Source organism: Tepidicaulis marinus, assembly GCF_000739695.1.
GTDB lineage: Bacteria > Pseudomonadota > Alphaproteobacteria > Parvibaculales > Parvibaculaceae > Tepidicaulis > Tepidicaulis marinus.
The window spans coordinates 107,509-333,258 of the sequence record NZ_BBIO01000001.1 but is presented as its reverse complement, the minus strand read 5'-3'; the positions used below and the strand labels follow the sequence as shown (position 1 = coordinate 333,258).

215 protein-coding genes, 1 tRNA gene and 1 pseudogene (1 of these 217 only partly in view) are annotated in these 225,750 nt (G+C 61.8%); 85 read left to right on the top strand and 132 right to left on the bottom strand.

Annotation, left to right across the window (positions count from 1 at the left end):
- From M2A_RS01745 to mutM, 4 genes are all read right to left on the bottom strand, one after another.
- Positions 1-216, bottom strand: the beginning of a protein-coding gene (locus M2A_RS01745) for a rhodanese-like domain-containing protein (RefSeq protein ID WP_045442076.1). The gene continues 246 nt to the left of window position 1, outside the view; only the first 216 of its 462 coding nucleotides appear in the window; it begins with the start codon at positions 214-216; its stop codon lies off the left edge, out of view.
- Positions 217-858: 642 nt separating this feature from the next.
- Positions 859-1,125: a 30S ribosomal protein S20 gene (rpsT, locus tag M2A_RS01740; RefSeq protein ID WP_045442075.1), complete on the bottom strand. Its 267-nt coding sequence runs from the start codon at positions 1,123-1,125 to the stop codon at positions 859-861.
- Between the two features lie 270 nt (positions 1,126-1,395).
- Complete coding sequence (locus M2A_RS01735; RefSeq protein ID WP_045442074.1) at positions 1,396-2,169, bottom strand: enoyl-CoA hydratase; 774 nt, start codon at positions 2,167-2,169, stop codon at positions 1,396-1,398.
- Between the two features lie 86 nt (positions 2,170-2,255).
- Positions 2,256-3,161 carry a bifunctional DNA-formamidopyrimidine glycosylase/DNA-(apurinic or apyrimidinic site) lyase gene (gene mutM, locus M2A_RS01730; protein ID WP_045442072.1) on the bottom strand — a complete coding sequence of 302 codons (906 nt, stop codon included), beginning with the start codon at positions 3,159-3,161 and terminating at the stop codon, positions 2,256-2,258.
- 194 nt (positions 3,162-3,355) lie between these two features.
- On the opposite strand from mutM, the gene ubiE reads away from it, so the two are divergent.
- Both ubiE and ubiB read left to right on the top strand, forming a co-directional pair.
- Positions 3,356-4,159: a bifunctional demethylmenaquinone methyltransferase/2-methoxy-6-polyprenyl-1,4-benzoquinol methylase UbiE gene (gene ubiE / locus M2A_RS01725; protein ID WP_045442370.1), complete on the top strand. Its 804-nt coding sequence runs from the start codon at positions 3,356-3,358 to the stop codon at positions 4,157-4,159.
- Between the two features lie 3 nt (positions 4,160-4,162).
- Positions 4,163-5,755 carry a 2-polyprenylphenol 6-hydroxylase gene (gene ubiB, locus M2A_RS01720; RefSeq protein WP_045442070.1) on the top strand — a complete coding sequence of 531 codons (1,593 nt, stop codon included), beginning with the start codon at positions 4,163-4,165 and terminating at the stop codon, positions 5,753-5,755.
- A gap of 2 nt (positions 5,756-5,757) precedes the next feature.
- Here ubiB and M2A_RS01715 read toward each other — a convergent pair whose 3' ends face one another.
- Positions 5,758-6,972, bottom strand: a complete 1,215-nt coding sequence (locus tag M2A_RS01715) for a hypothetical protein (protein WP_045442067.1) — start codon at positions 6,970-6,972, stop codon at positions 5,758-5,760.
- A gap of 3 nt (positions 6,973-6,975) precedes the next feature.
- Positions 6,976-8,454, bottom strand: coding sequence for an MBOAT family O-acyltransferase (locus M2A_RS01710; RefSeq protein ID WP_045442065.1), 1,479 nt, complete (start codon positions 8,452-8,454; stop codon positions 6,976-6,978).
- 234 nt (positions 8,455-8,688) lie between these two features.
- Here M2A_RS01710 and coaBC point away from each other — a divergent pair, with 234 nt between their 5' ends.
- The 8 genes from coaBC to M2A_RS01670 all read left to right on the top strand — a co-directional run bounded on the left by coaBC (position 8,689) and on the right by M2A_RS01670 (position 16,481).
- Positions 8,689-9,951, top strand: coding sequence for a bifunctional phosphopantothenoylcysteine decarboxylase/phosphopantothenate--cysteine ligase CoaBC (coaBC, locus tag M2A_RS01705; protein ID WP_045442062.1), 1,263 nt, complete (start codon positions 8,689-8,691; stop codon positions 9,949-9,951).
- Positions 9,948-10,415 carry a dUTP diphosphatase gene (gene dut, locus M2A_RS01700; protein WP_045442059.1) on the top strand — a complete coding sequence of 156 codons (468 nt, stop codon included), beginning with the start codon at positions 9,948-9,950 and terminating at the stop codon, positions 10,413-10,415. The genes coaBC and dut overlap by 4 nt, the downstream gene beginning before the upstream one ends.
- A gap of 23 nt (positions 10,416-10,438) precedes the next feature.
- On the top strand, positions 10,439-10,888 hold the full coding sequence (locus M2A_RS01695) for an RrF2 family transcriptional regulator (RefSeq protein ID WP_045442056.1): 450 nt from the start codon (positions 10,439-10,441) through the stop codon (positions 10,886-10,888).
- A 64-nt stretch (positions 10,889-10,952) separates the two neighbouring features.
- Entirely contained in the window at positions 10,953-11,936 is a 984-nt protein-coding gene (gene cysK / locus M2A_RS01690; protein ID WP_045442054.1) for a cysteine synthase A, read from the top strand.
- A gap of 279 nt (positions 11,937-12,215) precedes the next feature.
- A complete protein-coding gene (locus M2A_RS01685; RefSeq protein ID WP_045442051.1) occupies positions 12,216-12,950 on the top strand; it encodes an SDR family oxidoreductase in 735 nt (244 codons plus the stop codon).
- Positions 12,951-12,983: 33 nt separating this feature from the next.
- Positions 12,984-13,574: a 2-hydroxychromene-2-carboxylate isomerase gene (locus M2A_RS01680; protein ID WP_045442049.1), complete on the top strand. Its 591-nt coding sequence runs from the start codon at positions 12,984-12,986 to the stop codon at positions 13,572-13,574.
- Between the two features lie 145 nt (positions 13,575-13,719).
- On the top strand, positions 13,720-15,576 hold the full coding sequence (locus M2A_RS01675) for an alkaline phosphatase D family protein (RefSeq protein ID WP_158597228.1): 1,857 nt from the start codon (positions 13,720-13,722) through the stop codon (positions 15,574-15,576).
- Positions 15,577-15,677: 101 nt separating this feature from the next.
- Positions 15,678-16,481 (top strand): HesA/MoeB/ThiF family protein, encoded by an 804-nt coding sequence (locus M2A_RS01670; protein ID WP_045442047.1) that lies wholly within the window; start codon positions 15,678-15,680, stop codon positions 16,479-16,481.
- Between the two features lie 186 nt (positions 16,482-16,667).
- Here M2A_RS01670 and M2A_RS01665 read toward each other — a convergent pair whose 3' ends face one another.
- A complete protein-coding gene (locus M2A_RS01665) occupies positions 16,668-17,657 on the bottom strand; it encodes a 2-hydroxyacid dehydrogenase (RefSeq protein ID WP_045442044.1) in 990 nt (329 codons plus the stop codon).
- Positions 17,658-17,827: 170 nt separating this feature from the next.
- Here M2A_RS01665 and M2A_RS01660 point away from each other — a divergent pair, with 170 nt between their 5' ends.
- Entirely contained in the window at positions 17,828-18,412 is a 585-nt protein-coding gene (locus M2A_RS01660; RefSeq protein ID WP_244444354.1) for an SH3 domain-containing protein, read from the top strand.
- A gap of 38 nt (positions 18,413-18,450) precedes the next feature.
- The gene (locus tag M2A_RS01655) at positions 18,451-18,972 is read left to right on the top strand and encodes a dihydrofolate reductase family protein (protein ID WP_045442041.1); all 522 of its coding nucleotides are present in this window, start codon (positions 18,451-18,453) and stop codon (positions 18,970-18,972) included.
- Between the two features lie 42 nt (positions 18,973-19,014).
- Here M2A_RS01655 and M2A_RS01650 read toward each other — a convergent pair whose 3' ends face one another.
- The 4 genes from M2A_RS01650 to irrA all read right to left on the bottom strand — a co-directional run bounded on the left by M2A_RS01650 (position 19,015) and on the right by irrA (position 22,162).
- Positions 19,015-19,611, bottom strand: coding sequence for a DUF3501 family protein (locus M2A_RS01650; protein ID WP_045442040.1), 597 nt, complete (start codon positions 19,609-19,611; stop codon positions 19,015-19,017).
- A gap of 8 nt (positions 19,612-19,619) precedes the next feature.
- A complete protein-coding gene (locus M2A_RS01645) occupies positions 19,620-20,987 on the bottom strand; it encodes a heterodisulfide reductase-related iron-sulfur binding cluster (RefSeq protein WP_045442039.1) in 1,368 nt (455 codons plus the stop codon).
- 110 nt (positions 20,988-21,097) lie between these two features.
- The gene (locus tag M2A_RS01640) at positions 21,098-21,517 is read right to left on the bottom strand and encodes a rubrerythrin family protein (protein WP_045442038.1); all 420 of its coding nucleotides are present in this window, start codon (positions 21,515-21,517) and stop codon (positions 21,098-21,100) included.
- Between the two features lie 219 nt (positions 21,518-21,736).
- A complete protein-coding gene (gene irrA, locus M2A_RS01635) occupies positions 21,737-22,162 on the bottom strand; it encodes an iron response transcriptional regulator IrrA (RefSeq protein WP_045442037.1) in 426 nt (141 codons plus the stop codon).
- Positions 22,163-22,490: 328 nt separating this feature from the next.
- Here irrA and fabA point away from each other — a divergent pair, with 328 nt between their 5' ends.
- The 3 genes from fabA (at position 22,491) to fabI (ending at position 25,370) form a co-directional block, all read left to right on the top strand.
- On the top strand, positions 22,491-23,012 hold the full coding sequence (fabA, locus tag M2A_RS01630; protein WP_045442035.1) for a 3-hydroxyacyl-[acyl-carrier-protein] dehydratase FabA: 522 nt from the start codon (positions 22,491-22,493) through the stop codon (positions 23,010-23,012).
- Between the two features lie 158 nt (positions 23,013-23,170).
- Complete coding sequence (gene fabB / locus M2A_RS01625) at positions 23,171-24,388, top strand: beta-ketoacyl-ACP synthase I (RefSeq protein WP_045442033.1); 1,218 nt, start codon at positions 23,171-23,173, stop codon at positions 24,386-24,388.
- A gap of 106 nt (positions 24,389-24,494) precedes the next feature.
- Entirely contained in the window at positions 24,495-25,370 is an 876-nt protein-coding gene (gene fabI, locus M2A_RS01620) for an enoyl-ACP reductase FabI (protein WP_045442031.1), read from the top strand.
- 84 nt (positions 25,371-25,454) lie between these two features.
- On the opposite strand, the gene M2A_RS01615 is transcribed toward fabI, so the two are convergent.
- From M2A_RS01615 to M2A_RS01565, 11 genes are all read right to left on the bottom strand, one after another.
- Positions 25,455-26,069 (bottom strand): DUF4893 domain-containing protein, encoded by a 615-nt coding sequence (locus tag M2A_RS01615; protein WP_158597229.1) that lies wholly within the window; start codon positions 26,067-26,069, stop codon positions 25,455-25,457.
- A gap of 186 nt (positions 26,070-26,255) precedes the next feature.
- Positions 26,256-28,433, bottom strand: a complete 2,178-nt coding sequence (pnp, locus tag M2A_RS01610; RefSeq protein ID WP_045442025.1) for a polyribonucleotide nucleotidyltransferase — start codon at positions 28,431-28,433, stop codon at positions 26,256-26,258.
- 355 nt (positions 28,434-28,788) lie between these two features.
- Positions 28,789-29,058, bottom strand: a complete 270-nt coding sequence (rpsO, locus tag M2A_RS01605) for a 30S ribosomal protein S15 (RefSeq protein WP_045442359.1) — start codon at positions 29,056-29,058, stop codon at positions 28,789-28,791.
- A gap of 8 nt (positions 29,059-29,066) precedes the next feature.
- Complete coding sequence (gene truB, locus M2A_RS01600) at positions 29,067-29,993, bottom strand: tRNA pseudouridine(55) synthase TruB (RefSeq protein ID WP_045442022.1); 927 nt, start codon at positions 29,991-29,993, stop codon at positions 29,067-29,069.
- Positions 29,994-30,458 (bottom strand): 30S ribosome-binding factor RbfA, encoded by a 465-nt coding sequence (gene rbfA, locus M2A_RS01595; protein WP_045442357.1) that lies wholly within the window; start codon positions 30,456-30,458, stop codon positions 29,994-29,996.
- 97 nt (positions 30,459-30,555) lie between these two features.
- On the bottom strand, positions 30,556-33,150 hold the full coding sequence (gene infB / locus M2A_RS01590; RefSeq protein WP_045442019.1) for a translation initiation factor IF-2: 2,595 nt from the start codon (positions 33,148-33,150) through the stop codon (positions 30,556-30,558).
- Entirely contained in the window at positions 33,147-33,761 is a 615-nt protein-coding gene (locus M2A_RS01585; protein ID WP_045442016.1) for an RNA-binding protein, read from the bottom strand. The genes infB and M2A_RS01585 overlap by 4 nt, the downstream gene beginning before the upstream one ends.
- Positions 33,762-33,804: 43 nt before the next feature.
- Positions 33,805-35,448 (bottom strand): transcription termination factor NusA, encoded by a 1,644-nt coding sequence (gene nusA / locus M2A_RS01580; RefSeq protein WP_045442013.1) that lies wholly within the window; start codon positions 35,446-35,448, stop codon positions 33,805-33,807.
- 22 nt (positions 35,449-35,470) lie between these two features.
- Positions 35,471-36,112, bottom strand: a complete 642-nt coding sequence (gene rimP, locus M2A_RS01575) for a ribosome maturation factor RimP (RefSeq protein WP_244444353.1) — start codon at positions 36,110-36,112, stop codon at positions 35,471-35,473.
- A gap of 235 nt (positions 36,113-36,347) precedes the next feature.
- On the bottom strand, positions 36,348-37,052 hold the full coding sequence (locus M2A_RS01570) for an SDR family NAD(P)-dependent oxidoreductase (RefSeq protein WP_045442010.1): 705 nt from the start codon (positions 37,050-37,052) through the stop codon (positions 36,348-36,350).
- 13 nt (positions 37,053-37,065) lie between these two features.
- Positions 37,066-37,668 carry a 2-hydroxychromene-2-carboxylate isomerase gene (locus tag M2A_RS01565; protein WP_045442007.1) on the bottom strand — a complete coding sequence of 201 codons (603 nt, stop codon included), beginning with the start codon at positions 37,666-37,668 and terminating at the stop codon, positions 37,066-37,068.
- An 83-nt stretch (positions 37,669-37,751) separates the two neighbouring features.
- Between M2A_RS01565 and M2A_RS01560 the strand changes: the two genes are divergently transcribed.
- Positions 37,752-38,201: a winged helix-turn-helix transcriptional regulator gene (locus M2A_RS01560; protein WP_045442005.1), complete on the top strand. Its 450-nt coding sequence runs from the start codon at positions 37,752-37,754 to the stop codon at positions 38,199-38,201.
- Here the strand turns inward: M2A_RS01560 and trmB are convergent.
- The 17 genes from trmB to murJ form a co-directional block, all read right to left on the bottom strand.
- Positions 38,198-38,914: a tRNA (guanosine(46)-N7)-methyltransferase TrmB gene (trmB, locus tag M2A_RS01555; RefSeq protein WP_045442002.1), complete on the bottom strand. Its 717-nt coding sequence runs from the start codon at positions 38,912-38,914 to the stop codon at positions 38,198-38,200. The two genes, M2A_RS01560 and trmB, sit on opposite strands and share 4 nt — an antisense overlap.
- 210 nt (positions 38,915-39,124) lie before the next feature.
- Positions 39,125-40,294 carry a methionine adenosyltransferase gene (gene metK / locus M2A_RS01550; RefSeq protein ID WP_045442000.1) on the bottom strand — a complete coding sequence of 390 codons (1,170 nt, stop codon included), beginning with the start codon at positions 40,292-40,294 and terminating at the stop codon, positions 39,125-39,127.
- Between the two features lie 160 nt (positions 40,295-40,454).
- Positions 40,455-40,880 (bottom strand): helix-turn-helix domain-containing protein, encoded by a 426-nt coding sequence (locus M2A_RS01545; RefSeq protein WP_081875297.1) that lies wholly within the window; start codon positions 40,878-40,880, stop codon positions 40,455-40,457.
- A 256-nt stretch (positions 40,881-41,136) separates the two neighbouring features.
- Entirely contained in the window at positions 41,137-42,837 is a 1,701-nt protein-coding gene (gene lnt / locus M2A_RS01540; protein ID WP_045441996.1) for an apolipoprotein N-acyltransferase, read from the bottom strand.
- Positions 42,838-43,878, bottom strand: coding sequence for a hemolysin family protein (locus tag M2A_RS01535; protein ID WP_081875296.1), 1,041 nt, complete (start codon positions 43,876-43,878; stop codon positions 42,838-42,840).
- The gene (gene ybeY, locus M2A_RS01530) at positions 43,875-44,465 is read right to left on the bottom strand and encodes an rRNA maturation RNase YbeY (RefSeq protein WP_045441994.1); all 591 of its coding nucleotides are present in this window, start codon (positions 44,463-44,465) and stop codon (positions 43,875-43,877) included. Before ybeY ends, M2A_RS01535 begins: the two co-directional genes overlap by 4 nt.
- Positions 44,465-45,493, bottom strand: coding sequence for a PhoH family protein (locus M2A_RS01525; RefSeq protein WP_045441992.1), 1,029 nt, complete (start codon positions 45,491-45,493; stop codon positions 44,465-44,467). The genes ybeY and M2A_RS01525 overlap by 1 nt, the downstream gene beginning before the upstream one ends.
- Before the next feature lie 57 nt (positions 45,494-45,550).
- On the bottom strand, positions 45,551-46,936 hold the full coding sequence (gene miaB / locus M2A_RS01520; RefSeq protein ID WP_045441990.1) for a tRNA (N6-isopentenyl adenosine(37)-C2)-methylthiotransferase MiaB: 1,386 nt from the start codon (positions 46,934-46,936) through the stop codon (positions 45,551-45,553).
- 192 nt (positions 46,937-47,128) lie between these two features.
- Positions 47,129-47,989: a lyso-ornithine lipid O-acyltransferase gene (gene olsA / locus M2A_RS01515; RefSeq protein WP_045441988.1), complete on the bottom strand. Its 861-nt coding sequence runs from the start codon at positions 47,987-47,989 to the stop codon at positions 47,129-47,131.
- Positions 47,990-48,073: 84 nt separating this feature from the next.
- On the bottom strand, positions 48,074-48,529 hold the full coding sequence (locus M2A_RS01510) for a Fur family transcriptional regulator (RefSeq protein ID WP_045441985.1): 456 nt from the start codon (positions 48,527-48,529) through the stop codon (positions 48,074-48,076).
- Between the two features lie 214 nt (positions 48,530-48,743).
- A complete protein-coding gene (gene rimI / locus M2A_RS01505) occupies positions 48,744-49,205 on the bottom strand; it encodes a ribosomal protein S18-alanine N-acetyltransferase (RefSeq protein WP_197052806.1) in 462 nt (153 codons plus the stop codon).
- Positions 49,202-49,894 carry a tRNA (adenosine(37)-N6)-threonylcarbamoyltransferase complex dimerization subunit type 1 TsaB gene (gene tsaB, locus M2A_RS01500; protein WP_045441982.1) on the bottom strand — a complete coding sequence of 231 codons (693 nt, stop codon included), beginning with the start codon at positions 49,892-49,894 and terminating at the stop codon, positions 49,202-49,204. The genes rimI and tsaB overlap by 4 nt, the downstream gene beginning before the upstream one ends.
- Positions 49,895-49,925: 31 nt before the next feature.
- A complete protein-coding gene (locus M2A_RS01495) occupies positions 49,926-50,486 on the bottom strand; it encodes a NifU family protein (protein WP_045441979.1) in 561 nt (186 codons plus the stop codon).
- A gap of 90 nt (positions 50,487-50,576) precedes the next feature.
- Positions 50,577-51,101 carry a universal stress protein gene (locus M2A_RS01490; protein ID WP_439645636.1) on the bottom strand — a complete coding sequence of 175 codons (525 nt, stop codon included), beginning with the start codon at positions 51,099-51,101 and terminating at the stop codon, positions 50,577-50,579.
- 51 nt (positions 51,102-51,152) lie between these two features.
- Complete coding sequence (locus tag M2A_RS01485) at positions 51,153-52,184, bottom strand: DUF2333 family protein (RefSeq protein ID WP_081875295.1); 1,032 nt, start codon at positions 52,182-52,184, stop codon at positions 51,153-51,155.
- 130 nt (positions 52,185-52,314) lie between these two features.
- Positions 52,315-53,328 (bottom strand): tryptophan--tRNA ligase, encoded by a 1,014-nt coding sequence (gene trpS / locus M2A_RS01480; RefSeq protein WP_045441976.1) that lies wholly within the window; start codon positions 53,326-53,328, stop codon positions 52,315-52,317.
- Positions 53,329-53,437: 109 nt separating this feature from the next.
- On the bottom strand, positions 53,438-54,985 hold the full coding sequence (gene murJ / locus M2A_RS01475) for a murein biosynthesis integral membrane protein MurJ (RefSeq protein ID WP_045441972.1): 1,548 nt from the start codon (positions 54,983-54,985) through the stop codon (positions 53,438-53,440).
- Between the two features lie 459 nt (positions 54,986-55,444).
- Here murJ and M2A_RS01470 point away from each other — a divergent pair, with 459 nt between their 5' ends.
- Positions 55,445-55,828, top strand: a complete 384-nt coding sequence (locus M2A_RS01470) for a hypothetical protein (protein ID WP_045441970.1) — start codon at positions 55,445-55,447, stop codon at positions 55,826-55,828.
- A 37-nt stretch (positions 55,829-55,865) separates the two neighbouring features.
- On the opposite strand, the gene M2A_RS01465 is transcribed toward M2A_RS01470, so the two are convergent.
- From M2A_RS01465 to M2A_RS17690, 3 genes are all read right to left on the bottom strand, one after another.
- Positions 55,866-58,715 carry a [protein-PII] uridylyltransferase gene (locus M2A_RS01465; protein ID WP_081875293.1) on the bottom strand — a complete coding sequence of 950 codons (2,850 nt, stop codon included), beginning with the start codon at positions 58,713-58,715 and terminating at the stop codon, positions 55,866-55,868.
- A gap of 526 nt (positions 58,716-59,241) precedes the next feature.
- Positions 59,242-61,968, bottom strand: a complete 2,727-nt coding sequence (gene mutS, locus M2A_RS01460; protein ID WP_439645635.1) for a DNA mismatch repair protein MutS — start codon at positions 61,966-61,968, stop codon at positions 59,242-59,244.
- Between the two features lie 91 nt (positions 61,969-62,059).
- Positions 62,060-62,686, bottom strand: coding sequence for an NYN domain-containing protein (locus M2A_RS17690; RefSeq protein WP_081875292.1), 627 nt, complete (start codon positions 62,684-62,686; stop codon positions 62,060-62,062).
- Between the two features lie 462 nt (positions 62,687-63,148).
- Here M2A_RS17690 and M2A_RS01455 point away from each other — a divergent pair, with 462 nt between their 5' ends.
- Together M2A_RS01455 and M2A_RS01450 are read left to right on the top strand one after the other, a co-directional pair.
- Entirely contained in the window at positions 63,149-65,431 is a 2,283-nt protein-coding gene (locus M2A_RS01455) for an NADP-dependent malic enzyme (RefSeq protein WP_045441969.1), read from the top strand.
- Between the two features lie 100 nt (positions 65,432-65,531).
- Positions 65,532-65,966, top strand: coding sequence for a DUF4399 domain-containing protein (locus M2A_RS01450; RefSeq protein WP_045441967.1), 435 nt, complete (start codon positions 65,532-65,534; stop codon positions 65,964-65,966).
- A gap of 79 nt (positions 65,967-66,045) precedes the next feature.
- Here M2A_RS01450 and olsB read toward each other — a convergent pair whose 3' ends face one another.
- Together olsB and M2A_RS01440 are read right to left on the bottom strand one after the other, a co-directional pair.
- Positions 66,046-66,921: a l-ornithine N(alpha)-acyltransferase gene (gene olsB / locus M2A_RS01445; RefSeq protein WP_244444352.1), complete on the bottom strand. Its 876-nt coding sequence runs from the start codon at positions 66,919-66,921 to the stop codon at positions 66,046-66,048.
- Positions 66,922-67,072: 151 nt separating this feature from the next.
- Positions 67,073-68,461, bottom strand: coding sequence for an AmpG family muropeptide MFS transporter (locus M2A_RS01440; protein ID WP_045441964.1), 1,389 nt, complete (start codon positions 68,459-68,461; stop codon positions 67,073-67,075).
- 58 nt (positions 68,462-68,519) lie between these two features.
- Here M2A_RS01440 and M2A_RS01435 point away from each other — a divergent pair, with 58 nt between their 5' ends.
- Entirely contained in the window at positions 68,520-68,996 is a 477-nt protein-coding gene (locus tag M2A_RS01435; RefSeq protein WP_045441962.1) for a GNAT family N-acetyltransferase, read from the top strand.
- Here M2A_RS01435 and M2A_RS01430 read toward each other — a convergent pair.
- The 8 genes from M2A_RS01430 to M2A_RS01395 form a co-directional block, all read right to left on the bottom strand.
- On the bottom strand, positions 68,993-71,077 hold the full coding sequence (locus tag M2A_RS01430) for a PAS domain-containing hybrid sensor histidine kinase/response regulator (RefSeq protein ID WP_052379114.1): 2,085 nt from the start codon (positions 71,075-71,077) through the stop codon (positions 68,993-68,995). The two genes, M2A_RS01435 and M2A_RS01430, sit on opposite strands and share 4 nt — an antisense overlap.
- 170 nt (positions 71,078-71,247) lie before the next feature.
- Complete coding sequence (locus tag M2A_RS01425; RefSeq protein ID WP_045441959.1) at positions 71,248-72,837, bottom strand: YifB family Mg chelatase-like AAA ATPase; 1,590 nt, start codon at positions 72,835-72,837, stop codon at positions 71,248-71,250.
- Between the two features lie 156 nt (positions 72,838-72,993).
- Positions 72,994-73,398 (bottom strand): VOC family protein, encoded by a 405-nt coding sequence (locus tag M2A_RS01420; RefSeq protein ID WP_045441957.1) that lies wholly within the window; start codon positions 73,396-73,398, stop codon positions 72,994-72,996.
- Between the two features lie 85 nt (positions 73,399-73,483).
- Complete coding sequence (gene gshB / locus M2A_RS01415; protein WP_045441955.1) at positions 73,484-74,422, bottom strand: glutathione synthase; 939 nt, start codon at positions 74,420-74,422, stop codon at positions 73,484-73,486.
- 148 nt (positions 74,423-74,570) lie between these two features.
- Positions 74,571-75,407, bottom strand: coding sequence for a SirB1 family protein (locus M2A_RS01410; RefSeq protein ID WP_045441953.1), 837 nt, complete (start codon positions 75,405-75,407; stop codon positions 74,571-74,573).
- 107 nt (positions 75,408-75,514) lie between these two features.
- A complete protein-coding gene (locus M2A_RS01405) occupies positions 75,515-76,093 on the bottom strand; it encodes a BON domain-containing protein (protein ID WP_210210294.1) in 579 nt (192 codons plus the stop codon).
- 172 nt (positions 76,094-76,265) lie between these two features.
- Positions 76,266-76,496: a DUF1858 domain-containing protein gene (locus tag M2A_RS01400; RefSeq protein WP_045441949.1), complete on the bottom strand. Its 231-nt coding sequence runs from the start codon at positions 76,494-76,496 to the stop codon at positions 76,266-76,268.
- An 85-nt stretch (positions 76,497-76,581) separates the two neighbouring features.
- Positions 76,582-77,298: a Crp/Fnr family transcriptional regulator gene (locus tag M2A_RS01395; protein WP_045441948.1), complete on the bottom strand. Its 717-nt coding sequence runs from the start codon at positions 77,296-77,298 to the stop codon at positions 76,582-76,584.
- A gap of 173 nt (positions 77,299-77,471) precedes the next feature.
- On the opposite strand from M2A_RS01395, the gene M2A_RS01390 reads away from it, so the two are divergent.
- The 4 genes from M2A_RS01390 to M2A_RS01375 all read left to right on the top strand — a co-directional run bounded on the left by M2A_RS01390 (position 77,472) and on the right by M2A_RS01375 (position 80,985).
- Positions 77,472-77,909, top strand: coding sequence for a pseudoazurin (locus M2A_RS01390; protein ID WP_052379112.1), 438 nt, complete (start codon positions 77,472-77,474; stop codon positions 77,907-77,909).
- Between the two features lie 236 nt (positions 77,910-78,145).
- Complete coding sequence (gene nirK, locus M2A_RS01385; RefSeq protein WP_081875290.1) at positions 78,146-79,192, top strand: copper-containing nitrite reductase; 1,047 nt, start codon at positions 78,146-78,148, stop codon at positions 79,190-79,192.
- Between the two features lie 111 nt (positions 79,193-79,303).
- On the top strand, positions 79,304-80,509 hold the full coding sequence (locus M2A_RS01380) for an acyl-CoA dehydrogenase family protein (protein ID WP_045441947.1): 1,206 nt from the start codon (positions 79,304-79,306) through the stop codon (positions 80,507-80,509).
- A 35-nt stretch (positions 80,510-80,544) separates the two neighbouring features.
- A complete protein-coding gene (locus M2A_RS01375; protein ID WP_197052804.1) occupies positions 80,545-80,985 on the top strand; it encodes a bacteriohemerythrin in 441 nt (146 codons plus the stop codon).
- A gap of 5 nt (positions 80,986-80,990) precedes the next feature.
- Here M2A_RS01375 and M2A_RS01370 read toward each other — a convergent pair whose 3' ends face one another.
- Positions 80,991-81,464 (bottom strand): hypothetical protein, encoded by a 474-nt coding sequence (locus tag M2A_RS01370; protein WP_045441945.1) that lies wholly within the window; start codon positions 81,462-81,464, stop codon positions 80,991-80,993.
- Between the two features lie 157 nt (positions 81,465-81,621).
- On the opposite strand from M2A_RS01370, the gene M2A_RS01365 reads away from it, so the two are divergent.
- The 4 genes from M2A_RS01365 to M2A_RS01350 all read left to right on the top strand — a co-directional run bounded on the left by M2A_RS01365 (position 81,622) and on the right by M2A_RS01350 (position 86,413).
- Positions 81,622-82,815, top strand: a complete 1,194-nt coding sequence (locus M2A_RS01365) for an NnrS family protein (RefSeq protein WP_045441943.1) — start codon at positions 81,622-81,624, stop codon at positions 82,813-82,815.
- Positions 82,816-83,195: 380 nt separating this feature from the next.
- Positions 83,196-85,490, top strand: a complete 2,295-nt coding sequence (locus tag M2A_RS01360; protein ID WP_045441940.1) for a nitric-oxide reductase large subunit — start codon at positions 83,196-83,198, stop codon at positions 85,488-85,490.
- Positions 85,491-85,537: 47 nt separating this feature from the next.
- A complete protein-coding gene (locus M2A_RS01355; RefSeq protein WP_045441937.1) occupies positions 85,538-85,939 on the top strand; it encodes a SirB2 family protein in 402 nt (133 codons plus the stop codon).
- A 12-nt stretch (positions 85,940-85,951) separates the two neighbouring features.
- Positions 85,952-86,413 carry a GNAT family N-acetyltransferase gene (locus M2A_RS01350; RefSeq protein ID WP_045441933.1) on the top strand — a complete coding sequence of 154 codons (462 nt, stop codon included), beginning with the start codon at positions 85,952-85,954 and terminating at the stop codon, positions 86,411-86,413.
- A 12-nt stretch (positions 86,414-86,425) separates the two neighbouring features.
- On the opposite strand, the gene M2A_RS01345 is transcribed toward M2A_RS01350, so the two are convergent.
- On the bottom strand, positions 86,426-87,112 hold the full coding sequence (locus tag M2A_RS01345; RefSeq protein ID WP_045441931.1) for a DUF4336 domain-containing protein: 687 nt from the start codon (positions 87,110-87,112) through the stop codon (positions 86,426-86,428).
- Between the two features lie 134 nt (positions 87,113-87,246).
- Between M2A_RS01345 and M2A_RS01340 the strand changes: the two genes are divergently transcribed.
- Positions 87,247-87,894, top strand: coding sequence for a class I SAM-dependent methyltransferase (locus M2A_RS01340; protein ID WP_045441928.1), 648 nt, complete (start codon positions 87,247-87,249; stop codon positions 87,892-87,894).
- 10 nt (positions 87,895-87,904) lie between these two features.
- Here M2A_RS01340 and M2A_RS01335 read toward each other — a convergent pair whose 3' ends face one another.
- Both M2A_RS01335 and rsmI read right to left on the bottom strand, forming a co-directional pair.
- Positions 87,905-88,276, bottom strand: coding sequence for a YraN family protein (locus tag M2A_RS01335; RefSeq protein ID WP_045441925.1), 372 nt, complete (start codon positions 88,274-88,276; stop codon positions 87,905-87,907).
- Positions 88,273-89,148, bottom strand: a complete 876-nt coding sequence (rsmI, locus tag M2A_RS01330) for a 16S rRNA (cytidine(1402)-2'-O)-methyltransferase (protein ID WP_045441922.1) — start codon at positions 89,146-89,148, stop codon at positions 88,273-88,275. Before rsmI ends, M2A_RS01335 begins: the two co-directional genes overlap by 4 nt.
- Before the next feature lie 218 nt (positions 89,149-89,366).
- Between rsmI and M2A_RS01325 the strand changes: the two genes are divergently transcribed.
- Positions 89,367-90,740, top strand: a complete 1,374-nt coding sequence (locus tag M2A_RS01325) for a penicillin-binding protein activator (protein WP_081875289.1) — start codon at positions 89,367-89,369, stop codon at positions 90,738-90,740.
- 17 nt (positions 90,741-90,757) lie between these two features.
- Here M2A_RS01325 and hemW read toward each other — a convergent pair whose 3' ends face one another.
- From hemW to rph, 3 genes are read right to left on the bottom strand one after another with little or no spacing between them, the layout of a single operon-like run.
- Positions 90,758-91,951, bottom strand: coding sequence for a radical SAM family heme chaperone HemW (gene hemW, locus M2A_RS01320; RefSeq protein WP_045441919.1), 1,194 nt, complete (start codon positions 91,949-91,951; stop codon positions 90,758-90,760).
- Entirely contained in the window at positions 91,926-92,540 is a 615-nt protein-coding gene (rdgB, locus tag M2A_RS01315) for an RdgB/HAM1 family non-canonical purine NTP pyrophosphatase (RefSeq protein ID WP_045441917.1), read from the bottom strand. The genes hemW and rdgB overlap by 26 nt, the downstream gene beginning before the upstream one ends.
- Before the next feature lie 41 nt (positions 92,541-92,581).
- Positions 92,582-93,301 carry a ribonuclease PH gene (gene rph, locus M2A_RS01310; RefSeq protein ID WP_045441914.1) on the bottom strand — a complete coding sequence of 240 codons (720 nt, stop codon included), beginning with the start codon at positions 93,299-93,301 and terminating at the stop codon, positions 92,582-92,584.
- A gap of 192 nt (positions 93,302-93,493) precedes the next feature.
- On the opposite strand from rph, the gene hrcA reads away from it, so the two are divergent.
- The 4 genes from hrcA (at position 93,494) to M2A_RS01290 (ending at position 97,007) form a co-directional block, all read left to right on the top strand.
- Positions 93,494-94,591: a heat-inducible transcriptional repressor HrcA gene (gene hrcA, locus M2A_RS01305; RefSeq protein WP_045442327.1), complete on the top strand. Its 1,098-nt coding sequence runs from the start codon at positions 93,494-93,496 to the stop codon at positions 94,589-94,591.
- Positions 94,592-94,709: 118 nt separating this feature from the next.
- Positions 94,710-95,369 carry a nucleotide exchange factor GrpE gene (gene grpE, locus M2A_RS01300; RefSeq protein WP_081875288.1) on the top strand — a complete coding sequence of 220 codons (660 nt, stop codon included), beginning with the start codon at positions 94,710-94,712 and terminating at the stop codon, positions 95,367-95,369.
- 106 nt (positions 95,370-95,475) lie between these two features.
- Positions 95,476-96,132: a TetR/AcrR family transcriptional regulator gene (locus M2A_RS17045; RefSeq protein ID WP_052379110.1), complete on the top strand. Its 657-nt coding sequence runs from the start codon at positions 95,476-95,478 to the stop codon at positions 96,130-96,132.
- Positions 96,133-96,302: 170 nt separating this feature from the next.
- Positions 96,303-97,007 carry an NnrU family protein gene (locus M2A_RS01290; protein ID WP_244444351.1) on the top strand — a complete coding sequence of 235 codons (705 nt, stop codon included), beginning with the start codon at positions 96,303-96,305 and terminating at the stop codon, positions 97,005-97,007.
- A 24-nt stretch (positions 97,008-97,031) separates the two neighbouring features.
- Here M2A_RS01290 and M2A_RS17040 read toward each other — a convergent pair whose 3' ends face one another.
- Both M2A_RS17040 and gcvA read right to left on the bottom strand, forming a co-directional pair.
- On the bottom strand, positions 97,032-98,495 hold the full coding sequence (locus tag M2A_RS17040) for a sensor histidine kinase (RefSeq protein ID WP_197052803.1): 1,464 nt from the start codon (positions 98,493-98,495) through the stop codon (positions 97,032-97,034).
- A 329-nt stretch (positions 98,496-98,824) separates the two neighbouring features.
- A complete protein-coding gene (gene gcvA, locus M2A_RS01280) occupies positions 98,825-99,724 on the bottom strand; it encodes a transcriptional regulator GcvA (protein WP_045441911.1) in 900 nt (299 codons plus the stop codon).
- A 167-nt stretch (positions 99,725-99,891) separates the two neighbouring features.
- Between gcvA and M2A_RS01275 the strand changes: the two genes are divergently transcribed.
- Entirely contained in the window at positions 99,892-100,137 is a 246-nt protein-coding gene (locus M2A_RS01275; RefSeq protein ID WP_147446341.1) for a hypothetical protein, read from the top strand.
- Positions 100,138-100,251: 114 nt separating this feature from the next.
- On the opposite strand, the gene M2A_RS01270 is transcribed toward M2A_RS01275, so the two are convergent.
- Positions 100,252-100,911: an alpha-ketoglutarate-dependent dioxygenase AlkB gene (locus M2A_RS01270; protein ID WP_045441906.1), complete on the bottom strand. Its 660-nt coding sequence runs from the start codon at positions 100,909-100,911 to the stop codon at positions 100,252-100,254.
- An 88-nt stretch (positions 100,912-100,999) separates the two neighbouring features.
- On the opposite strand from M2A_RS01270, the gene M2A_RS01265 reads away from it, so the two are divergent.
- Positions 101,000-102,097: a sensor histidine kinase gene (locus M2A_RS01265; RefSeq protein WP_052379107.1), complete on the top strand. Its 1,098-nt coding sequence runs from the start codon at positions 101,000-101,002 to the stop codon at positions 102,095-102,097.
- 41 nt (positions 102,098-102,138) lie between these two features.
- On the opposite strand, the gene M2A_RS01260 is transcribed toward M2A_RS01265, so the two are convergent.
- Positions 102,139-102,855 (bottom strand): hypothetical protein, encoded by a 717-nt coding sequence (locus tag M2A_RS01260; protein ID WP_045441904.1) that lies wholly within the window; start codon positions 102,853-102,855, stop codon positions 102,139-102,141.
- A gap of 358 nt (positions 102,856-103,213) precedes the next feature.
- Between M2A_RS01260 and dnaK the strand changes: the two genes are divergently transcribed.
- From dnaK to M2A_RS01230, 6 genes are all read left to right on the top strand, one after another.
- The gene (gene dnaK, locus M2A_RS01255; protein WP_045441901.1) at positions 103,214-105,127 is read left to right on the top strand and encodes a molecular chaperone DnaK; all 1,914 of its coding nucleotides are present in this window, start codon (positions 103,214-103,216) and stop codon (positions 105,125-105,127) included.
- Between the two features lie 62 nt (positions 105,128-105,189).
- Positions 105,190-106,341: a molecular chaperone DnaJ gene (gene dnaJ / locus M2A_RS01250; RefSeq protein ID WP_045441898.1), complete on the top strand. Its 1,152-nt coding sequence runs from the start codon at positions 105,190-105,192 to the stop codon at positions 106,339-106,341.
- A 198-nt stretch (positions 106,342-106,539) separates the two neighbouring features.
- Positions 106,540-107,868, top strand: a complete 1,329-nt coding sequence (locus tag M2A_RS01245; RefSeq protein WP_045441896.1) for an OprO/OprP family phosphate-selective porin — start codon at positions 106,540-106,542, stop codon at positions 107,866-107,868.
- Positions 107,869-108,127: 259 nt separating this feature from the next.
- Positions 108,128-109,408, top strand: coding sequence for an OprO/OprP family phosphate-selective porin (locus M2A_RS01240; RefSeq protein ID WP_045441894.1), 1,281 nt, complete (start codon positions 108,128-108,130; stop codon positions 109,406-109,408).
- Positions 109,409-109,599: 191 nt separating this feature from the next.
- A complete protein-coding gene (dapB, locus tag M2A_RS01235) occupies positions 109,600-110,418 on the top strand; it encodes a 4-hydroxy-tetrahydrodipicolinate reductase (RefSeq protein ID WP_244444350.1) in 819 nt (272 codons plus the stop codon).
- A 57-nt stretch (positions 110,419-110,475) separates the two neighbouring features.
- Complete coding sequence (locus M2A_RS01230) at positions 110,476-111,108, top strand: 2,3-bisphosphoglycerate-dependent phosphoglycerate mutase (protein ID WP_045441893.1); 633 nt, start codon at positions 110,476-110,478, stop codon at positions 111,106-111,108.
- Positions 111,109-111,117: 9 nt separating this feature from the next.
- Here M2A_RS01230 and M2A_RS01225 read toward each other — a convergent pair whose 3' ends face one another.
- Positions 111,118-111,621: a DUF2244 domain-containing protein gene (locus tag M2A_RS01225; protein WP_244444349.1), complete on the bottom strand. Its 504-nt coding sequence runs from the start codon at positions 111,619-111,621 to the stop codon at positions 111,118-111,120.
- Between the two features lie 109 nt (positions 111,622-111,730).
- Between M2A_RS01225 and M2A_RS01220 the strand changes: the two genes are divergently transcribed.
- From M2A_RS01220 to nth, 3 genes and pseudogenes are all read left to right on the top strand, one after another.
- Positions 111,731-111,997, top strand: coding sequence for a metal-sensing transcriptional repressor (locus tag M2A_RS01220; protein WP_045441889.1), 267 nt, complete (start codon positions 111,731-111,733; stop codon positions 111,995-111,997).
- A 9-nt stretch (positions 111,998-112,006) separates the two neighbouring features.
- Positions 112,007-112,987: a CDF family Co(II)/Ni(II) efflux transporter DmeF gene (dmeF, locus tag M2A_RS01215; RefSeq protein ID WP_045441887.1), complete on the top strand. Its 981-nt coding sequence runs from the start codon at positions 112,007-112,009 to the stop codon at positions 112,985-112,987.
- Positions 112,988-113,046: 59 nt separating this feature from the next.
- A pseudogene (gene nth, locus M2A_RS01210) lies at positions 113,047-113,676 on the top strand (endonuclease III); the annotation flags it as partial.
- A 6-nt stretch (positions 113,677-113,682) separates the two neighbouring features.
- On the opposite strand, the gene M2A_RS01205 reads toward nth, so the two are convergent.
- The 3 genes from M2A_RS01205 to M2A_RS01195 are packed head-to-tail and all read right to left on the bottom strand — an operon-like array spanning position 113,683 to position 115,147.
- Positions 113,683-114,039 carry a cupin domain-containing protein gene (locus tag M2A_RS01205; RefSeq protein ID WP_045441885.1) on the bottom strand — a complete coding sequence of 119 codons (357 nt, stop codon included), beginning with the start codon at positions 114,037-114,039 and terminating at the stop codon, positions 113,683-113,685.
- Between the two features lie 33 nt (positions 114,040-114,072).
- Complete coding sequence (locus tag M2A_RS01200; protein WP_045441884.1) at positions 114,073-114,492, bottom strand: hypothetical protein; 420 nt, start codon at positions 114,490-114,492, stop codon at positions 114,073-114,075.
- On the bottom strand, positions 114,485-115,147 hold the full coding sequence (locus M2A_RS01195) for a sulfate transporter family protein (RefSeq protein ID WP_045441883.1): 663 nt from the start codon (positions 115,145-115,147) through the stop codon (positions 114,485-114,487). The genes M2A_RS01200 and M2A_RS01195 overlap by 8 nt, the downstream gene beginning before the upstream one ends.
- A 183-nt stretch (positions 115,148-115,330) precedes the next feature.
- Here M2A_RS01195 and M2A_RS01190 point away from each other — a divergent pair, with 183 nt between their 5' ends.
- Complete coding sequence (locus tag M2A_RS01190) at positions 115,331-116,326, top strand: adenosine kinase (protein WP_045441882.1); 996 nt, start codon at positions 115,331-115,333, stop codon at positions 116,324-116,326.
- Here M2A_RS01190 and coaA read toward each other — a convergent pair.
- The 10 genes from coaA to M2A_RS01140 form a co-directional block, all read right to left on the bottom strand.
- Positions 116,323-117,360 carry a type I pantothenate kinase gene (gene coaA, locus M2A_RS01185; protein WP_081875286.1) on the bottom strand — a complete coding sequence of 346 codons (1,038 nt, stop codon included), beginning with the start codon at positions 117,358-117,360 and terminating at the stop codon, positions 116,323-116,325. The genes M2A_RS01190 and coaA overlap by 4 nt on opposite strands.
- A gap of 13 nt (positions 117,361-117,373) precedes the next feature.
- On the bottom strand, positions 117,374-117,739 hold the full coding sequence (locus tag M2A_RS01180) for a phosphoribosyl-ATP diphosphatase (protein WP_045441880.1): 366 nt from the start codon (positions 117,737-117,739) through the stop codon (positions 117,374-117,376).
- A 218-nt stretch (positions 117,740-117,957) separates the two neighbouring features.
- Entirely contained in the window at positions 117,958-118,998 is a 1,041-nt protein-coding gene (locus tag M2A_RS01175) for a pentapeptide repeat-containing protein (protein WP_045441877.1), read from the bottom strand.
- 149 nt (positions 118,999-119,147) lie between these two features.
- Entirely contained in the window at positions 119,148-120,668 is a 1,521-nt protein-coding gene (locus M2A_RS01170; protein WP_052379106.1) for a CYTH and CHAD domain-containing protein, read from the bottom strand.
- 113 nt (positions 120,669-120,781) lie between these two features.
- Positions 120,782-121,540 carry an imidazole glycerol phosphate synthase subunit HisF gene (gene hisF, locus M2A_RS01165; protein ID WP_045441874.1) on the bottom strand — a complete coding sequence of 253 codons (759 nt, stop codon included), beginning with the start codon at positions 121,538-121,540 and terminating at the stop codon, positions 120,782-120,784.
- Positions 121,540-122,271: a 1-(5-phosphoribosyl)-5-[(5-phosphoribosylamino)methylideneamino]imidazole-4-carboxamide isomerase gene (hisA, locus tag M2A_RS01160; RefSeq protein WP_045441871.1), complete on the bottom strand. Its 732-nt coding sequence runs from the start codon at positions 122,269-122,271 to the stop codon at positions 121,540-121,542. Before hisA ends, hisF begins: the two co-directional genes overlap by 1 nt.
- Positions 122,272-122,288: 17 nt before the next feature.
- Positions 122,289-122,927, bottom strand: coding sequence for an imidazole glycerol phosphate synthase subunit HisH (gene hisH, locus M2A_RS01155; RefSeq protein WP_045441868.1), 639 nt, complete (start codon positions 122,925-122,927; stop codon positions 122,289-122,291).
- Positions 122,924-123,484 (bottom strand): DUF2628 domain-containing protein, encoded by a 561-nt coding sequence (locus tag M2A_RS17035; protein WP_052379105.1) that lies wholly within the window; start codon positions 123,482-123,484, stop codon positions 122,924-122,926. Before M2A_RS17035 ends, hisH begins: the two co-directional genes overlap by 4 nt.
- Before the next feature lie 132 nt (positions 123,485-123,616).
- Positions 123,617-124,249, bottom strand: a complete 633-nt coding sequence (hisB, locus tag M2A_RS01145; protein WP_244444348.1) for an imidazoleglycerol-phosphate dehydratase HisB — start codon at positions 124,247-124,249, stop codon at positions 123,617-123,619.
- 326 nt (positions 124,250-124,575) lie between these two features.
- Positions 124,576-125,157 (bottom strand): TetR/AcrR family transcriptional regulator, encoded by a 582-nt coding sequence (locus M2A_RS01140; protein ID WP_045441862.1) that lies wholly within the window; start codon positions 125,155-125,157, stop codon positions 124,576-124,578.
- A gap of 115 nt (positions 125,158-125,272) precedes the next feature.
- Here M2A_RS01140 and M2A_RS01135 point away from each other — a divergent pair, with 115 nt between their 5' ends.
- From M2A_RS01135 to hslU, 4 genes are all read left to right on the top strand, one after another.
- A complete protein-coding gene (locus tag M2A_RS01135) occupies positions 125,273-125,797 on the top strand; it encodes an HPP family protein (RefSeq protein ID WP_081875322.1) in 525 nt (174 codons plus the stop codon).
- Between the two features lie 18 nt (positions 125,798-125,815).
- On the top strand, positions 125,816-126,460 hold the full coding sequence (locus M2A_RS01130; RefSeq protein WP_045441859.1) for a pyridoxamine 5'-phosphate oxidase family protein: 645 nt from the start codon (positions 125,816-125,818) through the stop codon (positions 126,458-126,460).
- A 128-nt stretch (positions 126,461-126,588) separates the two neighbouring features.
- Positions 126,589-127,155 (top strand): ATP-dependent protease subunit HslV, encoded by a 567-nt coding sequence (gene hslV, locus M2A_RS01125; protein ID WP_045441856.1) that lies wholly within the window; start codon positions 126,589-126,591, stop codon positions 127,153-127,155.
- Positions 127,156-127,216: 61 nt separating this feature from the next.
- A complete protein-coding gene (hslU, locus tag M2A_RS01120; RefSeq protein ID WP_045441854.1) occupies positions 127,217-128,524 on the top strand; it encodes an ATP-dependent protease ATPase subunit HslU in 1,308 nt (435 codons plus the stop codon).
- Positions 128,525-128,698: 174 nt separating this feature from the next.
- Here the strand turns inward: hslU and M2A_RS01115 are convergent, their stop codons facing one another.
- The 4 genes from M2A_RS01115 to M2A_RS01100 form a co-directional block, all read right to left on the bottom strand.
- The gene (locus tag M2A_RS01115; protein ID WP_045441851.1) at positions 128,699-129,076 is read right to left on the bottom strand and encodes a helix-turn-helix domain-containing protein; all 378 of its coding nucleotides are present in this window, start codon (positions 129,074-129,076) and stop codon (positions 128,699-128,701) included.
- Positions 129,073-129,735 carry a Smr/MutS family protein gene (locus tag M2A_RS01110; protein WP_045441849.1) on the bottom strand — a complete coding sequence of 221 codons (663 nt, stop codon included), beginning with the start codon at positions 129,733-129,735 and terminating at the stop codon, positions 129,073-129,075. The genes M2A_RS01115 and M2A_RS01110 overlap by 4 nt, the downstream gene beginning before the upstream one ends.
- A gap of 1 nt (position 129,736) precedes the next feature.
- Complete coding sequence (mltA, locus tag M2A_RS01105; protein ID WP_045442309.1) at positions 129,737-130,945, bottom strand: murein transglycosylase A; 1,209 nt, start codon at positions 130,943-130,945, stop codon at positions 129,737-129,739.
- A 67-nt stretch (positions 130,946-131,012) separates the two neighbouring features.
- Entirely contained in the window at positions 131,013-131,735 is a 723-nt protein-coding gene (locus M2A_RS01100; RefSeq protein ID WP_045441846.1) for a Tim44/TimA family putative adaptor protein, read from the bottom strand.
- Between the two features lie 356 nt (positions 131,736-132,091).
- On the opposite strand from M2A_RS01100, the gene M2A_RS01095 reads away from it, so the two are divergent.
- Together M2A_RS01095 and secB are read left to right on the top strand one after the other, a co-directional pair.
- Entirely contained in the window at positions 132,092-132,664 is a 573-nt protein-coding gene (locus M2A_RS01095; protein ID WP_045441844.1) for an FxsA family protein, read from the top strand.
- A gap of 96 nt (positions 132,665-132,760) precedes the next feature.
- Complete coding sequence (gene secB, locus M2A_RS01090) at positions 132,761-133,249, top strand: protein-export chaperone SecB (protein ID WP_045441841.1); 489 nt, start codon at positions 132,761-132,763, stop codon at positions 133,247-133,249.
- Positions 133,250-133,272: 23 nt separating this feature from the next.
- Here secB and dnaQ read toward each other — a convergent pair whose 3' ends face one another.
- Genes dnaQ through M2A_RS01065 form a run of 5 tightly spaced genes read right to left on the bottom strand, consistent with a single transcriptional unit; the run spans position 133,273 to position 136,979 of the window.
- Positions 133,273-133,977, bottom strand: a complete 705-nt coding sequence (dnaQ, locus tag M2A_RS01085; RefSeq protein WP_045441839.1) for a DNA polymerase III subunit epsilon — start codon at positions 133,975-133,977, stop codon at positions 133,273-133,275.
- Positions 133,978-134,029: 52 nt separating this feature from the next.
- A complete protein-coding gene (coaE, locus tag M2A_RS01080; RefSeq protein ID WP_045442308.1) occupies positions 134,030-134,659 on the bottom strand; it encodes a dephospho-CoA kinase in 630 nt (209 codons plus the stop codon).
- A gap of 27 nt (positions 134,660-134,686) precedes the next feature.
- Complete coding sequence (locus M2A_RS01075; RefSeq protein ID WP_045441836.1) at positions 134,687-135,565, bottom strand: shikimate dehydrogenase; 879 nt, start codon at positions 135,563-135,565, stop codon at positions 134,687-134,689.
- Positions 135,562-136,161, bottom strand: a complete 600-nt coding sequence (locus M2A_RS01070) for a Maf family protein (RefSeq protein ID WP_045441835.1) — start codon at positions 136,159-136,161, stop codon at positions 135,562-135,564. The genes M2A_RS01075 and M2A_RS01070 overlap by 4 nt, the downstream gene beginning before the upstream one ends.
- Positions 136,158-136,979, bottom strand: a complete 822-nt coding sequence (locus M2A_RS01065; RefSeq protein WP_045441834.1) for a pyruvate, water dikinase regulatory protein — start codon at positions 136,977-136,979, stop codon at positions 136,158-136,160. Before M2A_RS01065 ends, M2A_RS01070 begins: the two co-directional genes overlap by 4 nt.
- 739 nt (positions 136,980-137,718) lie before the next feature.
- Between M2A_RS01065 and hemE the strand changes: the two genes are divergently transcribed.
- The 4 genes from hemE to rho all read left to right on the top strand — a co-directional run bounded on the left by hemE (position 137,719) and on the right by rho (position 141,903).
- Entirely contained in the window at positions 137,719-138,756 is a 1,038-nt protein-coding gene (gene hemE, locus M2A_RS01060; protein WP_045441833.1) for a uroporphyrinogen decarboxylase, read from the top strand.
- Between the two features lie 8 nt (positions 138,757-138,764).
- On the top strand, positions 138,765-139,820 hold the full coding sequence (gene hemH / locus M2A_RS01055; RefSeq protein WP_045441832.1) for a ferrochelatase: 1,056 nt from the start codon (positions 138,765-138,767) through the stop codon (positions 139,818-139,820).
- A gap of 62 nt (positions 139,821-139,882) precedes the next feature.
- Positions 139,883-140,326: a protoporphyrinogen oxidase HemJ gene (gene hemJ / locus M2A_RS01050; RefSeq protein WP_045441831.1), complete on the top strand. Its 444-nt coding sequence runs from the start codon at positions 139,883-139,885 to the stop codon at positions 140,324-140,326.
- A gap of 311 nt (positions 140,327-140,637) precedes the next feature.
- Complete coding sequence (gene rho, locus M2A_RS01045) at positions 140,638-141,903, top strand: transcription termination factor Rho (RefSeq protein ID WP_045442307.1); 1,266 nt, start codon at positions 140,638-140,640, stop codon at positions 141,901-141,903.
- Between the two features lie 129 nt (positions 141,904-142,032).
- Here rho and M2A_RS01040 read toward each other — a convergent pair whose 3' ends face one another.
- From M2A_RS01040 to M2A_RS01030, 3 genes are all read right to left on the bottom strand, one after another.
- On the bottom strand, positions 142,033-143,007 hold the full coding sequence (locus tag M2A_RS01040; RefSeq protein ID WP_045441830.1) for a quinone oxidoreductase family protein: 975 nt from the start codon (positions 143,005-143,007) through the stop codon (positions 142,033-142,035).
- Between the two features lie 72 nt (positions 143,008-143,079).
- Positions 143,080-143,793: a dienelactone hydrolase family protein gene (locus M2A_RS01035; RefSeq protein ID WP_045441828.1), complete on the bottom strand. Its 714-nt coding sequence runs from the start codon at positions 143,791-143,793 to the stop codon at positions 143,080-143,082.
- Between the two features lie 96 nt (positions 143,794-143,889).
- A complete protein-coding gene (locus tag M2A_RS01030; RefSeq protein ID WP_045441826.1) occupies positions 143,890-145,920 on the bottom strand; it encodes a thioredoxin domain-containing protein in 2,031 nt (676 codons plus the stop codon).
- A 204-nt stretch (positions 145,921-146,124) separates the two neighbouring features.
- On the opposite strand from M2A_RS01030, the gene mnmE reads away from it, so the two are divergent.
- The 6 genes from mnmE (at position 146,125) to leuA (ending at position 154,381) form a co-directional block, all read left to right on the top strand.
- Complete coding sequence (gene mnmE, locus M2A_RS01025; protein WP_045441823.1) at positions 146,125-147,480, top strand: tRNA uridine-5-carboxymethylaminomethyl(34) synthesis GTPase MnmE; 1,356 nt, start codon at positions 146,125-146,127, stop codon at positions 147,478-147,480.
- A gap of 172 nt (positions 147,481-147,652) precedes the next feature.
- Positions 147,653-149,533, top strand: coding sequence for a tRNA uridine-5-carboxymethylaminomethyl(34) synthesis enzyme MnmG (mnmG, locus tag M2A_RS01020; RefSeq protein WP_045441820.1), 1,881 nt, complete (start codon positions 147,653-147,655; stop codon positions 149,531-149,533).
- Positions 149,530-150,192, top strand: coding sequence for a 16S rRNA (guanine(527)-N(7))-methyltransferase RsmG (rsmG, locus tag M2A_RS01015; RefSeq protein WP_045441818.1), 663 nt, complete (start codon positions 149,530-149,532; stop codon positions 150,190-150,192). Before mnmG ends, rsmG begins: the two co-directional genes overlap by 4 nt.
- Positions 150,193-150,229: 37 nt before the next feature.
- Positions 150,230-151,084, top strand: coding sequence for a ParA family protein (locus M2A_RS01010; protein WP_045442305.1), 855 nt, complete (start codon positions 150,230-150,232; stop codon positions 151,082-151,084).
- Between the two features lie 259 nt (positions 151,085-151,343).
- Positions 151,344-152,276 (top strand): ParB/RepB/Spo0J family partition protein, encoded by a 933-nt coding sequence (locus M2A_RS01005; protein WP_045441816.1) that lies wholly within the window; start codon positions 151,344-151,346, stop codon positions 152,274-152,276.
- A gap of 380 nt (positions 152,277-152,656) precedes the next feature.
- Positions 152,657-154,381 carry a 2-isopropylmalate synthase gene (gene leuA, locus M2A_RS01000; protein ID WP_081875282.1) on the top strand — a complete coding sequence of 575 codons (1,725 nt, stop codon included), beginning with the start codon at positions 152,657-152,659 and terminating at the stop codon, positions 154,379-154,381.
- Between the two features lie 84 nt (positions 154,382-154,465).
- Here the strand turns inward: leuA and holA are convergent, their stop codons facing one another.
- From holA to M2A_RS00980, 4 genes are all read right to left on the bottom strand, one after another.
- Positions 154,466-155,500, bottom strand: coding sequence for a DNA polymerase III subunit delta (holA, locus tag M2A_RS00995; RefSeq protein ID WP_045441814.1), 1,035 nt, complete (start codon positions 155,498-155,500; stop codon positions 154,466-154,468).
- A 30-nt stretch (positions 155,501-155,530) separates the two neighbouring features.
- Positions 155,531-156,052: an LPS assembly lipoprotein LptE gene (locus tag M2A_RS00990; protein ID WP_045441812.1), complete on the bottom strand. Its 522-nt coding sequence runs from the start codon at positions 156,050-156,052 to the stop codon at positions 155,531-155,533.
- Positions 156,039-158,663, bottom strand: coding sequence for a leucine--tRNA ligase (gene leuS, locus M2A_RS00985; protein ID WP_045441809.1), 2,625 nt, complete (start codon positions 158,661-158,663; stop codon positions 156,039-156,041). The genes M2A_RS00990 and leuS overlap by 14 nt, the downstream gene beginning before the upstream one ends.
- Positions 158,664-158,812: 149 nt before the next feature.
- Positions 158,813-159,388, bottom strand: a complete 576-nt coding sequence (locus M2A_RS00980) for a DUF3576 domain-containing protein (RefSeq protein WP_045441806.1) — start codon at positions 159,386-159,388, stop codon at positions 158,813-158,815.
- 666 nt (positions 159,389-160,054) lie between these two features.
- Between M2A_RS00980 and M2A_RS00975 the strand changes: the two genes are divergently transcribed.
- Entirely contained in the window at positions 160,055-161,176 is a 1,122-nt protein-coding gene (locus M2A_RS00975) for a porin (protein WP_045441804.1), read from the top strand.
- Between the two features lie 173 nt (positions 161,177-161,349).
- Positions 161,350-162,192: a sulfotransferase domain-containing protein gene (locus M2A_RS00970; RefSeq protein ID WP_045441801.1), complete on the top strand. Its 843-nt coding sequence runs from the start codon at positions 161,350-161,352 to the stop codon at positions 162,190-162,192.
- Between the two features lie 7 nt (positions 162,193-162,199).
- On the opposite strand, the gene M2A_RS00965 is transcribed toward M2A_RS00970, so the two are convergent.
- The gene (locus M2A_RS00965) at positions 162,200-162,811 is read right to left on the bottom strand and encodes a thiamine phosphate synthase (protein ID WP_052379103.1); all 612 of its coding nucleotides are present in this window, start codon (positions 162,809-162,811) and stop codon (positions 162,200-162,202) included.
- 102 nt (positions 162,812-162,913) lie between these two features.
- Between M2A_RS00965 and M2A_RS00960 the strand changes: the two genes are divergently transcribed.
- Complete coding sequence (locus tag M2A_RS00960; protein WP_045441798.1) at positions 162,914-163,582, top strand: YggS family pyridoxal phosphate-dependent enzyme; 669 nt, start codon at positions 162,914-162,916, stop codon at positions 163,580-163,582.
- Positions 163,583-163,593: 11 nt separating this feature from the next.
- On the opposite strand, the gene M2A_RS00955 is transcribed toward M2A_RS00960, so the two are convergent.
- Together M2A_RS00955 and M2A_RS17030 are read right to left on the bottom strand one after the other, a co-directional pair.
- Positions 163,594-164,118: a L,D-transpeptidase family protein gene (locus tag M2A_RS00955; RefSeq protein ID WP_045441795.1), complete on the bottom strand. Its 525-nt coding sequence runs from the start codon at positions 164,116-164,118 to the stop codon at positions 163,594-163,596.
- A gap of 47 nt (positions 164,119-164,165) precedes the next feature.
- Complete coding sequence (locus M2A_RS17030) at positions 164,166-165,143, bottom strand: hypothetical protein (RefSeq protein ID WP_052379102.1); 978 nt, start codon at positions 165,141-165,143, stop codon at positions 164,166-164,168.
- 271 nt (positions 165,144-165,414) lie between these two features.
- Between M2A_RS17030 and M2A_RS00945 the strand changes: the two genes are divergently transcribed.
- Entirely contained in the window at positions 165,415-167,181 is a 1,767-nt protein-coding gene (locus tag M2A_RS00945) for a tetratricopeptide repeat-containing sulfotransferase family protein (protein WP_045441791.1), read from the top strand.
- 167 nt (positions 167,182-167,348) lie between these two features.
- Positions 167,349-168,035 carry a response regulator transcription factor gene (locus M2A_RS00940; RefSeq protein WP_045441789.1) on the top strand — a complete coding sequence of 229 codons (687 nt, stop codon included), beginning with the start codon at positions 167,349-167,351 and terminating at the stop codon, positions 168,033-168,035.
- A 53-nt stretch (positions 168,036-168,088) separates the two neighbouring features.
- Here the strand turns inward: M2A_RS00940 and M2A_RS00935 are convergent, their stop codons facing one another.
- On the bottom strand, positions 168,089-168,268 hold the full coding sequence (locus M2A_RS00935) for a hypothetical protein (RefSeq protein ID WP_045441786.1): 180 nt from the start codon (positions 168,266-168,268) through the stop codon (positions 168,089-168,091).
- A 117-nt stretch (positions 168,269-168,385) separates the two neighbouring features.
- Positions 168,386-168,853 (bottom strand): acyl-CoA thioesterase, encoded by a 468-nt coding sequence (locus M2A_RS00930; RefSeq protein WP_045442294.1) that lies wholly within the window; start codon positions 168,851-168,853, stop codon positions 168,386-168,388.
- 109 nt (positions 168,854-168,962) lie between these two features.
- Between M2A_RS00930 and M2A_RS00925 the strand changes: the two genes are divergently transcribed.
- The gene (locus M2A_RS00925) at positions 168,963-169,436 is read left to right on the top strand and encodes a cyclic nucleotide-binding domain-containing protein (protein WP_045441783.1); all 474 of its coding nucleotides are present in this window, start codon (positions 168,963-168,965) and stop codon (positions 169,434-169,436) included.
- An 85-nt stretch (positions 169,437-169,521) separates the two neighbouring features.
- Positions 169,522-169,950, top strand: coding sequence for a PaaI family thioesterase (locus M2A_RS00920; protein WP_045441782.1), 429 nt, complete (start codon positions 169,522-169,524; stop codon positions 169,948-169,950).
- A gap of 3 nt (positions 169,951-169,953) precedes the next feature.
- Here the strand turns inward: M2A_RS00920 and M2A_RS17025 are convergent, their stop codons facing one another.
- From M2A_RS17025 to M2A_RS00860, 12 genes are all read right to left on the bottom strand, one after another.
- Positions 169,954-170,580 (bottom strand): TetR/AcrR family transcriptional regulator, encoded by a 627-nt coding sequence (locus M2A_RS17025; protein WP_052379100.1) that lies wholly within the window; start codon positions 170,578-170,580, stop codon positions 169,954-169,956.
- Positions 170,581-170,896: 316 nt separating this feature from the next.
- Positions 170,897-171,709, bottom strand: a complete 813-nt coding sequence (xth, locus tag M2A_RS00910; protein WP_045441779.1) for an exodeoxyribonuclease III — start codon at positions 171,707-171,709, stop codon at positions 170,897-170,899.
- 44 nt (positions 171,710-171,753) lie between these two features.
- Positions 171,754-172,362 carry a hypothetical protein gene (locus M2A_RS00905; protein ID WP_045441777.1) on the bottom strand — a complete coding sequence of 203 codons (609 nt, stop codon included), beginning with the start codon at positions 172,360-172,362 and terminating at the stop codon, positions 171,754-171,756.
- 592 nt (positions 172,363-172,954) lie between these two features.
- Positions 172,955-174,331 (bottom strand): aspartate aminotransferase family protein, encoded by a 1,377-nt coding sequence (locus M2A_RS00900; protein ID WP_045441776.1) that lies wholly within the window; start codon positions 174,329-174,331, stop codon positions 172,955-172,957.
- Positions 174,332-174,572: 241 nt separating this feature from the next.
- Entirely contained in the window at positions 174,573-175,931 is a 1,359-nt protein-coding gene (locus M2A_RS00895; RefSeq protein WP_045441775.1) for a glutamine synthetase family protein, read from the bottom strand.
- Positions 175,924-176,766, bottom strand: a complete 843-nt coding sequence (locus M2A_RS00890; RefSeq protein ID WP_081875278.1) for a gamma-glutamyl-gamma-aminobutyrate hydrolase family protein — start codon at positions 176,764-176,766, stop codon at positions 175,924-175,926. The genes M2A_RS00895 and M2A_RS00890 overlap by 8 nt, the downstream gene beginning before the upstream one ends.
- Positions 176,767-176,885: 119 nt before the next feature.
- Positions 176,886-177,614 (bottom strand): LolA family protein, encoded by a 729-nt coding sequence (locus M2A_RS00885; protein ID WP_052379099.1) that lies wholly within the window; start codon positions 177,612-177,614, stop codon positions 176,886-176,888.
- A gap of 94 nt (positions 177,615-177,708) precedes the next feature.
- Positions 177,709-180,294 (bottom strand): DNA translocase FtsK, encoded by a 2,586-nt coding sequence (locus M2A_RS00880; RefSeq protein WP_052379098.1) that lies wholly within the window; start codon positions 180,292-180,294, stop codon positions 177,709-177,711.
- A 43-nt stretch (positions 180,295-180,337) separates the two neighbouring features.
- A complete protein-coding gene (locus M2A_RS00875) occupies positions 180,338-181,543 on the bottom strand; it encodes an aminotransferase class I/II-fold pyridoxal phosphate-dependent enzyme (RefSeq protein ID WP_045441774.1) in 1,206 nt (401 codons plus the stop codon).
- Positions 181,544-181,864: 321 nt separating this feature from the next.
- Positions 181,865-183,094, bottom strand: a complete 1,230-nt coding sequence (locus tag M2A_RS00870; RefSeq protein WP_045441773.1) for an ammonium transporter — start codon at positions 183,092-183,094, stop codon at positions 181,865-181,867.
- A gap of 471 nt (positions 183,095-183,565) precedes the next feature.
- Positions 183,566-184,921, bottom strand: coding sequence for an ammonium transporter family protein (locus M2A_RS00865; RefSeq protein WP_045442280.1), 1,356 nt, complete (start codon positions 184,919-184,921; stop codon positions 183,566-183,568).
- Between the two features lie 10 nt (positions 184,922-184,931).
- Positions 184,932-185,270 (bottom strand): P-II family nitrogen regulator, encoded by a 339-nt coding sequence (locus M2A_RS00860; RefSeq protein ID WP_045442278.1) that lies wholly within the window; start codon positions 185,268-185,270, stop codon positions 184,932-184,934.
- A 403-nt stretch (positions 185,271-185,673) separates the two neighbouring features.
- Between M2A_RS00860 and M2A_RS00855 the strand changes: the two genes are divergently transcribed.
- Positions 185,674-187,917 (top strand): PQQ-dependent dehydrogenase, methanol/ethanol family, encoded by a 2,244-nt coding sequence (locus M2A_RS00855; RefSeq protein ID WP_052379097.1) that lies wholly within the window; start codon positions 185,674-185,676, stop codon positions 187,915-187,917.
- Between the two features lie 69 nt (positions 187,918-187,986).
- Here the strand turns inward: M2A_RS00855 and M2A_RS00850 are convergent, their stop codons facing one another.
- On the bottom strand, positions 187,987-189,348 hold the full coding sequence (locus tag M2A_RS00850; RefSeq protein ID WP_045441771.1) for an amidase: 1,362 nt from the start codon (positions 189,346-189,348) through the stop codon (positions 187,987-187,989).
- 132 nt (positions 189,349-189,480) lie between these two features.
- Between M2A_RS00850 and M2A_RS00845 the strand changes: the two genes are divergently transcribed.
- A complete protein-coding gene (locus M2A_RS00845) occupies positions 189,481-190,734 on the top strand; it encodes an FAD-dependent monooxygenase (RefSeq protein ID WP_045442275.1) in 1,254 nt (417 codons plus the stop codon).
- 10 nt (positions 190,735-190,744) lie between these two features.
- Here the strand turns inward: M2A_RS00845 and M2A_RS00840 are convergent, their stop codons facing one another.
- From M2A_RS00840 to trxA, 4 genes are read right to left on the bottom strand one after another with little or no spacing between them, the layout of a single operon-like run.
- Positions 190,745-191,104, bottom strand: coding sequence for a gamma-butyrobetaine hydroxylase family protein (locus M2A_RS00840; RefSeq protein WP_045441769.1), 360 nt, complete (start codon positions 191,102-191,104; stop codon positions 190,745-190,747).
- On the bottom strand, positions 191,101-191,316 hold the full coding sequence (locus M2A_RS00835) for a Trm112 family protein (protein WP_045441767.1): 216 nt from the start codon (positions 191,314-191,316) through the stop codon (positions 191,101-191,103). The genes M2A_RS00840 and M2A_RS00835 overlap by 4 nt, the downstream gene beginning before the upstream one ends.
- Before the next feature lie 16 nt (positions 191,317-191,332).
- Entirely contained in the window at positions 191,333-192,016 is a 684-nt protein-coding gene (locus M2A_RS00830; protein ID WP_045441765.1) for an LON peptidase substrate-binding domain-containing protein, read from the bottom strand.
- Positions 192,017-192,068: 52 nt separating this feature from the next.
- Positions 192,069-192,992 (bottom strand): thioredoxin, encoded by a 924-nt coding sequence (trxA, locus tag M2A_RS00825; protein ID WP_156101651.1) that lies wholly within the window; start codon positions 192,990-192,992, stop codon positions 192,069-192,071.
- A 356-nt stretch (positions 192,993-193,348) separates the two neighbouring features.
- Here trxA and M2A_RS00820 point away from each other — a divergent pair, with 356 nt between their 5' ends.
- On the top strand, positions 193,349-195,085 hold the full coding sequence (locus M2A_RS00820) for a methyl-accepting chemotaxis protein (RefSeq protein ID WP_052379096.1): 1,737 nt from the start codon (positions 193,349-193,351) through the stop codon (positions 195,083-195,085).
- An 87-nt stretch (positions 195,086-195,172) separates the two neighbouring features.
- On the opposite strand, the gene M2A_RS00815 is transcribed toward M2A_RS00820, so the two are convergent.
- Positions 195,173-195,703 (bottom strand): prolyl-tRNA synthetase associated domain-containing protein, encoded by a 531-nt coding sequence (locus tag M2A_RS00815; protein ID WP_045441763.1) that lies wholly within the window; start codon positions 195,701-195,703, stop codon positions 195,173-195,175.
- A 272-nt stretch (positions 195,704-195,975) separates the two neighbouring features.
- On the opposite strand from M2A_RS00815, the gene M2A_RS00810 reads away from it, so the two are divergent.
- A tRNA-Gly gene (locus M2A_RS00810) sits at positions 195,976-196,050 on the top strand.
- Between the two features lie 66 nt (positions 196,051-196,116).
- Here the strand turns inward: M2A_RS00810 and M2A_RS00805 are convergent.
- Positions 196,117-197,106: a D-2-hydroxyacid dehydrogenase gene (locus M2A_RS00805; RefSeq protein ID WP_052379095.1), complete on the bottom strand. Its 990-nt coding sequence runs from the start codon at positions 197,104-197,106 to the stop codon at positions 196,117-196,119.
- Between the two features lie 162 nt (positions 197,107-197,268).
- Here M2A_RS00805 and M2A_RS00800 point away from each other — a divergent pair, with 162 nt between their 5' ends.
- Together M2A_RS00800 and M2A_RS00795 are read left to right on the top strand one after the other, a co-directional pair.
- Positions 197,269-198,705, top strand: a complete 1,437-nt coding sequence (locus tag M2A_RS00800; protein WP_081875276.1) for an MFS transporter — start codon at positions 197,269-197,271, stop codon at positions 198,703-198,705.
- 80 nt (positions 198,706-198,785) lie between these two features.
- Positions 198,786-200,264: an MFS transporter gene (locus M2A_RS00795; protein WP_052379094.1), complete on the top strand. Its 1,479-nt coding sequence runs from the start codon at positions 198,786-198,788 to the stop codon at positions 200,262-200,264.
- Here the strand turns inward: M2A_RS00795 and M2A_RS00790 are convergent.
- From M2A_RS00790 to M2A_RS00765, 6 genes are all read right to left on the bottom strand, one after another.
- Positions 200,261-200,677: an NUDIX domain-containing protein gene (locus tag M2A_RS00790; RefSeq protein WP_052379093.1), complete on the bottom strand. Its 417-nt coding sequence runs from the start codon at positions 200,675-200,677 to the stop codon at positions 200,261-200,263. The two genes, M2A_RS00795 and M2A_RS00790, sit on opposite strands and share 4 nt — an antisense overlap.
- Before the next feature lie 18 nt (positions 200,678-200,695).
- Positions 200,696-202,297: a bifunctional phosphoribosylaminoimidazolecarboxamide formyltransferase/IMP cyclohydrolase gene (purH, locus tag M2A_RS00785; protein WP_045441761.1), complete on the bottom strand. Its 1,602-nt coding sequence runs from the start codon at positions 202,295-202,297 to the stop codon at positions 200,696-200,698.
- A gap of 119 nt (positions 202,298-202,416) precedes the next feature.
- The gene (locus M2A_RS00780) at positions 202,417-204,300 is read right to left on the bottom strand and encodes a heparinase II/III family protein (protein ID WP_052379092.1); all 1,884 of its coding nucleotides are present in this window, start codon (positions 204,298-204,300) and stop codon (positions 202,417-202,419) included.
- 51 nt (positions 204,301-204,351) lie between these two features.
- The gene (rpe, locus tag M2A_RS00775; protein WP_045441758.1) at positions 204,352-205,011 is read right to left on the bottom strand and encodes a ribulose-phosphate 3-epimerase; all 660 of its coding nucleotides are present in this window, start codon (positions 205,009-205,011) and stop codon (positions 204,352-204,354) included.
- Positions 205,012-205,224: 213 nt separating this feature from the next.
- Positions 205,225-205,734, bottom strand: coding sequence for a Dps family protein (locus tag M2A_RS00770; RefSeq protein ID WP_045442259.1), 510 nt, complete (start codon positions 205,732-205,734; stop codon positions 205,225-205,227).
- A 130-nt stretch (positions 205,735-205,864) separates the two neighbouring features.
- Complete coding sequence (locus M2A_RS00765) at positions 205,865-207,232, bottom strand: RsmB/NOP family class I SAM-dependent RNA methyltransferase (RefSeq protein WP_081875274.1); 1,368 nt, start codon at positions 207,230-207,232, stop codon at positions 205,865-205,867.
- Between the two features lie 207 nt (positions 207,233-207,439).
- Here M2A_RS00765 and M2A_RS00760 point away from each other — a divergent pair, with 207 nt between their 5' ends.
- Positions 207,440-207,985: a GNAT family N-acetyltransferase gene (locus M2A_RS00760; RefSeq protein WP_045441755.1), complete on the top strand. Its 546-nt coding sequence runs from the start codon at positions 207,440-207,442 to the stop codon at positions 207,983-207,985.
- A 17-nt stretch (positions 207,986-208,002) separates the two neighbouring features.
- On the opposite strand, the gene htpX is transcribed toward M2A_RS00760, so the two are convergent.
- A complete protein-coding gene (gene htpX / locus M2A_RS00755; RefSeq protein WP_045441752.1) occupies positions 208,003-208,869 on the bottom strand; it encodes a zinc metalloprotease HtpX in 867 nt (288 codons plus the stop codon).
- Between the two features lie 128 nt (positions 208,870-208,997).
- On the opposite strand from htpX, the gene M2A_RS00750 reads away from it, so the two are divergent.
- The 5 genes from M2A_RS00750 to M2A_RS00715 all read left to right on the top strand — a co-directional run bounded on the left by M2A_RS00750 (position 208,998) and on the right by M2A_RS00715 (position 213,940).
- Positions 208,998-209,234, top strand: a complete 237-nt coding sequence (locus M2A_RS00750; protein WP_045441749.1) for a DUF1674 domain-containing protein — start codon at positions 208,998-209,000, stop codon at positions 209,232-209,234.
- Positions 209,235-209,265: 31 nt separating this feature from the next.
- Positions 209,266-209,952 carry an extensin-like domain-containing protein gene (locus M2A_RS00745; protein WP_045441746.1) on the top strand — a complete coding sequence of 229 codons (687 nt, stop codon included), beginning with the start codon at positions 209,266-209,268 and terminating at the stop codon, positions 209,950-209,952.
- A 70-nt stretch (positions 209,953-210,022) separates the two neighbouring features.
- Positions 210,023-210,478 carry a thermonuclease family protein gene (locus M2A_RS00740; RefSeq protein WP_052379091.1) on the top strand — a complete coding sequence of 152 codons (456 nt, stop codon included), beginning with the start codon at positions 210,023-210,025 and terminating at the stop codon, positions 210,476-210,478.
- A 138-nt stretch (positions 210,479-210,616) separates the two neighbouring features.
- Positions 210,617-212,689 carry a methyl-accepting chemotaxis protein gene (locus M2A_RS17020; protein ID WP_156101650.1) on the top strand — a complete coding sequence of 691 codons (2,073 nt, stop codon included), beginning with the start codon at positions 210,617-210,619 and terminating at the stop codon, positions 212,687-212,689.
- Between the two features lie 45 nt (positions 212,690-212,734).
- Entirely contained in the window at positions 212,735-213,940 is a 1,206-nt protein-coding gene (locus M2A_RS00715) for a hypothetical protein (RefSeq protein ID WP_197052802.1), read from the top strand.
- Positions 213,941-213,997: 57 nt separating this feature from the next.
- Here the strand turns inward: M2A_RS00715 and M2A_RS00710 are convergent, their stop codons facing one another.
- Positions 213,998-214,858, bottom strand: coding sequence for an MBL fold metallo-hydrolase (locus M2A_RS00710; RefSeq protein WP_052379089.1), 861 nt, complete (start codon positions 214,856-214,858; stop codon positions 213,998-214,000).
- 123 nt (positions 214,859-214,981) lie between these two features.
- A complete protein-coding gene (acs, locus tag M2A_RS00705) occupies positions 214,982-216,925 on the bottom strand; it encodes an acetate--CoA ligase (protein WP_045441734.1) in 1,944 nt (647 codons plus the stop codon).
- Between the two features lie 243 nt (positions 216,926-217,168).
- On the opposite strand from acs, the gene M2A_RS00700 reads away from it, so the two are divergent.
- The gene (locus M2A_RS00700) at positions 217,169-219,373 is read left to right on the top strand and encodes a putative bifunctional diguanylate cyclase/phosphodiesterase (protein WP_045441731.1); all 2,205 of its coding nucleotides are present in this window, start codon (positions 217,169-217,171) and stop codon (positions 219,371-219,373) included.
- 5 nt (positions 219,374-219,378) lie between these two features.
- Here the strand turns inward: M2A_RS00700 and M2A_RS00695 are convergent, their stop codons facing one another.
- Positions 219,379-220,641 carry a CaiB/BaiF CoA transferase family protein gene (locus M2A_RS00695; RefSeq protein WP_045441729.1) on the bottom strand — a complete coding sequence of 421 codons (1,263 nt, stop codon included), beginning with the start codon at positions 220,639-220,641 and terminating at the stop codon, positions 219,379-219,381.
- Between the two features lie 257 nt (positions 220,642-220,898).
- Here M2A_RS00695 and M2A_RS00690 point away from each other — a divergent pair, with 257 nt between their 5' ends.
- Both M2A_RS00690 and M2A_RS00685 read left to right on the top strand, forming a co-directional pair.
- Positions 220,899-221,645, top strand: a complete 747-nt coding sequence (locus M2A_RS00690; RefSeq protein ID WP_045442255.1) for a creatininase family protein — start codon at positions 220,899-220,901, stop codon at positions 221,643-221,645.
- 7 nt (positions 221,646-221,652) lie between these two features.
- Positions 221,653-222,192 carry a hypothetical protein gene (locus tag M2A_RS00685; RefSeq protein ID WP_045441727.1) on the top strand — a complete coding sequence of 180 codons (540 nt, stop codon included), beginning with the start codon at positions 221,653-221,655 and terminating at the stop codon, positions 222,190-222,192.
- Here the strand turns inward: M2A_RS00685 and M2A_RS00680 are convergent.
- The 4 genes from M2A_RS00680 to M2A_RS00665 form a co-directional block, all read right to left on the bottom strand.
- Positions 222,189-222,524, bottom strand: a complete 336-nt coding sequence (locus M2A_RS00680) for a Rieske (2Fe-2S) protein (RefSeq protein ID WP_045441724.1) — start codon at positions 222,522-222,524, stop codon at positions 222,189-222,191. The genes M2A_RS00685 and M2A_RS00680 overlap by 4 nt on opposite strands.
- A gap of 140 nt (positions 222,525-222,664) precedes the next feature.
- On the bottom strand, positions 222,665-223,105 hold the full coding sequence (locus M2A_RS00675) for an EVE domain-containing protein (protein WP_045441722.1): 441 nt from the start codon (positions 223,103-223,105) through the stop codon (positions 222,665-222,667).
- Positions 223,106-223,135: 30 nt separating this feature from the next.
- On the bottom strand, positions 223,136-223,417 hold the full coding sequence (locus M2A_RS00670; RefSeq protein ID WP_045441719.1) for a YciI family protein: 282 nt from the start codon (positions 223,415-223,417) through the stop codon (positions 223,136-223,138).
- A gap of 14 nt (positions 223,418-223,431) precedes the next feature.
- Positions 223,432-224,436 carry an NAD(P)H-dependent glycerol-3-phosphate dehydrogenase gene (locus M2A_RS00665; protein WP_045441717.1) on the bottom strand — a complete coding sequence of 335 codons (1,005 nt, stop codon included), beginning with the start codon at positions 224,434-224,436 and terminating at the stop codon, positions 223,432-223,434.
- 125 nt (positions 224,437-224,561) lie between these two features.
- Here M2A_RS00665 and M2A_RS00660 point away from each other — a divergent pair, with 125 nt between their 5' ends.
- Positions 224,562-225,182, top strand: a complete 621-nt coding sequence (locus M2A_RS00660; RefSeq protein WP_244444347.1) for a TetR/AcrR family transcriptional regulator — start codon at positions 224,562-224,564, stop codon at positions 225,180-225,182.
- Positions 225,183-225,275: 93 nt separating this feature from the next.
- On the opposite strand, the gene M2A_RS00655 is transcribed toward M2A_RS00660, so the two are convergent.
- Complete coding sequence (locus M2A_RS00655) at positions 225,276-225,482, bottom strand: cold-shock protein (protein ID WP_045441715.1); 207 nt, start codon at positions 225,480-225,482, stop codon at positions 225,276-225,278.
- Positions 225,483-225,750 lie beyond the last annotated feature (268 nt).

Below are 225,750 nucleotides of genomic sequence, written 5' to 3'. Positions count from 1 at the left end.
CATGGTGGGCGCCATCTGCCATTCAAGGCACATCAAATCCCGTCCAATCCCCTCAAGATCGGGCAGGCCGACAAAGGTCCATTCCGCCTTTGTGCGCACATCGATGAGCTTTGCTGCAGGATCTTCTTTCAGAACGCGCCAAGCCTCAGTGACGCTTACATCGCCTGCATAGCCTTCTGCCCGTCCGGATAATAATTCAGGCGCCACGCCAGCCATCTGTCCCTCTTTCACACTACCCTCCAACATGCCGCCCGATGGCCGCCGTTCGAAGGGCCTTCAAATCCGCACCAACCGCGCCGCAAGTTGCCGCGCCTTTTCATCATCGTCCGCCAACAAGCAGCAAAAGCCGAGTCCGAAAACGCCGGGACGTTTCCAGGAGCATTATCTCTGCAAGCTAGAAGCTTTTATGATGATGATTACTTAAAGACGCGCGAGCGAAAACTTACAACGACTTGCTTGATGATCACGATTACTTGCTTATTCAGTATTCGTAACCCCCAAGCAGGGCATCAACCATACTGCGCGAGGCCGGGAGAGGCAATAGGAAGGAATCGGGAACGTCAAAAAAACTTCGTGCTGACAGCGTCTGCGTTGCCGATATATGACACTTGCATAACGCGCATAGGTTTTTTTGCACTGCGCTAAAACCGCGCCGTGACGCGGAATTATGATATGTGCCAAATCGGCATTGAGCTTTAAAACCAACTATCTAGGACATCCTATCCAGATGCCGCAGCAGCAAAATGACATACAAAAACCCGCGCTTCGAGCGCGGGTTTTGTGACGTTCGTATTTCCGTAAAAATACGGAATAAATACTTATTGATGACGCCGTGAGCGCGGGCGCCGTGCCCGAGATTTAGGCAGGCAGCGCGCTGATCCGCTTGGCGAGCCGCGAGACTTTCCGCGAGGCGGTGTTCTTGTGCAGCACGCCTTTCTGAGCGGCGCGCATCAACTCGGGCTGCGCGGCGCGGAACGCGGCTTCGGCAGCCGCCTTTTCACCGCGCTCGATCGCCTCTTCGACCTTGCGCGTGAAAGTGCGCATACGGGAGCGGCGGTTGCGGTTTACGGCCGTGCGGCGCTCGATCTTGCGGATCGCTTTTTTGGCTGAAGGTGTATTCGCCATCTTGTCCTTCCGCGTAAGAACCGCCGCCCATGGGGCCGGCCCCTACGATCTCTCTTCGGTTAACGATTATCTCGCTCAAATCCTGTCGTCATGCGGGCAAAAGCCCCATGCGCCTGGACGCGGCGTTATACTGCCGCGCCCTGATGGCGTCAACACCCGACAGGGGCAAATTCCCCATTCGGGCCGTTATTCCCCCGCCAAAAGCATTTAAAGGCGCCCTGCCAAAGAAATAGCCGGCGAAAAGGGAGAGAAAAGCCGGGAAAAACAGGCCTATTCGTCCTTGAATTTCGGCTCCCGTTTTTCCGTGAAAGCCGTCATGCCCTCTTTCTGATCATGAGTGGCGAACATGGAATGGAAGACCCGGCGCTCGAAACGCACCCCTTCGGACAAGGTGGTCTCATAAGCCCGGTTCACCGTCTCTTTCGTCATCATGGCGATGGGCAGGGATTTATCGGCAATGGCGCTTGCCGCCTTCATCGCTTCTTCAAGCAGCTCGCCCTTCGGCACGATGCGGCTGACGAGCCCGGCGCGCTCGGCTTCCTCGGCATTCATCATCCGCCCGGTCAGGCACATTTCCATCGCCTTCGACTTGCCCACGAGACGGGTGAGGCGCTGGGTGCCGCCGATCCCCGGCATAACGCCGAGATTGATTTCCGGCTGGCCGAATTTCGCATTGTCGCCGGCCAGAATGAAATCGCACATCATGGCAAGCTCGCAGCCTCCGCCCAGCGCATAGCCGGAAACGGCGGCGATGAGCGGCGTGCGGGTTTCCGCGATGCGGTCGGCTTTCGTGAAAAGATCTTCTTTGAAAACATCCATATAGGATTTGGGTTGCATTTCCTTGATGTCGGCACCCGCCGCAAAGGCCTTTTCCGAGCCCGTGAGCACGATGCAGCCAATGGCCGGATCGGCATCGAACGTGCCCACCGCCTCGATCAGCTCGTCGAGCAGCTGATTGTTCAGCGCGTTCAGCGCCTCGGGGCGGTTGAGGGTGATAAGGCCGACATTGCCCCGCGTTTCCACCAATATCGTTTCATAAGCCATGACACTCTCCCTCGCGGTCTTTCTGACCGGCTTTTTTCCCGGCTCTGCCGCCTTTACGGCGCTTATCTCTCAAAGATCGGGACGGGTCAGCGCTGGCAGGTGCCGCAGAAAAAGCTCGACCGTCCCGATTGCACGATGCGCGTCACCCTACCCTTGCAGCCGGGCTTTGAACAGCTTTCCCCTTCCCGGTCATAGACCGCGAAACGGTGCTGAAAATACCCCAGCGTGCCATCGGTCTGCGCGTAATCGCGCAAGGTCGAGCCGCCCGCCTCGATCGCCTCGGCAATGACCTCGCGGACCGCGCGGGTGAGCCGCTCCAGCCGCTCGGTCGGCAGGCCGCCCCTGGCGCTCAAGGTCCCCGCCTGGCGGCGCGGGGAAAGCCCTGCCCGGTGCAGCGCCTCGCAGACATATATATTGCCGAGCCCGGCCACCACATGCTGATCGAGGAGCGCGGCCTTCAGCGGCGCTTTTTTGCCCGCAAAACGCTGCGCCAAAAATGCGGCGTTGAATTCATTGCCGAGCGGCTCCGGCCCGAGACTGGCGAGATGTTTCGATTGCGGCAGCTCCGCCTCGCCGATGAGGTCCATATAGCCGAAGCGGCGATGGTCGGAATAAACGATGCGCGTGCCGTCTTCCATATCGAGGACGATATGATCATGGGGGCCTGCGCCGTCCGGCCCTGCCATCGTCCCTTCCAGCGCGAAATCGCCGGGCGAGCTTGCCGCCCCTTTCCCTTTCGGCGGCCAGATCGTAAAGCGGCCCGACATGCCCAGATGCGAAAGCAAAACCTCGCCGCCATCAAGATGCACGAGAAGATATTTCGCCCGCCTTCCCAGATGCATGACGCGCCGCCCGGTCAGCCGCTCGGCAAAGCGCTCCGGCAGGGGAAAACGCAGATCGGGGCGCTTTGCGAGCGCGCGGGTGATGCGCTTGCCCGCCATGGCAGGCTCCAGGCCCCGGCGGACGGTTTCGACTTCGGGCAATTCGGGCATAGTCTGTTCTTCGGGGCTGTTCTTCGGCTGACTTCTTTTAAACGGGAACCGGGCGAGGGGTATTAAAAAGCCGGGCTGCGGCGCTTCGACACGATTTTAAAAACACCTTACCGTAGCGCGGCTTAGCCCGGTAGGCTATGGTCGCGCCCGGCCCGCCGGGTCACGAATGCGCAAGCGGCGAAACGAGGTATCTCATGGCCCGCCCGGCCGAAAATTCCCCTGAGCATGGCGCCCGCGAAGAGGCAGAAGAGCGCACCACGCATTTCGGCTTCCGCACGGTGGAAGAAGACGCCAAGCAGGGCATGGTCCATAGCGTCTTTGAAAAAGTCGCCGCGCGCTACGACCTGATGAACGATCTGATGTCGGGGGGCCTGCACCGGCCCTGGAAAGACGCGATGATCGCCTGGCTCGCGCCGCCGAAAAGCGCGCGGCCTTACGCTCATATCGATGTGGCGGGCGGCACGGGCGATGTCGCCTTCCGGCTTCTGGACCGCGCCGGGCCCCACGCCCATGTCACGCTTTGCGACATCAATCCGCATATGCTCGGCGTCGGCAAGGCGCGGGCGGAAGCGGGCGGCTATAAAGAGCGCACGGAAATTACCTGCGGCAATGCCGAGAGCCTGCCCTTTCCGGACAAGAGTTTCGATTCCTACACCATCGCATTCGGCATCCGGAACGTCACGCATATCGAGCGGGCGCTCGCGGAAGCCTACCGGGTGCTGAAACCGGGCGGGCGCTTTCTCTGTCTTGAATTCAGCCAGATGGTGCTGCCCGGCATCGACAAGATTTACGATGCCTATTCCTTCGCCGTCATTCCGCGCATGGGCGGCTGGGTGACGGGCGATCCCGATCCTTATCAATATCTGGTGGAAAGCATCCGCCAGTTCCCGGACCAGGAACGCTTCGCCGCGATGATCCGCGAGGCGGGCTTTGCCCGCGTGCAATACCGCAATCTCTCGGGCGGGGTTGCGGCCATTCATTCCGGCTGGCGGCTTTAAGCGATGATCCGGGGTCTTCGACATTTCCTGAGGCTGGTCAGCGCCGCCCGCGTGATGGCACGCCATGACGCGCTCTTCGAGCTCGATCTGGCAAAAGACAATCTGCCGCCTGCAGCGCTTGCGCTCCGGCCCCTCGCCAAGCTGCGCCTGCCTTTCGAGCGCAAGGTGGAGACAAGCGGGGATATGGCCGAGCGGCTTTCCGCCGCGCTGGCCGAGCTTGGGCCTTCTTACATCAAGCTCGGGCAGTTTCTTGCCACGCGCCCCGACATGATCGGGCCGGAACTTGCCGGCGATCTCGGCTGCCTGCGCGATCAATTGCCGCCTTTCGAGCAGGAAGAAGCGGTCCGCATTATCGAAGATCAGCTCGGCGCGCCCATCGGCACGCTTTATGAAAGTTTCAGCGAGCCCATCGCCGCCGCCTCCATCGCCCAGGTGCATAAAGCCACGCTGAAGAATGAGGATGGCAGCACGCGGGAAGTTGCCGTCAAAGTGCTTAGGCCCGATGTCGAGGCCCGCTTCCAGCGCGATCTCGACGCGTTTTTCTGGGCGGCGGAAAAGCTCGAAACCCTGGTGCCGGAAACACGGCGCCTGCGCCCGCGCGCCGGGGTTGAGACGCTCGCCAATTCCGTCGAACTGGAAATGGACCTGCGCCTTGAAGCCGCCGCCATGTCCGAGATGGCGGAGAACACGGCAGACGATCCAGGCTTCCGCGTGCCGGAAGTGGAATGGAACCGCACCGCGCGCCATGTGCTGACGCTGGAATGGATCGATGCGGTGCCTGCCAGCGATGTCGAGGCGCTGAAAGCGGCAGGCCACGACATGAAGCGGCTCGGCAACCGGGTCATCCAGAACTTCCTTCTGCATGCGACGCGCGACGGCTTTTTCCACGCGGACATGCATCAGGGCAATCTCTTCGTCGACGGCGACGGCACGCTCATCCCGGTCGATTTCGGCATCATGGGCCGGCTCGATGACCGCTCGCGCCGGTTCCTTGCCGAAATTCTCTACGGTTTCGTCAAACGCGATTACCAGCGCGTCGCGGAGGTTCATTTCGAGGCAGGCTATGTGCCGCCGCATAAGGACGTTGCCACTTTCGCTCAGGCGCTGCGGTCCATCGGCGAGCCGATCTTCGGCAAGGAAGCCAAGGATGTTTCCATGGGCAAGCTCTTGGCGCAGCTCTTTCTCGTCACCGAACAGTTCGACATGACCATGCGCCCGGAGCTCATTCTTCTGCAAAAGACCATGGTCGTGGTGGAAGGCGTCGCACGCTCCTTCGATCCGGAACACAATATCTGGGAGGCCTCCGAGCCCATTCTGGCCGACTGGATGATGCGCCGCATCGGCCCGGAAGCCCGCCTTCAGGAAGCCGCCGACGGGGCGATGGCGCTGGGGCGCAGCCTCTCGCAATTGCCCGAACTGCTCGCCCGCGCCGAACGCACGCTCGATGCGACCGGCAATCCGGAGGGCATGCGCCTTCACCCGGAAAGCCTGAAAGCCATCCGCGAAGCAGAAAACGAAGGCGGGCGCGGCACCCGCACCGCCCTCTGGCTCGGCGCCCTCTCCCTCCTCGGCCTTCTGCTGCTTCAGATTTTCTGAAACTACCGGCTCTCTTCCGGCAAAGCGTCATTCAGGAAAATGCGCGCCTCCTCATGTGCCTGCCACCAGGCAAGAAAAGCGGCGCGCTGATGGGCGAGCTCATCATCAAGGTTGGAAGCGGTGAGGCGCACACCGCCTGCTTCCGGTCTTTCTGCGCCCGCCGCCAGCATCTCCGCGATCATGCGCTTGCCGACTTCCGGGCGCACATGATGGGAATCGTAAAACGCGCCTTGCCAGGGCTCTTCGTTTTCCGGCGGCAGCGTGACGGCGGTGAGCGGGCTGAGACGCGCATAATCCCACAGCGCGATGTCGGCGCCCTCTTTCCGCGCCCTTTCGGCGAGACGGAAAATCTCTTTCTTCCAGGTTTCGAAAAGAGGCCAGAGACCGGCTTTGTCGATTGCGCCGAGATGCAGCGCCTGTACCGGTGAAAAATAAAGAACGACACGCTGGCCGCGCGCCGCAGCCTCTTCCAGAATATGCGCGGCATCGGCCAGCCCGTTTGGAGCCATGCGGTAATCTTTATAAAGAGTTTTACTGGTTAGATAGAATTTCAGGGTGGATGAGGTGCTATCCCTGAACCCTCTATTCGTTGCCGCCTCACATTCCAAAAGACCGGGCAGGCGCGTACCGTCGCGATACCAGATATCCTGACAGGGATCGCCCCGCCCGCGATATTTCTGCGCCTTGCGTACCGCCTCCAGCGTGTCGATGGAAAGCAGCGCCAGCGGCAAATCGCTGAGCCAGCCCAGCCGGTTGCCCGTGCCCTCCGGTGTCACGGCAAGGCGGGCGTCGCTGAACGCATCCTGCGGGGCAAGCTGCGCATTGAACATGTAAAAATCGAGACCCAGCACAAGGGTGCGCACATTCCCCACCCCGTTTGCATGATCGATCATGCGCCGGACTTCATAAATGTTGGGACCGGAGAGCGCGGCGTTGAACGCAGGTCCCTCACCTAAAAGCCGCTCCGCCTCGGACGGCACCAGCGCATATTCCGCGCGCGAGGACCCGGCCAGGAGAATGCGCGGGGCTATGTTGCGCGCCATATAAGGTTTGGTGATACGGGTGAAAGGCCCGATCCCCTCGACCGGCTCACCCTCTACTGCAGTATGAAAAATCCGGTAGGGGTCCACGGCCCAGCTCACGCCCACCGCCGCCGCGCATAAAAGCGTCAGCGCTGCGAGCAGGGAAAAGAGATATCGGCGCAGATGCTGTCTCATGGCCTAAAACTGGAAATAGAGGAAGGGGGAGACACGGGAGAGATGCAGCAGCGCGGCAAAACCGATCAGCGCGGTAAAGAGCGCCCAGCCGAGCGAGGCGCGCCAATGCACTTTCAAGACGCCCTTGTCCCAGCGCGTCACCGCGCTCGGGTCGATCACCGGATGATAGCGGCGCATCCATTGCACCGTGTTGGGCAGGAACCAGCAAATCGCAAAACCTGCCGCGATGAGGGAGAGCGGGCGGGAGCTGTCCAGCATATCGATGGGCGCAAGAACGCCGCGTTCAGCCTGCCCGAAAGCGGCGGCAAGCACCGTCACTGCGCTATCGAGCGAGGCGGCGCGGAAGAACACCCAAGCGACAACGACAAAGAAAAGCGTTATCAGCCGGCCTGCCCAAAGCCTGGCCCAGGACGGAAGATAAGCAGAAGTGCCCGCCGCTGGCCCGCGCCACTGGCGCCAGAGATGATTGCAGACGAGATAAGCGCCATGCAGGCCGCCCCAGATCACGAAGGTCCAGCCGGCCCCGTGCCAGAGCCCGCCCAAAAGCATGGTGATGAGCAGATTGGTATGGCGGCGCATGTCACCCTTCCGGTTGCCGCCCAGCGGAATATAGAGATAGTCCCGCAGGAAGCGCGACAACGTAATGTGCCAGCGCCGCCAGAAATCGATGATGCTGGCTGCCCGGTAAGGCGAGAAGAAGTTTACCGGCAGGCGGATGCCGAACAGCCGGGCAAGCCCCACCGCCATGTCTGAATAACCGGAAAAATCGAAATAGATTTGCAGCGTATAGGCAAGCGCGCCGATCCAGGCCTCGCGCATGGTCGGCACATAGCCGCCCTCCACCGCGCCGAACAGCGCGTCGGAATAGGGCGCGATTTCATCGGCCAGCACCACTTTCTTGAATAGTCCGATTGCGAAGATCGTCAGACCGATCGACAGGTTGCGCGCCAGGCGGCGCTGATGCTGCGTGAATTGCGGCAGCATTTCCTTGTGATGGACGATGGGCCCGGCAATGAGCTGGGGAAAGAAGGTGACGAAGAGAAGATAATCGATGAGGCGGTAATTTTCCGCCTCCCCGCGCGCCGCATCCACAAGAAAAGCGATCTGCTGAAAGGTGAAAAAGGAAATGGCGAGCGGCAGCACGATATGGGGCACGGGAAAGCCGGTGCCCGCCGCCGCGTTTACCGCTTCGGTGAGAAAGCCCGCATATTTGTAATAACCGAGCAGACCAAGATTGAAGGCGATGCCGCCCGTCAGCAGCACGCGCGAGCGCGCACGGCGGATGAAGAGCGCGGCGAGATAATTGACGGCGATGGAGCCTGCCAGGAGAAAAACGTAGCTCAGCTCCCACCAGCCATAGAAAAAGAGCGAGGCGGCAACGAGCCAGAGCTTGGCGAGACGGAAGTCGAGCCGGCTCGCGGCCAGATAGCCCGCCAGCGTGACCGCCAGAAACACCAGAAAAATATGGGAATTGAACAACATCTATGAACGCTAAGACCGCCCAGGCGGCTTCCCCCTCACCCCGCCGCGCGCGGGGTTTCAACGTTTAGCAGGAGCCCCGGCCCGGAGCCAGCCTGTGATGGAGACCGCCTGCCGGAAACCAGCATGATTAACGGAAAAGCGGGCGGATAAAAAATGATCTACAAATCCTTGTCGTAAAACCCTATATTCCCCTCATTGCCCGGAGAGACCCGGTTTCACTCTCCGGGCCGTTTCATGAGGAGTATCGGCGTGGCGCAGTCTCAAAGCCTGAACGGCAAGCGCGTGCTTTTGATCATTGGCGGCGGCATCGCGGCCTATAAAACGCTCGATCTCATCCGCCGTCTGCGCGAGCGGGGGGCCTCGGTGCGCGCCATCATGACGCGCGCGGCCCAGGAATTCGTAACCCCGCTTTCCGTTTCCAGCCTGACGGGCGAGAAGGTTTATACCGATCTCTTCGACCTGACGGATGAAGCGGAAATGGGCCATATCCAGCTGTCCCGCTCCGCCGACCTCATCATCGCCGCGCCCGCCACCGCCGATCTTATGGCGAAGATGGCAACAGGCCGGGCGGACGATCTTGCCTCCACCGCGCTTTTGGCGACCGACACCCCGGTGCTCATTGCGCCGGCCATGAATGTGCGCATGTGGCTGCATCCGGCCACCCAGCGCAACATCGCCCAGCTGAAAGCCGACGGCATTGCCTTTATCGGCCCTGGCGAGGGCGACATGGCCTGCGGTGAATACGGGCCGGGGCGCATGGCCGAACCCTTGGAAATCCTCTCCGCCGCCGAAGCGATGCTCGGCGCGGGCACCGGCCCCCTTGCCGGGCTGAAAGCGCTCGTCACTTCCGGGCCCACCCATGAGCCCATCGACCCCGTGCGCTATATCGCCAACCGCTCGTCGGGCAAGCAAGGCCACGCCATTGCCGCCGCCCTGGCCCGGCTCGGGGCGGAGACGCTGCTGATCTCCGGCCCGGTGAACCTGCCCGATCCGTTGGGCGTGTCCACGAAACACGTTGAAACGGCGCGCGAGATGCTGGCGGCCTGCGAGGCGGCTCTGCCCGCCGACATTGCCGTGTGCGCCGCAGCCGTTGCCGATTGGCGCGTCGACAATGAAGCCGGGCAGAAAATCAAAAAGGAAAAGGGCGGGCTGCCGCAGCTCAGCTTCACCGAGAACCCGGACATTCTCGCCACCCTTTCCAAACTCAACCATTCCCGCCCGCGCCTTGTCATCGGCTTTGCGGCGGAAACAGAAAACGTTATCGAACACGCTAGCGCCAAGCGGGAACGCAAGGGCTGCGACTGGATCGTCGCCAATGACGTTTCGGTGGACGAGACGGGCGGCGGCGTCATGGGCGGGGAGGAGAACACCATTCACCTCATCCGCGCGGAAGGGCGCGAGGACTGGCCGCGCATGGCCAAAAGCGCCGCCGCCGAAAAGCTCGCCCGCGCCATTGCGCAGCATTTTTCTTTATCAGATGAAGGACCCCGCTCATGAGCGCCCCCATTCCTGTCGATGTGCAGCGCCTCGACCACGGCAAGGATTTGCCGCTGCCGAAATACGAGACGGAAGGGGCAGCCGGCATGGACCTTCTGGCAGCGGTGCCGGAGACAGAACCGCTCGTGCTTCAGCCCGGCAAGCGCGCCATGGTGCCGACGGGCCTTGCCATCGCCCTGCCACCCGGCTTTGAAGCGCAGGTGCGCCCGCGCTCCGGCCTTGCCGCGAAAAAAGGCATTACGGTGCTCAATTCGCCCGGCACGGTGGACTGCGATTACCGGGGCGAGGTGAAAGTCATTCTGATCAATCTCGGCGAGGAGGCCTTTACCATTCAGCGCGGCGAACGCATCGCGCAAATGGTCATCGCCCCCGTCACACAGGCCATTTGGAAAGAGCGCGACAGTCTTTCCGAAACCAGCCGGGGGACGGGCGGTTTCGGGTCGACCGGGGTTGCCGCGCGTTAAGCAAGAAGAGGGAGAGGCGAGACATGCTGCGCTTGTCGAAAAAAACCATGCTCGCGCTGGAAGCCGTGATCGATGTCGCCGTCAATGCGCGGCCCGATCCCGTCCAGTCGAAGGAAATCACGAAACGCCAGGGTATCCCCCAGCGTTATCTGGAACAGGTCATGCAGCAGCTCGTTCATGCCGGCATTCTGAAAGGCGTGCGGGGACCGAAGGGCGGCTATAGGCTTGCCCGCGAGCGCCGGCGCATTACGGTGGGCGAAATCGTGCAGGTGGTGGGCGCGATGGAAGCGGCGGAGGAAGTGCGCTCCCAGCCCTCCGATCTCGGGCAGAAAGTCGTCGGGCCGCTTTGGGAAGATATTCAAACCGATCTGATGCAGCGCCTTAACGGCATCACCATCGAGGATTTGTGCCGCAAGGCAGAACAGACCGGCGCCACGACCGCGGGCATGCCGGCGGCGGATTTCACGATCTAACATTCCGCTGCGCCGCTCTTACATGAAGAGACAAGACGCAGCCAACAAACAGGTGGAGGACATTATGAGCCAGGCAGCGAACACAGGCGCCGCCCCCGAGCGCCGCCCGGGCCGCGGGCGCATTTACGACAGCATTACCGAGACGATCGGCGACACGCCGCTCGTGCGCCTCAAACGCCTGCCGCAGGAAGCGGGCGCAAAAGCGGACGTGCTGCTCAAGCTGGAATTCTTCAACCCGCTTGCCAGCGTGAAAGACCGCATCGGCGTTGCCATGATCGAGGATCTGGAGCAGCGCGGGCTCCTCAAGGAAGACACGGTGATCATCGAGCCAACTTCCGGCAATACCGGCATCGCGCTTGCCTTTGTCTGCGCGGCGAAAGGCTACCGGCTGATCCTGACCATGCCGGAGAGCATGTCCATCGAACGGCGCAAGATGCTGGCGCTCTTGGGCGCGGAGATCGTGCTCACCCCGCCTGAAAAAGGCATGAAGGGCGCGGTGGCCGAAGCCGAAGCCTTGATGAGCAAATATCCCAATTCCGTCATGCCGCAGCAGTTCGACAATCCGGCCAATCCGGAAATCCACCGCAAGACCACGGCGGAGGAAATCTGGAACGACACGGAAGGCAAGGTCGATGTCGTGATTTCCGGTGTCGGCACGGGCGGCACCTTTACCGGCGTCGGCTCGGTGCTCAAAGCACGTAAGGCCTCGCTGAAAATGATCGCGGTGGAACCGGAAGACAGCCCCGTCCTTTCCGGCGGTCAGGCCGGCCCGCATAAGATTCAAGGCATCGGCGCAGGCTTCGTGCCCAGCAACCTCGACAAGGCTCTGATCGACGAGGTGGTGACGATCGGCAACGAAACCGCTTTCGAGACCGCGCGCAAGGCGGCGAAGCTGGAAGGCCTGCCCATCGGCATTTCCTCCGGCGCGGCGATTGCCGCGGCGCTGGAAGTCGCTCAGCGCCCGGAAATGGAAGGCAAGACCATCGTCGCGATCATCCCGTCTTTCGCCGAACGCTATCTTTCGACGGCGCTTTTCGACGGGCTTTGATATTTATCCGCATCAAGACAAAGGCCGCTCTCCGGAGCGGCTTTTTTTGTTGGCGGCGTTTTTCGGGACGCGGGCGCTGCATGGCCCCCGGGACAAGCCCGGGGTGACACGTGTTATTTGCGGCAAAGCGGTGCATCACATAGAAGCTGTCACCCCGGCCCCCGAGCCGGGGTCCACGGGGCTTCATCAAAATGCGCGAATCAAGCAGCTTGATGCCTTCCCGAAAGGACCCCATCTTGAAGCTCAGTTCCGAAGAAAAGACATACCAAAGGAGCCGCCATGCCCGTCAAACATGAAAAGGCCGCGCTGATCGTCGGCGCAGGGGATGCAACGGGCGGGGCGATCGCCAAGCGCTTTGCCCGCGAAGGCTATGCCACCGTCATGATCCGCCGCCATGCAGACGCGCTGGAAGAGCTGGCAAGCGCCATCCGCGCGGCGGGCGGCACCGCCTATCCGATGGGCGTCGATGCGCGCGATGAAGACCAGATGGTGGCGCTCTTTGCCCATATCGAAGAAGAGATCGGCCCGCTCGAGGCCGTCATCTTCAATATCGGCGCCAATGTGCATTTCTCCATTACCGAGACGACCGCGCGGGTCTTCCGCAAGGTCTGGGAGATGGCGTGCTTTGCCGGCTTTTTGACGGGGCGCGAGGCCGCGCGCCACATGCTGCCGCGCGGGCGCGGCACGGTAATCTTCACCGGCGCGACGGCGAGCGTGCGCGGGGCGCCAGGCTTTTCCGCTTTTGCCAGCGCCAAATATGGGCTCAGAGCCCTCGCCCAGAGCATGGCGCGCGAGCTTGGGCCCAAAGGCATTCATGTCGCCCATAGCATCATCGACGGGGCAATCGACACGGCCTGGATCGCGGAAAACTTTCCCGAGCGCTACAAGCTGAAAGAAGAAGACGGCATTCTGGATCCCGCCGCCATTGCCGATGCCTATTGGGCGCTGCACAGCCAGCCGCGCAGCGCCTGGACACATGAGCTCGATCTGCGCCCCTGGATGGAAAAGTTCTAAAGCCCCGCCCCACCTCCAAACGAAAGAGTCCTCATGAGCAAACAGGTTGAATTCTTTTTCGATGTCGGCAGCCCGACCACCTATCTCGCCTATACGCAGCTGCCAAAGATCGCCGCGCGCACGGGCGCCGAGATCGTCTGGAAACCGATGCTGCTCGGCGGCGTCTTTAAGGCGACGGGCAATCAGACGCCCGCCGCCATTCCCGCCAAGGCCGTGCATATGAATGCGGACCTCATGCGCTTTGCCAAGCGCTACGGCGTACCGCTTGCCTTCAACCCGCATTTTCCGATCAACACATTGCAGCTCATGCGCGGGGCGGTTGCCGAGCAGCAGGAAGGCCGCTTGCTGCCCTATCTTAAGCTCGTCTTCGAGGCGATGTGGGTGCATCCGCGCAATTTGAACGATCCGGCGGAGCTTGCCCGGCTCCTCGAAGAAGGCGGACATGACCCCGAAGCTTTCGCGGCGCGCCTGCAGGATGAGGCGGTGAAAGAGGGCCTGAAGAAAAACACCGAAGAGGCGATCCGGCGCGGCGCTTTCGGCGCGCCCACCTTCTTTGTGGGCGGGGAAATGTTTTTCGGCCAGGACCGGCTCGATTTCGTGGAAGAGGCGCTGAAGGCGGGGTAGGCCCCGCTCCTGCCTTGAATAGAGGCAGGAATTGGCCCCATATCCCCCAAGACCTGCCCCGCAGCGACAAAGTAAATAGACCTGTCACAGTTCCCTCAGATAGTCTGGCAAGGAAAACGATCCGCTTCAGCCTGAGGAGACGATGATGCGCGGCCAAACTACGATGATGGCCCCGAAAACGGCCCCCACAAGGCGCGACACGCTGAAAACGCTCACCGCCGCCGGCGCTCTGCTGGCGCTTGGGCCCTTGGGCTGCGCGGGCGCGGAGCCGGTCTATTTTCTCCACGGCGTTGCGAGCGGCGATCCCTTGCAGGACCGGGTGATCCTCTGGACGCGGGCGCAGCCGGAAAACGGCGCGCCCGTTTCTTTAAGCTGGGAAGTGGCGGCGGAAGAAGATTTCGCCACTATCGTGCAGGCGGGCACGGCAACGGCGCTGCCGGAAAAAGACTTCATCGTCAAAGTGGATGCAGGCGGGCTCGCCCCCGGCCGCTCCTACTTTTACCGCTTCAAGGCGGGGAGCCATGTCTCGCCCATTGGCCGCACGCGCACGCTTCCCGAGGGCGACGTCTCCGCCTTCAAGCTCGCCGCCATGTCCTGCTCCCACTACGCCACGGGCTATTACAACGTCTATAAGGTCATCGCCGAGCGCGAGGATATCGACATCGCCCTGCATCTTGGCGATTACATCTATGAATATAGCATGGACGGCTATGGCGGGGCGACGGGCAAGGAGATCGGCCGCTTCGTCGAGCCGGACAAGGAAATTCTCACACTGGATGAGTACCGCGCCCGCTACGGCCATTACCGGCTCGATGAGGATTTGCAGGCGCTGCATGCGGCCAAGCCCATGATCGCCGTCTGGGACGATCATGAAACCGCCAACAACACCTGGAAGGACGGCGCGGAAAATCACAGCGAGAACGAAGGCCCTTACCGCGCCCGCGCCGCCGCCGCGCTGCAGGCCTATCTTGAATGGCTGCCCATCCGCGAGAACCCGCAGGACAGCGAACAGATTTACCGCGCCTTCGATATCGGCAATCTGGCGCGGCTGATCATGCTCGACACGCGGCGCATCGGGCGCAGCAAGCAGCTGGAATATTCCACCGACATTCCCAACCGCTCCTGGCCCTTCGATGTGTCGGACCCGGAAAACCCCATCGCCCTTGCGCCGGGCGAGATGCCGAGCGGCAAACCGATTGCAAGTTTCGAGGTGCCTTTCGACATCCGCACAAGCCCGCCCACACCCGTGACGGACCTTGCCTATGTGAGCACGCTCGACCCCACGTCGCTGCCCGACGGCATCCGCTATTTGCCCGATGCGGGCCGCTTCAAGGACGAAAAGCTCACCGATCCGGACCGCTCGATCCTCGGCGCCGATCAGGAATTGTGGCTTGCCCATACGCTGGAAGCCTCTGCCGAAAAGGGGCAGACGTGGCAGGTGATCGGCCAGCAAGTGGTGATGGGCCGCACGCCCGCCGCGGATTTATCCCAGATCATCGATTGGAGCAAAATTCCCGAAGAGCGCAAATCCCGCTTCCAGCAAATGAGCGTGCTGGCGCGCGAGGGACTGCCGGCCAATCTCGATGCCTGGGACGGCTATCCGGCGGCCCGCGCCCGCGCCTATGCCGATTTTTCAGGCAAAGCGCGCAATGTCGTGGTGCTGGCCGGCGACACCCATGCCTCCTGGGCGCTCAATCTGCAGGATGAGGAGGGCGCGCCCGTTGCCGTCGAGTTCGCCGCGCCGAGCGTTACCTCGCCCGGCATCGAGGCCTTCGTGCCGGGCGACCCGAAACAGATCGCGGACACCTTTACCGCGGCAAGCCCCGATCTTATCTGGGCCGATACCGCCCATCGCGGCTATGTGCTTGTGACGCTCAGCCCTAAGGAAGCGCGCGGGGAATGGTTCTTCGTCGATACGGTGAAAAGCCGGGACTTCAAAGTGAACCGGGCGAAAGGCTTTAAAGTGACGCCCGGCGCACACAAGCTCGAGCCTCTTGCCTGAGCGAAGATGTGCATTGATGGCAAAGCACGGCGGTTTTTCCCGGCGCGCCTTTTCCTATATAAGCAGCTCCTGAGAGACAGCCGGAAACGGATGGGACGCACATGGCGCTGAGCGACACGCAGCTTGAACGGTATGCCCGCCATATCGTCTTGAAAGAAATCGGCGGGCCAGGGCAGCAGAAGCTGCTGGGCGCGCGTGTGCTCGTTATCGGCGCGGGCGGGCTCGGTTCGCCTGCCCTGCTTTATCTGGCCGCTGCCGGTGCCGGCACGCTCGGTATTATCGATGACGATAAAGTCTCGCTATCCAATCTGCAGCGCCAGATCATTCATGATACGGATCATCTGGACGCCGCGAAGACGCAAAGCGCGGCGGCGGCCATTGCGCGGCTCAACCCGGATGTGAAAGTGGAACTGCATGAAGAGCGGCTGACGGCGCAAAACGCGCTCGAAATCATTTCCCGCTACGACATCGTGGCCGATGGCTGTGATAATTTCGCCACCCGCTTTCTTGTCTCCGATGCCTGCTTTCTCGCCCGCCGCCCGCTTGTCTCCGCCGCCGTCGGGCCCTTTGAGGGCCAGCTTGCAACCTTTAAACCGTATGAGAAAGACGAAGAGGGCACGCCGCTCCCCACCTACCGCTGCCTCGTGCCGGAAGCCCCGGCGCCCGGCTCCATTCCGACCTGCGAGAGCGCAGGCGTGCTCGGCGCGCTCACCGGCGTCATGGGCTCATTGCAGGCGCTCGAAGTCATCAAGGAAATTACCGGCGCGGGCGAAAGCCTGACGGGCAAGCTCCTTATCTACGATGCCCTCGACACGCGCTTCCGCACCATCAAGCTGAAACGCGACCCGGCCAATCCGCTGAACGGCGAGAATGCCTCGATTACGGATCTTTCGCACCACGCGTGAGGGGCTCACCTTTCTCTCTAAACGTCGCCCCGCGACTTGATCGCGGGGTCCACTCGCATTGCCTCTGGCACAGCGAAAAGAGATATGCGGCAGCGCCGCAAAAACCACTCATTCCTGGATGCTTTGAAAGGCCAATGGATCCCGCGATCAAGTCGCGGGATGACAATGAGGCGGAACGGAACCAGCTTATAAAATCGCCGGGATCACCCGGTCCGGCGGCTTTTCCCCGTCCATCCAGACGCGGATATTGATGAGCACGCGCTCGCCCATTTCGCTGCGCCCTTCCACCGTCGCCGAACTCATATGCGGCAAGAGCACGACGTTTTCCAGTTTCAAAAGGCGCGGGTCGATGGCCGGTTCCCGCTCGAAAACATCGAGCCCGGCGCCGCCCAGACGGTCTTCTTCCAGCGCGGTGATCAGCGCTTCCTGGTCCACCACCTCGCCGCGCGCCGTGTTCACCACGTAAGAATCGGGTTTCATGATGGCAATACGCCGCTCGTTGAGGAGATGGAACGTTGCGGGCGTATGGGGGCAATTGATCGAGAGAATGTCGATCTCGCGCAGCATACGGTCGAAACTGTCCCAATAGGTCGCCTGCAATTCCTTTTCGATAACGGCATTGACGGGCTTGCGGTTGTGGTAATGCACTTCAAGGCCGAAAGCGCGGGCGCGGCGCGCCACCGCCTGGCCGATGCGGCCCATGCCCAAAATGCCGAGCTTCTTGCCGCCGATCCGGTGGCCCAGCATCCAGGTGGGCGACCAGCCGGGCCATTGGCCCCTGTTATTGCGCAGCAGCCGGGCCCCTTCATTCAGGCGGCGCGGCACCGCCAGAATAAGCGCCATGGTCATGTCGGCAGTATCTTCGGTCAGAACGCTCGGCGTGTTCGTCACGGTGATCTTGCGTTTTACCGCCGCGTCCACATCGATATTGTCGACGCCCGTGCCGAACTGGGCGATCAGTTTCAGTTTCGGCCCGGCTTTGGCGAGCAGCGCCGCATCGAGCTTGTCCGTTACCGTCGGGACCAGCACATCAGCTTCGGCGAGCGCTGCGGCAAGCTCTTCCTCGGTCATGGGAATGTCGGTCCGGTTGAACCGCGCCTCGAACAGCTCGCCCATGCGCGCTTCAATCACCTCCGGCAATTTGCGCGTCACAATGACAAGCGGTTTCTGCGGCATAAGCGTCCCCGGTCTGGCCGCGCCGGCCGAATAAGGGGCCGGGCGGCGGTTTCCTCATCTCATGTCTAGCAGAGCCCATGCGCCAAAAGAAGAGGGAGCATGGCGACCGGCGTTCCCTCGCGCCGCCCGTTCTTGACCGCCAGCGCCCAGCCTTGTCATATGATCCGGTGATGCGAATCGACGTCCCGCCCTTTTCAACGGCCCGCCCGCTTTTTGCCGCCCGCCGCCTGATGCAGGCCGCCGGGCTCTGGGCGCTTGTCTTTCTGGCCCTCGGCACCAGCGGGCTTTCCGGCGAGGTTTTCTCCCCGGCCCTCGCGCAGGAGCAACTGGCCGGTCCCGTCACCGGGCTGCCGCTGCCCCGCTTCGTCAGCCTGAAAGCGGATACCGCCAATGTACGGCGCGGCCCGAGCACGGAGCATGAAGTGCAATGGGTCTATAAGCGCCGGGGCCTGCCGGTGGAAATCGTTGCGGAATTCGAGCGCTGGCGGCGCATCCGCGATGCGGACGGAGAAACGGGCTGGATTTATTACAGCCTGCTCGATGGCGAGCGCACGGCGCTTTTGACCGGCAGCGAAGAAATTCCGCTTTATGCCGAGCCCGGCGGCGGCCAGATCGTGGCGCTGGCCGAGCCCGGCGTCATTGGCGCTTTGCAACTTTGCCGGCCGCGCTTTTGCCAGATCACGGCGAAGGGCTATACGGGCTGGGCCGCGCGGCGGCACATCTGGGGCGTCTATCCGGGCGAGACGCTGCAATAGCGCCTGGCCTTCCACCTTCAACCGCGAAAGCCGATTTCATGCCTCGACCGCAATTCCATGTCTATATCGCTCTCAGCGCCGATGGCTATATCGCGCGCGCGGACGGCGCGATCGACTGGCTGGCGCCGTTCGACTCCGAGGAATATGGCTATGACGATTTCACCGCCGAGCTCGGCGCCATCGTCATGGGCCGCGCCACCTTCGATCAATTGCTCGGCTTCGGCGAATGGCCGTATCAGACGCTGAAGACCTATGTCATGACCTCAAGCCCGCCCGGCGATTTGCCGGAGGGGGTGGAAGCGGTGAGCGGCAGCCCCGCGGCACTTGCCGAGAAACTCTCCGGCACGGCGCCTCAGAATATCTGGGTGGTGGGCGGCGGCGCGCTCATTCAAAGCTTCTTGAAGGAAGGTCTCATCGACCGGATGGACCTTTTCATCATGCCGCTCATGCTGGGATCGGGCATCCGCCTTTTCGGCGCGGACGGGCCGGCGCAGGAGCTCAGCCTGAAAGATTCCAAGACATATGAAAATGGCGCGGTCATGCTGCGCTATGAAACATGACCGCGCCTTATCTCACCTGTCCGGTTTTCAGGCGCTTGGTTTTCAGGCGCTGAAATCGGCGGCAAGCGCCTCGCGGGTCGGCCCCGCCAGCAGCGCCATGTGACCGTAATTCTCGTGGCCGATGCCGAGGATCACGTTCTGGGACAGGTCCTTGAATTTCGCGATCTGCTCCGGCGTGAAACGGAAATGCAGAAAATGCACGGAGGAGGTTTTGCCGTCCTCGGTGGTGCGCTCCACATCGTCTTCCGCATCGGCCATGATCTTTTCATCGCCCACCTGCACATAGACATGCTCTTCCACATGGGCGAGGCGGCGCAGCACATTGTTGCGGCGGATGGGGTCGTCGATTTCGAACATCAGGGTACAGACGAGGTCCTTGCCCTGCGGAATAAGGGGATTGTAGGCGCTCAGCTCGTCGGCGATCTGTTCTTCCCCGCCCTTTTCGATGTAAAGCATCTCGTGGATCTGCTGAAACATCGTGTCGTAATTTTCGAAATAGAATGTCGCGTAAGGACCCACTTCCACACGCCGGTTCTTTTTCATCTGCGTGATGCGGGCGCGGCGCTCTTTGCGCTCGGCGGCATATTTTTCAAGCGGAAGAATATCCTCGCGGGTGATCTGTTTCTTTGCGGCAGACATGACAGCCTCTATTCAATCAGCCCATAGGCGCGGGCGATGATTTCGACGGGGTGCTGAGCCGTGGGCAGCGCCGGCGCTTCGGCCTCGCCGTTCATGCTTTCGATCTCATGCACCAGGTGTTTGGCGGCAAGCGGACAGTCGGAGGTGACGTATTTGTTCTCCCCCTTCTTGACGTTGCGCGCGGCGGTCTTGCCGACTTTCATGGCAAGATCGTAAGTCTCTTTCATGACGCCGAACGTGCCGCCATGGCCGGAGCAGCGCTCGACGACGTCGATCTTCGTATCGGGAATGAGCCGCATCATCTCGACCGATTTCGGCCCCATATTCTGGGCGCGGGCGTGACAGGCCAAATGCGCGGAAACGCCGCCTTCCACCGATTGCAGGCCGGGGGTCAGCCCCTCTTTCTTGGCGATGTCGACAATATATTCGTCGATATCGAAGACGGCTTCGGAGAGACGTTTGACATCTTCATTGCCGGGCAGAATGAGCGGCCATTCGAATTTCAACATCAGCCCGCAGGACGCGGTGAGCGTGACGATGTCGTAGCCCGCCTCGATATGTTCCTTCATCGCGGCGGCGACCTTTTTGGCGTTATCGGCCACCTTTTCGATATTGCCGCTTTCAAGATGCGGCATGCCGCAGCAGCCGGGATAGGCAACGATGCTTTCCACCCCGTTATGGGCGAGCACCTTGCGCGCGGCGGCGCCGACGCCCGGATTGTTGTAATTGACGAAGCAGGTCGCATAGATCGCGGCCTTGCGCCCGAATGCCGGGGCTTCGCGATTGACGTTTATGAGCCCTGCCGCATCGTCCTTGCGGGCGCGGCGAGTGAAGGTTTCGCCCGCGAATTTGGGAAGATCGGCGCGGGCATCGATGCCGGCGGCTTTTTCCAGCACCGGCCGCGTCAGGCCGTTGCCGCGCTTCGAGCCCCAATTGGCGAGCGGAGCGATTTTTTCGGCCATCTTGCCGTTGCGGTCCATCTGCGCAAGCTGGCTTTGCACGAAAGGAAAGCCGCCCTTCGCTTTGGCCTCGGCGGCGCGGGCGCGCAGCATCAGATGGGGGAAATCGAGATTGAATTCGTGCGGCGGCACGTAAGGACACTTGGTCATGAAGCACATGTCGCAGAGCGTGCAGGCTTCCACTACCGGCGCGAAATCGTCGCTCGACACGGTATCGAGTTCCCCGCTTTCCGATTCGTCGATCAGATCGAAGAGGCGCGGAAAGCTTTCGCACAAATTGAAACAGCGCCGGCATCCATGACAGATATCGAAAACACGGCGCAGTTCCGCGTCGAGATTTTCCAGATCGTAGAATTCAGGATTCTGCCAATCGATCGGGTGACGGGTCGGCGCGTCCAGACTGCCTTCTCTGCTCATCAGGGGTCCTCTTCCTGATTAAGGGGGCATTATGCGGGGCCCTTATGCGGACCGCAGGCGGGCGAAAGGAAAGCCTGCCGGGGTGCGGGCCGGCAGGCTTAATCCATCTCTTAGCTGTCGAGGCTGTCGAGCGCTTTCTGGAAGCGGCCGGCATGGCTCTTTTCCGCCTTGGCCAGCGTTTCGAACCAGTCGGCAATCTCGTCGAAGCCTTCTTCGCGGGCGGTGCGCGCCATGCCCGGATACATATCCGTGTATTCATGGGTCTCACCGGCAATTGCCGCTTTCAGGTTTTTCGAGGTATCGCCGATGGGCTCGCCCGTTGCCGGATCGCCCACTTCTTCCAGGAATTCCAGATGGCCATGCGCGTGGCCCGTCTCGCCTTCCGCTGTGGAGCGGAAAACGGCGGCAACGTCGTTATAGCCTTCCACATCCGCTTTCTGAGCGAAATAGAGATAGCGGCGGTTCGCCTGGCTTTCACCGGCAAAGGCTTCTTTCAAATTTTCGAGAGTCTTGCTGCTTGCAAGCGACATGTCGTCCTCCTCACCTGTTAGACCCCCCGGGGGCATGCGCGCACGCATGGGCCGGATGGTGCGGGGCCTGGTTGCTTCAACCATGTGAGGGCGGGGAGCGCTTGTTATTTTGCCCCCAACCCTTAGAATCAAAGATTAAGCGCATGGAAGGAGTTCGTCAACTCTTTAGAGTAATTCTAAAAATTTGAGAACGATTTGCACACGTAACAAGCAGGAGGCTTAGGAAGCTGATTTCAGCCGCACAATGACATCGACACGGGCAACTTCACTGCCATCCGGGGCCTTAGGCAGGCCCGCCACCTCGATATGATCGCCGGGAATATCCATCAGCGAGCCATCGTCTTCCTTGAAGAAGTGATGGTGATCGTCGGTGTTCGTGTCGAAATAGGTACGCGAGGCATCCACGACAACCTGCCGCAGAAGGCCGGCATCGGTGAATTGATGCAGCGTGTTGTAGACGGTTGCCAGAGAGACGGAAATCCCCTGACCCGTCGCTTCTTCGTGAAGGACCTCGGCCGTGACATGGCGTTCGCCGCCGTCAAAGAGCAGCCGGCCGAGCGCCAGGCGCTGGCGCGTCGGCCGCAGCCCGGCGTCGCGGAGCCGGTTAAGGGTCTGGCTGAAGGGGCGCTCTTTTTCCATGTCCATACTTCTGGTCCGTAACTCAGGCCCCAAATCCAGGGCCATTGCACCTTGCAAATATTCCCGCACCCTTTGGAGGCGCATCAGGCCCCTGCGGCGGGCGCAGTTTGTAATCATTACAATCTGACACACAATGTGGGTAAATCCGCGCCCATGTCAAGGTCCCGCCCAATAGGCCCCCCGCGCTCCCTGCTCTCTACGGGCGCCGGGCGGCTTGTCGTGAGGGTTTGCGCGGCCCCCCGGGTGTGTTAGGAAGCGCGACAGAATAATTAAACATGAGCCTGGCCCCCGCGAGGGCCCTTGCAAGGCTCGCTGGCCAGGGATTGGGCACAGGATGGCGGAACAGAAATCGAGCTACTCATACGAAGATTTGTTGGACTGCGCGCATGGCAAGCTTTTCGGACCGGGAAACGCGCAATTGCCCCTGCCGCCCATGCTGATGATCGACCGGATCGTCAATATTTCCGCCGAAGGCGGGGAATATGGCAAAGGCCAGATCGTCGCTCAGTATGACATTCGCGAAGACCGCTGGTTCTTCCCCTGCCATTTCGAGGGCGATCCGATCATGCCGGGCTGTCTTGGCCTTGACGGCATGTGGCAGCTGGTGGGCTTCTTTCTCGGCTGGATGGGCGCCAAGGGCAAGGGCCGGGCGATCGGCGTCGGCTCGGTGAAATTCTCCGGCATGGTCACGCCGAAGACCAAAGTGCTCGAATATGTGATCGACCTGAAGCGGGTGATCAACCGCAAATTGGTGCTGCTGCAGGCGGACGGTGTTTTGAAAGCCGATGGCGAGCCTATCTATAAGGCAGAGGATTTGCGTGTCGTCGTTGCAGGCGGCGAAGAAGCGCCAGCCTGATCTGCCATGGCTCTTATGCCCGCATGTCCGTTCCGGCTTCGCTTTGGCTCGCAAGGCACGGCAAATCAAGGTACATTTCGCCCCCGTCCGGCCGCCTTTGAGGGCGGCACACGGGACTTCCGGCCAGGCAAAAGCCGGTTGAGCAAGGGAGAGTAATCATGAGGCGTGTCGTCATTACCGGGATGGGTGTCGTTTCCTCCCTCGGCAATAACACGCAAGAAGTGCTGGCCAGCTTGCGCGATGCGCGCTCCGGCATTGTTCATGCGGAAGATTATACGAAATACGGGTTCCGCAGCCAGGTGCACGGCTCCTTGAAGCTGGACCTGGAAGAAGTGCTGGACCGCAAGACCCGCCGCTTCATGGGCGACGGCGCGGCCTATACCTATATCGCCATGGAACAGGCGATCCGCGATGCCGGCCTTGAGGCCCATGAAATTTCCAACGAGCGCACCGGCATGGTGCTGGGCTCGGGCGGGGCCTCGACGAAAGCCATCGTTGCCGCCGCCGACATCACCCGCGAAAAAGGCCCGCGCAAGATCGGCCCGACCTCGGTACCGAAAGCGATGTCGAGCACGGTCTCGGCCAACCTTTCCACGCTCTTTAAAATCAAGGGCCCGAGCTATTCGATCTCCTCCGCCTGCACCACCTCCACCCACTGCATCGGCAATGCGGCCGAGCAAATCCAGTGGGGCAAGCAGGACATGATGTTTGCCGGCGGCGGCGAAGAGCTCGACTGGACGCTTTCCTGCCTCTTCGATGCAATGGGCGCCATGTCCTCGAAATATAACGACACGCCCGCCAAGGCCTCGCGCGCCTATGACGTGAGCCGCGACGGCTTCGTGATTTCCGGCGGCGGCGGCGTTTTGGTCCTCGAAGAACTGGAACATGCCAAGGCACGCGGCGCGAAAATCTATGCCGAGATCGTCGGCTATGGCGCGACCTCGGACGGTGCGGACATGGTGGCGCCATCCGGCGAAGGCGCTGTGCGCGCCATGAAGCTGGCGCTCGAAACGGTGAAAGATCCGATCGACTATATCAACCCGCATGCGACCTCGACGCCGGTCGGCGACATTCCCGAGATCGAAGCGATCAAGACCGTGTTCGGCGACAAGATGCCGCCGATCAGCGCGACGAAATCGCTCTCCGGCCATGCGCAGGGCGCCGCCGGGGTGCATGAGGCGATCTATTCGCTGCTGATGATGGAAAACGGCTTCATCTGCGAATCCGCCAATATCGAAGAACTCGACCCGGCCGTGGCCTCCGCCAATATCGTGCGCGAGCGCCAGGATAACGCCAAGATCAATTGCGTGATGTCCAACAGCTTCGGCTTTGGCGGCACGAATGGCTGCCTGGTGATGAAAAAGCTGGATGCCTGAGTAAGACCGGTATGCGCCCCCGGTGGTTGGGGCAATGCTTGCATACCGGAATAGGGGAAACTGGGAGATGTCCCGTTCTGGGACGGAATAGCGAGAGCGAAACGACATGGACGGGGCAGTTACGCGTGGAAGCGCTTTCGAGCAAGGCGCGCTATTGGCAGGTAAGCGCGGCCTGATTATGGGGGTCGCCAACGACCATTCCATCGCCTGGGGGATCGCCAAAGCCGCCGCCGCGCATGGCGCGGAGCTGGCCTTTACCTATCAGGGCGATCAATTCGGGCGGCGCGTCAAACCGCTGGCCGATTCGCTCGGCGCAAAACTGCTGCTGCCTTGCGATGTGATGGATGAGGCGAGCCTCGATGCCGCGTTCAAGACGCTGAAAGAGGAATGGGGCAAGCTCGACTTCATCGTTCATGCCATCGCTTATTCCGACAAGAGCGAGCTTAAGGGCCGCTATGTCGACACCTCCCGCGACAATTTCCGCCAGACGATGGAAATCTCCTGCTATTCCTTCACCGATGTGGCGCGCCGCGCGCACGACTTGATGAGCGAAGGCGGCTCGTTGATCACGCTGACTTACGCGGGCGCCGAACGCGTCATGCCGAATTACAATGTCATGGGCGTTGCAAAGGCGGCGCTGGAGGCAAGCGTGCGTTATCTCGCCGCCGATCTCGGCCGGGACGGCATCCGCGTCAATGCGATTTCCGCAGGCCCCATGCGCACACTGGCAGGCTCCGCCGTCGGTTCCGCCCGGCTGGTGTTCAAATGGAACAAGACCCATGCGCCGATCAAGGAAACGATCGAGCTTGAGCATGTAGGCGGCGCCGCGCTTTACCTGCTCTCCGACCTTTCCACCCGCGTGACGGGCGAAGTGCATCACGTCGATGCCGGTTACAACATTATCGGCATGCCGAAGGCGAGCGATCTGGAAGAGCTGGTCGCGCCCGGCCCAGCAAACGGCGACAAGAACGCCGCCGAATAGGTTCGCGGAAACCGCTCATGCAAAAAGCCGCGCCGTGACGGGGCTTTTTTGTTGCCCAGAAAGAAGTGCTCTTAAAGAAGCGCTTTAAAGATTGTCGAGGGAGCGCAGTTCCAGCACCGTGTAGCTTGCCTCAAGCGCGGGCCAGGGAAAGAGAATGCGCAGCCGCCCGTCTTCAAGCTGATTGAGCACACCGACGGCATTTTGAATTTGCGGGTTTGTGCTTTCATCCGCCTCGCTCATATAAGGGCGCTGCGGGGCGTCATTGTAGGTAGGCGCCGCCAGCAGAATGCGCGAGAGCGCATCGTTCTGATATAGCCGCCCGCTCATGCGCTGCGAACCCGAACGTTTTTCGAAGAACAGAAAACCGTCCACGACGGTGATGCGGCAATCGAAAAAGGGATAAACGGCAAGACCTGCAAAGCGCCCACCGACCTTGATCATGCGGCAGCCGCGCCAGCCCAGAAGATGGCTGTCATCGACGGGCACCGCCTCGGCCTCCATCACGGATTTCAGCGCCAGGCGGTCGTCATAAGATACGCTTGGCGCGCCCGCCGCCTCTTCATTGCCGAGCGCCAGGGCTTCTTCCAGGCGCTCCAGACGGTCCTTGTCGAAATCGGTGATGACGTTTTCCCAGCGGTATTCATCCGGGATGGAGCGCTGAGCCGCCTCTTCCTGCGCGTGCGCCGGCCCCGAGGCCATTGCCCATATCAGCGCCGCCAACATGCCTGCGCCGGCTCCCAAGGTTTTTGCCTTCAACCGCATCGACCTCTCGCCCTTTCGAAAATAAACGGGGCGGTCCGAAGACCGCCCCTTTTTTTGCCGTGTTTGGCGGGCTCATTGCAAGAGAATTGCGCCCGCTTTCACGCTTGTGCTTAAGCAAAGCTTTTAATCGGCATCGGCCTTATTGCGCCGGCCGCGGCCGCGCCGCTCGCCGCCGTCATCGCTGGCATCTTCCATGCCTTCGATCAGCTTGCCCGTTTCCTGGTCCACGACCTTCATGGAAAGGCGCACTTTACCGCGGTCATCGAAGCCCATCAGCTTCACGAAGACCTCGTCGCCTTCCTTCAGAACATCGGAGACAGCGCCGACTTTTTCCTGCTTGAGCTGGGAAATATGCACCAGACCGTCGCGGGGACCGAAGAAGTTCACGAAAGCGCCGAAATCGACGACCTTCACGACCTTGCCCTTGTAGATCATGCCGACTTCCGGCTCCGCCGTGATGCCCTTGATCCAAGCCAGCGCCGCTTCGATGGCTTCCTGGCTCGAGGAGGCAACCTTGATCGTGCCGTCATCACCGATATCGACCTTCGCGCCGGTCTTTTCGACGATCTCCCGCACGACCTTGCCGCCCGTGCCGATCACTTCGCGGATCTTATCCTGCGGGATCTTGATCACTTCGATGCGCGGCGCATGGGCGCCGAGCTCGGGCCGCGCTTCGGTGAGCGCTTTCGACATTTCATTGAGAATATGAAGACGCCCGCCCTTCGCCTGGCTCAGCGCGGTATCCATGATCTCCTTGGTGATGCCGGTGATCTTGATGTCCATCTGCAGCGAGGTCACCCCTTCGGAAGTACCTGCCACTTTGAAGTCCATGTCGCCCAAATGGTCCTCATCGCCCAGAATGTCGGAGAGAACGGCGACGCCGTTTTCTTCCTTGATGAGGCCCATAGCGATGCCCGCAACCGGGCGCTTCAGCGGCACGCCCGCATCCATCATGGAAAGCGAGGCCCCGCAGACCGTTGCCATGGAAGAGGAACCGTTCGACTCGGTGATCTCCGAAACGATGCGGATCGTGTAGGGGAAGGCATCACGCTCGGGAAGCACCGCGCGCAGCGCCCGCCAGGCAAGCTTGCCGTGGCCCACTTCGCGCCGGCCCGTAAAGCCAACGCGGCCCGTCTCGCCCACGGAATAAGGCGGGAAGTTGTAATGCAGCAGGAAGTTTTCCTTATAGGTGCCTTCCAGCGCGTCGATGAACTGCTCGTCCTCGCCCGTGCCCAGCGTCGTCACAACGAGGGCCTGGGTTTCACCGCGGGTGAAAAGCGCCGAGCCGTGGCTGCGCGGCAGGATATGCGTTTCGGAGACGATGGGACGCACCGTTTCCAGATCACGGCCATCGATACGCTTGCCGGTCTCGATGATCGAGCCGCGCACGATGTTCTTTTCCAGCTTCTTGAAGGCGCCGGAGACTTTCGTGGCGACTTCCGGGCCGTCATCTTCGCCCACCAGTTCGGCAACCACCTTGTCCTTGGCCTCGGCGACTTTGTTCTGGCGTTCGCCCTTGTCGGCGATGGCGTATGCCGCGCGCAGATCCGCCTCGGCAATGGCTTTCACCTTGGCTTCGAGATCGGAATTGTCGATCTCTTCGATCGGGCGCGGTTCTTTGGCCGCTTTTTCCGCCAGACGGATGATCATATCGATCACCGGCTGGAACTGCTCGTGGCCGAACATCACGGCGCCGAGCATGACGTCCTCGGAAAGCTCCTTGGCTTCCGATTCAACCATCATCACCGCATCGCCCGTCCCGGCGACGACGAGATCGAGCTGGCTTTCCACCATCTCGTCGATCATCGGGTTGAGCGCATATTCGCCGTTGATATAACCGACACGCGCCGCGCCGATGGGCCCCATGAAAGGGATGCCCGACAAGGTCAGCGCCGCCGAGGTTGCGATCATGGCAACGATATCGGGATCGTTTTCCATGTCGTGCGAGACGACGGTGGCGATGACCTGGGTTTCGTTTTTGAAAGCCGGGTGAAAGAGCGGGCGGATCGGCCGGTCGATCAGCCGCGAGACGAGCGTTTCTTTTTCGCTCGGCCGACCTTCGCGCTTGAAGAAGCCGCCGGGGATTTTACCGGCTGCGTAGGTTTTTTCCTGGTAGTTCACGGTCAGGGGGAAGAAGTCCAGCCCCGGCTTGGGGGCGCGCTCGGCAACCGCCGTCGCCAGGACCGTGGTTTCGCCGTATGACACCAGCACCGCACCGTCCGCCTGACGGGCCACTTTACCGGTTTCGATGATCAGAGGCCGTCCGCCCCATTCAATTTCTTCACGTGCAATATCGAACATTATCGTTTCCTAATCTGTGCCGCTGCTTCCATGCGTTTATCCAACTCCATGCAGCCAGCACATCATTGTGCCGCGTTTCCTCGCGGCCGGACGGGTAAGGGGGATCGGGGGCTTACTCCGGGAACCGGCTTTTTCGAGACGTGAAAAAAACCGGTCCGCTCCCTGTCCGCTTACCTTTATCGGACACATCGTCTCTCTTCGTAGCGGGCTTTCGCCCGTTTGCCTCAAGACAGTTTCTCGACGCTGTTCTTGGCGTCCAATCTTGACGCGGGACTTTGCTCCCGGTCCAAAGCACAACGCACGCGCCTTACGGATGAAGGCACGTGCGCTTGCCATGTTCCATGAACAAAAGCCCTTATCTCCGGATACCGAGCCGCTGGATGAGCGCCTGGTACCGCGCCTGATCCTTGGCCTTCACATAATCGAGAAGGCGGCGGCGCTGGCTCACAAGCTTGAGCAAACCGCGGCGCGAATGGTTGTCCTTCGCGTGGGTTTTGAAATGCCCGGTGAGATTGGCGATCCGCTCGGTCAGGATGGCTACCTGCACTTCCGGCGAACCCGTGTCGCTCGCGCTTGCGGCAAATTCTTTGATGAGCTCTTGTTTGCGCTCGGCCGTAATCGACATCGTCACTCCTAATGAGAAAGGTTGAAAACACGCACGGGCCTCAAACTTCCCCGGTCATATTCGGTCAGCGCCACCGGCTCTCCCTTGTGCAAGGTCAAAACCGGGCCGTCGAATACCGGGGCGTCACGCCCGCGCAGCAACACTGCCTGCCCTCTTTTCAATTTCGCCGTATCGCTGCCGTCCAAGGCCAGGGCCGGGATGTCGTCCAGCGCGGTCTCGATCGGCAGTAAAAACGCCTCCAAAGGGCCGGAAGCGGGCGCACTATGGCTCAAGTCTCTCAGTTTTTCCAGAGGAATCGACGCGCCCTCCGCGAAGGGTCCCGTGGCGGTCCGGCGCAGGGCAACCACATGGCCGCAGGTGCCAAGAGCCTGCGCCATATCCCGGGCAAGAGAGCGCACATAAGTGCCTTTGGAGCACAAGATCTCGAACTCGGCATGGGCCTCGTCCGGCATCCCCGTCAGCCCGATCTTATAAATCGTCACCTTGCGGGCCTTCAGCTCCACCTCGACCCCGGCCCGGGCGAGGTCATAGGCCCGCTCGCCCTCCACCTTAATGGCGGAGAATTGCGGCGGCACTTGCTCGATTTCCCCGGTAAAGCGGGAAAGAACGGCCTCTATATCCGCGCGGGCGGGGCGCAGATCGGCGCGGGCGGTGACCTCGCCCTCCGCATCGTCCGTCGCCGTTGCCTCGCCCCATTTCACGGTGAAGCGGTAGGTTTTGCGCGCATCCATGACGAAGGGAATGGTTTTCGTCGCCTCGCCCAGCGCCACCGGCAAAATGCCCGTCGCCAAAGGGTCGAGCGTGCCGGCATGGCCCGCTTTCTGGGCATCGAAGGCCCGGCGCACGATATTGACCACATGGGTGGAGGTGGGCCCGGCAGGCTTGTCGATGATCACCCAGCCGCTGACGGGCCGGCCCTTGCGGCGGCGCGCCATCTATTCTTCCTCATCGCGGGGCGTGTCGGTTTCTTCCCCGCCCTCCCAATCGTCTTCCTGCAGGTCGCGGGCGACTTTCGGCGAGCGCAACAGGCCTTCGACATTTTCCGCATAATCGAAAGATGTATCGGAGGCGAAACGAAGTTCCGGCATGTAACGCAGATTGATCTCCCGGGCCAGCTCGCCGCGCAGGAACTTGCGCGCCCGCTTCAGGGCATCCAGAACGGGGGCCGGGTCCTGGCGCCCGAGCGGCACCACATAGGCCGTCGCATTGCGCAAATCCGGGCTCATCTTCACCTCGGAGACCGAGATGATGGCGGTTTCCAGCACCGGGTCTTGCACATTGCCCCGCGCCAGCACATCGGAAAGCGCATGGCGGATCAGCTCGCCCACCCGCAGCTGACGCTGGGAGGGGGGGCGGCCGGCCTCGGGGCCTCTTGTCTTGGCAGATGTTCGCCGTTTCATTTTCGTATCCACTTCTTCCGGCGGCCTTCAAAGAAGAGCCGCCGCCCCGGTATCGGCCGGGGCGGATCGCATCTCATCAAGACCGCAAACGCCGGTCCTAGTCCAAACTGCGGGCAATCTCTTCCACGTCGAAGCACTCGATCACATCACCCGGACGCATGTCCTGATAGTTCTCGAAGGCCATGCCGCATTCCTGGCCGCCATGCACTTCCTTGACCTCGTCCTTGAAGCGCTTGAGCGTGGAAAGCGTACCTTCGTGAACCACCACATCGTCGCGGATGAGGCGGACTTTCGAGCCGCGGCGCACCGCGCCTTCGGTGACACGGCAACCGGCCACCTTGCCGACCTTGGAAATATTGAAAACTTCCAGAATCTGCGCATTGCCGATAAAGGTCTCGCGCATTTCCGGCGAGAGCATGCCGGACATGGCCGCCTTCACATCGTCCACCAGATCGTAGATCACCGAGTAATAGCGGATCTCGATCCCGGCAGCACGGGCCGCATCGCGCGCCTGAACGTTGGCGCGGACATTGAAGCCGATGATCGGCGCGCCGGAGGCCTGCGCCAGCGTCACGTCGCTTTCGGTAATGCCGCCAACGCCGGCGTGAAGGACGCGGGCCTTGACCTCGTCGGTGCCCAGCTTGTCGAGCGCCTGTACGATCGCCTCGACCGAGCCTTGCACGTCGCCCTTGATGACGATCGGCACTTCGTGGCGCTCGCCCTCTTTGAGCTGAGACATCATCTGATCGAGCGTCGTGCGCACCAGGCCGACACGGGCTTTACGCTGAAGGCCCTGGCGGTATTCGGTAACTTCACGGGCGCGCGCTTCGTTCTCGACCACGACGAACGTGTCGCCGGCATCGGGCGTTCCGTTGAGACCCAGCACTTCGACGGGCACGGAGGGGCCGGCATCTTCGACATTCTTGCCGCGGTCGTTGAGCAGCGCACGTACACGGCCCCATTCGGCGCCCGCCACGATAATGTCGCCGACTTTCAGCGTGCCGCGCTGCACGAGCGCGGTTGCGACCGGGCCGCGGCCCTTGTCGAGCTTGGCTTCGATCACCACACCCTCCGCCTCGCGGTCCGGGTTGGCTTTCAACTCCAAAAGCTCCGCCTGCAGAAGAATGTTCTCTTCCAGCTTGTCGAGACCCATGCCGGTCTTGGCGGAAACTTCCACCGCCAGCACGTCGCCGCCGAAATCTTCCAGAATGACTTCGTGCTGCAGCAATTCGTTCTTCACGCGGCCCGCATCGACGTCGGGCTTATCCATCTTGTTGATCGCCACGATCATCGGCACTTCGGCGGCCTTGGCGTGGTGAATGGCTTCGATGGTTTGCGGCATGACGCCGTCATCACCGGCCACCACGAGAATGACAAGGTCCGTTGCCTTGGCGCCGCGCGCGCGCATCGCCGTAAAGGCGGCGTGGCCGGGCGTATCGAGGAAAGTGATCTTATCGCCTGCCGGCATCGTTACCTGATAGGCGCCGATATGCTGCGTGATGCCGCCGGCTTCGCCGGCCACCACATCGGTCTTGCGCAGCGCGTCGAGCAGCGAGGTCTTGCCGTGGTCGACATGGCCCATGACCGTGACGACGGGCGCGCGCGCCACTTTCAGATCGTCCGGATCGTCCTCGGTGACGAGGCCTTCTTCCACATCCGCCTCCGATACGCGCTTCACATTATGGCCAAGCTCTTCGGCCACAAGCTGCGCGGTATCGGTGTCGAGCGTGTCGTTGATTTGCACCATCACGCCCTGTTTCATCAAAAGCTTGATGACATCGACGGCGCGTTCGGCCATGCGGTTCGCCAGTTCCTGCACCGTAATGGCTTCGGGAATGACGACGTCGCGGGCAACCTTCTGGCGCGGCTCCTGGGAAGTGCCCCGGGCGCGTTTCTTCTCGCGCTCCATGCGCCGGCGCATGGAGGCAAGCGAACGCTGGCGGCCGCCCTCATCGTCGGTCAGCGCGCGGGTAATGGTCAGTTTGCCCTCGCGGCGGCGGGCCTCGCCCTTGCGCGCAGGCGTGGGCTTGACCGCATCGGCAGCCGGCTCCTCGCGCTTGCGCACGGGTCCCTTCGCCTCACGCCCAGGTTCCGGCATGTCGTCGGCGGATTCGGGCGCTTTGGCGCGCTCCATCTTTTCTTTTTCAGCCGCGCGGCGCTTGGCTTCTTCTTCCGCTTTCAGCCGCTTGGCTTCCTCGGCAGCGCGCAGCTCGGCCTCTTCGGCCTCACGCCGGGCCGCTTCCTCGCGTTCACGGGCAAGCGCCGCATCTTCGTCCGCCCAGCGCTTGGCATCGTCCTGGGCTCTGCGGCGTTCTTCTTCCTCGCGCTCCTTGGCTTCTTCAAGAGCTGCGGCGCGGGCCTGTTTTTCTTCGTCCGTCAGCGTGCGCAGCACCATGCCGCCGCGGTCGGCGGTTTTGGATTCCGCTTTCTTCGCTACGGGTTTGGCCGCCGCAGGCGCGGGTTTTTTCGCCTCGGGCGCCGGGGCGGCCTGTTTCGGCGCCTCCTCGACGGCCGGACCCTCACCATCGCCGGAGCGGATCGTGCGTTTGCGTTTCTTTTCAACCACCACGGACTTGGTGCGCCCACGGGAGAAGCTCTGGCGCACTTGGCCAGTCTCCACTGTGCGCTTCAGGCTCAAAGTCTTGCCGCCTGATGCCTTCTTGCGGTCGCCGGTTTCCGTCGAGTCGCTCATTCGCTTCCTTTACCTCCGGAGCCCGAAATCGGCTCCCACGTCGTCCATCTGGCGAGGTCCGCCAGAACCTTACTTTTCATGCGCTGATCTGTCAGCGCAGCATGTACCACATTTGTGCGCCCCAATGCCAAACCGAATTGTTCGGCATCCGGGCCTCTAACAACAGGTAAGTCCTGCTGATCCAACGCCTTGAGCCGGGCTCTGAGACGCTTTTTACCGTCCGCGCCTGCATCGCGCGCCTCGATCACCGCCAGGGCCTTGCCCTTGACGATCAGCTCGAAAACCCGCTCCTGCCCCGCCACCAGCGCGCCCGCGCGCCGGGCAAGGCTGAGACTGTCGAGCGCCCGGCGGGCCAAAAGCGCGCCCACTTGCGCGCCAAGATCCTCCGGCGCCTCCACCTTTTGGCGGGCGGCGCGGGAGAAAAGTCCCTTTTTCAGCGCTTTTTCAAGCGCCTCGCGCCGGGCTTCCAGCCAGATGCCGCGGCCGGGCAGCTTTTCGGCCAAGTCCGGCACAAGCTGGCCTTCCGGCCCGACGACGAAACGGACAAGCCGCTCCGCCGGCATCACCTCGCCGGAAAGGATGCATTTGCGCTCTTTTCCGGCTGCGGCCATGAACAATCCCAAAAGGGCTAAAGAAAGGGCTCAAGGCGAGGCCTCAGGCGCCCGCCTCCGCCTCCTCTTCACTGCCTTCTTCACCTTCTTCCGCCTCGTCTTCGGCGGGGCCGGCGCGCATCGCGTCCAGCTCTTCCTGCGTGATCCAGCCCGCGCGCACGCGCGCTTCCATGATCATGTTTTCCGCTTCCTCGCTGGTCACATCATGACCATCGAGAATGCCTTCCATGCGCTTGCGCTCGCCGCCGACATTCTCGAACCAGCCGGTCAGATCGTCCGTGGCGCAGCCTGCCAGGTCCTCAATCGACTTGATGTCGTTCTCGCCGAACGTCACCATCATGGCGGGCGTCACGCCGGGCACTTCGGCCAGATTGTCCTCGACACCCAGCTCTTTGCGCCGGTTGTCATATTCCTCGTTCTGCTTGTCGATGGCATCGAGCGCGCGGTTTTGAATTTCCTGCGCGGTTTCTTCATCGAAGCCTTCGATATCGGCAATTTCCTCAAGCGGCACATAGGCCACTTCTTCCACGCTCGCAAAGCCTTCGGAGGCGAGAAGCTGGGCGATCACCTCGTCCACATCCAGCGCGTCCATGAAGGTCGCCGAGCGCTGCGCGAATTCGGCCTGGCGGCGCTCCGATTCCTCGGCTTCGGTGAGAATATCGATATCCCAGCCCGTCAGCTGCGAGGCAAGACGCACGTTCTGCCCACGCCGGCCGATCGCCAAAGACAATTGGTCATCGGGCACCACGACTTCAATACGCTGGGCGTCTTCATCGAGCACGACCTTGACGACTTCGGCAGGGGCGAGCGCGTTGACGATGAAGGTCGCATGATCGGGCGACCATTGAATGATGTCGATCTTCTCGCCCTGCAATTCGTTCACCACCGCCTGAACGCGGCTGCCGCGCATGCCGACGCAGGCGCCCACGGGGTCGATGGAATTGTCGTTCGAGAGAACGGCGATCTTGGCGCGTGAACCCGGATCGCGGGCCACCGCGCGCACTTCGATGATGCCGTCGTAAATTTCCGGCACTTCCTGTCCGAAGAGCTTCGCCATGAACTGGGGGTGGGAGCGGGACAGGAAAATCTGCGGGCCGCGCTGCTCGCGGCGCACATCGTAGATATAGGCGCGGATACGGTCGCCGGTACGGAAGGTTTCGCGCGGCAGCATTTCATCGCGCCGCACGATCGCCTCGCCCCGGCCGAGATCGACGATCACATTGCCGTATTCCACACGCTTGACCTGGCCATGGACCACTTCGCCCACGCGGTCTTTATATTCTTCATATTGGCGCTCGCGTTCGGCATCGCGCACTTTCTGAACGATCACCTGCTTGGCGGTCTGCGCGGCGATACGGCCGAAATCGACGGGGGGCAATTCATCCTCGATGAGATCGCCGACTTGAGCGGCGGGGTTGCGCCGCTGCGCGTCTTTCAGATCGACTTCCGTTGCATCGCTTTCCACCTGCTCGACGACTTCAAGCAGCCGGACGAGCTTGATCTCGCCGGTCTTCGGATCGATCCGCGCGCGGATTTCGTTTTCCGAACCGTAGCGCGAGCGGGCCGCCTTCTGAATGGCCTCAGCCATTGCCTCGAGCACGATTTCCCGCTCGATCGACTTTTCGCGCGCCACTGCATCGGCAATTTGCAAAAGCTCCAGCCTGTTTGCGCTTACCGCCTGTGCCATCTGCTCTCTCCGCCTTCGCCGCTCATCCGTGCGGCCGTCGTTTCAGACTCTCTTCGATCAATGCATCGGTCATGACGAGCTTGGCTTCACGCATTTGCGCAAACGGCAGGCCGATCACCTGCGGCTCGTCATAGCCTTCCACATCCATTTCCAGCAGCACTTCACCTTCTTCGAAGCCCTGCAGGAGACCCCGGAACCGCTTGCGCTCGGCAAGCGGCTCGGACAATTCGATTTTCGCCTCAAAGCCCGCCCAGGTTTCAAAATCCTTGGGCCGGGTCAAAGGCCGCCCGATACCGGGCGAGGAAACTTCCAGATGGAAGGTCCCGTCAAGCGGGTCCTCCACATCGATCAGCGCCGAGACGGCGTGGGAAAGCTCTTCGCAATCTTCCACTTTCATCGTGCCGTCGGGCCGCTCGGCCATGATCTGCAGCGTGCGCCCATTGGCGCCCGACAAATGCACGCGCACGAGCTCATATCCCATATCGGCCGCCAGCGGGGCAATGAGACCGGCGATCCGGCGCTCCAAGGCACCTGTCGCGATCATATGCGATTGAACCGGCGTTTCGGCCCCGTTCATCTCACTCAAACCATTCGTCCCGACAATTCCGATCCGCTTCTCTTTCGCTTGTCCGCCGGTACCCATCGGCACAGCGTCACGCGCCAAACAGGGCTCCAGATAACAAAAAAAGCGGGGCCCAACTTTTCCGAAACGGAACCGTCAGGGCATCCCACTCTCTTTCATCCGGTCTAACCAAGCGCCAGACCAGCTATATGAGAAGCAAGCGCTCTCTCCAATATAGCCATAAATGGCTGATCGGCAAGCGCTTTATGGCCATTCCGCCCCAACGAGGCTTTGGCCGAGACCCTGAAAGGTTCGGCCAAAGCCCGGGGAAGCCCGCCTACCAGCTTTCCCCGAAAGGCCGAATTTCCACATTGAAAGACCAGGCCGACCGGGGCTGGTGGGCGGTGTGAAAACATTCCGCGGCAATGTCATCGGGCTCGATGAAGAACTCCCGGGGCTTGTCCTTGAACATCTCCAGCGCCCAGGGCACCGCGATCACCGCATCGATGGTGATATAGGCGACATGCACGCCTTTCGGGGAAAGGGTCCGGGCAATGGATTCGGCCAGAATGCGCTGCGCCGCCTTGGTGGGGGCGAAGCCGGCAAAATTCGGCACACCGCGATGGGCCGAGGTATTGCCGGTACACAGGATGACGCCGCTGCCCCGCTCCATCATGGCCGGCGCCGCCAGCCGGGCAAGATGATAGAGCCCCATCGTATTGGTGCGGAAGTTGCGCTCCAGGATCTCCGGCTCGACATCGAGAAAAGAGCCGAAGGCGCCGCCCGGCGCATTGTGAATGACGATCTCGGGCGTACCCATTTCCTCGCAAACCCGGCCATAGGAAACGGCAAGGTCTTCGGCATTGGCGACATCGCAGGTATAGGCCCTGGCCCCCGGCACATCTTTTTCATAGCCCGCCAGCCGCTCCGCGCTGCGGGCGAGCATCGCCACGCCATAGCCGCCCTCTGCAAAGCGGCGGGCAAGCGCAAGGCCGGTGCCGGGCCCGACCCCTGCAATGAGACAGGTTTTCTTATCGCTCATCACTTTTGCTCCCTCAAGCTGCCTGGCGCTTCAAAGCCTCTTCCAGAAAACCCAGCCGGTCATTGCCGAAATAAAGCGTCCCGCCCAGAAGAAAGCTCGGCGTGCCGAAAAGGCCCTTTTCGGCGGCAAGATCGGCGGCTTTTTCCAGCTCATCCGCCCGGGCCGCATCGCTTGCCTCTTCCATCAACTGGGCGCCCAGCAGGCCCGCCTCATCGAGAACGGCAGCGATCAGGCCGGGTTCCGAGAGGTCTTTGCCCTCGCCCCAAAGCGCCTCGAAAATGAGATGGGTATAGGGCGCGATGAGGTCTTTATCGCGCGCGGCAAGCGCCCCGCGCAAAAGGAGCCCGGCATCGGTCTGACGCAGTTTTGCGCCGGGGGCGAAAGGGATGGCGTAATGCGCCGCCCAGCGCCCCATATCCTGCATCGCATAGGCAAGCTTGTTCTGACATTCCATCGTGGTCGGCCTATTGCCCACCCGCTCCATCAGTCTGCGCACAGGGACCGGCTCATAGCGCAGCACCGCGCCCGTGCGCTCGGCCAGCGGGCGGATTTGCGACTGGGCGAGATAGGAATAGGGGCTCATGAAATCGAAATAGAATGCCAGGTCTGCGGCCATGACTCGTCCTCCTTTAGTTGCGTTATGAAACCAATAAAGATTCGAGTTTTGTTTTGCAACCAAAATCCACCTATACTCACCCCATGGCCCGCAAACGTTTCGATGACATGCCCTGCTCCATCGCCCAGACCCTCAATCTGGTGGGCGACTGGTGGACGCTGCTCATCATCCGGGACGCGTTTTTCGGGGCCAGGCGCTTTGCCGAATTCGAAACCCGGCTCGGCATCGCCAAGAACATTCTGGCAAACCGCCTCTCCCAGCTGGTGGAGAACGGCATCATGCAGAAAGTCGATATCGGCCAGACCGGCACCCATTACGCCTATGAGCTGACGGAAAAGGGCCGCGATCTTTTTCCCGTGCTCACCGCCTTGCGCCAATGGGGCGATAAATGGGTCTATGGGGAAGGCTGCGCGCCGATGGACGTCATCGAGCGCAAGTCGGGCCGCCCGCTGGCACGCATGGTGCCCCTCGGCGCGGACGGCACGCCCGTCGCGCTTGAAGATCTTGAAATCCGCTTGAAAGAGAAAAGCTAGCGCGGGCGCCGGCGGAAGGTGAGGTAAGAGGGCACGCGGCCCGCTTTCAGCGCCTTTTCCTCATAGCGCGTGCCGGGCCATCCCTCGAAGGGCCGGCGCCAGTCTGCCGGGCGTTCCGCCAGCCATTCGAATTCCGCATGGCGCACCTTATGGGTGAGCGTCCAGCGCACATAATCGGGAATGTCGCTGGCGAAATGAAAGAGCCCGCCGTCTTTGAGCACACGGGCGAAGCGCGCGAGATTGTCGTCGCTGACGAAACGGCGTTTCTTGTGCTTCTTCTTCGGCCAGGGGTCGGGATAGAGGAGATAGATCCGCTCGACGCTTGCCTCGGGCAGCGCGTCCAGCACATCGCGCGCATCGTCATCATGAAGGCGCACATTCTCAAGGCCGCGCGCTTCCACCTCCGCCAGAAGTTTGGCGACACCGTTGACGAAAGGCTCGCATCCGATGAAGCCGGTCTCCGGATTTTCCGCCGCCCGGTGCGCCAGATGCTCACCGCCGCCGAAACCGATTTCCAGCCAAAGCGCCTGCGGCGTGAAAGGGAAAAGCGCGGCAGGCTCGATGGGTTTTGAGACATCCACTTTGAGGCGCGGCAAAAGCTCATCGACGAGGCGCTGATGATGCGCGCGCAATGTCTTGCCGCGGCGGCGGCCATGTAACGTCTTTTGGGGCAGCGTGTTTTGGGGCTGCGGTTTTTGGGTTTGAGCGGTCATTGCTCTGTTCAGCTTATGGCTCTCCTGCAAGAAAGAAGAGCGCGCCTTCTCGTCAAATTCATGCGGGGTCCCCCGGGCTTGTCCCGGGGTCCATGCAGCTGCCCGACATACGCCAAGCGCGATGGATCCCGGCACGGGGGCCGGGATGACAACTGTGGAAAACCGGCAGACCGGTGCGCCTGCCGCTTCCTTCGGAAAGAAGTGCCGCGCTTACGGCAGTTCCTTCTTGATCGCCTCGGCAAGATCCGTCTTTTCCCAGGAGAAACCGCCATCGGCATCGGGCTCGCGGCCGAAATGGCCATAAGCGGCGGTGCGCTCATAAATCGGGCGCGAGAGCTGCAGATGCTCGCGGATACCGCGCGGCGACAGGTCCATGGATTTGCCGAGCGCGGTTTCGAGCGCGCTTTCTTCCACCTTGCCCGTGCCATGCGTGTCGACATAAAGCGAGAGCGGCTTCGACACACCGATCGCATAGGAAAGCTGGATCGTGCATTTTTCGGCAAGGCCGGCGGCCACGACGTTCTTGGCAAGATAGCGCGCCGCATAAGCTGCCGAGCGGTCGACCTTCGTCGGGTCCTTGCCCGAAAACGCGCCGCCGCCATGGGGCGCGGCGCCGCCATAAGTATCGACGATGATCTTGCGGCCCGTCAGGCCCGCATCACCGTCCGGCCCGCCAATGACGAAGAGGCCCGTCGGGTTGACGTACAGCTCTTCTTCCGGGCAGGCCCAGCCCTCGGGCAGCACCTCGGTGATGTAAGGACGCACAAGCTCGCGCACTTCTTCCTGCGTCAGCCCTTCGGCATGCTGCGTGGAGACAACCGCAGAAGTGACGCCCACCGGCTTGCCGTTTTCATAGCGCAGCGTCACCTGGCTCTTGGCATCGGGGCCGAATTCCGGGCGCTTACCCGAATGGCGGTCCTCGGCCATGCGCTTCAGGATGCGGTGGGAATAATAGATCGGGGCCGGCATCAGCGTCGGCGTTTCGGTGCAGGCATAGCCGAACATGATGCCCTGGTCGCCCGCGCCTTCATCCTTATTGCCATCGGCATCGACGCCCATGGCGATATGAGCGGACTGGGCATGAAGATAGATCGAGACATCGGCGGTCTTCCAGTGGAAGCCCTCTTGCTCATAGCCGATTTCCTTGACGGCGCGGCGCGCCACTTCTTCGATCTGCGCATGCGTCACGCTATCCGGGCCGCGCACTTCACCGGCCAATATAATGCGGTTCGTCGTCGTCAGCGTTTCGCAGGCCACGCGCGAATAAGGATCGGCTTTCAGATAAAGATCGACCACGGCATCGGAAATCCGGTCGCATACCTTGTCGGGATGCCCTTCGGAAACGGATTCACTGGTAAAAAGATAACTCGCGCGCGCCAAGTGCCTCTCCCTCGTTGGCTGCCGGGCCCTAGGGCGGGCTCAACAGAAAACCGGCGCAACCTGCGCCGGTGCCTGCGTGTTGTGGCAAGCAATGAGGAGGCGGTCAAGACCGAAAGGCCGCCAATCGCGCCCATACCCGCGCCGAAGAGGCTGCCACCGCTTAGAGGCTTTCGCCCAGCTCTTCGCTTTTGCCGAGGGTTTTGACGAGATCGAGAACCCGTTTGCGCACGGCAGGCTCGCGGATGGAAAAGAAAGCCGAATTGAGCTGGATGCCTTCGGAGGTGGTCAGCACATCGAGATCGAAACCGGCTTCTTTCGTATCCGAAAAGCCGTTCGAGCCGCCGTTCTGCGCCGCCGCGTCCAAGCCTTCGAAAAAGAAATCCACCGGCACCCCAAGAATTCGGGAAATTTCGAACAGCCGGCTGGCGCCGATCCGGTTTGCGCCTTTTTCGTATTTCTGAACCTGCTGGAAGGTAAGGCCCAGTTGCTCCCCCAGTTTTTCCTGGCTCATGCCGATCAGCATACGGCGCATCCGCACTCTGCCGCCCACATGAATGTCGATCGGATTTGGAGATTTTCTTACCACCGCCTGCCCCTTTACGTTACCGGATCCGCCCGCCGCCTTCGCACTATCTTGGCAGCACAACCTAAGGTTTAGCAACTCCGCGCCCCACGCGATTGGCAACTATTACCCCGGTTGCATGGCAGAATCACGAGTTTCTTTAGTTGTCAGTAAAACACAACCATCCCGGCGCAGACGGGTGCAATCGGCGCGGGGCGGTAAACTTCGTGTTATTGGCTTTCAGGGGAGCGCGTCCGGCAGAGCACCCGCAAACCCCGGATTATCCGCGCGACCGCGCCTCCCGGCCCAGCACCAGACTGAGCGCGGCAAAGAGCATGAGGACCAGCATCCAATCGCCGAACCGCGCATAAGGCGGCGGGGCCAGTGCCTTGGGGAGCGGGCGGTCGAGCACCCCTTCTTTTTCGATATCGATGGTGCCGAGCAGCCGGCCGTATGGGTCGATCACGGCGGAAATACCCGTATTGGCCGCGCGCACGACCGCCAGTCCTTCTTCCACCGCCCGCAGGCGCGCCTGCGCCAAATGCTGATAAGGCCCGCCCGACGTGCCGAACCAAGCATCGTTCGTGACATTGACGATCCAGCCGGGACGGGCGCCGCGCGCCGTGACCGCACCGGGGAAAATAATCTCATAACAGACAAGCGGGCTGACGGCGGGTGCATCCGGCACGGCAAGCGTCATGGGCCCCGGGCCGCTTTCATATCCGCCGCGCAGGCGCGTCAACTGCTGAAGGCCGATCGCCTCCAAGAGCCCTTGCATCGGCAGATATTCCCCGAAGGGGACGAGATGCGCCTTGTCATAGGTCGCCAGAATATCCCCGTCCTCGCCGATCACATGAACCGCATTGAAATAGCGATCGCGCTGGCCGGGCTCGCCGGCCGGTTCCGAACGCACCGCCCCTAGAATGAGACTTTGGCCGGGCTCCAGAAGGCGGGCAAACGCCCGGCGCAGGATCGGCTCGCGCTCGAGCAAAAAGGGCAGTGCCGATTCCGGCCAGATGAGATGCGTGAAATCGGCAGGCGCCGCCGCGCTCAAACGCATATATTGGCCGACAATGGAGGTGCGGTTTTCCTTCAACCATTTCTGGTCCTGGGCAATATTGGGCTGCACCACGCGCAGGCGTACACCGGCCACCGTCTCATCGCCCGCCGTTGCAAGGCGCAAGGCCCCGCCGATCCATAAAAGCGCCAGCACCAAAAGCGCGGCCATGGGCGCCTGCCAGAGCGCGCGAGAGAGCGCGCTGCGCTCATAAGCAAGACGCGGGTCATAGGCAAGGCGCGGGTCATAGGCGGCAAGTCCGCTTGCGGCCAGAAACAGCACGAAGCCCAGGCCGTAGGGGCCAAGCAGCGCGGCGGACTGCATCATCGCCTCGCTCGCCACCGCCCCTTGCGCCATCGTGTTCCAGGGAAAGCCGGTCAGCACATGCCCGCGCAGCCACTCGCCCGCCGTCCAGCAGACGGCCAGCACCGCAAGGCGGCCATAACCACCGACCCAGAAGAGGCGGGCGGCGGCACAGGAAAGCCCCGTGAAAAGCCCCAGCCCGACGGCCAGAAAGAACACCGCGAAGGGCGCCATCCAGCCGAAGATATCCGCCTCGACATAAAATGCCTCGGCCACCCAATAAAGCCCGAGCACAAACGTGCCCGTGCCAAAGGCCCAGCCAATGGCAAATGCGCTCAGAAAAGGCCGCCAGAAGCGGGCCTTTTCCCCGTCCCCGCCCGATACTCCCTCCACCCGCGCCGCCCAGCGGCCCGCCGGCGCCACCCCGTCCAGCATCCAGACGAGGCTCGGCAGTGTGAGAAAGAAAACCGGCGGAAACGAAAAAGGTTCGAAGGCAAGCGCGCTCAGCGCCCCGGCCAGAAGCGCCAGCCCCATACGCACCGCGAGCCGGCGGCCCGCAAGCCAGGCCGCATAGGTCTCGAGCCCGCGCGCTCCGCTTTCCGCCCAGTGCCCCCGGTTCATTTATGTTTTTCCGTTATCCGGGCCGCTGGCGGGCGCGCCGCCCGCGCCCTGCTCCGGCCCGGCATCCGCCGGAGCGGGGGCAGAGGCGGAGGCAGAGGCAGAGGCAGAGGCAGGGTCGTCCTCATTCGGATTTCGCGCAGGCAAGTGAATACGCAGCCGCTTGATGCGGCGCGGATCGGCATCGCGCACCTCGAATTCGAGCCCGAGCGGATGGGAGATGAGCTCGCCGCGCTGGGGCACGCGGCCCACCAGCGTGAAGAGGAGCCCGGCCAGCGTGTCGGCATCGTCCTCGAACTCCTCATCCACCAGCTTCATGCCGATCATGTCTTCCAGATCCTCGATCGAGGCGCGGGCATCGGCCATCAGCGTGCCATCGTCGCGCCAGACGAAATCGGGTTCTTCTGGCTCGTCATGCTCGTCCTCGATATCGCCGACGATTTCCTCGACCAGATCCTCGATGGTGACGAGCCCGTCCGTGCCGCCATATTCATCGATCACGAGCGCAAGATGCACGCGGGTGGATTGCATTTTTAGCAGCAGATCGAGCGCGCGCATGGAGGGCGGCACGAAAAGCGCGTCCCGGCGCAGGGAAAGAAGCGAGAAGGCGCCGCGCTCACTTTCGTCCTTCGCCATCCAGGCCAGCACATCCTTGATGTGCAACATGCCGATGGGATCGTCCAGCGTCTCGCGGAAGACGGGCATGCGCGAATGAGCACTCTCGCCGCAAATGCGCAAAATCTCATCGAGGCCGGCATTTTCCTCGATCGCCACGATATCGGCGCGCGGCACCATGACATCAAGCACGCGCTTCTCGCCGAAGGAAAGCGTGTTCATGAGCATGTGCCGCTCGATGGGCGTCAGCCGCTCGCCTCTGTCATCGCGCATGCGCACCAGATAACGCAGCCGCTCACGCAGGCTCTTTTCCTCGCCGCCGCGCAAGAGGGTGAGAAGTTTCGAGAACACCCCGCGCGGGCGCGGGGCGGGCGGAGCCTGCGCGGAAAGTTTTACACCGGCCAGATGCTCGCGGGTCAGATCGCTCATGCCCGCTCTCCTGCACGTACTGGACCGGGCATATCACCGGCATAAGGATCGCCGACGCCCAGCTTGGCCAGAATTTGCCTCTCGTAATTTTCCATCGTCCCGGCTTCTTCATCCGACTGATGGTCATAGTCTAGCAAATGAAGCAGCCCGTGAACGGCTAAATGCTGCATATGCGCATCGAAGGTTTTGTTCTGCTCGGCAGCCTCGCGCATCACCGTCTCGAAACCGAAAACGATATCGCCGAGCACGAGGCCGGCTTCCTGGCCGGCAAAGGCGGGAGACGGGGAAGGCGGAGCGGGAAAGGACAGCACATTGGTCGGCTTGTCCTTGCCGCGGAATTTGCGGTTGAGGCTTTGCACGAAATTATCATCGGCAAGGAGCACCGAAAGCTCGGCGGTCATGGCCTCTTGCGGCCAATCGGTTTCGGGAAAAGTCAGCGCGTCGGCAAATGCCGTTTGAAAAGCGCGCAGGAGAAGCTCTTCCGTTTCGGCCTGCCAGCCGCCGCCCTGGCGGCCGATTTCCGTTTCAAGCAGGGGCGCCCGGCTTTGCCTGCCGGGCGGGCGACTGCTTCCAGATCCTTCTTCCATCACTCTTTTGCCTTCGCTTTGCCGCCGGAGCGCGTGAGCAGCGTCTGCTCCTGGGCGCCGTAAGCCTGCACGATGCGCGTCACCAGAGGATGGCGCACCACATCCTCATTGGTGAACTCGACGGTCGCAACGCCTTCCACCCCTTTGAGAATATGCAGCGCCTCATTCAACCCCGATTTGGCGCCGAGCGGCAAATCCACCTGGCTCGGATCGCCCGTGATCGCCATGCGCCCGTTCTCGCCGAGCCGGGTTAGAAACATTTTCATCTGCACGGGCGTGCAGTTTTGCGCTTCATCGAGAATGACGAAGGAATTGGCCAGCGTGCGCCCGCGCATGAAGGCAAGCGGGGCCACTTCGATTTCGCCGGATTCGATACCCTTCATCACCTGCTCGCCGGGCAGCGTGTCGTAAAGCGCATCGTAAAGCGGGCGCAGATAAGGATCGATCTTCTCGCGCAAGTCGCCGGGCAGGAAGCCGAGCCGCTCCCCCGCTTCCACCGCCGGGCGGGAGAGAATGATCCTGTCCACTTTTTTCTGCATCAGCATGGAAACGGCCATGGCGACGGCGAGATAGGTTTTCCCCGTACCGGCCGGCCCCACACCGAAGACCAGCTCATGGCGTTTGAGCGCATCGATATAGGTGCCTTGCGTGGGCGAGCGGGGCGCAATGAGCCGGCGGCGCGTGACGATCTGCAGCGCCTTGTCGGAGCCCGATCCGCGCGCCTGATCTTCCTTTGGCGCCTTGGCCATGCGGATGGCGCCGTCGACCTCGCCCGCCGTCACCTCAAGCCCTTCTTTCAGGCGGGCATAAAGATCGCGCACGATCATCTCCGCCTGATCGCGGGCGCCCGGACTGCCGGAAATCACGAGCTGGTTGCCGCGCGCCGTCGCTTCCACGCCGAGGGCGCTTTCGATCCGCGCCAGGTTCGAATCATGCTCGCCGAACAATTCGGTCAGATAGCGGTTGTCGTCGAAATCGAGAATGAGACTGCCGGAGCCGCTCTGTGTCGTCGCCTGAGATGCCGTCAATAGACCCTCACGATATTAGGCACGAAATCGGCCATGGATGGGCGGGATGTCCCGCGTTTATTCCGCTGCCGCTGCCGTTTCAACAAGTTCACCGTCCAAACTATTGGCTCCGCCGCGCAGCACCTTGACCGGCACGATGGCGCCGAAAACGCTTTCCGGCGCGCTCACCACCACCGATTGCAGATAGGGGCTGCGGCCCACAAGCTGGCCTTGCCTGCGCCCGCGCCGGTCGAGCAGCACCTTCATGATGCGGCCCTCGCATGACGCGTTGAAGACAAGCTGCTGTTCGTTAAGAAGGGCCTGCAAGCGCTGCAGGCGCTCGGATTTGACTTCCTCGGGCAATTGCTCTTCTTCGCCTGCCGCGGGCGTGCCCGGGCGGGGCGAGTATTTGAAGGAATAGGCCTGGGCATAGTTCACTTCGCGCACGAGATCGAGCGTCGCCTCGAAATCGGCTTCCGTCTCGCCGGGGAACCCGACGATGAAATCCGACGAGAGCGCGATGCCGGGCCGGGCGGCGCGGATGCGCTCGATCAGACGCAAATAGCTTTCCGCCGTATGCTGACGGTTCATCGCTTCGAGAATCCGGTCCGAGCCCGATTGCACCGGCAAATGCAGATAGGGCATGAGCTCGGGCACCTCGCCATGCGCCTCGATCAGCGCTGCGTCCATGTCGCGCGGATGGCTTGTCGTATAGCGGATGCGCTCGATACCGTCGATCTTCGCCAGATGCCGGATCAGTTTGCCGAGCGGCCAATCGGCGCCGTCCGGCCCTTGCCCATGAAACGCATTGACGTTTTGCCCGAGAAGCGTGATCTCGCGCACCCCCGCCTCGGCAAGACGGCGCGCTTCCGCTTCGATGCGCTGAACGGGGCGGGAGAACTCGGCCCCGCGCGTATATGGCACCACACAAAAGGTGCAGAACTTATCGCAGCCTTCCTGCACGGTCAGGAACGCGGCGCGTCCGCGCGCCAGCGTCTTTTTCCGTTCGGCGGCGGGCAGCGCGTCGAACTTGTCTTCGACGGGGAAATCCGTTTCCACCTGGCCGCGCGTGCCGCGCTGGGCCTCGGCCATGAATTCGGGCAGGCGGTGATAGGCCTGCGGCCCGAAGACCATATCGACCACAGGGGCGCGGCGGATGATCTCTTCGCCTTCGGCCTGCGCGACGCAGCCGGCCACCCCGATCATGGTTTTAAGGCCCTTGGCGGCGCGTTCTTCTTTCAGGACGCGCAGCCGGCCAAGCTCGGAATAGACTTTCTCGGCTGCCTTCTCGCGGATATGGCAGGTGTTCAGGATGACGAGATCGGCGTCTTCTGCCGTTTGCGTCTCGCTGAATCCCATAGGGGTGAGAACGTCCGACATGCGCTCGCTGTCATAGACGTTCATCTGGCAGCCATAGGTCTTGATGAACACTTTGCGCCCCGAAGGGGCCAGGTCTTGCGGCAAATGATTTGCCTGGTGCGCCGCGTCAGAACGATCCGCCACTGTTGGCTGTTACTCCTGTTGCCATGATGCGCCGCGGGCAGGGGCCGGGGCGCTGGAATGCCATTTCGGGCACATATAACCGCCTTGCGCCCACATTACCATGGCGCCGGATGAGAAACGATAGGGGAAAGGTTAAGGGCGGGTCCGCCGGCCTTATTCCGCCGCCAGGCGCCCCGGCTCGGAATCACCGAAAAATGCAGCTTTTTGGCCCGTCACGGCAATTTCCTCGCGGCCCATAATGGCGTTCACCACCCCTGCCCCCGAACAGGCCTGGCAATAGGCGGCAAGCTGCTTGCGGTTGCCGCCCTGGCCCAGATGCACCGGCTCATGGAAGGCCACCACCACATCGATCGGCCCGAGGCTGAATGCCTCCCAAAGATGGGGGAAAAGGTCCATATCGCCATACCAGGCGAAAAACGGGCGGAATTTGCGGGTCATGGGCTGGCCCGCCAGCTTGGTATAGGCAATGGAAAGGGGCTGAACCAGAACCGGCGCCGCCTCCTCGCCCTTGCCCACCGCCAGCTGCGCGACACTCATCAACGCGCTTTTGAAAGGCAGAACCTGATTGCCGTCCCCGGACGTGCCTTCCGGGAAAAGCACCAGCGTATCGCCATCGGCAATGCGCTTGAAAATCTCATTGCGCTGCTCGCCCACCTTGGCGCGCGCATCCCGGTCGACAAAGACAGTGCGCTGCAGCCGCGCGAGCGTGCCGAAAAACGGCCAGGCACCGACTTCCTTTTTGGCCACGAAGGAGAGCGGCAGCACGGAACCCAGCACCGGAATATCGAGCCAGGAGACGTGGTTGGAGGCAAGAAGGCAGGCCCCGTCCCGGAAAGGCTCACCTTCCACATGCACCCTGATGCCGATCAGACGGCAGAGCCAGCGGTGAAAAGCGTTCGGGATCTTCTTGGCGACGGGCAGATCGAGTTTCAGCGCCAGCCATTGAAACGGCATGGCCAGAAGCGAAGAGCCGATAAATCCGGTCAGCAGGATCGCTGCGCGAAATGTGCCCATCGAAACGGACCCTCCCCAGGCCCTTTTATCATGCGGCCCGGCAAGTATTCACCTTGCGCGCCGCTGAACGCCGTTTCAGCCGGCTCAGTTCTCCGGCTTTTTCAGCGGAACCCCGTAAAGCTCCAGCCTATGATCTACCAGTTTGAAGCCGAGCTCGCGTGCGACAATTTCTTGAAGCTTCTCGATTTCCTCATTGTGGAACTCGATCACCTCGCCGGTCTGCAAATTGATCAGATGGTCGTGGTGCTCTTCGGTCACCTGCTCGTAGCGCGAGCGCCCGTCCCGGAAATCATGCCGCTCCAGAATGCCCGCTTCCTCGAAAAGCCGCACGGTGCGGTAAACCGTGGCGATGGAAATACGGTCATCCACCTTGGAGGCGCGCCGGTATACCTCTTCCACGTCCGGATGGTCGTCGGCGGTGGAGAGCACGCGCGCGATCACCCGGCGCTGGTCCGTCATGCGCATGCCTTTTTCCATGCACAGATTTTCCAGACGGTGGCTGTCATCCGTCGTGTGTTCAATGCGCTCCGTCGATGTCATGCAGGTTCCGTTCGCTGTTGCATCGTTAATCCAAACCCGGCCCCGGCGGCGCTTGCCGCCAAAACCACGGGCGGGTGAACCCCGGCGGAATTAGACCATTAGTTTACCGCCTGTAAAGGCAGATGTCACCCAAACCGGCCCGGCCTGCCCTTTGGGGAAAAACCCTTGAAGAGCGTGCATTTTCCCTGCCGCTTTCCCTGCCGCTCCGGCCGCCTTAGAGCCCGCCTCCAAGCAGCGGGCGGCGCATGATCAGCGCATCGCCTGCCCCGTCTGCGGCGCTGTAATAGCCTTCCCGCTTCCCGCTCACTTCAAAGCCTGTTTTGACATATAGAGCGCGGGCGGGCGCGTTCTCCTCGGCAACTTCCAAAAAGCAAACTTCCGCCCCTTGCCCGCGCGCGCGGACAAGCGCTGTCTCAACCAGAAGCTGCCCGAGCCCTGAGCCCCTTCGGTCCGGCAGAACGGCGATGGTGAGGATTTCCGCTTCACCGGCCGCAGTGCGCATCAGAATGAAACCGCAGGGCGCCTCGCCGTCAAAGCCCATCAGCGCAAAGGCCCCTGGCATGGCCAGTAATTCGGCGAGTTCCCGGCGGTCCCAGGGGTTTGCGAAACACATCTTGTGCAGGGCCGCCATGACGGGAATGAGCGCCGGGCCCGCTGCTTCCACCCGCATGCTCATCTGAGCGCCCCGCCCGCCTTGGGCAGCTTGGCATCCGCCTCGCGCAAATAAAGCGGTTCGGGCGGGGCCCCGAGGGCGGGAAGCCCGGCGCGCGCCACATGGGCCTTGGCAAGGCGCGCGGCGGCGGCGGCCTGCGGCAAGGAAGGCGCGCCGGAGGCGCGCAGCGCATGGATATCTTCCAGTGCCTCGGCGAGCAAAGCCGAGCCCGTGCCGACAAGGCAAAGCGGACGGGCGGACAAGTCGCCGGGCAATGTCAGCCCCTCCAGCTTGGCAAGGGCCGGGGCGCTGGCCGGGGTTAGATCCGGCTCGAAAAGCTGCAGATAGATTTCCCCGCGCCTGGCATCGAAAGAGGCGGCAATAAGCTCGCCCTCGCGCGCTAGGGCCGGCTCCGCCAAAACCTCAAGCGAGGTGAGTCCCAGGACGGGCAGACGCAGCGCCGCGCCGAGGCCGCGCGCGAAGGAAAGCGCGACGCGCGTGCCGGTAAAAGTGCCGGGGCCGATAGTGACGGCGATGAGGTCCAGATCGGCAGGGGCGATCCCCGCCTCTTCCAGAACCGCGCCCGCCATCGGGGCAAGGGCCTCGGCATGGCCTTTCGTCATCTCCTCAAAGCGCGCGAAAAGAGCGCCGCCCTCCATCAGAAGAGCGGCGGAACAGGCCGGCTGGGCCGTATCGAGGCCGAGAATGTTCATGCGCGTGCCATGGGGCGGAGCAGCCTGAAACTCAGACCGCGCGCACTTCCGTTACTTCGGGCACATAATGGCGCAGCATGTTTTCAACGCCGTTTTTCAGCGTCTGGGTCGAGGCTGGGCAGCCGGCGCAGGCCCCTTGCATGTTGAGCAGCACGATGCCGTCCTCATAGCCGCGGAAGGTAATATCGCCGCCATCTTGAGCGACGACCGGGCGCACCCGCGTTTCCAGAAGCTCGATGATCTGATCGACGATCTCCGCTTCTTCCTCGGTGTAGTTGGCCTGCGGCGCGGCGGGCTCTTCCGCCCCGCTTTCCAGAAGCGGCGCCCCGGAGGTGAAATGCTCCATGATGGCGCCCAGAATGGCCGGCTTGATGTGCTGCCATTCCGCATCCTGTTTGGTGACGGTGATGAAATCGGCGCCGTAAAAGACGCCCGTCACCCCCTCGATCTCGAAAAGGCGCGCTGCGAGCGGCGAGCGGCCCGCCGCTTCGGCATTCGGGAAATCGGCGGCCTGCCCCTCGCCCAGCACGTCCCGGCCCGGCAGAAACTTCAGCGTGGCGGGATTGGGGGTCGATTCGGTCTGGATAAACATCGCTAAAAACCTTTTTGAGCTTAAGGACTTAAGTCCGTTTCCGGGACCGCAGGGGGCCTTGCCCTTAGATGGCGTAAAAGAGAGCGGGTTTCAAGCAAGCGCTTCGAGCTGTTCTTGCGTCAGATTGCCCGGCACCACGGTGACGGGGATCGGAAAGGCGTTTTCCGAGGCTGCCGCGACCAGCGAAACGAGGGGGCCCGGGCCTTCCTTGCCCGTGCCCGCGGCGAGCACGAGAATGGCGATGGAGCGGTCCTCGCTGATGAGTTGCTTGAGCTGCTCGGCCTTCTTGCCCTCGCGGATGATCAATTCGGGAAAACGGCCCGTCTGCTCGTTCACCTGGGCGGCAAGGCGGTGCAGCACGGCCTCGGCCTCTTGCCTTGCTTCCTCGCGCATGATGCTTTCCACGCCGAGCCAGTGCTGAAAATCGCCGGGCTCGAGAATGGCGAGCAGCGTCACCACCCCGCCCGTATGCAAGGCTCTGCGGGCGGCAAATTGCAACGCCACCTCGCTTTCAGGCGTGCCGTCCACGACGACGAGAAATTTACGCATGGCGCTGGCGCTCTCTTGCGCGCCTTCTCCTTCCGGAGCGGCGCCGGGCATGTCTTTTGTATTCATGAAATCATGCTGCCTTGGGCCGTGCCATCCGGCAAGAATTTTGATCGCCGCTTACTTCAAGAGAATGTTGGTGATCTCGCGAAGCTGCGTGCGGGCGCGCAGAAGGTAAAAACCCTGCGCGGCCAGATGGTTAGGCACGATAACGCCGTCGGGCGCGCCGTTCGTCACAACCCACGGGTCAAGGAGAGCGGCTTTACGGAAAGAGGTCAGCATTTCCGCCCAAGGCTGGTCGAGGCCGCGCTCTTCGATGACCGGCGCGAAATCCTCGCGCAGCGCGGAGAGGATCAGGTAATAGGCGTAAAGCTGGCCTTTCACATTATAGAACGTGTCATCGGCGCCGAAATCGATGAAGAGCGCGGGATCGTCCACCGCCGTATCGAGCGCGGAGGACGACGAGCCGATATCCGAGGCGATCCGGTCCAGCGTCGAGAGAAGATTGTCTGAGCGCCGGTCGAACACCGCCTCGCCCGCCGCCAGACGGCGGTTATAGCTGAGGAGCGCGCGGCGCGCGTCGCGGTATTGGCTTTCCGCGCTTGCCCGCGGCCAGAGCGAGACCGCTGGGTCCCAGATCCAGGTTTCGGCGGGATATTGCAAAAGGCCGCTCACCTTCGAAAGGTCCGCATCAGCCTGGCTGGAGCCACGCAAGCGGCCGAGCTGGTCCGTCAGCTCGAAGGAGAAACGGGCGAGCGCCGACATCACGCCCGTCTGATAATTGGGCATATTGTCGAGCAGCGCGCTTGGAATGAAGAACGGATCGTTCGCGGTCCAGCGCTTGTCGTTCACCTCGCGCTGAATGAGCGCGGCCATCATGGAAACCGCCTTGGAACCGCCATCCGCCACATCTTCCGCAGGCGGACGGAAATCCACATCATCTTCGATATCGTGAATGATGAAGGCGCCGCCGATATAATAAAGGACGAGAAGGCCGGCGAAGATTGCGAGGCTTTTGCGCAGCCAGCCGCTTGCCTTCATCTTCTGCCAATCGGGCTTGGGGGTTTTCAGGCCCGTCATAGAGCTGCGCCGATACATCCATTTGTGACGCATTCTGTCGCCAAAATCGGAAAAGCGCTCGCGCAAACCCATAAATCTCATCCTTTCATTCCCATGCTCAAAGATGGGAATTGGCCGCGGGAAGGTCAAGCAAGGCCATGCCCGGGTCCGTCAAGGCCCGTTAAGGCCCGTCAAGGCCGCATGGCAGGCAGCGTTCAGCCTATCAGATAAAGCCGACGATGCGGCGCACTTCCGCCATGACGGGCTCGGTCATGGCGCGGGCCCGCTCGGCGCCTTTTTCCAGCACGCTGTCGAGATAGGCCGGATCGGCCTTGAGGCGCGCCATTTCACCGGTGAGCGGGGCAAGTTTCTCCGCCGCAAGTTCGGCCAGCGCCGGTTTGAACGTGCCAAAGCCCTTGCCGCCGAATTCGGCGATGACGGCGGCCTTGTCCATACCGGCGAGCGCGGCATAGATGCCGACGAGATTGTCCGCTTCCGGGCGCTCTTTTAGCCCCTCGACATTTTCCGGCAAGGGTTCGGGATCGGTCTTGGCTTTCTTGATCTTTTTGGCAATGTCGTCGGCCGTATCGGTCAGCGTGATGCGGGCCATGTCGGAGGCATCCGATTTCGACATTTTCTTGGAACCGTCGCGCAGCGACATGACGCGCGTCGCCGGGCCCATGATGAGGGGCTCGGGCTGCGGGAAGAACACTTCTCCCTCGCCCAGAAAGTCGTTGTTGAATTTCTGCGCAATGTCGCGGGCAAGTTCCAGATGCTGTTTCTGGTCATCGCCCACCGGCACATGGGTTGCGCGGTAGGCCAGAATGTCGGCGGCCATCAGCACCGGATAGGTGTAAAGGCCGACAGAAGCGTTCTCGCGGTGCTTGCCCGCCTTTTCCTTGAACTGGGTCATGCGGTTCAGCCAGCCGATCCGCGCCACGCAGTTCAGGATCCAGGTCAGCTCGGCATGCGCCGACACTTTGGACTGGTTGAAAATGATGTGCTTTTCCGCGTCGATACCGGCAGCGATATAGGCAGCGGCGACTTCGCGCGTATTGGCGGCCAGCTCGGCCGGATCCTGCCAGACCGTGATCGCATGCATGTCCACGACGCAGTAAACGCATTCATGGGTGTCCTGCAGGTTCACGAAATGGCGGATCGCCCCGAGATAGTTCCCCAGGTGCAGATTGCCGGTCGGCTGAACGCCGGAAAAGACGCGGTTGGCGGGCGCTTCCATCAAGCTGGCTCCAATAGGCGCTGGCGCGCGGAAAGTCATCGAAATTCGGGCGGGTTATCGCCTCTTTGCCCGCCAGAGGCAAGAGGTGTGGCAAGAGGTGTGGCCTTCCTCAAGCGGCACGGCGCTGAAAACCCCGGCGGAACTCGCCCCAGGTCATGGCGCCGGTGAGATGGCAGAACGCGGCGAAGAGCCCAGCCCCGCCCGCAACGAGCGCGCCGAGCGCCAGCACTTTCACCGGCAAGGACCCGGCAAGATAAGGCGCGGCCAGCGCCGCCCCGAAATAAAGCGCGCCGCTCATAAGCGCGCAGGCAAGGCCCAAAAGCGGCAAGCGCTTTTTCAGCCGGGCATCGGCCTTGAAATGACCGAGCGCGCGCAAGCGCCACCCCAAAAGCCCCGCATTCACCCAGGCCGACAGCGTGGTGGCGAGCGCAATGCCGACAAAGCCGATGAGATAAAAGAGCGCGAGCGAGCCTGCGATATTCACGCCGATGCCGATCGCGGCATAACGCATGGGCGTTACCGTATCCTCGCGGGCGAAAAAGCCGGGGGAGAACACCTTGATGAGCACGAAGGCGGGCAGGCCGAAAGCATAAGCCCCGAGCGCCAGCGCCGTTGCTTGCGTATCGGACGCCTCGAAAGCGCCGCGCTCGAAAAGCACCTGAATAATGGGCTGCGCAATCACCGCAAGGGCGGCGGCGGCGGGCAGCGTGAGCAGCATGGCAAATTCGAGCGCCCGGTTTTGCACATTCATCGCCCCCGGCCCGTCTTCAGCGCGCAGGCGGCGCGAGAGGTCGGGCAGAAGCACGATGCCGATGGCGATGCCCACCACGCCAAGGGGGAGCTGGTAAATGCGGTCGGCATAATAAAGCCAGGAAATGGCGCCCGCCTGCAGCGAGGCGATGATGGTGCCGACCATCAGGTTGAACTGGGTGATGCCGCCTGAAACGACGCCGGGCACGCCGAGGCGGATGAGATGGCGCACACCGGGGGTCAGCCGGGGCCAGCGCAAATGCAGCGCCATGCCCGCGCGCTTTGCCGCCCAAAGCAGCATGAGGAACTGGGCAATGCCCGCAATGGCCACGCCCCAGGAGAGCACATAGCCCGGATTATCCGTATAAGGCGCGCCGATAAGAATGGCGCCGACCAGCACGATGTTAAGGAGGATCGGCGCGGCGGCGGCCGCCATGAAGCGGCCCAATGAATTCAAGACCGCCGAGAAGAGCGCCACGAGCGACATGAACATCAAATATGGAAAAGCGATGCGGGTGAAGAGCACCGCCATGTCGAACTTATCGGGATCGGCGGCAAAGCCCGGCGCGATGACATACATAAGCCAGGGCATGGCGATTTCGGCAAGCGCCGTTAAGAGAACCAGCGCGGTCAAAAGCACCGCCAGCGCTTCTTCCCCGAAACGGCGGGCGGCTTCCGGCCCCTCCCCTTCCAGCCTTTTGGCGAAGAGCGGCACGAAAGCGGAATTGAACGCGCCTTCGGCAAAAAGGCGGCGGAAGAGATTGGGAAATTTGAAAGCGGCGAAAAACGCATCCGCCACCGGCCCGGTGCCGAGGAAGCCTGCGATCAAGATGTCCCGGACGAACCCCAATACGCGGGAGATCATGGTCATGCCGCCCACCGTGGCGGCCGCGCGGGCCAGGTTCATGACAGGTCTTCTTCCCTTCGATGGGCCGTTGATGGCTTTGCGCGCAGCATAGCCGGATTCGGATTTGGCGCCAGAATTGGGATATCCCAGAATCGGAATACCAGAGTTGCGGCGCCGGCATGACTGTACCCGGCAGGCCCCTGTCCCTTACCTTATCTAGCAGCCCATCTAACAGATTGTCCTGTGACCAGGCAGGCACAGCGGGCGCATAAAGACGCACCATGCACCCATCGTGAACGAAAAGTCTCGGCCTGCGCATTGACCTCTTATGCAAGCCCGGCTATTCCCACGCCCATGCACATGAAACCCACATATTCGATCACCCGCGGTACCGCGCGATGTGGCTGGAGGAAGGTTTCGACGTGCTGAAACGCCTGAGAAAATCCGTCCGCCAAGCCCCATCCATCCGGTAGGGGCTTTTTTCATGCCTCTGCCGGAGCTGCAGCTCTGACAGAGGTTATGATGATTACGCCGCCGCCTGCCCAAAGACCGACCGCCTATAACCGGACCGCCGCCACGGGGCTGGGTCTTGCGCTTTATCTTTACACTGCCCGGCGCTTCGAGGCGCCCGCGCCCGCCGAGCTCGCCGTCTTCATCCGCGCGCTGTGCCTTTTGACCGCCTTGGAAGTGAGCCTCGTTGCCGGGCTCGCCGCGCTTTATTTCGACACGAGCGAAGAGCGCGACTGGGGCGAAGAGCGCGCAAGGCGCCCTGCCCTTCTCACCGCCGCGCTCTGGACGGGCGGCGTCTTTGCCTCCAACTGGCTGGTAAGCGCCTTCGTGCGCGCGGGCACCGAGGCCTATGTGGCCTTCGGCCTGCCGCCGCTTTACGGGCCAGTTATGTAAAAAGGCGATGTAAGGGAGAAGGAAAGACAGCAAAGCACTAAGCCGCGCTTTGCTTGTCTTTCTGCTTTTGCGGGCGGGCTTTTTTCATCGGGTCTTCCAACGCCTCGATGAGATGGCGCTCGACGGCTTTCAGCTTATTGGTGTTCGTCACCTTGTGGCCGACGAGATCCTTCACATAGAAAACGTCGACGGCGCGCTCGCCGAAGGTTGCGACCTGGGCCGAGCCGATGGTGAGGCCGAGATGGAAGATCGTGCGGGTGAGCGCATGCAAAAGCCCCGGCCTGTCGAGACCGTTCACCTCGATCAGGGTAAACTCGTCCGATCCCTGATTATCGATATAGACTTGCGGGCTGATGGAGAAGGCTTCCACCCGCTTTTGGCGCTTGTAGCGGCTTTCGATCGCATCGGGCGCGAGAATGTCGCCGGAGAGCACCTTGCGGATCGTCTCTTCCAGGCTTTTCAGGCGGCGCGGCTCTGAAATCGCGCCCATCTCCGCGTCATGCACCCAGAGCGTGTCGAGCGCCATGCCGTCGCGGGTCGTGAAAATTTTCGCTTCCAAAATTTCCGTTCCTGCCGCAGCGCAGGCCCCGGCAAAGCGGGAGAAGAGACCCGGATGGTCCTGCGCGTAAAGCGTAACCTCCGTCGCATCGCTTTTCGGGTCGGGCCGCGCGATAACCGCCAGGCCGTTATCGGCGGCCTCATGGATCATTTGCGCATGGCGCAGATGCGTGGCCGTATCGAAAGAGAGCCAATAGGAATCGGCATGGCGGCCGAAATATTTTTCCCGGCGCGTTTTCGGCCAATCGCCGAGCGCCTTTTCAAGTTCCGCCTTGGACTGGTCGATGCGCTGTTTGCGGTTGATCTGCTGCTCGCCGCCCATCACCGCGTCGGTTTCATAATAAAGCTGGCGCAGAAGCTGGCTCTTCCAGCCGTTCCAGGTACCCGGCCCCACGGCGCGGATATCGGCCTCGGTCAAAATTTCCAAGAGCTTCAAGCGCTCGGGGCTTTGCACCAGCTCGGCGAAATCCTTCAAGGTCTTGGGGTCGGAAAGATCGCGCTTCTGGGCAACATCGGACATGACGAGATGGTTCTCGACGAGCCAGGCGACGGTTTCCGTTTCCCCCGGACCCATGCCGAGGCGCGGGCAAAGCTTCTTGGCGATCTTGGCGCCGGCTTCGGAATGATCTTCCGGGCGGCCCTTGGCAATGTCGTGCAGGAACATCGCCGCATAAAGCACATTGCGGTTGTTGATCTTTTGAAAAAGCTCGGTGGCCAGCGGATGCTCATCCGCCAGTTCCCCGCGCTCGATCTCGGCAAGAATGCCGATGGCGCGCAGCAGATGCTCGTCCGCCGTATAATGATGATACATGTTGAACTGCATCAGCGCGACGATACGGCCGAAATCGGTGACGAATTTCCCGAGCAGGCCCACCTCGTTCATCTTGCGCAAGGTGCGTTCCGGGTCCTTGCGGCTTGAAAGGATTTCGAGGAAGAGCCGGTTCGCTTCTTCATTGGCGCGCAGCTCCGATTTCACGAGTTTCAGCGACCGGGTGACGAGCTTCAGCGCATCGGGGTGAATGAGCAGCCCGTGTTCCTGAGCGACATGGAAAAGCCGGATGAGATTGACCGGGTCTTTTTCAAAAAAATCATCCGAGGTGACGGTAAGCCGGCCTCTGTCGACGGTAAAGCCCTGAATGTCCTTCTTGCGGCGCAGCGCCTGCATGAAGCGGCCGATGCCCGGCTTCTTCTTCTGCTCCTGCTCTTCGAGCACCGTGCAGAGAATGCGGGTGAGATCGCCCACATCCTTTGCGACGAGAAAGTAATGCTTCATGAAGCGCTCGACGCCTTTCAGGCCGCCATGCCCCTGATAGCCGAGGACGCGGGAAAGTTCGGGCTGAATGTCGAAGGTGATGCGCTCTTCCGCACGGCCCGTGAGGAAATGCAGCATGCAGCGCACGGCCCAGAGAAAATCATCCGCGCGCACCAGCGCATTGAATTCCTGGCGCGTGAAAATGCCGACCTTGGCGAGCTCGTTCGGGCTTTTGAGCTGATAGATATATTTGGCGATCCAGAACATGGTGTGGATGTCGCGCTGTCCGCCCTTGCCGTCCTTCACATTGGGCTCGACGAGATAGCGCGAGCGCCCGGAGCGTTCATGGCGCTCGTCCTGTTCGGCCAGTTTCGCCTCGACGAATTCCACCGCCGTGCCTTTGGCGACATCTTTGAAGAAGCGCTCTTCCAGTTCCTCGAAAAGCTTATGCTCGCCCACCAGAAAGCGCGCCTCGAGAATGGAGGTGCGGATCGTCATGTCTTCTTTCGAAAGGCGCACGCTTTCATCGACCGAGCGGGTGGCATGGCCGACTTTGAGCCCCAAGTCCCAGAGGATATAGAGCATGTATTCGACGAGGCTCTCCCCCCAGGGGGTCTGCTTGTAAGGCAGCAGGAACAGAAGATCGACGTCGGAGCCCGGCGCCATGGTGCCCCGGCCATAACCGCCCACGGCAACCACGGCAAGACGCTCGGCCTCGGACGGATTGGCGACGGGAAAGACCCGGGCGGTGGCAAAATCGTAAAGCGAGATAATGACGCTATCCATCAGCTCGGCCAGCGCGCTCGCGCAGGCCCGGCCTTTGAAGACCCCCTCTTCCAGGCGCGTCCGGCAGAGCGCCCGGCCCTCTTTCAGCTCCGCCCTGAGCCGGTCCACGATCTGCCGGCGCACCGCCATTTCATCGCTGCCCTGATCGGCAAAGCCGATAAGCTCGGCGGTCAGCGCGGCGCGGTCCGAAACAGATCCCGATACCGGCCCCGATACGGGTCCGGAAACCGGATTGGGCGCGGCAGGTTTTTCGGCGGGTTTCGCTGCAGCTTTTGCGGCTTTGGGGGACATGAAAGCTCCGGGTGGTCGGATGGTCCGTTGTCAGACCGCCTTCAAGGGCGGTTCTTCTTTATGTATAGCACGCCAGCGGCTTTGCGAGGCCGCTGGCGCGAGGGAGGAGAGAGAGGCAGCCTTTCGAGGGAAGCGGCCATTCTTGCCTTCGCAAGCCCCGCGCCAACAGCGCCGGGCCCATGCGCGCGCAGAAATGCGCGGGTTCACGCCATTCCTCATCGTTCCGGGTTCGTAATAATGGTGAAAAGTTGAGCGCAACCGGACCCCCCTCGCCCAAAATGCGGGCAGAAGCGGCGGCGGGAAAACCTGAACAGGCGCGCCGGCCGGGCAAAAAGGCAGCCTGGGCACTCTAGGCGCATTTGCGCCAGCGCGTGCCTTTTCTTCGCTGTATGTGAATCGCGGTCACGGGCTGGCTTGCGCTTTCAGCGAGTCGTAAGCGGCGGGCCTGCGCATAGTCCGTCCACGGACTTATCCACAAGTGCGGCAAAAATCCCCTTTTGACACGGTTTTGGGCTTAAAAAGCGTCTTATTCGCCTTTTTCGGCGAGTTTTCGGGCTTTTAGCTCATAAAGAAGATCGAGCGCCTCTTTCGGGCTGAGTTCGTCCGGATTGACGGCTTCGAAGGCCTCTTCCAGCGCGCTTTTTTTCGCCCCGCGCGAATCCGCAGGTCTCGGCGCGGCTGAGAAAAGCGGCAGATCATCCACAATGCGGCCCGCGCCGCGTGTTTCCGCCCCGCTTTCCAGCACATGCAGAACATCGTTCGCCCTTGCGATGACGGCAGGCGGCAGGCCGGCGAGCTTGGCGACCTGAATGCCGTAAGAGCGGTCGGCGGCCCCCGGCCCCACTTCATGCAGGAAGACGACATCCCCCTGCCATTCCTTCACTTTCATCGTCGCATTGGCGAGGAAGGGCAGCTTTTCGGCAAGGGCGGTCAGCTCATGATAATGGGTGGCGAAAAGCGCCCGGCAGCGGTTTTCCTCATGCAGATGCTCGACCGCCGCCCAGGCGATGGAGAGCCCGTCAAAGGTCGCCGTGCCCCGGCCGATTTCATCCAGAATGACCAGAGAGCGGGGTCCGGCCTGATTGAGGATGGCCGCCGTTTCCACCATTTCCACCATGAAGGTGGAGCGCCCGCGGGCGAGATCGTCCGCAGCGCCCACGCGGGAAAAGAGCCGGTCCACCACTCCGATATGAGCGGCGGCGGCAGGCACGTATGAGCCCATTTGCGCCAGAATGGCGATGAGCGCGTTCTGGCGCAGGAAGGTGGATTTACCAGCCATGTTGGGGCCGGTGAGAAGCCAGAGCCGGCGCGCCTCGCCCTTATCGCCGGAAAGATCGGCGTCATTCGGCACGAAGGGCCCCTCGCCTGCCTTTTCAAGCGCCGCTTCCACCACAGGATGGCGACCGCCCGTCACGTCAAAGGCAAGGCTGTCATCGATCCTGGGCCGTGTGTAACGCCGCTCTTCGGCAAGATCGGCAAGACCAGCTGCGACATCGAGCCGGGCCAGCGCTTCGGCGGCCTGCGAAATTGCCGCCGCTTCCCCTTTCACCGCTTCTGAAAGCTCGGCGAAAAGCTCCATCTCAAGGGCGATGGCGCGGCCCGCCGCCTCGGTGATGCGCGAGGCAATGTCGGAGAGCTCGACCGTGGTAAAGCGCACGGCATTCGCCAGCGTCTGGCGGTGAATATAGGCATCCTTGTGAACGCCGGTCATGAGCGGATCGGCGTGGCGCGGCGAGACCTCGATATAATAGCCCAGCACGTTGTTGTGTTTGATCTTGAGCGCGCTAATGCCGGTCTCCTCGGCATATTTCGATTGCAGGCCCGCAATGACCCGGCGGCTTTCATCGCGCAGCATCCGGCATTCATCGAGCGGGGCGGAAAAGCCCTTGGCGATGAAGCCGCCATCACGCGCGAGAAGCGGCAAATCGGGGCTAAGCGCGGCCGTCAGCCTGTCCTGAAGGGCTGCGGCCCGCCCTTCCAGCGCCGCGCGCTCACGGGCGATTTCCTCCGGCAAGGTCTGCGAGGCGGAGGCCAAAAGCGCCGCAATCTTATGCGCCCCGGCAAGCCCGTCCCTTGCGGCGGCAAGATCGCGCGGGCCGCCGCGACCAGAAGTCACGCGCGAGAGGGCTCTTGCCATGTCCGGTACGGATTTAAGCTCGGCGCGCAGGCGCGATCTCAGCTCCCGCGCCTCCAGAAACCAGCTCACCGCATCGAGCCGGGCAATGATCGCGGCAGGATCGGTGAGCGGCGCCTTCAGCCGTTCGGCCAGAAGCCTTGCGCCCGCGCCCGTCACCGTGCGGTCGATCACGGAAAGAAGGCTGCCGCGCGCCTCGCCCGACAGCGTGCGGGTCAGCTCCAGATTGGCGCGTGTTGCCGCATCCATGGCGAGAAACGCGCCGCTGCGCGCCGGACGCGGGGCTTTCAGGCGCGGCATCTTGCCGACCTGGGTCAGCTCCAGATAATCGATCAGCGCCCCGGCGGCGGAAAGCTCGCCCCGGCTGAAATGGCCGAAACCGTCTAGCGCGCTTACCTCCAACAGCTCTTTCAGCCGCCGCTCGGCCCGCGTGCTGTCGAAAAGGGAAGGATCGAGCGGGGTCAGCGCCGCGCGCGTCTGGCGCAAGGTCTCGGCAAGCGCGGGATCGGTGAAAAGCGGGTCGGGCAGGAGAAGCTCGCCCGCCTCGAGCCTGGCAAGCTCGGCGCCGAGCTCGCCGGGGGCGATGCTGGTGACGCGGAAATCGCCCGTCGAAATATCCGCCCAGGCAAGGCTGAGCGTGTCGCTCGCCCCGAGCCGGGAGAGCGCGGCCAGATAATTGTGCCGGCGGGCATCGAGCAGCGTATCCTCAGTCAAAGTGCCGGGGGTAACGAGGCGCACCACCTCGCGGCGGACGACGGATTTGCCCCCGCGCTTTTTCGCCTCCGCCGGATCTTCGGTCTGCTCGCAGATCGCCACTTTGAAGGAAAGGCGGATGAGGCGCTCGAGATAGGCATCGGCGGAATGGACCGGCACGCCGCACATGGGGATATCTTCCCCCAAATGCTTACCTCGTTTCGTAAGCGTAATGTCCAGCGCCTCGGCGGCTTTCACCGCGTCCTCAAAGAAGAGCTCGTAGAAATCGCCCATGCGGTAGAAAAGGAGGGCAGTGGGGTGATCCTTCTTGATCTCCAGATATTGCGCCATCATGGGCGTGACCGGCTTTACAGCCTCCGCGACCGCACTCGCTCCGGACCCCTCGCTCTTTTCGACTACCGCCATGCTGACCCTCTATGGAAGAGGCGCAATCTAGCAGATTCTTCGTAAAGGTCCGAGATATCAGAAACTGTCGATCAAACTGGATTGATAATCTTCACCACCCCTTTGGCTTACGAATTGTCCTACCATTAGATGCCACAAGCGGGTCCGGGAATTGTGATCTCGCCAGATGGGATTTGCGAACATGTCGAACGAATGACGCTACATTCTTCAATTCAGCATTAGGCTGCCTACCATCTAACCAAACCAAACCCACTTTTAGCCCTAGTTCGCTAGTTACAATTCGAACCGGCTCAATCAAATCGGTATCTTGGGACAGGAGCAGCGCTAAATCATATCGCCCATGCCATCCATCATTCACAAGGTGGACGGCCAAATTCACATCAGACCCCTTCTCTTCTGTGTCGTGAATTTCAACAAACTGACGCGGATTCGAACCAACGACCGGCCTGCGTTTTGTCTTTGATAGAAACTTTCCATAATGCAAACGAAGGGACGGGAGAGTCGACAGTGCACTGAAGAGTATTTGTTGACGCCGCGGCGCATCGGGATCACCTGCCCGGGAACTCACTCTAGCAGTAAAATATCTAATCGCCTCAAGCTGATCTTGAGGACGTAATAGTTCTTCAGAGAGTTTTTGAAGGTTTAGCCATTTGAATTGGGTGCCTTTGAGAGCACGATAATACAAATTGAAGCCGTCTACATAGACATAGACTCGCAAGTTCCCCCTCCCAAACGACAAAGGCCGTCGAGACTTTCGCCCCAAACGGCCCTTGAGCTAACGGCACGCCGCTAGCGGGTATGTTGTAAATATAATCAGTCGGTCTTCTTTGTCAAATTTATTCTTGACATTTTCCATAAACCGATTCCGCTCGATACATAGCTTTAACGCATTGATTTCAAAAGTCTTTGCCGACTCGGTGTCGCCTTTTAGCGCACACGCGCTATTCAATTAATTGGCAGAGTATAGCCCAAGAGGCACACTTAGAAAGCCCGAAATTTCACCATAAAGCTTCTTCCCAATGTCGCCCCTTAACCCAGCCGTTAACCCTTTCAGGCATTGTCTTTCCTCAAGAAGCACGGGGTGTTTCAGGCAAAAAGATTGCGGCGGGGGGTAGCGGGGCAGAGCAATATGCGTTAAGAACGCCGCGCCCGATCATTTCAAAAGTTGCGCAGATTGGCCATGACGAGAAACAAAAAAGCATTTACCGACGAAGAAGCGCTGCGTTTTCACGCCCGGGGCAAACCCGGCAAGCTGGAAATCACCCCCACCAAGCCCATGGCCACGCAGCGGGACCTTTCGCTCGCCTATTCGCCCGGCGTCGCCGCGCCGGTGCGCGCCATCGCCGAGAACCCGGACACCGCCTACGACTACACTTCCAAAGGCAACATGGTCGCGGTGATCTCCAACGGCACGGCCATTCTCGGTCTCGGCAATCTGGGCGCGCTTGCCTCCAAGCCCGTGATGGAAGGCAAGGCGGTGCTCTTCAAGCGCTTTGCCGATGTCGATTCCATCGATCTTGAGATCGAAACGGAAGATGTCGATGCTTTCATCAATTCGGTGCGCTATCTGGGACCGTCTTTCGGCGGCATCAACCTGGAAGACATCAAGGCGCCGGACTGCTTCGTCATCGAAGAGCGCCTGCGCGAATGCATGAACATTCCCGTCTTCCATGACGACCAGCACGGCACGGCGATCATTTCCGCCGCCGGTCTCATCAACGCGCTTTATCTGACGGGCAAGGACATCAAGGACATTACCGTCGTCGTCAACGGCGCAGGCTCGGCGGGGATTGCCTGCCTCGAGCTGATCAAGGCGATGGGCCTGCCGCATGATCAGGCGATCCTTTGCGATACGAAGGGCGTCATCTATCAGGGCCGTGAAGAAGGCATGAATCAGTGGAAGTCGGCCCATGCGGTGGCGACCGACAAGCGCACGCTCGAAGAAGCGGTGAAGGGCGCGGATGTCTTTCTCGGCCTTTCCGTGCAAGGCGCGCTGACCCCTGAAATGGTCGCCTCCATGGCCGACAAGCCGATCATCTTTGCAATGGCGAACCCGGACCCGGAAATCACGCCGGAGGAAGTCGCCGAAGTGCGCGACGATGCGATCATGGCGACGGGCCGCTCGGACTACCCGAACCAGGTCAATAACGTTCTCGGCTTTCCTTACATCTTCCGCGGCGCGCTCGATGTGCGCGCGACGACGATCAACGAAGCGATGAAAATCGCCGCCGCCGAGGCGCTGGCGAAACTTGCGCGCGAAGACGTGCCCGATGAAGTGGCCGCCGCCTATCAGGGCGAGCGCCCGCGCTTCGGTGCAAGCTACATCATCCCCGTGCCCTTCGATCCGCGCCTTATCCGCGAGATTCCCTCCGCCGTTGCGAAAGCGGCGATGGATACCGGCGTTGCGCGCATGCCGATCGTCGATATGGAAGGATATAAAAACAAACTCTCCGCCCGCCTCGACCCCACCCAAGGCTCGCTGCAGGTGATCTATGAACACGTCAAACGCGACCCCAAGCGCGTCGTCTTTGCCGAAGGCGAAGAAGAACGCGTCATCCGCGCCGCGCTCACCTTCCGCGATCTCGAACTCGGCCACCCGGTGCTGATCGGCCGGGAAGAGCGCATCCGCGAGACGATGCGCTCCATCGGTCTCGATTCCAGCACGGCGCTCGAAATCGTCAATTCGCGCGTTTCCGACCGTGCCGACGCATACGCGGATTTTCTCTACAAACGCTTGCAGCGGCGCGGCTATCTGCAGCGCGACTGCCTGCGCATGGTCAATAACGACCGCAATGTCTTCGGCGCCTGCATGGTCGAGCAAGGTGATGCCGATGCGATGGTGACGGGGGCGACGCGCAATTACGCCGTGGCGCTTTCCGAAGTACTGCGCGTCATCGACCCCTTGCCGGGCTCCCGCGTCATGGGCATTTCCATGATTATCGTGCGCGGGCGCACCGTGCTTGTCGCGGACACCAATGTGCACGACATGCCGAGCGCCGAGGAGCTGGCCGATATCGCGATGCAGGCGGCGGAAGTCAACCGCCGCCTCGGCCAGGAGCCGCGCGTCGCGATGCTGGCCTATTCCACCTTCGGCCATCCCTCGGGCGAGCGCTCGACGCTGATGCGCGAGGCAACGGAAATTCTCGACAAGCGCGGCGCCGATTTCGAATATGACGGGGAAATGGCCGCCGACGTGGCGCTCAGCAAGGAAGCGATGGCGCTTTATCCCTTCTGCCGCCTTTCGGGCCCGGCCAATGTGCTGATCATGCCGGCCATTCATTCCGCTTCCATCTCGACGAAGATGCTGCAATCGCTGGGCGGGGCGGAAGTGATCGGCCCGCTTCTGACCGGTCTTTCCCGGCCCGTGCAGATCGTCAATCTGGGCGCGACGGTTTCCGATCTCGTCAATATGGCAGCTTTCGCCGCGTACGACCTCGACAGCACCTCGCGCCTCGTGCGCTAAGGCGCTTCGACAAGGAATTCCCCGTGAAGGCGTTGCCAGAGCCCGGCAGCGCCTTCATAGTATCCGCACGCGTGACAACACATCACAAGCGGAGGCCCCCATGCGGTTTGCATTCATTCCCGCGCTCATCCTGGCGCTTGCCCCGGCACTTGCAAGCGGCGCGCTTGCCGGTGAAACGCCGGCGCCCGAAGGGGCGGAAGTTTATTTCATTACGCCGGAAGACGGCGCGGCGGTTTCAAGCCCCGTTACCGTGCGCTTCGGGCTGAAAGGCATGGGCGTTGCGCCTGCCGGGATCGACAAGGACCATACCGGCCATCACCATCTGCTGGTCGATACGCCGATGCTGGAAGGCGAGGCACTGGATTATTCCATTCCCGCCGACGAGAACCATGTGCATTTCGGCGGCGGCCAGACGGAGACGACGATCGAGCTGGAACCTGGCACGCACACGCTGCAATTGCTGCTGGGCGACATGAACCACATTCCGCATGACCCGCCCATCGCGTCCGAGCAGATCACCATCACAGTCGAGTAAAGGCAGCACCGGCTGGAAATGCAAAAGGCGGCCTCATGAGGCCGCCTTTTCATTTGCGCGCTATGGGATGGGGCGCGGATTACTTGTTGGCGAATTTCGTGAAATAGCGGTCGTTGATGCGTGAGACCGGGAAGAGGATCAGCACATCGGTGGTGCCGAACTGGCTGTCCACCACCGCGCCGTCGCCGATATAGCAGCCCGCGCGGATGTAACCTTTGATCATCGGCGGCAGGGCGCGCAAGGCCGAGCGCAGATCGATCTCATCCGGCGCCATGCGGTTCATTTCCACATACTGATCATCGAGCGCGCGCACATACCACTCATCCGGCGTCAGGAACTCGTGATAGAGATAGGAGAGGGGCAGGGCGAGCTCGTCCGGGTCCGTCGTTTCGAAACTCGCGCAGCCGAACATCACGTCGAGCCCGTGCATGGCGATATAGTGCCCGATGCCGTGCCAGAGCAGTTCCACCGTCGGCTTGTTGCGGTAGGCAGGCAGCACGCAGGAACGGCCAAGCTCCAAAAAGCGCAGGCCTTCTTTACGGGCGCGGGCAAGCAGCGGCTCGATGTCATATTCCCCGGCCGTATAAAAGCCGCCATGGGCATCGGCCACGTCCTGGCGCAGCAGGCGGTAACAGCCGACCACCGCTTGCGGGGGCACGCCTTCGCCCTCCCAGCCTTCGGCCAGCTTGTGGTCGATCACCAGAAGGTGGTCGCAAATTTCATCGAACCGGTCCATGTCGCGGCGGGTCGCCAGCGCCGTGGGGTCCGGGACCGCGGACATTTCTTCGTAGAAAACGTGATAGCGCAGGGCCTGGGCCGCATCGATTTCTTCAGGCGTCTGTGCCAGACGCACTTCCAGCGCCCCGCGCCGACCGAAGGTCGCGGCGTTTACGCTTGCGTCCGTCTGCTGCACCGGCGTGCCGTGCGCAGACACCGCCTCTTTTGACCGTGCCATGCCCGAACCCATACCAACTCCAGGGGCTGTTCTTTCGGCGGTGATCGTAGTGAGACTGCCCGTCATTTGCACTATCCTTTCATTAACTAGGCTAAGCGTGCAAGGAGCCTGTCTCTTTTTGAACCTGAATTATGACCCTGTGATGTCACACTTAAGGTCCTGATTCTACTTTTAAATCCCCGCTCTCCGCGGCCTTGGAGGCCGATTCGATGGCCCCGCGCCGCTGCAGCCAGGCCAAAAAAAGAAGGCCGGGAAGGGCGGCAAGCGCGGTCAGCGAGAAGAAGACCGCCCAGCCGCTCAGCGCCACCATATAGCCCGCGCCGGCGGAAAAGACGGTGCGTCCCGTCGCCGCCAGAGCCGTCAACAGCGCGAACTGCGTTGCCGTCACATCGCGGGCCTGGCAGAGATGCGAGAGGAAGGCGACGAAGACAACCGTGCCGAGCCCGCCCGTCACCTGCTCCACCGCCACCGCGCCTGCCAGCACCAGCACATCGTCGCCCGCGAGCGCCAGCACCACGAAGGCGAGATTGGAGAGAAGCTGCAAAATACCCGCAATCCAAAGGCTGCGGGTCATGGGCAGGAACTTCATCATCGCCCCGCCGAGAAAGCCGCCGGCCAGGACCATGGGAAAGCCCACCCCATTGGCGATGCGCGTATAGGTTTCCTTTTCAAAACCGATATCGAGCGCGAAGGGGCCCATCAGCGTGCCGGCCAAGGCATCGCCGAGCTTGAAGAGCAGCACGAAAAGGAGAAGCGAAAACCAATCGGGTTTTTGCGCGAACTCGGTGAAGGGGCGGATCACCGCATCCTCAAACCGCTCCTTCGGGCTCATATGCGCCTGGCGGGCCTGAACTTCCGCATTGCCTTCCGGCTCGCGCGCCAAAAGCACGGCGGTCATGCAGGCGGCGATGAGAAGGGCCATGGCGCCGTAGCCCGCGCTCCAGACCCAGTCCTGCGAGACACCGGCCCCTTGCAAGGCCGAGACGATTTCCACCGTGCCCGCGCCCGAGGCCAGAAGCGCGATGCGGTAGGCGGCAACGTAATTCGCCATGCCCGCCGCATATTGGGTTTCATCGAGGCTTTCGATGCGGAAAGCGTCGATGACGATATCCTGCGTCGCCGAAACGAAGGTGACGGCGAGCGCGGCAAAGGCCATGACGAGAGGGGCGGCTGCCGGATCCACCAGCCCCATGGCCGTAATGGCAAGAACGAGCAGAAGCTGGCAGCCGAGCAGCCAGCCGCGCCGGCGCCCGAACAGACGCGTCAAAAGCGGGAAGGGCAGCGCATCGACGGCAGGCGCCCAGATGAATTTCAGCACATAAGGAATGCCGACCAGCGCGAAGAGGCCGATCGTGCCGATATCGACACCTGCCTCGCGCAGCCACAGATTGAGCGTGGAATGGGTGAGCGCCAGCGGCACCCCGGCGGAAAAGCCGAGCACCAGAATAACGAGCACACGCGGCTCGGTATAAACGCTCCAGGCCCGCAGCCAGTTGGCGGCGAAGCGGGCCGGCCAGGCAGGTTTTTGCGGCTCTTGCATGTTCTTCCCCCAAAAGCGGCGCTACCATACGTGTCCGGCGTAAAAACCGCGAGAAAAGATGATGGAAAAAACGGCGGACCTTTGCCTGAGACGGGCAGGGGAAGCGGATTGCAAAACCCTCTCCGCCATCGCTTTTACCGCCAAAGCCCATTGGGGCTATGACGCAGCTTTCATGGAAGCCTGCCGGGCGGAGCTGACCTTCGATGCGGGCCGGGTCAAGGCCGAACATATCGTCATTGCCGAGCGCGGCGGCGCGCCCGCCGGGTTTTACTCGCTGCTGCCGGGCGAGGCGCCGGGCTGCGGGGAGGTGGAAGATATGTTCGTTCTGCCCGCCCATATGGGCAAAGGCATCGGGCGGGCCCTGATGGAAGATCTCATCCGCGCGGCAAGAACGCGCGGGCTCACGCGCCTGGAGGTCGATGCCGACCCCCATGCCCGCGGCTTCTATGAGAGGATGGGGTTTACGGGTTTTACCGCCTCGCCGTCAGCCTCCATTCCGGGCCGCGAGCTGCCCCGCCTTTACCGGGCGCTTTAGGCAGCGGCATAAGCCGACCGCCGCCCGGCCCATTGCGAAAGCGCGGCCTGCAATTCTTCCGGCATGACGGGTTTGGAGAGATAATCGTCCATGCCCGCATCGAGACAGGCCTGCCGGTCTTCGACCATGGCATTGGCGGTGAGCGCGATGACCGGTACTTGCGACCATTCGGCCCCGAGCGCGCGAATGCGTTTCGTTGCTTCGAAGCCATCGACCTCGGGCATATGCAAATCCATCAGCACGAGATCGAAATAGCCGCCTGGCTCACCCTTCAGCGCCTCGACCACTTCGGCGCCATTATCCACCATCCTCACTTTGTGGCCTTGGCGCTCCAGAAGCGTGCGGGTGAGAATGGCATTCAGCTCGTTGTCTTCGGCCACGAGCACGCTGAGCCCCTTGCCGGTCTCCTCCGGCACGGTTTTATAGACGGGCACGGCCTGCCGTTCCACCGCCTCTTCCACGCCTGCCTGAAGACGGCGCTTGAAAGAAGACTGGCGCACCGGACGCACAAGATATCCATCGAACGTATCAGGCGGCGTGACGCCGGGCGCGACGATGACGAGGGTGCGGGTGCCCGCTTCCTTCAAAAGCCGTGCGATTTCATCGCGCCGCGCTTCCATATTGCGCTCGCAAATGAAGGCAATGTCCGCCGGGCCTTCTTCTATGGCGGCAAAGCCTTGCGAGACATGGGCCCCCATATTTTCCAGCAGATGATGCATGGCGCGCGCGGTCATGGGCGCGGCAATGGCAATGAGCGCGCGCCGCCCATCAAGATCGCGGGCCGAAGGCTGCGCGGCTTCTTCCACATCGCATTCGATCGTAAACGCGAAAGTCGAGCCTACGCCCTTTTCGCTGACGACCGAAATCTCGCCGCCCATCACCTCGACAAGGCGCTTGGAAATCGCAAGGCCGAGGCCCGTGCCTTCAAAACGGCGGGCAAGGCTTGAATCGGCCTGGGAGAATTCATCGAAGATGCGCGCGGCATCCTCCTCGCTCATGCCGATGCCGGTGTCTTCGATCGTGACTTTGAGCCGCGTGCGCCCCTCCGCCGCCGGCATGTCGCCTGCCTGAGACACATGAATGAGCACGCCGCCTTTTTCGGTGAACTTCACCGCATTGCCGGCAAGGTTCATGATGATCTGGCGCAGGCGGATTTCATCGCCCTTGAGAACGCGCGGCACATCCGGATCGACGATGGAGGCAATGTCGATGTCTTTTTCAAACGCACGGGCGGCCAGAAGCTCCGTCACGCTTTCGATGAATTCATGCGGGCTGAAAGGCTCGTTGTCGAGATGGATCTTGCCCGCCTCGATTTTCGAATAATCGAGAATGTCGTTGATGATGGCAAGCAGTGAGCGGCCGGAATCGCGCACCGCCTCGGCATAGGAGCGCTGCGCGGGCACAAGCTCGGTGTCGAGCAGAAGCTGCGTCATGCCGAGCACCGCATTCATTGGTGTACGGATTTCATGGCTCATGGTCGCAAGGAAAAGGCTCTTGGCCTTGTTGGCGCGCTGGGCTTCTTCCAGCGCCTCGCCAAGCTGCTGCTCGACGAGTTTGCGGTCCGTGATGTCGCGGCCCATGGTCTGAATTTCGACGAGCCGCCCGTCTTCGTCGCGGATGGCAAATTCTTCCCAGGCGAACCAGCGCGGGCCCCGCGCGGTGACGACATGCTGGTCATAGCGCACCCGGTAAGGCGGCAGCGCGAGACCCGCGAAGTCGCCGAAATAAGCGGGGATTTCCCCCTCCGGCACTTCAGGAATAAAGACCGAGCCGATCACCTCATCGCGCGGCACGCCGAAAGTCTGGCAGAACACTTCATTGGCGTAGGTGGTAAAGCCGCGCAGGTCTTTCCTGAAAATCACATCGCCCTGCGCATCGATCAGCGTGCGGTAGCGCTCTTCGCTTTCTTTCAGTTCCCAATTGCGGTCGGACAGGGTTTCAACCCGCGCCTCGAAGGCGGCGCGCTGACGGGAGGCCTTGCGGCGCTCCTGCAGATAAAGCAGGCCGAAAACCGAGGCCGCCCCCGCCCCGATCACGCCGGTGCCGGCCATCAGGCCGAGCAGCATATCCGCGCCCATCATGAACTGCGTTCCCCTTTGAACCCCTAACCCCCCGCGATACGCCCGGGAGGGTCTGCCTTACGCCTTTTGCGCCGCGGCGGCACGCGCCCGGCCCGGAAAAGACTTCCAGCCTGGCCCGGAGAAGTTACAAAGGGCTTAAAATGCCCCGGATTGTGCGGGTTTCAGTCGCCTTACGCCGCCGCCCCGAGCCGCCCTGCGGCAAGCTGGCGGTAGGAAAGCGCCTCGGCGATATGGAGGCGGCCGACGGAAGGCGCGCCTTCCAGATCGGCAAGGGTGCGGGCGACGCGCAGCACCCGGTGATAGCCGCGGGCGGTGAGCTTCATGGCCTCCGCCGCCTCGCTTAAAAGCGCCCGGCCGGGTTCATCGGGGCTTGCCACTTTTTCCAGAAGCTCGCCCTCGGCCTGGGCATTGAGGAACGTGCCTGCCTGAAGGAGCGTGCGCGCCTCGCCCTCGCCGCTTTTGTGACCCCCAGTCACGTCGCCATAACGCTCTGCCTGGATTTGCCGGGCAAGGGCGATGCGCGCGGCAATATCGGCGGAGCTTTCGGCAGGCGGCGGCAGCGCCAGGTCGGCGGCGGAGACGGCAGGCACATCCACATGAATGTCGATCCGGTCCATCAGCGGGCCGGAAAGTTTGGCCTGATACTCGCCCACACAGCGCGGCACCCGGGCGCAGGCCTGGCTCATATCGCCTGCATGGCCGCAGCGGCAGGGGTTCATCGCGGCGATGAGCTGGAACCTCGCGGGATAGGTGATATGGGCATTGGCGCGGGCGACCACGGCCTCTCCCGTCTCGATGGGCTGGCGGAGCGAATCGAGCACCTGGCGGGAAAATTCGGGAAGCTCATCGAGAAAAAGGACGCCGCCATGGGCAAGCGAGACCTCGCCCGGTTTTGCCCGGTGGCCGCCGCCGATAAGGGCGGCCATGGAGGCGGAATGATGGGGCGCGCGGTAAGGGCGCCGCCGCGTCAGGCGCCCTTCTGCAAGCTGGCCCGCCATCGAGGCGATCATGGAGGTGTCCAGCATCTCGCGGGCGCCGAGCGGGGGCAGAATGCCGGGCAGGCGCGCGGCCAGCATGGATTTGCCGGAGCCGGGCGGGCCGACCATGAGCATGTTGTGCCCGCCGGCCGCGGCCACTTCCAGCGCCCGCTTGGCGCTTTCCTGGCCCTTGATGTCTTTCATGTCGGGAAGGGGGCCTGCCGGTTCTTCCGCCTTCAAAGGCAAAGGTTCGGAAAGCGACTGGCTGCCCTTAAAGTGATTGATGAGCTGAATGAGGTTTTTGGGCACCAGCACGCCTGCCGTTTCGGGTCCGAAACCAGCCCAGGCCGCTTCGGAGCCGCAGCCATGGGGGCAGATCAGGCCCTTGCCTCTTCCATTGGCGGCAACGGCGGCGGGCAGCGCCCCCGTCACCGGGGTCAGCGCGCCGTCAAGCGCCAGCTCTCCGATCGCGACGAAACGGGAAAGGTCCTCGGCACCGATGACATCCATCGCCGCCAGAAGGCCGAGCGCGATGGGCAAATCAAAATGCGAGCCTTCCTTGGGCAGGTCCGCCGGGGCGAGATTGACGATGATGCGTTTGGGCGGCAGGCCGAGTCCGAGCGCGGCAAGGGCGGCGCGTACCCGCTCGCGGCTTTCCCCCACCGCCTTGTCCGGCAGGCCAACTATCGTGAAGGCGGGCAGGCCCGGGCCCATCTGCACCTGCACATCGACGGGCCTTGCCTCCAGCCCCCAAAAGGCCACCGTTTCCACATGCGCGACCATGGCTGCTCCGCTCCCGCGCGCACAAGACGCGCGCTTGGCAAATTCCCCATTTCGCCAAGGCTAGCGAAGCAGGCGAGGCTGGACAAGAACATTTTGGGAACATGAACGTGTGCCACGGGCCGCGCACACGCATCGGGCGAGGGGCGGGGGCCAGCATCACCCTTCCAGCGGCGGGCCTTTCAGCTCGACGACATTGCCTTCCGGGTCGCGGACATAGATCGAGGGGCCATCGCCTTCGGCGCCGTAGCGGATGCCTTCGCCTTCCACCGGCACGCCAAAATGGGAAAAATGCGCGGCCAGCACACTTTCGCTCCAAGGCTCAATGCGCAGGCAGAGATGGTCCATGTTGCGCGCGCTTTCCGGCACGGCCTCCGCACCCGCTTCGGCGGGAACGAGGTCGATGATCGAGGCGCCGGCGCGCAATTGCTTCATCCCGATTTCCGGGATTTCGCGCTCAAGCTCGGCGCCGATCACATCGCGGTAGAAAGTCAGTGTCCTGTCCATATCGCGCACGCGCAGCACGACATGATCGAGACGCAAGGGTCTGAAAGGCGGCGGCATGGCTTCCTCCTTTCTCATGGTGAAGCAGAGATAGGCACAAGATGCGGCCCCGGCAAGAGTGCGCGGGGGCCCGCAGGGTGCACGATCAGCGCTTTTCCTCGATCGCGTCCCAGATGAGACCGGCAAGGTTGGAGCCGTCGAAACGGTCGATCTCCTGAATGCCGGTCGGGCTCGTTACGTTGATTTCCGTCAGATAATCGCCGATCACATCGATACCAACGAAGATCAGCCCGCGCCGTTTCAATTCCGGGCCGATCATTTCGCACAGTTCCTGCTCGCGCTTCGTCAGAACCGCTTTTTCCGGCCGCCCGCCCACATGCATGTTGGAGCGGGATTCGCCCTTGGCCGGCACGCGGTTGATGGCGCCGACGGGCGCCCCGTCCACCAGAATGATGCGTTTGTCGCCCTTGCGCACATCGGGCAGATATTGCTGGGCGATGAGCGGCTCGTTGGAGAGATTGCCGAAAAGCTCCAAGAGCGAGGCGAGGTTTTCATCGCCCTCGGAAAGGCGGAAGACACCCGCGCCGCCATTGCCGTAAAGCGGCTTAACGATGATATCCTTGAACTCGTCGCGGAAGGCGCGGATTTCGGCCTGATCGAGGGTGATGAGGGTGGGCGGCATGACGCCCGGAAATTCCGTCACGAAGAGCTTTTCCGGCGCGTTGCGCACCTCGCGCGGGTTGTTGACGACCAGCGTTTTGGGGTGCACGCGCTCCAGAAGATGGGTCGCGGAAATGTAATTCATATCGAAAGGCGGGTCCTGGCGCATCAGCACCACGTCCATGTCGGTGAGATCACGCGGGGCAAATTCGCCAAGGGTGAAATGCGCGCCCTTTTCCCGTTTCACGGAAAGCTCCGCCATGCGGGCATAAACCCGCCCGTCGCGCATGGAGAGCTGGTGGGGCTCGTAATAGAAGAGCTGATGGCCGCGGGCCTGCGCTTCCAAAGCCAAGGCGAAGGTGGAATCGCCGTTAATGTCGATCCCCGCAATGGGGTCCATCTGGATGGCTGTCTTCAAGCCCATGATCCGTCGCCTTCTTTTCGTTCAGCCGCGCGGGCGGTTTGCCGGAATGCAGTGGCGCACAAGATGGCGACGGGCGGGCCCGGATGCAAGGCGCTTGGGCGCTCACAAATTCCGGCGGGGTAAATTCCGGCGGACACAAAGAACCGGCTTAGTTGAGCTTCTTGCGCAGCCGCTCGAGAATTTGCGCGGCCTCGGTGGCAAGCGTCCAATTGTCCTGGGCGCGGGCAAGATCGACGGTCTGGCGGAAATCCTCCAGCGCATCGCCGTAGCGGGCAAGGCGGGTGTGGAGCTTGCCGAGATCGTAGCGGATGGCGGCTTCTTCGGGCGCGATCCAGCTCATGCGGGCGAGATATTCGGCGCCTTTTTCCTCGTCCCCGGCCTGGAGGGCGCGGGTCAGCAGATTGTTCTGGAGCCGTAACAAAACCAGGCGCGGGGTGACCGGCTGATAATAGTCCGGGTCGAGCCGGGCGCCGGGGCCCATCGCCTGCTCAAGCAGGAGACGCAGCTCGCGGGCGCTCATTTCCGCGCCTTTATTGAAAGGATCGAGGATCGCCATTTCCCCTGCCGCTTCGAGGCGCAGGACAAAGTGTGCCGGGAAATTCAGCCCCGTAATATCGAGACCCGCGGCATGACCCGCATGGAGATAAAGAATGCCGAGCGCCACGGGCAGGCCCTTGCGGCGGGTAATGACATCCACAAGATTGGCATTTTCCGGGGCGTCATACTGCTCGCGGTCGCCTTCATAATGAAAGCCGCGCCCGAGAATTTCCGAGAGCGCCTCCACCCCTTCGCGGGCGGAAAAGCTCTGGCCCGTGAAGCGGGCCTTGGCGGCGGCGGCAATGTCGCGCAAATGGCGCTCGCAGGCGGCAAGATCGGCATTCGGCCGGTCGAGCGCACCCAGCCAAAGAGCGGCATCGGCCAGCAGATCGGCGCGGGGCTCTTGCCCCCAATCCAGCAATGCCTGCCTGAGTTCGCCCCGATGCATGGCCTGCTCCCTTAGCGCGCGGCCGCGCCCCGGGCGCACCGCTTTACTCGTTCTACCTTGGACTCGTCTTAACCCTCCGTCCGAGCCAGACGGGCATTTACCCTGATCTATTCCTCAAGCGCCGCGCGCCGGTCCGGATCATCCTTCAATTGTACATGGCTTATGATGTTGCGCACACCCGAGATATCGCGGGCATGGTTAATAACGCGGGTCAGTTCGCGCTGATCCTGGGCGATGCCCATCAGATAGACCCAGCCGCGCACCGTTTCGATGGAGTAATTGATCGCCACGATGTCGGTATCGCGCATGATCTGCGAGCGCAGCTTGGAAGAAATCAGCGCATCCTTGGCCGCCTGCACAAGGCCCGCGCCTTCCGCGATACGGATTTCGCTGATCACCTCGCGCACGGCCTTGACGCTCCAGGCGATACGCACCGCCTCCACCCGCTCTTCCGGCCTATCCACGACGCCGGTGAGCAGCACGCGCCCTTCGCTCACCTGCGTCGAGACACGGGAAAAGAGCTTGTCATCGGCGGCCAGGAGACGGCGGTTGATCTCGACCTGAATGGAAAGATCGTCGGCCGCCGCTTCCAGTCCGCGCTCCTGGGAGGCGCCGATGCCCGCCGCCGCGCCCGCGCCGATCACCGTGCCCGTCACCGTGCAGCCGGCAAGGCCAAAACCGAGCACCGCCAAAAGCACTGCCTGAAGAAAAAATGAGGGAGAAGAAAATGCGCGCCCGCTTCTTGCCATTGCCTGCTTCACACTCCGCTAAATTGCCCGTGAATCATCCCCGCTCCGGAGCCATACGGCCCCGGCAAGCGTAGCATAGTGCAAATTGCGGCGGGAGTTGGGAGAGAGGCTAGCGGCAGGCGGCGTTCAGCTCGGCGAGCAGGGCACCCAGATCGGTGCGGTAATTTTCCGCCGCCTCGGCCAGCGTCATGAAAGGCGCCATGGGGCAGCCCGGACAATGCATGTGCCGGCGCAGAAAGACGGGCAGGGTGGCCGGATGCCGCCGCATCACCTCGCCCACGATGCTTTGCGCGGTAAGGCCCGCGTCTTGAAACTCCGTTTCCTTGAGATGTCCATCCATGACCACGCTCCTTCCCCCAGCTGCCATTGCATCATGAGGCGGGCAGGGGCGGGCGTCTTTGCGCGCGCGCAAGTTTTAGAAGGAATCACTCTTTAAGGGGCAGGTCTTCGGCAATGACGACGAGCGCATGCGGGTCGCGCACGGTCAGTTTCTGGCGGCCCAGCTCCACGACGCCGCGCTCCTGCCAGGCGGAAAGCGTGCGCGAGACGGTATGCAGCGTCGTGCCCGTCAGCTCGGCAATATCCTGCCGGGAAACGGGAAAGTCGATCAGAATGCCGCCTTCGACGCGCCGGCCCGCCTGCGCCACGAGCCGGGCAATGCCATGGGCGATGCGCCGCTCCACACGCTCGGTCTGCATTTCGCGCAAGCGCGACTGGGTGTCCTGCAAACGCCCGCCCATGGTGCGCATGGCGTTGAGCGCAATGCCGGGATAAGTCTGCGCGAGCGCGCCGATAGTGGCGCGCGTCCAGCCTAGCGCCCAGGAATCGGTTACAGCCGTCGCGGTGCCCGGATAAGTCAGTCCACCGCAAACGGCGACACAGCCGAACATCTCCTTCGGGCCGATATAGCGGATGATGATTTCCTGCCCCTCGGGCGTGACTTGCGTGACCTTCAGCCGCCCGGCAGAGAGCACATAGAAGGCGTCCGCTTCCTGATCCTGCTCGAAGGCGCGCTCGCCGGTTTCAAGCTTGCGCCAATGGGCGGCGGCGAGCGCCTCATCCTTACCGGATGGGTCGAGACCGCCGAACACGTCCACCGCATCGAGCAGCGCCGGATCGAGCTGTTTTTCCTGCAACGGCATGAGCGCGCCTCTCCCCAGTCAAGGCCCCCGTAAGGGCTCCACAGATTTTCGCGGCGCCCGGCAATCTGCCGGTTCTTTGTCCGCCCGCAAAGACGGAAAAGCCAAGGCTTTCTATCTTCGCCTCAAGTCAGGGCCGCATTCAACCGCTGCCTGCCTTGCAAAGGAGAATTTAGATGATGAAAACCGCTTTCCACGCCGCCATGGCCATTTTGGCGCTCACTGCGCCGGCACAAGCCGCCGAGGTGGAAGTGAAAATGCTCAACCGGGGCGAGGCCGGCATGATGGTCTTCGAACCGGCGCTGGTGAAAATCGCGCCCGGCGACACGGTGCGCTTCGTGCCCACCAATCCCGGCCATAACGCGCAGTCGCGCCCTGGCATGCTGCCGGAAGGCGCCGAGCCTTTCCAAGGCGCGATGGGCAAGGAGATCGCCGTCACCTTCGAGAAGGAAGGCGTTTACGGCTATGACTGCATGCCCCATTACGGCATGGGCATGGTGGGGCTCGTCGTCGTGGGCGATCCCTCCGCCAATCTCGATGAAGCCCAAGCGGTGAAACATCGCGGCAAGGCCACCGGCCGGTTCGAAGCACTTTTCGCCGCACTGAAAAACTAGCGCCTTCGGCAAGCTTCTCCTCCAGCTTGACGAAGGTTTAACGGCCCGCTTCTCCCGGCGGGCCGTTTCTTTATCTGCTTACGGACAAAATGACGCACCGCCCCTCAATGCACTGCCTCTTTGTCCGGGCGCAAATAGGTTTCTTCCATCTTCCCTCATAGTGGCCTCACTCAGCGACGACGACCAGGTAGACGAGCCGCCGCCAGCTGGATGACCGAGCTAGATGAGGAGTTGAAATGATGAAACCGCTGCTTGGAAAAACACCGCTTGGCAAAACATTGCTCGGCACGGCCGGAGCCGCCCTGATCCTGACGGGCATGGCCGGATGGGCGGGCGCTGCAAGTGCCGAAGAGGTGAGCATTACGCGCGATCCGGCCGAAGTGCCCGCGCCCATTACCCGCACCGAACCCGCCACCATTCAAGTCACGCTGGAGACGATCGAACGGGTCGCGGAGTTGAACGATGGCAGCACATACCGCTACTGGACCTTCAACAACCAGGTGCCCGGTCCGATGATCCGCGCACGGGTGGGCGATACGATCGAAGTGACGATGACCAACAATGAAGAAAGCTGGCTGCAGCACAATGTCGACTTTCATGCCGTGACGGGCCCGGGCGGCGGGGCGGAGGCAACGCTCGCCATGCCCGGCGAGACGAAGTCCTTCTCCTTCAAGGCGATGAAGCCGGGGCTTTATGTCTATCACTGCGCCACACCGACCGTCGCCCAGCATATCGCCAACGGCATGTACGGGATGATCCTGGTGGAGCCGGAAGAAGGACTGCCGGAAGTCGACCGCGAGTTCTATGTCATGCAGGGCGAGCTTTACACGGTCGAGCCCATCGGCACGAAGGGCGAGCTGACGGAAAGCTATGACCGGCTGATCGACGAGCTTCCCACACATTACGTTTTCAACGGCAAGGTGGGCGGCCTGACCAAGGACAAACCGCTGCAGGCGAAAGTCGGCGAGACCGCGCGCATCTATTTCGGCGTGAGCGGCCCGAACAAAACCTCCAGCTTTCATGTGATCGGCGAGATCTTCGACAAGGTCTATGACATGGGCGGGGTGAAAGCCCATACCGAAGATATCCAGACCGTCACGGTGGCGCCGGGCGGGGCGACGATCACGGATCTCAGCTTCGAGGTGCCGGGCACCTATGTGATTGTCGACCATGCGCTCAGCCGGGTCGAGAAGGGGCTGGCGGGTCATATCAAGGTGGAAGGGGAAGAAAACCCCGAGATCTTCCGCGAAAGCCTGCCGCAAAAACAGGCAATGGCTGAATAATCCGAGAAACCCCGGCAGCCCGAACTGCCGGGGTTTTTGATTCACGTCATGGCGGGAACTTGCAGCTTGCCTAAATTGACGATTATGGGATTGCAACACGGAACCTTCAGAATGGCCTTTGACGGCGCCCATAAGACAGCCGCCGCCGCGCTCAAAAAAGAGAGCGGCGAGGCGGCATTTCTGCGCGAGGTCCGCGCCTTTCTCGATGAGGCGTTGACGGAAGATTTGCGCGCCGCGGGCCGGGCGACGACCAGCACCCATTCGGCCATCGACGCCTGCCGTCTTTGGCATAAACGTCTTTACGAAAAAGGCTGGATCGCGCCTGCTTGGCCGAAAGCCCATGGCGGCACCGGCTGGAACGCGCGCCAGCGGATGCTCTTCGAGCGTGAATGCGCCGCGCGCGACGCGCCGGTGCTTTTTGCAGGGGGTCTGCGCAATGTCGGCCCGCTTCTGATTGAAATGGGCAGCGAGGCGCAGCGCGCGCGCTATCTGGAGCCAATCCTGAGCGGCGCACATCTTTGGTGCCAAGGCTACTCGGAGACGGGCGCAGGCTCCGACCTTGCCGCGCTTTCGATGAAAGCGGTCCGCAAGGGCGATGCCTATCTTCTGAGCGGCACGAAGATCTGGACGACGGGCGCGCATCTGGCCACGCATATGTTCGCGCTGGTGCGCACCGCTAGCGGCGGAAAACCGCAGGAAGGCATTACCTTTCTGCTGATCGACATGCAAAGCCCCGGCATCGAGATCCGGCCCATTCAAACGCTCTCCGGGGAAGCGGAATTCAACGAAGTGCGTTTCACCGATGTGCGCGTGCCCGTCAGTGAGCGGGTGGGCGAGGAAAACGGCGGCTGGCTCGTTGCCAAGCGGCTCATGCAATATGCCCGCAAGAGCAATACGACGACGGGCCTTCTGCGCCGCACCTTCCGTCTTGCTAAGGAGCTTGCGGCACAAGAAGAACTGGAAGCAGATTTCGCGCGCGCCTTCGCGGAAGCCGAGATCAGGCTCGAAGCGCTGGAGCGGGCCGAGGAAGCGGCCAATACGCAGCAGCCCGGCGCGCTCAACTCCTCGATGATGAAGCTGCTCGCAACCGAGCTCCATCAAAAGCTAAGCGCGCTTTATCTCGATCTTGCAGGGCCCGGCGGACTTGAAGCGCTTGGGCCGGAGGAACTTTTGACAGAGACGGCGCCCGCGCCGCCGCTTGCCCATGCCGGCGCAAAATATTTCGCCACCCGCGCGGCAAGCATTTATTCGGGCACGAACGAAGTACAGCGTAACATTCTGGCAGCAAGCGTCCTCGGGCTCGGCAAAGCCGTTTGAGGCGGGCCCCGAACCGAAAGCGAGATGCAATGGACATGACACGCACCGTTCCCAGACTTCTCTGGCTCGATAGCTTCCAGATGGGGATTCGCGAACTCGATAGCGAACACCGCGAACTCTTCGAGGAACTCAATCAGCTTATGGACTGTCTGGAGCAGGTGCCGGCGGGCGAAGAAGAACAGGCGGCGCTGAGCGCGCGCCTTGCCGCAATCATTACCCATCACAAAACCCATTACGCGCATGAAGAAACGCTGATGGCGCGGCGCAAATATGGCGGGCTCGAGGCCCATGCGCGCGAACACCGGCGCCTTGAAAAAGAAAGCGATCTGCTCTTTCAAGCTTTCACGGAATTACCGCCGCAAGCAGGAGAGGAGCGGCGCATACTCGCGCTGCGCATTCGTGAAGAATTGCTCGATCATTTTCTCCATTACGATTTGCGTTACAAATCGCACATGCTGGATGCGATGGGCCGCTAGGCTTTCTAGAGAAATCCATGCGCGCCGAGCACCGCCGCGCCGATCGTGATGGCGCTCAGCGTCAAGAGTACGACATGGGCCCGGTGCACGAGGCAAAAGGTTGCCTCCGGCGCCGCTTCCGCCTTGCGGTGAAACCAGGCGTGAAGGAAAAGCGGCTCGCCGATAAAGAGCACGAAGGTGAACACCGCCCAGACCAGCACCATGGCATGCATCCACCAGAAGGCGGGATCGAGAAACCGCTCCCACGCCTCCAGAAGCCAAGTCATGTAAAAGCCGCTGAGCCCGGCAAGCGTGACGGAAATTTTCGCCTGGCCGGAAAAACGCCCTTCCACGTCCTCGAAAAGCTGCAGCCGGTCTTCAGGGCGCGCAAAGCGCTTGATGGCGGGCAGGATAACGAGCGTCACCATGGAAACGCCGCCCAGCCAATGCACAAGGGCCAGCACATGCAGCGCCCGGGCCAGGGTCAATTGCTCGAACATTTGCCGCTCTTTTCCGTTGATCCATAGGCAGATTGATCGCCGCATATCCTGCGGCAATTGGTAACTGGCAGGCAAGTTTATAATATGCATACTAAATGCATCTATTACGCGGGCGGGGACCTCGCCCTGCCTTTCCGCCTGTTCTCAGGAGCCGCGCATGACCTCGTCAGCCAAGCGGATACGCGCTTATCAGGGACCGGTGCTGCTCAGTTTCGGCTTCCGGCCGTTCTTTCTCTTCGCCGGGCTTTGGGCCGTGATCGCGCTTTGCCTTTGGACCCTCATGGTATCGGGCGCCCTGACGCTGCCCAGTCATCTGGCGCCTGCCGACTGGCATGTCCATGAAATGCTTTATGGCTATATTCCCGCCGTCATCGCCGGATTTCTGCTCACCGCCGTGCCGAACTGGACGGGCCATCTGCCTATAACCGGCGCGCCGCTTCTGGCGCTTGTGCTGCTCTGGCTCGCCGGGCGTCTCGCGCTTTTCTTTTCCGCCTTTACGGGCGGACCCATCGCCGCGCTTGCCGATGTCAGCTTTCTTTTTGTCCTTGCCGCCGTGATCGGGCGGGAGGTGATTGCGGGCAAGAACTGGCGCAACCTGAAAGTCCTCGTGCTGCTCTGCCTGCTCGGCGCCGGCAATGTGCTTTATCATGTGGAAGCCATGCAGCCCGGCGCGGCTTACGGTTACGGCGCGCGGCTCGGCACCGGCGCCATTCTCTTTCTCATCATGCTGATCGGCGGGCGCATCATTCCAAGCTTTACGCGCAACTGGCTCGTGAAACAGGGGGAAGGGCGCTTGCCCGTGCCCTTCAACCGGTTCGACATTGCCGCCATGGCGGCGGCGGGCCTTGCGCTTTTAAGCTGGGCCGCGCTGCCCTTTCATGCCGCGACCGCCTGGCTTTGCCTTGTCGCAGGGGTCTTTCATCTTCTCCGGCTGGCCCGCTGGGCGGGTGAGCGCACCTTCGCCGAGCCGCTGGTGATCGTGCTCCACGCAGGTTATCTCTTCGTGCCGCTCGGCTTCTTCGCGCTTGCCGCCGCGCATTTCTTTCCCGCCTTTCTCGTTTATGGCGACGGGCTTCATGCCTGGACCATCGGCGCCATGGGCGTCATGACGCTGGCAGTGATGAGCCGCGCCGCGCTCGGCCATACGGGCCGCCCCTTAACGGCAAGTATGGGCCTCAGCCTCGTTTATATTTTCATCATTGCCGCAGCGCTTGCGCGCCTTTTCATGTCCGTTTCGGGTGCGCCGCAGCAATTCCTCTATCTCAGCGCGCTTTTCTGGATCGGCGCCTTTGGTGGCTTTGTCGTTCTGTTCGCCCCGCTTCTAGCCGGCACGCGAAAAGAGGGCGCCTGATGATTTTGCACCGCACACGGATAAAAGCGCCTTTCTCGCCGACGCCCCGCCGCGCGGCGGAAACGCAAGCGAAGGGCAGAAATTCCTTTCCTGCACTGGACGGTTACAAAGTAAATGTGCCAGTTTTCTTGGCGGGAGACTTGTCGGCCACTCCCGTCTGGCACCACTGCGTCCCGGTCCATGGGCACGCTGCCTGCCGGGATGTCCGGCCTTTCCCGCCCGTCTCATATTTCAGAAGCGTACCGCGTACCGCACCGCTTGGTGCCGTCGGACAGAACGCGCCGATACCACCACCCGGCAGCAACACATCTCACCCGGCCCGCACGGGCTTGGCGGACATCTAACGGCCGCAAGGCCAGAGGAACGAGAGAGCGCTTGCCATGACCAATACAAAAAAACTCTGGATATCCCTCGCCATTCTGCTCGTTGCCAGTTTCAGCGTGCTGTTGCTGATGGGCCGCGAGATTTATCAAAAAGCCCCGCCCATGCCCGAGCAGGTGGTCTCCACCGCTGGCGAAACGATTTACACCCGCGCCGATATGGAGCTCGGCCGGCGGGTCTGGCAATCCATGGGCGGCATGCAGCTCGGCTCGATCTGGGGGCATGGCGGCTATGTGGCGCCCGACTGGAGCGCCGACTGGCTGCACCGCGAAATCATGGCGGTGCTCAATGCCTGGGCGGCGGAAGAAGGCGCGGAAAATTATGCCGCGCTCTCTCCCGAACGCCAGGCAGCGCTGAAAGGCCGGCTCGAAGGGCTCTTCCGCACCAATACCTATGACCCTGCCACCGGCACCATCACGCTTGCCGAAGAACGCGCCCGCGCCATCGAGAAAGTCTCGGGTCATTACGAGCAGCTCTTCGGCAACGATCCCGCTTTCGAACCCTTGCGCGAAGCCTATGCGATGAAAGACGACACGGTGCCGGATGCCGAGCACCGCAAGGCGCTTGGCGCGTTCTTCTGGTGGACCGCCTGGGCCGCCGGGACGGAGCGGCCGGGTGACACGATCACCTATACGAATAACTGGCCGAGCGAGCCCTTGATCGAAAACCGCCCGCCCGCCAGCTCCTTCGTCTGGTCCGCCTTCTCGGTGCTCTTCCTGCTTGCCGGGATCGGGCTTCTGGGCTGGCATTACGCCGTCTCCCATGGGCGCGAAGAAGAGCCGCACGACCTGCCGCCTTTCGATCCCATGCGCGGCACGGTGGTCACGCCTTCGATGAGCGCCACGGCGAAATATTTCTGGGTGCTGCTTGCGCTCTTTCTCGTGCAGATATTGCTCGGCGCCATCACCGCGCATTATCAGGTCGAAGGCCAGGTGCAATACGGTTTCGAGCTTGCCAATGTGCTGCCCTATTCGCTGAGCCGCACCTGGCACACACAGCTTGCGGTGCTCTGGATCGCAACCGCCTGGCTCGGCACCGGGCTTTACATCGCCCCTGCCATTTCCGGCTATGAGCCGCCCTATCAGCGGCTCGGCGTCAACTTCCTCTGGATCTGCCTCATCATCATCGTGGTCGGCTCCTTTGCCGGGCAATGGTTCGCGGTGATGCAGACGCTCGGCCTTGAAAACAATTTCTGGTTCGGCCATCAGGGCTGGGAATATGCGGATATGGGCCGCTTCTGGCAGATCTTCCTCTTTATCGGGCTGGTGCTCTGGCTCGTGCTTGTCGGGCGGGCGCTTTGGCCGGCGCTGCGGCCGGGCGCGCCGGGCCGCTCGATCACGGGCCTCCTCTTCCTTTCCACCGTCGCCATCGGTCTTTTCTTCGGCGCGGCGCTCGCCTGGGGCGAGAACACGCATATCTCCATGGTCGAATATTGGCGCTGGTGGCTCGTCCATCTGTGGGTGGAAGGGTTCTTCGAGGTCTTCGCCACCGCCGTGATCGCGTTCCTTTTCACGCGGCTCGGCCTTCTCAAACTGCAGACGGCGACGGTCGCCGTGCTCTTCGCCACCATCATCTTCATGGCAGGCGGCGTGCTCGGCACCTTGCACCATCTTTATTTCGCCGGCACACCCACCGTGGTGCTGGCGCTCGGGGCGAGCTTCTCCGCCCTTGAAGTGGTGCCGCTCGCCTATATCGGCTTCGAGGCCTATCACACGTTCCGCCTGAGCAAGGCAACGCCCTGGATGGAGCGCTACCGCTGGCCGATCATGTTCTTCCTCGCGGTTTCCTTCTGGAACCTCGTGGGGGCGGGCCTCTTCGGCTTCCTCATCAACCCGCCGCTCTCGCTCTATTACATGCAAGGGCTGAACCTTACCCCGCTGCATGGGCATACGGCGCTCTTCGGGGTTTACGGGATGCTGGGGATCGGCCTCGTGCTCTTCTGCCTGCGCGGGCTTAAACCCGAGCTCGCCTGGAACGAAGGGCTGCTGAAAGTCTCCTTCTGGAGCTTCAATGTGGGCCTTGCCATGATGGCGCTCTTCACGCTTCTGCCGCTCGGCACGATGCAGCTGATCGAGGCGATCAATAATGGTTATTGGTCGGCCCGCTCGGCGGAATTCATGCAGCAACCCATCGTCGACCTTCTGGTCTGGATGCGGGTGCCGGGCGACACGATCTTCTCCATCGGCGCGCTGGCCCTTGTGGTCTTCGTGATCGGGCTCTGGGTGCGTCCGCGCTATCAGGGCGTGCCGACGGAAGAAGAAGAACGGGCGGCAACCACCAAGGCCCGGGCATAAGGCCCGCGCCCGTTGCGTCACAGCGGTATGCACGGCAGGATTTTGAAATGATCGAGTTCTATTTTGAAATCCGCGCCGTGCATATCGGCTCCGTCATCCTGAGCGGCCTCATCTTCTTCTTGCGGGGGGTGGGGCTGCACGCTTTTAAAGCAAGCTGGCCCATGGCCGCGCCCGTGCGCTTTACGAGTTACACGGTCGACACGGTGCTGCTCACCTCCGCGATGATGCTCACCGTCATCCTGCAGCAATATCCCCTCGCCGATCACTGGCTGACCGTGAAAGTCGCACTGCTGATCATCTATATCGTGCTCGGCGCCTATGGGCTGAAATACGCCAAGACCCCGCGCGCAAGGCTCGGCTTCTGGCTCGCCGCACTTGCGCTTTATCTTTATATTGTCTCCGTCGCCCGCGCCCATGACCCGCTGGGTGTTTTCACGCTGCTGCTTTGAAGGACATAAGACGTGCCCAGCCAACCGGTCCTGCGGACCGCGGACCAAAATGACACGGACGCTATCCGGACGCTAACGCGCGCCGCTTACGCCAAATGGTTGCCCATCAGCGGGCGCGAGCCTTTACCTATGCAGGCCGATTACAGCGCCGCACTAAAAAAGCACCGCATCGATCTTCTCTATGTCGGCCCGGACCTTGCCGGATTGATCGAAATGAATTTGCAAGAACCGGTTGCACTGATTGAAAACGTCGCCGTTCATCCGGATTTTCAAGGACAAGGATTAGGCCGGTTCCTGCTTGCCCATGGCGAGGTAATTGCCGCAGCTCACGGCAGCGCCCGCATCCGGCTCTTCACGAACAAGCTCTTTACCGACAACCTGCGCCTCTACCAGAAAACCGGTTACACGGTCGACGGTGAGGAAGAGATGAACGGCGCAATCGCCGTTCACATGAGCAAGACCCTCACGCGCTGAGCCTTCTTACCGCTAAAAAAGCCAGCGGAAGGCACGCTCCAGAAAGGCGCGGGCGCCGGTGCGCACGGGCGCGCCATGGGCCATCAGCACCTGGGAGGCGGGCCAGGCGAGCACCCGGCGGAGCGCCTCGCGCGCGGCGCGGCGGCGGATGAAGGCGCGGCGGAATTTGCGCGGCACATGGGGCTCATCGCCCGTCATCAGATCGAGCTTTGCGATCAGCGCCCGCCAACCGGAAAACCCGCCGGGCGGGAAATGCTGCAAGAGGTCGGTGAAAATCACCGTGCCGCTTTTTTCGTGAAAGAACACCGCTTCATCGGTAATGAGATTACCGGTGACGAGCACCTGGTCGATTTCCCCTTCCCAGGCCGCAGGCGGCGCATCTTCCAGGATGCCGTCAAAGGTAAGGTCTTTGCGTTTTGCGGCAAGGCGCGCGGGCCCCCAGATTTCGGCCTCCGGAAAGGCGCTCTGCCATTCTGCAAGATAAAGATGGTGCAGCGAATTGGGCGCCACGAGAAAACGCACCGTGCCCAAGGCCGCCACGGCCTCCCGCAAACCTTCGTCCAGCGCAACGGGCGACCAGATGAAGAGCCCGCCGCTGCCCAAACGGATCACCGCCATGCGGAGAGGATAATGGAAACCGGCAACCTCAACTTCCGGCCCTTCCGCCGTCCATATCTCTTCCCCGATCGGCGCGAGCATCCCCATCCCTTTCTTTGCAAAGCGCGCTGTGCACCTGCGCGGCAAGCCTGTCCATATACTTACATATGAAAGCGCGGCGAGGTACTGATATGAAAAGCGCTATACGCAATGGGGCGCAATGGGGATGAGAAAGAATGAGCGAGAAAGACCGGCGGTTCTGGGATAAAGCCGCACGCAAATATGCCGCTTCCGCCATTGCCGATGAGGAAGCCTTTGCCAGAACGCTTGCCCGTGTGCGCGAACTGACGCCGCCGGGCGCGCGGGTGTTGGAACTTGGCTGCGGCACGGGCACGGCGGCGCTGCGTCTGGCGGATGCCGCCGAGAGCTATCTCGGCACCGATATTTCCGGGGAAATGATCGCCATCGCCAAAGAAAGGCTGGCAGATGCCGAGGACCGCGATCTTACCTTGCGCCTCCGCTTTCGCGCAGCCACCGCCGAAATGCTCGCCGAGGAACCGGACTGCTATGACATTGTTCTGGGGTTCAATTACATTCATCTGGCAGGCGATTTGCCGGCGGCCCTTGCCCATATCCGCGCGCTGCTTGCGCCGGGCGGGCTCTTCATCTCCAAAACGCCCTGCATCGGCGAGATTAATCCGCTCATCCGTCTTGCCATTCCGGTGATGCAGCTTTTCGGCAAAGCGCCCTCCGTTACCTCGCTCACCGCCGCCTCGCTCGAGGATGCGATCCGCACCGCCGGATTCAGCATCGAGGAAACGGCCTATCACAGCGCAAAGAAGAAAGATTGGCGGCCCTTTATCGTCGCCCGCGCGCCGCAATAAGAGAGCGGCTTTAACGCCAGGCATCTTCGATATGGCGGGGCAGGGTGCGCGGGGAAATCAGCACCGCATCGAAGCGGATATGCTTTTCCCAATGCTCCTTATGCTGAGCGATAAAGGCTTCCGCCGCCCTTGCGATGCGGGCCTGCTGGCGCGGCTGGATCGCCTCGCCCGCCGCCGCCTTGTCCTCCCGGCGCTTGACCTCGACAAAGACAAGAAGCTTGCCCCGCGCCATAACAAGATCGGCCTCGCCGACCCCGCGCCGGTAATTGCGCGCAAGCAGGCGGTAGCCTTTTGCCCGCAGCCACCAAAGAGCAAGCGTTTCGGCGCGCGCGCCCCTGCGCTGCGCTTCCTGGCGCTGCATCTTGCGGCGGGCCTCGCTCATTCCCGCCCGCTTTCTTTCAGCTCCAGCGCGCGGCGGTAAACCTCCTTGCGCGGCAGGCCGGTCATTTCGGTGACTTCCTTCACCGCTTCTTTCAGCGATAGCTCGTCCATGGCCGTGGCAAGCAACGTGTCGAGATCGCCCGCCTCGGGGCCCGCTTTTTCCGGCGGGCCCACCACCAGCACGACCTCGCCCTTGGGCGCGCCCGCTTCTTCATAATGGGCGGCAAGTTCGGCAAGGCCCGCGCGGCGCACTTCTTCGAATTTCTTGGTGAGTTCGCGCGTCACCGCCGCCTCGCGCGGCCCGAGCACACCCGCCATATCCTTCAGGCAGGCGGCAAGGCGGCGCGGGCTTTCGAGAAAGATCAGCGTGGCGGGAATGGTTTTCAGCTCTTCAAGCGCCGCGCGCCGTGCGGCTTCTTTGGGCGGCAGAAAGCCGGAGAAGAAAAACCGGTCGGAGGGCAGGCCGGAAAGGACAAGCCCCGCCAGCACCGACGACGCGCCGGGCAGGCAAGTGACCATGCGCCCTTCTTCCTGCACCGCGCGCACGAGCTTATAGCCCGGATCTGAAATGAGCGGCATCCCGGCATCGGAGACCAGCGCCAGTGCCTCGCCCCGCGCCAGGCGGGCAAGAATGCGCGGGCGCATCTCGGCGGCATTATGCTCGTGATAAGGCAGGAGCTGCACTTTCAGCCCGTGAATCTGCATCAGCCCGCCGGTGACGCGCGTATCCTCACACAGCACCGCATCGGCTTTCGCGAGCACATCGAGCGCGCGTAAGGATATGTCGCCCGCATTGCCGATCGGCGTCGCGGTGACATAAAGGCCGGGGGCAAGGGCCCTTCGCGGCGCCGGCGCCTGTTTCTTATCCGTCACGGACCATCCTTGCCTGGAAGAAATCCAGTTTTCGTCATCATGGCGCCAAAGTGCCCGGCAATAGAGAAAAGCGCAATCACCGGCGCACGTGCACCGGGCAGGTTCTGGACGTAAAACGGGTCCACCTTCACAGGAAAATGCGCTAGGCTGCGCGCCAAGGTTAGGTTCAAGCGCCCGCCGCCAAGGCCGGGCGCCAGGTAATTCGGGCGGTTCTTAAGATGATGGTTTCCCGGGCAGTTTCCGCCCTTCTTTCCGCGGCACGCAGCAGCTCTCTTCTTCTTTCTCTTGGCCTTGCCGGTACGGGGCTCGCCCTTTCCGGCTGCGGGCAGACACCGAAAGACGTGCAAGTGACGCCGCCGCCCGGCGAGCGGCCCATTGCCGTTACCCCGCCGCCCGCCGATCTGCCGAAACTCGACACGGGCTCTTTCCTCACCCCGCCCCATATGGAAGGGCGCGAGCCGGTGCGCGTCGCTCTGCTTTTGCCGCTCGGCGCTTCACAAAGCAATGTGCGCGCGGTGGCCGAAGCGCTGGCAAATGCCGGCCAAATGGCGCTTTTTGAAAACGGCAATGCCGATATTCTGCTGATGCCGAAGGACACGCGCGGCACGGAGGCAGGCGCGGCCGCCGCCGCCGAAGAAGCGCTGCGCGAGGGAGCGGAAATCATTCTCGGGCCCCTCTTTGCCCATTCTGTGAGCGCGGTTGCCCCGCTCGCCGAGGCGCGCGGCGTGCCCGTCATCGCCTTTTCCACGGATAGCAATGTAGCGGGCGGTAACACCTATCTTCTCTCTTTCCTGCCCGAAGACAGCGTGACCCGCGTCATCGATTATGCGGGCCTGCAATCATACGAAACCTTCGCCGCCTTCCTGCCGCAAACGGCTTATGGCGAGCGGGTGCGCGCCGCCTTCCTGCAGGCGCTCTCGGCCCGCGCGCTGCAGATCGACCGGGTGGAGACCTATCCCGCCGATGCCCAGGCCATGTTCGATCCGGCCCGCCGCCTTGCCCGCTATGACGAGCGGCGCGCGGCGCTTCGAGCGGAAAAAGCCCGGCTTGAGGAGGCAGGCGATACCGCCGCTCTTAAACGCCTTGAAGGACGGGACACGATCGGCGATGTGCCCTTCGATGCAGTGCTGCTGGCCGCGGGCGGTACGGAGCTGAAATCCGCCGCGCCGCTTCTTCCCTATTTCGATATCGACCCGCGCAAAGTGAAGTTTCTCGGCACCGGGCTTTGGGACGATCCTGCAACGCGGCTCGAGCCTGCGGTGCAGGGGGGCTGGTACGCCGCCCCGCCGCGCGCCGCGCGCGATGCCTTTTCGGCCCGTTACCGCTCTTATTTCGGGGAAACGCCGCCGCTCATCGCCTCGCTTTCTTACGATGCGGTGAGCCTGACCTCGGCGCTCGCACGCGCGCCGGGCAAAGATGATTTCACTCGCGAGGCGCTTCTTATCGAAGACGGCTTTGCCGGGGTGGACGGGATTTTCCGCTTTCTGCCCGACGGCACGAATGAGCGCGGCCTTGCGGTCTTCGAGGTGCAGTCTTCCGGGCCCGTGCTGATCGACCCTGCGCCCGCCAGCTTCCGCCCCCGCGCCTTCTAAGAGACGGGCGGCAAGCCTCAAACGAGCAATTCGCCGAGCAGCTTGTCGAGCACCATGCGCCCGCGCGCCGTGGCATAAAGCTGGCCGCCGCGCCGGGTGATGAGCCCGTCTTTTTCAAGCAGCAAGAGGCGTTTTTCTTCGATAATCCGTCCGCTGAGCTTTTCATAACGGGCCAGCGGCACGCCTTCGGAAAGTCTGAGCCCCATCATCATCATTTCATCGCCCTGTTCGGCAGGTGCGATTTCTTCCATGCGCGTCAGGCCATGGCCCGCGCGCATTACTTCTGCCTGCCAGCGGGAGGGCAGGCGCTCGGTTTCCGTCGCGATTTTTTTGCCCTCAACGCTGAGCCGCCCATGCGCGCCGGGCCCCGCGCCTGCATAATCGCCGTAGCGCCAGTAAACGAGATTGTGCCGGCACTCAGCGCCGGGCTTTGCGTGGTTGGAGACTTCATATGCCCCGAATCCCGCCTTCGCACACACCTCTTGCGTGACTTCATAAAGCGTTGCCGCATCGTCCGCGCTGGGGGGCAGGAGCGATCCGGCTTTAAAAAGTTTTTCGAAAGCCGTGCCGGGCTCGATGGTGAGCTGATAAAGCGAGAGATGATCGGCGGCATAAGAGATGGCTTCTTCAAGCTCGCGCCGCCAGGCGGCGGGCGTTTGCGCGGGCCTTGCATAGATGAGATCGAAGGAGACGCGCTCGAAGACATCGCGCGCGAGTTTGACCGCCTGAAGCGCCTCGCCCACCGAATGAAGCCGTCCGAGAAAGCGCAGATCATCGTCGCTCAGCGCCTGCACGCCGAGCGAGATGCGGTTCACGCCGCCGCTCTTATAGCCTTTCAGATAGGCCGTCTCGACGCTGGTCGGATTGGCCTCCATGGAAATTTCCGTGCCCTGGGGCACATGCCAGAGCCCGGCCACCGCATCGATGAGCCGGGTCACCGCCTGCGGCGTCATGAGCGACGGTGTGCCGCCGCCGAAGAAAAGCGAGGTGAGCGTGCGCGGGCCGGAAAGTTCGCGGAAATATGTCAGCTCACGGATGATGGCATCGACATAGGCGTCTTCCGGCACGTCCCGCATCACGTGGCTGTTGAAGTCGCAATAAGGACATTTCGACAGGCAGAAGGGCCAATGGATATAGACCCCGAAACCGCCTTCGGTTTCGGCGGGAGAAGAGGCGGCGCGGGCGCTATCGTCCAGCGGCAAAGCAGGCATCCGTCAATTGCTTGAAAGCATCGGCCCGGTGCGACATGGCGTGTTTGCGCGCCGGGTCCATTTCCCCGAAGGTAATCTCATGGCCTTCCGGCTGAAAGACCGGATCGTAGCCGAAGCCTTTTTCCCCGCGCGGCGGCCAGACGAGCTGGCCATCGACCCGGCCTTCGAAATACTCCACATGCCCGTCCGGCCAGGCAAGCGCCAGCCCGCAGACGAAATGCGCGCTGCGGTCGCTCGCGCCCTTTTCGGCCAGCGCGCGCTCGACCTTTTCCATGGCAAGGCGGAAGTCTTTTTCCGGCCCCGCCCAGCGAGCCGAATAAATACCGGGATCGCCGCCCAGCGCATGGACGGCGAGGCCGCTATCGTCGGCCAGCGCCGGCAGGCCGGAAGCCTCAGCGGCGGCGCGGGCTTTCAGCTCGGCATTTTCGCGGAACGTGGCGCCCGTTTCTTCCGGCTCCGGCAGGCCGAGAGCGCCCGCCGATACCGTTTCGATACCGAAAGGAGAGAGCAATTCCCCAATCTCCCGCACCTTGCCCTGGTTATGGCTTGCCACGACAAGCTTCGGTTCGGTGAAAAGACGCGCGCTCATAGTTGCTCCTTTAAAGGGTCCGCTCCTTGAGGCGGGGCCGCTTACTTAAGCCCCGCAGCCTCATTCTGCAGGCGCACGAGATCGGCGATGGAGTCTTTAGCAAGGCCCATCAGCGCGGAAAGCTCGTCCTGCGAAAAAGGCTCGCCTTCCGCCGTGCCTTGGATTTCCACGATGCCGCCCGTGCCGGTCATGACGAAATTCGCATCCGTATCGGCGGTGGAATCTTCGGCATAATCCAGATCGCACACGGGCGTGCCTTCATAAATGCCGCAGGAAATCGCCGCCACATTGTCCTTGATCGGCGAGGCGGTGAGCATCCCGCGCTCCATCATCCAGGCAACGCATTGCTGCAGCGCCACCCAGCCGCCGGTCACGGAAGCCGTGCGCGTGCCGCCATCGGCCTGAATGACATCGCAGTCCACCGTGATCTGCCGCTCGCCCAGCGCCTTCATATCCACCACCGCGCGCAAGGAGCGCCCGATCAGGCGCTGAATTTCCTGGGTGCGGCCCGACTGCTTGCCCGCCGAAGCTTCCCGGCGCATACGTTCATTGGTGGAGCGGGGCAGCATGCCGTATTCCGCCGTCACCCAGCCCTTGCCCTGGCCTTTCAGCCAAGGGGGCGTGCGCTCTTCAAGGCTTGCGGTGCATAGAACATGCGTGTCGCCGAAGCGCACGAAACAAGAGCCTTCAGCTTTTTTCGCATAGCCCGGCTCGAGGATAACGGGGCGCATTTCGTTGGGGGCACGGCCGGACGGACGCATGGCATCTCCTGCTTTCAAGATGTGACACTTTAAGGGGCGCACAAGACCGGGCGCGGGCTTATGTGTCAAGCAGGAGCGCGCGCATAAGGGCAGGGCAATTGACGCGGCCCCATGGGCTGCCTAGATTTTTACCCGGCAGATCAAGGCATTCCGCCGTTTCCGGGGGCCGTTTTGAAGGAAGCCCATTTCACGATGGTGGCCATCAGGGACATAAACGACCGCTCCCGCGAGATTTTCCGCGGGATCGTGGAAACCTATCTGGAGACGGGCGAGCCCGTGGGCTCGCGCTATCTCTCGCGCCATCTCGGTGTCGATCTTTCCGCCGCCTCGATCCGCAATGTCATGTCGGACCTGGAATCCCTCGGCCTGCTCTTTTCCCCGCATACCAGCGCCGGGCGCATCCCCACCGATGCGGGGCTGCGCATGTTCGTCGACGGGCTCTTGCAGGTCGGCGTTCTCTCCGAGGACGAGCAAAGCCAGATCGAAACCCAGATCACCCAGTCCAACAAAGGCGCGGGCAGCGTGGAAGAAGCGCTCAGGGAAGCCTCCATGCTGCTTTCGGGCCTCTCGCGCTGCGCGGGGCTCGTGCTTGCGCCCAAAACCGAATCCCGCCTCAAGCACGTCGAATTCGTGCCCATGGATGCGCGCCGCGCGCTGGTCGTCATGGTCACCGAGGACGGCTCGGTGGAAAACCGCGTCATCGACCTGCCCCAAGGCTTGCCGCCTTCCGCGCTGCAGGAGGCGACGAATTTCCTCAATGCCAAACTGCGCGGCCTTTCCGTCGCCGATGCGCGCCGCCGCCTGCAAGCGGAGATCGAGCAGACCCGGCGGGAGATTTCGGAACTGACAAGCCGCATCGTCGAAGAAGGTTTTGCCACCTGGTCGGGCGCGGGCGCGGGCGCGCCTGCATCGGGGCCCGACGCGCTGCTTTCCCGCTCGCTCATCGTCACCGGCCAGTCGCGCCTTCTCGACGATGTCACCGCCATGGAGGATCTGGAACGCGTGCGCCTCCTCTTCGAGGAACTGGAAAACAAGACCGATGTCGTTCAGCTTCTCGGCCTTGCAGAGGAAGCGGAAGGGGTGAAACTTTTCATCGGCTCGGAAACGAAACTCTTCGGTCTTTCCGGCTCCTCCGTCGTCGTCAAACCGTTCCGCGACCAGGACCGGCAGATCGTCGGGGTGATCGGCGTCATCGGCCCGACGCGGCTCAATTACGCGCGCATCATTCCCATGGTCGATTATACGGCCGGCGTCGTCAGCCGCCTGCTCAGCCGCGGGCCCTTAAGCTGAACGGCGCGGGGCAAGCTGCAGGGTCCATACCTTGACACGGGCCCTGAGGAAGCGCATCTCTTGCCCGTCTTTAGCCAGACACGTTTCGAACCGTTAAGAACAGGACGTTTTAAAGCCCATGAGTGAGGAAAAACCGGCCAAGACCCCGTCTGACGACACGCCGCAGGAAAATGGCGAAGGCGCGCCGGATGCCGGTGCCCGGATGGGCGCGGAGGCGGCAGCCGCCGTCAATGAAGACCCCTCCATTCTGGAAGGCGAAGAGGGCGGCAAAGACGCGGACGCGCTCGAGGCCGAGCTTGCCGAAACCAAGGACCGGCTTTTGCGCCTTGCCGCCGAGCTTGAAAACACGCGCCGCCGCGCCGAGCGCGAGAAGCAGGATGCGGCCCGCTACGGGGCGGCCAGCTTTGCCCGCGACGTCCTTTCCGTTGCCGACAATCTGCGCCGCGCTATCGATGCAGTGCCCGAAGAAGAGCGCGCCAATGCCAGCGCCATCATCGAGGGCGTGGAGATGACGGAACGCGCGCTGCACACGACCTTCGAGCGCCATGGCATCAAACCCATCGCGCCGCAGCCCGGCGACAAATTCGACGCCAATTTCCATGAAGCCATGTTCGAGATCCCGAATACCGGCCTGCCCAGCGGCGCCATCGTTCAGGTGGTGGAGACCGGCTATATGATCGGCGACCGGCTCTTGCGCGCTGCCCGCGTTGGCCTTGCCAAGGGCGAGGCAGGCGGCAATGGCGGCGGCGCCGGCGGCAAGGTCGACACCACGGTCTAAGCCGGGATTTCCCGGTCCGGCGTCATCAAGCTGACATAGTAGAAAGCTAGTAAGGGACCCCGCGAGTGACCCTTGGTCACTATCCTTTATCCTGCGCGAGGTCTCTATGGAACACACCGCCCCCGCCCGCCCGCTTTTCGAGGAACGCGAGAGCGCCATTCTTGCCGCCGCGCGGGAGCTTTTTCAGCGCGAGGACTGGGAGCTCGTGACGATCGACGAGATCGCGGCGAAAGCGCAGATCGGCAAGGGCACGGTCTATAAACATGTCGCCAGCAAGGACGAGCTTTATGCGCGCCTTGCCATGGAGATCGACCGGCGTCTTCTGGCGCGGATTGAGGCGATCGACGATGCAGCCCCGCCGCTCGACCAGCTGGCCGCTTATACCGCCGCTTTCTGGCAATTGGCCGACCTGCCTCCCGAAGAGCGCAACCTGATGCAATATTGCGGGCGGGTCAGTTTCCGCCGGCGCCTGCCCGTGCCGATGCGGGCCGATTGGGGCATGATCGAGCAGCAATTGCGCGACCGGCTCCTGGCGATTTTGCGCGCCGGGGTCAATGCCGAGCTGATCGAGCCCCGCCCCGACGACCTGCTGCTTTTCGGGGTGCAGTCCGCGCTGCACGGCGCGGTGCGCCTTGCCTGGCGCTCCGGCTCGGGAACGGGCCGGCCGGAACGGACGGCGGAGCTGACCCGGTTCATTTTGATGGGGATCCTGACAAAACAGGGCCGCAAGCAGCTGAAAAAAGGCCTCGCGCTTTCCCCCTGACGCGCCCTGCACGCAACCTTCCTCCCGCCTTGCCGCACAATTGCACACGCGCCTGCGCGCGGATGGGCAAAGCCATGGCTTGAATTCGCGCGCCTCAGCCCGAAGAATGATCCGGACCCGGCACGTGCTAGCGAAATTCACGCCGGGCGAGGGGATGAGGAGGACCTTTCATGCAGGATATGACCGAGCTTTATCTGGCTGCGGCGCTTTTCATGGGGCTGCATCTGGTAATTTCCGGCACGGTGCTGCGCCGGATCATTACCGATATGATCGGCGAGAAAGCCTATATGGCGCTCTTCTCGCTGGCTTCGATCGGCGCCATTGTCTGGCTGGCCATGAGCTACAATGATGCGGTGGTCAGTACTGAGAACACCGTTTACTGGCAAGCGCCGGTCTGGCTTGCCCATTCAGGCGCGCTGATCCTGCTGGTGGCTTTTCTTATCGGCGTGCCCGGCCTTTTGACGCCGAACCCCACATCCGTCGGCGGGGAAGCGGCGGCGGAAAAAGACGACGCCGTGCAAGGCATGGTGCGCATCACCCGCCATCCTTTTCTCTGGAGCGTCATCATCTGGGCGGCGTTTCATTTGGGGGCAAATGGCGACCGCGCCTCGCAGGCGCTGTTCGGCACGTTTCTCACCGTCGCGCTGGTGGGCACCTTTTCCATCGACCGCAAAAGGGCCAAGAAAATGGGCGAGAGCTGGCGCAAGTTCGCCAGGCAAACCTCGAACCTGCCGTTTGTGGCGATTCTCAGCGGGCGCACAAAACTCGCGCTGGGCGAAATCGGCTGGTGGCGGCCTTTGGCGGCCGTGGTGCTTTGGGCGGCAGTGCTGATGACCCATGAAATGGTCTTTGGCGTCTCGCCCTTCCTGCGCTAAGCCGGGGGCGGCGTTCGGGCCAGCTTAAAGATAGACGATCATGTTCTGCGGCGGGGCCTCGCGCGGCTCCGCCGGAACGCTCGCCAAGGGCGAATCCGTGCGCTCGCCCAGCCTGCGCGGCAGGCGAATCTGGAATGTGGAGCCCCGGCCCGGCTGGCTTTCCACATCGATCGTGCCGCCCAGCCCTTCAACCAGCGATTTGACGATGGCAAGGCCGAGGCCGGTGCCGCCCGCATCACTGCCTTGCCGCGCGACACGGTAGAAAGGCGTGAAGACACGGCGGCGCGCATCCTCGCTCAGCCCGCAGCCCGTATCGGTCACGGTGAGGGTGAGCATGTCGGACCCCTCTTCATTCAGACGCACATCGACATAGCCCCGGTCGGTGAACTTGATGGCGTTGGACACGAGGTTCGTGACGATCTGGCGCAGCGCCTGGGTGTCCGTGGTCAGTGGAATGGACGGGCCGGGTTCGAACTGCACCGAGATATCCGGTTTCGCCTCGGCAAGCGGCGCGATGAGGCGCAGGCTTTCGGAGACGACCTCGCGGGCATCGGCCTGTTCCAGCTTCAGATTGATTTCACCCGCTTCCATCCGCGAGAAGTCGAGGATCTGATTGATCAGCCCAAGCAGGTGCCGGCCGGAACGGCGGATATCGCCGGCATATTCGCCGTAGCGCCCATCCGAATGGGCGCCATAGGTTTCCCGCTCGATCACCTCGGCAAAACCCAAAATGGCATTGAGCGGGGTTCTGAGCTCATGGCTGATATTGGCAACGAAACGGTCGCGCATCCGCATCGCCGCTTCCGCCGAGCTGCGCGCTTCTTCGGCATCGCGCCGCGCCCGGTCGGCCTGCTGGGCATAGCGGATCATCTCTTCGGAGGCATGCTGCCAGACTTTGGCGCGCTGGCGGTCGGCAAGCTGCTCCTGGCGGAAAACCGAAAGCACATAGAGGACGGCAATGGCCGCCGCCTGGCTGCCCATGATGCTTACGAAGGTGACGGTCTGCGGATCGGTGAGAATGTTCGCGCCGGAATAGACGAGAAAGAAAACCGAGACGGCGCAAAGCGAGGCGAAGCCGCTCCAGCACATGATCTGCGCGCGTTTGACCGGCTGCGTTGCCACCGCGATCAGATAGGCGATGACCGCCCAGGCGGCGAAATGAATACCATAATCGGTTCCCAGTCCCTGGCTGAGGGAATTGAGAAAGCCCGCGCCGATATAGGCCATGATCCCCCAATAGAGCCAGAAAATGACCCGGGGAATGTGCTGGTGGCGCGCCGGATTGACGGTGAAATAGAAGATCGTCGGCGCCACGAAGACCGCAAAAAGCGGCACGGCGATATATTCGAACAGGCCCGCGCGGCCCGTCATGGCAACGAAGACAGATTGATGGATAACGGAGATCAGCGCAGCCGCCGCCACGATGTTCAGCATCTTCGCGAAGAATGGCGGGACCTGACGGGTCATGTCGGGAATCCCCTCGGCCATGGGCGATTCCTGCATGTCAGCGTCGGGCTTGGATGCAGGCGCAGACTCGGGGGCCGCCTCGCGCATTTTCTGCGCCAGGTCAGACTGCCCGTTCCTGATGGCCGTTAGGATCACTGCGCCACTCGCAAAATTTTAATCGAATGGCATCATGGCGCCCAAGCAGTTACGACAAGGCAAAGAAAACTGGTTAATGACCTGTTTTTCAGTGGGTTTATTGATGGATTTCTTTAACCATTGCCTTAATCAGCCGTCCCCTATCCCTGCTTAGCCGGTTCTTTGAGCCGCATCTTGGACCCGCATCGCGGGCCCGCACCATGGCCGGGGAAGCACTAACCGGCGGGCCGGGGCCCATGGGCTTCCTCGAGCAGCCAGGTGCAAAAGGCGCTCACATCGGCGCGCGCCTCACTCGCCGGCGCGGTGACGACATAATAGGCGGAACTCGTCTCCAGCATCAGATCGAAGGGCCGCACGAGCCGTCCGTCCTGCAAGGCTGCCGCCGCCAGCGCTTCGTCGGCCAGCGCCACGCCCTGGCCCATGGTCGCCGCTTCCAGCGCCAGATGCCCGTCATCGAAAATCGGCCCGCGCCCGGCATCCACCGCCGCCGCGCCCGCCGCCTTGAGCCAGGCGGCCCAGTCTTCGGTCGTGTCCTCATGGATGAGCGTGAAGCGGGCGAGATCATCCGGTTTTTCGAGCGGGGTGTCCTTGTTTATCAGCGCCGGGCTGAGCACGGGAAAGGCGGCGGCGCCCATGATCTTTTCCGCTTTCAGCCCCGGCCAATTGCCCCGCCCATAGCGGATCGCCACATCCACATCGCCTTTCGTCAGATCCACCATTTCCGGGGTCGGCACGAGATGGAGGCGCAGATTGGGATGGCGCTGATAAAACCGGTCGAGCCGGAGCACCAGCCAGCGGGCGGCAAAAGCCGGCTCCACGCTCACCACCACCGCCCGGTCCGCGGCCATGCGGGTAACGGCGCGCACCGCATCGTCCATGCCGTCAAAGGCGCGGGTGAGCGGGCCGAGCAGACGTTCGCCCGCCTGGGTGAGATGCACCGCCCGGCCGGAGCGGCGGAAAAGCGCGCAGCCGAGCCATTCCTCCAACCCCTTGATCTGATGGCTGACGGCGGAATGGGTCACCGACAATTCCTCGGCCGCCCGGCTGAAACTGAGATGGCGCGCCGCCGCCTCAAAGCTGCGCAGCATGGATAAGGGGGGCAAACGTCTGCTCATGATGTTCTCCGGATTTCATCTGGCCCCATCCATAGCCTGCGCCCGGATGTCGCACATGTGAAATTACCTCACATATATCATGAAAAATGATCGTTTGTCATTTTTAGAATGAACCGCCATATAAGCCGCGTAGAGATGAGAGCGCTTTGTTCTCAAAGGAGATTAACATGAACCCAATTCGTGGATATATGGATGGAATGGCGGCGAGCTACGCCACCGCCACCTTCCTCACCCCGGTTCAGCGCACCCCCCAGGGCGCGCAGGCACCGGCGCGGGCCGCGATGCGGGATGTGACGGCCCGCCCGCACGGCACGGCCCTTCGCTTCCTGACGTCGCCTATGGCCTCGAAACTGGCCATGCGTACGGGCGGCGCGGCTCTGGCCCTTTTGGCCGCCGCCGCGCTGATCCAGTAAGCGGCCCTTAAGACCCATAGACCGGGCGCCCCCCACGTTTTGCGTTTGCCCGGTTCTTTGAAACCCCTGGCCGGTCCCCCCAATCCCCGGCCGGGGGTTTTTTTGCGCGCGTCCTCAAGGCGCCGTCACCCGGCGCAGGGTGAGATTGAGCCGCCCGCCGCCAGGCAAAAGCCCGCTCGAGCCGCCCAATATCCTGTCGATGCCGTGAAAGCGCAGCCGCGAGGGTCCCTCCAGGATCAGCACATCGCCTGAATGCAGGAGAATCTGGCGGGAAGGGTCGGACCGCTTCAGCCCGCCGAGGCGGAATCTCGCCGAATCCCCAAGTGAGACCGAGAGCACCGGCGCATCCAGCGCCGCTTCGTCGCGGTCCTGATGGGCGCCCATTTTCGATACGGGTCCGTAATAATTGATCAGGCAGGCTTCCGGCGGCGCCGGATAGGCGGTGAGCCGCGCCCAAAGTTCCAGCAAAAGCTCAGGGATCGGCGGCCAGGGCGCGCCCGTGACGGGATGGCGGGGCTCATAGCGGTAGCCCTTTTCCTTATCCGTCAGCCAGCCGAGCGGGCCCATATTGCTCATGCGCACCGACATGGCCTTGCCCGAACGGGGCAGGCGCGGCTCATAGAAAGGCGCCTCTTTGAGGGCCTCTTCCACCGCGCCCCGCAGCGCTTCCTGCCGCCTGCGGCCCAGAAGCGAAGGGTAATAGCGCACCCCTTCCGGCAGGCCCGGAATGGGCTGGGGCAGATCGGCCAAGGTTTGCAAAAAGCTTAAGGACATGGGAGCCCGTCAACTTTCTCACTACTTTTTGATGCGAGACTGGTTTCTTGGGGGATGAGGGTGCCAGCTGCGCCCGAAGCGAGTAAAGATGCTGGACCAGAACGAGCGGTCACACAACAAGCGCGCGCGGGTGCGGGATTTCGACGACGCCCCTCTCGCCGCTTTTCTGCATAAGGTGCTGACCCAGCGCGGCATCGGGCAGGCGACCTTGTGGCTGACGGTCATCGTTGTCGCCGGCACGACGAGTTTCACCGGCCTCTTCTACTGGCTGATCGATGCGCCCCTGCAATATATCCTGATCGGCGTGGCGCTCGCCTTTGGCATGACGGCGGTGACAACGCCGCATCTGGGGCGCATGAGCTTCAAACGCATGCTGCAGCTTTACGATGCCAATGGCGCATTGCGCGAGGCGGTGGCGCGGGCGGAAGCCGCCGACGCCTCCAAATCGAAACTGCTTGCAACCGTCAGTCATGAAATCCGCTCGCCGCTTTCGGGCATGCTGGGGCTTGTCGAGCTTTTGCAAAAGCGGCGCAACGATGAAAACCCGGACGAGCATCTGGCGGTGCTGAAGGAAACCGGCGAGGGCATGCTGCGCACGCTGAACGATCTGCTCGATCACGCAAAGCTCGAAGCCGGTCAGATGGAGCTCGATCCCGATGAGGTGAACCTGCCGCGCTTTCTGGCGCGCACGAAGCTCTTCTGGGAGGGGCGGGCCGAGGAAGCAGGCCTGCATTTCGAGCTGCGCCTGGCGCCGGGCACGCCAGAACGGATCCATACCGATCCTCACCGCCTTGGCCAAGTGCTCAACAATCTGATTTCCAATGCGCTGAAATTCACCGAGCACGGCACCATCACGCTGAGCGCGGGGCCGGCTGAGGATGAGAGCGGCGGGGGCACAAGCGCCTTCACGCTCGCCGTCACCGATACCGGCATCGGCATGGACGAGGCGGCGCAGGAACGCCTCTTCACGCCCTTCAGCCAGGCCAGCGCCCAGACCGCCAGTACCTATGGCGGCACGGGGCTCGGTCTTTCCATCTGCCGCTCGCTCACGCAGCTCATGGGCGGGCATTTGAGCCTTGAAAGCGCACCGGGAAAAGGCACGCGCGTGCGCCTTCTCCTGCCGCTGAAAAGCCCGCAGAGCGGCGCGCCGGAAACCCGGCAAGGCGGGCGCATCCGGCACGTGTGAGCGGATGGCCGCTTGATCTTCCATCTTGAAAGAGAAAACCGTCAGCCGGTGAAGCGGCCGATCGTGCGCTGCAGGCTCTCGATTTTGATCTGCGTCTGGGAGGAGAGGAACACTTCCGTCCCGGCAATGTCGTTGCCCTGTTTGGCAAGCGCATCATATTCGCGCCGCTCGGCGGGCGAGAGCTCGTTGAAAAGGCGCGGCGGCACGAGCGAAGCGATCTGCCGCGTCGTATTGGTCAGCTGGCGAATGTTCGACTCATTCCCCGGGTTGCGGAAGAACTGGCGCTGATAGTTCTGCTCCAGCTTGCGCAGGCGTTCCAGCCGCGCCTGCTTTTCCCCGCGCAGCGGCGGTTCCAGGAGCGCGTCGATCTTGTCCTGGATTTCCTTCAGCTTCGGGTTGGAATCGATGTCCACATAGCGCTTGCCGAGGATTTTGTAGGATTCCTCGAAAAGCTGAATGCGCCGCTTTTCGAGCCTGTCGGAGAGGCCCGCCGGGCTCTGGTTCCGCTCGATCTGCTGGATCTCGGCCCGCGCCTCGGCCAGGCGGCGGGACTGCGGTTCGGAAATATTCGGGTTAAAGCCCTGAAGGCGCTGGATCTGCTTTTCGATGCCCGCCACGATCAGCTCGTTTTGGCCAGCCGCCTGGGCGCCGATGGTCACGCTGGTGATATTGGAAAGAAGGGCACTGCCTTTGAGGCCCGGCGCGCTTTGCGCCAGTTTCGAAAAGACCGATCCGCCGCCCAATCCGGAAATTGCCATGTCTTAAATCTCCGCGTCTTTCGCCGCTCATCCCCATTTATTCGCAGGTCAGGCTAGCGGCGAAAGATTAATCGGATATTTACCCCAAAAGCCCGTTAACGCCCCCGCGCTTTTGGGGTATGAGGGGCCCACGCTGCTTACCCGCCTTTTTGAGGCCTCTCCGGCGTTGCCCGGGGAAGGCTCAAGGAGGGCGGCAATGTGATTAAATTGTCTCACCTGTGGCCGGAGAGCCTTGCGGGGCAAGCTCCGCCTTCATATATACGCCCTAACCGGTTGAAACCGTTTCCAAATCCATTTAGGGGACCGGCATGGGTGCTATGAAGGCCCAGGCGGTCTGCCGCAAACAATGAGGAAAGATATGGGAAAAGTTATCGGCATCGACCTTGGCACGACGAATTCGTGTGTCGCGGTCATGGAAGGTACGCAGCCCAAGGTTATTGAAAATTCCGAAGGCGTCCGCACGACCCCGTCGATGGTCGCCTTTACCGAAGACGGCGAACGGCTTGTCGGCCAGCCGGCCAAGCGCCAGGCGGTGACGAACCCCGAAGCCACGCTTTTCGCCATTAAGCGCCTGATCGGCCGCTCCTATGACGATCCCACCACGAAAAAAGACAAGGACATGGTGCCTTACGCCATCGTCAAAGCCGACAATGGCGATGCGTGGGTGGAAGCGCGCGGCGAGAAATATTCCCCGCAGGAAATTTCCGCTTTCATTCTTCAGAAGATGAAAGAGACCGCCGAAGCCTCGCTCGGCGAAAAAGTGACGCAGGCCGTCATCACCGTTCCCGCCTACTTCAACGACGCCCAGCGCCAGGCAACGAAAGACGCCGGCAAGATCGCGGGCCTTGAAGTCTTGCGCATTATCAACGAGCCGACCGCGGCCGCCCTTGCCTACGGCCTCGACAAGAAAGACGGCAAGACGATCGCCGTTTACGACCTTGGCGGCGGCACGTTCGATATTTCGGTTCTGGAAATCGGCGACGGCGTCTTCGAAGTGAAATCCACCAACGGGGACACGTTCCTTGGCGGTGAAGACTTCGATATGCGCATCATCGATTATCTTGCCGACGAATTCAAAAAAGAGAACGGCATCGATCTGCGCTCCGACAAGCTGGCGCTGCAGCGCCTGAAGGAAGCGGCCGAAAAAGCCAAGATCGAACTTTCCTCCGCCACGCAGACGGAAGTGAACCTGCCCTTCATCACCGCCGACCAGTCGGGCCCGAAACACCTGACGATGAAACTGACCCGCGCGAAACTCGAAGCGCTGGTCGAAGACCTCGTCAAACGCACCATCGAGCCTTGCAAGAAGGCGCTGTCGGATGCGGGCCTGAGCGCCGGCGATATCGACGAAGTGGTGCTGGTGGGCGGCATGACGCGCATGCCCAAAGTGCACGAAGCGGTGAAAACCTTCTTCGGCAAAGAGCCGCATAAAGGCGTGAACCCGGACGAGGTTGTCGCCATGGGTGCGGCCATTCAGGCCGGCGTGCTGCAGGGCGATGTGAAAGACGTGCTGCTGCTCGACGTCACGCCGCTCTCGCTTGGCATCGAAACGCTGGGCGGTGTCTTCACCCGCCTCATCGACCGCAACACCACGATCCCGACGAAGAAGAGCCAGGTCTTCTCCACCGCCGAAGACAATCAGTCGGCTGTGACGATCCGCGTCTTCCAGGGCGAGCGTGAAATGGCTGCCGACAACAAATTGCTCGGCCAGTTCGATCTCGTCGGCATTCCCGCCGCCCCGCGCGGCGTGCCGCAGATCGAGGTGACCTTCGACATCGACGCCAACGGCATCGTGTCGGTCGGCGCGAAAGACAAGGCGACCGGCAAGGAACAGTCGATCCGCATTCAAGCCTCCGGCGGTCTTTCGGATGAAGACATCGAACAGATGGTCAAAGACGCCGAAGCCCATGCGGACGAGGACAAGAAGCGGCGCGAGGAAGTGGAACTGCGCAACCAGGCCGAAGGGCTGGTGCATGCCACGGAAAAAACCCTCGAGGACAATGCCGACAAACTCTCCGACGATGTGAAGAGCCCGGTTCAAAACGCCCTCGGCGAACTGAAAACCGCGCTCGAAGGCACGGACATGGACGAAGTGCGCGCCAAGCTCGAGGCGCTGACCCAGGCTTCCATGAAACTGGGCGAAGCGCTTTATGCCGCCAGCCAGGCCGAAGAAGGCGCAGAGGGCGGCAGCTCTGAAAGCGCCGAAGGCGATGACGTCGTCGATGCCGATTTCGAAGAAGTCGACGACGAAAACAAAAAGGACGCCTCCTAAAGGAGGGGACGCGGCGCGAGGCGGGCAACCGTCTCGCGCGCCCTTTCTGACGGGTGAATGAAATGTCCAAACGCGACTATTACGAAGTCCTGGGTGTCGAGCGGTCCGCCAATGCGGATGAGCTGAAAAAAGCCTACCGCAACCTTGCCAAAAAATATCACCCCGACCGCAATCCGGGCGACGCGGAAGCCGAGCACAAGTTCAAAGAGCTGAACGAAGCCTATGACGTGCTGAAAGACGAACAGCAGCGCGCCGCTTACGACCAGTACGGCCATGCCGCCTTTGAAAACGGCATGGGCGGCGGCTTCAAGGGCGGGCCCGGCTTCGGCCCGGATTTCTCCTCTTCCATGTCGGATATTTTCGACGATCTCTTCGGCGAGTTCATGGGCGGGCGCCGGGGACGGCGCGGCGATGGCGGCCGGGCGCGCGGGGCGGACCTGCGCTACAATATGGAAATCACGCTCGAGGAAGCTTACGAGGGCAAGAAGGCGCAGATCCGCGTGCCGACCCAAGTGGCCTGCGAGACCTGCTCTGGCTCGGGCGCCAAGCCCGGCTCCAGCCCCGTCACCTGCCCGGCCTGCCAGGGCGTGGGCAAGGTGCGCGCACAGCAAGGCTTCTTCACCATCGAGCGCACCTGCCCGCAATGCCATGGCCGCGGCCAGATCATTCAGGACCCTTGCGCCGATTGCGGCGGGGCGGGCCGGGTGCAGAACGAGCGCACGCTGGCGGTCAATATCCCCGCCGGTGTGGAAGACGGCACGCGCATCCGCCTTGCAGGCGAAGGCGAAGCCGGGCTCCATGGCGGGCCGGCGGGCGATCTTTACATCTTCCTTTCGCTGCAGCCGCATAAGCTCTTCCAGCGCGACGGGGCGGACCTTTTCTGCCATGTGCCGCTCTCGCTGACGACGGCGGCCCTTGGCGGGGAGATCGAAGTGCCCACCCTTGCCGGCACCAAGGTGAAGGTGAAAATTCCCGAAGGCACCCAGGCCGGTAAACAGTTCCGCCTGCGCGGCAAAGGGATGCCGGTGCTGCACGCGCGCCAGTTCGGCGATCTTTATATTCAGGTGGGCGTCGAAACGCCGATGAACCTCTCCAAGCGGCAAAAGGAATTGCTCAAAGAGTTCCAGGACGCCTCCAGCGAGGACACAAGCCCGGAAAGTTCCGGCTTTTTTGCCAAGGTCAAAGGCTTCCTGGACGGACTGCAAAACAATTAAGGGCCGCCGCAAGCGGCCCTTTTTCGTTGTCCAGCCCCCCGCGCCCGGCCCGCATAAATCTCAGGCAAATTTTATGTGTTTCTGAGGCAACAGTGTGGGCTTGTCATTTCACTGTCACACTTCTGTTAGCCCGCCGTCACACAGCCCCCCTAAACCTCCTCTCGACCGGGGCAATTTCCGCCTTACGAGGAGATAGATATGTTTAAGAAAGCTCTGCTGGGGGGCGTTGCGTTTGCTGCGCTTTCTCTTGGCACCGCCGGTGCCTCCTTTGCTGGATACGACGTGAACGCGCGTATCGATGCACTTGAAAACGAACTTCGCGCACTCAAGTCGCAGGTCGACTCGCGCGATGCGAAAATCGAAGCTCTGGAAGCCAAAACCACGGGCATCGAAAACTTCCCGAAATTCGACGGCAAGAAGCTGAAGATCACGTCGGCTGACGGCAAATACTCTATGGAACTCTTCGGCCGCATTCAGATCGATGCCTCGATCGCGGACCAGGACGACCTGCAGAACGGCCATGACATCGGCGCCGGCGTTGAACTGCGCCGCACCCGTTTCGGCCTGAAGGGCAAGCTCGGCGGCGATTTCAAATATAAGATCGAAGCCGGTTTCGACGCGCCGTCCGACACGGTCGATCTTGAAGAAGCCTACATCTCTTACGTGGGCTGGAAACCGGCTGCGCTGACCGTCGGTAAGTTCAAAATGCCGTACAGCCTTGAAGAGCAGACCTCGTCGCGCTTCATCTCGTTCCTGGAACGCGGCAACAACAACGTCTTCGCACCGGGCAAGAATCTCGGCGGCGGCGTGAGCTTCGGCGGCGACAATTACGGCGTCAACGTGGCTTACATGTTTGCCGGCGATCTCGTCGACGGTTCGGACAATGGTTCGAACGAAGACAACGGCATCGTGGCCCGCGCCACGGTTGCGCCGATGCTCGACAAGAAGGGCGGCTCGCTCCTTCATCTCGGCCTGTCCGGCTACTACCTGAGCGATCAGGACGGCACGGCCCGTTTCCGTCAGCGCCCCGGCATTCACAATGCCGACCGTCTGGTGGACACCGGCACGATCGCCAATGTGGACGACACCTGGTCGATCAACCCGGAAGTCGCCTTCGTGGCAGGTCCCTTCTCCGCACAGGCTGAATATTCCTGGACGCAGGTTGGCCGCACTGCAGGCAACTCCGACATCGACCTGCATGGCGGTTATGTGTACCTGAGCTACTTCCTGACCGGCGAATCCCGCGCTTCCGCCTATAAGGCAGGTTCGGGCAAATTCGACCGTCTGAAAACGGAAGGCGCCTGGGAAATTCTCGCCCGCGTGTCTTACCTCGACCTCGAAGACAATGGCATCACCAACGCCGACCGCGGCGAACAGACGGACTACACGCTCGGCTTGAACCACTACTTCAACCCGAATGTCCGCGCCATCGTCAACTACGTCTATGCCGATGTGGACCACCCCACCGGCGCGACGCAGGACGAAGAAGCCCACTCCCTCGGCGCTCGCCTCGCTGTGGACTTCTAAGAAGCGACCCCTCGCAGTCAGTCGCTTGCCGCCCGGTCTTCGGACCGGGCGGTTTTTTTATTGGGTAATGACTAGCGCTTTGAGCCAGGGCTTAGTCAGGATTTAGCCGGGGCTTAACAAGACATTACTTTTGAAATGACCGTTGTTCACTTCACAAAATAAATGTCCTCCGGTCACGGAGGATTTAAGCCGGTCTTAACCCGTCTCGTTACAAAACTGTCACATTCCCGGCATCAAGCCGAAACGAGGGATGGGACAGATGAAGAAAACGAACGCTGTGCTGGCGGGCCTCGGCCTTGCAGGCATGCTCGCAAGCCCGGCCTTTGCCGGCTATGACGTCAACTCGCGCATCGATGCGCTCGAAAACGAGCTGCGCGAACTTAAAAGCCTGGTCGTGGAACGCGACACACGGCTGCAAGAACTTGAATCGCGCACGGCCGATCTTTCCGATCTGCCGAAATTCGATTCCAAAAAACTCCAGATTTCCAGCCGCGACGGCAATTGGTCGATCCGCTTCGGCGGCCGCCTGCATCTCGATGCGACGATCGTCGATGACGATGTGACGCAGATCGGCAATGGCGCCGAGATCCGCCGCTTCTGGTGGGACGTGTCGGGCAAGATCGCCGGCGACTGGAAATACAAGCTTCAGGTCGGCCTTGAAAACGATCAGGTCCGCATCAAGGATGCTTATGTGTCGACGGATCTCGGCGGTGTGTCGGTGACCGCGGGTAACCATAAAGAGCCCTATTCGCTCGAAGAGCTGACCGGCTCCAACTACATCACCTTTATCGAGCGCGGCCTGCCCAACGTCTTTGCGCCGGGCCGCAATATCGGCCTCAGCGCCAATACGGGCGGCGATAATTGGGGCATTGCCGCCGGTTTCTTCACCGATGGCATCAATAATGGCGGCATCAACAACCAGACGACCGACTGGGCCGTGACGGGCCGTACGCATTACGCGCCGATCGCCGAAGAAAACCGCGCCGTGCATCTGGGTGTTGCCGGCAGCTACCGCGGCGTTGAAAACGACACGGTCAGCTTCAATCTGCGCCCCGAGTTCAATGACGGGCGCGGCATCGTCAATACCGGCGCCGTCAACAATGTGGACAAGATGATCCAGGTCGGCCCGGAAGCCGCCGTGGTCTTCGGCCCCTTCTCGCTGCAGGGTGAATATCACTGGACGACGGTCGAGCGCACAGCCGGTCTCGGCGATGCGGACCTGGAAGGCGGCTATGTCTTCGCCAGCTGGTTCGTGACGGGGCAGTCGCGTCCCTATAACGCCAAGAAGGGCACCTTCGGCCGCGTGAAGGCGGAAAACGCCATCGAACTTGCCGCCCGCTATTCCACCGTCGATCTGTCGGAGGCCAGCGCCGCCGCCACGAACGGCGAGGAAGACAATTACACGCTCGGCGCCAATTATTACTTCAACCCGAATGTCCGCCTGATGCTGAACTACATTCACGCTGAAGTGGACCGGGTGGCCGCCGGCACGGATGAAGATATTGACGCTGTGGTCTCGCGTATTCAGCTCGATTTCTAATAGGCGCGGGCAGGGAGCCTTCCCCGCCCGGACCTGATCCAAGATAAGCCGCCATGCCGGAAGGTATGGCGGCTTTTTCTTTGGGGGCGGCTTGGCTGAGGGCTGCCCTTAGCGGATTTACGCCTTCCCCTTCCCCTGATATACCGCCCGGGCGCCTTTTAAGGCGCGATGTGAGATATCGGGGTATTCCCATGAGCGAGATCAAGATTGCGATTGCAGGGGCAGGCGGGCGCATGGGCCGGCAATTGCTGGCGCAGGTGCTGGAGACCGAAGGCTGCACCCTTTCTGGCGGCACGGAGCCTGAGGGCTCCCCGCATATCGGCGCGGATCTGGGCATTCTTGCCGGGCGCCCCGAGCCGCTCGGCATCGAGGTTTCCGCCGACCCCCTAGCCGTTTTCAAGGACGCGGACGCGGTGATCGACTTCACGGTGCCCGAGGCAAGCTGCGAACATGCCGCGCTGGCCGCCCAGGCGCGCATCGTTCATGTCATCGGCACGACCGGCTTTTCCGAGGAGGACAACGCCAAGATCGCCGCTGCCGCGCGCCACGCGACGATTATCAAGGAAGGCAATATGAGCCTCGGGGTCAATCTGCTGGGCTCGCTGGTGCGCCAGGTCGCTGCCATTCTCGATGCGGACTGGGATATCGAAATTCTAGAAATGCACCATAAGCACAAGGTCGATGCGCCGTCCGGCACCGCGCTTTTGCTCGGCAATGCGGCAGCGAAGGGGCGCGGCACCGACCTCAAAGAAGTCAGCGATCTCGACCGGCATTCGCAAAAAGGCGCGCGCAAGAAAGGCGATATCGGCTTTGCCACGCTGCGCGGCGGCTCGGTGGTGGGCGAGCATTCGGCGATTTTCGCGGGCGAAAAAGAACGCCTCGTACTCTCCCATGTGGCCGAGGACCGGGCGATTTTCGCGCGCGGCGCGGTGGCGGCGGCCAAATGGGGCCAGGGCAAAGGCCCCGGCCTTTTCGGCATGGCCGACGTGTTGGGCCTTAAAGAGCTTTGAAGGATGAGCCCGGCGTAGCTTTAGCCATCCGGGCGGTTTGATAGAACGGAGTGAAATGTGGGTAATTTGCTGGTGCTGGTCCGCCATGGGCAGAGCGATTGGAACGAGAAAAACCTTTTCACCGGCTGGCGCGATCCGGACCTGACGGAAAAAGGCATCGAAGAAGCCAAAGCCGCGGGCCGCGCGCTGAAAGAGGCCGGCTACACGTTCGATGTCTCCTATACGTCCGTGCTTACCCGCGCTCAGCATACGAACGATCTGATCCTGGCCGAACTCGGCCAGGAGGACCTGCCCGTCATCCGCGACCAGGCGCTCAACGAGCGCGATTACGGCGATCTTTCCGGTCTCAACAAGGACGATGCGCGGGAAAAATGGGGCGAGGAGCAGGTGCATATCTGGCGCCGCTCCTATGACATTCCCCCGCCCGGCGGCGAAAGCCTGAAGGATACGGCAGCGCGCGTGCTGCCCTATTTCGAAAAGGAAATCCTGCCGCGCGTCTTGAAAGGCGAGCGCGTGCTCGTTGCCGCCCATGGCAATTCGCTGCGCTCGCTCGTCATGCAGCTCGACAAGCTGAACCAGGAGGAGGTGATAGCGCTCAATATCGCAACCGGCGCGCCCATCGTTTACGAGCTCAGCGATAAGGGCGAAGTGCTCTCCAAGAAAATTCTGATCGAGCGGGATTATTCTTAAGCGCGGCTCTTAAACGGGAGTGCCGGCGCGGCGCGCATCGCCAAGGCCTTGGCGGATCGCCTCGCCTAGCTCCTTGCGCTCGAAAGGCGCAAGGAAGGCGCCCACCACCACGGCGCGGCCATGGGAGATTAGCGAGAGGCGGGTGTTTTCCTCCGCCTCTTCTTCCTCATGCAAATCGACACGGGCCCAATAGGGCGGCGCGCTCCAGGCCGTCACATTGCCCTTCGCATCGACCTTACGCACCCGCACCTCGCCTTGCGAAATCTGCACCGTCTCATAAGCGCGGGCCGCGCGGTAATTCAGGCGGAAGGCGAAATAGATAAGCGCCGCATCCAGCCCGAAAAACCCGAAAACCGGCCAGGCCCCCATCATCAAAAAGGCCATGCCGGAAATGAAACTGACGATCCCCACCAGCCCCATCATGACCAGAAAGCCGCGCGGCGAAAGCGAGCGGTGCGGGGTGAGCACGGCATCGAAATAAAGCGGGGGGCGGAGCGGCGCCTGATCTTCCATGGGCTGCATGGGCTTGAAAATAGGCCCGGCCCCCCGGCGCGGCAAGCCCCGCCGCAAGACGCCGAAACAGGGGTTTGACTCATCCCCCCCAGGGGGATATGACAAGCCCATGAGCCACGCCAATAACCCGGACATCCTGAAACGGCTGAAGCGCGCGCAAGGCCACCTTGCCAGCGTCATCCGCATGGTCGAGGAAGGCCGGGACGGGCTCGACATCGCCCAGCAGATGCAGGCGGTGGTCCGGGCGCTGGAAAACGGCAAGAAGACCATGATCCTGCATCACATCGACCATCACCTGACGGAAATGACAGGCCCGCTGCCGCCGGAGATGGAAGAGGAACTCGCCAAGTTCCGCGAGATCGCGAAATATCTTTAAGGAGAGCCCATGCAGAGCCCGAAGGCAGAGAGCGGCACGCATGATCACGTCTTTCTCGGCGCCGACCACGCGCGCAACGAACGGCGCACCTGGGCCGTCATCGCGCTGACCGCCGCCATGATGGTCGGCGAAATCGTGGCCGGGATCGCCTTCGGCTCCATGGCGCTGCTGGCGGACGGCATTCACATGGCAACCCATGCCGGCGCGCTGACCATTGCGGCACTCGCCTATCTTTATGCCCGCCGCCACGCCCATGACCCTGTTTTCGGTTTCGGCACCGGCAAGGTGGGGGATCTGGCCGGCTTTGCCAGCGCCGTCATTCTGGCGGTCTTCGCGCTCGGCATCGCGGCCGAATCCGTTTCCCGGCTGATCGATCCCATTGCCATCCGTTTCAACGAGGCGATTGCCGTTGCGGTGCTGGGGCTTGGCGTCAATCTGCTCAGCGCCTTTCTGCTGCATCAAGGCGGCCATGATCATGGGCATAGTCACGGTCATAGTCATGGCCATGGGCACGGGCACGGGCATAGTCATGGGCACGGCCACACGCACCACCATCACACCCATGACACGCGCGACAACAATCTGCGCTCCGCCTATTTCCATGTGCTTGCCGATGCGCTGACCTCGGTGCTCGCCATTCTGGGCCTGCTTGCCGGGCGCGCTTATGGCTGGGTCTGGATGGACCCGATCATGGGGATTGTCGGCTCCATCGTGATCGCGCGCTGGTCCTGGACGCTGATGCGCGATGCGGGCGCGGTGCTGCTCGACACGCTGCCCGATGAGGATTTGCACGCGCATATTGCCGGGCGCATCGAAGAAGACGGGGACAGGCTTGCCGATTTTCACCTCTGGCGCGTCGGGCCGGGGCATATGGCGGCGATCCTTTCCATCGAGACGGACCGGCCCGAGCCGCCCGCCTATTACAAGCAGAAGCTTGCCGGCCTGCCGCAGCTTTCGCATCTGACCGTCGAGGTCGCGCCGCGCGGCTGAGGGGCGCGTATCAGGCTTGCGGGCGGTGCGGAAATGGCTAGGCTTTGCGCATGAAAAAAGCCGATATCCATACGTTCTTCTCGCGCCTTGCCGCGGCCTTGCCCGAGCCCAAGACCGAGCTCAATTACACCAATCCTTACACGCTGGTCGTGGCCGTTGCCCTGTCCGCCCAGGCAACGGATGTCGGCGTCAACAAGGCAACGGAAAAGCTTTTCAAGACCGTCGATACACCGCAAAAAATGGTAAAGCTCGGCGAGGCGAAGCTGCGCGATCAAATCAAGACCATCGGCCTTTACCGCAACAAGGCGAAGAACGTCATCGCGCTCTCACGCAAACTGATCGAAGAATATGGCGGCGAGGTACCGCGTGACCGCGCCGCGCTGGAATCGCTGCCGGGCGTCGGGCGCAAGACGGCGAATGTCGTTCTCAATGTCGCTTTCGGCGAGCCGACCATCGCGGTCGACACGCATATTTTCCGCGTCGGCAACCGCACCGGCCTTGCCCCCGGCAAAACGCCGCTTGAAGTGGAAAAGAAACTCGAAAAGGCCGTGCCCGATGAATTCAAGCTTCATGCCCATCACTGGCTGATCCTGCATGGGCGCTATACATGCAAGGCGCGCAAGCCCGATTGCCCTTCCTGCATCGTCGCCGATCTCTGCCGCTTTAAGGGCAAGACGACGGCGGCCTGATTTCATTCAGGCCCGGTCTCCCTCAGGCATGATATGCAGCGCGAGCCAGACGCTCGGGCTTTCCGGGTCCGTCCAAGTCACCCGGTGGCGGCAATGGGCGGGCAGAAAAAGACAGTCGCCCGCTTTCATCTCCCGCGCTTTTTCCTCGCCCTCGATAAGAAGCGCGGCGCGGCCCGCGGCAAGCATCACCCATTCGTCTTGCCGCTGGTCGTACCACTCGCCCTCAGGCGTTGCATGACCGAGGGAGACGATCCGCTCGAGCCGCACGCCCTTGCGGGCCAGCAATACCTCGAGCGTTTCACCCGGCCCTTGCGGGCGCGGCACATCCAGAAAATTGAAAAGAGGCGGCGCCTTCTGCGTCATGTTGCTGCCTCAGGTTCCAGTCTCGGTTCCGGCTCAGGCGGGGCGGGCGCCCAGCTGCAGCGCCTTATTGACGGAGGTAACGCAGGCGCCTTTATCCGCCGCGCCGCCGCCCGGCGCGCGCGCATCGATATGAGAGGCGCGCATTTCAGCCCCCTCTTCATAAAAGATCACAAGCAGCGTGCAGGCTTCCCCGCCATAGCGCCAGATTTCGGCGCCAGGTTCCTTGCGCACGAAATCGGGCGCGCCGAGCTTGGCGCGGATGCCCTCCGCTCCTGCACCCAAAAGCGAGGCCGGCGCGGGCGCGGGATCAAGGGCAGGCGAGGCGCTTGCCTGTTGCTGCGGCGCAGGCTCGGCGCGCGGGGCAAACTGCGCGCGGCCCGGACTTTCACAGGCAGCAAGCATGAGGGCCGCCGCCATAAGCGGGGCGGCAAAAGCAAAGGGCGAGTTACGCAAGCCGGGTAATCCTCTTATAGACATGAACCATGAAAGCGGTGGCAAAGAGCGGCACAAAGAGATTGAGCAAGGGCACGCTGGCAAGCGCCGCTACCAGAAAGCCCGCCGTCAAAAGCCGCAGCCGGTGCGTCCGGCGCAGGGAAGCGGCCTCCTTCGGCCCCAGATGGCGCAGCGCCACAAGCTCGAAATATTCCCGGCTCAGCAGATAGCCGTTCAAGAGCCAGAAGACCGCGACCCCCACGATGGGAATGAAGTAAAGCGGCAAAGCCAGAAGATTGAGCACGACGAGCACGGCGGTGAATTTCAAGGCAAGCCAGAGCCCCTGCCAGAAGGGCTGGTCCTTGCCGGGCGGATCGGCAGGGTAGTTCTTGTCTTCTACCGCGCCTGCGATCTCTTCCAGAAAAAGCCCGGCAAAGAGCGAGGCGACCGGCATCAGCATGACGATAAGCACGATGACCAGAATGAACTGCGCCAGAAGATCGACCGTGGTGTTTGCCCAGGCCCATTCCATATCCGGAATGGCGGCGATGCCCCACTGCGCCCCATAACCCAGCGCCACGAGCAGCGCCAGCGTCAGGGCCAGCGACTTCCAGAGCACGGCGCGGAAGGGGGGCGAGAAAATATCCGACACGGCGGTCAGCGCGGCTTTGAACATCGGGTCTTTTATCCTTCGCTTGTCCACTTTCAGCTTGGGACGCGGGAGCGGCCAGCTTAGCGGCTTTGGCCTTGATGACAAGCCGGCCCGGCATAGGGAGGATCGGCGCTTGTTCCTTGGCGCTGCGTCCCTATACTGCCGCCCCAGCAAACTAAAGACGCAATTTGACGGACAGGATACGGAATGAGCACAGCCCGCTTCGATGTCGCCGGGATCGGCAACGCCATTGTGGATATTATCGCCGAAGCGGGGGACGAGTTTCTGATCGCCAACGGCATCCAGAAAGGCGGCATGACGCTGATCGACGAGCCGCGCGCCGAAGAGCTTTATGCGAAAATGGGCCCGGCGGTGGAAGTTTCCGGCGGCTCCTGCGCCAACACGATCGCGGGCATCGCCTCGCTGGGCGGCAAGGGCGTTTATTTCGGCAAGGTGCGCGACGATCAGCTGGGTAAAGTCTTCCAGCACGATCTGAAATCCATGGGGGTGCATTTCGACACCGTCCCGGCAACAGACGGGCCTTCCACCGCGCGCTGCTACATTCTCGTGACCCCGGATGCCCAGCGGTCGATGAACACGTTTCTGGGCGCTGCCGGCGGCATCGGCCCGGACGATATCGACGAAGACCTGATCAAGGCCTCCGCCATCACCTATATGGAAGGCTATCTCTGGGACCCGCCCCGCGCGAAGGAAGCTTTCGTCAAAGCCTCGGGCATTGCCCATGAAGCCGGGCGCGTGGTCTCGCTCACCCTCTCGGATTCCTTCTGCGTCGACCGCTACCGCGACGAGTTCCGCAAATTGGCAAAAGAAGAGGTCGATCTTCTCTTTGCCAATGAAGCCGAAATCATGTCGCTTTATGAGGTGGATGAGTTCGACGCCGCATTGCAGTCCGTGCGCAAGGATTGCAAATTCGCCGCGCTGACACGCTCCGAGGCCGGCTCCGTCATCATCGCCGACGGCGAGGTGCATGTGGTGGATGCGGTGAAAATTCCGAAAATCGTCGACAGCAACGGCGCGGGCGATCTTTATGCGGCAGGCTTCCTCTTCGGCCTGGCGCGCGGCTACGGCCCGGTACGCTGCGGCCAGCTCGGCTCGCTTGCAGCCTCGGAATCCATCAGCCATTACGGGCCGCGGCCCATGATTTCGCTGAAAGACCTCGCGGAAGAAAAAGACCTGCTTTAAAGCTTGCGCAGGTACACATCCTTGATCGAGTGATCCGTACCCTTGCGCAGGATGAGGTCGGCGCGCTGGCGCGTCGGAAGCACGTTCTGATGCAGGTTCGCCAGGTTGATCGAGGTCCAGATACCGTCGGCGACCTTCACCGCTTCTTCATCCGTCAGATTGGCGTAGCGGTGGAAATAGGCGTCCGGGTTCTGGAACGAGGTTTTGCGCAGGTCCAAAAAGCGCTGGATATACCAGTCACGGATCACTTCTTCATCCGCATCGATATAGACGGAGAAGTCGAAGAAGTCCGAAACGATGAGCTCCGGCGCGCCGCCATCGGAAATGCGCGGGCCCTGCAGCACATTCAGCCCTTCCACGATCAGCACATCGGGCTGCTCGACCACCACTTCTTCCCCCGGCACGATGTCATAGGAGAAGTGGGAATAGACGGGGGCTGCCGCGCGCTTGCAGCCCGATTTCACATCGGTGAGAAAGCGCACCAGGCGCTTGATGTCGAAACTTTCCGGAAAGCCCTTGCGGCCCATCAAGTTGCGCTCTTCAAGCACCGCATTGGGATAGAGAAAGCCGTCGGTCGTGACGAGGTCGACTTTCGGATGGTTCGGCCAGCGGGCCAGAAGCTCGCGCAGAATACGCGCCGTCGTGCTTTTGCCCACGGCAACAGACCCGGCAATGCCGATAATGTAAGGCACTTTGGCGTGGTTCTGACGCAGGAACTGCGAGGTGACGCGGTAAAGGTCCTGGGTGGCGCCCACATAAAGATTGAGCAGCCGGGAAAGCGGCAGATAGACCTGGCTCACTTCATCGAGCGAGATGCGCTCGCCCCAGCCGCGCAGCACCTCAAGATCGGCCTCCGACAGAGTGAGCGGCGTGTCCTCACGCAGATCGCCCCAATCGGCGGTTTCAAAATGCCGGTAAGGGGAAAGATCGCTTGTCAGGCGGAGCTTGGCTTCTTCCGCGCTTGCCTGCTCTTTGCCTTTAGCGCTTTGCGCCTCACCCGGACCTGCCGACGACTTTTGTTCCGCGCTTGTCATAAGGCGGCCCCTTTCAGTTTTTATTGGGCGCAGCGTTCTTGTCAGTCTTCTGGCGCGCTGCTTTTTCGGCAAGGCCGGATGTGCCCTCGCGGCGGGCGAGCGCAGCGTAGACCTCTTGCGGCGTCACGTCCGAGGCGGCGAGAAGCACCAGCCAATGATAGAGAAGGTCGGCGGATTCCGAAATCACGCCCGCTTTATCGCGCGCGGTGGCCGCGATGATGGCTTCCACCGCCTCCTCGCCCATTTTTTGCGCGCATTTTTCAACGCCGCGATGCAGGAGCTTGGCGGTATAAGACGCGTCCGGGTCGGCGCCCTTGCGGGCGGCGATGGTCTCGAACAAGCGGTCGAGCTGACGGCCGTCACCGGCTTCCTGCGCCATCTTATCCTGCCTCTTCAGTTCACTTTAGAGTTCCAGACCGGCCCAAAGCCGCGGGAAACCCGCCTTGCGGGGCGTGTCTTCGTATCAGATTTGTGGCAGAAGCGCCAGCGAAGGGCAAAGGGGGAATGGGCCCAATGTTGAGGCCGCTTTTTCAGCGCTGAAAGGACTGACCGGCGCCAAGGAATACCTTTAGGGAAGGCCCAGCGGGAAGATGCGCCTCAGGCGCGGGTGGCGAGCCCGGCCTCCCCGATCCGGCCTTGCAGCACATCGTCAAGCAGCGCATTGGCCAGATGCGCGCCGCGCAAATCGGCCCCGCGCAGGTCCGCGCCGCGCAGATCCGTGCGCAGCAAGACCGCGTCCCGCAGATCGCAGGCGGCCAGCACCGCATTGGAAAGATTGGCATCCGTGAGCACCGTGCCCCGCAGGACCGCGCCCGCCAGCACCGCTTTGCCGAGATAGCGCCCGCTCATGTCCATCTGGCTGAAATCGGCCCGCGCGCCCCTCTTCCCGCCGCTCTGGGCCCAGGCAAGATGGGCTTTGAGAATACCCGGCAGATCGTCGGCGGAAGGGCCGAGACGGGCGCGCTGGGCCCGCATCAAGCTGGTGCTTTGCTCGGTCGCCTCATCAAGGGCGGCCTGGCGCAGATCCGCATCGATGAGATTGGCGCCCTGCAGCACCACTTCGCTCATTTCCGCGCCCTTGAAGCTGCAATAGCGCATATCGGCGTTCTGGAAACTCACACCCTTGAGCCGGGCGGCGGCAAAATCCGCCCCGCCGAGCCGGGAGCCCGACAGCTCGGTTTTTTCAAGCTGCGCGCTTTTGAACGAGGTTTCCGGCTGGGCGGAGAGCAGTTTACCCTCGGTGCCGATCACCTCGCCCCGGCGCAAATCCGCTTCCTTGAAAACAGTATGCGTGAGGATCGCTTCATCGAATTTCGCCCCGCGCAGGTCGGCGCGGGAGAAGTTCGCGCGGGTGAGGTCCGCCTGAGTAAAGGAGGAGCCGAAGAGGTTCGCCCGCTCGAAATGCGTATCGACCAGGACCGGGCCCTTGAAATTACAAGCAATGAATTCGGAATCGGAAAAGTCATGGGCCGTGATGACGAGATCGGAGAGATTGCAATCTTTCAGCACGGCGCGCCGCCCGTCGCGCATCCCGCGGATATAGCGGCGGTGCAGAACGTGTAAGCGGCGCAGGAGCTCGGGGGTTACCCGGTATCCGGAAAGTACAGTCATGGAGGAGCGGCCACCCATCTTCGGCATGCCGGCCTCCCCCCAGAGCCGGGCACTTCATCTATGGGCCAATTTGCCTGAAAGGTTCTTAGAAAGTACGACAAAAACAGGCAGGTTTTGCCTAAAAACTGCGGCTTTTATGGCTCAAGCCAATGGGTGACGCTGCGTCCGCTGCCCGCTCAGCCCTGCCAAAAGCGCGGGACCTTCGCAAATTTTTTCCAGAGTTTTCCCGCCGCCTTCAGGTCCTCTTCGGCGCGGTGGCCGTGATAGCCGAGAATAAAGCCGCACGCGCGGGCGGCCGCCGTGCGGTACTGGGCGGCAACGGGCAGGCGGGCGAGGGTCTCCTCGGCCGCCGCGACATCGTTCAGCGCCCCCAGACTGTCCTGCAAGGCGCCGAGATGCTTGAGATAGGGCGCGGTTTTGCCGGCATTGAAAAGCGGCTCGAAGACCTGCGCCGCATACCGCAGTTTTTTCAGCCTCTTGCGCAACTCATGGCGCTCGGGCGGGGGAAGTTTTGCGAATTTGCGCCCGAGCTTGGCCGCTTTCTCCGCCGCTTTTTCCAGCCGCGCAGCGCCGGCCTCCTGTGCCGGGGCGGCAAGCTCACCGTCTGGCGCGGCCATCCGCAAGCGCTCGATCTCACAGGCAAGGCTTAGAAGAAATTTCGTGAACTCAGGTTCATTCAGCGCTGCCTGCACGTCCCGCCAAGCCGCCTTCCGCGCCCGGCCAAGGGCGGAGGTCAAAGGCGTCAGATCCGTTTCCAGAAGATCGAGCGCGGCGACGGGCGCCAGGATTTCCTCCTCGAAGACATCGAGATCACGGGCCCGGCCCAGCACCGCGGCATAATGTTTTGCTTGAAGTGAAAGCGTTTTCAGTTCTTCGGAATGATCCCCCAAAAGGCCGATTATGGCGCGCAGGCGGCGCAGGCCGACGCGCATCTGGTGAATGCCTTCCGGATCGCCCGCTTCCATAATGGCCGGCTCGTTCGCCAATATCTGGGAAAGCGCGCTGGAAAGGGCGGCCTCCAGGGCTTCACCGGCAGTGGCGGTTGCTTCAAGCTGGATCGGACCGGCCTTGACCGGAGAAATCGCGCCGCCTGAGGCAAGCCTGAACCCCCGTTCAGCCTTTGAGCGGAGCGACAGGCGCAATGGTACTTCTTCGAGCAGCTGCGCGGCTTCCCGGTAAAGGGCAAGCGGTGTGCCCTCTTTCAATTCAAGCTCCAACTCGCGCAGCGGCTCTTTTTCCGCGCCGGCCAGAATGGCCCCTTCATCGAGAGCCAGTTCGATCAGCGCGTCCGGGGTTTTGAGATAGGCCGTGCGGCGGCGGATATCGGTCGTAAAAGCGGGCCGGGGCGAGGTGCCGCCGCACAGCTTTTCGATGGTGCCTGCCACTTCTTCCGGCAAAAGGCTGAGATCGGGCAGCGCAGTGGAGGCGCCGACCGGGCTTTCATATTCCACCCGATCAAGGGCGAGGCCCGTGCCGCGCGGCTTTGCCTTGACGGTCTGAATGAGGTCGCGGCCCGCCTCACGCACCCGAAGCGTGAAGCCGGCCGCATTGAGCGCGAGATCCGGCATGTCGAAATAAGTGGAGCGCAGACGCTTGCGCTTCACACCGGCGAGATTGCTCCGCCCCGCCCAGGCCGTTTTTGGCAGGCGGGTAAGGGCGCGCGTATCCAGCAGCAATTTCAGTTCGATCTCGCGCAAGACATACCTGCCTATTTTCACATGGCCGGTTTCATATGACAGGACTATGACGGGCGCCGGAAGACGGGGCAAACGGAAATCAGCCGTGACTTATAGTCAGCGCCGGATGCGCCTCAAAGACGCATCGGTATTCCGGCTTTCGACATGTGGACTTTCGCCTCGCCGATCGTGTGATCGCCGAAATGAAAGATCGAGGCGGCAAGAACCGCGCTGGCATGACCTTCAGTCACACCCTCCACCAAATGATCGAGCGTGCCGACACCGCCCGAGGCAATGACCGGCACCCGCACCGCATCGGAAATGGCGCGGGTGAGCGGCAGGTTGAAGCCTTCGCGCGTGCCGTCCCGGTCCATGGAGGTGAGAAGAATTTCACCCGCGCCGAGCGCCACGACTTTTTTCGCGAACGCCACCGCGTCGATGCCGGTGCGTTCCCGCCCGCCATGGGTGAAGATTTCCCATTTGCCGGGCGCCACGGTTTTCGCATCGATGGCAACGACGATGCACTGGCTGCCGAATTTCTCCGCCGCCTCGCGCACGAAATCCGGATTGGTGACGGCGGCGGTATTGATCGAGACTTTGTCGGCGCCTGCAAGCAGCAAGCGGCGCACATCGTCCACCGTGCGCACGCCGCCGCCAACCGTCAGCGGCATGAAACATTGCTCGGCGGTACGCCGCACGACATCGATCAGGGTGCCGCGTTTTTCATGGCTCGCGGTAATGTCGAGAAAGCAAAGCTCGTCCGCGCCCGCCGCGTCATAGGCTTTCGCCGCTTCCACCGGATCGCCCGCATCGCGCAGGCCGACGAAATTGACGCCTTTGACGACGCGCCCGTCTTTTACATCGAGGCAGGGAATGATGCGGACCTTCAACATCAGGCAGCCTCTTTCAGGAGCGCGATAACTTCTTTCGGGTTGAGACGGCCGTCGTAAAGCGCGCGGCCGGAAATCGCCCCTTCGATGTTTTTGCAGCCTGTCTTTAAAAGCTCTTTCACATCTTCGATGGAGGCAAGGCCGCCGCTTGCGATCACGGGAATGGAAATCGCCTCGGCAAGCGCCACCGTTGCTTCGATATTGAGGCCCTGCAGCGCGCCGTCACGGGAAATGTCCGTATAGATAATGGCGGCAACGCCGGCATCTTCAAAGCGGCGCGCCATATCCAGGGCGGTAAGGTCTGAGACCTCCGCCCAGCCTTCCACCGCGACGCGCCCGTCTTTGGCATCGAGACCGACGGCAATGCGGCCCGGATATTTTTTGCACGCCTCGATGACGAGCTCCGGGTTCTTCACCGCCGCCGTGCCGATGATGATGCGGGTCACGCCTTTTTCAAGCCAAGCGTCGATCGTGCCCATATCGCGGATGCCGCCGCCAAGCTGCACCGGCAGATCGATCTCTTTCAGGATCGCCTCCACCGCGCCGGCATTGACGGGCTTGCCTTCGAAGGCGCCGTTCAGATCGACAAGATGCAGATAAGAGAACCCTGCATCCTGAAAGGCGCGGGCTTGGGCCGCCGGGTTGTCGTTGAAGACCGTTGCCTGATCCATCAGCCCGTGCACGAGGCGCACGCATTGGCCGTCTTTCAGGTCGATGGCGGGAAAGAGGATCATCTCAGGTCTCCAAAACGTTAGGGCTTCCAGTGAAGGAAGTTGCGGATAAGGGACAGGCCGAGCGTCTGGCTTTTTTCCGGGTGGAACTGCGTGCCGATCATATTGTCGCGCGCAACGACGGCAGTGAGCCTGCCGCCATAATCCACCTCGGCCAGAACCTCCCCCGGGTTTGCCGCTTTCAAATGATAAGAGTGCACGAAATAGGCATGGGTCGCGCCAAGGTCTTCCAGCACCGGATGCGCCCCATAAATGTGAAGCTCGTTCCAGCCCATATGCGGAACTTTCAGGTTTTCATCCGCGGGCTCAATGGGCACGACATCGCCCTTAATCCAGCCAAGGCCCGGATGGGTGCCGTGCTCGTGCCCGGCGCTTGCCATGAGCTGCATGCCGACACAGATGCCGAGAAAGGGACGGCCTTTTTTGATGACCGTTTCTTCCAGCGCCTCGATCATGCCGGTCAGCTTGCCGAGCCCCTGGCGGCAATCGCCGAAAGCGCCGACACCGGGCAGCACCACGCGGTCGGCGCTCAGCACTTCTTCCGGGTCGGGCGTCACGAGAATATCGGCGGTAAGGTCTGCTTCGCGCGCCATGCGCTCGAAAGCCTTTTGCGCCGAGCGCAGATTGCCCGAGCCGTAATCGACGATTGTTACTTTCATCTGCCCCATCCGGAAGGTTCGGGAAAGACGCCGAGCACATCATTGCCGCCGCCTTGCTCCCGCCCATGGGGTGAACGCGGCGTGCCTTGCGCTTGGCTCTTGGCGTCCGCCCGCTCATGTGCTGCCGGCCAGACACCGCCTTTCAGCGGCAGGCCCCAGGCGGGCGCGGGGCGCGGCGCGGGCAAGGCGCCCTCATAATCGCGGAAGAAGCGTTCCTCGGCTTCTTCCTCGCTGCCCCCATGCACGATGGCGGCAAAGCGCGCGCCTTTACGGGCAAGCGCCAGACGGCGCAGCTCATTACCCTCCGCCGCCACCAAAAGCTGGAGGGCAAAAGAGGCGATCATGATTGGCGTTTCGCCATAGCCCAGATAAACGAGGCCAGCGGTCAAAAGAAGCGAGAGACCGAAATAGCCCGCCGCCTCGAACCAGAGCCGGTGATAAAGCAGCCAGAGCAGCGGCACGGCAAGCGCCGGCCAGGCCATGCCTTCCTTGACGAAGACGATCTGGCGCGTCTCGCGCGTTTCCGCGTCATTGAGATGGACGGTGTAGAACTTCATCCGGAACCTTTGGCGGCGCATCCGGCGGGCGGGCCAAAAGCGCGCCCGGTGCGTTGCGGGTTTCGCGCTTTACTTAGGCGATTGCCAGCGAAAAGACCAGCCCCGCAACGGGTCCGTTAAGCAAACGCTGCCTCAGCCGTTCGTGCCCAGCATGCCCTTTGTCGAGGGGATGGCATCGGCCTTGCGCGGGTCGATCTCGATCGCATCGCGCAGCGAACGGGCAAGCGCCTTGAAGCTCGATTCCACGATATGGTGATTGTTCTCCCCATAGAGATTTTCCATGTGGAGCGTGATCCCGGCATTGAAGGCAAAGGCCTGGAACCATTCGCGGAAAAGCTCGGTATCCATGTCGCCGAGCTTCGGCTTCGTGAAATTCACTTTCCAGATGAGATAGGGCCGGCCCGAGACATCGATGGCGCAGCGGGTCAGCGTCTCATCCATGGGGATGAGCGCGGAGGCGTAGCGGCGGATGCCTTTCAGATCGCCCAGCGCGCGGCGCAGCGCTTCGCCGATGACAATGCCGGTATCTTCGGTCGTGTGGTGAAAGTCGATATGAAGGTCGCCCTCGGCGCGCACTTTCAGATCGATCAGCGAGTGGCGGGAGAGCTGCTCGAGCATGTGGTCGAGAAAGCCGATGCCGGTATCGATGTCGTAATCGCCGGTGCCGTCCAGATCCAGGGAGACGAAGACTTCCGTCTCTTTCGTTTTGCGTTCCACCGTGGCCGTGCGGCCGCCCGTCTCGGCGAGCATGGGAGCATCCTTCATTCAAGTGTCCCGGCGGGCCTTGAGGCCTGCCAGTTTCGACTGCTTCTAACATGGGCGGCCAGCCGCCGCCACAGGGTTTTGCCCGCGCCGGTTGGCGCGGTAGGGCGCAAGACAAAAAGCCTAGCCGCTCAATTGGTTAGAAAAGGTTAACCATAAAATCCCTGTGTAAGACGTACCGGGCCTGGAAACGCGCGATTCCAGATTAAGGGGGAGACCCAAGATCTTATAATTAACCAAAAGTGAATCTACGCGGCGGAGGGAATTTCGCCCTGGACTCATTTACTTAGCGCGCAAAGCTCAGAAAGCGCGGTTTCCGGCTTTTTGCCTTACGCGCGCAGCCAGGCGCGCAGCCGGGCGCGGGCGGTGCGCCGTGCGTGCTGGACGGGCTCGGCGGAGCCGTGAATCTGGGCGAGCACGGTCGCCCCTTCCTTCAGCACCATGAGCTCACCGGCCAAGTCTTCCGCTTCCAAATAGCCTGCCAATTCCACGGCGGAGACGATCGTCGCGCGCAGGTTCTCTTTTGCTTCCGCCGCCGCCTTATGAATGGGATCGGCGAGATCCGGAAACTCCCCCGCCGCGCGCACGAACATGCAGCCATTGAAAGGGCCGAGCTCGGTTTCCCCGCCGATCCATTCTTCCAGCGCATCGAAAAGCGCGAGCGGCCGGTCCGGTGGCGGCAGGTTGCTTTCGGCGAGTTTGCGGCCGAACCAGGCAAGGATTTGCCGGTTGCGGGCGTCGAGCGAAGCCAGAATGAGCGCTTGTTTGGAGTCGAAATGACGGTAGAGCGTCATTTTCGCGAGCCCGCCCTCTGAGAGGATGCGGTCGATGCCCACCGCATGAAAGCCCTCTTCGGCGAAGAGCTTCACGGCGCTGTCCACGACATCGTCGCGGCGGGAAGGGCGGGGCATTGGGCGTCTCCTTGCAAGGGTGCCGGGCAAATTCAGTCTAATGAGACGAAACGGTCTTGTAAAACATCTTTTGGGGCTATAAATATACCGAACTGTATCACTTAGGAAAATTCCCATGCCCTTCGACGCCGCTTCCCCAATAGCCCCCGCCCCCGTCCGGCCCGGCGTGCCGCCGCTCAAACGCATTGCTTGGGCAGGGCTCGGCTCGTTTTTGGCCATCGGGGCCTGCGGACTCCTTAGCGAATGGAGCGGCCTTGCCTGGCTGATGGCGCCCTTCGGGGCCTCTTGCGTCCTGGTTTTCGGCCTGCCGGAAAGCCCGCTGGCCCAGCCGCGCCATGTGGTGGGCGGGCATTTGATCGCGAGTATGATCGGTCTCATTTTAGCCGGGCCCCTGCCCGCCACGCCGTTGGCGCTTGCCGCCGGCATGGCGCTGGCGCTTATCGCGATGCAGCTCACGCGCACCGTCCACCCGCCGGCAGGCGCCGATCCGCTGGTCTTTATGATGGCGGGTCAGGGGCTTGCCGAGGCCTGGCCGCAGCTTCTGCATCCGGTGCTGGCGGGCAGCGCTCTCATTGTTTTGATCGGGATTGGCGTGAATTGGCTCGCAGGCCGGCGCCCCTATCCGCTTTATTGGGTCTAGAGGAACGGAGGACACGTTATGAGCGAAGAACGCCGCTATATTACCGATATTGGCTTCACCCCCACGGTGAAAGCGGAACAAGAGCGGCTGGGCAGCCGCACATTCTACGAAAGATATGAGCAAACCATGGGTTGGCGCGGCGAAGTGAATGAAGATCTGATCCAAAGGCTGGCGAATACGGATTCGTTTTATTTTTCCACCGCCAATGCGGAAGGCCAGCCCTATATTCAGCACCGGGGCGGGCCGAAAGGCTTTCTGCGCCCCCTGAACAAACATGAACTCGGATTCGCAGATTACGCCGGAAACAAGCAATATATTTCCATCGGCAATCTGAAAGACAATCCGAAATGCTTTCTCTTCCTGATGGATTATCCGACCCGGCGGCGCGTCAAAATCTGGGGCCGCGCGCGGGTGGAAGAGCGCGACAATGAGCTGATCCGCAGCCTGAAGCCGGAAGGCTATAACGCGGCGGTGGAACGGGCGATCATCATCACGGTGGACGCCTGGGACACGAATTGCCACCAGCACATCATGCCGCGTTATTCCCCCGACCTGCTGGAACCGGCCTTCGCGCGGCTGGAAGGGCGAATCAAGCAGCTGGAAGAGCAAGTGCGCGAGCTGGGCGGCGATCCGGGACCCTTCGAGCATGTAGGCCTGACCTAAAACCTGCAGACAGACATGCCGGGCGGAGCGCTTCTTGATCTTGGCGGGAAGGGCGCCACATGTTAGGCCGTGCGGGCCGGTTTCCCGGCCCGGCCTTGCGCCGCCCTTCCACCACCCGGACATGACATATGCCTCACGAAAGCTCGCCTCTTCCTTCCTGGCACGGCACGACGATCCTGACAGTCCGCAAGGACGGCGAGGTGGTGGTCGCGGGCGACGGCCAGGTCTCCCTCGGCGACACGGTGATCAAAGGCAATGCCCGCAAGGTGCGCCCGCTCGGGCCCGGCGGCAAAGTGGTGGGCGGCTTTGCCGGGGCGACGGCAGACGCGATGACGCTGTTCGAGCGGCTGGAAGCCAAGCTCGACCAATATCCCGGCCAGCTCACCCGGGCCTGCGTGGAACTTGCCAAGGACTGGCGCACCGATCGCTATTTGCGCCGGCTGGAAGCCATGATGATCGTTGCGGATGCGGAAGCATCCCTCGTTCTCACCGGTAACGGCGATGTCCTGGAGCCGGAGGCCGGTGTGATCGGCATCGGCTCCGGGGGCAATTTCGCCCTTGCCGCAGCCCGCGCGCTGATGGATACCGAGTTCAGCGCCGAGGAAATCGCACGCCGCGCCATGAAGATCGCCGCCGAGATCTGCGTCTATACCAATGAGAATATCGTGGTGGAGAAACTCCCCTCCGCCCGCTAGACGCACGCCACCTGCTTTTAAATTCAGCCGTTCTGCAACCAGGCACTTCCCAGGCACTCAAATGACCAGCTTTTCACCCCGCGAAATCGTTTCCGAGCTCGACCGCTATATTGTCGGCCAGCATGAGGCCAAACGCGCCGTCGCCATTGCGCTGCGCAACCGCTGGCGCCGCCAGCAACTCGAAGGCTCCCTGAAAGAGGAAGTGCTGCCGAAAAACATTCTGATGATCGGCCCGACCGGGGTCGGCAAGACGGAAATCTCCCGGCGGCTCGCGAAACTCGCTGAAGCGCCGTTCATTAAAGTGGAAGCCACGAAATTTACCGAAGTCGGCTATGTCGGCCGGGACGTAGAGCAGATCATCCGCGACCTTCTGGAAAGCGCCATCACGCTCATGCGGGAGAAACGGCGCAAGGAAGTGGAAGCGCGCGCGCATCTGGCCGCCGAGGAGCGGGTGCTGTCCGCGCTGGTAGGCGCCGGCGCCTCCGAAGCGACGCGGGAGGCCTTCCGGCGCAAGCTGCGGGCCGGCGAGCTGGACGATAAAGAGATCGAGGTCGAGGTGACCGAGAGCGCCAGCGGTATGCCCATGATGGACATACCCGGTATGCCCGGCGGTCAGATGGGTATGGTCAATCTCGGGGATATTTTCGGTAAAGCCTTTGGCGGGCGCACAAAACCGCGGAAAATGTACGTCAAAGACTCCCATGACATCCTCATTGCCGAGGAATCCGACAAGCTGCTCGACCAGGACGCGCTGGTGCAGGACGCTATCCGTTCGGTGGAAAATGACGGCATCGTCTTTCTCGACGAGGTCGACAAGATCTGCGCCCGGGCCGACCGGCAGGGCGCCGATGTCAGCCGGGAAGGGGTGCAGCGCGACCTTCTGCCCCTTATCGAGGGAACGGCGGTCAGCACCAAGCACGGCACGGTGAAGACCGACCATATTCTTTTCATCGCCTCAGGCGCCTTCCATCTCGCCAAGCCCTCCGACCTTCTGCCCGAATTGCAGGGGCGCCTGCCGATCCGCGTCGAGCTGCAGCCGCTGGCGAAGGAAGAATTCCGCCGCATCCTCACCGAACCGGAAGCCAGCCTCATCAAGCAGTATAAAGCGCTGATGGAAACGGAAGGTGTGACCCTCGATTTCACGGAAGACGGGATCGACGCACTGGCGGGGCTCGCCGCCGAAATCAACACCAGCGTGGAAAATATCGGCGCCCGGCGGCTCCATACGATCATGGAGCGGGTGCTGGACGATATTTCCTATACGGCGTCGGACCGGAGCGGGGAGAGCGTGACCATCGACAAGGCGTATGTGGATGAGCATGTAGGCGAGCTGGCGAAAAACACGGATCTGACCCGCTTTATCCTCTAGCCTCGTCAATTTTCAATCCGGCAGCGGAACAAGTTGGTGAATCCGCCCCGCGTAGACCCTTCGCAAAGCGCGAATCCGCGCCGCCTTCAAAGGCGGCGGAGCCTCATCGTTCCGTGCGCCTCGGCCTTCTCATTTCTTCGCTGAAAACGAATCCGGTCTCGCGTCATCTACCGCTCAGCGCGAGTCGGGCCCGGATTTGCGCGCTTTTTCGAGAAGACGCAGCAGCGCGTCGAGATCTTTTTCAGGCAGGAACCGGATCTCCTTGGCGAGCAGATTGGCCGCCTCCGTTGCCTTTGGATGAAGGCCGGCCGTGTCGATCGTAACCTTGGGATGAGAGAGACGGGCAAGGGCGACGAGTTCTTCCGCCTCGTCCCAGATAATGCCGAGCGTGCCGATGATCCGCTGAACAAGATCGAAGCCGGGCCGCCCCCGGTATCCATGCTCCAGCGCCGAAAGATAGGCCGCGCTTACCCCCACCGCCTTGGCGAGCTCCGCCTGGCTGAGGCCCTTGCGCTCCCGGTGAGCGCGGAGTTTTTCGCCGAAGGGAGTCATCGCTTGCGTCTCAGCCAGACATAAAGCGCGCCGCCGCCGCCATGACGGGGATGGGCGGGCTGGAACCCGGCGACAAGCCCTCGCAGCCGGTCCCCATGCAGCCAGTCCGGCACGAGCTGGCGCAGCACGGCTTTGCGCTCGGGCGCATGATAAAACTCATGGCCGTGCAGCGTGTGGCGGGAATGGGGCGCGTTGCCCTTGCCGGTGATCACCAAGACGACGCGGGTGCCGCGGGCGCGCTCATCCTGCAAAAAACGGGTAAGGCGCATTTCGGCGGTCATCTTCGTTTCGCCGTGAAGATCGAGAAAGGCTTGGGGCTCGATCTGCCCGCGCGAGAGGCGCTGAGAGGTGCGCCGGTCGAGCCCGGTGAGCGGGGGCGGACTTGGGGGGCGGATAATTTCGCTGCCGGCGAGTCTTTGAGGGGGCAGGGTCTTCGCGGAGGGCGCGGGCGCACCGCCTTTCCGGCTCGTGCTTTTGGCCGCAGATCTCGGGGAAGGATTCGCCTCCGTACCGGCCTTACCGGAGGCTTTCATCCCGTCTTCCTCCATCTCGGGCAGCGGGGCCATACGGCCCGGCGCGGGGGTGACGGTCTCCGTCACCTCTTTCCAGAGTTTCTTTTCTTCCGGTGACAGGGGGCGGGCGGGGCGCTTGCGGGCCATCTCAGCCTCGCGGGGAGCTCAAGGACGCCGCAGCGCCCGCGGATTTCGGCAGGAGCAAAAAGAGCCGGCCTTGGCCCGCCATCTTGCCGGCGATCTCGCCGGCCGCGCTGCCCGAGCCCATAAAGATGTCACCCCGGATGGGGCCCTTGATGGCCGAGCCCGTATCCTGGGCCACCATGAGCTGGCGGAAGGGTGCACCGCCCGGCAATTCCGTCTCGAGCCAAAGGAGTGCGCCGAGGCCATGGACCGACCGGTCCACCGCCAGCGAGCGCCAGGGGGTGAGCTGGCGGCCTGCCGCGCCCACCGGCCCGAGTTCAGGGTCCGAGCCTTCTATTTCCTGGAAGAAAATATAGGAGCGGTTCTCGTTCAAGATTGCCTGGCGTTTTTCGGGATTGTTTTTCAGCCAATCGCGAATCGACTGCATGGAGATATTTTCGCGGGAAAGGAATCCGCGCGCCGCCATGACCCGGCCGATGGGCGTATAGGGCCGCCCGTTCTTTGCCGCAAAGCCGACCCGCATGGCCGTCCCGTCTTCCATGAGAAGGCGGCCCGAGCCTTGAATATGCAGGAAAAAGGCGTCCACCGGATCGGCGAGCCAGACGAAAGGCGCAGCGCCCGGGCCCACATTGCCCGCCTCGATGCTTGCCCGGTCGGGATAAGGCACGAAACGCGCGCCCTCCACCCGGCCTCTGATGCGTTTGCCTTCAAGCTCGGGATCGAACGCGCCAAGATCGATGGTTTGAAGATCCATGGGCTTGCCGCGCAGGGGAGTTTGATAGGCACCGCCCGGCGAGCGGGCCGCTTTAAATTCCGGTTCGTAATAGCCGGTGAACAGGCCTATCTCTTTTCCGCCCGCTGCCAGCGCATAAGGGGTGAAATGGGTCTCGAAAAAGGCGCGGGCCTCATTCGCGGCGACCCGGCCCGCCTGGGCGCAGGCCCCCGCCCAGGCCCCGGCAAGACCCGAGAGCCCGGCCTTGCCGTCCATGCGCGGGTCGAGCGGCGCGCCGGCGGGGCGGGCGGCAATGACGGGGCAGGTGCGGCGGAAGGCGGCCAGCGCTGCGGCATGATCATCGCCCTGCCAGCCGGGCAGCTCGGCAAAAGAAATCCGGGTGAGAGAGGTTTCCGCCACCGCTTCAGCCCCCTTTGGGGGGGAAGGTGCCTCTGCCTTCTTTTCCTGCTCGGCGCAGGCGGCAAGCGCCAAAGCGGCCATGAAGGCAGCCGCAAACGCCGGTTTGGCAGGGAAAAGGCGCGGCGCGGCCCATCGGCAGATCATCGCCTCAGGCGCCGGCTTCCGTCGCCACGACCTGCCAGTTCGGGTCGCGGCTGCGCGTGTCGCGCTCGAAGGTCCAGATATCGGTGACGGTGTGCACGGTCACCGGATCGCCCTCGACAACGATGCCGTCTTCGTTTTTCGTGACGGTGGATTGTTCGGAGACGAATTTGACGCCGATCCGCGCTTTCGTATCGGCAAGCTTTGCGGTTTTGATGTCCGCCGATTTCAGCCCGATCAGGGCGAATTCCATTTTCAGGTTCTTTTCTTCGCGCGCGCTGATCGCCCCTTCGAAACTCGCATAAACGGGATCGGAGAGCAGCGGGCGCAGCGTCTCGCGGTCCCCTTCGGCATAGGCCGTGACGATCATCTCATAGGCAGCGCGCGCCCCTTCCAGAAATCCTTCCGGATCGAACATGCGGTCGGTGAGGGCAATTTCCGTCAGGCCCTGCTGGGCGCCGGGCTCAACATGCTGCAAGCGCCCGGAAAGCGGGCCCTCCTGCGCGGACGGCATGGCGCGGCCGGGCATGGGTATGACTTTGCCATCGCTCTCCGCCTTGCCCGCAGCGTCGGCCTCCTCCTGCGGGCCGCGCCCGTTCGAGGCCGAATAAGGATCGTAAGGCGGGCGTTCATGACCGGTGCGCTGACCGAGCACGGAGCGCAGCCGCCAGAACACCAGAACCGCGGCGATCAGCAGAATGATATTGAGTAGGTCGAAGCCGTTTCCCATGAAACCGTTCCTTTGGTGCGTTTCAAGCGCGGGGTTTCGCGCGAACGCTCGCTTGCTTTCGGCTCTTGCCTCTAGGCCTTTGTCTCTAGGCTTTTGCCAGCGGTTTTCGAAAGAGCCCGCACGCCGTCTTCTCTTATCAACGGCTCACTTACCGTCCTGTGCTTGGCGCGGTCCCTTTTTCACCACATATGTTCTTTATAACCTAGGCCAAGTAGCGAGCTAATGCCAGATTATCCGCAGAAAAGTGCGCCTTGCTGCCGCAGGCGCGCAAAGAGCGGCTTTTCCGGCCCCATTTGGCGCGAAAAGCCCGCCGCCGGGCGCCGCGCCCATGAAACGACAGAAAGTCCCTGATCTTTATGCCCCTACTCCTTTTTCTTCTTTTCGTTGGCGTTCCGATCGCGGAAATCGCGGTCTTTATCGAGGCAGGCGCCGCCATCGGCGTCATGCCGACGCTCGCCATCGTCATCGCCACCGCTTTCGCCGGGACCTGGCTCTTAAGAGCGCAAGGCCTTGCCACCTTCGCCAAGGCGCAGGCCGCCATGAACGAGGGCCAAGTACCGGTGGAGCAAATGGTGCATGGGCTTTTTCTTGCCGTTGCCGGGATTTTGCTGCTCACGCCGGGTTTTATTACCGATACGGCCGGTCTTCTGCTTTTCGTGCCCTCGATCCGCCTGGCGCTCGGCAAAAAGATTTTGCGCGCGCTGATGGCGCGGGGGCAGGTGCATGTCTATGGCGCAGGTCCGGGCAGGCGGCCCGGCGGAGAAGGCCCGGCCCGCGATCCTTTTTCAGGCGATCCTTTCGGCGGCCAGCCCAGCCGGGGCGGACCCATTATCGAAGGGGAAGTCATCGAAGAGGAGGGCGGGGAGGAGCGCCCCGGCAAGGACAAGCCCAACGGCAAGCCCAATCCCCATTCGCCCTGGCGGCCTTAAGCCAATGCCCCTCCAAGACAGTGCTGCGCGCTTGTGAGGCAGCCCGTTCCGTGTTAGCCAAACCTCCTTTCCTGCATATCGAGAGGCGGATCAGGCATGAGTGAAACGGATACCAACGCGGCAGAAGAAAACGGGCCGCAGCTGCGCGTCGTAACCCAGTATATCAAGGACCTTTCCTTTGAAAGCCCGAACGCGCCGCACTCCCTCACTCAGCAAAGCGGCCCGCCCCAGATTTCCGTTCATGTGGATGTCGGCGTGCGCAAGCTGGCCGAAAGCGACTATGAAGTCGATCTGAAGCTGAACGTGGATGCGAAGTCCGAGGACAAACAGCTCTTCCTTGTGGAGCTTGTCTATTCCGGCATCTTCCGGCTCGCCAACATTCCCCAGGAAAGCCTGCAGCCGGTGCTGCTCATCGAATGCCCGCGTCAGATCTTCCCCTTCGCGCGGCGGATCGTTGCCGATGTGGTGCGCGATGGCGGCTTCCCGCCGCTGATGATCGACCCGATCGATTTCTCCGGTCTTTACCGCCAGCAAATGGCACAGGCACAAGCCGAAGCCAGCGCCCAGGAAACGCCCGACGCATAAACGTCCGGTGCTCGGCACGGCCTTTAGTTTTTCGAGCTGGTCCAGAGCGCGGGCGCGCCGAAGCTTGCGATAAAAGCGGCGTGGCTTTCGCGCTCGGCGTCGCTGAGGCGGGAGTTAAGCGGCTTTGGCCGGGCCTCGCGTTTGGGCAGGTGCGAGAGCCTGCGCATACCGGCCTCGCCGCCTGCATCTTTCTGACCGGCAAGGCCGAGGCCGAATTGCCGCCCGCCCACAAGTTCCAGATAGACTTCCGCCAAAAGCTCGGCGTCGAGCAATGCGCCGTGTTTGGTGCGGTTGGAATTGTCGATGCCGAAACGGCGGCAAAGCGCATCGAGCGAATTTTGCGCGCCGGCGAATTTGCGCCGCGCGATGGCAAGCGTGTCGATGGCCTGTTCATCGGGAAGCGGCGGACGGCCCAGCCGTTTCAATTCCGCGTTGAGAAAGCCCATATCGAAAGCGGCATTGTGAATGACGAGCGGCGCATCGCCGACAAATTCCAGAAACCGTTCGGCTATATCGGCAAAAAGCGGCTTGTCGGAGAGAAACTCGTTGGAAAGCCCGTGCACTTCCAGTGCGCCCGCATCGACCTCGCGTTCGGGGTTCAGATATTCATGAAAGACGCGGCCCGTCGGCACATGATTGTCGAGCTCGACACAGCCGATTTCCACCAGCCGGTGCCCGTCCGCCGCGCTGATGCCCGTCGTTTCCGTATCGAGAACGATTTCCCGCATGGCTTCCCCTCATCACTTGTACCCGCGCGCACCCCCCGCGTGGGATCCGAGTCTAGCCCATTTGCGCCAGCATCTTGGGCAAAATCTTGCCGGGCCGGCCTTGTAATTTATTCACGATTTCTTTGACCTGCTCGAAGGCGTGCTCAAGGCCCTTGTCGGTTTCGACGATGAAATCGGCGCCCGCCCGCTTTTCCGCATCCGGCACCTGTTTGGCATGGATCGCATCGAATTTTTCCGCTGTCATGCCGGGCCGGGCAAGCACGCGCTCGTGCTGCACGTCGTAAGGGGCGGAGACGACGACAATGACATCGACCCGCTCGCGCCCGCCCGTTTCAAACAAAAGCGGAATGTCGAGCAGCACCATGGGCTGATCCTCAGCCATAGCTTTTTGCAGGAAAGCGCGCTGCGCTTCGCCCACCAGCGGATGGACGATGGCTTCGAGTTTTTTCAGCTCATCGGGTTTACCGAGAACGCGCTTGGAAAGCTCCTCCCGGTCGACCATGCCGTCCTTCACCGTGCCGGGAAAAGCTTCCTCGAGCGGGGCGACCGCCGCGCCCCCCGGCGCATAAAGTTCATGCACGGCGGCGTCCGCGTCATAGACCGGTACGCCGAGCCTTGCGAACATTTTGGCGGTTTCCGATTTTCCCATTCCGATCGAGCCCGTTAGGCCGATAAGGAGCACGTCGTTTTTCATATCGTTCTTCTTCGTTCAGTCTGCTTTTTGTCCAAGATCGTCCAGAATGAGCTTGCGCAGAGCGGGCGTGACCTCAGGGCGCACGCCGAACCAGGCTTCGAAACCGGGCACCGCCTGATGCAGCAGCATGCCGAGCCCGTCGACAATGGGATTGCCTCTGGCGCGCGCCGCTTCAAGCAGCGGCGTGATGAGCGGGGTATAGACGATGTCCGTGACCACCGCTTCTTTGCTCAGCCCGCTTAAATCGATATCGAGCGGCTCGCTTCCCTTCATGCCAAGCGAGGTCGTGTTGACGAGAAGCCCGGCGCCCGGCAATGCCTGATTACGGTTTTCCCAATCTATCACGAGAAGCGGGACGCCGAGATCACCTGCCAGTTTTTCCGATTTCAGCCGCGTGCGGTTGATAAGGCGGATATCGTTGACGCCTTCTTCCCAAAGCGCGGCAATGATAGCGCGCGAGGCCCCGCCCGCGCCGACGACAACGGCCGGCTTGTTTTTCTGCCAGGAAGGCGCGCCTTCTTTCAGATTGGCGATGAACCCGTAGCCATCCGTATTGCGCCCTTCCCATCCCTCCTCTGTCTTGACGAGCGTGTTCACCGCGCGCACGCGCGAGGCCATCTTGTCGTGGCGGGGAATGGCGGTAAAGGCCGTCTCTTTATGGGGGACGGTGACATTCGCGCCGATAAAGCCGCGCGCATCGAGACCCTGCAACGTTTCCTTGGCCTCTTCCGGCGGCACGGCGAGTTTTTCATAAACCGCGTTTTCGATGCCGTGCTCTGCGATCCAATGATTGTGGATCAGCGGCGAGCGGGAATGCTCCACCGGCCAGCCGATGACGCAGACCCGGCGCTTGGCATTGGGCGCTGTAGGCGTACCTAAAGATTTCTCACTCATGCGAGGATCACTTTTCTGGCGCGCAATTCTTCCAAGAGCGGCAAAAGCGGCAGGCCGAGGATCGTGAAATAGACCCCGTCGATTTTCTCGAAGAGCTGCACGCCCACGCTTTCGAGCTGATAGCAGCCCACGCTTTTGAGAATTTTCTCCCCCGCCTGGCGCAGATAATGATCGAGAAAGGCGTCGGAGAAATCGCGCATGGTCAAATGCGCGCGGTCCCCATGCGACCAGACGATCTCGCCATCGAGCGCCAGCGTGACGGCGGAATGCAGCGTATGGGTTTTGCCGCGAAAGAAAGACAGGTTCTTGCGCGCTTCTTTCATGTCGCGGGGCTTGTCGAATTTTTTCCCCTCGCAGGAAAGCACCTGATCGGCGCCGATGACAAGAGTGGCGGGCGTGTCGAGGGAGACCGCGCAGGCTTTCAGCCGCGCAAGCTCCATCGCCAGCGCATCGGGCTCGCTGGAAAGGCGCTGTTTGGCTTCCTCCTCATCGACGGGCGAGACGCAAATATCGAAAGGCAGGCCCGCCCCGTGCAAAAGATCGGCGCGCACCTGGCTGGCAGAGGCCAGGAGGAGCGGCAGATGATCCCCCATCATGCATTCTCCTTGCGGGTATAAAGATTGAGCACGGCGGCCGCCGTTTCCTCGATCGAGCGGCGGGTGACATCGATCACCGGCCAGCCATTGCGGCTATAGAGCTTGCGGGCATGGGCGACTTCCGCGGCCACCGCCGCGCGGTCCACATAATCGGTTTCGGTTTTTTCATTCAGCGACAAGAGCCGGTTGCGGCGGATCTGAATGAGGCGTTCCGGATTGGCAACCAGCCCGATGATGAGCGGTTTTTTCGCGGTTTCCAATTCCGCCGGCAAGGGAATGTCCGGAACAAGGGGAATATTCGCCGCCTTGATGCCGCGGTTGGCGAGATAAATACAGGTCGGTGTTTTCGAGGTACGCGAGACACCCACCAGAATGACGTCGGCCTCGTCAAGATCGCCGGGGCTCTGGCCGTCATCATGGGCCATGGTGAAATTGAGCGCCGCGATCCGGTCGAAATATTCCTGATCCATGATGTGCTGGCCGCCGGGCTTGTGCGAAATCTCGCGGCCGAGATACGAGCCGAGCGCATTGATCGCCGGGTCGAGCACGCTGATGCAGGGCACTTCAAGTTCCAGGCAGCGCTTTTCGAGTTTCGCGCGCAAATCATCATTCACCATGGTGAACATGACCATGCCCGGCGCTTCCTCGATTTCCCCCAACGCCCGCTCGAGCTGTTTGGGCCCGCGCACCAGCGCATAGACATGTTCGATCGCCCGCACATCTTCATATTGCGCGCAGGCCGCCCGGGCGACCGCGTTCAAGGTCTCCCCCGTCGCATCGGAGACAAGATGAAGATGAAAGACGCGCCGTCCGGCCATGTACCTAGTCCTTAAGCCCGGTAAGGCAGCGTGCCTTGCCGGGAAACATCATTGGGAGAGAAGCTACTGATTGAGACCGTGAGGTGCCAGTTTTTTCCCGCCCGCCGGGTTTGCGCCAAACAGAGGACGAACTTGCGCATATAGGCAGGCAGCCTGTGGAAAACTGTGGGTAACGGGGGCAAGGCGGGGAAGGGACAGGCGCCAAAATTTTTGCCCCCGGTAAGATCTTTTCAGCGAACAGACTCGTTCCTCTCTGAACAGATGCGCCTGTGCCCTTGGGGATAAAGAGGATAAGTGCGGATATGAAATTCCGCCTCCGGTTCATTCAGGCCATCCCCGTTTTCCACAACCTGGGCGCTTATATTCAAGCTGTTGGAATCCGGCGCGCTTTTTCACGGAAGCTTGCTTTTGCACATTCGTGCCTCATAGGGCGGAGAAGATTTTAGCGTCATGCTTGATGTGAGCGGAATCCGGACCAAATTTGATCCTCACCATCCACAGGCAACCACTACCCACTACATCCTTTTCATAGATTCTTAGATGGAAGGAGGACTCGTGGATAAACCGGGGACCTCCAAAAAGCGCCTTTAAGGACGCAGCCTTCCAAGGCGCTGCCAATAAGAGGCAGGTGCCTGCGGCAACCTGCAAGCTCGCAATTCAAGACGCGAGCATGTAAGCAAGACGGGAAACAAGATGGCCAGCTCTTTCCCTTAGGCTGGCGCGACAAACAGGCAATGACGTGACCGAGCCCAAGAAGAAATTTCTCGCCGCCCTGGAGGGCCAGTCTTTCGATGTGCCCCCGATCTGGATGATGCGCCAGGCAGGGCGCTATCTGCCCGAGTACCGGCAAGTGCGCAAAGAAGCGGGCAGCTTTCTCGATCTTTGCTATACGCCGGATTTCGCGGTCGAGGTCACGCTGCAGCCGATCCGCCGCTACGGCTTCGACGCTTCGATCCTCTTTTCCGATATTCTCGTGATCCCGGACGCGCTCGGCCAGGACGTGCGTTTTGAAGAGGGGATCGGCCCGGTATTGAAACCCGTGACGGGTCCGCAGGAACTCTCCGCGTTAAGCAAGGACGGGCTGCTCGATCATCTTTCTCCGGTCTTTGAGACGGTGCGCCGGCTTTCCAAGGAACTGCCCCGCGAGACGGCGCTGATCGGCTTTGCCGGGGCGCCCTGGACCGTTGCGACCTATATGGTGGGCGGGCGCGGCTCGCCCGATCAAGCGGCGGCCAAGCTCTGGGCCTACCGCGCGCCCGATGAATTTCAGGTGCTGATCGATCTCCTCATCGAGGCGACGGGCGATTATCTTCTCGCCCAGATCGAGGCAGGGGCGGAAGCCATTCAGCTTTTCGATACTTGGGCAGGGTCCTTGCCGCCGGCCCATTTCGAGCGCTGGTGCGTGGAGCCTGTGCGCCAGATCCGCGCGCGGCTGAAAGAGGCAGCGCCCCATATCCCGGTCATCGCTTTCCCGAAAGGGGCAGGGCCGGCTTATGCGGACTATTTCAAGGCGACGGGGGTGAGCGCCGTCAGTCTCGATACCGCCATCGCGCCTGAATGGGCGCGGGACAATGTGCAGGTTTTGGGGCCCGTGCAGGGCAATCTCGATCCGCTGCTGCTGGTGGCAGGCGGGGAGGAAATGAAAACCGCGGCGGCGCGTATTCTCGAGGCGCTGGGAGATGGGCCTTTCATCTTCAATCTCGGCCATGGCATCGTGCCGCAAACCCCGCCTGAGCATGTGGCTGAGCTTTTGGACTTCATCCGTAATTTCAGGTGAGCAATCCCATGACCGGACGGCGCAAAGTTGCCATCGTATTGATGAATTTGGGCGGGCCGGACAAGCCCGAGGCGGTGCAGCCCTTCCTGTTCAATCTCTTCAACGATCCGGCGATTATCCGCATTCCCAATCCGTTCCGCTTTTTGCTCGCCAAGCTGATTTCAAAACGCCGCGCGCCAATTGCCAGGGAGATTTATGCGGAGCTCGGCGGCGGCTCGCCGCTCGTGCCTTTGACTGAGGCGCAAGGCCGGGCGCTGGAAGAGGTGCTGGCGGACCAGGCGGCGGCGGGGAAAATCGAGGCAAAGACCTTTCTTGCCATGCGCTACTGGCATCCTTTTGCCGATGAAGCGGCGGCGCAGGTGAAAGCCTGGGGCGCCGATGAAATCGTTCTCTTGCCGCTTTACCCGCACTATTCCACAACAACGACCGAATCCTCGTTCAAGGATTGGATGCGCGCGGCAGGGGAAGCCGGACTGAAAGCGCCCGTTCATGTGGTTTGCTGTTACCCAACCGAACCCGGTTTCATTTCTTCTTATGCCGGGCTGATCCGCCCGGCGCTCGAAGAAGCGGGCGGGCCGGAAAAAGCCCGCGTGCTCTTTTCCGCCCACGGCCTGCCGAAAAAAGTCATCGAGGACGGCGATCCTTATCAGGCCCAGGTCGAGCAAAGCTGCGCGGCGATCGTCAAGGAGCTGGCCATTCCGGGTCTCGACTGGCAGACCTGCTATCAAAGCCGGGTGGGGCCGCTCGAATGGATCGGCCCGGCCACGGACAAGGAAATCGAGCGGGCGGGCGCCGAGGGCAAGGCGCTGGTCGTCGTGCCCATCGCTTTTGTCTCCGAACATTCGGAAACGCTGGTGGAGCTCGATATCGAATATGGCAAACTGGCGCGTGAAAGCGGGGTGCCGGCTTATGTGCGGGTTGCGGCGGTGGGCACCGAGCGGGGTTTTATCGACGGGCTGGCGCGGCTGGTGCTTGAAAGCCTGAACAATACCGGCGTGCTTTGCCCGGAAGATGCGCCGGGGCATGTATGTACGGCCGAGCGGGCTATTGCCGGGATTTCCTGACGGAAGAAAAGCCTTCCAGCGGGCTCCAGGGATCAAAACTTAAAAGAGTCGAAACCGGAACGATGGAATTTCTGCAGCCCTTTTATCTCTGGATCAAAGCGTTTCACATCATCTCCGTTATCTTCTGGATGGCGGGAATGTATTATCTTCCAAGGCTTTACGTATATCATTCCGAAACCGAAACAGGATCGGTGCTCTCGGAAAATTATAAGCGTATGGAAGAGCTGCTTTTAAAGCGCATCGTCAATCCGGCGATGGGAGCGACCTGGCTCTTCGGCATCCTGCTCATTCTCACCATTCCCTCGCTTCTTTCCGAAGGCTGGTTCCATGTGAAGCTGACGCTCGTTATTGCTATGTCCGCCTATCACGGCGTGCTGGTAAAATGGTGCCGGCTTTACGGCGCCGATGAGCGCCCGCATACATCGAAATTCCTGCGCATCGCCAATGAAGTGCCGCCGCTCCTGACGATTTTTATCGTGATCATGGTGATTGTGCGGCCCTTTTGACACATTTGTGCGCGGGAGACTGTTTGTAATCGGCGGCTTTTGACGTATATTTCTCCCGTTGGCCGATCACAACGGTCCGGCGCGCCGTTTCTTGTGGCGCCGCCGCTCATCTCCGGGACAGGCATTTCAAAACATTTCTGGGCCGGCAGGTGAGAGCGCGAGAGAGCTCACACAAGGTATTGGCCGTTGGCGGCGTATGAGCCGTTTAGCAGCCGGGCCGGGTGAAGGGTTCCAACTTCCCGCCTTCAGACTTCTTCTCAAATCATTCGAAACGGCTTTACGCGGTTTCTTTCAAGCTCAAGGTCAGCTTCATGCAGCAGATTAAACTGCAGGATCTCAAGTCCAAATCCCCCACGGAACTTCTGGCTTTTGCCGAAGAGCTGGAAGTGGAAAACGCCAGTACGCTGCGCACCCAGGACATGATGTTCGCCATTTTGAAAAAACTGGCCGAACAAGGCATCGATATTATCGGTGAAGGGGTGGTGGAAGTGCTGCAGGACGGGTTCGGCTTTCTGCGCTCGCCGCAGGCCAACTATCTGCCGGGGCCTGACGATATTTACGTCTCCCCCTCGCAGATCCGCCGCTTTTCGCTGCGCACCGGGGATACGGTGGAAGGGGAGATCCGGGGACCGAAAGACGGCGAGCGCTATTTCGCGCTGCTCAAGGTCAACACGATCAATTTTGAATCGCCGGAAAAGACCCGCCACAAAGTCCATTTCGACAATCTGACGCCGCTTTATCCGGATGAGAAGATCGAGATGGAAGTGGACGATCCCACCCTGAAAGATCGTTCCGCCCGCGTAATCGATATGGTGGCGCCCCTCGGCAAAGGCCAGCGCGCGCTGATCGTCGCGCCGCCGCGTACGGGTAAGACGGTGCTCCTGCAGAACATCGCTCATTCCATCACCGCCAATCATCCTGAATGCTATTTGATCGTGCTCTTGATCGACGAGCGGCCGGAAGAAGTGACGGATATGCAGCGCTCGGTGAAGGGGGAAGTGATTTCCTCGACTTTCGATGAGCCGGCGGTGCGCCACGTCCAGGTCGCTGAAATGGTGATCGAGAAAGCCAAGCGCCTGGTCGAACATGGGCGCGATGTGGTGATCCTGCTCGATTCCATCACCCGCCTCGGGCGCGCCTATAACACGGTGGTGCCGAGCTCTGGCAAGGTGCTGACCGGCGGTGTGGACGCCAATGCCCTGCAGCGCCCGAAACGCTTCTTCGGCGCGGCGCGTAATATCGAGGAAGGCGGCTCGCTCACCATCATCGCCACGGCGCTGATCGATACCGGCAGCCGGATGGACGAAGTGATCTTCGAGGAATTCAAAGGCACGGGTAACTCGGAAATCGTGCTCGACCGGAAGGTGGCCGACAAGCGCGTCTTCCCGGCCATGGATATTCTCAAATCCGGCACCCGGAAAGAAGAGCTTCTTATCGACAAGGCCGAGCTGCAGAAGATGTATGTGCTGCGCCGGATCCTCAACCCGATGGGCACGGTGGACGCCATCGAGTTCCTGCTCGACAAGCTCAAGCAGACGAAAAACAATGCCGAGTTCTTCGACAGTATGAATACTTGATCGGAACTTACGGTTACTTGGACGTTAAAACACCCCGGGAATTTTCCCGGGGTGAATTTTTTTAAAGCAGCAATCTTCGTTATTGGAGAATCTTTGGTCCTTTAAGGACCGAATTCCTCCAATCCGCGTTTAAGGCAGCAGCACGCTTGCGCCGGTGGTCTTGCGCCCCTCCAGATCCTTATGGGCCTGGACGGCGTCTTTGAGGGCGTAGCGCTGGTTGACATCGATCTTGATGGCGCCGCGGGCGACCGCATCGAAGACATCGGCGGTGGTGGCGGCAAGCTCCTCGTCGGTGACGAGGTAATCCATCATCGAGGGGCGGGTGACATAGACCGACCCCTTTTGAGTGAGGATACCGAGATTGACCCCGGTGACGGGCCCGGAGGCATTGCCGAAAGTGGCAAGGAGGCCGCGCCGGGAGAGGCAGTCCAATGAGATTTCGAATGTGTCCTTACCGACCCCGTCATAAACCACAGGCACGCCTTTGCCGCCGGTGATCTCTTTCACCCGGGCCACCACATCTTCCTTGGAATAATTGATGACATGGGCCGCGCCATGGGATTTGGCGAGGGCGCATTTTTCATCCGAGCCCGCGGTGCCGATCAGCTTGACGCCCATATCCTTTGCCCATTGGCAGGCAATGAGGCCGACACCGCCGGCCGCGGCATGGAAAAGCACCGTGTCGCCTTTTTTCAAAGGATAGGTTTCCTTGAAGAGATAGCGGACCGTCATGCCTTTCAGCATGAGGGAAGCGGCCTGCTCATCGCTCACCCCGTCCGGCACCTTGGCGATGCGGTTTGCCGGGGCGTTGATCGCCTCGGCATAAGCGCCGAGGGGGCCCGCGCCATAAGCCACCCGGTCGCCTTCTTTCAGGTTCGTCACACCGTTGCCCACCGCCTCGACAATGCCGGCAGCTTCCAGCCCGAGGCCCACGGGCAGGGGCAGCGGGTAAAGACCCGTGCGATGATAGGTGTCGATGAAATTGACGCCGATCGCCTTGTGGCGGATGCGGACCTCGCCCTTGCCGGGGGCGGGCAGCTCGATCTCTTCGAGTTTCATGACGCCCGGTCCGCCGGTCTCGTGGATGCGGATGGCTTTGATCATGGGGCGGTTCCTTTGAAGGGGGCGCGGCAAAGGGATAAGGGAGGCAAGCGCCTCCCTTATCGTCAGCGGCCGTCAACCCAGATTTTTCTTGAAGAAATCGAGTGTGCGCGTGTTCGCTGTCTTTGCGTCGGCGGGGTGATAATGCGCGCCGCCTTCGCGGGCGAAAGCGTGGTCGCGCTCGGGGTAAGTATAGAGCGTGACCTCAGGATGATCCTGCAGCCCGGCAATGATCTGTTCCTGGGCTTCTTTGGGCACGAACTCGTCCTTGCCTGCCACATGCAGCGCGAGGGGCTTTTTGATGTTTTTGGCTTCGCCGAGCAGGTTTTGAATGTTGACGCCGTAATAACCGACAGCGGCGTCCGCATTGGTGCGCGCGGCGGTGAGATAGGCAAGCTGGCCGCCGAGGCAATAACCGACCGCGCCGACCTTGCCGGTGCAGGCATCGAGCCCGCGCAAATGATCGATCGCCGCTTGAATGTCGGTCACGCCTTTATCGACGTCGAACTTGCCGAAAAGATCGAAAGCCTGTTTCCATTCTTCATCCGTCTTATCGGTGATCTGGATGCCGGGCTCGATGCGCCAGAAGAGATCGGGGCAGAGCGCGACATATCCCTGATCGGCCAGCCATTCGGTGATGTCGCGCATCACTTGGTTGACGCCGAAAATTTCCTGAATGACGACGATGCCGGGACCGGAGCCGGATTTGGGCACGGATAGATAGCCCGAAAAATCCCCGTCCGGGCCTTTGATGGTGACGTCCTGTCCTGGCAGAAAATTACCGGGCATGTGTATCTCCCTGTTATGGCTTTTAGAGGCGGCGGCCGCGCGGGGCGCGCCGGTTCGATGTTACTGCGCGCAGCTTAGCTGCTTGGCGCGTGCCCGTCAGCGGGCAGCGCCGAGTTGTTTTTCGAACTCTGCCAGGTCCGTGACCGGCAGGGAACAGGTATCGCCGCGGCAAATATAGGCGGTGGGCTTGCCCTCCTGCTGGGTTTTGCCTTTTGCGGGATGGGCATCCGGCAAGTCGTCTCCCGGCGCCAGTTCCTCAAGCACATAATCGCCAAGCGGGGCGCGGGCGGCGGCGGCGCGGAAAGGAGCCAGCGCATCGCCTTCGCCGATGAGCACGATCTGCACGAGGTTGAGACGGGTATCGAGGCTGACAAGGAAAGAGGCAAGCGGGAAGGCGTTCTGCTCGGCCTCGCCTGCAAAGGCGGCAAGGATCTGATCGGCGCGCTCAAGATAATGCAGCTTGCCGGTCAGCGCATGGAGCTTGACGAGGAGGCCGGGCAGCATGCCGTTGGCGGCAGGCGTTGCATCGTCCTGGACCGTGCGGATACGGGTGATGAGCGCGTCGGCATCATTGGGCGTGAAATAATAACCCCCTTGCGGTTCGGCCCAGTAATGCGTGTCGAGCTCTTCCACCCAGGCTTCGGCCTGCTCGATATAGGCGCGCGCGCCCGTGGCTTTAAAGAGTGCGAGGGCCGCATCGATCATCGCGGCAAGTCCGTCCGCCATGGCGCGGTGCTGCAGTTTCGCCTGCCGCCAGGAATGGAAAAGCCTTCCGCCCACATACATGGTGCCGGTAACGAAGTTAAAGGCGCGCTGGGCAAGCTCCACCCAGTCGCGGCGCTCGAAAGCGGCACCGGCGCGGGCAAGGGCGGCGATGGCAAGACCGTTCCAATCGCTCAAGACTTTATCGTCCCAGCCGGGGCGCACGCGCTCCTCGCGCAAGGCAAGAAGCGCGGCGCGGGAGGGTTTCAGTTCGTTATCGAGGGTGGTATCGAACGGGGCATCCGCGGCATGGAGGCGGTTCGGGATGCTCTTGCCTTCCCAATTGCCGGCAGGGCTAATGTCATAGGCCTGTTTGAAAAGTGCCGCATCCTCGCCAAGGGCGGCATCGATCTCCGCCGCCGACCAGACATAGAACTTGCCTTCCTCGCCCTCGCTATCCGCATCGAGGCTGGCGGCAAAGCCTCCGCCATCGGCGATCATTTCCCGGTTGAGCCAGGTCACCGTCTCTTCGATGCGCGCGGCATAGCGGGCATCGCCGGTGGTGCGCCAGACAAGGGTCAGAAGATCGAGAAGCAGGGCATTGTCGTAGAGCATCTTTTCGAAATGCGGTACGAGCCACTGCGCATCGACAGAGTAGCGGGCAAAGCCCCCGCCCAAATGATCATAGATACCGCCTTCGCACATGTGATCGAGCGCCTTGCGCACGGGGGCAGCGAATGCCTCATCTTCCGTGTGCAGATAGTTGCGCCAAAGCAGCGTCAGAATGCCGGTTTGCGGAAATTTGGGCGCGCCCTGGATGCCGCCATTTTGCGCGTCCATCACCTGCAGAAGCTTGCCTGCGACGCGGGCCGCAAGATCGGGCGGCGGGGTGCCGCGCGCGTCTTTCAACGAGCGGGCCTGCAAGGCTTTCGTCAGCGCGGTGCGATTGGCGTCGACTTTTTGCGGCTCTTCGCGGAAGATGCGCGAAATTTCCTGCAGGATTTGCGGGAAGCCGGGGCGGCCGTAACGCGGCTCGGGCGGAAAATAGGTGCCGCCCCAAAAAGGCTCGCCGTCCGGCGTCAGGAACATGGTCAGCGGCCAGCCGCCCTGTTCGCCGAGCATGTGCAGGGCGGACATATAGATGGCATCGATATCGGGCCGTTCCTCGCGATCGACCTTGATATTGATGAAACGATCGTTCATGAGTGCGGCGATTTCGGGGTTCTCGAAACTCTCATGCGCCATGACATGGCACCAGTGGCAGGCGGCATAGCCGACCGAAAGCAGGATGGGCTTGCCCGAAGCTTTCGCCTCCGCCAGCGCCTCGGGGCCCCAGGGCCGCCAATGCACGGGGTTGTCCTTGTGCTGGAGAAGGTAGGGACTGGTTTGGCTGGCAAGCTGGTTCTGAGCGCGGGTCTGGGTCATGGGGTCCTTGACGTAAGAGGCGCGGGGACGTGAGAGGCGCGGGGGCCGGGCCGCCTGGAGAGGGCGCGCCGGGGGCAGGAAACCGCCCCTCCGATATGTAGCGGACGGTATCAGGGCGGCAAGCTCTATGTCCATGAAGTGATTGCGAAAATCCTGTGGCTGTTGGGCCTTGGGGACAGCCGGACGGGAAGGGCTCGATTCGGAATGGAAACGATCTTTGCGCTCTCTACACCGCCAGGTAAAGGCGGGGTGGCGGTAATCCGGATTTCGGGGCCGGGCGCAGGCGCGGCTATAGAAAAGCTGAGCGGCAGGGAGCCGGGCGCGCCGCGCCAGGCGGTGCTGCGGCGGCTGCGCGATCCGGCAACCGGGGCCTGGCTTGATGAGGCGCTGGTGCTCTTTTTCAAAAGTCCGGCGAGTTTTACCGGCGAAGATGTCGCCGAGCTGCATGTCCATGGCGGGCGCGCGGTGGTGGAGGCGGTGCTCGGCGCGCTGACAAGGCTTCCGGGCCTGGCGCCGGCCGAGCGGGGCGCCTTCACGCGGCGGGCTTTCGAGAACGGGCGCCTCGATCTGACGGAAGTCGAGGGCCTTGCCGATCTCATCGACGCGGAAACGGCAGGCCAGCGCGAACAGGCGCTGCGCCAGATGACCGGAGCGCTGAAGGAGAAGGCGGAAGATTGGCGCGCGCGGCTTATCGCTATGAGCGCCTATGTGGAAGCTGATATCGATTTCGGGGAAGAAGAGGGCGATGTGGGCGCAGGGCTTGGCGCCTCCATTCTGCCGGGTCTGGGCGCGCTCAAATCGGAGATCGAGGCGGTGCTGGCCGATGGCTACCGGGGCGAGCTGGTGCGCCGGGGGCTGGAGATCGCGATTGTCGGCCCGCCCAATGCCGGCAAATCCTCCCTCCTCAATTGGCTTTGCGGGCGGGAAGCGGCCATTGTCTCGGAAGAAGCGGGGACGACGCGCGATGTGATCGAGGCGCGGATGGAGCTTGCCGGCCTGCCGGTGACGATGGCCGATACGGCGGGGCTGCGTGAGGCGGAAAATGCCGTGGAAGCGGAAGGTGTGCGGCGGGCCTTGGCCCGGGCAGAGACGGCGGATTTCCGGATCGTGATGGCAGCGGTCAACCCGGAAGGACACGAGATATTGGGGTCTTTCGAGGAAGCCACGCCGGATGATGTGTGTGTGCTCAATAAATCCGACTATCTGGATTCGGCTCCGGAACAGGTCCCGGTTGCCGGGCTTTGTGGCCGGGAGTTTCTCCCCATATCTGTAAAGAAGGGGCAGGGGCTGGAAGAATTGGCTGCGCTGATCGAGCAAAAAGTGCGCTGTCTTGCCCCCTCAATGGACAATCCGGTGATCAGCCGGGAACGGCACCGGATTGCTTTGCAGGAGTGTGTGGCAGGGCTGGCGGGTGCGGAGCGCTGGCTGGCGGAAGATGATGTGGTGCTTGGTGGTGAGGAATTGCGTCAAGCACTGAGGGCACTCGGGCGGCTCACGGGCCGGGTGGATGTCGAAGAATTATTGGATGTGGTGTTCCGGGATTTCTGTATCGGGAAGTAGTAGAAGCCAGGTGCCGTGGCTTTGATGTTTCACGTGAAACAAAAGGAGTCCGGGTTTTGTGGAAAACTGACGGGGCGGGGCGGCGCGGCCATTCAACCGCATTGACGCCCTCGCCAAAGGGAGTCAGAACAGGGCCGAACTCCCAGGCGGGAGCGCGGCGGCAGGCGAAGAGATGAGCGACATAACAGATTCTTATGATGTGATTGTCATTGGCGGCGGCCATGCCGGATGCGAGGCCGCATCCGCTGCCGCACGCCTTGGCGCCCGCACGCTTCTGCTCACCCATAAGATCGAGACGATCGGTGAGATGTCCTGCAACCCGGCCATTGGCGGCTTGGGCAAGGGGCATCTGGTTCGGGAGATTGACGCGCTGGATGGCGTGATGGGCCGGGTGGCCGATGCGTCCGGCATTCAGTTCCGTCTGCTCAACCGGCGCAAGGGACCGGCGGTGCGCGGTCCCCGCACCCAGAGCGACCGCAAGCTCTACCGCGAAGCCATGCAAAGGGAAATGGCCACACAGCCGGGCCTTAAGGTGATTGCCGGTGCAGTGAACGATCTGGTGGTGGAGAACGGCCAGCTCAAAGGCGTCATCACGGAAGAAGGGCGCCGCTACGGGGCGCCGAAAGTAGTGCTGACCACAGGCACATTTTTGCGGGGCATGATTCACATCGGCCGGGAACGGATTCCTGCCGGCCGGGTCGGGGAAGCGCCGGCGCTCGGCCTATCGGAAAGGCTGTATGGGCTTGGCTTTCAGCTCGGCCGCCTGAAGACGGGAACGCCGGCGAGGCTTGACGGAAAGACCATCGATTGGGCCTCCCTTGAAACCCAGCCGGCGGATAGCCCGCCGACGCCGTTTTCCTTCCTGACCAAGAGCATCACGGTGCCGCAGATCGAATGCGGTATTACCCGGACGACCAAAGCGACCCACGATATTATCGCCGCCAATCTGGAGGAGTCGCCGGTCTATGGCGGCCGGATCGAAGGGCGGGGGCCGCGCTATTGCCCCTCAATCGAAGATAAAGTCGTGCGCTTCGCCGAACGGGAATCTCATCAGATTTTCCTGGAGCCGGAAGGGCTGGATGACGACACGGTCTATCCGAACGGTATTTCGACGGCGTTGCCGGAAGAAGTTCAGAAAGAATTTCTGAAGACCATTCCCGGGCTGGAAAAGGCCGTGATCCGGCGTCCAGGCTACGCCATCGAGTATGATTACATCGATCCGCGCGAATTGCTGCCAACGCTTGAAACAAAGAAGCTGCCGGGGCTTTATCTCGCCGGGCAGATCAACGGCACCACCGGCTATGAAGAGGCGGCAGCACAGGGCCTGATGGCCGGACTCAATGCAGCGCGGGCAGCGGGCGGGGGCGACGCTTTCATTCTCGACCGGGCGGATGCCTATATCGGCGTCATGATCGATGATCTTGTCACCAAGGGGGTGAGTGAGCCCTACCGGATGTTTACCTCCCGCGCCGAATACCGGCTGACGCTCCGGGCGGATAATGCGGACCAGCGGCTGACGCCTTTGGGACTGGAACTAGGCTGTGTGGGGGCGCCGCGGGCGTCGGCCTTCGAAGAAAAGCGGCAGGCACTGACGGATGCAAGGGTGTTGCTGACCTCGCTCGCCCTGACGCCCAATGAGCTCGCCAAACGCGGCCTGAAAATCAATCAGGACGGGGTGCGGCGGACTGCCTTCGATCTGGCGGCCTATCCGGATGTCGGGCTGACCGGTGTCGTAAAAGTATGGCCGGAACTGTCGCAGCTCGATCCGGCGATCCTGGAGCAGGTGGGGATCGATGCGCAATATGCCGGCTATCTGGACCGGCAGGCGGCGGATATTAAAGCCTTCCGCCGGGATGAGGAGCTCCGGATTCCCGTAGATCTGGACTATACGCAAGTGCATGGAATTTCGGCAGAAATCCGCCAGAAACTTATGGATGCCCGGCCAGTTACTTTGGGTCAGGCAGGGCGCATCGAGGGCATGACACCGGCTGCCTTGACGGCGCTTTTGATTCACGTGAAACGTCCTGAAAAGCGCCGGGTTGCGGGCGAATGAGCAGCCATACTAAGAATGTCCAGCAAGTCGTTGATAGGGAATCCTTTTCGGCGGTTCTGCCTGTTTCACGTGAAACATTGGACCGTCTCGCCGCTTACGAGTCCTGTCTGAGAAAGTGGCAGCGCTCCATCAATCTTGTCTCCGCAAGCACGTTGGACGCCCTTTGGGGCCGGCATTTTTTCGACTCCGCTCAGCTTTTGCCTCATCTGCCCGAAAACCTGACGCGGCTCGTCGATCTGGGAAGCGGGGGTGGCTTCCCCGGTGTGGTGCTGGCCATTCTTCTGGCGGACCGGGATGTCGAGATTCATTTGATCGATAGCGACCGGCGCAAAGCGGCGTTTCTGCGGGAGGCGCTGCGCCAGAGCGGCGCCCGGGCGCAGGTCCATACCTGCCGGATAGAGGATTTGGATGCTGGGGCGCTTGGCCCGGTCGATGTGGTGACGGCACGGGCCTGCGCCCCAATGACACAATTGCTGGACTGGGCCGCAGCTTTTTTCACTCCGCAAACGATCGGGCTCTTTTTGAAGGGTCAAGGGGTAGGGGATGAATTGACGGCAGCCCATAAATGTTGGACATTTAAGGCACAGGAAATACCTAGCCGATCCGATCCGGCCGGTACGATCGTCAAGCTTCAGGGGCTCGCGCGTGGAAACACTTGATCAGAACACGGAAGCGCCTGCCAGCACCGGTAAACAAATGCCGGATCAGGGCGTGAAAAAGCCCCGTGTGCTGGTTCTCGCCAATCAGAAAGGCGGGGTCGGCAAAACCACGACCGCCATCAATCTGGGCACGGCGCTGGCGGCGGTGGGCGAGCGGGTGTTGATCGTCGATCTCGATCCGCAAGGCAATGCAAGCACCGGACTCGGCATCGACCGCCAGGCGCGTAAGATCTCTACATATGATGTGCTGATCGGCTCGGCGGTGATCGAGGATGCGATCGTCTCGACCCAGGTGCCGGGGCTCGATGTGGCGCCCTCTACAATGGACCTGCTTGGCGCCGAGCTTGAGCTTGCCTCCGTGGCGCGCCGTTCGCACCGGCTGCGCGATGCACTGAACCGGATGCCGCCTGCGGGCCGCGCGCCGGAGCGGGATGCAAGCCCCATTCAATCACAGCCTTATTCTTATGTCCTGATCGATTGCCCGCCTTCGCTCAATCTTCTGACGATCAATGCGATGACGGCGGCGGATGCCATTCTCGTGCCCTTGCAATGCGAGTTCTTTGCGCTGGAAGGCCTCAGCCAGCTTTTGCGCACGGTGGAGCGGGTGCGCTCCAGCCTCAATCCGAAGCTGGAAATTCAGGGCATCGTGCTGACCATGTTCGACAAGCGCAACAATCTCTCCGGTCAGGTGGCCGAAGACGTGCGCGCCTATCTCGGTGACAAGGTTTATAAGACGGTCATTCCGCGCAATGTACGGATTTCCGAGGCGCCTTCTTATGGCAAGCCGGCGCTGGTTTATGATTTCCGCTGTTCCGGCAGCCAGGCCTATATGCGTCTGGCCTCCGAGATCATTCAGCGCGAGCAGAAATTGCGCAACCGCCCGGCGGCCTGAGCGGGCAATGGACCGGGGCAGGCGGGGTGATGCAACTTAAACGAGTCTCTTAAGACTCTTAAGAAGCCGGGACAAGCCACTGAAAAGATTCGGCTTTGTCCTACTTGGTAGCGCGGGCGCGGCATTTAGATAAAAAGCCGAGGCGCTTAAGGGGGTTGATAGGTACTACCAAAAGTAGTGCTTAGCGCCCGGCAAATTAGATTTGGGCTCGACGGCCCGGCCCGCGTCAGGGGATGCGGGCAGAAGGTGGAGGTAGGCGGTGGCCGAGGAAGCGCAGAGCAAAAGCCGGTTGGGACGGGGCCTGGCGGCCCTGATCGGGGAAGATACGGCAATCGATCTGGGGGATACGGAGGCAGCCGAAGCGCGCGGTATCCGCCAGGTGCCGATCGAATATTTGCGGCCCAATCCCTTTCAGCCGCGCCACACGTTCCGCGAAGAAGATCTGGCCGATCTGACGAATTCGATCCGCGAAAAGGGGATTTTGCAGCCCATCGTGGTGCGCCCGCTGGCGGATGAGGAAAACGCCTTCGAGATCGTGGCCGGGGAACGGCGCTGGCGCGCCTCGCAGGCCGCCCAGCTTCATCAGGTGCCGGTGATCGTCCGCGAGCTGACCGATCATGAATCGCTCGAAATCGCCATTATCGAAAACGTGCAGCGCGCCGATCTCAATGCTGTGGAAGAAGCGGCGGGCTATCAGCGCCTGATCGACCAGTTCCATTATACCCAGGATCAGCTTTCCAAAATGATCGGCAAGAGCCGGTCGCATGTTGCAAACCTTTTGCGTCTTCTCTCGCTGCCGGAAAAAGTGCGCGCCTATATTTCGAGCGGCGAGTTGACGGGCGGCCATGCCCGCGCGCTGGTCGGCCGGCCGGATGCCGAGGCGCTGGCCAAGCAAATCGTCGAAAAGGGCCTGTCCGTGCGCGAAGCCGAAGCGCTGACCCGCAAAGACGGCGCAGCGAAGTCCGGCGGCGGGCGCGGCACGGCGTCCGGCAGCGCTCCCAAGGAAAAAGATGCCGATACACGGGCGCTCGAAAAGAATATTTCCGATGCGCTCGGCCTCAATGTCGATGTCGTTCATAAAGGGGAAAGCGGCGGCGAGGTAAAAGTGCATTACAAGACGCTCGAGCAACTCGATGAGATTTGCCGCCGTCTCGCCCATGGAGGCGGTTCGGGCGGCGGGCTCGTGCGCTGAGTTTTCGAGGGCCCGCGCGCGGGCTGGGGACTTGCGCGGCAGGCCCCGAGCCCTTAAGTTTTGGACATGATGACAGTGATCGCAATGAACCTAGCGCTACGACTTATCAACCCGGCCGCATAAGGCGTGCCGGGCCCAGGGTCGTTTTGTCGTTTCATTGCTTGAGGCTGTTAATGTCTTCTCACATTCATTCGGTTCGTTTTCGCCCTTCCGCGCGCGCGGATATGCGGCATGGCGTCTTGTCTTTTCTTCTACGCGGCCTTTCGCGACTTATCTCGGGCCGCCGGATCAAGTGGACAGCCGGCGGCTCGGTTCGGTCCGTCATTGCTCCTTCCCTAGGAGCGCCGGTATAAGACTTTCCGACATTTGGAATTGATGACATGACACAAGAAAAGAATTTGCCGCCGCGCGATACGGTTTTGCGACAACATAAAAGCGCAATGCCGATCCAGAAATACCGCGCCTTCGAGCCTATCGATCTGCCCGACCGGCAATGGCCGGGCCGTACCATTACCAAGGCGCCGATCTGGTGCTCGGTGGATTTGCGGGATGGCAACCAGGCTTTGATCGAGCCGATGGACAGCCGGCGCAAGCACAAGATGTTCGACGCGCTGGTGAAGATGGGCTTCAAGGAAATCGAGGTCGGGTTTCCGGCAGCCTCCGACACGGATTTCAATTTCGTGCGTGAGATTATCGAGCAGGGAAAAGTGCCTGCCGATGTTTCCATTCAGGTGCTCACCCAGGCCCGGCCCGAGCTGATCGAGCGGACCTTCGAAGCGATCAGAGGCGCGCCGCGGGCCATCGTCCATCTTTATAATTCCACCTCGACGCTGCAGCGCCGGGTGGTCTTCGGCATGGACCGGGACGGCATTACCGAGATCGCGGTGAAAGGCGCCGAGCTCTGCAAGAAGCTGCGCGATGCGATGCCCGAAACGGAAGTGATGTTCGAATATTCGCCGGAAAGTTTCACCGGCACCGAGCTCGACTTTGCCCGCGATGTCTGCGCCGCTGTCATGGATGTCTGGGAGCCGACGCCGGAGCGTAAGGTGATCCTCAACCTGCCAGCCACCGTGGAAATGGCGAGCCCGAACATCTATGCCGACCAGATCGAATGGATGCACCGTAATTTGCCGCGCCGGGACAGTGTGATCCTGTCGCTGCACCCCCATAACGACCGGGGCACGGGCGTGGCCGCCGCCGAGCTTGGCATTCTGGCCGGGGCGGACCGGATCGAGGGGACGCTCTTCGGCAATGGCGAGCGCACCGGCAATGTCGATGTGATCAATATCGCGCTCAATATGTTCACGCAGGGTATCGATCCGCAATTGGAGATCGGCGACATCAACGAGCTGCGCGATGTGGCGATCGAGTGCAATCAATTGCCGATCCATCCGCGCCATCCTTATGTGGGCGATCTCGTTTTTACAGCCTTTTCCGGTTCGCACCAGGACGCGATCAAGAAGGGCATGGCGGCAAGAGAAAAAGCCAATAGCGATATTTGGGAAGTGCCTTATTTGCCCATCGACCCGCAGGATCTGGGACGCAGCTACGAGGCGATCGTGCGCGTCAACAGCCAGTCGGGCAAGGGCGGGATTTCCTATCTCATTCAGCGCGACTTCAATCTCGATCTGCCCAAGGCGCTGCAGGCGAGTTTCTCGAAGGTCATTCAGAAGTACACGGATGAAACCGGCAAGGAAGTTTCCTCCGAGCTCATCTGGGATTTCTTCGAGAAGAAATATCTCACCCGCGCCGAGCCTTTCGAGTTCGTGACTTACCGCACGACGCCGGATCCGCATGCAAGTGAGCGGCGTTTGCTCACCGCCGAGATCAAGGACAAGGGCAAGCTGCGCGAGATACACGGCAAGGGCAACGGGCCGATCGCTGCCTTCGTCAATGCGCTGCGCAGCGAATGCAATGTCGATATGCGTTTGAAGAACTACACCGAACATGCGGTGGGCACGGGCGCGGATGCAGCCGCCGTTGCCTATGTGGAAGTGGAGGGGCCGGACGGTTCCACGATCTGGGGTGTCGGCATTCATCCCAATATCGTGCAGGCTTCCTTGAAAGCGCTGATCAGCGCGGCCAATCAGGCCTCCGATATCTGACGATCCTTCCGCTTTCGGAAGAACCAAAAGGCCGGGCACTGCGCCCGGCCTTTTCTCTTTTTTGAATGCTTGCCTGGACTTACCCTAGCGTCTGCCGGCGCGCGCGCCTTGGCCGATGCGGAAGAGCACCTGAGCGCAGACCGCCCAATCGGGCATGCCCGTTGTCTTGCATTGCCGGTCGGCTTCTTCGAGCAGCATCAGCGCCCGGTCGAGCCGCGCCCGCGTCCATAAGGAAAGCTGGCGTTTGACGGCTGCTTCCCTTCGGAAGTGAAGGGGCGGGCGGATGGTGCGCAACAGCCCGTCGCGCGGGGCACCCGCTTCTGCCTGTCCCGTCAAAAGATGGAGCTGTTCGGCATGGCGGGTGACGGCATTGAGCAGCATGACGGGGCTTGTGTCGGCCTCGCGCGCTTTGATGAGCGCCCGGTCGAGCGAGGAAAGATCGCCGCCGAGAGAGGCGTCTACCACTTCATCGACGCTCATCGCCGCCGTATCCCCCACGCAGGCCTGCACGTCTTCCAGCGTCACCTCGGGCTGCTCGGCGGAGCCCATGTAGAGAATGAGCTTGTCGAGTTCCTGCAACGTGACGCCCCGATCGCCGCCGAGATGGGCCTGAAGATAGTTGGTGGCGGCGGCATCGATGCTAAGCCCTGCTTCTTTCAGCCGTGTGCGGATAACCCTTTCCAGCGCCTGTGCGTCATCGGCATAACAGGCGATGGCGGCGCCGTTTTTTGCGTCCTCGAAGGTTTTGCGCAAAGAGGAGCGGGGCGTGAGCTCGCCCGCCGAGACGATGATCAGCGCATCGCCTGCCGGATTTTCCAGAAAGCTTTTGAAGGTTTTCGAAAGCCCGTCCGCCGCGCCGCGCACACGCACGACGCGCCGCCCGCCCATCATGGAAATGGCGGCGGCTTCATCGGCAAGGCGCGCCGGGTCCTGGCGCAAATCCGCATCGCTCATATCGGTCAGGCGGAAGGGATCGGTGAGATCTTCGAGCACGGTCTTAGCAAGCTGGCGGCAGCGTTCCTGCACCAGTCCCTGGTCGGGCCCGAAAACGAGAATCGCCTGCACCGCGGGATCCGGTTTGCGGATAAAGGCGTCGATTTCCCTCGGCTTCAGCTTCACGGGGCGCGGGTCCTTCTGCAGCTTTCCGCGTCAGCTCCGGCCCTGACGCTCGAAGAAGATGCTCAGCCTGGTGTAGATGTCGCGGGCGGTGTCGTTCGAGACGCGCTCTTCGGCATCGCGTGTGGCGATGACATTGGCGAATTCGGAATCGACGCGGTTATAAGAGGCGACGCTGAGCGCCGTGCCTTTGAAGACAACCTCGCCCAATTCCTGATCGTAAAGCGAGAAGGGTGTTGTCATGCGGATATTGCTGCGGGTCACTTCGGTGTCCTGCTGCACGGCGATGTCGGTTTCGTAAATGGTCGGGGTCAGCGAGAGCTGATAGCGGGTGCCCTGATTGCCTGCCGCACCCATCAGGTCTTCGAGCGTGAATTTCAGATTGCGGCCATAAGACGTGCCGGGCGCACTGACGGAAACGTTTTGCAGCTTGGCTTTGACGGGCGCGCCGCCGGTGCGGTCCGTATAAAGCGGATGGAAGCCGCAGCCGCCAAGGGCAAAACCTGCGGCCACAAGAAGGACCAGAACGGCCCGGCGCTCTTTAAACCACGACATTCACAATCCGTCCCGGCACGACAATGACCTTTTTCGGCGTTTTGCCGTCCAGGGCATTGCGCACCTTTTCCAGGCCGAGAGCGGCTTGCTCCACGGCGGCTTTATCGGCATCGCGGGGCACGGTCACTTCATCGCGCCGTTTCCCGTTCACCTGCACGGGCAGGGTAACGGAGTCTTCCACCAAAAGGCTCTCGTCCGCAATGGGCCAGGGCGTTTCGGCAAGGATCGTTTCATGGCCGAGCGCCTGCCAGCTTTCTTCGGCCAGATGCGGCATCATGGGCGCGGCCATCTGCACCAGCATGTCCACGGCCTCGCGTTTGACCCATTTGCCGGCCGCTTCATCCTGCGGCTTGAAGGCGGAAATGGCATTGGCCAGCTCGTAAATCCTGGCAACGGCCTTGTTGAACTGCAGCGCTTCGATATGGGCGGTGAGGGCGGCGAGGATCTGATGCGCGGTGCGGTGGAGCGCTTCCGCCACTTCATCGAGGGCCGGCATGGGGGCGCCGGGCTCAGCCAGGCTTGCCGGATCGCCGGTGACGATGCGCCAGAAGCGCTGAGTGAAGCGCCAGGCGCCTTCCACCCCTTCTTCCGTCCATTGCACATCGCGCTCGGGCGGGCTGTCGGAGAGCATGAACCAGCGGGCGGTGTCGGCACCGTATTGATCGATAATGGCGGTAGGATCAATCGTGTTGCGCTTCGATTTCGACATCTTTTCGATGGCGCCGACTTTTACCGGTGTCCGAGCTGCTTCATCAAGGAAGGGTTTGCCGTCTTTCCAGAAAAGCTCGTCCGGCGCCACCCAGCGCCCGTCCGGGCCTTTATAGGTTTCGTGCGTCACCATGCCTTGCGTGAAAAGGCCGGTGAAGGGCTCATCGAGCCCCACATGACCCGTCTCTTTCATGGCGCGGGTGAAAAAGCGCGCATAAAGAAGGTGCAGCACCGCGTGCTCGACCCCGCCGATATATTGATCGACCGGCAGCCAGTAATTGGCGGCGGCGATATCGGTCGGCGTTTCGGCTTTCGGCGAACAGAAGCGGGCGAAATACCAGGAAGAATCGACGAACGTGTCGAACGTGTCGGTTTCGCGCTCGGCCTTGCCGCCGCATTTCGGGCAGGCGACATGTTTCCAGGTGGCATGATGGTCGAGCGGATTGCCCGGCTTTTCAAAGCTCACGTCCCTGGGCAGTTCCACCGGCAAGTCGGCGCGGGGCACCGGCACGCTGCCGCAAGAGGGACAATGGATGATCGGGATCGGGCAGCCCCAATAGCGCTGGCGCGAGATGCCCCAGTCGCGCAGGCGGTAATTGACCGTGCCCTCGCCGAGTTTCAGCGCTTCGAGCTTTTCGATGGCGGCCCGTTTGGCCTCGGTCACTTCCAGCCCATTGAGGAAATCGGAATTGACGGCAACGCCGTCTCCGTCGAAGGCTTCGTTTGCCTCGCCAAGTTCGCTCAGGAATGTTTCAAGCTCCGCGCCTTGCAGTTTTTTCGGCGCCACGACGGGCAAAACGGGCAGGGCATATTTGCGGGCGAAATCCATGTCACGCTGATCATGGGCGGGGCAGCCGAAAATCGCGCCCGTGCCGTAATCCATCAGCACGAAATTTGCGATGAAGACGGGAACGGAATGACCTTCGATGAAAGGATGGCGGGCGCGCAGGCCCGTGTCATAGCCTTTCTTCTCGGCGGTTTCGATCGCTTCCTCGCTGGTGCCGAGCTGTTCGCATTCGCGCACGAAGGCGGCAAGCTTGGCATCTTTTTCCGCAAGTTCGCGGGTCAGCGGATGGCCGGGCGAGAGCGCGCAGAAGGAGGCGCCGAACAGCGTATCGGGCCGGGTGGTGAAGACTTCAAGGGAATAGTCCTTAGACAGACCTTCCACGGGGAAGAAAACGCGCGCGCCTTCGGAGCGGCCGATCCAGTTGGTCTGCATGATGCGGACTTTGTCGGGCCAGCGCTCCAGCCCCTCGAGCCCTTTCAAAAGATCGTCGGCCTTGTCAGTGATCTTGAAAAACCATTGGGTAAGCTCGCGCCGTTCGACGGGCGCGCCCGAGCGCCAGCCCTTGCCGTCGATCACTTGCTCATTGGCAAGCACGGTCATGTCCACCGGGTCCCAGTTCACATAACTTTTCTTGCGGGTGATGAGACCGGCCTCGACCATGTCGAGAAACATCGCCTGCTCGTGGCGGTAGTAAGAAGGATCGCAGGTTGCAAATTCCCGCTCCCAGTCGATGGCAAGGCCCATGGCCTGGAGCTGGCCGCGCATGGCGGCGATGTTCTTATAGGTCCAGTCGGCGGGATGGACCTTGTTTTCCATCGCCGCGTTTTCCGCCGGCATGCCGAACGCGTCCCAGCCCATCGGATGGAGCACGTTGAAGCCGCGGGCGCGTTTGAAGCGGGCAATGACATCGCCCATCGTATAATTGCGCACATGGCCCATATGGATGCGGCCGGAAGGATAAGGGAACATCTCCAGGACATAATATTTGTCCTTGCCCGGCGCCTCGCTTTCCTCGCGCGTGCGGAAACAGCCTTGCCGGTCCCAGGTCTCTTGCCATTTGGGCTCGGCGGTCTTGGCGTTATAGCGGGCGGTGTCGGTCGTATCGGGACTGGCCATGGTCGGGTCGTGCTCTCGAAACTTGGGCGGACGGGGCTATGAACGTGCCGTGCGGGGGCGGGTCCTCAAACAAGAAGCGCGGCTTTTGCGCCGCGCTTCGTTTTGCCCCGTATTTGGCTACACGGCAAGAGGGCCGTCACACGTGCCGCTTAGCCTTCGTCGGCTTCCAGCGTGCTGATCCGTAATTGGCGGGCGCGGATCAGGATCGCGTTTTCAAGCTGGATATGGGTATTGGGATCGACGGAAGCATCCACCCAGCCGCGCTCACTGTCGCGGGCCTGTTTGAAGACGGAGACTTTCAGCCCGTCGGCGCGCAGGCGGCGGTCGAGAATATAGACTGTCATTTTGAAGCGCTCATCGGGGGCCTTGGGATCGGAATACCAGTCCGTGATGATGACGCCGCCGAACGGATCGGCCGAGGCGAGCGGCACGAAGGCCAGCGTGTCGAGCGAGGCGCGCCAGAGGAAGGAATTGACCCCGATGCCCGCGCCGCCGCCGGAGGCTGCGCCGCCCCCGCCGCCGAAGAGCGACAGGCCGTCTTCACCGAAAATGCTCTCCCGTTCCCCGGAAGGACGGGGATTGTTGGGCCCGTAGCCCTTGTCGCTCGATGAAGTGGGGTAGCTTTCATCCTTGTCCGCGCCGGCACAGGCGGCGATGAACAGGCTCAGGAAAATGGCCCCGGCGATGGAAACGAACGAGGAGGCACGAAACGCCAATTTAGGCATGGGAATTTTCTCTTCTGACTTGCGTTCTTGTGGTCTGGCCTGTGGTCTAACCAGTGGTCTAACCCGTCGATCTGGGCGATCGGCACCCAATGCCAGCTTGCCCATGGACCAAAGCCCCAGATTTGGCAGTTCTTATAGCCTGTTTGCCTTCTCCCGTCCAACATAAGCGGGGCTCACACGCGTCTTCCGGCAGGTTTTGACGCCGGGTTCGCCCCGGGCGGACATGTCTGAGGGAGGGCAGATGAGGAAATGGCGCTGACGGGTGTGTGATAAAAACACCACAGATGTGCCTGTGGCGGGCGGCCCGCCCGCCGGAATCCCGGTCCTGCGGTTCAGCTTTCGCTTTTCAATTTCTCGCTAAGGTGTTGTGATCTTTACGCAACATAACCTCAAATTTCCCTCAATACCGGTCGGGTTTGCTTGACGTGTGGCCGGGTCATCTTGATTAATCGGGGTACGCGCTTGGGGGGGCATTCGAATTTGTCGCCCGGCGACGAGAGGATCCAAGAGCTGAAACGTTTGCGGAAGGACCGGTTGGACGACTGGATTGAGGGAACGGGAACACATCCCGGCGACAGCAAGTCTGGTAAGAAAATCCGGTCCGCAAAAACCTGAAGCTCCGAAGATCTCAAGTTATACAGCTAACTGCTGAACTGCGAGGAACAGATGAAAAAGACTCTCCTTGGGACGACCGCTCTGGTCACCGCCGGCCTCGTTGCCGGTCCGGCCCTTGCTAGCGACCCGCTCAACGTCACCGTGAGCGGCTCCTTGATCACCGGCTTCTACTTTGTAGATTCCGATGGCAACAATGACGACACGAAAGTGCCGGTGGTTGCCCGTGACCTGACCGTCAATGCTGAAGGCACGCTGGATAACGGTCTGGTTGCCGGTGCCACGCTGATGCTCGAGCTCGGCGATGACGAAGGCGCGGCCGCTCCGGCTAACGACGACGCGACCTTCCAGGAAGTGTTCGCTTACCTTGAAGGCGGCTTCGGCCGTACGGAAATCGGTGCCACCGACTCCGCTTCCTTCAAAATGCACTATTCGTCGCCCTGGTTCGTGCCGGGTAACGGCGTCGACAGCCCGAACATCTTCAATGGCGGTCCGCAGACTGCTGGCGGTCTTGCTGCCACGCCGTCTTCGCGTACCTCTACCTACGCGCTGCTGACGGAAGACGATAACAAGATTTCGTACTTCACGCCGCGCCTTGCCGGCTTCCAGCTCGGTGTGTCCTACACGCCGGACGTGAACGGCAACAACCCGGTTGCGAACGGCTTCGGCGTTAGCGCTCAGAACAGCGGTGTCGAAGAAGTGTTCGAAATCGCCGCCAACTACGCCGGTGAATTCGGCGCAGTGTCCGTCGGCATTGACGGCTTCTACGGCACGGGCGATGCCCCGGCTGCTGGCGGCGGCGACCCGGAAGAATGGGGCGTTGGTGCCAATCTCGGTTTCGCCGGCTTCACGCTGGGCGGCGCCTGGTACCAGAACGAAGACATTGCCCGCGGCACGCAGTCCACGGCTCTGTCTGGTGATGAAACCGAAGTCTGGACCGCCGGTCTGGCTTACGGCTCGGGCCCCTGGACCGTTGGTACCGCGTACCTCGAATCCACGGGTGAGCGCACGGGCGTTGCTGATACGTCGGTTGAGTTCTGGCAGATCGGTGGCGGCTATTCGCTCGGCGCCGGTGTTGACCTCGGCCTCGACATCCAGCTGATCGAAGACGACAACGGCGCTGGTGTCACGACCGACTCCGAATCCGCTGGTATCGTTCTGGCGATTTCTTTCTAAGACTTCTGAAGTCTTGGGACGGAAGAGAGCGGGCTTTGCCCGCTCTCTTTTTTTGTGCGGACCCCTTTCGTACGTGCTCTGGTCGTGCGTGCTCTGGCGATGCGGGCACATGGCTTTTCCGCGCGCGCCATTGTTGCTAAAAGCAGCAAGCACGCAATTGAAAGGCATCTGACATGGGCGGCATTATCTGGCTCGCATCCTATCCGAAGTCCGGCAATACCTGGCTGCGCTCCTTTCTCTACAATCTTCTGCGCAACACGCCGAAGCCGGCCGACATCAACGAGCTCGATCAATTCTGTCTCGGCGAGTCATCTGCCCAGTGGTATATGCGCCATCTCAAAACGCCGTTTGAGGAACTGACGCCGGAAATCGTCATGAAGGTCCGTCCCTTCGCCCATGCGGATATGACTCAGGCATTCCCTGACTCCGTCTTCGTCAAGACTCACAACTTTCTGGGCGAATGGCACGGCGTGCCGCTCCATAATATGAGTGTCACGGCAGGCGGGATCTATGTTGTGCGCAACCCACTCGATGTCGTGCTGTCCATGACCCACCATTTCGGGCTGACGCTGGAGGAAGCGATCGAGCGCATGGCGAATGAAGGTGCCATTACGACCACAGGCGAGGGGCATGTGCCCGAGTTTCATTCCTCCTGGTCGGCGCATGTGAAAAGCTGGACGCAGCATCCCAACCCGCAGCTTCTGGTTTTGCGCTATGAGGATATGCTTGCCAAACCCCGGCGCGCGTTCAAAAGCGTGACGAAGTTTTTGGGGCTAAAACCTTCCACCGAAAGGCTGGAACGGGCGATCCGGCATTCTTCCTTCAAAGCTTTGAAGGAGCAGGAAGAAAAAACTGGCTTCAAGGAACGCTCGGAACATGCCAAGGCGTTCTTTCGTTCCGGCAAGGCGGAGCAATGGCGCGAGGAGTTGACGCCCGATCAGGTGCGGGCGATCATCGATCAGCACAAAGAGCAAATGGAACGCTTCGGTTACATTCCCGCCGATTATAAAGACTAGGCAGCGCTCAGCTTGCCGTAAAACCGATCCCCCCAATGCCCGCTGCTTTTGTCTGGCAGAGACGGCGGACCGTTTTGTCATTCATGCCGCCCATGGCATAGACGGGCAGGGCGGCTTCCTCAGCAAGGGCTGCAAAGCGCAAAAGCCCGAGCGTTTTGGCGCCGGGATGGCTTTGCGTCGGAAAGACTGGGGAGAGGAGTGCCGCATCGAGCCCCGCGCGGGCCGCGCGGACAAGCGCTTCGGCGGAATGAGCGGCGCCGGTGACAAGCGCGAAACGCTCCAGCGCTTTTGCCGCATAGCCCCTTTTTACCTGCCATTCAGGCAGATGCATGCCGTCGGCGCGCAGATGCGTGGCAAGGCCGAGATCGCCTGCCACAAGAAAGAAGATGCCGCGCCGGCGTGCGGCGCGCCCGGCTTCTTTTGCCAGCTTTATGCGTTCTTCCCTCGCCAGCGCATAATGGCGGAAGATATAGCCGCTTCCCGCAGGCAGGCTTTCCAGCGTCGCAAGGGGACCCGGCGCGCGCGCTTCATCCGACAGCGCCAGCAGATCGGGCAGGTGCGGAGCCTTTGCCCCCATCTCACGCACGCTGCGCATCAGGCTTGCGGAGGGCCGCGCCATGGCATGTCTCCTTTAAAGAAAGGCCGAGATCGGTCTGGACAAGATTAGCAGAATGCCGTTCCTTTGGCCCGTTCCCGTGACGCCTTTTAGAAGGAGCGGCAGATGGCCGGCAATGTGAGCGATAATCTGAAAGCCGTGCAGAGCGATATTGCAAAGGCCTGCCGCAAAGCGGGCCGCGCGGAAGGTACGGTGACGCTTGTTGCCGTTTCCAAAACCTTCGGTGCCGAAGATATCCGCCCGGCGCTTGAAGCCGGTCAGCGCGTCTTTGGTGAAAACCGCGTGCAGGAAGCCCATAAGAAATGGCCGAAGCTGCGCGAAGATTATAGCGGCATCGAGCTGCATCTCATCGGCCCGCTGCAAACCAACAAAGTGAGTGAGGCGCTGGCGCTTTTCGATGTCATTGAAACGCTCGACCGGGAAAAGCTCGCCCGCGCCTTTGCCAAGGAGCGGGAGAAGGGGGCGGACCTGCCCCGGCTTTTCATTCAGGTCAATACGGGCGAGGAAGAACAGAAGGCGGGTATTCTGCCGGAGGAGGCGGACGGTTTTATCAAACTGTGCCGGGATGAGCTTCGCCTTCCGGTCGAAGGGCTGATGTGCATTCCCCCCGTCGATGAAGAGCCCGCCTTGCATTTCGCGCTTCTGCGCAAGATCGCCGAACGTAACGGGCTTAGCGCGCTTTCCATGGGCATGAGCGCGGATTACGAAACGGGGATCGAGCTTGGCGCCACCCATGTGCGGGTGGGCAGCGCAATTTTCGGCGCGCGCACGTAAGGTAAAAGAAATCAGATGCCGATCCGCATCTGGCTATCCGGTCCGCAAAGCTGCAGCAGTTTCAGCATGTCGGCGCGCGATACCGCGACGCAGCCTTCCGTCGGCCCGTAGCCGCCATCTTCTTCTTCGCTGGCGAGATGGAAAAAGATCGCGCTGCCTTTGCCGGGCACGGGCGGATCGTCATTATACCCCAGCACCACCACGACGTCGTAAAGCCCATCCTCGCGCCATAGCTTTTCGGCGCTGGCCGGATAAGGCAGTTTGACGGGCTTATTATAGGCCGGGTCGTCCGGCGCATCGCACCAGCCGTTTTCCGGGTGGATGGGGGTGATGGGCAGATCGGTTTTCGGCGCGTCCAGCCGGTCGGCCCGGTAAAAAACCTCGCGCAAAGGCCAGATGCCGATGGGGGTTGCCCCGTCGCCTTCCTGTTTCTCGTCCGTCAGGCCGCTGCGGCCAAGGGCGCAGGCAAAGCGCAGCGCACCGATTTCCAGCTTGCCGCGATGCGTGCCCGGTTTGGCGGAAACGGTAATATCCATGTTCTGTCCGGCCCGGCTTTTACCTGAGCCTTATCCCAATTTGCGCCTTAGAACCGCTCGTCGGTGCGGGTGCCCGTCTCTCCGCTGAAGGCGGCGCCGAAGCCGGCCGCTTTACCCGCTTCATATTTGTCCAGGGAACGGGCTATGAGTGTCAATGGGTCGATGGCGCCGGGCTGGGGCGGCCAGGCCGCTGCCTCACTGCTGGCAGAGGCGGCGGGTGCGGCAGAGGCCAGCTGCTCAGGCTTTCCCGCCTTCTTTTCGGGAGCGGTTTTACTGGCAGCTTCCGCCGTTTCAGGGCGTTTCAGGGTGCCAGGATCCTTTACGGAGCGCAGCAGCGCGTCCCAACCCTCTTCACTTAGGCTCGGCAGGCCTGAGGCGGCGGCTTTGGTTTCAGCGCTGCCTTGAGTGGGAATCGGTGCGTGCGCAAGCTGGGCGGTCTGCTGCGGCGCGGCTTCCTCAGCCGGTGCGGCAAGTGCCGTTTGCGCCGCAAGGGAAGGGGCGGCGGCCGTTTCAGCGGCGCGCGGCTCATTGGCGGCAAGCTGCGGTCCGGCTTCTTCCTCGCTGCCCAGAAGGGCCAGCGCATGGCCGCCAATATCCTTGCCGGTCGATTCCTCGATCACGGCATTGACGAGGGAGGCGGCGGCGCCGATGGGGCCGCCGTAAATCGCGCCGCCCACCACCTTTGCAGCAGGGGCAATCTCATCGCCCGTCCATTCCCGGTAAAGGGTGGAGACGACGGGCAGGTGCTGAAGCGGATTGATGACATCGATCAGGTCACTGAAAGAAAGGCCGTTTTCCTCCGCCTTTTCCTGACCGTCGACGGCGGGGGGTGTTGCCAGGCTTTGGCGGGTCTCGGCGCTGCGGGTCAGGGAGTTCTGGGCTTTGGCGCCGGTCTCAGGCTGCACCGCCGCGCTTTCCTGCGCCTTGCGCAGATTGGCGGCCCGAAGCTCGGCCAGCGCGTTCGTGCCGCGCTTGTTGCCAAGGCGAAGGTAAAGGGGCAGGTCGGCGGCGGTTTCAAGGCTCATGGTCGGTCGCAATGCTCAGGCGTGATGATTGCTGGAACAGCCGCAAAAAGCGGACCAGACGGGCTGCCAGCTATTTCAACGACTTATGCGGGAAGGGCGCCCGGCACTGCTGCCAGGCGGCAAAATTTGCCGGGCTTTTTCTGCTGAGCGGGCTGGGCTTTAAAGGGTTTTTCTGGAGCCGGACGGGGCTTCCATGCGAAACTCCGCGACAGGTAAAAAGGGCGCTCTTCGGCGCTCCCTCATAGGTCCGGCAGTCTGGTTCAGTCATTTCATGGTTTCTTCTTCCCCGCCCAAATCTGCGCCGAAAAGCGCGCCGCTCAGCCCCGATCAGATCAAGGCCGCGCTGCGCGAGGCCGCCGCTCAGCTCGATGCGGGGGATCTGAAAGGCGCGGGCAAGCTTCTCAATGACATTCGCCGCACGGCGCCCAATCACCCGGACGTCCTGCATTTGAGCGGGCTTGTGGCACTGAGGGCGCAGAACCCGGCGCTGGCGGAAAAGTTCATTCGCCTGGCGGTGGCTCAGGCCCCCTCCCATGCCTTCATGCAGGTGAATTTGGCCAATGCCTTGCGGCGGCAAGGCAAGATCGAGGAAGCGCTGGCGACCTTCGCGAAAGCCGTCTCGCTCGATCCGGCATTTGCCGGGACTTATCTCAACCGCGGCATCCTTTTGTCCGAACTTGGCCGGAAGGATGAGGCCCGGGCGGATTTCGAGGAAGCGATCAAACGCGCGCCGGCTGAGCCGGGCGGCTATGCCCAGCTTGCCCAGCATCATTTGCGCGCAGGCGATTTTCACGCCATGGCGGAGGCCTATAAGCGCGGGCTCGAGGCGCTGCCCGCCCATGCTCATTTCCTGGCCGGGCTCGCCACGGCCTATGAGCGCCTTTCCGATCTTGAAGCCGCCAAGCCGCTGGCGGATCAGGCGCTTGCCGCGCTGCCGCATACGCCCATGGCGCTCAAAGTCTGGGCAAGCGTGACCCGCCGTCTCGGCCGCTTCGAGGAAGTCAAAGACCGGCTGGAAAAAGTCGCGATCGGCCAGTTTCCGCCCCATGCTGCCCGGCTCATTCATGCCGAGCTCGCCCAGGTCTATGACCGGCTGGGCGACACTCAGAACGCTTATTCTCATTTCGCCCGCCAGAACGAGATGGCGAAGAAACAGGCCGCCGCCCAAGGCATCGACAAAGCAAGCTATATGGCGCAGGTGACGGGCCTCACCGAAGCGTTTCAAACGGGGCTCGGGAAGAGCTGGCCGGAGACCGGAAGGGTGACTGAAGGTCACGCCAATGCGCCGGTTTTCCTGGTCGGCTTTCCCCGCTCGGGCACGACGCTGCTCGACCAGATCCTCGATGCGCATCCGGATGTGCAGGTGATCGAGGAGCGCCCGGTGCTGCTGGCGGTGCGCGATGCGGTGGCCGCGCTGCCGGGCGGCTATCCCGGCGCCCTTGAAAAGCTCGATGAGGCGAGCCTTGAGGACCTGCGTGCGCGCTATTGGGCGGCGCTGAGGCAAGAAGGCGCCGAGCTTGAAACCAAGACCGTCATCAACAAATTGCCCCTCAATATTATTCACGCGGGGCTTATTCACCGGGTCTTTCCGGAAGCGAAATTTATTCTGGCGCTCCGCCATCCCCTCGACGCCGTGCTGTCCTGCTTCATGCAGGATTTCGAGGTGAATGCTTCCATGGCGCATTTCCTGGATATCGGGGATGCCGCCAAGCTCTATGAGGCGGTGATGGGGCTCTGGCAGCTTTATGAGGGCCGCTTTGCCCTCGATAAGGTCGCCGTCAAATATGAAGAGCTGATCGGCGATGTGGAGGGCGCGGTGCGCCCGGTGCTGGCGCATCTCGGCCTTGCCTGGAACCCGGCGCAGCTTGAGCATGTGGCCCATGCCAAGGCCCGCGGCACGATCCGCACGCCGTCTTATGCGCAGGTGACGGAGCCGATTTACCAGCGCGCCGCCGCCCGCTATGAGCGCTACAGTGCCTATCTGGAATCGGCGGAGCGCCGCCTTGCGCCTTTTGTTGCGGCTTTCGGCTATTCCTGAGCCCGGCCCGGCAGGGGGAGTGGAGGGGGATATTTACTCTAATGAGATCAAACAGTCTCACATGAATGTGATACCCCCGCTCTCGCTCTTGTGACCGGCAGGGCTTGCCTTTACATCACCGGGATGTTGAGCGCAGTTTATTGCTGCACGCCAGAGATGAGGGGCAGATGAGCACCGTCAAAAAGATCCTGATTGTCGATGATGATGACGCCTTGCGCGAATCGCTCGTCGAGCAACTCGACCTGCATGAAGAGTTTACCTGCATTACCGGCTCCACCGCCGCCGAAGGTCTGGAGCAGGTGCGCTCGGACCATGCCGATCTCGTGCTGCTCGATGTGGGCCTGCCGGATATGGATGGGCGGGAAGCCTGCCGGCTGATGCGCAAAGCCGGGCTGAAAGCGCCGATCATCATGCTCACTGCCGCCGACAGCGATTCCGACACGATCCTGGGGCTGGAAGCGGGCGCCAATGACTATGTCACCAAGCCCTTCCGCTTCGGCGTGCTTCTGGCGCGGGTGCGCGCCCATTTGCGCCAGCACGAGCAGAGCGAGGATGCGGTCTTCGCCATCGGCCCTTACACGTTCAAGCCGTCGGCCAAAGTGCTGGTCGATCCCTCGGAAAAGAAAGTGCGCCTGACGGAAAAGGAAACGGCGATCCTGAAATATCTCTACCGGGCGGGTCAGAAAGTGGTGGGCCGCGACGTGCTCTTGCATGAAGTGTGGGGATACAATGCGGGCGTGACCACGCATACGCTGGAAACGCATATCTACCGCCTGCGCCAGAAGATCGAGCGCGATCCTTCCAATGCCGAATTGCTGGTGACGGAGACGGGCGGCTACAAGCTCATGCCATAAGAAAACCGGGGACATTTCTCTCCCCGGTTTGAATTCCTTCTTCCCGCTTGCGCCTATGTGCGCGAGAAGGGCGCGGTCAGGTGGATCAGCACGCCGAAGACGACAGGCACGGCGGCGAGCGCTGCAATGACGAGCGCGGTCGCGCCGAAGAAGATTACCGCCAGTGCCAGCGCCATGACGATATTCAGACAAACAAGCACGGGCTGGAACGAACCGTTGATGCGGCCATACATGGGGGGCTCTCCTCGAAGAAGCGTTAACGGTTCCCCTCATATGCCTCTTAAGGGTGCGCGCGGGTAGGCGGCGCGCCGCCGCGCGGCGGTTTGCCGCAATTTTCCCTGTTATTATCCCTACTTAGGCGCGGGTCTATCGGCGGGCTCGTCCGCGGTCAGCGCATAAGTGCTGACGAATTCCGGCGGCATGCGCACCGCCCGCCCGCTTTCGATATTGATGCAGACGAAATCGGAAAGGCCGCGCAGCAAGGTCGCGCCTTTTTCGTTGATGAGCTGGAAGCGGCGGCGCAGGCGCAGGCGTCCGTCATTGCCGGTGATCCAGGTGCCCATGCGCAAAGCCTCGCCCTCGAAGGAGGGAGCGAAATAATCCATCTCATGGCGGCGCACAACCATGCCTTTACCGAGTTTGCGGTAGGCATCGAAGTCGAGGCCGAGGGCCTTGGAATGGTCCCAGGCGGTTTTCGCCATGAAGCTCAGATAGACGACATTGTTCGTGTGCTGAAAATCATCGATATGCTCGGGCTTCACCGTCAGGTTCACGATGAAAGGGCTGGGGTAGTCCCATCCTTCAGCCGGTTCGTTCATGCCCGTCATCTTCTTTTCCGTTCTTTACATGCCCGGCTCTACCTAGCAGATTTGACGGGAAGGGGCGAGAGAGCCGCCCTTTTAATAAGTTTGGAGGAAGCGGGCTGTCATGACGGTGGAACGGGATATCGAGGTTTTGCGGCGCACGGCGCTTTTCGCCCGTGTCGATCCCGTGCGCCTCGAGGTTCTGGCTTTTACCGCTGCCCACCGGCGTTTTGAGACCGGTGCGCTGGTGATCGAGCGCGGGCAGCTCCTGGAAGGCGCCTTTGTGGTGCTGGAAGGTTCCGCCGTCATGCTGGGCGAGGATGGGGAGGGCCGGCCCATGGCGTCGCGCCTTGACAGGGGGGACATCATCGGCGAAACCGCCTTGTTGAAGCCCGTGCCCGCCAAAGCCAATGTGCGGGCAGGCGAAGCGCTGGAGCTGATGGAAATCAGCCGCGCGCTTTTCGCCCGCCTTGCGGAAGAATTTCCGGAACTCGCGCTGGGCGTGGCGGCTGCCGCGGCGGACAGGCTCGAAGGGCTCTCCGGTGCGCTGCGCGGGCTTTTGAAAGAGAACAAAGAAAAAGAACAGGGACGGGTATGAGCGAGCGGGCGGCGGAAGAAACGAAAAAAAACCTGATACGGCAAGTCCTGGTACGACAAGTAAAGGCAAGCCCTGGCCGCCCAATATTCAAGCCGCGCTGAAGCGTCAGGCGCCGGCGAGCGCCTATCTCGGTCTTGAAATTCTCGATGCCGACCAAGACGAGCGCTGGGTCAAGGTCGCCTTCAATGCGGGCGAGCAGCTCTGCAATCTGTGGGGCGGCATTCAGGGGGGCATGGTTGCGGCCATGCTTGACGATGTCATGGCCTTTGCGGTGGGGCTCGATCTCGATTGGGGGGAAATCAGCCCGACGCTCGAAATCAAAGTCTCGATGCTGAATGCCGCCCGGCCTGGCCGGATCTATGGCGAGGGGCGGGTGATCAAGCGCGGCAAGTCGGTCGGCTTCATCGAAGGGGAGCTGCGCGATGAAAGCGGCAAAGTGCTCGCGACCGGCAGTTCCACCGCCACCTTCGTGCGGCTGAAACGCGCGGAAGACAAAAAGACCGATAAGAAATAGGCCTTAGTCGGTAAAGGCGTTTTTTTCGATATAGGCGCGGGCCTCATCGCTCAAATGCGTTTCGAAGAGAGCGAGGTGATGGCGGATGCCCGCAAGGAGCGCCTCTTTGTCCATGCGCACGACTTCCTGCGTCTCGCGCAGGAAGCTCGGCCAATAGCGCACCACCATCCAGACATTGTCGGCAAGGGCGGGCAGCTCGCTGCGCGGCATGGTCAGATGGCCGCCGTCGCACATTTGGTCGAAAAAGCGTTTGAGCCGGTCCGTCGTTTCCTTGTAGATGCCGCGCACCCGTTCTTCCATTTCAGGAGAGGTGCGGCCATATTCGGCCGAATCCCGGTAGAGATATTGGAACTCCCACATCTCCTCGAACATCAGCCGGTTGAAGGCGATATAGGAGGTGAGCACCGTGTCGGGGGTCCAGCTCAGCCCCAGGCGCCGGGCGATCTTCTGGGTCAGCAATTGCTGATGGGCGCGCACCAGGTCTTTTTTGGTGCGGAAGTGGTACCAAAGATTGCCTTCCGAAATGCCGACATTTTCGGCAATGCGGGCCGTCGTTACCCCGTCAAAGCCGTGCTCGTTGAAAAGCGTCAGACTGGCCGCGAGTATGCGTTCACGCGTGGTGGGCGCCATTTTTCCTCTTGGGTCTTGTTCTTGTCCTCCCAGCCGGGCCCGGTGCGGCAGGCGCTTGCGCGCCCGGCTTCCGGTCCGGCCCTCCGGGGGGAATGGTGAGGGCTTGCGGGAGTAGGGTCAATGCCCTAAATTAGCGCCATCGGATCATTTTCGAAGAGCAGGAAAACCTGCCCGCCGGGAAAATCACCGGCCATGGAGATGTGAGGAACCCCAGGGAGCGGGCGTCGAGGCTAGCCTCATACCCCCCAGTTGAGCTGCCCCCGGCCGGCGTATTTTGGCCAGGCGCCTGCTTCCACCCCCCCCTTAGGCCGGAAGATCAGATATCGAAGGTGGCAAGCACCGGCGCATGATCGGAGCTGCGCTCCCAGCCGCGCGCGTCTCTTATGACTTCCATGGCGGTGGGTGTGTCGGCCAGCGCCGGCGTGACCCAGATATGATCGAGGCGGCGGCCCTTGTCCGCTTTCGCCCAGTCCTTTGCGCGGTAGCTCCACCAAGTATAGAGCTTTTCTTCATCCGGCACGAAGCGGCGCATCACGTCCACCCAGTCATGAGCCTTCATGACGCGGGCAAGATGTTCGACCTCGATCGGCGTATGGCTGACGACTTTCAGTAATTGCTTGTGCGACCAGACGTCGTGTTCGAGCGGGGCGACATTGAGATCGCCGACCAGGATCATGCGGGCGTTCTTCTTGGCCTTGTGGGATTTGTACCAGCTTTCCATCTCGGTCAGGAAATCGAGCTTGTGCGCGAATTTCTCGTTCACCTCGCGGTCGGGCTCGTCGCCGCCGGCGGGTACATAAAAATTATGCACACGCACGCCTTCTGCCCCATCGATGTCGAGTGTGACGGCAAGGTGGCGCGTGTCGCCTTTCTCGCAGAAGTCGCGCCGCTCTTCATCGCTAAAAGGAATGCGGCTCACCGTGGCGACGCCGTGATAGCCCTTTTGCCCATGAAAGGCGATATGCTCATAGCCTGCCTTGCGGAAGGCCTTGGAGGGGAAAGCATCGTTCGGACATTTCGTTTCCTGCAGGCACAGAACGTCCGGCTGATATTCTTCCAGAAAACGTTCGACGAGATTGATCCGCAGGCGGACGGAATTGATGTTCCAGGTGGCAAGCTTGAGCGGCACGGTACGTCTTCCTTGGTTGCTATGGGCAGGGCGGGAATTCTTCGTCAGAAAATATTATAGGTGCGCCCGGCAAGGCTGACGGGCCAGCGGCCGCGCTCGAACAGGCGGAAGCGGTGGATGAAGGGATGGGTTTCATCGTCCTCTCCGGCAACGACGGCGAGCGCGGCGCAATGGGCCGCTTGCAGCGCCGAGCCCATGGCGGCGGCGAGCAGCTCTTCATCGTCTTCGCCCCAGATGGCGGCGGCGGTCAGCACGGCTTGGCGGATCGGGTCTTCGATGGCGGAAAAAAGATAAGCAAGGCCGACCTCCAGCGCTTCCTGGCTGAGCTGCTCGAGCGCATCGGTGGTGAGCGCGGCGCGCAGGCCTTCTTCGGCCTCCCATCCTTCGGTATCCCAGTCGAGGCTTTCACCGGCCGCCGCCGCTTCTTCCCAGGAGTGAAGGCGGGCCATATGCACATCCGGAAAGCCGAGGCCGTCGAGATAGGCGCGGGCGATCTCGCGCACGGATTTGCGCAAGGGTGTGCCGAGATCCGAAAACCATTGAACGGATTCCGCCAGCCGCGCGAAATCCCGCAGCCGGGCGAGAGCGGGCATCTCCTGGGAGAGCAGTTCCAGTTCCTGATCGGTGGGCGCGCGTTGGGGGTCTTGATTCATCTTGAAGGCTTTGATGTTGGGGTGCGGTGTCCCTTGCGGGGCGGGCCATCTTATAGCGCGAATCGGGGCGCGATGCAGCCCGGCTTTCCGCCCGCGCGTTCCCTCATTCGGGAAGGGACGTCAAATAAACGGGCCGGAAAAGAGTCGTGCCCCGCCTTGGGGGGAGGCGGGGCACGATGCGCTACTTACTGTCAGTGCGCGAAGTGCCAGGAGGGGAAGACCGGCACTTCTTCAGGGAGGAGGAACGATGGCCGGGAGAGGGGGGCTTATCCCGGGCCGGTTCTTTTCCAACCCTGCTGAGACTAGAGATAGGTGTGTCCCGGCCCCAGTTCAACTGGAACCGTTCCAGATAGCTAACTTGGTGTTAAAAACGATTAACTATTAGCTTTTCGTTTTGCGACGGACCTGTGCAAGGGCGCGGAAAATGGTCCTCATATGGGACCCGTGATAATGCAGCCTTGCTGTCCTTTTGAGGGGCTCACTTTTTCTTGTACCCGGGTGTTTCGAGGCCGGCTATCGCGTTTGGGCAAGAAAAAGCGGCGCTTCCGATATCCTGGAAGCGCCGCCCGAAGTTCCGTCCGGTTCTGCCTCTTTACATCGCGCCGAGATCTTTGGCGGTGGCATCGAGCGCCTTGCGGGCGAGCGTGAAAAGCTCATCGAGCTCGGCCTTGGTGATGGAAAGCGGCGGGCTCAGCACCATGGTGTTGCCGATGGCGCGCATGATGAGATCGTTCTCGAAGCAATGATCGCGGCAAAGCCCGCCGGTATCGCCTTCAAAGCGCTCGCGGGTCTTCTTGTCTTTGACCAGCTCGATCGCGCCTAGAAGACCGACGCCGCGCGTTTCCCCGACGATCGGATGATCGGCGAGGGCGTGAAGATGCTTCAGGAAATGCTCCCCGGTTTCCCCGCCCGCTTTTTCGACGAGCTTGTCTTTTTGCAGCACGTCGAGATTGGCGAGCGCCACGGCGCTGGCCACGGGGTGGCCGGAATAGGTGAAGCCGTGCGACCATTCCTCGCCGGAATTGTGCAAGGCATCGCCGACACGCGGCCCAAGGGCGACCGCGGAAAGCGGCTGGTAGCCGGAGGTCATGCCCTTGGCCATGGCCATCGTGTCCGGCACGATGCCGTAAGTGTGGCTGCCGAACCAATTGCCGGTGCGCCCGAAGCCGCAGATCACTTCATCCGCATGCAGAAGAATGTCGTATTTGTGGCAAATCTCCTGAATGACCGGCCAGTAGCTGTCCGGCGGAATGATAAGCCCGCCCGCCCCTTGCACGGGCTCGGCGACGAAAGCGGCGACGTTTTCCGCGCCGATTTCCAGGATCTTTTCTTCCAGCTTCATGGCGATATGCACGCCGAATTCGTTCGGGTCCATGTCCCCGCCCATCCCGTACCAGTAGGGAAAATCGATATGGGCGTGGTTCGGCAGCGGCAGACCGGCTTGCGGATGCATGGCCGAGATGCCCGAAAGCGAGGCCGCCGTCATGGTGACACCGTGATAGGCCTGCTTGCGGGAGATGAAGACTTTCTTTTCCGGCTTGCCCTGAAGGCTCCAATAATAGCGGATGATCTTCACCATGCTGTCATTGGCTTCGGAGCCGGAATTGGCGAAGAAGAACCGGTCGAGCCCGTCCGGGGTCACTTCCGCCAGCCGCTCGCCGAGCTCGGCGGTATAAGGGTTCGTCGTCTGGAAAAACGTATTGTAATAGGGCAGCTCTTTCAGCGCCTTGTAGCCGGCCTCGGCAAGCTCCGAGCGCCCATAACCCACATTCACACACCAAAGACCGGCCATGCCGTCGATGATTTTGTGGCCTTCGGAATCGTAAAGATAAACGCCTTCGGCATGGGTGATGACCCGGGCGCCCTTCTTGGCAAGGGCTGCCTGATCGGAAAAGGGATGCACATGGTGGCGGGCATCCATTTCCTGCCAGCGGCGGGTCTGATTGGAAATCTGTGCGGTTTGCGACATTGAAAACTCCATCCATTACGGAACGTCGGTCGGAAAAAAAGTCCGGCCCAATGCGAAAAACGGTGCCGGAAAGAATTGCGGACGGCGCGGGGTAGCCTTGCCCCTGGAGTTCTATGGGTTGTAGCCAATACGCGCGCACAGGATCAAAAGCTCCTGTTTGGCGGTAAGGCGGATATCTTCGTATCGCAGTTTCATAAGCTCAAGACTAGCAAGCCCGGCACGAAAGGGCCAGCCGTTCCTCTCAGACATTGAGCAGAAGATGCTCGCGTTCCCAGGCGGAAATGACCTGCTGATAGGCGTTGTATTCCACGTCTTTGACTTCCATGAAGACGGTGACGAATTCCTCGCCCATCACTTCTTTCAGTTCGCGGTTCGTGTGCAATTTGCCCAGCGCATCCAGAAGATGCTTGGGCAGCGCGAAGCCGCGGGATTCGTAGGCCACCCCTTCTTTCGGTTTTGAGGGTTTGATCTCGTTCATCATGCCCAGATAGCCGCAGGCAAGCGAGGCGGCGATGGCAAGGTAAGGGTTGGCGTCGGCGCCGGGCACGCGGTTTTCGATGCGCCGGCCTTTGGCGTCGGATTCGGGCACGCGCAGGCCCACGGTCCGGTTCTCCTGCGCCCAGTGCGTGTTGATGGGCGCGGCGTTCCATTTCACGATCCGCCGGTAGGAGTTGACGTTCGGCGCGATCATGGCCATGGCGGTGGGCAGGTGTTTCTGCAAGCCGCCAATGTGGTGCAGGAAGAGTTTCGTGTCGCGCCCGTTGCGCGAGGCGAAAAGGTTCTTGCCGTTCTTGTCCACCACCGACTGGTGGATATGCATGGCCGAACCCGGCTCGTGCTCATAAGGCTTCGCCATGAAGGTGGCATAGACGCCGTGGCGCAGCGCGCATTGGCGCACGGTGCGTTTGAAAAGGAAAGCCTGGTCCGCTAGTTCCAGCGGATCGCCATGGTTGAAATTGATTTCCACCTGGGCGGCGCCCGCCTCATGGATCAGCGTGTCGATGTCGATTTCCTGCGCCTCGCAGAAATCGTACATGTCCTCGAAGATGTTATCGAACTCGTTGACCGCATCGATGCCGTAGGACTGGCGGCCCTTTTCCGGGCGCCCGCTTGCGCCGATCGGCGGCTCGAGCGGATAGTCCGCGTCGATGTTCTTGGCGGCAAGGTAGAATTCGAGTTCCGGGGCGACGACCGGGTACCAGCCTTGATCTTCATAGAGCTTGAGAATGCGCTTGAGCACGGAACGCGGGGCGATGGAGACATTCGTGCCGTCCCGGTTCACCGCATCGCAGATCACTTGCGCGGTCGGCTCGTCATACCAGGGCACCATGCGCACGGTCGCTATGTCGGGCACGAGAATGATGTCGGGCTCGATCTCGCTCAAGATCGCGCTTTCATCGATATAATCGCCCGTCACCGTCTGCCCGAAAATCGATTCCGGCAGGCGCAGCGTTTCGTTCTTGTAGCTTTCGAGAAATTTCGTGGTCGGCAGGATCTTGCCGCGGGCAATGCCGGACATATCCGGCACCATGCATTCGATTTCCGTGACCCTGCGGTCCTTCAACCATTTTTCGATATTCGTTCGCTCGCCCTCAGGCATGTGTCACCTGGTTTTTTGTTTCTTCATCATCTGCTGCCCCTGCATGGCCGCGCACGGCCTCGCCAAAGGCATGAAAGAGTTTAAGCGAAACGGGATTGTCCCAGAACATCCATTCCGGATGCCATTGCACGGCATAGGCAAAGGCGGATGCCTCCTTGACGCGCACCGCTTCGATGGTCCCGTCGGGCGCGCGCGCATCGATTTCCAGCCCCTCGCCCAGCCGGTCGATGCCCTGCCCGTGAAGCGAATTCACGGTGATCTCCCGCTCGCCCGTCAGCCCGGCCAGAAAGCCGCCGGGTACCGTGCTCACCTTATGGGCGGGCCCGTATTGCACTTCCACCGGATCGTCTTTCTTGTCCCGGTGATCGAAGCGCGGGGCATAGCCTTCTTCGCTGGGCTCTTCATGAATGTGTTGATGCAGCGTGCCGCCGAAAGCCACATTGAGTTCCTGAAACCCCCGGCAGACGGCGAAAAGCGGCATGCCGCGCTCGATACAGGCCTTGATCAGCGGCAGGGTCAGCGCGTCGCGCTGCTCGTCATGGAGCGTGCCCTCGCGCGAGGCGGGCCCGTCATAATGGCGCGGGTGAACGTTCGACCAGGAGCCGGTCAGAAAGACACCGTCGGCCACGGCGAAAATTTCTTCCAGCGCCAGCGGGTCGGGCATGACGGGAATGAGGATGGGCAGGCAGCCTGCCCCCTCGTTCACGGCCTTGATGTATTTCTCGCCCACGGCATGGAAGGGATGAACGCCCATCATCTTGATGTCGCAGGGAATGGCGACGATGGGCCGTGTCAGGCCCGTTCGGGCGGCGGCGTGTTTAGTTTTTTGGATCATGGTGGCATTAAGCTAACCCCCGCTCCCCCTCCACGGTCAAGAGGGGGCGGCGATCAAGGGTGTGCTTTTCCGGCCATTTGTTTAAGAAAATGAGCGGAGAACTGCCCGCAGGAGACGGCTTAGCGTCCGCCGCCGGAAACCGCCGGGCGGCTTTCGCCTCTAACGACGAAAAGATCGTTATCGGCTTTCTGCCCATACTCGATATTGCGCAAGGCAACGGTGGTCTGAAGGCCCTGGGCATCCGTCACGATCCATTGGCGCAGATGCAGCTCGGGTTCGTCGAAGACGAGGGTGATTTCACCCGGCGCTTCGCCTGTTGCATCGGCAAGCGTGACGCGCAGGATGCCCGCTTCTTCTTCCACGCGGCGCACATCCGCCCGCTCGCGCAGGTTCACCGGATCGGAGAGCAGAATGTTGAGCGGGGTGGCGTTCAAGGGATAGCGTTCGGCGGGGGCTTTTTCGTCTTCCTTGACGATCACCCAGGTGCCGTCGGCAACGACCAGGAGTTCCTGCGGGGCGGCATATTCAAACCGCATCCGGCCCGGCCGGCGCAGATAGAAATTGCCTTCCGAGAGCGTGCCATCCGGGTTGACCTGCAGGAAGGCGCCTTGCATATGGCCGACGGAATTCAGATAGCCCGAAGCGCGGTCCACATCGGCAGCTTCCTTGGCGCTCAGGCCGGCTTCGGCTTCGCTTGCCTCTGCCTGCGCATAAGGGGCGCCGACAAGGACCAATAGCAAAAGCGCAAGGCCTGCAAGCGCGGCAAGCACGAGCTTGATCTGGCGGCGGTTTGCCGCCTGCTCGTCACCGGGATAGCTGTCGTGGTGGTATTTGTCCATGGCGCTCATATAGCGTTCCAATGTGGCGGAAAGAAGGAGGTAGGCGGGCGGGCGCGCGGCATTTGGTTAACCGCGCTTAACTTTTTCCCCTAGCCGTGCCGGGTCAGTAGCGCACACCGTCCCCCGGCTCACCGATCAGCACTTCGCGTTTGCCGGCGTGATTGGCGGGGGAAACGACACCTTCATCTTCCATTTTTTCGATCAGCCGGGCGGCGCGGTTATACCCGATTTGCAAACGCCGCTGGATGTAGGAGGTGGAAGCGCGCTTGTCGCGGCCGACGATCGCCACGGCCTGATCGTAAAGATCATCGCCCGAGCCGCCGCCATCGAGGGAGAAGGGATCGCCCTCCCCGCTTTCATCCTCGGCGGTAATGGCGTCGAGATATTCCGGCACGCCCTGTTTCTTGAGGAACTTGACGACCTTTTCCACTTCCTCGTCGGAAACGAAAGGCCCGTGCACGCGCGAAACGCGCCCGCCGCCGGCCATATAGAGCATGTCGCCCTGGCCGAGCAATTGTTCGGCCCCCTGCTCGCCTAGGATCGTGCGGCTGTCGATCTTCGAGGTGACCTGGAAGGAAATACGGGTCGGGAAATTCGCTTTGATCGTGCCGGTAATGACATCGACGGAGGGGCGCTGCGTCGCGGTGATCATGTGAATGCCCGCCGCGCGCGCCATTTGCGCAAGCCGCTGCACCGCCCCTTCGATTTCCTTGCCCGCGACCATCATCAGGTCCGCCATCTCGTCGATGATGACGACGATGAAAGGCATCGGCTCGAGGGTCATCTCCTCTTCTTCGTAAATTGCCTCGCCCGTTTCCCGGTCGAAACCGGTCTGCACGGTGCGGGTGATCGTCTCGTCGTTTTCCAGCGCTTCGGCGGCGCGGGTATTGTAGCCTTCGATGTTCCGTACACCGAGCTTCGACATTTTCCGGTAGCGGTCTTCCATTTCCTTCACCACCCATTTCAGGGCGACGACGGCTTTTTTCGGCTCGGTGACGACGGGGGCCAGAAGATGCGGAATACCGTCATAGACGGAAAGCTCGAGCATCTTGGGGTCGATCATGATGAGTTTGCAATCCTCCGGCGAGAAGCGGTAGAGGATCGAGAGGATCATGGCGTTGATGCCGACCGATTTACCCGAGCCCGTGGTGCCCGCAATGAGAAGATGCGGCATGCGCGAGAGATCAGCGATGATGGGTTCGCCGCCGATATTCTTGCCCAGCGTCAAAGGCAGCTTGGCGCGGCTGTTTTCATAATCGGCGGTGGCGAGCAGCTCGCGCAGGAAAACGGTCTCGCGTTTCGTGTTGGGCAGTTCGATGCCGATGACGTTGCGCCCCGGCACCACGGCGACGCGGGCGGAAACGGCGCTCATCGAACGGGCGATGTCGTCGGCAAGGGCGATGATGCGCGAGGACTTGATGCCGGGCGCCGGGCGCAGTTCATAAAGCGTGACGACAGGACCCGGGCGCACATTGATGATTTCGCCGCGAATGCCGAAATCGTCGAGCACGCCTTCAAGCATGCGCGCGTTCTGTTCCAGCGCCTCATCGCTCATCACTTCGTCGGCGGCGGGGCGTTTGGCTGCGGTGAGCAGCGAGAGGGCGGGCAGGTTGAAATCCTCGGCGACGAATTTCAGTTTCGGCTGGGCTTCGCGGGCCGCGCGCTTGGAGGTTTTGACCTTGTTTTGCGGCCGGGAGACTTTTACGCGGCGGCGCGCGGCGGGCGCTTCATCGTAAAACGCCTCATCGTCTTCGTAACCGTCCTCATAATCGCCCGCGTCATCGTCTTCCTCGTAAATCTCTTCCGCCGCGCCGCGTTTGCCGAAGAGGCCGGCGCGGGCGCGGTCTTTTTCCTCTTCGCTGAGCGGCGCATAATCGCCCCGGCGCAGCAGGCGGTCCGCCGTGCCGGAGGCAAGGTCGGAGATCTGATAGAAGAGGATGCGCAGGCGCGAGGGTTCGACATCCGGACGGCTTTGCGCGCGGCCCGTTTTGCGGGCCCCTGTTTCGCGCGCGGGTTTTGCGCGTTTGGCCGGGCGGTTCATTTGCACCTCGGCTTTGCGCTCGGCGCGCGCCTCACGCCAATCGAGCCAGCGCTCCTGCAGCGCTTCGATATGCTCGCCTCTTATGTCGGCGGCAAAGGCGAAAAGCGCAAGCGCCAGAAGACCGGCGAGAAGCCCTGCAAGGCCTGAGGCGATTTCCTCGCCGATCGCCCAGCTCAGCGAGTCGATGCCGAGCGCGGCAAGGCTGGAGCCGATAAAGCCGCCAAGGCCGGAGGGCAGCGGCCAGATATCGGGGCTCGGCAAAAAGCTGAAGGCAAGCGCGGCAAAGATCGCCGCAATAAGCCAGGCACCCGTGCGGGCCCAAGGCATGGCGGCAGGGTCATGGCGCAGAAGGCGGATGCCCCAGAGCATGGGCGGCACGGCAAAGAGCAAGGCGGCAAGGCCGAGCGACTGATAAAGAATGTCGGAGAGGACCGCGCCTTCCATTCCCATCCAATTGGCAGGCTCAGCGCCCGTTGCCCGGTTGAGGCTCGGATCGCCCCCGTTCCAGCTTGCAAGGGCGGCAAGCGCAAAGAGACTGGAGCCTGCAAGGGCAAGACCGAATAGCTCCTGCATGCGGTCACGCAGGAAAAGGCGCGCGCCCATGGGAAGCAGGGCGAGCGGGCTGCGCAGGGATTTGAGAACCGCCATGTCCTTGTGTCCTTGTCCTTTGTCGTGCGTGCGGATCGGCGTCTTAGCCGAGCGCGTTTGCGAGCCGTTTCAGCCCGTCTTCGGTCGTGTCTTGCGGATGGACGAGCGCCACGCGGATATAGGCCTCGCCCGGATTGCCCGCTTCATCGTCGCGGGAAAGATATTTGCCGGGCAGCACTTTGACGCCGCCCTTCTCCCAGATCTGCCGTGCGGCTGCTTCCCCGTCGCCGACATCGAGCCAGAGGAAGAAGCCGCCGGCCGGCCGGTAAAAGCCGAAACGGTTGCCGAGAATGCGCTCGGCGGCATCGATCTTCTTTTGATAAAGCGCGCGGTTCTCGGCGGCATGGGCATCGTCGTTCCAGGCCGCCGCCGCCGCCGCCAAAACCGGCAGCGGGCTTTGCGGCGCGGCGATATTGCGGAAGGAGCGGAAGCGCATCATCAGTCTTTTATCGCCCGCGCAAAAGCCGGAGCGCAGGCCCGGCAGGCTGGAGCGTTTGGAAAGCGAGTGAAAGACGATGACGTTTTCAAAAGCATCCCCGCTTGGAGGGACCGGCAGCTCGAGACAGGCAGAGAGCGCGCCCGCAGGCGGTACCTTGTCGTAGATGTCGGAATAACATTCATCCATCGCCAGCAGAAACCCGTGATAGCGCGCGAGCGTGATCAGGCGTTTGAGATAGTCTTTGTCCGCCACCGCCCCTTGCGGGTTCGCGGGCGAGCAGAAATAGACGATGGAGGTGCGCGCCAGAAGATCGTCCGGCAGGCCTTCGAAATCGGGCAGGAAGCCGTTTTCGGGGCGCGCAGCGATGTAGCGGGGCTCGGCGCCTGCGGCAAGGGCGGCGGCGGCGTAGCACTGGTAAAAAGGATTGGGGATCAGGATCGCGGGCTGCTTGCCGGCCTTTTCCGGCGGGCTTGCGAGCAGCGCGATATTGAACAGCGCCTCGCGGGTGCCGTTCACGGGCAGGATCTGGGTGTCGGGATCGACCGCGCCGACCGGCAGATTGAAGCGCCGCCCGAGCCAGCCCGCCACCGCATCGCGGAAGCCAGCCGTGCCGATGATCGGCGGATAGCGCCCGTAATCGGCCTCATGGGCGCGCAGTTCCTCGCGCACGAAATCGGGAAAAGGATGCTGCGGCTCGCCAAGCGACATCATCAAAGGCTCGGCGCCGGGCTTGATGCCGGCCAAAAGATCGTTCAGCCGCGGAAACGGGCTTTCCGGCAATGCGGCAAAACGGTCCTGCGCGTCAGCCATCTTTCCCCCACTTTCCTATCCGGCACGCTGCCGGACACGCCTCATGCGCCGTCATTTTGACGGCACAAGGTTAACATCAATGACTTATGGCATGACCTTAAACCAATGCCAGCGAATCCGTCCAGCTAGTTTAAAGAGTGGATCGGGGGAAAAACCTATGCGTAATCAGCACTTTATCCAGACAATGTGAAGTTTTTTGTTAACAATCTGTTAACTTTTTAGATGAGCGGCCTTTCCTTCGGGCAGGCGGAACGCAAACGCCCGGCCCCGGTTTTGAAACCGGTGGCCGGGCGTTCTGTCTCCTTGGGCCGGATAGGCCGCTTAGCGCGGGGCCATTTCCGATTCCGGGTTGGCGCCGATCTTGTGGATCGAGAGGTCGGCGCCTTGCGCTTCTTCTTCCGGTGTAAGGCGGATGCCCACCAGCAGTTTCAGCGCCCCGTAGACCGCAAAGCCGCCTGCCAGCGCGTAGGCTGCGCCCGCCAGCGAGCCGATGAGCTGGCTCATGAAGGCGACGCCCCCCAGCCCGCCAAGCGCTTCCTGGCCGAAGATGCCGCAGGCAATGCCGCCCCAGAGCCCGCAAAGCCCGTGCAGCGGCCAGACGCCCAGCACATCGTCGATGCGCCAGCGGTTCTGGCAGAGGTTGAAGAAGATGACGAAGATCGCCCCGGCCGCGCCGCCGACCAGCAGCGAGCCGATGGGATGCATGACGTTGGAGCCGGCGCAGACGGCGACGAGACCGGCCAGCGCGCCGTTATGGATGAAGCCCGGGTCGTTCTTGCCGACGATGAGCGCGACGAGAATGCCGCCCACCATGGCTAGAAGCGAGTTCATGGCGACGAGGCCCGAGACCCCTTCCACGGACTGAGCGGACATGACGTTGAAGCCGAACCAGCCCACACAGAGCAGCCAGGAGCCGAGCGCCAGCCACGGGATCGAGGAGGGCGGCACGCCGACGACGCGCCCGTCCGAGGTATAGCGGCCCTTGCGCTGGCCGAGCAGGACGACGGCGCCGAGCGCGATCCAGCCGCCCACGGCATGGACGACGATAGAACCGGCGAAATCGTTGAAGGCGGCGCCGTAGCTTTCGCTCAGCCAGTCCTGCAGGCCGAAATTGCCGCCCCAGACGATGCCTTCATAGAAGGGATAGATGAGGCCGACGATAACGGCGGTTGCCATGGCCTGCGACCAGAACTTCGCCCGCTCGGCAATGCCGCCGGAAATGATGGCCGGGATGGCCGCGGCGAAAGTGAGCAGGAAGAAGAATTTGACGAGATCGAAGCCCTGCTTGGCGAAGGGGCTGCCCTCCGCCGAGCCGTCGAGCACGGCGGCGGAAACGAGGAAATCCACCCCGTAGGCGACCGAATAGCCGACGAAGAAATAGGCGAGCGTCGAAATCGCGAAATCGACGATGATTTTGACCAGGGCGTTGACCTGGTTCTTATGACGGACCGTGCCGACTTCCAAAAACGCGAACCCCGCATGCATCGCAAAAACGAGGATCGCGCCCATGAGCACGAAAAAAACGTCCGCACCCTGCTGGGTTGCTTCCATGATGTGCCTCCGTGTGCCACCTGACGGAGAGCTCGGGTCTTTCTTGCCTTATGGGAGGCTTTCTCCGAGCCCCAATTTCGGGCAATGGAAGGTCCCCCCGCTGCCCGGCTTAAGCATTCTTTTAATCAAGGGCCGTGCCAACCGGCCCTCAGGCCTGTGCAATCCGCTAATCGTTAATGATTTGAAGATGTTAGCCTGCCTGCGCGGCATCTGCACGGGTTTTGGGCAATGCCGGACTTGCCTAAATGCCGGTCATTTGCCCAAAGAGTGCTGCCTAAATCGAAGGCAGAGCGACTGGGCTGCCTGATTTCGCGGCGGCTCGATGCGTCTTCGTCCAAACAAAAAGAGCCCGGACCTTTTGGGGTCCGGGCTCCAGTGAGGACGGGGCCTTCAATGGTGGTGGCACAAGGCCCCGTCCGACCCCGAGGAAGGTCCCCGGAGGGACCTTCGGGAGGGGCTGGGAGGAGAGGTTTAGTAGGCCTTGGAGCCGGTTCCGAATTCGGGATAGGCTTCCAGCCCGATTTCAGCTTTGTCGAGCCCGAGCACCTCGTCTTCTTCCGAGCAGCGCAGGCCGATCGTGAAGCGCAGGGCCAGCCAGAAGGCGAGCGAGGCGACGATGACGAAGGCACCGATCGAGGCCACACCGATCGCCTGGACGGCGAAGCTCGTGCCGCTATTGGTGATCGGCACAGCCATGGTGCCCCAGATACCGGCCAGAAGGTGGACCGGGATGGCGCCCACGACGTCGTCGATCTTCAGCTTGTCGAGCAGCGGAACCGCAACCACGACCAGCGCGCCGCCCAGACCGCCGATGATCAGCGACCAGCCGATGCCCGGCGTCAGAGGTTCAGCCGTGATCGACACGAGGCCGGCCAGCGCGCCGTTCAGCGCCATGGTCAGATCGACCTTCGTGTAGAGGAGCTGGGTGAGCACCATCGCCGCAACCACGCCGCCGGCGGCTGCCATGGTCGTGTTGGCGAAGATGTTGGAGACGGCAACCGCGTCCGCACCCGTGCCCAGCGCAAGCTGGGAAGCGCCGTTGAAGCCGAACCAGCCGAGCCACAGGATGAACGTGCCCAGCGTTGCCAGCGGCATGGAGGAACCCGGCATCGGGTTGATCTCGCCGTTGGCGCCGTATTTGCCGTGACGCGCGCCGAGGATGATGGCGCCGACAAGCGCGGCCCAGCCGCCGACCGAGTGCACGATCGTGGAACCGGCAAAGTCGGAGAAGCCCATTTCAGAGAGCCAGCCGCCGCCCCACTGCCAGGCGCCCTGGATCGGGTAGATGAAACCCGTCAGAACGACCGTGAAGATCAGGAATGGCCACAGCTTGATGCGCTCGGCCAGCGTGCCGGAGACGATCGAGGCCGCGGTGGCAACGAACACCATCTGGAAGAACCAGTCGGAAGAGGCCGCGTAGCCGCCGCCATTGCCGAAAGTGGCGCCTGCTTCTGCGAGCGCGGCGCTGTCGTCCGGGCTCCACAGGCTCAGCGAGCCGATCCAGCCGCCATCGACCCCTGCATACATCAGGTTATAGCCGACGAGGTAATACATGATGCCGGCAATGGCGAAGAGCGAGATGTTCTTCGTGCACTGCATGGCGACGTTTTTCGTGCGCACCATGCCTGCTTCCAGCATCGCAAAGCCGGCCGCCATCCACATGACGAGGATGCCGCCCAAAAGGAACAGGAGCGTGTTGAAGATAAAGGCGGTTTCTTCGGGCGTTTGCGTGAAGGGCTCTTCCTGCGCAAAAGCCGCGCCGGTAAGGGCCATGGACGCAAGCCCCGCGCCGGCAAGTAGTGTGAGTGTCTGCTTAACTCGTGTCATTTCCATTCTCCTACAGGGCTTCTGCGTCAGTTTCACCGGTACGGATCCGCATGACCTGTTCGACCGGTCCAACAAAGATTTTGCCGTCGCCGATCTGCCCGGTTTTCGCGGCCGCGGCGATGGCATCCACCACTCGGTCGGTATCGCCGTCTTTCACGACGACTTCCACTTTCAGCTTGGGCAGAAAGTTCACGGCGTATTCGGCGCCGCGGTAGATTTCCGTTTGGCCTTTCTGCCGGCCGAAACCTTTCACTTCGCTCACGGTCAACCCTTCGATCCCGAGCGAGGTGAGCGCTTCTCTAACGGCGTCGAGCCGGAACGGCTTGATGACTGCCATAACTAGTTTCATCTGCTCTTCCCCTTTTTGACCTTTTGGCCTTTCGCGGCCATCCGGCGGTCCCATCCAGATCGCTCTTTCCAGGAACTGCCGGACGGCTGATGGGGTTTCATTTTCCAAGAAGCGTGCCGGTTTGCCGGAAGACGCCCTAAAGCGTTGAATCCGTTAAACGAATCTGAAGAACTGCCCGCAAAAGGAGCGCTGTGCAGAGCGCAAATATGCACAATTTTTATGCACAAACTTATTGATGATCAAAAAATATGCAGAAAATCGGTAAAGCGGAGTCGGAGTCCGTACTTTTCCTTTGAAACCGATCGGGTAAGCTTAGGCAAAAAGCAGGCGGGGCCTTTCAGGGGGCGGCGCGCCTGCCTGCAAGCCAATGAACAAGAACAACCAACACCTGGGGAGGTGCGGAATGTCCGAAACAAAATCCATGTGGCCTGTCGCGGTCAATGCGGCGGCGGGCCTGTTTCTGGCAGGCGTGATCGTCTGGCAATTTGCCGGGGCGCCGGGCGGCGGCGAGGGCGAGGCGCCGATGCCGCAAATGACGGCAGCGCCGGAAGAAGAAATGAGTGCGCCGGAAGAAGCGGCCCGGCAACAGGCAGCCCAAGAAGAAAGCGGCCCGGCCGCCGTTACCGGCGCGCGCATCGCAAATGCCGATAGCGAGCCTGGTTCCTGGCTTGCCCATGGGCGCACCTATAGCGAACAGCGTTTCTCGCCGCTTGATCAGATCACGGATAAAAATGTCGATAAGCTGGCCCCCGCCTGGGTTTTCGATACCGGCACGACGCGCGGCCTTGAAGCCTCGCCGCTCGTTATCGACGGGGTGATTTATACGACCGGCAATTGGGGCGTCGTCCATGCGCTCGATGCCAAGACCGGTGAAGAGCTTTGGTCCTATGATCCGGAAGTGCCGGGTGAGTGGGCGCGCTATGGCTGCTGCGATATCGTCAACCGGGGCGTCGCCGCCTGGGAGGGCAAGATCTTCGCGGCGAGCTTCGACGGGCGTCTCATCGCGCTCGATGCCAAGGACGGTTCCGTCATTTGGGAAAAGAACACCATTCCGGGTGCGCCTTACACGATCACCGGCGCGCCGCGCGTGGTGAAGGGCAAAGTCATTATCGGCAATGGCGGTGCTGAATATGGCGTACGCGGATATTTCAGCGCCTATGACGCCAATACGGGCGAGCAGCTTTGGCGCTTTTATACGGTGCCGGGAGATCCGTCCAAGCCGCTGGAATCGCCCGCCCTTGAAAAAGCGGTCGATACCTGGAAAGGCGGGCGCTGGTGGGAAGTCGGCGGCGGCGGCACGGTCTGGGATTCCATGGCCTATGACCCCGAGCTCGACACGCTTTATGTCGGCGTCGGCAACGGCTCGCCCTGGACCCGCGAAATCCGTTCGCCGGGCGGCGGGGACAATCTCTATCTTTCCTCGATCCTCGCCATCGATCCCGATACGGGCGACTTGAAATGGCATTACCAGACGACGCCGGGCGATAATTGGGATTACACCGCCACGCAGCACATCATTCTGGCCGACATGGAAATTGGCGGCGAGACGCGCAAAGTGCTGATGCAGGCGCCGAAGAACGGCTTCTTCTATGTGATCGACCGGGAAACGGGCAAGCTGATCTCGGCGGATAATTACATCACCGTCACCTGGGCAAGCCATGTGGATCTTGAAACGGGCCGTCCGGTGGAAAACCCGGCGCTGGCTTACGACAAGACGACGCAAGTGGTGCTGCCGTCCGCCAATGGCGGGCATAACTGGCACCCCATGGCCTATAACCCGAATACCGGCCTCGTCTATATCCCGACGCAGGAGATCGCCGGCATCTATTCGCTGGAGCGGCAATGGCGCGAAGAGCGCGAATATGACGTGAAAGAGAACTGGTGGAACCCGGGCCTAGACTGGGGCGACTATGTCGATGCGATTAATGCCATGGGCGAAATTCCGCTTGCCGCCGGTTATCTGAAAGCCTGGGACCCGGTGAAGCAGGAAGCGCGCTGGGTGGTCGATCTGCCTGCTCCGCTCAATGGCGGCGTTTTGACCACTGCCGGTAATCTCGTCTTCCAGGGCACCGCCGACGGGCGCTTCGTCGCCTATACGGCGGACCGGGGCGAGAAGGTCTGGGAAGCCGATATTCAGACCGGCATCATTGCCCCGCCGATTTCCTATGCGGTGGACGGCGAGCAATATATCGCCGTTATGGCGGGCTATGGCGGCGTCGGTATTGCCTCGGGTGATGCGCGCCAGACGGCGGCGGCCAAATATCAGAACGAAGGCCGTCTTCTCGTCTTCAAAGTCGGCGGCAAGGCCGACCTGCCGGAAGTTGCGATCAAGGATCAGTCGATCCCGGCGCATGAGCCGGTGGAGCTGACGGAAGAACAGCTGCGCAACGGCGAAGTGCAGTTCATGGCTCATTGCGGGCTTTGCCACGGCGCGCTGGCCATCTCCTCCGGCGTCGTGCCCGACCTGCGGCGCATGTCGCCGGCGGTGAAGGAAAACTTCATGGAGATCGTGCGCGGCGGCATGCTGAAGGACCGCGGCATGGCGAGCTTCGGCGATCTTTTGAGCGAGCGCGATGTCAAAGACATTTATGGCTATATCATCAAGCGCGCGCGTGAGGATAGAGAGCGGCTGGCACCTGCCAACTGATTTCAATCCTCCTTATAAAGATGAAGCAAAACGCCGCCGGTTTTCCGGCGGCGTTTTCTTTTAGGTGCTTCAAGGATGCAGCACGCTTTCAAGGCAGCGGCCAAGGCGAAGGAGGCGCTCCTCGCCATGCGGGGCGCCCATCGCCATGAGGCCCACGGGAAGGCCGAGCGTGTCTTTGCCCACGGGCAGCGTGATCGCGGAAAGGCCGAGCTGATTGCCGAGCGTCGTGTTGCGCAGCGCGCTTACATTCGCTTTGCCATAGGCGGCATCGTCTTCCATCAGCCCCTCAATGGGCGGCGGGCTGAGCGAGACGGTGGGCAGGAGTACCGCGTCATAGCCTGCCGTTTCTTCCAGGTAGAGACGGCGCAGTTCCTCGCGTCTTTTCCATTTGGCCCCGAGCGCGGCGCTGTCCGGGTTCTGGCCCATGCGGAAGCGTTTCAGCACGGGGGCGAACATTTTCTCCGGGGCTTTCTCGATCGCCTCTCCCCAAAGCGCATAGGCTTCGGCGGCAAGGAGGTTCGGTGCCTGCCAGGTCAGGGCGTTCATCTCATCCAGCACCGGCAGCTTGGTTTCCTTGATATGGATGCCGCGTTTGGCAAAGAGGCGCAGCGCGTGGTCCACCGCCTCGCCGATGCCGGGGCTCAGATCCTCAAAGCCGATGCCGCGGGCGATGAGCACATGGGTATCGCGTTTCCTTGGATGGGAAAGATCGGGGGCTTTGACGCCCGCCATAAGCGCAAAGAAGAGCGCGGCGTCTTCCACATCCTTGGTGAGCGGGCCTGCCGTATCGAGGCTCGGGGAGAGCGGCACCGTGCCGTGCAATGAGATGCGCCCCGCCGTGGTCTTAAGGCCCGTCAGCCCGTTCCAGCTTGCCGGGATGCGCACCGAGCCGCCCGTATCCGTGCCGATGGAAGCGGCGCAGAGCCCGCGGGCAAGCGCGACGCCTGCCCCGGAGGAAGAGCCCCCCGGCGCGCGCTCGCAGGTTGCATCGAAAGGATTGGGCGGCGTGCCGAAATAGGGGTTGAGGCCGAGGCCGGAAAAGGCAAGCTCTGTCATAGTGGTCTTGGCCAGCGTGACGAGCCCGGCGCGGGCGAGATTTTCGACAAGGGCTGCATCGCGCGCCGGCATGTTCCCGCTGAGGAGCTTCGAGCCGGCGGTGGTCTCGCAGCCTTTCGTGTCGAAAAGGTCCTTATAGGTGATGGGCACCCCGTCGAGCGGCGAGCGGCGCAGGCCTCTTTTTGCGCGCTCGGCGGCAGCCGCCGCTTCGGCCCGCGCGCGGGTGGCCAGGACGTGTGTGAAAATGCGGTCCGAAAACGGGTCGGCCTTAATCCGCGCCAGAAAATACTCGGTCAGCTCGCGCGGATCGAGCGCGCCTTTTTCGATTTCCGCGCCGAGCGCCCGCGCCGGCATGTCGTGATAAGTGCCGCTCATATGGTCCTCTTTTTCCGAACGCTCCTACAATCGGCGGCCTATGGCAAGCATGAGAGCGGCAAATGGCTGCAGCGGTGAAAGCCCGCCCTGCTTTTACTGGACATGGACGCCCGATCGCGTGATTTTGGGGCCATGAGCACAGCGCAGAGCAAACAAGATCCCGAGATGTTCGATATTGCCGTTGTGGGCGGCGGCCTTGTCGGCCTGCCGCTTGCGCTCGGCTTCGCGCAAGCCGGGTTTAAGGTGGCGGTGATTGATGCGCAGGCGCCCGAAGAGGTGGCGCGGGCGGAATTTGACGGGCGCGTCTCCGCGCTCTCTCCTGCCAGCCTTGCCATGTTCGGCCAGCTCGGCGTGCTGCCTCATCTTGAAAACCGGCTTCAGCCTGTCACCGACATCATGGTGACGGACGGTAAAGTGGGCGGGCGCGCCGCGCCTTTCTTTTTGCATTTCGATGCGGCTGACAATGAAGCCGGGCCCCTTATGCATATGGCTGAGAACAGGCATATCCGCATCGCTGCGCAAAAGGCGGCGGAGCGCGCGCCGGACACGCTTCATCAGATCGCGCCCGATGGGGCGGAAAGTTTCGCGCGCGATGCAGGCGGCGTCGAGGTGCGCCTTGCCAGCGGCCGGGTGATCCGCGCGCGTCTTGCCGTTGCTGCCGATGGGCGCGCCTCGCGGCTGCGCGCCTTTGCGGGGCTGAAAACCGTCGGCTGGTCCTACGATCAAATGGGCATCGTGACGACGGTCGAACATGAACTGCCCCATGACGGCACGGCGCAGGAATATTTCCTTCCCTCCGGCCCCTTTGCCATTTTGCCGATGCAAGGCAACCGCTCCTCGCTTGTCTGGAGCGAGAAGACGGCGCTCGCCAAAACCATCATGGCCATGGACGAAGAAGGTTTTGCGCGTGAATGCGCGAAACGCTTCGGCGATTATCTGGGCGCGCACCGCCCGGTCGGGCCGCGCTGGTCTTATCCGCTCGGGCTGCAGCTTGCCCATGACTATGTGAGCGAGCGCATTGCCCTTGTCGGCGATGCCGCCCATGTGCTGCACCCGCTCGCAGGCCAAGGGCTCAATTGGGGGCTGAAAGATGCCGCCGCGCTTGTCGAGGTCACGGCGGAGACGGCGCGGGTCGGGCTCGATATCGGCTCGCTTGCCGCGCTCGAGCGCTATCAGCGCTGGCGCCGCTTCGATGCGGTTTCGCTCGCGCTCGTTACGGACGGGCTTAACCGGCTCTTCTCCAACGATGTGGGCCCGCTCCGGCTGTTGCGCGATGTCGGCCTCGGGCTTGTCGGCAAGCTCGGCCCGGCCCGGCGCTTTTTGATGCGCGAGGCGGCGGGCGGCAGCGGTGATGTGCCGAAGTTGCTTAAAGGCGAGCCGGTTTAAGGTTTTCGCGCTAGCGGTTCAGGCCGCGCTTGGCGAGTTCGGCAAGATAGGTCTGCCATTTCTCGTTCTGGTTGGCGCCGAGCTCGTAAAGATAATCCCAGGTATAAAGGCCGCTATCGTGGCCATCGTCGAAAATCAGGCGCAGGGCATAATTGCCCACCGATTCCAGTGCCTCGATGCGCACATGCTCCTTGCCGGGCACGATCTTCTTTTCATCGCCCCCATGGCCCTGCACTTCGGCGCTGGGGGATTCGACACGCAGATATTCCGCAGGCAGATGAAACTGCGCGCCGTCGTCAAAGGCGATTTCGAGAACCTGCTCGCCCTTGTTCAAATTGACATCGGTCGGCCAGGGGCGTCCCTCACTCATGCCGGGCTGCTCTCTTCATCCAGGTTGCGCGCTTCCTCGGGCAGCATGATCGGAATGCCGTCGCGGATCGGATAGGCAAGGCGCGCCTTTTCCGAAATCAGCTCGCCGCGTTCCTTGTCATAGACAAGCGTGCCCTTGGTGACGGGGCAGACCAGAATTTCCAGAAGCTTGCGGTCGATGCCCGGTTGTGAATCGCCTGTCGCGTTTGCCATCTGTCCCTCCCAAGGACTATTGAAGGTTGGTGCCGTCTTCGCTGTCGCCCGCGAGCGCCATTTCGGTGAGCGCGATCAGCATCTGGTTGCGGTCTTCCAGAGTCTTGGCTTCGAGCAGCGCCTGCTTTTCCGCCGGGCCGTAAGGGCTGATGACGGAAAGCGAATTGACCAGTGTTTCGCTGCCCGAATTTTTAATCGCTTGCCAGTCGGCGCGCAGATCATAGCGCGTCAGATAGCGTTTGAGGACATCCAGAAGCCGCTCGCGGTCCACCTTGTCCGCGCCGGTATCGGCGCTGAGATCGTCCGCATAAGGGCTGAAATCGGCATGCACCTGGCGGAACGGGGTAATCGTGTCGAGCTCCTCTTTCACCTTGAAGCGGCAAATGCCGGTCAGCGTGATGAGGAGGCGCCCGTCTTCGGTTTCCGAAAAGGAGGTGATGCGCCCGGCGCAGCCGACCTTATGGATCGCCGGTTTTGCCGCCGGATCGCCCTGGGCCGCCATGGCCTCCAGCCCGTCGGGCTGGATCATGCCGATCAGCCGGTCGCCCGCGAGCGCGGCATCCACCATGGCCAGATAGCGCGGCTCGAAAATATTCAGCGGGATCTGCGTGCGCGGCAGAAGCAGCACCCCGGCGAGCGGAAAAACCGGGAGGCGCTCCGGCAAATCGGCCGGGCTCCGGTATCGGTCGATAAAGCTCATCGGCGGGCTGCTTTCATGATCGTTTCAATGGCCTCAGCTTCTCACATAGCGCTTAGCTGAAGAGGATCGAGGAAAGCCGCCGCCGGCCGGTTTTCGTCACTTCGTCCATCGGGCCATAAGCCTCGAAAAGCTCCAGAAGCTGGGTGCGGGCGGCCTCATCGTTCCACTTACGGTCATATGTAAGCAGGGTAAGCAGCTCGTCCACCGCCCCTTCCCGGTCGCCGCGGGCATTCTTGACCATGGCAAGCTCGAAACGGGCCTCGTGATCCTTCGGGTTTTCGGCAAGGCGCGCCTCGAGCGCGGAGGTGTCGACGGAGGCGGCTTCCGCTGCCTTATCGGCGAGCGCGATGGCGGCCTGGGCCGAGGAAATGGCGGCGTGCTGGCGCTGTTCGGGCGGGGCGAGCTCCAGCGTCTGCTTGGCGCGCTCCACATCGCCGCTTTTCAAATAGCACTGGGCAAGCCCGGCAATGGCTTCCGGATTGCCGGGCTCTGCCTGCAGGCAGCCGGCGAAAAGCTGGCCGGCGCGGTTCAGATCGCCCGCTTCCAGCGCTTGATGGCCTGCTTCCAGCATCTGCTCGGCCGGACTCGGGCCGACGGGGCCTGCCAGGCGCTCGATGAACTGTTTGAGCTGGCTTTCCGGCAGAACGCCCGTAAAACCGTCCACGGGTTGGCCGTTTTTAAAGGCAAAGACGGCAGGAATGGACTGCACCCGCAGCTGCTGGGCAACTTCCGGGTGCTGGTCGATATCCATTTTGACGAGCCGCACCGCGCCGCCGGCATTCGTCACCAGCTTTTCCAGCACGGGGCCGAGCTGCTTGCAGGGGCCGCACCAGGGCGCCCAGAGATCCAGAATGACCGGCACTTCCATGGAGGCATCGAGCACATCCGCGGCGAAAGTCTCGGTCGTGGTGTCCTTGATCAGGGCGCCTTGAGGGCCGCCCGCCCCGTCTGTCTGGTTTGGCATGACCGGTTCCATGAAACTGTCCTTTCTGGCCCCCGGCCGCGGCAGTCGTTTTTGCAATCGTTTGTTGAGAGCGCCGCTTGCAGGCGGCGCCTGGCCGGGTGTGCCCTAGGATGTAAAGCGGGAAAGCGCGTCCTGCAAGTCGGGGCTTTTCCCGGCGCCGGCGCCGGGCGCGCGGGCGGGCCGGGGCCGGTTCTTCCCGTCCGGTTTTTGCAGCTTGCGACGAAAGAGACGGAGGGAGGGGAAACCTGCCCCGAACGCTCATTTCGAAATTTTGCTTTTACCTTGATATTCACCGTTTTTCAAAGCGCCCGGCCTTAGGCTTAAGACGAACCCGGCGGTCATCCGCCGAGCCGAGGCATGAGGCAGGCATGACAGAAATATTCTCCCGTATCCGCTTTTCCGACATCCGGATGACGACGAAAAGCGCCTTATTGGTCAGTATGTTAATGACCGTTCTGGTGGCGGCCATGGCGGTTTCCACCGAGTGGCAAATGGCCGGTGAAATCGAGCGGCAGGTGAACGCAAAGCAGCAGGACAATCTGCGCGTGGCGGCGAATGAGCTGCGCGAGGCGGTGCCCGAGCTTAACGTTTCATCTGATCACAATGGCGTGATCGAAAAACTCACCATGCCGGCCATTCCCGAGTTCAGCGACCATAAGCTGATCGACCGGATCGGCTATATGACGGGCGAGACGGTGACGGTTTTCGCCTTCGATAAAGCCTCGCAGGATTTCTGGCGCAAGACGACGAATATCGGCGCGTCAGCGGGCAAGCGTGCGGTGGGCACGCCGCTCGGCAAGGACGGCGCGGTCTATCCTGTGATCATGAAGGGGGAGACGTTCCGGGGCGAAGCGAACATTCTCGGCAAGGCCTATTACACGATCTACGAGCCGATCTACAATCCGGCGGGCGACATTATCGGCATTCTCTATGCCGGGGTCGAAAAGGCGGAAGTCGCCGTCATGCGCTCCAATGTGCGCGAGGGCATTTTCATCGTGGCCGGGATCGCGCTGCTTCTGACCATCGGTATCGCCGTCGTCTCGTTCCGGATGATGCTGCGCCCGCTCGTGCGCATCACCGAAACGATCAGCGAAGTGGCCAAGGGCCGCTCGGATATCGATGTGCCTTATCGCGGCCAGGCCGATGAGATCGGCCAGGTGGCGCAGGCCGTCGATGTGCTGCGCGAAAGCGTGGCCGAGCGCCAGCGCCTGCAGACCGAACAGCAGGAACTGGAGCGCAAAGCCGCCGAGGAACGCCAGCAGCTTCTGGCGGGTCTTGCCGGCGACATGGAAAGCCAGGTGGGCGGCGTCATCCGCCAGATCGCCGATGCGGTGCGCCAGATGCGCGAGGAAGCCCATGCGATGAGCCGCCAGTCCGAAGAGACGGGTGCCACGGCGCAGGAAGTGACGGCCCAGGCCGATGCTTCCTCCCAGGATGTTTCGACCATGGCGGGCGCGGCCGAAGAGCTCTCGACTTCGATCGGCGAGATTTCCGGCAATGTGCGCGCGGCAGCAAATCTGGCGGACCGCGTGGCCGGTGAAAGCGGTGACACGTCCGGCAAGGTGGCCCATCTCATGGCTTCCGCCGACAGCATCTCGGAGATCATCGGCCTTATCAACGATATTGCCGAACAGACGAACCTGCTTGCCCTCAATGCCACGATCGAGGCGGCGCGGGCCGGGGAAGCGGGCAAGGGCTTTGCGGTGGTTGCCTCGGAAGTCAAAGCCCTTGCAGGGCAAACGACGAAGGCGACGGAAGAGATCGAAGCCAAGATTGCCGAGCTTGCCGCCGCCAGCCGCGAGGTGAGCGGGGCGATGGAAAGCATCCGACGCTCGATCACCGAGCTTGGCGAGAACACGACGGGCATTGCCTCCTCCGTCGAGCAGCAGGACGCGGTGACGCAGGAAATCTCCAATAATATCCAGCGCACCTCCGCCGGCTCGCAGGCCGTCTCGAGCGCCATTCAGACGGTGCGCCGGAATGCGGAGGAAACGAAAGAATCCGCCGGCAAGCTGATGTCCGCCGTCGATCTCGTCTCCGGCCAGACCGAGACGCTGGAACAGGCGATGGGAGGCCTTCTCGAACAGTTGCGCCGCAGCGCATAAAGCTCCCAATCGCGCGGCAGCGCATAAAGCTCCAAGGGGCATTGGGGACGGGAAGGGGCGCTTGGCTGTTCAGGCGCCCTTTCTTTATCAGGCCTCTTGTCCGGCCTCCTGCTCTGCTTCTTCGTCGAGCGTCATGAAGGTCACCTCATGACCGCATGCGGCAAGGAAGGCCATGAAGCCGGCCCTCGAAATGGCGGTGGTGGCGCGGTTGTCGAGGGGGTGAAAATAAAGCCGCTCATGGGCCTCAAGGCCTTTATCGAAGACGGGGCGCACGCGGTGTGCTTTATCGTTGGCAAGCGCGAAGGGTGTGACGGAGCCCGGTTTGACGCCGAGCACCTCTTCCATCAGTTCGGCACTGGCAAAGGAAAGCCGGGCGGCGCCCTCCATGCGCTTATAAAGCCTGTTGAGGCGGATCTTCGTTTCCTCCAGCGCCACGATGAGCCAGAGCTGGCCCTCCCGGTCCTTCAGAAAGAGGTTCTTGAAATGCCCGCCCGGCGCCATGTCCCGCCGCCAGGCCTGGCTTTCCTCCACGGTGTGGAGCGGGGGATGTTCCACCGTCTCGGTTTCAAGGCCGAGGGAAGCAAGATGGGCGAGCAGATCTTCCTTGCAGGTCAGCATGGGTCTCTTCCGGTTTGAAAAGGCTCGGGCGGTTCGAAAAGGCGCGGGCCGTTTGCGTGGGAGAAGATTTACGTTCCGGCCCTATTCTTTGTCAAAACCGGGCGCCGAAACCCGGCGTCTCTTGTTCCGGGCCGGGGCGCGGGACAAGCCGGGAGCGGCAAAACCCCCTAAATAGCCCGAAAATAGTGCCTAAATCGGGCTTGCAATCGCGCGCCGTCTCAGGCATATAACGGCCCTCGACAGCGCCTCGTTTGGGGCGCTTCTCCCGGTGGGCGGGCGTAGCTCAGGGGTAGAGCACAACCTTGCCAAGGTTGGGGTCGTGAGTTCGAATCTCATCGCCCGCTCCATTTTCCTTCTCGGTATATTCAGCTTTTTGAACGCCAGCGCCGCGGCGCGCATGGCGCCGCTTGCGCTTATCCTTCCAGGATTTGAGCGAGGGGCACTTCCTGCAAGAGCGCTTCACCTTTGGAAAAGCGGGCAAGGTTATCGAGAAAGAGCGTGTCGTTCTGAATTTCCGAGACGGGGCTCCAGGCGGCGCAATGGGCCGTGAGGCGCACACGCGGATGCGCCCAGAAGGCGCTTTCGGTGGGCAGCGGCTCGGTCTCGAAAACATCAAGCAGCGCGGCGGCGGGGCGCGCCTCATCCAACCCTTTCAAAAGGGCGGCTTCATCGACAAGCCCGCCCCGGCCGATATTGACAAGGATCGCGTCTTCTTTGAGGCGGGAGAGAAAATCCGCATTCACGAGGTGGCGCGTCGTCTCATCGAGCGGGCAGGCGAGCACGATTACATCCATCTTGCCGAGCGCCTCATTCACCTCTGCCGGTGTGATGACTTCATCCGCGCCGGGGGACGGCTTTGCCGAACGGCGCACGCCGGTGACATGGGCGCCGAAGCCTTGTGCCCGCGCGCCGATGGTAGAGCCGATATTGCCGAGGCCGATGACGAGCCAGTTCGTGCCCCAGACCGTGCGGAAGCCAAGGCGCTGCCATTTCTTTTCCGCCTGAGCGGCGCGGCGCTCGGCAATGGGCTGCAATTCGGCCATGACGCTTGCTATCACATATTCGGCGATGGGAATGGAATGGGCGTTCGAATTGCAGAAGGCCTCCGTCTTCTTGGCGATGTCCTTGAAAATCGGATGATCGAAACCGGCGGCGCCCGACTGCACCCATTTGAGAGTGCCGCCCGCCAGCAGCGTTTCGACGAACGGAAAAATGCTTTTCGTCATCAGGATGTCGGTGCTCAGCCAGGCGGCATCGGGCTTTGCGTCGCCCTTGGCGAGCGCCTTGCCCTCTTCCTGAATTTCGCCTTCCGGTGTGACGATCAGCGGGGTGAAACCTGAAGTGATTTTCTTGGCCCGTTCGCCCACCCGTTCAAAAGCGGTTTTGCCCATCAGCACGCGCATGACCCATCCTCCCGTCTCGTTCATTCATTCGTTGGCCGAGTTATACCGTGCGAAGCCGGCTCTGTCTTGAACCTGTCATGGAGGCGCGCTACGCCGCGTCTGCTTTTTAAGTTGCGCCGGCGCGCAAGATCGTCAGGCTAGGCAGGGGATCAAGGGGGAGCCATGAGCGCGCAAGAAGAAACGGTCACGCAAGCCATTACGCAAGACGGCGATCACTTGACGGTGAGCGGCGGCACACCGGCCTCCTCGCTCGGGCGCTTTTCCTGGGCGATGTTCGATTTCGCCAATCAGCCTTATTACACGCTGATCACGACATTTATCTTCGCGCCTTATTTCGCCTCCGGCTTCATCGGCGATGCGGTGCGCGGGCAGGAGCTTTGGGGTTATACGCAGTCCATGGCCGGGCTCGTCATCGCGCTGGGCTCGCCCATTCTCGGGGCGATCGCGGACCAGACCGGCGCGCGCAAACCCTGGCTTGCGTTTTTCTCGCTTGTCTTTGCCGCTGCCATCTCCTGCCTCTGGTTCGCCATGCCCGGCGCGCCTGAGGGCGCGTTCTTCATCATGGGCGCGGTGGTGGTTGCCGCGTTTTCCATGGAATTTGCCATCGTCTTTAACAACGCCATGCTGCCCGCCATCGTGCCGGAAAAGAAGATGGGGCGGCTGTCCGGTTTCGGCTGGGGTATCGGCTATGTGGGCGGGCTCATCGCGCTTTTTATCGTGCTGCTTTTGATGGTGGCGAATGAAGAAACGGGCAAGACGCTGGCGGGCCTTGCGCCCATTCTCGGGCTCGATCCGGCGCTGCATGAGGCGGACCGTTTCACCGGGCCGATGACGGGGCTCTGGTTCCTTCTCTTCATTCTACCGCTTTTGCTTTTCACGCCCGATGTGCCGCGCACGCGCATGAAGCTGTCCGAGGCCGCGCGCAAAGGCCTGGCTCAGCTCGGCCACACGCTTTCAAGCCTCGGGCGATTCCGCAATATCGCGCTCTTTCTCATTTCCCGCATGGTCTATTATGACGGGTTGGCGGCGATCTTCGCGTTCGGCGGGATTTATGCGGCGGGCACGTTCGGCTGGAAGATCGAGACGCTGGCGATTTTCGGCATCGTGCTTTCTATCTTTGCGGCCATCGGCGCGTTTGCCGGCGGGCGGCTTGACGATGCCATCGGCTCCAAGCGCACCATCGTCCTTTCCGTGACGGGCCTCGTGCTCTCCGTGCTGCTTGCGGTGTCGATTACCCGCGATGAAATTTTCTTCATTATCGCCGTACCGCCGGTGGAGCCGGGCGGCGCGCCTTTCTCGTCCCTTGCCGAGCAAGTCTATCTTCTCTCCGGTATTTTGATCGGGGTGTTCGGCGGGCCCGCGCAGGCCGCCTCGCGCACATTGCTTGCGCGCCTTGCGCCCGCCTCGATGATGACGGAGTTCTTCGGCCTTTATTCGCTTTCGGGCAAGGCAACGAGTTTCATCGCGCCTTTTGCGATTGCCGTTGCCACGGGGATTTACGAAAGCCAGCGCGCGGGCCTTGCCGTGATCATCGGCTTTCTGGTTATCGGGCTTCTCGGTCTTCTCTTCGTGCGGGAAGAACGCAGCGCCGCGCTTTAAAGGGCGGCTTTCATCTTTGCGCGTCCTGTGCTCCACTCCTTGTCAAGCGTTCGGCAGAAACGCTGTTGAGGGAGGGGAATGTGGCGGCTGAAGACCGGAATTCAGAGCCCGTGCGCGTGCAGGTGCCGGGTCAGGCAAGCGCGCAGCTTTTATCCGCAACGGGGCTTGAGGCGGCGGACGGCAAAGGCCAGCTTTCCTGGGCGGGCTTTGAATGGGCGCGCAATCCTTATGTGATCCTCATTACGATCTATATTTTCGCGCCTTATTTCTCGAGTACCGTGGTGGGCGATCCGGTGCACGGCCAGGCGATCTGGGGCCATATCAACGGCATTGCCGGGTTCATCATTGCGATCTTCGGCCCGCTTTTAGGCGCGATTGCGGATAGAGGCGGGCGGCGCAAACCCTGGCTTGCCGCTTTCGTGCTTTCCATGGGCTTTGCCACTTTCTGCCTCTGGTTCGCGCTGCCGATGGATGCCGGGATCGGTATTTTGGGCGCGGCGGCCGCCGTGATCATCGCCAATGTCTCGTTCGAGTTTTCCGCCGTCTTTCACAATTCCATGCTGCCGCATATCGCGCCGCAGAAGAAACTTGCCGGGCTTTCCGGTCTCGGCCTCGCGCTCGGCAATCTCAGCTCCCTTATCATTCTGATTTTCATGCTGATCGCCTTCATGCTGCCGGGCGCCGTGCCGTGGAGCTTCATTCCCGAGGTGCCGCTTTTTGGGCTCGACACCAGCGCCCATGAAAATAGCCGCATTGCCGGGCCCATTGCCGCGCTTTGGCTTTTGGTTTTCGCCGTGCCGCTTTTCCTTTTCACGCCCGATGCAAAGGCAACGGGCCTTTCCCCCAAAGGCGCGGTGCGGGAGGGGGTGAAGACGGTCTGGCACACGGTGAAGGGCCTGCGTCACTACCGCAATATCGCGCTCTATCTCATTGCGCGGATGCTTTACAATGATGGCAAGACGGCGGTGCTGATTTTCGGCGGGGTCTATGCGGCGGGCGTTTTCGGCTGGGGGCCGCTGGCGCTGACGATTTACGGTGTGGTGCTTTCCGTCTTTGCGGTGCTGGGCGGTTTCGTCGGCGGCTGGCTCGACAATCATCTGGGCTCGCGCAATGCCATCCTCACTTCGATCGGTTTTACCTCGCTCGGCGTGGTACTGGCCGTTTCCATGACGCCGCAGGAAATGTTTTTCATCTTTCCTTACGATGCGGCAAGTGCTCAGCCGCTTTGGGATCTGCCTTTCTTCCGCACTCTGCCGGAACTTCTTTATGTCTGCGTCGTCATTCTCGTCGCGATTTTCATCACCGCGGCCTATGCCAATTCCCGCACCATGCTGGCGCGCATCGCGCCCGTCTCCAAGATGTCGGAATTTTTCGGGCTCTATGCGCTGTCGGGTACGGCAACGGCCTTTCTCGGCCCGCTCCTGGTAGGGGTCGCGACCTCCGCTTTCCAAAGCCAGCGGGCAGGTTTTGCCTCCGTGCTGTTGCTCCTTGGCGGCGGCATGGCGCTCATGCTGTTCGTGCGTGAGGAGCGGGCGGAAGCTGTGGAAGATGAAATTTAAAGGTGCCAGCCTTTTTCGATGATCCAGGAAATTTCTTTTTCCAGATTGGCGGCAAAGCGGTAGGCATGAATTTCCTCCGGCGCCATCCAGGCATAGGCGCTGTGCTCGGCTGAAAGGCGCACCCTCTCTTCTTCCGTGCGGGCAAGGAAGGAAAGACCGATAACTTTCGTGCCGCCCGCCTCATAATCCCAGACCGTCAGAGGGCGGATTTTTGAGGGAGTCAATCCCGTTTCCTCGCGTACTTCGCGCGCAAGGCCTTGCCGCGCGTCTTCGCCAGGTAAAAGGCGGCCGCCGGGAATGTCCCAGTAGCCGCCATATTCTTCGTCGCTCTCCTGGCGCTTCAGGATCAAGAGTTTCCCCGCGCGCCAGATATGCGCTTTAACGGCAATGGCATGGGTGGTTCGATCTTCCATGATTGCCCGCGCTTTTTCTTAGTGGCGGAAATGGCGCATGCCGGTCATGACCATGGCGAGGTCTCTTTCATCCGCCGCCGCGATGACTTCTTCATCGCGCATGGAGCCGCCCGGCTGAATGACGGCGGTGGCACCGGCTTCCGCCGCAGACAAAAGCCCGTCGGCAAAGGGGAAGAAGGCATCGGAGGCAACGACTGAGCCTTTGGTCAGCGCTTCAGTTTCGCCTGCCTCGCGGGCGGCATCTTCGGATTTGCGGGCCGCAATGCGCGCTGAATCCACGCGGCTCATCTGGCCTGCGCCAATGCCCACGGTGGCGCCGTTCTTGGCATAGATGATGGCGTTCGATTTCACATGCTTGCAGATGCGGAAGGCGAATTTCAGATCCGCCAGTTCCTGCGCGCCCGGCTTGCGCTTGGTGACGACTTTAAGGTCGAGATCGTCGATCACGCCATTGTCGCGGGTCTGGGCGAGGAAGCCGCCGGCGACGGTTTTGACGAAAAGACCCGGCGCGCGCGGGTCGGGCAGGCCGCCCGTGACCAGCAGGCGCAGGTTCTTCTTAGCGCCGATGATCTTGCGCGCCTCTTCATCGGCGTCGGGGGCGATGATGACTTCGGTGAAGATCTTGGCGATTTCTTCCGCCGTTTCCCCGTCCAGCGTGCGGTTAAGCGCGATGATGCCGCCAAAGGCGGAGACCGGATCGCATTTCAGCGCTTTGCGGTAAGCCTCTGCAAGCGAGCCATCCATCGCGACGCCGCAAGGATTGGCGTGTTTGATGATGGCGACGGCTGCCGTTTCTTCAGGGTTGAACTCGGCGACGCATTCAAAGGCGGCGTCCGTGTCGTTGATATTGTTGTAGGACAGCTCCTTGCCCTGCACCTGCTCGGCGGTGGCGACACCGGGGCGGTTTTCACCGGTGACATAGAAGCTTGCTTTTTGATGCGGGTTCTCGCCGTAGCGCAGCGATTGTTTGAGCGTGCCGCCGATGGCGCGGTAGGTCGGCGCTTCCACGGCCAGCTCATCGGCGAACCAGTTGGAGATGGCCGCGTCATAAGCAGCCGTGCGCGCATAGGCTTTATGGGCAAGGGCGCGGCGGGTCTTCATCGTCGTGCCGCCTTCTTCCGTAATCTCGGCGATCACCTGCGCATAATCGGCGCCGTCCACCAGCACGGTGACATAGTCGTGGTTCTTGGCCGCGGCGCGGATCATGGCCGGGCCGCCAATGTCAATATTTTCGACACAGGTTTCATAGTCGGCGCCCTTCGCCACGGTTTCCTCGAAGGGGTAGAGGTTGACCGCCAGAAGGTCGATGCGGGCAATGCCATGCACTTCCATGGAGGATTTGTGATCTTCATTGTCCCGCACGGCCAGAAGCCCGCCATGCACCATGGGGTGCAGGGTCTTTACCCGTCCGTCCATCATTTCCGGAAAGCCCGTCAGGTCCGAGACGTCCTTGACCGGCAGGCCCGCTTCCTTGATCGCCCGGGCGGTGCCGCCGGTGGAAACTAGCTCGATGCCCGCCTCATTGAGGGCGGCGGCGAATTCGATCAGCCCCGTCTTGTCGGAAACGGAGATCAGCGCCCGGCGGATGGGCTGAATATCGGCTGCTTTGGCGTGCGGCATGATTGGCTCATTTGTTGGCGGGAGGACAATTGAGGAGGGCGATAGCATGAAAGCGCGCTCCGCGCCAAGCGGGCGGGGCCTGCCTGCGGCAATCCTGCCATTTATGTGAAGGCTGAAACTTAGTCCGATGCCGGGGAGGCGGGGGTCAGTTCCGGGAATTCGGGTACTTCGGCCTCCTCGCCCTTTGTGGGGCGGGCATTCGAGAGCCGCCGCCAGGCCCATTGCACTTTCGCCTCGTCCTTGAAGACATGGCCGGAGACGACGATCTGCTCGGAGCGGCGGGTGGTCTCGCCGCCGCCCAGATAGACACTGTCCTCGAGCGTAAGCGTGCTTTCCCCGCCGCCCAGCACTCTTGCGCGGAACTGCCAGCCATCCCCGTTCGGCAGCATGACGAGCACATTGGAGCCGTCATGGGCCAGCGAAGCGCGCGCTTCCGGGTGGAGATGAAAGCGCAGGGCAAAGGCCTCGCCCTCGGTCTTCTTTTTCCAGTAATCGGGATGCCAGGGCGGGGTGTCGTCGTCGGTAACGCGCAGGAGATGGTCTTCCCCGCGCAAATCCTCGCCATTGGCGGCAAGGAAGAGCCGGCGGCCATGGATCAGGCCGAAAAGCTTCTGATAGCCGTTGTGGCTGGCTTCGAGCCAGATGCCGTCCGCCGTTTCGTTGCGCCGGCTTTCCACCCGGCTCGGCCCTTCCATGAGCCGGGGCCCGAGCAGGAGATGGGCCATCGCCCCTTGGGTGAAGCGGGCGGATGACGTGTCGTTGACCACCATGGTGGAATGAGCGGCGGTCGCCCGGCTCGCCGCGCGCCAGTCCGGGCCGAAAAGGCGTGTGTCGCCGCAATTGACCACCAGGCGGCAGCGCCCGGCGCTCATTTCAAAGGAAAGGCAGCCGGCGTGGCTGTCATGGGAATAGCGGCCGGGCGGCGGCGGGCCGGTATCGATAAGGAGGGTGGATTTGCCCGCCGAAAGGCGCTGATAGCCCGAATGGGGCGCAAAGCCGAAGGGTTTGCCCTTCGTGTCGTCATAGGCGAGCACCGCATCGATCGCCCCGTCCGGGCCTTCGTTCGAGCCGTTGAAAAGCGCCAGCTTGCTGTCGCCGTGCCGGAAGAAGCGCAGCATCGGCATCATCCGGTCGATGGCGTTGCGCACATCCATCGGCACTTCCTGACGCCGGGCGATCAAGGCTTCGCGCAGTGAGACGAGATCGAGCAGGATGGAAAGCTGGGCGGCGGGGCTGCGGCTGATATGGCCGCCATCGGGCAGGATCTGCTCGCGCAGTTCCCGGCAGACCAGGGCAAGACCCTTAGCGAGCCTTTTCGGTCCGTCGGAAAGGCAGAGGCCGGAAAAAGCAAGGCCGAGCGCCGCCGTAAGCCGCGGCTCGCCCGCCGGGGCGCCGCCTGCCACGCGGGCGAGATGACGGGCCTGACTTGCCATATTGCGCAGGAGCGTCGAGCGGTAAACGAGCTCGCTGTTTTCCATGATCAGCCGGCCATTGGCGACCCAGGAGATGAGGCGGCGGCCGATCACATGGGGACGCCAGGCAATGGGATGCCAGCGCCCGCTCGTTGCGATCCAGTCTTCGATCAGAAGCCGGGCGAATTGGCGCGCATGGGCATCGCCCCGGGCGGAAAGATGCCGGGCCCAGGAAAAGCCGTGCAGCTCTTCGGCCCAGGTTTCGCTCGGCGCCGCCGCCAAAAAGGGCGAGGTGTCGGTGACACGCACCTGGCCGCCGGGCAGATCGAAGCGGCCATGCATGAGCGCGGCGCCTTTATCGGCGCGGCCGGGCCGCAAATCTTTGGGGTAATGCACCATATGGTCCGGCATCGGACCGCGCAGCGTCAGCCCATAGACGCGGGTGCCGTAAATATAAGCGAGCGCATGATCGAGGGTGCGCCGGGCCGCAGCGACACAAAGGTCGGCCGTCCGGTTGCCCGGGGGCATGATGTGATGTTCGGACCGGGCGCCTTTGGTCGGCGCGCGTGATGCGGCAAGCTCTTCGCTCAAGGCCTAAACCCGCTTCGTGCGGCTCCCTTGCTCAAGGCCTTCGGCGCTGGTTCAGCCGCGCAGGGCCTTGATATTACTCGCATAGGCGGACGGGCCGCCCTTAAAGGTGGCGGTGCCCGCGACCAGGACATCCGCGCCTGCGGCGATGACGCGCGGCGCGGTTTCCATATTGATGCCGCCGTCCACTTCCAGGTCGATCGCCTTTCCGGCGGCGTCGATGCGGCGGCGCAGTTCCTCGATCTTCGGCAGGCTCGATTCGATGAAAGATTGCCCGCCGAAGCCCGGATTAACGCTCATTACGAGAATGAGGTCCAGATCTTCCAAAATCGGGTCGATCACATTCAACGGCGTGGCCGGGTTGAGCGAGAGGCCCGCTTTCAGGCCCCGCGCCTTGATCGACTGAATGGTGCGGTGGATATGAGCGCCGGCTTCCGGGTGGAAGGTGATGATGTCGGCGCCGGCATCGGCAAAGGCATCGATGTAAGGATCGACCGGGGCAATCATGAGATGCACATCGAAGGTCTTTTTCGAGTGCGGCCGGAGTGCTTTGACCACATTCGGGCCGATCGTGATGTTGGGGACGAAATGCCCGTCCATGACATCGACATGGATGTAATCGGCGCCGGCCTCGTCGATGGCCCGCACTTCCTCGCCCAGGCGGGCGAAATCGGCGGACAGGATGGACGGGGCGATCTTGATGCTCTGGCTCATTTACTCGTGCTGCCTAAGGGGTCTTTCTCTTAAGGTCCATGCTTAACAGCGCGATTCCGGGCGCGCAAGCAAACTTGGCGCAAGGGCCGGGGCCTGTGTCCGCCGGTCACCGGCCGCAGTCTTTAGACAAAAAAGGGGCCTTCAGACAAAAAACGGGCGGCGCCGAGAAGGAGAGACGCCGCCCGGAAACGCTGAGCGCTTTTAAGGGTGAGGTTATTCACTGACGATCGCGCGCAGCATCCAGATCGCTTCCTCGTGTTTTTCGAGGCGCTGGGTGAGGAGGTCGTCCGTCGCCTTGTCCCCGGCACTGTCGGCATGCTCGGCGGCATTGCGCAGCCGGCGCACGATTTTCTCGTGATTGTCGATGAGCTGATGGATCATTTTATCCGCCGAAGCCGGGTTTTCCTGCTCCTTGATGGAGGAAAGCTCGGAGACCTCCGAGAGGCTCTGGGGCGCGAAATGGCCGAGCGCGCGAATCCGTTCCCCCAGATCGTCGAGGGCGGCGAAAAGATCCTCGTAATGCTCTTCGGTCAGCTTGTGCAGGCCGTAGAAATGCGGGCCGACCACGTTCCAGTGGAAACCTTGGGTTTTAACGAGCAGCACCCAGGTATCGGCGAGAACGCCGCCCAGCGCGTCGGCGAGCTTTTTGCGTTCTTCATCCTTGATGCCGGTATGGATCTGGGATTCGCGGGGGTTTCCTTTCAGGGCAGCAACCTTACTCATGACGTTCTCCTTTATCGTCTTGCCGGCCTGCCAGGGGCGGGAGGAGAGTGCCCCGGGGCCGGAAGTGATGGGATCATTCACAAGCAAGAACGCTTCTAAAGAAACGTTGTTCCCCAATAAACTCAGTATCTTAGGCTAGTTTCTTGAGGCGCGCGGCGTAAAAGCCGTCAAGCCCGCCAAGGCTCTCAAACTGCGCGGGCAGGGTCCGCAGATCGCCTTCTGCGGTGATCAGCGGGGCAAGGGCATCCGCGTCCTCGCCAATCTCGGCGGCGGTGAGGGGCAGGCGGGCAATGTCCTTGCGGTTGCGCAGCAGCTTTTCGATCTGCGCCGGGCCTTCGGCCTCTTCCAGCGAACAGGTGCAATAGATGAGCGTGCCGCCGGGGGCCAGAAAACCGAGCGCTTTGCTGAGAAGGCGGAATTGCAGATCGGCAAGTTTGGCGATGTCCCCGGCGCTTTTCAGATGCAGCACGTCCGGGTGGCGCCTTGCGGTGCCGGTTGCTGAGCACGGGGCGTCGAGCAGAATGAGCGGGAAGCTGCGCTCCGGTTTCCAGCGCAAGGCATCGGCGCTTATAAGCTCGGCCTCAAGGGAAAGGCGTTTCAGGTTTTCCCGGATGCGGGCAAGGCGGCTTGAGGATTTATCGAGCGCTGTGACACGAGCCCCGGCAGCGGCAAGCTGCGCGGTCTTGCCGCCGGGCGCGGCGCATAGATCGAGTACGTCTTTGCCTTTCACATCGCCGAGCATTTTTGCGGGCAGGGCTGCGGCGGCGTCCTGCACCCACCAGCCGCCTTCCTGAAAGCCGGGCAGTTTTTCGACCGATGCGGTTTTGGCAAGGCGTACGCTGCCCGTCGGCAGGACCGTGCCTTCGAGGCGCGCGGCCCAGCCTTTGGCATCTTCCTTTACCGAAAAATCGAGCGGCGGCTCTTTCAGATGCGCGCTTGCAATGGCGCGCGCGGTTTCTTCCCCGTAAGCGCGCTGCCAGCTTTCCCAGGCCCAGGCGGGGGTGTTCAGCTTTTCCGCGTCTTGCGCCTCCACAATTTCTTTGCCTTCCCGGTCGATGCGCCGGGCAATGGCATTGACGAGATTTTTGAGCGGGCGCGTCTTGTGGTCGAGCGCGGCGGCGCCGACGGCGGCATTCACCGCCGCATGGGGTTTGACGCCGAGAAAGAGAAGTTCGGCGGCGGCGGCGATCAGAATGATCCCGGCGCGTTTGGCCCGCTCCGGCAGCGGCTTTTCGAGGAACCCCGCCAGCAGCGCCTCGATCTGGCCGAGCCGGCGCAGGCTGGTGGCGGCAATGGCGCGGGCAAAAGCGCGGTCTCTCGTTTCAAGCGGGCGCAGCATGGGCTCGCAGGCAAGAAGCGCTTCGTCCAGCGAAATTTGGTCGAAAAGCACGCGGGCGATCAGCTCATGGGCGGCAACGCGCGCGGGCACCCCGCTTGTCTGGCGGGATGTGACCGGGGCCGGGGGTTTTTGCTTTTTCTTGCCGGGTTTGTCCGTCATGGCGCTCTCACTCGTTTCTGGGCGCGGTTAGAGCACATGGCAGGGCGCAGGCCAAGGAGGATCGGCGGGGTTTTCCGCCGTTTCTCTATTCATCTGTAGGCAGATGAATGCTCCCCGATCACCGCGACGTGACTTGCCGCCCCTCGCCTCACCGGGAAAATCGGCGGAGATAAGAAAATCGATACGCTTTTCTGAAAGCCTTCTTCCATGTCTCTTGCTGCCTTCCCTGCTTCTCTTCCCCTCTCCTTCGAAACGGAGCGGCTGCACTTTCGCGCCTGGCGCGGGGAAGATGTCCCGCCGCTTGCCCGCCTTCACGCCGATCCCGACATGATGCGCTATATGATCGGCGGCGCGGTGAGCGCGGATGAAAGCTGGTCCGTCATCGCGCTGATGATCGGCCATTGGCATTTGCGCGGCTACGGGCTTTGGGCGGTGGAGGAAAAGGCGAGCGGGGCGTTTCTCGGCCGGCTCGGGCTTTGGTATCCGGATGGCTGGCCGGGGCTCGAGCTTTCCTGGTTCATCGACAAGGCCCATTGGGGCAAGGGCTATGCAAGCGAAGGTGCGCGTGCCTGCCGGGACATGGCCTTCCGGGACCTTGGCGCTGATGAAATCTGCTCGATCATCCATCCGGAAAATACCGCCTCGCGCCGCGTTGCCGAAAAGCTCGGCGAGCATGAGGCGCGCGCCATCGATGTGGGCGGTACGGAGTTTCTCATCTATGCCATGAGCCGGAACGACTGGCAGGCGCTTTAAAACGCCTCGCCTTTCATTCAGCCCCAGGGGCGCCCCGGCGCGCTTTGGCCGAGCCCGGCCATTTCCATCAGTTTCGCCACGCGGTTTGCCGTTGCCGGGTGCGTGGAAAAGAGGCTGTCGCGTTTATGCGCATGGAGCGGGTTGATGATGAACATATGAGCGGTGGCGGGGTTGGCCTCCGCCGGTTCGTTGTCGATGCGGGAAGCGCCCTGTTCGATCTTTTTCAAGGCCGAGGCGAGCCATTGCGGGCGTCCGCAAATTTCCGCGCCGCCTGCATCGGCGGAATATTCGCGGGTGCGCGAGATCGCCATTTGCACGAGCGCGGCGGCAAGCGGGGCAAGGATCATCATCAAGATGACGCCGACAATGCCGAGCGGATTGTTGCGGTTGCCGCCGAAAAAGAGCGCGAAATTCGCGAGCATCGAAATCGCCCCGGCGATCGTTGCCGTCACGGTCATGATCAGCGTGTCGCGGTTTTTGATATGGGCAAGTTCATGCGCCATGACGCCGGCAAGCTCTTCGGGGCTGAGCATGCGGATGAGCCCGGTGGTGGCGGCCACGGCAGCGTTTTCCGGATTGCGCCCGGTGGCAAAAGCGTTGGGCTGATCTGTTTCGATGATGAAAGTGCGCGGCATGGGAAGGTTCGCATTCGCGGCCAGCTGGCGCACGATGCGCACATATTCGGGCGCGGCGGCCTCGTCCACCTCGCGCGCGCCATACATGCGCAGCACCATCTTATCGGAATTCCAATAGGCAAAGAGGTTCATGCCGCCGGCAAAGAGCAGCGCCAGAAGCATGCCTGCCTCGCCGCCCAGCATGAAGCCGATCCCCATGAAAAGCGCCGTCATGGCGGCAAGCAACATGCCTGTTTTGACCATATTCATTTGCCGGACCTCTATCCGATCAACCGTTCTTCTTTTTGCCCGATTTTTATTCGACGCTCGCCTCTTCAGGCCAAGGGCCAATCGGAGGCTGGACGCCGCGCGGGCATCTTTCTATATGTTGGAGCGTGATGAGCAATTCAAGCCAGACAGAGACGGGCGCCCCTGAAGAGGCCCCGCTTTCGGAAGAAGAAAGACGCAAGCGCCTGCCGCCTGCGGCCCAGCGGGCGCTGGCCGAGGCCGATGCGCGCCGCGCCGAGCGCGCAGCGCAGGAGGCGGCGCGCCCGCGCGAGCTTGGCGGCCAGGACGGGCCGGAGCCCACCCGCTATGGGGACTGGGAAAAGAAAGGGATCTTGAGCGATTTCTGAACGCCCGGCCCGCCTTGCCACGGCAGCGCTCATGCTCGGTGTTCTGCTGGGTGTGGCAGGGTTCTGCGCTCTCGTTCTCTGGAACCTGCCCGCCCCTTACAATCCCTTCGCCCCGCTCGAGCTTTCCCATGAGCCGACCTTCGCAACGCCTTTGAAGCAGCGCTGGATTGCGGGCGATCCGGCGGCCTGCCGCGCGGTGATGGAGAAGGAGGCGGCGCGCGAGGGCGGGATTTCCTATGCTCATGACGCGATCATTTCCAAGCAGGAAGGCTGCGGCGCGCTGCATGCGCTGCGGCTCCTCCAAGGCAAGCTGAATTACGGGGGCGGCGTGCGCCTTGCCTGTCCGGCCATGATCTCGCTCCTGCTTTGGGAGCGCCATGAGGTGATGCCCGCTGCGCAAGAGATTCTTTCAAGCCCGGTCAAACGCGTCTTGCATTACGGCACCTATTCCTGCCGCAACGTCAATAATGCCGAAGAAGGACGGCGCTCGAAACATGCCAGCGCCGCCGCCATCGATGTGGCCGGTTTTCAGCTTGAAGACGGGCGGCGGATCACGGTGCTTGAGGATTGGGGCAAGGAAACGCCGGAGGGAGAGTTTCTCGCCCGCATACATGAGGGAGCCTGCGGGCTTTTCGGCGGCGTGCTCGGCCCCGATTACAATGACAAACACAAGGATCATTTCCATTTCGAGCTGAGCGGCTGGGGCTATTGCCGCTGATCTGGCGCTCCCAGCCCCCTTGCCGCTTTCCGGGCTGGCGCTAAAACCGTCATTCTCGTATAAATCGAGTATGAGATGGTTTTCCCTCATAGCGGGCGTGTGTGCTTTCCTGCTTTTGACGGCTTTTGGGCCGGATGCGCCCGCGCGCGCAGCAGAAACGCTCGCAGGCCCCGTTCCGGCGGAAGTCGTGCGGGTGGTGGATGGCGACACGCTCGATGTGCGGGCGCGTATCTGGCTCGGCCAGGATGTCTTCGTGCGGGTGCGCCTTGCCGGGATCGACACGCCGGAGCTGCGCGGCAAGTGCCCGGATGAAAAAGAAAAGGCCCGCGCCGCCAAGGCCTGGCTTTCCCGGGTGGAGGGTAAGGCCGTCGCGCTTTCGGGCATTCATTACGGCAAATATGCCGGGCGGGTGCTGGCCAATGTCAGCGAGGCGGAGCTTGGCGATCTTGCCGAACGGCTGATCACCGCCGGTTTTGCCCGGCCTTATGAGGGCGGGGCGCGGGCGGGATGGTGCGGCGTCAGCTAGGTGTTCGAAACTACAACCCGGTTCACCAGTTTCTAACCTTTTAGGTTGTATTTCCCGTGTGGGGATGAGATTGGGGTTGTAAGAGGCAAGCCATAGGCGTGCCGATTATCGCCCTTGCTCAACTCCTTGGGGGATACCGTGATCGGCACAGTCGAGCGGATGCTGAACAATTTCAGCCTCACCAAGCGGATCATCGGCCTGACGGCCTTGCCGCTTTTCATTCTGGCCCTGATGGGGGCCGTTATTTCCTGGAACGCCTATAGCGATACGCGCACCTACCAGGCGCTCTCCAACCTGGCGCAGCTTGCGCCCGGGTTTTCCCACGTCATTCACGAATTGCAAAAAGAACGCGGCCAGTCCGCGGGCTTCATCGGCGCCCAAGGCAGCGCGGAATTCACTGCCTCGCTGAGTGCGCAGCGGGCGGACACAGACAGTAAGCTTGCCGAACTAAACGGCGCGCTCGAGACCTTCGACATGGGCGCGCAGGACCCTGCTTTCGAGAAAAAAGTAGCCAAGAGCCTTGCCCGGCTCGAAGAGCTCACGCGCACCCGCGCAGATGTTTCCGCGCTGCGCCTTCCGGCCGCTGGCATGGCCGATTGGTATAGCGGCACGATCGCGATCCTGCTTGATGTCATCAAGACCATGGCGGGCGTTTCCGAGGATGCGGGCCTGAGCCGTGAAATCGCCGCCTATGTCGCGTTTCTGGAAGCCAAGGAACGGGCAGGGCAGGAACGGGCGGCGGCCGCGCCCGGCTTTGCCTCGGGCCATCTCTCCGAATTGCTGCTAGGCCGTGTGATCGGCCTCATCGCTCAGCAACAGGCTTTTCTTGCTTCTTTCGATGGGTTGGCGACGCCGGAAGCGCGGGACGCTTACAAACGTATCGTGACGGGCGATGCCGTGGAAAACGTCGCCAAGATGCGGGAGTTCGTTATCTCCCGGCGCGGCGATGTGGCGGGTGGGCCTTATAGCGGGCCCTACTGGATCGCCGAGATCACGAAGAAGATCAATCTGCTCAAGGAAGTGGAAGACGATCTGAACATGCATCTAATGGAGCGGGCAAGCGGGCTTGCGGCGGATGCGCGCGTAACGATGACGATCGCGCTTGTCGTCTCGCTTTTCGGAGCGGCGGCGCTTTCCTTCTGTGCCTATATCGTTGCGCAAAGCGTAACGCGTCCGCTTGTATCGCTCGCCGATGCAATGCAGTCTTTGTCGGGCGGCCAGCTCGATGTGGAGGTGCCGTACGAGGGCGCGAAATCCGAGCTCGGGCTCATGGCCGCTTCGCTTCTTGCGTTTAAAGAAGGGGCGAGGAAGCGCGAGGCGCTCGAACAGGCAGCGCTTGAGGAACAAAGGCGCCGGGATGAACGGGCGGCACTTGTGGACCGCTCGATCAAAGGGTTCGATGAGGAGGTGCTTGCCGCCATGTCGCAGCTCACCGAGAACGTGGCGCATCTGGAAGGGGTGGCCGGCACGCTTTCCAGCGTGTCCGAGCAGACCGAGCAGCAAAGCGGCATGGTAACGGACATTGCCGAGCGCACGTCCTCCAACGTGCAGACCGTGGCTGCTGCCGCGGAGGAAATGGATTCCTCCTCGCGCGAGATCATGCGGCAGATCAAACGTTCCTCCGAAATCACCCGGCAGGCGGTGGACAAGGCGCAGAACGCAGTGGAAACCGTCGAGCTTTTGAACGCCGCCTCCCAGCGCATCGGCGAGATCACGAGCCTTATCGACGAAATCGCCGAACAGACGAACCTTCTTGCCCTCAATGCCACGATCGAGGCGGCGCGGGCAGGGGAAGCGGGCAAGGGCTTTGCGGTCGTTGCTTCCGAAGTCAAGGCGCTGGCCACGCAGACCGCCAAGGCGACGGCGGATATTTCCACCAATGTCGATGAAGTGCGTTCCGTAAGCGAGCGGATGGTATCGGTCGTTGCCGATATTCAATCCGTCATCCGCGAGAATATGGAAATCGCCGCCTCCGTGACGAGTGCGACGGAGCAGCAAAGCTCCGCGACGGCGGAAATTTCAACCAGCGCGAATGATGCGGCTCGCGGCACACAGGAAGTGACGCAGCAAATCTCGGACGTGCGCGCCAGCACGAGCGAAACGCGTGAAGCATCGAAAAAAGTGCTGGGCGCGGCGGAAGGACTTTCCGCTGCCCGCAGTTCGCTGGAAAAAACGATCCAGACATTCCTGCAGGCAATCAAGGCGGCCTAAGACCGCCTAAAGGCCACTCATCAGGAAAGGAAGCAGGAGATGAAAATGAAAAAAACCATTGCAGGCGCCGTGCTCTTGTCGGGCCTTGCCACACCGGCTTTTGCCGGGGAGACGCTGTCGGCGTTTTGGGAAGAGGGCAAACCTATTCTCGATGCACGGCTGCGCTATGAATATGTGGACCAGCAGGGCCTGCCGGAAGATGCCCATGCCACGACTTTCCGCGCCCGCTACGGGTTCGAGACGGGCGCGCTTTATGGGTTCACCTTCCTTGTGGAAGGGGAAACCGTTATCGATCTCGGTCTTGGCCGTTACAATGACACGGTGAACGGGCGCGGCAACTATCCGGTGGTGGCCGATCCGGAAGATACCGAGCTCAACCGCGCGCAGGTTTCCTATCAGAACGGCGGTGTGAGCGCGGCGCTTGGGCGTCAGCGGATCATCCTCGGCAATGGGCGCTTTGTCGGCAATGTCGGCTGGCGGCAGAACGAGCAGACTTTCGATGCTTTCAAACTCGATTTCGAGAGCATCGAAGACCTGCGTGTGACTTACGCCTATGTGGATCAGGTCAACCGGATCTTCGGGGATAATTCACCCAATGGCCGCTATGACGGGGAAACCCATCTCAGCGAGATTGCCTATGCTTTTAGCGATGCGCTTACCGCAAAAGCCTATGGGCATTTCCTCTCGCTCGATCAGGCGCCCTTGCTGTCCACACGCACTATCGGGTTGCGGCTCGACGGCAAGACGGAGGCAGCGGGCTTTACGCTTAAAGGCGCGGCCGAATATGCCCATCAGGAAGATTATGACGACAATCCCTTGAGCCTCTCGCTCGATTACTGGCACGGGGAGGTTAAAGCCGGCAAAGACGCCTGGGAAGTCACGCTTGGCGGTGAAGTGCTGGAAGGCAATGGCACGCAGGGCTTTTCGACGCCCATCGCCACGCTGCATAAGTTCCAGGGCTTTGCCGATGCCTTCCTGACGACGCCGGTCAACGGCATTCAGGATCTTTATGCGGGCGGCTCTTACACGTTCGGCGATCTTGGCCCCTTAAGCGGGATTGCCTTCGGCGCGACCTATCACGATTTCGAAGCCGAGCGCGGCTCGGCAAGTTACGGCGATGAGGTGGACTTCACGCTGAACGCGAAGCTGCCGTATGACCTCTCTCTCGGTCTTAAAGCCGCGTTCTTTGAAGGAGAAAGCGGCTTTGCGGACCGGGACAAGGTCTGGGTGCAGCTTGCCTATTCGCTTTAAAACATTGGCGCTTTAAGGGAGGCGCGGAAGGGGCAGCGGCAGCGCTGCCCCTTTTTGTTATACGTGAAAGCGGTAGCCTTCGCCTTCCTCGCGCACATAGCCGCCGGTCGGGGCGGCAAAATGGGTGCCGAGCACGAGAATGTCTTTGCCTTCCACTTCTTTCAGAAACGCGGCGCGGGTGGCGCGGGCGGCGGTCTGGTCGGTGTCGAAACCGCTTGCCCAGGACGGCCGGGCGATCTGACAGGGATGGTGCATGATGTCACCAGTGATGATGGCGGTCTTGCCTTCGCTTTCGATGACGATGGAAACGTGACCCGGCGTGTGACCCGGTGTCGGCATCAGGCGGATTTCGTCGCTGATGCGCTCATCCTCCGAGACGAGTTTGGCGAGGCCCGCATCGAAAATCGGATGGACGGAATCTTCCATTACGGGGGCCTGATCGGGGTCGTCGATTTCTTTACGCCAATGATCCCATTCATTGCGCGCGATCAGATAATCGGCATTGGGGAAAGTCGGCACCCATTCCCCGTCCACCAGCATGGTGTTCCAGCCTACATGGTCCACATGCAAATGCGTGCAGAGCACCATGTCCACCTTCTCCCGGTCCCAGCCGGCATCCGCCAAGTGCTTCAGGAACGGGGTCTGCAATTCGTTGAAGAAAGGATTGGAGCGTTTCTTGTCATTGCCGACGCAGGTATCGACGATGATTTTCTTGTCCGGCGTTTCGATGAGCAGTGCCTGCACCGCGGCAATGATATGACCTTCGTTAGTGGCAAAATGCGGCGCGAGCCAGCCGATCTTTTTCACCTCTTCCGGATAGGCCTCTTCCACCATCGAGCCCTTGCCTCCGCCCGGCAGCGGGCCTTCGAATTCCACAAGCCGTTTGATCGTGACGTTTCCAACCTGCCAGCTCAGCATGGCGCGCTCCTCCCGTTTCCTCGCTGCCCGATGAGGTCCATATAGGGGATGGCGCGCAGATTGAAAGAGCGCATGAAAAAGGCCGCCCGAAAGGCGGCCTTTTGCGTGTCTTGAGAGGCCCGGTCAGCTTTTGTTCTGCCGGTTGTCGATCAGATCGTTGACGACGCCGGGATCCGCCAGGGTCGAGGTATCGCCCAGATTGGAGAAATCGTTCTCGGCGATCTTGCGCAGGATGCGGCGCATGATTTTGCCGGAGCGGGTTTTCGGCAGGCCGGGCGCCCATTGGATGAGATCGGGCGAGGCGATGGGGCCGATTTCGCTGCGCACCCATTGCACGAGTTCCTTGCGCAGCTCCTCGCTCGGTTCCTCGCCGACATTCAGCGTCACATAGGCATAAATGCCCTGGCCTTTGATGTCGTGAGGATAGCCGACCACGGCGGCCTCGGCGACTTTGGCATGGGCGACGAGCGCCGATTCCACTTCCGCCGTGCCCATGCGGTGGCCGGAAACGTTGAGCACATCATCGACGCGGCCGGTGATCCAATAATAGCCGTCTTCATCGCGCCGGCAGCCGTCGCCGGTGAAATACTTGCCCGGGAACTGCGAGAAGTACGTGTCGATGAAACGCTGGTGGTCGCCGTAAACGGTGCGCATCTGGCCCGGCCAGCTATCGGCGATGCAGAGGTTGCCCTGCGTTGCCCCTTCCAGCTCCTTGCCCTCATTATCGACCAGCACCGGCTTGATGCCGAAAAAGGGCAGCGTCGCCGAGCCCGGTTTCAGCGCGGTGGCGCCCGGCAGCGGCGAGATCAAAATGCCACCCGTCTCCGTCTGCCACCAGGTATCGACAATGGGGCAGCGCCCTTCGCCCACCACATTGTAATACCAGAGCCAGGCTTCCGGGTTGATGGGCTCGCCCACCGAGCCCAGAAGACGCAGCGACTTGCGCGAGGTTTTTTTCACCGGCCCCTCGCCTTCGCGCATCAGCGCGCGCAGCGCCGTGGGCGCCGTATAGAAGATGTTCACGCCATGCTTGTCGCAGACTTCCCAGCTGCGCGAGGGGGAAGGATAGGTCGGCACGCCTTCGAACATCAGCGTCGTTGCGCCATTCGCCAGCGGACCATAGAGGATGTAGGAATGGCCCGTCACCCAGCCGACATCCGCCGTGCACCAGTAAACATCGTCATCGTGATAGTCGAAGACATAGTGGTGGGTCATGGAGGTATAGACCATGTAGCCGCCGGTCGTATGCATCACGCCTTTGGGCTTGCCGGTCGAACCGCTCGTATAAAGAATGAAAAGCGGGTCTTCGGCATTCATCTCCTCGGGCGGGCAGTCGGCGCCGACTTTCGCCTTGGCTTCTTCGTACCAGACGTCGCGGCCGTCTTTCATGGCGACATCGCCGCCGGTGCGCTTCACGACGATGACGGATTTGACGTCCGGACATTTTTCCAGGGCCTTGTCCGTATTGGCTTTCAGGGGAATTTTCCGCCCGCCGCGCACGCCTTCATCGGCGGTGATGACGCAGTTCGATGCGCAGTCCTCGATACGGCCGGCCAGACTGTCCGGGGAAAAGCCGCCAAAGACTACCGAATGCACCGCGCCGATGCGCGCGCAGGCGAGCATGGCGTAAGCGGCCTCCGGGATCATCGGCATATAGATGGTGACGCGGTCGCCCTTCTTGATCCCTTGGGCCTTCAGCACATTGGCGAATTTGCACACTTCCTCGTGCAGCTCGCGGTAGGTGATCTTCTTGTCGTCGGTCGGCTCGTCGCCTTCCCAGATGATCGCCACCTTGTCGGCGCGGTGAGCCAGATGCCGGTCGATGCAATTGGCCGAGGCATTCAGCGTGCCGTCCTCGAACCAGCGGATATGCAGATCGCCCTTGTCGTAGGAGACATTCTTGACCTTGGTGTAGGGCTTTATCCAATCGATGCGCTGGCCATGCTCGCGCCAGAACCCTTCCGGGTTGTCGATGCTGGCCTCGTACATTTTCCGGTAGGCGTTCTCGTCTGCATAGGCGCGGCGGGCCCAATCCTGAGGGACGGGAAAAATCTGGGGTTCTGACATGGCGGCCTCCCTGCCGTTCTTCTTTACAGGCTTCTCTAGAGTGGGCGGATTTCCGGGCTCTTGCAGCCGGTTGGGGCGCATTATGGGCACTTGGGCGGGGGGCAGCAAGCAGGGGTCTTCACACTCCCGAGAGCAGCGTTTCACGCATGGTTAACTGTGCCCAAGTTTTTGGCAATCTGCGTAAGCCCCGGAAAGATTTGGTTCATTTCCTCCTTCCATGATCGTTTGTAAGGGAGGGACAGTGTGGCACGTGTTCTAAGACGAGAAACCAAAAGACGGGGATTTTTATCGGCGGCTGCCCGCAACAAGGCACCGGGGCGCCGGGCGGCGGCGGCGCGCGCGCGCGCCAAGCAGGCCGAGGCCCAGCTCCAGTTTCACGAGAACCAGATCAATACTGCCGAGGAGAATTCGGCCTTCGGGTCCTGGTTCTGGGATCTGAAATCCGGGGAGTTCAATTTTTCTTCCAATGCCTGGCGTTTGCTCGGCATCGAGAAGCGGGCGCGGGCGGGGCTGACCGACGCGCTGGCCGAGCGCGCGCATCCCGACGATCAAGAAACACTTATCAGTGCCATTCGCGGCCAGGTGGACCGGGGCGAGGCTTACGACATCGAAGTGCGGTTTCTATCGGAAGAAGGTTATCGCTGGATCCGCGCGCGCGGTTATGCGCTGCGCGATACCGGTATGCGCGTTCATGCGGTGGGCGGCTCGATCGAGGATATTACCGAGCGCGTGGAAATGCTCGAGCAGTTGCAAGAGAACGAAGAGCATTTCCGCTCTCTCGTTTCCGCCGCGCCCTTTCCGCTCATCATCACCAATCTTTATACGCGCAAGGTGATCTATACCAACGCGATGGCCAACGATCTTTTCGGCGTGACGAGCGAGGGGGGCGGGGCGTTCAACACACCGGATTTCTTCGTCGACAAAGCCGATCTGGCGCAGCTGCGCGCCGATCTTCTCAACCAAGGATATTCGACGGGCCGGGAAGCGCGGCTGAAAAAAACCAGCGGCGAAGAGTTCTGGGCGTTCATTTCCTGCGTGCTTATCGAGCATAACGGTCAGCCTTGCGCCTATGTGATCATGCATGACCTGACCGAGCGCAAGCGCCTCGAAGACGAACTGCGCCAGCGCGCGCAATTCGACGTGCTGACCGGACTTTACAACCGCCAGACCTTCGCCGATCTGATGGCCGAAGCCGTGCGCGAGACGGAAGCGACGGGGGAAGTCTTCGGTCTGCTTCTGATCGATCTCGACCGCTTCAAGAACGTCAATGACACGCTTGGCCATGAGGCGGGCGATCAGCTTCTCATTCAAGCATCGACGCGCCTGCAGGACCTTTCGCCGGAAAACTGCCAGATTGCGCGCCTCGGCGGGGACGAGTTCGCCATTCTCTACCGCGGGCTCGACAGCATTCCCGCCATCGAGGAGCTGGCCGGGGCGCTGATCAGCGAAATTTCCGCGCCCTATGAAGTGATCGGCAACATGGTCAATGTCGGCTGCTCCATCGGCATCGCGATCTATCCTTGGCATAACGGGCTGTCGAACGAGCTCATGCGCTATGCCGACATGGCGCTTTACAAAGCCAAGGAGCTCGGGCGCGGTCAGTATTTCGTCGTCGACGACAAGCTCACCGAAGAAGTGCATGAGCGCGGCAAGTTGCAGCAGGATATGCGCCAGGCGATCGAGCGCGGTGAGTTCCGCCTCGTCTATCACCCGCGCATGTGCGCGCGCACCCGCAAGCCCATCGCCGCCGAAGCGCTCTTGCGCTGGGACCATCCCGAGCGCGGGCCCATTCCCCCCGATCAGTTTATTCCGATTGCAGAGGAAACCGGCTTTATCACCGTGCTTAGCCGCTGGGTGGTGCAGACGGCGGTCTTCCAGCTGCGCTCCTGGATGGCCATGGGGCTTCAGCCGCTTCCCGTGTCCCTCAACCTTTCCGCCGCCGATCTGATGCTGCAGGATCAGGCGCAGGAAATCGGTGCGCTTCTCAGCGAGCTCGAGGTGCCGCCCTCGCTATTGCAAGTGGAGATGACGGAATCCTCTCTGCTCAGCGACCGGGAACGGGTGCAGGAGCAATTGGCGGAGCTCGCCGGCATGGGCGTCGAGCTTTTGATCGACGATTTCGGCACCGGCTATTCCTCGCTTGCCTATCTGCACCAGTTCCAGGTGCATAAGCTGAAGATCGACCGATCCTTCGTGCAGCGCCTGACGCATGCGCCCGATGCGCTGCTCACAAGGCAGATCGTGGAGATCGGCAAGGGGCTTGGGCTCTGCGTGGTAGCGGAAGGCGTTGAAACGGCCTCGCAGGCCGATCTTCTGACCGCTATGGGCTGCGATGAATTGCAGGGTTTTTATTTCAACAAGCCGCTCGACCTTGCCGCTTATCAGGCGCTTCTGGAAGAACAGCAGGAGGCCGGCGCGGCCCCGGCCTCCGGCAACGCGCAGGCTTAAGGTTCTTACTCGGCCGCTTTCCGCCCTGCGCGCAGTGCGGCGATTTCTTCATCGCTGAGCCCGGCTTCCTTCAGCACTTCTTCGGTTTGCTCGCCAAGGCGCGGCGGGTGGCGGCGGATGTTGGAAGGCGTTTGCCCGAAACGCACGGGCGGGCGCAGCGCGAAATAGCCGCCTGCATCCGGGTGCTCGTAGCGGGCGAAGAAATCCACTTCCTTGAAATGCGGATCGTCCTGCAGATCGTCCAGCTTGTTCATTTTCACGGCGGGAATGGAAAGCGGCTGCAGCACGTTCAGCCATTCTTCCGTGGTTTTGAGCTGCGTCGTTTCCTCGATCATCGCATAAAGCTCGCGGATATGTTTCGTGCGCGCCTTGTAATCTTTAAAGCGCGGGTCGCTCAGATACTCGTCTTTGCGGCCCGCCAGCTCGAAGAAGTTTTCCCACTGTTTGTCGGAATAGGGAAGCAGGCCGATATAGCCGTCTTTCGTCTTGTAAGGGCGCCGGTCCGGATTGGTGATGCGGCCATAAGTCCACTCGCCGGTCGGCGGATCATAGACATGGTCGTAGAAATGTTCGGCGAGCACGAAGGAGGTAACCGATTCCAGCATCGGCACTTCCACGAACTGCCCCTCGCCCGTGCGTTCTTTGTGAAAGAGCGCGCTGGTGATGGCGGAGACAAGAAAGAGGCCGGAGACCTTGTCGCCGATGATCGTCGGCATGTAGCGGGGGGCCTCATTGCCGTCCATGCGCGGCAGAAGGTCCGCCATGCCGGAACCGGCCTGAATGAGATCGTCATAGGCGGGCAGGCCCGCATAGGGCCCGTTCGAGCCGTAGCCTGCGGCATGGGCAAAAATAATGTCGGGCTTGACCGCCTTCACATCCTCATAAGCGATGCCGAGGCGCTTCATGCCTTCATAGCGGATGTTGGAGACGACGACATCTGCCGTCGCCACAAGTTTCAAAAACGCCTCGCGCGCGTTTTCATCCCCAAGATTGAGCAGTACGGAACGTTTGTTGCGGTTGATGGTCATGAAGATGGGGCCGAGATCGGCGGGCGCGCCTTCCGGCGGGTGGCCCGGCCAGCGCATGATGTCGCCGCCCATGCCGCCGCCGCCGGTGGCCGACGGTGCTTCGACTTTCATCACTTCCGCGCCCATATCGGCAAGGATCTGCGTGGCGTAAGCGCCGAAGACGACACTGGTCAGATCGACGATGCGCACACCTTTCAAGGGGCCGGTGGCTTCTTTTTCCAGTTCGTTCTTCTTGCTCACGTCTCTTCTCCTCTTGCCGCAAACGCGTGGGCCGCGCGCAGATATATCACAGAACCCGGCCGCCCCCGCGCCGTTTTCCCGCCGCGGCCGGTAAAGGTCAAGTGAGGAGCGGGGCGCGGAAAGCGAGGCTCCGGCTTTCCCTTGCGTTTAGCAGAGGTTTTGCGGCGCTGTGCTGCACCTTGTTATGGGCGCCGGTTTGGTGTTTTGCCTCCCGGCAGCTAGACTTGCCCCTCACTCACGCCCAGAAGGACATGCATATGCTGCTGCATCACGCAAGCTGGCCGGAAGTCGAGGCCTATCTGGAGCGCTCGAAAGGCGTTCTCATTCCTATCGGCTCGACCGAGCAGCATGGGCCGAACGGGCTCATTGGCACGGATGCGATTTGTCCGGAAGTGATTGCGCGCAAAGCGGCGGAAGACACGCAAATGCTGATCGCGCCCACTTTCAATGTCGGCATCGCGCAGCATCATATGGGCTTTGCCGGGTCCATGACGCTGCGTCCTTCGACGATGATCGCGGCGATTTACGATTGGGTGGCCTCGCTCAGCCGGCACGGTTTCGACCGGATTTATTTCTTCAACGGTCATGGCGGCAATATCGCGACCATTCAGGCTGCTTTTTCCGAAATTTACGCGGATCGCAGCCTGGGCCGGGAAGGGGATAACCGGCGCGCCGTCAAATGCCGTCTCGTCAATTGGTGGGACTTCAAACCGGTGCTCGATTATTGCAAGCAGACCTATGGCAGCGCCCATGGCAGCCATGCAACGCCCTCGGAAGTGGCCGTCACCTATGCCGCCTTTCCCCATGCGGTCAAGCACGCGGTGATGGAGCCGGCCATTGCACCCTCGGGCCGCTTCACGGATGCGGAAGATTACCGGGCAAAATTCCCGGACGGGCGCATCGGCTCGGACCCTTCTCTGGCGCGCGCCGAAGACGGCGAGAAACTGATCGCGCTGTCGGCCAAGAGCCTTGCCGAAGATTTCAAAAATTTCACGACCAGTTAGAGGATTTATGCAGGACGTATATCAAAAGATCACCGCTCTTCTGAACGAAGTGCCCGCGAAACTTCCCGATGCTTATGACCAGGACTGGACGCGCTGCATCAAGAGCGAGCTGGCCGAGCTCGGGGCCGAGCGTGATCACATCGTTTATGCCAATGGCATCGAGGCGCAGCAGGTGCGCGGCGAGTGGGTCTATGATGTGACCTGGGCGCAGGAATCGCCTGATGAAAGTGGGGAGAGCAATACGAAACGCATTGTGCTCGCCTGCGAATGCGAATGGGCGCGCAATTGGGGCGATGTCTGGGACGATTTCGACAAGCTCCTGCAATCGCGCGCCGACTACCGGGTTTTCATCACTCACCAGTTCGGCGGGCAAAGCGTCGATGAAATTACAGAAAAACTGATCAAGCGTGTCGATGCTTATGAGCAGACCTCGCCGGGCGACACCTATCTGCTGGCGGTCTATGACAACGAGACGCAGACATTCTCGCCGACTTTGCTCGAAGTCTTGATGCCGGACAATCTGCGCGCCACGCGGCTGATGATTTAATCCGTCTCTGTCAGATAGAAGGCATCGCCGTTTTGGTGCAGCGGAAGCTGTGTCAGGCTTTTGCCTGCGCAGGGTCCGCCGGTGCACAGCCCCGTTTCGATCTCGAAGCTCGCCGCATGGGCCGAGCAGAGAAGATGGGTCTCGGCCTGATTGAGAAAGCGGTTACGCATGCGGTTGAGCGGCTGGCCTGCATGAGGGCAGATATTGAGGTAAGCGAAGACGCTATCACCCTTGCGCACGAGAAAGATGTTGTGCGGGCGGTCCTGCACGTGCACCTCGGCTTCCTTCGTGCCGGGATTGTCGAGATCGCTAAGGCGGCAGAGAAAAATCATGGGGCGCCGTGATTGCTGAGAAGCTGCCCCCTCACCCCGGCCCTCTTCCCCAAGGGAGAGGGGTTTTCGTTTTCCCTCGCCCCTTCAGGGGAGAGGGAGGGGCCCGCCGCCGCAGGCGGTGGGAGGGTGAGGGGCGCTCTCTATTTATTCTTGGAAAGCGGTACTTTCTTCAAACCGCCTTTCTTGCAGATGAGCTTCCATTCCTCCGCGCGCACGGGGGAAACGGAAAGGCGGGACTGTTTGAGAAGCGCCATCTCGGCGAGCGCCGGGTCTTCCTTGATATCGGCAAGGGAGACGGGCTCGGGCACGGTTTCCACCGCCTTGATGTCCACCATGCCGAAGCGGCCTGAGGCGTCGCTGTTATCGGGGTAATGCTCCTTGATCACCTCGACGATGCCGACGATGCGTTTTTCATCCACCGAGTGATAGAAGAAGCCGAGATCGCCCTTCTTCATGGCCTTCATATTGTTATTGGCCTGGTAGTTGCGCACGCCGTCCCAGTGTTCGCCCTTGGCGCCGCGTTTGAGCTGGTCGTCCCAACCCCAGGTGGAAGGTTCGGATTTGAAAAGCCAGTAAGCCATGTTCCCTCCGCGCCCGTTTGAGCCCCGCGCTTATTGATCCTTGAGCAGCCATTTCCAGGCGCGCACTTCCACGCTCTCGAAAACGCCGTTCACTTTGTAAGGATCGGCGTCGACGAGTTTCTGCGCGGCGGCGCGGTCCGCGACATCGATGACGAGCATGGAGCCGTTCATGATCTCTCCATCATCGCTCGTAAAAGGCCCGCCGAGTTTCACGGCGCCGCTCTCACCCCAATGTTTGAGATGGGCGTCCCGGTTGGCAAGACGTTTGTCGAGCGCATCTTTTTTATCCGTGCCGATAATGCAGAACAGCATGATGTTTCCTTATCTCAGTCTTCATTCGTAAAAGGGCGGGCAAGCAGCGCGGCGATCGCGTCATCCACGCCGCTCTTGCCCGAAAGGATGTTATGCACCGCCTCGCAGATCGGCATGCCGATGCCTTTGGCGGCGGCAAGGCGCATCACGGCCTCGGCGGTATAGACGCCTTCGGAGACGGAAGAGCGCGCACCCAGAATGTCTTCAAGCGTCTTGCCTTCCCCCAGCGCAAAACCGAGCGACATGTTCCGGCTTTGCCGGGAGCCGCAGGTGAGGATGAGATCGCCGAGGCCCGACAGGCCTTTCAATGTCGCGGGCTTTGCGCCCAGCGCCTCGCCGAAGCGGCTCATTTCCATGAAACCGCGCGCGGTCAGCGCGGCGCGGGCGCTGTCGCCGAAGGCCTTGCCCTCGACAATACCGCAGGCAATGGCAAGCACGTTTTTCACCGCCCCGCCGATCTGCGCGCCGATGACATCGGTGCTGAGATAGGGCCGGAAAGTCGGCACGCCGATCGCCTCCACAAGCTGCGCGCCCAGCGCTTCATCGGCGCAGGCAAGCGTGACGGCGGTGGGCAGGCCGCGGGCGACATCTGCGGCAAAGCTCGGGCCGGAAAGGACGGCGAGCCTGGCTTCAGGCGCTTCTTCACCGGCGACCTCGCTCATCAACTTGCCGCTCGCCGTCTCGATGCCCTTGGCGCAAAGGACGAGCGGGGTGCCGGACTTCAGATGGGGGGCGAGACCCGCGGTCACGGCGCGCAGGTGCTGGGCCGGGGCGACATGCAAAATCGCCTCCGCCCCGGCCAGTTCGGCAAAATCGGAGGTGGCGCGGATCGCCGGATCGAGCGCGATGCCGGGCAGGAAGGGGGTGTTCTCGTGACCCTTATTGACGGCGGCCACGACTTCTTCTTCCCGGGCCCAGAGCGTAATCTTACGCCCGGCGCGGGCGGCAACTGAGGCCAGCGCCGTGCCCCAGGCGCCGCCGCCGATCACGGCAATGCGGGAAAGGGGAGTATCAGCCATGGGCGCAGCCCCCCGGCAGGGCTGTTCTACCCTGAAAAAATAGTGAACGAATCATTGATTGTTCATTTTTCATTGTTTCTTCCGCGGCGGAGCCTACAATTGTTTGTATGATCTGTCCCGACGAGATGCGCGAAAAAATCATCGCTGCCGCCAAGCAGCGCTTTTTCCATTACGGCTATGCCAAGACGACCATGGCGGAGCTTGCCGGTGACTGCGATATGTCGCCGGGCAACCTCTACCGCTATTTCCCCGGCAAGCTCGATATTGCCGAGGAGATTTGCCGGCGCGCCTCGATCCAGACGGCGGAAGAATTGCAGCGCATTCTGGAAGAGCCGGGGCTTTCGGCGCGCGAGCGGCTCTGGCGCTTTTTGCTGCAGGACCTGCGCTCGACTTTCGAGACGCTGGAAGAAGACCCGAAGATCGTGGATATGGCGCAGATCGTCACCGCCGAGCGGCCGTCCTTTCACAATGAAGGGCTGAAGCGGGAGCGGGATGTGATTGCGCGTATTCTGGAAATGGGGGTTGCGGCGGGCGAGTTCCGCTTAAAGGATCCGGCGGCGGCCTGCGCCGAGTTTATCCAGGCGGCCACGATGCGCTTTTCCTATCCCCAGCTTTTCTCGCGCCTCTCGCTGGAGCGGCTGGAATTCGAACTGGAGGGCGTTTTCAAGCTCATCACCGATGGGCTTGCCTGTCCGATCCAGGCGGCGGCGGAAGAAAAGGCCCGCCTTGCGCCGCAGGACGCTTGAGACTTTTTACTGAAAACCAGGTCCCAAAACAAAACTGGCGGCCTTGAGGCCGCCAGTCCGTATTCTTGCTCTTATGAAAGAGCGAAGGATCGCTTAGGCGAGTTTAAGGTTCTCTGCCGAGCTTTTGCCGTTTTTACCGGTCTGAAGTTCAAACTCCACCCGCTGGCCTTCGTTGATGCTGGACATGCCTGCGCGCTCCAGAGCGGAGATGTGCAGGAAAGCATCCTTGGAGCCATCGTCAGGCTCGATGAAGCCATAACCCTTGGTGGGGTTGAACCATTTAACTGTTCCGGTCGTCATAGATTTTCGCTTTCAAAAATATTGTAGAAGTCGCATGCCCGACGGGCATGTGACGGCAGCTCAAGTTTTCGGGGCAAATAGCTCGGGTCGCCTTGAAGGCCGATACGAAGCAGAGATGACCTAGCGCTCGAAACTGGCTTATCCACATTGCGCCTGGTCGCGGAGAAATACAAGCAGAATCACCAAGCATAGCTGCGGCGCTTTGGCCATGCCGGTTCAAGTCTGGCCCAGGTTCGATCCAAGTTCGATCCAAGGGGTGAATCGGGTT

Bases quoted from the DNA above. Each gene is read 5' to 3' on its own strand.
- rpsT (WP_045442075.1), bottom strand. From the start codon at position 1,125: ATGGCGAATACACCTTCAGCCAAAAAAGCGATCCGCAAGATCGAGCGC.
- M2A_RS01735 (WP_045442074.1), bottom strand. From the start codon at position 2,169: ATGGCTTATGAAACGATATTGGTGGAAACGCGGGGCAATGTCGGCCTT.
- mutM (WP_045442072.1), bottom strand. From the start codon at position 3,161: ATGCCCGAATTGCCCGAAGTCGAAACCGTCCGCCGGGGCCTGGAGCCT.
- ubiE (WP_045442370.1), top strand. From the start codon at position 3,356: ATGGCCCGCCCGGCCGAAAATTCCCCTGAGCATGGCGCCCGCGAAGAG.
- ubiB (WP_045442070.1), top strand. From the start codon at position 4,163: ATGATCCGGGGTCTTCGACATTTCCTGAGGCTGGTCAGCGCCGCCCGC.
- M2A_RS01715 (WP_045442067.1), bottom strand. From the start codon at position 6,972: ATGAGACAGCATCTGCGCCGATATCTCTTTTCCCTGCTCGCAGCGCTG.
- M2A_RS01710 (WP_045442065.1), bottom strand. From the start codon at position 8,454: ATGTTGTTCAATTCCCATATTTTTCTGGTGTTTCTGGCGGTCACGCTG.
- coaBC (WP_045442062.1), top strand. From the start codon at position 8,689: ATGAGGAGTATCGGCGTGGCGCAGTCTCAAAGCCTGAACGGCAAGCGC.
- dut (WP_045442059.1), top strand. From the start codon at position 9,948: ATGAGCGCCCCCATTCCTGTCGATGTGCAGCGCCTCGACCACGGCAAG.
- M2A_RS01695 (WP_045442056.1), top strand. From the start codon at position 10,439: ATGCTGCGCTTGTCGAAAAAAACCATGCTCGCGCTGGAAGCCGTGATC.
- cysK (WP_045442054.1), top strand. From the start codon at position 10,953: ATGAGCCAGGCAGCGAACACAGGCGCCGCCCCCGAGCGCCGCCCGGGC.
- M2A_RS01685 (WP_045442051.1), top strand. From the start codon at position 12,216: ATGCCCGTCAAACATGAAAAGGCCGCGCTGATCGTCGGCGCAGGGGAT.
- M2A_RS01680 (WP_045442049.1), top strand. From the start codon at position 12,984: ATGAGCAAACAGGTTGAATTCTTTTTCGATGTCGGCAGCCCGACCACC.
- M2A_RS01675 (WP_158597228.1), top strand. From the start codon at position 13,720: ATGCGCGGCCAAACTACGATGATGGCCCCGAAAACGGCCCCCACAAGG.
- M2A_RS01670 (WP_045442047.1), top strand. From the start codon at position 15,678: ATGGCGCTGAGCGACACGCAGCTTGAACGGTATGCCCGCCATATCGTC.
- M2A_RS01665 (WP_045442044.1), bottom strand. From the start codon at position 17,657: ATGCCGCAGAAACCGCTTGTCATTGTGACGCGCAAATTGCCGGAGGTG.
- M2A_RS01660 (WP_244444354.1), top strand. From the start codon at position 17,828: ATGCGAATCGACGTCCCGCCCTTTTCAACGGCCCGCCCGCTTTTTGCC.
- M2A_RS01655 (WP_045442041.1), top strand. From the start codon at position 18,451: ATGCCTCGACCGCAATTCCATGTCTATATCGCTCTCAGCGCCGATGGC.
- M2A_RS01650 (WP_045442040.1), bottom strand. From the start codon at position 19,611: ATGTCTGCCGCAAAGAAACAGATCACCCGCGAGGATATTCTTCCGCTT.
- M2A_RS01645 (WP_045442039.1), bottom strand. From the start codon at position 20,987: ATGAGCAGAGAAGGCAGTCTGGACGCGCCGACCCGTCACCCGATCGAT.
- M2A_RS01640 (WP_045442038.1), bottom strand. From the start codon at position 21,517: ATGTCGCTTGCAAGCAGCAAGACTCTCGAAAATTTGAAAGAAGCCTTT.
- irrA (WP_045442037.1), bottom strand. From the start codon at position 22,162: ATGGACATGGAAAAAGAGCGCCCCTTCAGCCAGACCCTTAACCGGCTC.
- fabA (WP_045442035.1), top strand. From the start codon at position 22,491: ATGGCGGAACAGAAATCGAGCTACTCATACGAAGATTTGTTGGACTGC.
- fabB (WP_045442033.1), top strand. From the start codon at position 23,171: ATGAGGCGTGTCGTCATTACCGGGATGGGTGTCGTTTCCTCCCTCGGC.
- fabI (WP_045442031.1), top strand. From the start codon at position 24,495: ATGGACGGGGCAGTTACGCGTGGAAGCGCTTTCGAGCAAGGCGCGCTA.
- M2A_RS01615 (WP_158597229.1), bottom strand. From the start codon at position 26,069: ATGGCCTCGGGGCCGGCGCACGCGCAGGAAGAGGCGGCTCAGCGCTCC.
- pnp (WP_045442025.1), bottom strand. From the start codon at position 28,433: ATGTTCGATATTGCACGTGAAGAAATTGAATGGGGCGGACGGCCTCTG.
- rpsO (WP_045442359.1), bottom strand. From the start codon at position 29,058: ATGTCGATTACGGCCGAGCGCAAACAAGAGCTCATCAAAGAATTTGCC.
- truB (WP_045442022.1), bottom strand. From the start codon at position 29,993: ATGGCGCGCCGCCGCAAGGGCCGGCCCGTCAGCGGCTGGGTGATCATC.
- rbfA (WP_045442357.1), bottom strand. From the start codon at position 30,458: ATGAAACGGCGAACATCTGCCAAGACAAGAGGCCCCGAGGCCGGCCGC.
- infB (WP_045442019.1), bottom strand. From the start codon at position 33,150: ATGAGCGACTCGACGGAAACCGGCGACCGCAAGAAGGCATCAGGCGGC.
- M2A_RS01585 (WP_045442016.1), bottom strand. From the start codon at position 33,761: ATGGCCGCAGCCGGAAAAGAGCGCAAATGCATCCTTTCCGGCGAGGTG.
- nusA (WP_045442013.1), bottom strand. From the start codon at position 35,448: ATGGCACAGGCGGTAAGCGCAAACAGGCTGGAGCTTTTGCAAATTGCC.
- M2A_RS01570 (WP_045442010.1), bottom strand. From the start codon at position 37,052: ATGAGCGATAAGAAAACCTGTCTCATTGCAGGGGTCGGGCCCGGCACC.
- M2A_RS01565 (WP_045442007.1), bottom strand. From the start codon at position 37,668: ATGGCCGCAGACCTGGCATTCTATTTCGATTTCATGAGCCCCTATTCC.
- M2A_RS01560 (WP_045442005.1), top strand. From the start codon at position 37,752: ATGGCCCGCAAACGTTTCGATGACATGCCCTGCTCCATCGCCCAGACC.
- trmB (WP_045442002.1), bottom strand. From the start codon at position 38,914: ATGACCGCTCAAACCCAAAAACCGCAGCCCCAAAACACGCTGCCCCAA.
- lnt (WP_045441996.1), bottom strand. From the start codon at position 42,837: ATGAACCGGGGGCACTGGGCGGAAAGCGGAGCGCGCGGGCTCGAGACC.
- M2A_RS01535 (WP_081875296.1), bottom strand. From the start codon at position 43,878: ATGAGCGATCTGACCCGCGAGCATCTGGCCGGTGTAAAACTTTCCGCG.
- ybeY (WP_045441994.1), bottom strand. From the start codon at position 44,465: ATGGAAGAAGGATCTGGAAGCAGTCGCCCGCCCGGCAGGCAAAGCCGG.
- olsA (WP_045441988.1), bottom strand. From the start codon at position 47,989: ATGGGCACATTTCGCGCAGCGATCCTGCTGACCGGATTTATCGGCTCT.
- M2A_RS01510 (WP_045441985.1), bottom strand. From the start codon at position 48,529: ATGACATCGACGGAGCGCATTGAACACACGACGGATGACAGCCACCGT.
- rimI (WP_197052806.1), bottom strand. From the start codon at position 49,205: ATGAGCATGCGGGTGGAAGCAGCGGGCCCGGCGCTCATTCCCGTCATG.
- tsaB (WP_045441982.1), bottom strand. From the start codon at position 49,894: ATGAACATTCTCGGCCTCGATACGGCCCAGCCGGCCTGTTCCGCCGCT.
- M2A_RS01495 (WP_045441979.1), bottom strand. From the start codon at position 50,486: ATGTTTATCCAGACCGAATCGACCCCCAATCCCGCCACGCTGAAGTTT.
- M2A_RS01490 (WP_439645636.1), bottom strand. From the start codon at position 51,101: ATGAATACAAAAGACATGCCCGGCGCCGCTCCGGAAGGAGAAGGCGCG.
- M2A_RS01485 (WP_081875295.1), bottom strand. From the start codon at position 52,184: ATGGGTTTGCGCGAGCGCTTTTCCGATTTTGGCGACAGAATGCGTCAC.
- trpS (WP_045441976.1), bottom strand. From the start codon at position 53,328: ATGGAAGCGCCCGCCAACCGCGTCTTTTCCGGCGTTCAGCCGACCGGC.
- murJ (WP_045441972.1), bottom strand. From the start codon at position 54,985: ATGAACCTGGCCCGCGCGGCCGCCACGGTGGGCGGCATGACCATGATC.
- M2A_RS01470 (WP_045441970.1), top strand. From the start codon at position 55,445: ATGATGATTACGCCGCCGCCTGCCCAAAGACCGACCGCCTATAACCGG.
- M2A_RS01465 (WP_081875293.1), bottom strand. From the start codon at position 58,715: ATGTCCCCCAAAGCCGCAAAAGCTGCAGCGAAACCCGCCGAAAAACCT.
- mutS (WP_439645635.1), bottom strand. From the start codon at position 61,968: ATGGCGGTAGTCGAAAAGAGCGAGGGGTCCGGAGCGAGTGCGGTCGCG.
- M2A_RS01455 (WP_045441969.1), top strand. From the start codon at position 63,149: ATGACGAGAAACAAAAAAGCATTTACCGACGAAGAAGCGCTGCGTTTT.
- M2A_RS01450 (WP_045441967.1), top strand. From the start codon at position 65,532: ATGCGGTTTGCATTCATTCCCGCGCTCATCCTGGCGCTTGCCCCGGCA.
- olsB (WP_244444352.1), bottom strand. From the start codon at position 66,921: ATGGCACGGTCAAAAGAGGCGGTGTCTGCGCACGGCACGCCGGTGCAG.
- M2A_RS01440 (WP_045441964.1), bottom strand. From the start codon at position 68,461: ATGCAAGAGCCGCAAAAACCTGCCTGGCCGGCCCGCTTCGCCGCCAAC.
- M2A_RS01435 (WP_045441962.1), top strand. From the start codon at position 68,520: ATGATGGAAAAAACGGCGGACCTTTGCCTGAGACGGGCAGGGGAAGCG.
- M2A_RS01430 (WP_052379114.1), bottom strand. From the start codon at position 71,077: ATGATGGGCGCGGATATGCTGCTCGGCCTGATGGCCGGCACCGGCGTG.
- M2A_RS01425 (WP_045441959.1), bottom strand. From the start codon at position 72,837: ATGGTCGCGCATGTGGAAACGGTGGCCTTTTGGGGGCTGGAGGCAAGG.
- M2A_RS01420 (WP_045441957.1), bottom strand. From the start codon at position 73,398: ATGCCGCCGCCTTTCAGACCCTTGCGTCTCGATCATGTCGTGCTGCGC.
- gshB (WP_045441955.1), bottom strand. From the start codon at position 74,422: ATGGGCTTGAAGACAGCCATCCAGATGGACCCCATTGCGGGGATCGAC.
- M2A_RS01410 (WP_045441953.1), bottom strand. From the start codon at position 75,407: ATGCATCGGGGCGAACTCAGGCAGGCATTGCTGGATTGGGGGCAAGAG.
- M2A_RS01400 (WP_045441949.1), bottom strand. From the start codon at position 76,496: ATGGATGGACATCTCAAGGAAACGGAGTTTCAAGACGCGGGCCTTACC.
- M2A_RS01395 (WP_045441948.1), bottom strand. From the start codon at position 77,298: ATGCCGTTGCAGGAAAAACAGCTCGATCCGGCGCTGCTCGATGCGGTG.
- M2A_RS01390 (WP_052379112.1), top strand. From the start codon at position 77,472: ATGATGAAAACCGCTTTCCACGCCGCCATGGCCATTTTGGCGCTCACT.
- nirK (WP_081875290.1), top strand. From the start codon at position 78,146: ATGATGAAACCGCTGCTTGGAAAAACACCGCTTGGCAAAACATTGCTC.
- M2A_RS01380 (WP_045441947.1), top strand. From the start codon at position 79,304: ATGGCCTTTGACGGCGCCCATAAGACAGCCGCCGCCGCGCTCAAAAAA.
- M2A_RS01375 (WP_197052804.1), top strand. From the start codon at position 80,545: ATGACACGCACCGTTCCCAGACTTCTCTGGCTCGATAGCTTCCAGATG.
- M2A_RS01370 (WP_045441945.1), bottom strand. From the start codon at position 81,464: ATGTTCGAGCAATTGACCCTGGCCCGGGCGCTGCATGTGCTGGCCCTT.
- M2A_RS01365 (WP_045441943.1), top strand. From the start codon at position 81,622: ATGACCTCGTCAGCCAAGCGGATACGCGCTTATCAGGGACCGGTGCTG.
- M2A_RS01360 (WP_045441940.1), top strand. From the start codon at position 83,196: ATGACCAATACAAAAAAACTCTGGATATCCCTCGCCATTCTGCTCGTT.
- M2A_RS01355 (WP_045441937.1), top strand. From the start codon at position 85,538: ATGATCGAGTTCTATTTTGAAATCCGCGCCGTGCATATCGGCTCCGTC.
- M2A_RS01345 (WP_045441931.1), bottom strand. From the start codon at position 87,112: ATGCTCGCGCCGATCGGGGAAGAGATATGGACGGCGGAAGGGCCGGAA.
- M2A_RS01340 (WP_045441928.1), top strand. From the start codon at position 87,247: ATGAGCGAGAAAGACCGGCGGTTCTGGGATAAAGCCGCACGCAAATAT.
- M2A_RS01335 (WP_045441925.1), bottom strand. From the start codon at position 88,276: ATGAGCGAGGCCCGCCGCAAGATGCAGCGCCAGGAAGCGCAGCGCAGG.
- M2A_RS01325 (WP_081875289.1), top strand. From the start codon at position 89,367: ATGATGGTTTCCCGGGCAGTTTCCGCCCTTCTTTCCGCGGCACGCAGC.
- hemW (WP_045441919.1), bottom strand. From the start codon at position 91,951: ATGCCTGCTTTGCCGCTGGACGATAGCGCCCGCGCCGCCTCTTCTCCC.
- rdgB (WP_045441917.1), bottom strand. From the start codon at position 92,540: ATGAGCGCGCGTCTTTTCACCGAACCGAAGCTTGTCGTGGCAAGCCAT.
- rph (WP_045441914.1), bottom strand. From the start codon at position 93,301: ATGCGTCCGTCCGGCCGTGCCCCCAACGAAATGCGCCCCGTTATCCTC.
- hrcA (WP_045442327.1), top strand. From the start codon at position 93,494: ATGGTGGCCATCAGGGACATAAACGACCGCTCCCGCGAGATTTTCCGC.
- grpE (WP_081875288.1), top strand. From the start codon at position 94,710: ATGAGTGAGGAAAAACCGGCCAAGACCCCGTCTGACGACACGCCGCAG.
- M2A_RS17045 (WP_052379110.1), top strand. From the start codon at position 95,476: ATGGAACACACCGCCCCCGCCCGCCCGCTTTTCGAGGAACGCGAGAGC.
- M2A_RS01290 (WP_244444351.1), top strand. From the start codon at position 96,303: ATGCAGGATATGACCGAGCTTTATCTGGCTGCGGCGCTTTTCATGGGG.
- M2A_RS17040 (WP_197052803.1), bottom strand. From the start codon at position 98,495: ATGGCCGAGGGGATTCCCGACATGACCCGTCAGGTCCCGCCATTCTTC.
- gcvA (WP_045441911.1), bottom strand. From the start codon at position 99,724: ATGAGCAGACGTTTGCCCCCCTTATCCATGCTGCGCAGCTTTGAGGCG.
- M2A_RS01275 (WP_147446341.1), top strand. From the start codon at position 99,892: ATGAACCCAATTCGTGGATATATGGATGGAATGGCGGCGAGCTACGCC.
- M2A_RS01270 (WP_045441906.1), bottom strand. From the start codon at position 100,911: ATGTCCTTAAGCTTTTTGCAAACCTTGGCCGATCTGCCCCAGCCCATT.
- M2A_RS01265 (WP_052379107.1), top strand. From the start codon at position 101,000: ATGCTGGACCAGAACGAGCGGTCACACAACAAGCGCGCGCGGGTGCGG.
- M2A_RS01260 (WP_045441904.1), bottom strand. From the start codon at position 102,855: ATGGCAATTTCCGGATTGGGCGGCGGATCGGTCTTTTCGAAACTGGCG.
- dnaK (WP_045441901.1), top strand. From the start codon at position 103,214: ATGGGAAAAGTTATCGGCATCGACCTTGGCACGACGAATTCGTGTGTC.
- dnaJ (WP_045441898.1), top strand. From the start codon at position 105,190: ATGTCCAAACGCGACTATTACGAAGTCCTGGGTGTCGAGCGGTCCGCC.
- M2A_RS01245 (WP_045441896.1), top strand. From the start codon at position 106,540: ATGTTTAAGAAAGCTCTGCTGGGGGGCGTTGCGTTTGCTGCGCTTTCT.
- M2A_RS01240 (WP_045441894.1), top strand. From the start codon at position 108,128: ATGAAGAAAACGAACGCTGTGCTGGCGGGCCTCGGCCTTGCAGGCATG.
- dapB (WP_244444350.1), top strand. From the start codon at position 109,600: ATGAGCGAGATCAAGATTGCGATTGCAGGGGCAGGCGGGCGCATGGGC.
- M2A_RS01225 (WP_244444349.1), bottom strand. From the start codon at position 111,621: ATGGAAGATCAGGCGCCGCTCCGCCCCCCGCTTTATTTCGATGCCGTG.
- M2A_RS01220 (WP_045441889.1), top strand. From the start codon at position 111,731: ATGAGCCACGCCAATAACCCGGACATCCTGAAACGGCTGAAGCGCGCG.
- dmeF (WP_045441887.1), top strand. From the start codon at position 112,007: ATGCAGAGCCCGAAGGCAGAGAGCGGCACGCATGATCACGTCTTTCTC.
- M2A_RS01205 (WP_045441885.1), bottom strand. From the start codon at position 114,039: ATGACGCAGAAGGCGCCGCCTCTTTTCAATTTTCTGGATGTGCCGCGC.
- M2A_RS01195 (WP_045441883.1), bottom strand. From the start codon at position 115,147: ATGTTCAAAGCCGCGCTGACCGCCGTGTCGGATATTTTCTCGCCCCCC.
- M2A_RS01190 (WP_045441882.1), top strand. From the start codon at position 115,331: ATGAGCACAGCCCGCTTCGATGTCGCCGGGATCGGCAACGCCATTGTG.
- coaA (WP_081875286.1), bottom strand. From the start codon at position 117,360: ATGACAAGCGCGGAACAAAAGTCGTCGGCAGGTCCGGGTGAGGCGCAA.
- M2A_RS01180 (WP_045441880.1), bottom strand. From the start codon at position 117,739: ATGGCGCAGGAAGCCGGTGACGGCCGTCAGCTCGACCGCTTGTTCGAG.
- M2A_RS01175 (WP_045441877.1), bottom strand. From the start codon at position 118,998: ATGCCGAAGATGGGTGGCCGCTCCTCCATGACTGTACTTTCCGGATAC.
- hisF (WP_045441874.1), bottom strand. From the start codon at position 121,540: ATGTTGAAGGTCCGCATCATTCCCTGCCTCGATGTAAAAGACGGGCGC.
- hisA (WP_045441871.1), bottom strand. From the start codon at position 122,271: ATGATCCTCTTTCCCGCCATCGACCTGAAAGACGGCCAATGCGTGCGC.
- hisH (WP_045441868.1), bottom strand. From the start codon at position 122,927: ATGAAAGTAACAATCGTCGATTACGGCTCGGGCAATCTGCGCTCGGCG.
- M2A_RS17035 (WP_052379105.1), bottom strand. From the start codon at position 123,484: ATGAAGTTCTACACCGTCCATCTCAATGACGCGGAAACGCGCGAGACG.
- hisB (WP_244444348.1), bottom strand. From the start codon at position 124,249: ATGAAGGATGCTCCCATGCTCGCCGAGACGGGCGGCCGCACGGCCACG.
- M2A_RS01140 (WP_045441862.1), bottom strand. From the start codon at position 125,157: ATGCCCCGCCCTTCCCGCCGCGACGATGTCGTGGACAGCGCCGTGAAG.
- M2A_RS01135 (WP_081875322.1), top strand. From the start codon at position 125,273: ATGCCCTTCGACGCCGCTTCCCCAATAGCCCCCGCCCCCGTCCGGCCC.
- M2A_RS01130 (WP_045441859.1), top strand. From the start codon at position 125,816: ATGAGCGAAGAACGCCGCTATATTACCGATATTGGCTTCACCCCCACG.
- hslV (WP_045441856.1), top strand. From the start codon at position 126,589: ATGCCTCACGAAAGCTCGCCTCTTCCTTCCTGGCACGGCACGACGATC.
- hslU (WP_045441854.1), top strand. From the start codon at position 127,217: ATGACCAGCTTTTCACCCCGCGAAATCGTTTCCGAGCTCGACCGCTAT.
- M2A_RS01115 (WP_045441851.1), bottom strand. From the start codon at position 129,076: ATGACTCCCTTCGGCGAAAAACTCCGCGCTCACCGGGAGCGCAAGGGC.
- M2A_RS01110 (WP_045441849.1), bottom strand. From the start codon at position 129,735: ATGGCCCGCAAGCGCCCCGCCCGCCCCCTGTCACCGGAAGAAAAGAAA.
- mltA (WP_045442309.1), bottom strand. From the start codon at position 130,945: ATGGCCGCTTTGGCGCTTGCCGCCTGCGCCGAGCAGGAAAAGAAGGCA.
- M2A_RS01100 (WP_045441846.1), bottom strand. From the start codon at position 131,735: ATGGGAAACGGCTTCGACCTACTCAATATCATTCTGCTGATCGCCGCG.
- M2A_RS01095 (WP_045441844.1), top strand. From the start codon at position 132,092: ATGCCCCTACTCCTTTTTCTTCTTTTCGTTGGCGTTCCGATCGCGGAA.
- secB (WP_045441841.1), top strand. From the start codon at position 132,761: ATGAGTGAAACGGATACCAACGCGGCAGAAGAAAACGGGCCGCAGCTG.
- dnaQ (WP_045441839.1), bottom strand. From the start codon at position 133,977: ATGCGGGAAATCGTTCTCGATACGGAAACGACGGGCATCAGCGCGGCG.
- M2A_RS01075 (WP_045441836.1), bottom strand. From the start codon at position 135,565: ATGAGTGAGAAATCTTTAGGTACGCCTACAGCGCCCAATGCCAAGCGC.
- M2A_RS01070 (WP_045441835.1), bottom strand. From the start codon at position 136,161: ATGATGGGGGATCATCTGCCGCTCCTCCTGGCCTCTGCCAGCCAGGTG.
- M2A_RS01065 (WP_045441834.1), bottom strand. From the start codon at position 136,979: ATGGCCGGACGGCGCGTCTTTCATCTTCATCTTGTCTCCGATGCGACG.
- hemH (WP_045441832.1), top strand. From the start codon at position 138,765: ATGACCGGACGGCGCAAAGTTGCCATCGTATTGATGAATTTGGGCGGG.
- hemJ (WP_045441831.1), top strand. From the start codon at position 139,883: ATGGAATTTCTGCAGCCCTTTTATCTCTGGATCAAAGCGTTTCACATC.
- rho (WP_045442307.1), top strand. From the start codon at position 140,638: ATGCAGCAGATTAAACTGCAGGATCTCAAGTCCAAATCCCCCACGGAA.
- M2A_RS01040 (WP_045441830.1), bottom strand. From the start codon at position 143,007: ATGATCAAAGCCATCCGCATCCACGAGACCGGCGGACCGGGCGTCATG.
- M2A_RS01035 (WP_045441828.1), bottom strand. From the start codon at position 143,793: ATGCCCGGTAATTTTCTGCCAGGACAGGACGTCACCATCAAAGGCCCG.
- M2A_RS01030 (WP_045441826.1), bottom strand. From the start codon at position 145,920: ATGACCCAGACCCGCGCTCAGAACCAGCTTGCCAGCCAAACCAGTCCC.
- mnmE (WP_045441823.1), top strand. From the start codon at position 146,125: ATGGAAACGATCTTTGCGCTCTCTACACCGCCAGGTAAAGGCGGGGTG.
- mnmG (WP_045441820.1), top strand. From the start codon at position 147,653: ATGAGCGACATAACAGATTCTTATGATGTGATTGTCATTGGCGGCGGC.
- rsmG (WP_045441818.1), top strand. From the start codon at position 149,530: ATGAGCAGCCATACTAAGAATGTCCAGCAAGTCGTTGATAGGGAATCC.
- M2A_RS01010 (WP_045442305.1), top strand. From the start codon at position 150,230: ATGCCGGATCAGGGCGTGAAAAAGCCCCGTGTGCTGGTTCTCGCCAAT.
- leuA (WP_081875282.1), top strand. From the start codon at position 152,657: ATGACACAAGAAAAGAATTTGCCGCCGCGCGATACGGTTTTGCGACAA.
- M2A_RS00990 (WP_045441812.1), bottom strand. From the start codon at position 156,052: ATGTCGTGGTTTAAAGAGCGCCGGGCCGTTCTGGTCCTTCTTGTGGCC.
- leuS (WP_045441809.1), bottom strand. From the start codon at position 158,663: ATGGCCAGTCCCGATACGACCGACACCGCCCGCTATAACGCCAAGACC.
- M2A_RS00980 (WP_045441806.1), bottom strand. From the start codon at position 159,388: ATGCCTAAATTGGCGTTTCGTGCCTCCTCGTTCGTTTCCATCGCCGGG.
- M2A_RS00975 (WP_045441804.1), top strand. From the start codon at position 160,055: ATGAAAAAGACTCTCCTTGGGACGACCGCTCTGGTCACCGCCGGCCTC.
- M2A_RS00970 (WP_045441801.1), top strand. From the start codon at position 161,350: ATGGGCGGCATTATCTGGCTCGCATCCTATCCGAAGTCCGGCAATACC.
- M2A_RS00965 (WP_052379103.1), bottom strand. From the start codon at position 162,811: ATGGCGCGGCCCTCCGCAAGCCTGATGCGCAGCGTGCGTGAGATGGGG.
- M2A_RS00960 (WP_045441798.1), top strand. From the start codon at position 162,914: ATGGCCGGCAATGTGAGCGATAATCTGAAAGCCGTGCAGAGCGATATT.
- M2A_RS00955 (WP_045441795.1), bottom strand. From the start codon at position 164,118: ATGGATATTACCGTTTCCGCCAAACCGGGCACGCATCGCGGCAAGCTG.
- M2A_RS17030 (WP_052379102.1), bottom strand. From the start codon at position 165,143: ATGAGCCTTGAAACCGCCGCCGACCTGCCCCTTTACCTTCGCCTTGGC.
- M2A_RS00945 (WP_045441791.1), top strand. From the start codon at position 165,415: ATGGTTTCTTCTTCCCCGCCCAAATCTGCGCCGAAAAGCGCGCCGCTC.
- M2A_RS00940 (WP_045441789.1), top strand. From the start codon at position 167,349: ATGAGCACCGTCAAAAAGATCCTGATTGTCGATGATGATGACGCCTTG.
- M2A_RS00935 (WP_045441786.1), bottom strand. From the start codon at position 168,268: ATGTATGGCCGCATCAACGGTTCGTTCCAGCCCGTGCTTGTTTGTCTG.
- M2A_RS00930 (WP_045442294.1), bottom strand. From the start codon at position 168,853: ATGAACGAACCGGCTGAAGGATGGGACTACCCCAGCCCTTTCATCGTG.
- M2A_RS00925 (WP_045441783.1), top strand. From the start codon at position 168,963: ATGACGGTGGAACGGGATATCGAGGTTTTGCGGCGCACGGCGCTTTTC.
- M2A_RS17025 (WP_052379100.1), bottom strand. From the start codon at position 170,580: ATGGCGCCCACCACGCGTGAACGCATACTCGCGGCCAGTCTGACGCTT.
- M2A_RS00905 (WP_045441777.1), bottom strand. From the start codon at position 172,362: ATGAATCAAGACCCCCAACGCGCGCCCACCGATCAGGAACTGGAACTG.
- M2A_RS00900 (WP_045441776.1), bottom strand. From the start codon at position 174,331: ATGTCGCAAACCGCACAGATTTCCAATCAGACCCGCCGCTGGCAGGAA.
- M2A_RS00895 (WP_045441775.1), bottom strand. From the start codon at position 175,931: ATGCCTGAGGGCGAGCGAACGAATATCGAAAAATGGTTGAAGGACCGC.
- M2A_RS00890 (WP_081875278.1), bottom strand. From the start codon at position 176,766: ATGATCCAAAAAACTAAACACGCCGCCGCCCGAACGGGCCTGACACGG.
- M2A_RS00885 (WP_052379099.1), bottom strand. From the start codon at position 177,614: ATGAGCGCCATGGACAAATACCACCACGACAGCTATCCCGGTGACGAG.
- M2A_RS00880 (WP_052379098.1), bottom strand. From the start codon at position 180,294: ATGGCGGTTCTCAAATCCCTGCGCAGCCCGCTCGCCCTGCTTCCCATG.
- M2A_RS00875 (WP_045441774.1), bottom strand. From the start codon at position 181,543: ATGGCTGACGCGCAGGACCGTTTTGCCGCATTGCCGGAAAGCCCGTTT.
- M2A_RS00870 (WP_045441773.1), bottom strand. From the start codon at position 183,094: ATGGAAGCAACCCAGCAGGGTGCGGACGTTTTTTTCGTGCTCATGGGC.
- M2A_RS00865 (WP_045442280.1), bottom strand. From the start codon at position 184,921: ATGACACGAGTTAAGCAGACACTCACACTACTTGCCGGCGCGGGGCTT.
- M2A_RS00860 (WP_045442278.1), bottom strand. From the start codon at position 185,270: ATGAAACTAGTTATGGCAGTCATCAAGCCGTTCCGGCTCGACGCCGTT.
- M2A_RS00855 (WP_052379097.1), top strand. From the start codon at position 185,674: ATGTCCGAAACAAAATCCATGTGGCCTGTCGCGGTCAATGCGGCGGCG.
- M2A_RS00850 (WP_045441771.1), bottom strand. From the start codon at position 189,348: ATGAGCGGCACTTATCACGACATGCCGGCGCGGGCGCTCGGCGCGGAA.
- M2A_RS00845 (WP_045442275.1), top strand. From the start codon at position 189,481: ATGAGCACAGCGCAGAGCAAACAAGATCCCGAGATGTTCGATATTGCC.
- M2A_RS00840 (WP_045441769.1), bottom strand. From the start codon at position 191,104: ATGAGTGAGGGACGCCCCTGGCCGACCGATGTCAATTTGAACAAGGGC.
- M2A_RS00835 (WP_045441767.1), bottom strand. From the start codon at position 191,316: ATGGCAAACGCGACAGGCGATTCACAACCGGGCATCGACCGCAAGCTT.
- M2A_RS00830 (WP_045441765.1), bottom strand. From the start codon at position 192,016: ATGAGCTTTATCGACCGATACCGGAGCCCGGCCGATTTGCCGGAGCGC.
- trxA (WP_156101651.1), bottom strand. From the start codon at position 192,992: ATGGAACCGGTCATGCCAAACCAGACAGACGGGGCGGGCGGCCCTCAA.
- M2A_RS00820 (WP_052379096.1), top strand. From the start codon at position 193,349: ATGACAGAAATATTCTCCCGTATCCGCTTTTCCGACATCCGGATGACG.
- M2A_RS00815 (WP_045441763.1), bottom strand. From the start codon at position 195,703: ATGCTGACCTGCAAGGAAGATCTGCTCGCCCATCTTGCTTCCCTCGGC.
- M2A_RS00805 (WP_052379095.1), bottom strand. From the start codon at position 197,106: ATGCGCGTGCTGATGGGCAAAACCGCTTTTGAACGGGTGGGCGAACGG.
- M2A_RS00800 (WP_081875276.1), top strand. From the start codon at position 197,269: ATGAGCGCGCAAGAAGAAACGGTCACGCAAGCCATTACGCAAGACGGC.
- M2A_RS00790 (WP_052379093.1), bottom strand. From the start codon at position 200,677: ATGGAAGATCGAACCACCCATGCCATTGCCGTTAAAGCGCATATCTGG.
- purH (WP_045441761.1), bottom strand. From the start codon at position 202,297: ATGCCGCACGCCAAAGCAGCCGATATTCAGCCCATCCGCCGGGCGCTG.
- rpe (WP_045441758.1), bottom strand. From the start codon at position 205,011: ATGAGCCAGAGCATCAAGATCGCCCCGTCCATCCTGTCCGCCGATTTC.
- M2A_RS00770 (WP_045442259.1), bottom strand. From the start codon at position 205,734: ATGAGTAAGGTTGCTGCCCTGAAAGGAAACCCCCGCGAATCCCAGATC.
- M2A_RS00765 (WP_081875274.1), bottom strand. From the start codon at position 207,232: ATGACGGACAAACCCGGCAAGAAAAAGCAAAAACCCCCGGCCCCGGTC.
- M2A_RS00760 (WP_045441755.1), top strand. From the start codon at position 207,440: ATGTCTCTTGCTGCCTTCCCTGCTTCTCTTCCCCTCTCCTTCGAAACG.
- htpX (WP_045441752.1), bottom strand. From the start codon at position 208,869: ATGAATATGGTCAAAACAGGCATGTTGCTTGCCGCCATGACGGCGCTT.
- M2A_RS00750 (WP_045441749.1), top strand. From the start codon at position 208,998: ATGAGCAATTCAAGCCAGACAGAGACGGGCGCCCCTGAAGAGGCCCCG.
- M2A_RS00745 (WP_045441746.1), top strand. From the start codon at position 209,266: ATGCTCGGTGTTCTGCTGGGTGTGGCAGGGTTCTGCGCTCTCGTTCTC.
- M2A_RS00740 (WP_052379091.1), top strand. From the start codon at position 210,023: ATGAGATGGTTTTCCCTCATAGCGGGCGTGTGTGCTTTCCTGCTTTTG.
- M2A_RS00715 (WP_197052802.1), top strand. From the start codon at position 212,735: ATGAAAAAAACCATTGCAGGCGCCGTGCTCTTGTCGGGCCTTGCCACA.
- M2A_RS00710 (WP_052379089.1), bottom strand. From the start codon at position 214,858: ATGCTGAGCTGGCAGGTTGGAAACGTCACGATCAAACGGCTTGTGGAA.
- acs (WP_045441734.1), bottom strand. From the start codon at position 216,925: ATGTCAGAACCCCAGATTTTTCCCGTCCCTCAGGATTGGGCCCGCCGC.
- M2A_RS00690 (WP_045442255.1), top strand. From the start codon at position 220,899: ATGCTGCTGCATCACGCAAGCTGGCCGGAAGTCGAGGCCTATCTGGAG.
- M2A_RS00685 (WP_045441727.1), top strand. From the start codon at position 221,653: ATGCAGGACGTATATCAAAAGATCACCGCTCTTCTGAACGAAGTGCCC.
- M2A_RS00680 (WP_045441724.1), bottom strand. From the start codon at position 222,524: ATGATTTTTCTCTGCCGCCTTAGCGATCTCGACAATCCCGGCACGAAG.
- M2A_RS00675 (WP_045441722.1), bottom strand. From the start codon at position 223,105: ATGGCTTACTGGCTTTTCAAATCCGAACCTTCCACCTGGGGTTGGGAC.
- M2A_RS00670 (WP_045441719.1), bottom strand. From the start codon at position 223,417: ATGCTGTTCTGCATTATCGGCACGGATAAAAAAGATGCGCTCGACAAA.
- M2A_RS00665 (WP_045441717.1), bottom strand. From the start codon at position 224,436: ATGGCTGATACTCCCCTTTCCCGCATTGCCGTGATCGGCGGCGGCGCC.
- M2A_RS00660 (WP_244444347.1), top strand. From the start codon at position 224,562: ATGCGCGAAAAAATCATCGCTGCCGCCAAGCAGCGCTTTTTCCATTAC.
- M2A_RS00655 (WP_045441715.1), bottom strand. From the start codon at position 225,482: ATGACGACCGGAACAGTTAAATGGTTCAACCCCACCAAGGGTTATGGC.